Raw genomic sequence first — 230,686 nt, 5'->3', positions numbered from 1 at the left:
GCTATAGCGTGCAATATATTAAAGACCCTTTCGGCATTTTAACCGGTAAACGCTACGAGTTTATTATCGATATTGAAGCAGCCGAGGACGATGATATTTATTCGCCTAAAGGGCTTTATGTACGTGCTGTATTTGCCAAGGATGGCGACCAAGCCAAAATTGCCAAGCACGAAATCATCGAGCGCGAGACGGAGCGCATTTTGGATTTTGAGCTGGAAGACGAGGAGGAGCAGCTTGTGCTTGCCTTCTGCCAGGAGCATTGGCACGAAGCAGACGAATAAAAGGCTGTTGAAAAATAGGGCTGGCCCGCAAGCATATACATCTGCTTGCGGGCCAGCCCTTCGTTTATTACTCTGTTTTTGCAGCCTGAGCTTGCGAGAATAGCGTATGGAGCCTGTAGATGACGACCGTCGCATCCGCACGGTTGGTCGGATCAATCGCGCCGAAGCTGCCGTCCGGCTTGCCTTTCATTAATCCCGCTTGTGCCACAAGCGCTACAGCGTCCTTCGCATAAGCAGCAATGGTCTGACTATCGGTGAACACAGGCACGCTGCCAGCAGGCAGTTCCGGCAGCGTCTGGCCTGTCGCTTTCCAGCCGCTGGCAAGCATTACCGCCATATCCTGCCGTGTAATCGGCTCGTTCGGCTCAAATAAGCTGCCTTCTCCGCCGCTTGCTTGCGCCAGAAGCGCTGTAATGCCCGCTTTCTCAGCTGCGGCAATATAAGGCGCATACCATGCGCTTGCAGCTACATCCGCAAAGCTTGACGTACCCTCTGGCACAAGTCCGAGCGTACCCACCAGCAGCTTGACGAACTCTGCTCTAGTTACCTGCGCACCCGGCTGGAACTCCGTATCATTTTTCCCTGTTATAACGCCCTTGCCATATAAAAAAGCAATCGCCTGCTGCGCTTCCGCATACACGCCGCTCAAATCGGTGAATTCATAGCTAATGCCATCCTTCAAATCGCCAACGACAATCCCCAGCCCATTCGTCGCCATATACACACGGCCGTAGACCCTTGGATCGCCTGTAATCGCCGTATTAGCGGAACCGAATTGATGCTGGTCATCATTGATGCGAACCCAGTTTTTGCCGAGATCCTTCGAGCGGAATATGCCATATGTGCCGCCGATCTTCGCATAGGAATAAAGCGTCATATTTGTTTTTCCCGGTGCCGCTTTGCCAAAACCAATCGTTGCCGCTTCCTCCACGCCTGCAACCTTCGCAAACGTCTTGCCTGCATCGGTCGAATGCCATAAGCCATAGGCGCTTTCGACTTTTTTGTTGTCTTTGGCTCCAGCGATCCAAATGTCGCCTTCTTTGCCTGGCATCGCCTTGAAGTTGCTTGTAATTACTTGCGGCAAGCCTGTCGCCTTCGATGCGGTGAACGTCGCTCCGCCATCCTTGCTGACGTAGAACACACCCGCGGCGAAGCCGTAGAAGAGCTTCGGATTTACCCGATCCGCCGATACGCGCGCCTTTTCCGGCAAGCCCTTCGAAGCCGTCCACGTTTTTCCTAAATCGGTGGAGTAGCTGACTGGCCGCGCTGTCTGTTCATCCGCGCTGCTCGGGCTCCATACGATTGCACTGCCGTCTGCGCTTACAGCAGCAAAGCCGCCGCTTGTTTTGTCCTCTTCCGCCGCTGTCCAGGCGTTCGCTGCCGGCGTCCACGTTTTGCCGTTATCTGTGGAAACGCCCATTCTTGCTGCTGTCCCTTCCGCATGTCCGACACGTACGACGATATCTGGCTTCAGCTCGGCAAAATCAATATCCGTGCTCGTACCGATATACGGGCTCGTGATCATCTCCGGCGCTTGGTCCAGGCTTTCATGGCGGAAGCCGCCAATATCGCCCATCGCGCTCAGCAATGGCGCCCCTGACGGCGGGCTGATGAGGCCAAGCACAGCTGTTTCTTCAATACCGTCTGCCATGACGGTAATATCGACCTTTTTGTCTTTATCAAAATCCGTTAAGTTGCTCGCGCCGAACAGCGTTGCGCCCGTGCCGTACATCATATTGTCCGAATTAAACGGATCAATTTCCAGATCGCCAATCATCCAGCCAAGCTTCGGCGCGATTTCGGGCAGCTCTTTTTTCTCGCCCCAGTCCAGCCAAGGGGAATCCGCATATTCAATCGTAAAACGATTTTCCCGGTTCGGATTTTTCGAGAAATCGAGCGTCCAGAAAGGCTCCCACGTCGCACCGCCATTTGTACTGCGGTAAATGACATCATCCGGCCACCACTTGTTCATCGTCGCTACCATTAGCGTATTCGGCTGCCGCGCATCTACAGCCAGTCCGCCATACGGATTGTCCGTATTTCCGGTAGGGCTAATATCGGTCCATGCGCCGGTTGCCGTATCCAGCTTCCACACGGCGCCTTTGCCGCCATCATAAGGGCCGACAAATTCATTGTATGTAACGTATAGATGGCCTTTGCCGTCCAGCACCCCATGATGCGGTACAAAACCTTGCTTCGGCTGCCCCGCTACTGCTTCCCATGTTTCCCCGCCGTCCGTGCTGCGGTATATGCTTTGCTCATTGTCAGCCACGCCGACATAAATCGTTTGCGACTTTTTGCCCTTCGAGCCCGTCGCTTGATCGAACGTAATCCAAGCCACGCCAACGATATCGTCAAAATAATCCTTTACGTTGCCGCTCGCTGTAAAGCTGTCCACTTTGCTCCAGGTTTCGCCGTAATCCGTACTGCGCCACAGACCATTGCCGCTGCGCGCCCCGAGATACAAAATTCGATTGTCATTCGGATCGATGACCAGCCGCTCGCCCATCGAGCGCCCCGGCATATTGCCGCCAAGCTTGAACGGGAGCACTGTCCGCTGCCAGCTGTTTCCTTTGTCCGTCGAGCGCAAAATCATGCCCGGCGTATCTGTCCAATCATTCGTGTACGTGCCTACCGCCGCATAAACCCGATTCGTCTCCACAGGGTCCGTCGCGATGCTTTCCACGCCCAGCATGCTCCATTCCTCGAAGCCTACAAAATCCAAGAGCTGAATCCAGCTTTGCGTCGCGGAATCGAAGCGATAAGCGCCGCCAATGTCCGTCCGCGCATAAATCAAATCCTTCTCGGAAGGATTATACACAATGCCGGGAACAAAGCCGCCACCCACGACCTTCGCCCTTCCCCAATCATAGGCGGGCTGCTGCCCCGCTGTTTTGCTGCTGTTTTTGTCTGCCGCTGGAGCTGGGGCCGCCGCTGCGCTTCCTACTAGCGAAGCCGTTAATGCCGCTGCTGTCAGCAGACTGCCAAATGTCCGAATAACCATTATAAATTCCACCCTTTCCATCATAAAGTTCCTGTTTCTGTAAGCGCAAACATTTGTGTGAATCGACATTTGCCTGCGCCAGCTTCGTTATCTAAACTATTTTACTCTATTTAAGGCTGGTATTTATACCCTTAAAAATGATTTTTATATCATGGAAAAATCAGGGGGAAGAAAATTGTAAGTTGAACCTTTTCGGCGGTCAGGTGCGATGGTCGCTGCTGCGAGAAAGATTCGGCTTCCGGCCGCTGTTGTTTTCCGATTTCTCGATTTTTTCCTCCATGAGGAAGAAATCAGAAAACAAAGGCGGACGCTCCGCTCCTCCAGCTCCAACCTTTCTCTCCGCCGCTACCCTGCACCTTCCCTCTCTCTCCGTTGAACTACAATAAAGAAAAAGGAAAAAACCATCCGTCAGTAACACAAACCTACTGACGGACAGTCTTTCCCTCTTAAACCTTCAAAAGGTTACGCTTTTGGAATCTAAATACTTTTCACCATAAGCCCTACTAAGCTACTAATTTAGAGTTTTTAGGGTGTATATGCAAACATAAGCAAGCCAGATCCAGATCGAATTTAGCGTCAAATGCATTCCCTCTCCTGCTGGGAATATCCGCCTCATGAATAGAATCATATGACCGAAAATATGTACCGGAAGGAAGTCTCATGTTTTTGTTTCAGTGGTTAACTCCCGCGTATAGCTAGACTTGGCGGACACAGCAGCCGCTATTTCAACAAAATCAAGGGTTAAGGCACAGGCTGCGGACTCAGGAGCCGCTAATGAGATGCTTTTAACCATTTTGACGGGTTTATGAGGACGATAGCGGTTTTCCTGTCCGCTTACGGCCAAAAATCAATTCAAAATCCAGAATAGCGGAAACTCAGTCCTCCAAAAAAAGGGAACACCAATAGCTGTATGCTCTTGGCAGCAATGGCATGCTCCGGTTTGCATATACACCCTAGAGCTATAAGTGCTTCTTCCCGTCTCTGCCCCTAGACCGTCAACTCAGGTGTAGCAAGGTACATCTGAGTTGACGAGCAGTGGGCTTCTCACGATTTCGAACCCCTTAGCCTGCTACGGGAGCAGGTGAGATTAGCGCTTTGATTTTTTCCAAATCCCAGTCCGTAACGGCGGTGTAGACGCCGTCGCTGCCGATTTCCACTACAGGAACGTGGCGGATGCCATATTTGGCTTCAAGGACGTCGCGCAAATAATCTTTGCCTTCAATATCGATATTTTCATAGGGCTGGTTGTTTTGCTCCAAAAATTGTTTCACTGTGCCACAATACTGGCAGCCTGTTTTGCTCCATACAATTACCTTTTTTGCTGCGGACATCGTTACAGCCTCCTTTATATATATTAACCTAATACATAGTGGCAAGCGGCATAATGCTCGCTGCCAATGAGCTGCAGTTCGGGCTCCGCCTCCCTGCAGCGCTCCGTTGCCATAGGGCAGCGCGTATGAAAGCGGCAGCCGGAAGGCGGATTGGCCGGAGAGGGGATTTCTCCTTCAATCGCGCGAAATGTTCGCGTTCGCCCGGGGCCGGGCTGAGGGATGGAAGCAATTAATCCTTGCGTATACGGATGCGCTGGGCGGAGGAACAGTTCCTCGCTGGGCGCAATTTCGACCAGCTTGCCCAAATACATGACGCCGATCCGGTCGGAAATATGTCTGACGATATTCAGCCCATGGGCGATAAACAAATAGGTCAGATTCATTTTTTGCTGCAAATGCTGCATGAGGTTGACGATCTGTGCCTGCACCGACACATCCAGCGCCGATACCGCTTCATCCGCAAGAATAAAGCTTGGATTAAGCGCGATGGCACGGGCAATGCCAATACGCTGGCGCTGCCCGCCGGAAAATTCATGCGGATAGCGGCTGTACCAGTCTGCCTTCAGCCCGACAAGCTCCATGAGCTCCTCTACGCGCGCTTTTCTTTCCTTGCTGCCAGCATGGTCATGGACGCGCAGCGGCTCGCCGATAATGTCGCCGATACGCCAGCGCGGATTAACCGAGCCATACGGATCCTGAAAAACAATTTGCATATCGCGCCGCGCCTGCCGCAGCTCCGAGCTGCTTTGCCCGGTCAGCTCCCTGCCCTGAAACTTAACGCTGCCAGCCGTCGCCTGCTCTAATTGCAAAATGACCCGCCCAAGCGTCGATTTGCCGCTGCCAGACTCCCCGACGAGGCCAAAGGTTTCCCCTTTTCTAATGGAAAACGAAACATTGTCCACCGCTCTGACCTGCGGGCCTGAACGATGCAGCAAGCCTCTCTGGATCGGATAAAATTTGCTTAGCCCGCTTACCTCGAACAGATTTTCGCCTTGCCGGCCAGCTTCTTGGAGAGCCACAATCGGTGACTCAGCGCTTGTTGCATTTGTTAGCTCAGCACTAGCCGTCCACTCCTCGGATTGAACGAGCTGCTCGGCATGCCAGCATGCGCTCAGCCGTTCGCCTATCGCAAGCAGCGGCGGGCTTTCGCTGCGGCATCTATCCGCCCTATAGGAGCAGCGCGGGTGAAAACGGCAGCCGGATGGCAGCTCCGACAAGCTCGGGATAGAACCCTCGATGGAATGAAGCTTGACGCTGCGGTCGCTGTCCATCGTCGTAATCGATTGCAGCAGCCCTCTCGTATACGGATGATGCGGCTGCCCGAACAGCTCGGCTGCGGTCGCTTGCTCGACAACCTGCCCGGCATACATGACGATAATGCGATCCGCCATCTCGGCGGCAATGCCCATATCATGCGTGACTAGCAAAATCCCCATATTAAATTCTTCTTTAAGCTCTTGCAGCAAATGTAGAATTTGCGCCTGAATCGTCACATCCAGAGCCGTCGTTGGCTCATCCGCAATCAGCAGCTCTGGCCCGCAAGCGAGCGCCATTGCGATCATAGCCCGCTGCAGCATGCCTCCCGACAGCTCGCCCGGATACTGCTTCATCCGCGCCTCCGGCTCAGGAATGCCGACCCGGCGCAGCAAATGGACAGCCCGTTCCCACGCCTCGCGCTTTTTGCCACGCTGATGGCGCTCGATAACTTCCGTAATTTGGCTCCCAATTGTAAAAATCGGATCAAACGCCGCCATCGGCTCTTGAAAAACCATCGCCATCCGCTTGCCCCGCAGCGCGCGCAGCTCCTTCTCCGGCATCGCGACGAGATCCGCATCTCCCAGCCGCATGCTGCCTCCGGCAATAACGCCGTTCTCATAGTCGATCAGGCGCATAATGGCTTTGGACGTAATCGTTTTGCCGCTGCCGGATTCGCCAACGAGACATACCGTTTCTCCAGGCGCAATATGAAGTGAAACGTCTGTAATGGCTCTAAGCAAGCCCCGTTTCGTCTTAAAATCAACCGTCAGATGCTCCATCGTGAGCAATTGGCTCATTTACGCTGCCTCCTTCCGCCTTCCTTCTATCAAGCCCGGCGTCTATGCTGTCTTATACTGTCTTATGCTCTGCTTTGCTTAGGATCTAATTGATCGCGAACCTTGTCACCCAATATGTTGATGGAGAGAACAAACAGCGTGATGGCAAGGCCTGGGAAGGTGCAAATCCACCAGGCTACGGTCAAATAGCCGCGGCCCTGAGAGAGCAGCGCTCCCCAGTCTGGAATTTCTTTTATCGTGCCAAGTCCTAGAAAGTTAAGGCCTGCTCCGGTCAAAATCGCCGTGCCAATGCCGATTGCCGCCATGACAAACATCGGCGATAAAGAATTCGGCAGCACATGCCTTACAAAGATCGATAGGCTGGACGTTCCAATTGAGCGGGAGGCGGTAATGAAGGGTCGGCCTTTAATGCTCATGATTTGCCCGCGCATCACACGCGCGTAACCGGGTATCGATGCCGCCGCAACAGCCAGCACGACATTCATCAGGCTTGGCCCCAGCGCCGCTGCAATCGCAAGCGCCAGCAGCACGCCCGGAATCGTCATCAGCACGTCGATCAGCCGCATAAATACAGCATCGACTACGCCGCCAATGTATCCCGCTATCGCTCCAATCGCTCCGCCCGTCACACAACCGACAAGCACCGATACGAAACCGATCAACAAGGAATCCCGGCTGCCATGCACGACAACGCTGAATACGTCACGGCCAAAATAATCCGTCCCGAACACATGCTGAAGGCTTGGCGGCTGCATAATTTGCTCCGTATCCATCAACGTAGGCGAATAAGGAGCAATCAAGCTCGGAAATAAAGCACAGCTGATAATAAACAACACGATAACGGCTGCGGCATAAATCAGCAGATCCGCAGGCGCCAGCCTTATTTTTTTGCGGGATTTCGCAGCACCTTCTGTCCTGCTCCCTTGCCATATCTGTTTGCCAATGACGGCTTGCTTCATATGAATCTTTTGCCCCTTTCTACCTGCGCTACTGGGTACGCCTTACGCGCGGATCGATCAACGTATAGGAAATGTCCACAAGCAAATTCACAACAATATACACGATCGCCGAGAAAAAAATAACGCCCTGCACGACTGGCAAATCCTTTGCCATAATCGCGTCAGCAATAATTCGCCCAATGCCTTGGCGTGAGAATACCGTTTCAATAACGACCGTTCCGGCCATCAAATCGCCAATAATAACGCCAACCATCGTCAATGCCGGAATTAGCGCATTTCGCAGCGCATGCTTATACATGATGAACCGCCCTGGCAGCCCCTTCGCCCGCAGCGTGACGATAAACGGCTCATTAATGACCTCAAGCATGCTATTGCGAACCATCCGCACGATAAAGCCTGAGCCAACGAAGCCCAGCGTAATGGCGGGCAGCACCAGCGTGCTGAAGCCATCCGAGCCCATAGCCGGAAACCAGCCCAGCTGCACCGAAAAAATCAGAATAAGCAAAATGCCCGACCAAAATGTCGGCATCGAAATGCCGAACAAACCAACCATTCGCGCGACGATGTCAATCCAGCGATTGCGATGAATGGCCGACAGCACGCCTAGCGTGACGCCGATGATGACCGCAAGAAGCGAGCTTAACGCCGTCAAAGCGAGCGTGGCGGGAAAGTGCTCGACGATCTTCGGCAGTACCGGCTCCGAATTAACGATTGATTTTCCAAAATCGCCCTGCAGCACATGCAGAAAATATTCGCCAAGCCGCTCAAAGAACGGCTGGTTTAGCCCAAGCTGCTCCCGCAGGTTAGCAATCATCTCCGGTGTGGCCGAAGACGGATCAAGAATAAGGAGCGCAGGGTCGCCGGGCAGCACATTGACGATACAAAAGACGAGCACCATCGTGCCGACCAGCACCAGCAAGGACGTATAAAGCCGAACGCTTACCGCTTTTAACATACTCCATCTCCGCTCCTTTCCCACTTTTATTGTCAAATTACGATATGATTACTTGGTTATATACACATCATTAAAGATCGGATAGCCCAGCGAGTCAAAAGCTAATCCTTGCACCTTTTTCGAGGCGGCTACTGTATAAGGGAACACATAAATCGGAATAATGACGGCCTTATTAATAATAAGCTGCTGTGCTTCCTTATAGATTGCTTCACGTTTCGTCTGGTCCTTCTCGATTGCGCCATCCTCAAGCAGCTTATCCAGCTCAGGATCGGCTAAATTCGGCAAGTTTTGACGGGACCCCGGCGCTGTTGTGTGATAGATGGAATAAAGCGCGTTAGGATCAGAATTGACCTGGCTGTTGCCATAAAGATCATAGTTATTGTTTCCATAAACGACGGTTGCGACATCCTTTGTAATTTCCACGTCTACCTGTATGCCCAGCGACTTAAGCTGCTGCTGCACGATAGCGGCAATATCATTGCGCTTCTCGCGGTTCGGCGAGCCATCGACATAATGGAGCGTCAGCTTCTTGCCGTCTTTTTCCCTGATGCCATCGGCCCCTGCTTTCCAGCCCAGCTCGTCAAGCAGCTGCTTCGCTTTCTCGATGTCCGGCTTGATGCCGCCTTCCAGCGAAGCGTCATAGCCGAAAATGCCCGGAGAAAGCGGCGACCACGCCTGCTCATACGTTCCGAGATACAGCGTTTTGACAATTGCCTCGACATTGATGCCCAGTTGCAGCGCCTGCCTAGCCTTCAGCTCATTCCATGGCGCCTTGCTATGATTGATGAACAGCGTATACGGCAGGCCAACGGTATTGGCTTGGTATAGCTGGCTGTTCGCATCATTTTTCAAGGAAAGAATATTTTGCGGGGGTACCGTCTCAGCGGCAAGCACCTGCCCGCTCTGTACGCTTCCGATCCGCGTAGCCTCCTCAGGCACAATTTTGAAAATGATTTTATCCAAATTCGGCGCGCCCTGCTGGCTGACCGTTTCCGGCGCCCAGTTGTAATCGGGGTTTTTCTCTACGACGATTTCCGAATTTTCATCCCATTTTACAAACTTGAAGGGTCCTGTTCCGACGGGGTGCTTAGTGAATTGATCGCCGTCCTTCTTCGCCGCCGTCGGCGACACAATGCTGAGCAGCGCTTGGCTTACATTTCCCAAGAACGCCTGCGACGGCTCGGATAAGTTCAATTTGACCGTAAACTCGTCAATAACCTCCGAGGATTCATAGGGCCTAACGAGTGCTAAAGCATTCGCCGCTTTTGTCTCCGGGTCAATGATCCGGTCAAAGCTATATTTCACCGCTTCAGCGTTGAAAGGTGTGCCGTCCTGAAACTTTACATCCTGGCGAAGCTTGAACGTATATGCTTTGCCATCCTCCGACACCGACCATTCCGTTGCCAGCCAAGGCTTGATTTCTCCGCCTGGAAGCTGGACGACCATCGTGTCGTAAAGTGTACGGATGACCCTGACCGCAACGGCAAGGCCGCTGCGATGCGGATCAAGCTGATCGGGAGAGGTCGCAAGGGCATAGCTCAGTTCGCCGCCTAAAGCAGGCGTGCTGCTCTGCTCCGCCGAAGCTGCTGGCGCCTCGCCAGTACTGCTTCCGCCAGTCGCCGCGCTGTTCTTGCCCGTCCCCCCGCTGCAGCCTGCCAGTACGAGGGTAACCGCTAGCGCGACGCTTGCCATTTTCATCCAAACGACTCGTTTGTTTAATGCTGCGCTCATATCTCTCATCCTCCTAAACGGTCGTCACCTTGGTTTTGGCATAACGGTTTTCCGGCACAGGTACGCCGAGATGTCCGCGCAGCGTGTCATGCTCATATTCCTCGCGGAACAGTCCGCGCTCCTGCAAAATCGGCACAACCTGGTCAACGAACTCCGTCAGACCTGTCGGGATAGATGATCCGACAATAAAGCCGTCTACCGCGCCCTGCTCAAACCATTGCTGGATTTGATCCGCAACTTTAACGGGAGTGCCAATGAACGTCGGCCGCGGCGTCGTTTCTTGAAGCGCCACTTGGCGAAGCGTCAAGCCGCCTTCCTTCGCCTGCCGCTTAATGCGGTCCGTCGTGCTGCGGAAGCTATTTTGACCAATGTCACCAAGCTCAGGGAACGGCTCATCAAGCGGGTATTGCGAAAAGTCATGGTGGTCGAAATACCGTCCCAAATAATCAAGCGCCTTCTCAATATTTACAAGCTGCGCCAGCTCCTGATATTTGCGTTCTGCTTCTTCATCCGTCGCACCAATGATTGGCGCAATGCCTGGCAAAATGGCGACATCCTCCGAAGAGCGACCATGCGCAGCTGCACGGGCTTTCACATCATCATAAAACTGCTTGCCCTGCTCGATGGATTCAAAATGGGCAAATACCGCATCCGCTACTTTGGAAGCGAAGTTCTTGCCATCCTCCGACGAGCCTGCTTGAAAAATAACCGGATGGCCCTGCTTCGATCTCGAAATGTTCAGCGGTCCCTGTACCGAGAAAAACTCGCCTTTATGATTCAAGGTGTGCAGCTTCTCCGGGTCAAAAAACTGGCCGCTTTCTTTATCGCGAACAAACGCGTCATCCTCCCACGAATCCCACAGCCCCCGGGTGACGTCCAAATATTCATTCGCAATCCGGTAACGGGTCGGATGGTCGGGATGCTCGGTCTTGCCGAAGTTTTTCGCTGAGCCTTCAAGCGGCGAAGTGACGATGTTCCAGCCTGCACGGCCGCCGCTAATATGATCAAGCGAGCCAAATTGTCTCGCAACGGTGAAAGGCTCGCTATAAGACGTCGACAGCGTGCCGACTAAGCCAATCTTCGATGTAACCGCACCAAGTGCTGATAAAACCGTCAACGGCTCAAAGCGGTTTAAAAAATGGGGAATTGATTTTTCATTAATATATAAGCCATCGGCAATAAATACAAAATCAAACTTGCCAGCTTCCGCCTTCTGCGCCTGCTGCTTGTAAAATTCAAAATTAACACTGGCATCAGGCTGTGCGTCGGGGTGTCTCCATCCGGCAATGTTGCCGCCTACTCCGTGCAAAATGGCGCCTAGCTTCAATTGTCTCTTTTTAGTTGTTGTCAAGATTGTTCCCTCCTGTTGGTTGTTTGCTTTTAATTTTATTATTCCTAGTGGTTTTGTCGTATTTAATAATGATTGAAACGAGTTTACCATCGATTGCCGAATAAAAGCCAATAGAGCTTTTCTATTTTGGCATTAAAAAAATCGATGATCCCCTATTAAGAGGAAGCGGCGCTTGATTTTGTCCCAAGCATTAACTGCTGTTTGTCCATTGAACGTATTTGCAGCCTCCATTATGATAAATGATGTTCGATAATGATTATCATTGTCTAAAGATAAAATAAAATGGGGGTACCAAATTGAAAACAACTAGAAATGTTGTCACGACTGCCGCAAGTCTTGCTCTTATGATGGGAATGCTATTGTCCGCATGTGGAGCAAATAACTCTATTGCCGAAAGCCCTGCCGCAAGCTCAGCCGCATCCGCTCAGCCAAGTGCAGAAGCAACCACAGATGCTGCGCCACAAGCACGCACATACACGGACTCGAAGGGCCATACGGTAGAAATTCCGGCAGAAGCGAAGCGCATTATATATACAGGGAGCGATGTTGGCGACATGCTGGCGCTCGGCGTAACGCCTATTGGCGCAGCACTGGGCATTATTAAAGAACAAGTCGCATTTCCCGAGCTGCTGGATGGCATAAAGGATATTGGAGATTTGCTTGGCGATGCCGAAAAAATAACGGCGCTTGATCCCGATTTGATTTTGCTTGATAGCGGCGGTACTTATTATGAAGAAGGTGCTTTCGACACCTTGTCCAAAATCGCGCCAACGGTCACTTATGATCGTCTCGAACGAATGAGCGCCTCCGCATGCTTGGCGATATTGTAGGCAAGCAGCAGGAGGCTGAGGAGTGGATTGCTTCCTATGAGGCAAAAGTTAAAGAGGCTGTGGCCAAGCTTAACGTCCAAACGGGAGAAAGCGCATCTGTCTTCCTTTTGCTTGGCAAGGAATTCTATGTCATGGGCGATAAAAGCTTCGCAGCTACGCTGTACCATACACTTGGCTATACACCAGCCCCAGAAATACAGAAAAATCTGATTGACGCAAATGAACGATTCGCTAACATATCGAATGAACTGCTGCCTGATTTTGCCGGCGATTGGCTATTCGTCCTGACGGATGAAGACGATGCGGCGCGCTCTGCCACTTGAATCTTTATTTTTCTCTTTTAAGGCGGCCACTCCGCTGCTGGGCAACAATCCAGCAGCATTAATAGATGAAGATACGCTCTCCCATCACACACTGTTTGCTATTACAGCAGGCGATGCTTTAGGACAAATGGAGGGAAGAACGCCCATACAGGTTCGCCAAGGCGATTGCCTGCTGCTGCCCTCCGGGGAGATGCTGCGTTTCGCGGCTAAATCAGAGAGCAGCTTCCAGTGCATCCGAATAACCTTCGACCTTTATAAAATCGGACAAGCCTGCCCCGAAGCAAGCCTTGGTGATCGCTTTCCCTATTTTGTGCCGATTGCGATTCGGCCTCTTTCGCTGATGCTTGACGCTTTGGAGCAGCTATCGCTTATCGGACAAAACGCCCTCCCGCTCGCTCGCTTCAAGCAGCAAGTTAAACTGCAGGAGCTTTTTGCTGTACTGCTGGAGCAGCACGAGCGCAACAATCAGGAGGACAGCGCTGTCGCTGCGGTTGAATCGACGGTAGCTTATATGCAGGAGCATTATCGCGAGCCGATTACGGTCGAGAAGCTGCTTCAAATCTCCGGCGTAGGCCGCTGGAAGTTCAGCACCTTGTTCCAGATGCTCACCGGACACAAGCCGCTCGACTATTTAACCGAGCTGCGAATGAACCGGGCCAAGGAGCTGCTGCTGCTTCGCCAGCAGGAACCGCTCCGTGAAATCGCCCACAGCGTCGGCTTTCAGGATGAATATTATTTTAACCGCCGTTTCCGGAAGCAGATTGGGCTGTCTCCTAGACAATACGCAAGAAGAATCACGGATGCCGCCGCCTCTGCTGACTGGGCAGGCCGCGAAGTCAAGCTGCCGCTGCAATCGACACGCATTGTTGCAATAGGCTATTCGCTTGGCGACATGCTGACGCTGGGCATCAAGCCGATCGGAGCGGATTTGTCGCTTATCGGCAAACAGGTCGTTTTCCGAGGCGAGCTCCAGCATATTGCGGATATTGGCAGCAAGGGCGATACGGCTATTATTGCTGAGCTTGAGCCTGAGCTGATTCTCCATTGCAATCTCCAGCATGAGTCTCCAGAAGCACTAGCGAGCATCGCCCCAACTTTGTTTATTGAAAAAAATGCCTCCACTTATGTACGGCTTCGGCAAGTCGCCGACATTTTAGGTAGAACCGAGCAGGCAGAGCGCTGGATTTCCGGCTTCGAATCCCGTATGGACGCGATGTGGCAAGCTGTACGCCCGGATTTGCTGCCCTGTGAAACGGCATCCATCTTCGTTGTTGTCAGAGGCGATTTGTATTTGATGGGCAATCACGGTATGGCGCTGTCCATTTACCATCCGCATGGTTTTGAGAAGCCTGACAAAGTCCAGCAGCTGTTTCACGCCAACGTCCCCTTCATGAAAATCGATGCTGCACAGCTGGAGGAATGTTCAGGCTCGCGGATTTTTCTGCTGAGCACAGATGATGCTTTATCCAGAGAAACGATCCGCCACATCATAATGAGCAAAAGCTGGCAGCAGTTGCCTGCTGTACGCAGCGGCCGCTTTCACATGGCAGATGCGATGTGGAACTTCGATGATCCATTAACGCGCGATCGGCTGCTGAGTGTGCTGCCCAACCTTTTGCGCCAAAGCTCCTGAGCCGAAATTTCACAGCCTGTTAGGGAGTGTATTTGTGTTCACACGCAAGAACCTACGTACCACTAGCCAGCTTTATGTACTTCGTTTCAGGGGTTACTCCCTGCACAAAACTAGTCTTGGTGGACACAGCAGCCGCTATTATAGCAGGAACATGAGTTATGCCACTGGCTCCGGACTCAGGAGCCGCTAATGCGCTGACAATCACCACTTTGACGGGATTAGGAGGACAATAACGGCTTTCCTGTCCGCGCACGGCTAGAAATCGGGTCAAAAGCCAGATTAGCGGAACCTCAGTCCTCAAAAAAAGAAGGAGCGTCCCGGGCTGCGTGATCTCAGCCATCATCACAAGCTGCGGTTTCTCAACCTTGATATGAATGGCAAAAGGCTCAGCATGAGATTAATTCCCTCATACTGAGCCTTTTTTCCATCCACTTACGCTGTTAGTGTCTAGTTAGCGTTTTCTTTAGTAGTATCAAGTTAGTGGTGCCTATTAAGTGCCTAGTTAGTGCTTAGTAGCCTCTACTAGGCGCCGAACTGCGCTTTATGCAGGCGGTTATATACACCTTTAATCGCCAGCAGCTCATCATGGCTGCCCTGCTCTTTAATGCCTTCCTCCGTAACGACCACGATGCGGTCAGCGTTCTTGATCGTCGCCAGGCGATGCGCAATGACGAGCGTCGTGCGCCCTTTGGACAGCTCAGCCAGCGCCTGCTGAATCGCTGCTTCCGTAGCCGTATCAAGCGCCGAGGTCGCTTCATCAAGAATAAGGATCGGCGGATTTTTCAGGAACATGCGGGCAATGGAAAGACGCTGCTTCTGTCCGCCAGACAATTTGACGCCGCGTTCGCCGATAAGCGTATCAAGGCCTTGGCCCTGCGAAAGAATAAGCTCCTCCAGCTGCGCTCTGCGAGCCGCCTCCCAAATTTCTTCCTCGGTAGCATTCAGCTTGCCGTAAGCAATATTTTCACGAATCGTGCCATCAAACAAGAACACATCCTGCTGGACGATACCGATTTGGCCGCGCAGCGAATCGAGCTTAATTTTCCGAATATCGAGGCCATCAATCTCAATCGCCCCGCCCGTCACCTCATAGAAGCGCGGCAGCAGGCTGCATATCGTGGTTTTGCCGGCTCCCGATGGTCCAACAAGAGCTACCGTCTCTCCTGTTTTCACAGTCAAATCAATATGATTCAAAATCGATTTGCCTTCCTCATAACCGAAGGAAACATCGCGGAATGTGATTTCTCCTTCTAGGCGGCTAATCGCCTTCGCATCCGGCGCATCCTCAATATCCGGCTCCGTCTCGAGCAGCTCCAAATAACGCTTGAAGCCGGCAATTCCCTTCGGATACGTCTCAATAACCGAGTTGATTTTTTCAATTGGACCGAGAAACACATTGGAAAGCAGGACAAATGCCATAAATTCCCCGAACGTCATTTGACCTTGAATGACGAACCATGTACCGCAGGCGAGTACAAACAAGGAAACGAATTTCATCAGTATGTAGCTGATCGATGAGTTCCAAGCCATAACGCGGTAAGCGACCAGCTTCGTTTGAAGAAAACGGCCATTGTTCACTTCAAATTGCTCCACTTCATGCTTCTCGTTGGAGAACGCTTGAACGACGCGAATGCCGCTAACTGTATTTTCAACGCGGGCATTATAGTCAGCAATATCGGAAAACATCCGATGGAACGCCTTGGACATTTTGCGGCTGAAATACAGCGACAGGTAGACCATCAGCGGAATAATAATAAACGTCAGCACCGCCAGCTGCCAGTTAATGGTCAGCATGAGCCCGAATGCGCCCAGCAGCGTCATAACGGCGATAAACATGTCCTCCGGCCCATGATGGGCAATTTCCCCGATATCCATCAAGTCATTAGTCATCCGCGATACAAGATGCCCCGTCTTATTATTGTCGAAGAAACGGAATGATAGCTTCTGAATGTGGTTGAACAGTCTGCTGCGCATATCCGACTCAATCTGAATGCCCAGCTTATGACCCCAATACGTCACGACATAATGGAGAAACGCACTTACAATATAAATGCCAATCAAGCCTACACAGGCCCATAAAATCCATTTCCAATTGCCCGAAGGCAGCAGATCATCCACGACCCGGTTCAAGGCGAGCGGGAACACCAGCTCCAGCAAGGCTGCAAAAACCGCGCAGGAGAAGTCCAGTATGAACAACCCTTTATAAGGTCGGTAATATTCAAAAAAACGGCGAAGCATGTCATCATTCCTCTTCTGTCATAATGGCAAGACTAATTGGAAAATAATCCAATGCTGATAATGATTATAATTATCAGCATTCCCAGTTTATCGCAGCCCACTTTTTAAAGCAATGGACAAAATGGAGATTACCAAAAAAATAATACATCCCCTTTTACAATATTTAAAAAACAAAAAAAGACCTACATGAAGAGTTAGGTCTTAGAATTAATTAATCGCTTACCCTTTAACCGAACCTGCCGCAATCCCTTCAACAATACGATTGCTAAGGAACAGAAACGTGATCAAAATCGGAAGAATGCTAATCATGAGAGTGGCTCCAATGGCCCCCCAATCCGTCGTATACTGACCGATAAAATTTTGCACGCCGACAGTCAACGTTTTATAAGAATCAGAGCTAATAAACGTGTTAACAAAAATAAATTCATTCCAGTTATAAATCATGTTGATGATCGCCGTTGTAGCAAGCACGGAGCTTGTCATCGGGAATACAATCCGGAAGAACATCCGGTTGACCGAGCAGCCGTCAATGATAGCGGCTTCCTCCACCTCGCGCGGCAGCGCATAGTAGAACCCCAGCAGAATCATGATCGTTATCGGCATGTTAAAAGCAACATAAGATAAAATCAGAGACAGGGGATGGTCCGTTAGCCCCGCTTTATTAAACAGGCTGAACAGCGGAATTAGCGTGGAATGAACCGGAATCATCATGGCCACCATGAATAGGCCCAGGACAAGCGAGCTGCCCTTCCACTTCATTCTTGTGACGGCATAAGTGACTAAACTGCCCAGCATCACAGTGATAACCGTAGCTGAAACGGTGATCCAGACGCTGTTAAAAAAATAAACATCAATGTTCCCGGCGCTCCAAACCTTCTCATAGTTCTCCCATCGAGGATTCATCGGCAGTGACAAGGGCGGTAGATTGAATACCTCCTGATTGTTTTTAAGAGAGAAAAACAACAGCCAAACAAGAGGAAATAGCTGCAGCGCAGCTACCATAATCAAAACAGCATATAAAACGCTATACCCCAGCTTGATGCCGATCCCCGGTTTTAATTCCGGCAGCTCATTCCGAATTTTTATATTCCTAGTAACCATGAAGTCTTCCTCCTTACGAGTATTGGATCGTATCCTTTGAGGCCGTTAATTTGCGAATGACCCAAGTGACAGCCAAACAAATAACCAGCAGAAAAAAGCCGATTGCGCTGCCATATCCAAAATCGTAGGCTCGAAACGCTTCATGATACATGTACGAGGCCATAACTTCACTTGCCCCATTGGGACCTCCATCTGTCATAACAAAGATCAAATCAAAATATTTCAATGAGCCCACAACAGCCAGTACAATCGTTACTTTAATTACTTCCATCACAAGCGGCAGCTTAATCATCCAAGCAATTTGCAGGGCATTCGCTCCGTCAATTTTGGCTGCTTCCTCAAGTGACGCCGGGATGTTTTTCAGAGCCGCATAATAAATCAAAATATAAAAACCCGCATACTGCCACAAAATCGGAATAAATAAGGCATACAATACGAGCGATGGCTCAGCGAGCCATGCGGGAGGATTGGCAAAACCAAGTGATTCCAGCATGCTGTTCAGCACGCCGTTAGTTGGATGATAAATTCTGAGCCAAAGCTGCGCAATCGCTACCGAAGATAGAAGCATAGGGATGAGATAGATTTTGCGAAATAAATTCGCTCCGTTAATTCGCGCGGCTAACACCATTGCTACAATAAGGTAGAGCAGAAGGCTTATTCCCGAGAAAACGGCAAGCAGCAGAGAATGCCACGCGCTGTTCCAGAAAGTTGTATCCTTGAACAACGCGAGGTAATTATCCAACCCAACAAAGGTCATCGCACCAATGCCATTCCATTTATTCAAGCCATAATAAGCGGTTAAAACAATCGGAATGTATACAATAGCTAATATTAATAACAGAGACGGCAGCACATATAAAGCAATTATTTTTTTGTTAGAAAGCACTTTGTCCAAATGGGCCGACTCCTTTCCTTCATAATGAATGAGCGGAAGACATATTGGAGCCATGCCCACAGCTATGTCTTCCACCGATCAATCTCAGGGGGCGATTATTTCCCTTCGGAAATGGCTTTATCATGCTCTTCCGAGAATTTCTCAGGTGTCACTGCCTTTCCAAACAGAGCTTGAATCATATTCAGATGAGTTTCGGCTGCACTCGCCTGCATTTGAACATCTGCAAACAAGGTAATGCTGCTTGCTTGATTCATTTCGTTAAATAAATCAATGTAAAGCTGCGGCAGCTCCATGCTGGATGTATCCACTTTAGTCGCAGGAATAACGCCTGCACCCGTCACCGCTTGCTCTCCCCACTGGGTTACAAAGTATTCGATGAATGCTTTCGCTTCCGCTTTTACCGCAGAATTTTCGGATACGAATAGACCGACACCCGGACCGCCTACCCAGCTGTTAATGTCACCTTTTCCGCCCTCAACTTTCGGGAATTTAAAGAAACCAACACTGTCACGGAATTCTTTTTGGATATCTTCATTTGTCGTAAAGTTTGGCAGCTCCCATGTGCCCATCATATACATAGCAGCTTTGCCATTCAGAAACTCCGACTTTGCTTCCTCATTGGACAAACCGTTGAAACCCTTCACGAATGCATGGCTGTCTACCAGTGTCTGTACTTCAGTCGCTGCTTGCAGCAATCCTTCGTCTGTAAAGGCTCCTTCGCCGTTTATCGCACCGGATAATGTCTGCTGCCCGGCGATTCGATCAGCTAGGTACATATACCAGAGCGAACCCGTCCAACGGTCCTTGTTGCCAAGCGCAATCGGCGCGATTCCATTTTCAGAAAGTGTTTTTGCAACAGCCTTTAATTCCTCGTAGGTTTGCGGGATTTCAAGCTTGTATTTCTCGAATATGGATTTATTATAGTAAACCGGAGCAATGTTGAATTCAAGTGGGAGCGCATACGTTTTACCATCAATCGCATATGCCTCTGTCGTACCGGATACGAACTTGCCGTTCAGCTCGCCGCTAAGCAAGTCGTCTACAGGTGTAAACAGCTTTCCTTCCACGTACGGCTGCAAGAACCCGGCCGCCCACGTTACACCGACATCCGGCAGTTTATTGGATGCCGAAAGCACCTTCAGCTTGTTTTTATATTGCTCGTTATCCAGCACTTCTTGCTTGATCGTCACATTCTTATGCTCATCCTGATAGGCTTTAATTATTTGATTTACGATTTTGTTTTGGCCTGCTGACACACCCTCTGGCCATAAATGCATAAAGTTAATCGTAACCTGCTCACCGCTCTCGCCTGCTGTCTCCTTACCGCCGCTGCTGCTTTCATTACTGTTTGTGCCGCAGCCAGCTGCTACCAGAACCAGACAAAACGCCAATAAGAGCATCAATCCTTTTTTCTTGAACACGTTTACATCCCCTTTAATTCTAATGTAAGCGTATTAAATCCGCTTTAATTAAATTGTAGCAACACTGTTCGCAAGCCGTAAGGATATAAGCATTGGGAGTAATACCATAATTATTGGATACTTTTTTCTGAATTAGAGACGCTTTGACGATACTGGCTTGGACTAGTGCCCTCTATGGAACGAAACACTTTGACAAAATATTTTGCTGTTTGGTAGCCCACCTGCTCTGAAATTTCTGCTATAGAGTCTCTCGTATTGACCAGCAGCTCCTTAGCCCGCTGCACTCGTCTGCGACTCAAATAATCGCTGAAGGTTAGACCTGTCTGCTCTTTAAATAGAACGCTGAAGTAGCTCGCATTCATATGCAAATGGTCTGCAACTGCACGCATGGTTACCTGCTGGCTCAGATGATCATCAATATGGCGCAGCGCTTCACGCACCTGAATGCTGTACTGCTTCTCCTCTTGCACCGTCCCCAGTAATTTGGGGTCAAAAAGTTTCTGCATTCTTACCATCCTGCTTATCTCTTCTTCCCTCTTCAAAGCCAGCTCGACTGCCTGCACTAATTTTTCTTTAACTAATGGCTTTAGCAAATAAGAGACGACCCCAAGCTGGAGCGCTTTCTGAGCGTAATCGAATTCAGGATGCCCGGAAATAACGATAACCACAGGGGGAGGTGTCAGATCGCCTAATCGTTCGACCAGCTCCAGGCCACCCACCTCCGGCATTCTAATATCGGTTACAAGCAGATGAGCTTCATTTTGCTGTAACCAAGCTAAAGCTTCCACCCCGCTGGATGCCATTTCGATCCGATGCCGGCCGCAGGACCACGCTTCCAGCGTTTTACGAATCCCCTGCCTTGTTCTAGGTTCATCATCCACGACTAAGATGGTCTTCATCTCTTCCATTCCCCTCCAATCTATCAGGTATTTCAAACGTAACGGATGTTCCGCGACCAGGCTCGCTCTCAATACTCATCCCGCTTCCAGCCGCATGATAATAAAGCCTCAATCTTCGCTCCACATTTGACATGCCAACACCTGTACCTTTATTGCTGCTCCCATAACCTTCTTTCATGAATGCCTGAAGAGACTCTACTGCGGCGGCATCCATACCCGGTCCATCGTCCGTTATCATTACTCGCATAAACCCTTCCCGATTTGAAGGCTCGGCACGAAGGACGACCGTTCCCGGCCCGACTCGCTGCTCGACTCCATGCAAGATAGCGTTCTCTACGAGCGGTTGGATTAATAGTTTGGGCACGGGTACAGTTCTGCACGCCTCTGCCGCCTCTATTCGCCACGACAGTCTGTCCACCATTCGCATCTCCATAATTCTTAAATAACGCTCCGCATGATCCAATTCATCACCTATCGTAACCCACTCATCATCTTCCGTTCGGTTGATTACATAACGAAACAAGCCTGACATGGCAAGTACGACTTTCGCAAGGTCCTCTTCCCCTTTATCATCAAGCTCCCAATAGAACGCTTCCAATGTGTTAAACAGAAAATGAGGATTAATTTGGGCTTGGAGCGCTTTCAGTTCTGCTCGACTCTGTATAATTTCCTTCTGGTAGACGACCTCAATGAGCTCATTCAAGGAATCGACCATTTGGTTATATGTATGGTTGAGCTCATTGATTTCCATAGTTGAGGAGGTATTCGGGTTCGCCTTCAACGTGCCAAATCTAGCACCCCGCATCGCTTTAATCAAGTTTAATATCGGTCTGGTAATCATCGTTGACAAAATAAAGCTCAATACCAGAAACAACAACCCCCCGACCGCACCAGATACAAGAATAGCAGTCCGTAGAACTGAAATGCCTGCCGTTGCATAATTTACAGGTGTCAATATCGCCAGCTTCCACCCCGTTTCCTTCGATTGCTGCTCAATCGCTATATACGATTCATCGCCCACCGTAATCGCTTCTCCACCATGATCAAGAATATTTTCCTCCCTTGCATCCACAGCTAAATCCGAAAAAATTTCTTGGCCCGCTCCATCAAATAAAGCCATATGCTCCCGCGTTTCATTCTCATTTTCCGCTACGGCATTTGTAAGCTCAAAATAGCTTTTTTCAATATGAACGACCAAATAGCCAGCATGAATGAAGGAACGGTCCACTAAGCGAATATGGCGAATAGCAACGACAACGTTTGCATCCTGGGGGTCAAAGCCAAGCCATACCAAGCGACCTTTGCCGTTATCTGCTTGGTCAATCCACTCCTTCGGCACCCGGCTTTCCAGACTAATGTCATCTAGCGGAAACAGCCTTCTATAATCACTGCTGTACATTTCAAGCGCTCGGATGCCCGTGACATATGCTTCATATTTCCGCGCTTCCTGCTGCAGCGACTGACGCTCTTCAAAGCGGATCGTATTGCCAAATATCTCCTCTGTCAATAATCGCTGGATAGACGCATTCGTAGCCACCTGCGCGGTAAGCGTATCGATTTGTCCCAGAAGCACATCAAGCTTCCCCATAGCTTGAACCGCGGTCTGTTGAATATGCTTCTCCGCACTGTTTCGCAAGAGCACGGATACCTGACCATACGTAAAGTAGCCGACCGATGCCAGCACGATAACCATTACAAGCATAAATCCAATTAATATTTGATTGCGCAGCGTATTCAACTGTCCTAGCTTCTTCAAGAGATACATTCCTTTCTATCGTCACTTTATCGAAACTACTTGAATAAGCCGTCACTAATAGGGGCTTGCTGCAATTTTAGCTGATTCTCAAAAAATGCTATGGAGTTAGCTTCACGATACGACCTCATTTCCATCCTATTGTTTGTTCGTATATTCTACTTTGTTTTCCATAAATTTAATATAGATAGTAATTATACAGTAATTACAAGGTTTAAATTTTCTGTTTGCTTTCCGAATATTGTATAGCTTCTAAAACCGATTTCCGCTAACATTTTTGACTAGAGAAATCATTATTTTGCAAATCGCTTTAGAACAGTACCGTTTTCGTAGTATTAAAAAAAACCTCCTAAAATTCAGGAGGCTTTACGATTGCAATTATCTGAGCAGCTTGCGTATCAGCTTCTTGCCCCACTTGGACGTCGGATAGCGGAAAGGCATATCAAAGCGCGTTGTTTGTTTAAGCAAGCTTTTCTGATGAGAGAAAGTATAAAAGGTTTTCTCCCCGTGATAGCTGCCCATGCCGCTGTCTCCCACTCCGCCAATCGGCAAATGCGGCGATGCCATATGCATTAAGGTATCGTTGATGCAGCCGCCACCAAACGACAGCTCCCTCGTAATCCGGCGCTGCACCTCCGTGCTCTCTGTAAACAAATACAGCGCTAACGGATGCGAACGCGCGGCAACGGCCGACATAACCTCCTCAATCGATTGAAACGTCATAAGCGGAAGCAAGGGGCCAAAAATTTCTTCCTGCATAACTGGCGCCTGCCAATCCACACCTTCCAGTACCGTTGGCGCAATGACCCGGCGCGCAGCATCCTTGTCTCCGCCAATTATAATGCGCCCGTCGTTCATAAAGCTGGCAAGCCTCGCGAAGTGCCGATCGCTAATAATATGCGTGTAGCTGTCATTATGGAGCGGCTCGCTGCCATACAGCTCTTCAATCGCAGCCTTCAGCAGCTTGACGAAGCGTTCCTTTACTTCTTGATGAACGTATAAGTAATCCGGTGCAACGCAGGTTTGTCCAGCGTTTGTAAACTTGCCGAATGCAATCCGCTTCGCTGCAAGCGCCAAATTCGCATCTTTATGCACGATGCAGGGGCTCTTGCCACCCAACTCCAGCGTTACCGGCGTCAAATGCTTGGCAGCTGCCGTCATTACGATTTTGCCAACGCCAACGCTCCCGGTAAAAAAGATATAATCAAGCTTCTCTGCCAGCAGCTCCGTGCTAACCTCGGCATCGCCAAGTACTGTCGCAGCCCACTCCGGCTCAAAGGCTTCTGCTATGATCCCTGCCAGGGAGTCCGCAACATTCGGCGCCAGCTCCGAAGGCTTCAAAATGACGGTATTGCCTGCTGCAATCGCTCCAATAAGCGGAACAAGCGCCAACTGGACCGGATAGTTCCATGGCGCAATAACGGCTGCAACGCCATAAGGCTCCGAAATGACTTTGCTCGTACTGCCAATATGCGTCATTGCTGTCTTAATGCGCTTTGGCTTCGCCCAGCCTCTTATATGCTTAATCGTATGCCTAAACTCCGTATAGATGAGGCCAAGCTCCATCGCATACGCGTCAAACTCCGATTTATTCAAATCCGTCTTTAAAGCTGCAAGCAGCTTCTGCTCATGCCTTTGCATCACCTCGCGCAGCTTTTCGAGCTTCTGAATGCGCGCCTCAACCGAGCGTGTCTTGCCGCTCTCGAACCATTGTCGCTGCCTAGCAACGACTTCAGCCACCGTTATTGCCATCGTTGTCCAACATCCTTTCCTTGCAATGAACCCCCGCTAAATAGGAATTTCTGTTAAGATAAAGATAACTTGCTTTATAGTAGACTGCAAGTTATGCAATTTAAAATGACGAACTAGAAGGAGAACTTTCATATGCCTCATTTATTATTTCGCGGTGTGCCTGCACCTAGCTTGCGCAGCATCGCGCCTGAGCTTGTTCAAGAGCTCGCTGTCCTCTGTGATTGCGGAGTAGATAATTTCACTATAGAGTGCCTCGCAACCACTTCCATTTATGGAGGACTTGCCGATGATTGTTCGTTTCCTTTTATTGAAATTGGCTGGTTTGAACGCGGACAGGAGGTTCGGGACCGCTTTGCCGCTATTGTTCACCGTTACATGGAGAGGCTTGAGTTGGCGGAAGCAGAAATCGCCTTTCGTACCTACAGCGAGAATGCTTATTACATAGAGGGCAAGCCTTTCAGATCCTGATAAATCAGGCCAGCTGCAGGAGTGGACAGGTTGTAAATGATGGTTTCATTTGGTAAGATAGACGGGTAACTATCTACAAAGCACAAATAACCCCTTACGCCAATAAGAGGTCAATAAGCTTTATATTTGTGCACCGACTACTAACCATGGGAGGTGATAGTAATGGCTAAAGACGTATTGTGCGAAGTCGACTCTTGCCGTCATTGGGTAGATGACAACAAATGCAGCGCTTCATCAATCTATATCGTCAGCAATAGCAGAGATGCTGCACACGAAGCTAGCGAAACAGATTGCCGAACTTTCGAAACGAAATAACTGATCTGATGGAAGGGATGTTGCGGTCCCTTCTTTCTTTATGTATTTTACCAATAATGATTATTATTATCAAGTGTTTTATAGAAATTTTTTTTACCCTTAGAGGAAAGGGGCTTACCGCCTTGAAAAAATGCCCATTATGCGGCGGACCGGGTGGCTGCGCCATAGAAGCGGGGCAAGTGCCCCACTCCTGCTGGTGCTTCCGGGAGCGCGTTCCACAAAGTCTGCTTGAACAAATTCCGCCTGCACAGCGCAACCAGTCATGCGTCTGCCAAAACTGTGTCCTACAAGCTAAAGCCGACCTTCAATTGGATTAAACGCTGCCACAACCAAACTGCCGTTAATGCTTCAATTCGCCCCATATGCCATCATTTTCCTCTTGGATCGCTAAATACTTTTCCTCCAGCACCTGAGCCGGCAGCGGACGGCAATAATAGTAGCCTTGAATTTCCTTGCAGTCATGACTGGTTAGAAAATCGAGCTGCTCCTTCGTTTCAATCCCTTCCGCGATTACTTCCAGCTTTAAATGCTTGGCCATGGAAATAATCGTGGCGACAATCGCTTGATCGCTCTCATCCGTTGTAATATCTATGATGAAGGAACGGTCAATTTTCAGCTTATATATTGGATAATGCTTTAAGTAGCTGAGCGAGCTGTAGCCCGTCCCGAAATCATCGAGGCTGATTTTAACACCGCAGCTATTTAATTCATTTAATATTCCAATGGAATGCGAGGCGTCCATCATCATGCTCTCGGTAATTTCCAGCACTAGAAAGCTCGGATCAAGCCCCGTTTCTTCTAAAATAACATGAATTTGCTGAACCAGATTTGGCTGAAGAAACTGTCTTGCCGATAAATTGACGGATACCGATGCGAAAAAAAAGCCCTCATCATGCCACTTCTTCATCTGCCTGCAAGCCTCGCGCATCGTCCACTCGCCAATGCTGTAAATCAAGTCGCTTTCCTCAGCTACCGGAATAAATACACCAGGCGAGATTATGCCTTTTATTGGATGCTCCCACCTAATCAGCGCTTCGACGCCAATCATCTTATTGTCAATGGAGCTAATTTGCGGCTGGTAGTACAATCTAAATTCCTCGCGCTCCATCGCCTTGCGCAGCTCGCTCTCCAGTTCCAGCCTGAGCTGAAGCTGCTCATTAAATTCATACGAATAAAACTGATACCCGTTTTTACCGTTGCGCTTCACTTCATACATCGCGGTATCGGCATTTTTGAGCAGTTGTACCGTATCCTGTCCATTGTCAGGGTAGACGGCAATTCCAATGCTGACCGTCGTATAAAAATCGCTGTCCTTCAGTCGGTAGGGCTGCTGAATAGCAGCGGTAATCCTTCCTGCGAGCAGACCGAGCTGCTGCTCATCCTGAAAGCGATTAATTAATAACGTAAATTCATCTCCTCCCATTCTGGCTACTAAAGTTTCACTGTCTCTTACACAAGATTGAATACGACAGCCCATCTCCTTCAGGAACACATCCCCGTAGGCATGTCCAAGTGAATCGTTAATATTTTTGAAACGGTCAAGGTCAAGTACCATAACGGCAAAACGGGAAACCTGCTTGCTCCCCTCGCTAAGACTTGCACTGCTTCGCTCAATCATTTTCGACAGCTGTTGGTTGAAATGGGAGCGATTCGGCAAACCGCTTAAAGAATCATGAAAAGCCTGGTGAATCATATCACGCTCCGCTTTTTTTCGGGCGCTATTATCGCGGATGATCGTCAATACGGCTGGACGGCCGTTATGGTCAATCATTTTGCTCATCGTTTCAACCTCAAAAACCTCATCGCGAAAGCTAATAAGCTGAATTTCTTTAATATTGGTACGCTGCTTCGTCTTATACATCATTTTTATGCGCTTAGCTACATTGTCCCAATCGCTAGGATGAATAAACTGAAAAATATTCTGGCCAAGCAGCTGTTCACTGCTCCCGCCAATCGTCTGCTCAGCCACATGGTTGATGAAAACAATTTTTGAGTCCTGATGAATGACAATCGGATCTAAGTATATGTCCAGCAGCTCGTTGTAACGCGCCCTAATAGCCTCGCTTTCCATCTGCTGCCTAATCGATTCCGAACGATCCCGAATGAGAAGATGGCTGCCTAAGCTGCTGTTGCTGGCATCATAAGGGAGCTTGTACAGCTCCCAACTGATAACTCCCCCTTCCGAATCGTCAAAATATAAAAAATGACGCTCCGAACAGGTGCCATCTGGCCGGCTCAAAAATTGCTCAAGCCTTGCGCCCTCCTCCTTCGTTATCCGTCTCAGCTCTGACAATCTGGCTCCCGGAAGCAAATCGCGGATAGCCCCCCGCTGATATTGTTTAGCAGCCTCATTCATATGAAGAATGACGCCATTTTCTCCGATTGTAATGATCGGCTCAGGAAACTGCTTGTACATATTCGGCAAAGATTTCTTCCAATAGTCCACCTTATCACCTCCGCTCTCTGTTGAATCAGGAATGAAATGCTGTTTTCTCTTGGCGACCAGGTATGAAAAATTCCTCTTCTACATCAATAGCGGACAAAGGACGGCTGAAATAATAGCCTTGTATTTTCTCGCAGTCCTTGTCAGTTAAAATGTCCAGCTGGGCTTTCGTTTCAATGCCTTCGGCAATAACCTCCATATTTAAATGCTGGGCCATGGAAATAATGGTGGATACAATCGCCTTATCGTTGTCATTTTCCGTAATATCGCGAATAAAGGAACGATCGATTTTCACCTTGTGAATCGGGAACATCTTCAAATAGCTAAGCGAGCTGTAGCCCGTTCCAAAATCATCGAGACTAATTCGCACGCCAAAATCATTGAGCTGGTTCAAAATCGCTGTCGATACCGAGGCGTCCATCATCATGCTTTCGGTAATTTCCAGCTCCAAAAAATGCGGCTCAAGCCCCGTCTCCCGCAAAATATCCTTCACGTATTCGGCCAAATAAGGCTGATGGAATTGCTGGGAGGATAAATTGACCGAGACTGGGATGAGCGGCCCGCCCGCTAAATGCCATTTGCGCATTTGACGGCAGGCTTCCCGGAGCACCCAGGTCCCCAGCTCGTAAATAATGCCCGTCTCCTCCGCAATCGGAATAAATATGCCTGGAGACAGCACGCCTTTCGTTGGATGGTTCCAGCGGACGAGTGCCTCGACCCCAATCATGTGCTCATCCTCGGCTCTTATCTGGGGCTGGTAATACAGCTCAAGCTCGCCCAGCTCCACCGCTTTTCGCAAGTCGCCTTCCAGCTCGATTTTATTGCGCAGCTTGTCGTTGAGTTCGGCCGAATAATACTGAAAGCCATTTTTTCCTTTTTTCTTCACTTCGTACATTGCCGTATCTGCATTTTTTAGCAATTGGCTCGTATCCGTCCCATGCTGCGGATATAAGGCGATGCCGATGCTGGCCGATACATAAAAGTCGCTTTCCTTGAGACGATAGGGAAGCTGGATCGCATGAATAATTTTCTCGGCAATTTCCGTCACAATGCCTGAATCAGAATGAGGCACCAGCAGGGTGAATTCATCACCGCCCATTCTGGCAAGCATCACATTATAACCTTCTACACTTCTGCTGATTCGGTTGCCCATTTCTTGAAGAAACAGGTCGCCATAAGAATGGCCGAGCGAGTCATTAATCATTTTAAATCGATCGATATCAAGCACCATTACAGCGAAAACAGAATCGTCTTCCCTTGCTGCCTCGCTTGCCGGCTTCGGTCTCTCAATTTCTTCATCCAGCACTTGATTGAACATTCTGCGATTCGGCAAGCCTGTCAGCTCATCGTGAAACGCCAAATACCTTACCTTTTCCTCCGCCTGCTTCTCCTCTGAAATATCTTTGGCGATGACATAAATACCTACAACTGCATCGCCTACAACAACCGGAGCACTTACAACGCTAATATCTACGCGCTCCTCTCCATTTCGCAAGATGGCAGAGGTATAACGCTGAGCCTCGCCCTGAAAAGCTTTCGTAAACATCGCTACTGTATGATCAAGCTGGTCTGGCGTAATATAGGGCAAAAGCAGATTTATAGGCTGATTGAGCAACTGCTCGCTTTTTAGACCTGTAATTTCGAGTGCCATTGGATTGAAGCCAATAATCTGGCCTTGAATATTAACCGAAATAATGCCATCCAAATTGTTGTCGAACAATGACTTGTACCACTTCTCATGCTCATCGAGCTGCGTTTCCTTGCTCTCCAGCCGTTTGGAGATAAACAGAACGACCAGCGACATCATGCACGTAATCAGCGTTCCAGCAATAATGACATAAGCAAGCAGCTTAGTAGCCAGCACCATTTCAAAAAAGATCGCCGTTTTGATTTCCGAGCTGAACGTTGCCGCCATCATTCCGGTGTAATGCATGCCCGCAATGGCCGCTCCCATAATCATGCCAGCGCTAAGCTTTTTCCAAAGCATGACCTGCTTGCTCGTTTTACGGAAATAAAATACGAGCCATAAAGCGGTAACGGATGCGGCAAACGCAATAAAAATAGAAAGCAGAAACAGCAGCGGATCATAATGAATCTGAATCAGCATAGCCTCCATGCCTACAAAATGCATAACCGACACGCCGGTGGCCAGCAGCAAACCTCCTGCCAGCAGCCTGCCGATTTTCAATTCATCCCTTCCAATGACATACAGCGCAATGAATGCGGCTACAATGACGGCGAGAAGGGACAGCAGTACGACGATCAGGTCATAGGCTACGACGATTGGCAGGGAGAAGGCCATCATGCCGACGAAATGCATCGACCAAATGCCCATTCCCAAAATAACGGCGCCAATCGTAATGCCCAGCCAGCGCTTGCGGCCACCGGAAATACCGACCTTCTCGGCCAGATCCAGAGCTGCAAACGACGCTAGTGCTGCAATAATGTAGGAGAAAATAATCAGTGAGCTATCATAGGTGCCATGGAGATGCCCCATTTCTTTCCCTCTTTTCAGTTGGTAAATATTTGAATTTTCAGTAAATTTAGTCCATGATAATGAAAGATTAAAAATCTTCGTATAGACGGAGCAGCTATGCAATGGCCTTTCGCTTATTGCGCCGACAAACGCTGGCTATGCTTGTATTGCCATTGCTCGTACCATTGCTGTACCAATGTCAGCGGTTCGGCATCAAACTCCTGCCTCAGCATCTTCAGCAGCTGTTCGTATTGCCGCTGCACAGCAAACCGCTCATTCATTCGGTCATACAAGCGCATCAGATCAAAATAAATCTGCTCCTCGGAGGGCAGCTGTTTTTGAATGAGCAAATATTGCTGGGCCGCCTTTGCCTCATTGCCAATGGAATCAAAATGCTGGGCAATGTGCTGGGCATGGCGCAGCCATACGGTGCGAAGCCGCCGACGCTCCCTTTCGGCCCATTCATACGAATATTCCAGCAAGTAGTCGCCAGGATACATTTCCAGCATCTGCTGATGCTGTTCCAATGTTTCATCTGTTAACGGAGGGATTCTCTTGATTTTCCGTTCCCACTCCTCCGTATCCAGCAGTACGCCATTCAAATCGAGCGTGTAGCCCTCATCACGGTTAACGATTCGGATACCGACACCCTCTTCACGCATGATTCGCCGAATTTGATAAATCGCTGTATACAGCTGGGAGGTGCCTCTGCGCCATTCGATTTCCGGCCACAGCTGATCCAGCAAATCTTGCTTGCGAATCAGCTTCCCGCGATGCTCCAGCAAATAGGCGAAAAGCTCCTGCGCCTTCAAGGTTTTCCATTTGAGCGTAGCGCTCTCATCGCCCTTCGGCCCGATTCGCAGCGATCTAAAGCAGTGAATCATTTTAGCTGGTCCAGAAGCCGGCAGCACAGCAGGAGGAGCAATCCGAGCCCGCTTTAATAGCCGTTCAACCGTCATGCACAACCGCTCATGGCTGAATGGCTTCATTATATAATCATGAGCGCTAAGCTCGAATGCTTTCACCGCATATTTCTCTTGCTCAGTCAGGAAAATAAGCATAACTTCTGGAAATTGCTGCATCACTTGCTCTGCAAGCTGCATCCCGCCATGCTCCTGCATATCGATATCTAAAAATAAAGCGATCGGAGGATCGGCTAAAATATGCTGAAGCGCCAGCTCAGGATTGGAAAAGCTTCCCACAACATCAATGCCCCCAATTTTGCCTAACTCCTCTTCCAGGAGCTTGAGCGTAAGAGGCTCGTTATCTACCAATATAGTCTTCATGTTTTTGTCACCTTCTTAACTGGTAGTTTAAGCCGCAAGTCCTATACCTATATAACGGTTTACTAAGCCTTATTATCAATACCAAATAAAAATATGCAGTAAAAAAAAAACGCTGAATCACCTTTATTTGGTGGAATCAGCGTTTTTCAGCCCAATGGCTGGCTTCTATGCATGCATTTCTCCATAAAATGAGCAATTAACTCGCTTTCGTATCTTTGCCTCGCTTGCAATCGCCGGCGTTGCAGCCTTGGAACATGCCTGTAAAATCCAATCGGTGGTCGGTAACCGTGAAGCCGAATTCGCGCTGTACGCGCTGCTCCAGCTCAAGCAGCCAATCCTCCTGAATTTCCTTCAGCACGCCGCACTTGGCGCAGATCAGATGGTGATGCATATGTTCTTGGCTGGCGTCACGCAAGTCGAAACGGGCAACGCCATCGCCAAAGTTCATTTTTTCTACAATATGCAGCTCGGTCAGCAGCTCAAGCGTCCGATAAACGGTCGCCAGTCCGATTTCCGGGTATGACTTCTTGACCAGCATATATACGTCCTCTGCGCTGAGATGGTCCTGCTCGTTCTCCAGCAGCACTCTTAAAGTCATTGCGCGCTGATGCGTCAGCTTGTAGCCCTTCGCTTTCAGCTGCTGGTTAATATTATCCATTTGAATGTCCAGTTCGCTCATCGCTCATGAGCCTCCTTTGCATCGTCCTGCGGCTTGTCATTTCTCAATTTGTAATCATTATCATCTTAATTTTATTATAGATATATCAAAAAAGCAAGCATACTAGCTTTGGACAGCCAAAACACTGCCATGCCGGATTCCAAAAGGAATGCTGAACAGCCAATAAGTCGTTGCAGCAGGCATCGTTTTCTTTAGCACTGCTACTGTTTGAATCACAGCTCACGCTGTATAATATAAATCACCAGCCTAGCTTGTCCACAACGGTACGAGCTTATTTCTCCAGCTTCACTTCCATTCAGAATATATTCAATACATGCTCCCATTTCATTAATATGCTTTCAAAATAGTGCATTTAGCAGCATCAGCTAGTCATTTCACAAATCCAATTTTAGCACAAAACCGATAATAACAATAGAAGCGACATTTCATAGCTATAACGCTATTAAATTTTCCTCTTTCATTATCCCTGATATTACATATAATTACTTTTATAGGAAGTTAAAAGGACTTTCAGACGATACAACAAAATCACTTTATACAACGTTTTCCTTTGGCATACTTCAGCGAAACGAAAGGAAGTCATTACGATGAAAGCCCCTCTCTCGGCGTACAAAAAGCGCAAAATTAGCTTGGCAACTGTACTTAGCGGTCTCGTTTTTTTATGCGTCTTGGTCACGATTATCCTCGTGCTGCTTTCGTCCTTCCAATCCAGCAAGCTTTTAATGGAACGTACAGCATTATCCACCAATTTCTCCAAAGCGAGCAAAATGAGCGATACGCTTGACGCGCTAACCAAAACGATACGGCTAAGCTTGAAACACAGTGTGCAAATAGAACAGGAGGGCATGTGGGACGAGCCTGATCAAGTTCAGCGGATGAATGAGGATTTAAATTTAATGAAGCATAGCAGCAATTTTTTCAATTCTATCGTAGTCGTGGATAAACACGGAATTATAAGAGGAGCTACGGAGGAAATAAGCAGCTTAATCAATGAGCCGATTACGTCAGCTTCCTTGAAACAAGCGCTGGCATCAAAGCGATCGAGCATTTCGGACCCCTTTTTTGATGAACGGACAGGCAATTTATTTATTATGGTGAGCGAGCCGCTATATGACAAAAACCAGCAATACGAGGGTTTTATTGGCGGCAGCATTTATTTGAAGAAAAATAATGTTATGAATACGATTTTTGAGAAAAATACGAATGATTTTTTGGAGTCTTATTTTTATATTGTAGATCAGCAGGGCAACCTGCTCTTTCACCCCGACCCCATGCTCATTGGCAAAAACATAAGCAAAAATATGGTAGTGAAAAAGCTGATGGCTGGGCAAAGCGGCAGCGAAATGATTACCAGCTTGAACGGCAGCAAGCTGCTCGTCGGATATGCCAGTGTTAAGGAAAATGGCTGGGGCATCGTGGCAGCCACTCCTATGCAAAGCATTAAGGACCAGCTCGTTTACCATTTCAAAAATGCTGCCGTCACAATTGCCATCCCGCTGCTGCTGCTTATATTCGCGGTCATTATATTGGCGCGGCGCATTGCCAAGCCGTTTCTAAAGCTTTCGCAGTTCGTCAGCCAGCTCGGGGACGCAGGCGAGCTTAGCTCCTGGCGCAAAAACCACTGGATTCGGGAAACGGATCTGCTTATTAAATCAACGATCAATGTTGGATCGCTTATTCAGGCTCAGCATCATCAATTAACGAAAGATGCGGAAACGGACCCGCTAACGGGACTCATGAATAGGCGCACCTTAATCAAATTTTTGACGTTGTGGATGGAAGAGAAGCTGCCCTTCTCCATTATTATTATCGACATTGACCGCTTCAAGCGGGTCAACGATAAATTTGGGCATCAAGCAGGCGATGCGGTACTCAGGCAGCTGGCGCAAACGGTCATTCATGCCATTCGGCCAGAGGATATTGGCTACCGCTACGGTGGGGAGGAGCTTGTTATTTTGCTTCAGCAGACGGCGCTGCCCGAAGCATATTTAGTCGCCGAGCAGCTGCGGATTGCTGTTGAGGAAGGCGTAGATCCGGTCGTTGGGCGCGTAACGATTTCACAGGGGGTTGCCCAGTATCCGCTGCATGGCACCAGCCCCGAGGAGCTGCTCCAGAAAGCGGACCAAGCGCTGTATCAAGCAAAAAATGCGGGCCGCAACCAGACGATTGCAGCGGCGGCAGACATATAGAGGGGTTAGCTGCGACAAAACAAGTCGCAGCTAACCCCTCTGCTTGCATTCATAAGGAAAGAAAATGGCGGATGCCGGGTTTATTTTTCAAATGAAGCTACAGCACCGCTGCTTTGCCCCCGTCAATATTGACGGAAGTTCCCGTGACGAAGGAAGCCGCTTCCGAGACGAGAAAAGCGATGACATTCGCAGCTTCCTCCGGATTGCCGATCCGTCCAAGCGGAATATCATGTTTCGGGCTCGCCGCGAACTCCTCCCACGACAGATCGGGAGCGGTCTGTTTCCACTTGCGCTCAATTTGATCGCTGCGGATGAGGCCGATGCAGACAGCATTCACACGGATGCCATCGCCCGCCAAATCCTTGCTCATCGCTTTCGTCAGCGCAAGGCCAGCCGCCCGGCTTACCGAAGTAGGCAGCGAGGAGCCTGCTGGCGTCTTGCCGCCAATAGCCGTCACATTTACGATGGCGCCGCCTCCTGCCTCGCGGAGATAAGGAAGTGCCGCTCGCGCGAAATGAATGGCCGCATACAGCTTAAGGTCAAGATCAGCTGCCCACGCATCCGGCACAACCTTATCGAACGGAAGCGCTGCCGACGTTCCAGCATTGTTTACCAGAATATCAACACCGCCAAGCTGCTGGACCACCTTGGCAACTGCCCGCTGTACGTCAGCCTCAACTGATACATCGGCGGAGATGATCAACGGCTTTCTGCCTGTCGCTTGCTTAATCCGTTCTGCTGCTTCTTGCAGCGGTCCCTCCTGTCTGGCAACTATCGCTACTTCTGCTCCCTCAGCCGCCAGCCGCAGCGCGGTAGCAAGCCCAATTCCTTTGCTTCCCCCCGTCACAATGGCGCGTTTCCCTTGCATACCCAAATCCATCTTAATTCCTCCTGTCCATGAAGTAATCGAACTCAATCCTTATTACCGCAACCCATTCAGTCTAAACCTGCTGTCTCTTATTTTCCATTATACTATACAAGCTGGGCTGTATAAAAAAACATGCCGGGTCTATTAAGCCCCGGCATGTTTCATCTATGAATTATAATCCTGCGCTATATCCAGGCACCGCGTAGGCGGATGGCGCTACACCAACCTCCTGCTTGAAGCGGCGGCTGAAATAATACGGGTCCTCGTAGCCGACCTGACGAGCGATGCTGCGCACCGTCGCATTCGTCTCCTTCAATAGCCCTTTAGCCCGGTCAATGCGAATGGCGATTAAATAATCGATCGGGCTGATGCCCATATGCTTCTTGAAGGCGCGGGAGTAATGCTCCGGCGTAATGCCAACCATGCTGGCGAGCATGTCCCGTGTAATTGGTTTGTGATAATGGCGTTTCATATATTCAACCGTCTGCCCAAGCTTGCTTCTTCCTCCTGCAACAGATTCGGTGTTATGCCTAAAGTGTGTATCCTCTTCTTGGAAGCCCATCCGTATCGAGTTTCTCATATGCTTTATCATTTCCCACCTTCCCGGCCTATTGGCACTGCTGAATGATCGCTCATCCATATATAATGATTATCATTATCAATTATAATTCAAGGCTGCTTTTTTTTCAACACCTCGCCATAATAATTCATCACTTCTGAAAATATTTGTTTCCTTACATAGGAAAGGAACGTGCTGGAAACGCTAATGGCACGGACTTGTTCTATCTTCTGGAAGCGAGGTACTGTCATGCGCGGATTCAAACGCAGCAATTGGAATCACAAAACAGCGAGGGCCGATTGGCAGCAGTCGGACAAGCGCCAGCCCGACGAGCAGCAGCCGCTTTCACAGCGATTGGATGAAAATATAACAGAGCTGCGGCGTGTGTATGCAGACTGCGCTGACCTCTCCTTCCATTCCTTGCGGATCGGGGAGCTTGCTGAAGCCATGCTCATATTTCATATCAGTATGTGCGATGATGAGCAGCTGAATCTGTTCATTTTGCGACCGCTTGCGAGCGATGCCGGCCGCTTGACTGCTGCGACCCCTGCACAGCTGCTAAACCTTCTGCCCATCGCCGCTGCCAATACCGTGCGCACGCTGGAGGACGCTGTCGATATCATTAGCAATGGCATGCCGCTGCTCTTCATCGATGGCAGCGAGGAGGCGCTGTCGTTCGGCTTGCAAAAAATCGAGCATCGCAGCATTGAGGAGCCTTCAGCGGAATCTACCGTTCGCGGCCCTCGCGAATCGTTTAATGAAGTACTGTCCATTAATCTGTCACTGCTGCGCCGCAAAATGAAAAGCCCGAAAATGAAGCTGCTAACGATGACGATCGGCGAGTATACACGAACCGATATCGCTATTCTCTACTTGGAGGGAGCCGCAAATCCCGCCACCGTCGATGAGGCGTTGAAGCGGCTTGCCGCGATTGACACCGATGGCATTTTGGAAAGCGAATATATTGAGGAATGGATTGCCGACTCGCCATATTCGCCGTTTCCACAAATGATTGCGACCGAAAGGCCGGACGTCGTCTGCGCAAATTTGCTGGAAGGGCGCTTCGCTATTCTAATTGATGGGACGCCCTTTGCCCTCATCGCTCCCGTGACCTTATTTTCCATGCTTCAGTCTGTCGAGGACTACTATCAGCATTTTATTATGAGCACCTTTGTACGTTGGCTGCGTTATGTTTTTTTTCTGCTGTCCCTGCTTCTTCCATCAGCTTATGTGGCGATTACAACCTACCATCAGGAAATGATTCCGACGGTGCTGCTGCTCAGCATCGCCAAGGCAAGGGAAGAAATCCCTTTTCCAGCGCTAGTTGAAGCGCTGATTATGGAAATCGCCTTCGAAGCGCTGCGCGAGGCTGGGGTCAGGCTCCCAAGACAGGTCGGATCAGCTGTCAGCATCGTGGGCGCGCTCATCATCGGACAAGCTGCCACGTCGGCAGGCATCGTCTCTGCGCCAATGGTTATTGTCGTGGCCACAACCGGTATTGCATCGTTTATGATTCCGCGTTATGCGGCTGGCATTTCCTCCCGTTTGCTGCGGTTTCCAATCATGCTGCTGGCAGGAACGCTGGGACTGATCGGCATGATGCTTGGACTGATTTTGATCGTCATCCATTTATCAAGTTTGCGTTCCTTCGGCGTTCCCTACTTGTCACCTGTAACGCCAGCTTCGATGGGGACTATTCGCGATGTCATCTGGCGTGCTCCTGCCTGGATGAACGAAGCCCGAAAAGAACGGCATTCCGGGCGCAGCAGCCCAAGCGGGAACAAAAAATAGCCGGCAGTGGCCAAAACCTGCCCTACATTATAACGGAGGAGGCTGAAGCTCCCATGCTTGAAACTGGAAAAATATCATCGTCACAGATGGCTATTTTGCTCTATCCGTCGATTCTCGCCACATCCATATTGTCTGTTCCCAGCATTACGATGACCCATGCCCATCAGGACATGTGGATCTCCCCGATTTGGGCAGGCTTGTTTGGCATGCTGACCGTATGGGTGGCGGTCAAGCTCAATCGGCTGAAACCAGACAGCACCCTGATTCGAACGAGCTTCAGCCTGCTTGGAGCTGTTCCGGGTTTTCTGGTAGGCTTGTTTTATATTTTTTATTTGCCCCATTTAACAGGCATCATTATTCGCCAATATGGCGAGTTTATTATTAGCAATGCGCTGCCGATGACACCGCAGTTCATTGTAACCGGATCGATGGTGCTCGTCTGTGCAATCAATGCCCGCCTCGGCATCGAGGTTATTGGGAGAAGCGCGCAGATTTTTACAGCCGTTTTTATTTTTCTCGCAGCCTTTATATTTGTTCTGCTGATCGGCCAGCTCCATCCTTCCGAGCTGCTGCCCATTGCCGAGAATGGAATTGGCCCTTCTATTAAAGGCGCGCTCGCGCCGGCTGCCTGGTTCAGCGAATATATTTTGATAGCGTTTCTGCTCCCCTACGTTAACGACCGTGAGAAAGCGATGCGAAAAAGTATGCTATCGGTACTGTTCGTCACCATCACGATGGTGGTCACCAATCTGGTGTGCTTATTCCTAATGGGCGATTTGACCTCCAGCTTTATTTATCCGGTGATGATTGCTGCCCGTTACATAACCATTGCCGATTTTATGCAGCATTTGGAAGCTCTCGTAATCGCTATTTGGATATCGGGTATTTTTGTGAAAATATCTGTCTTTCTGTACGTCTATTCGATTACTGTTGCCGACTGGCTTAAATTAAAGCACTATCGCTCCGTCGTTATGCCGCTTGCCTTTCTTTGCACCGTTTTTGCTTACTGGTCGGCCAGAAGCCAAGCGGATATCGCCAATTTGATCAGCGTATCTGGCAATACGTATACGATTGCCAGCCTGTTCATCCTGCCCTTGCTGCTGCTGCTGGTTAGTCTCATTAAAAACAAGCTGACCCGCAAAAAGAAGGCATCCTCATGATAAGCAGCAAGCTGCACAACCTGCGGCGCAAAATCGCACTCCTGCTTCTGGCGGCATGCAGCATGGCGCTTTTGCAAGGCTGCTGGGATCGTGTGGAAATTAATGACTTGGCAATGGTGCTTGCAACCGGCATTGACCGAACCAAGGATGGTAAAGTCCATCTTTCGATTCAAATTTTCATTCCACGCCAAAGCGGCAGCAGCGCGACCGGAGGGACCGGTGGCAGTGAAGGATCTCCGAGCGGCGTTACGATGGTGCAAACCGCAGAAGGGCTTAATATTGCAGACGCAATGACCCGGCTGCAGCGCAAAATTTCCCGCCACGTTTTCTGGGGACATTGCGAGGCCATTGTCATAGGAGAAAAGACAGCAAAGCTCGGCATTCGCGAGTACATGGACTTTTTGCTGCGCTTCTCCCAATTTCGTGAACATGCTTATGTTTATATTAGCGAGACTAAAGCAGAGGATATCCTCTCCCTGCTGCCTCCTCTTGAGCGAAGCTCGGCGGAAGCTTTGCGTGAAATGGGCAATATGAAGCTGGGTACCAAAATGACGGTGCTTGATTTAGCCCAAGCGCTGGAAGGTCTAAGCAAATCAGCCGTACTATCCAGGCTGAAAATTGCTCCACCCGCGCCTGGACAAAATAAGAAAGCTACGATGCCCTTTGTATTTGGACTGGCCTTAATTAAGGATGACCGGGAAATTCGCGTCGTAACCGAGCCGATGAGCCTAGGCATACTTATGATGCTGAATCAACTGGACAATATCGTTTTGACGGTTAACCCGGATAAAACCAACAAGCAAGCAGCTGTCACCATCAAACCGCAATTCATTCGTACGGAGTTTGTTCCCGGCTTTGCTGACGGAAACTGGACGATGAAGGTCAACATTAAAACAAAGGGCGACGTCATCTTGAATACAACTGATCTGTCGCTGCTGCCACCGCCGAATGTAGAAAAAATTCAGGCTTTGTTTGAAGAACAGTTTAAGCAGCGAGCGGAAGCCGCACTGCAATTAACCCAGCAAAAGCTGAAAACCGATTTTTTCGGCTATGCGAATGCGTACCGCAATCATTTCCCACACAAATGGAAAGCAAAAAGGGCCCAGTGGGAAAGCGACCTGCCAAAAATAAAAACGACAATCCATGTAGAGGCTCGCATTTTGCGCACAGGAAAATCCGGTGATCCGCAAGGGATACCGGGCCAATCCAATGAATAAATGCAACAAAACATACAGGAGGACTCTCGATGAAGGTGCTGTTTATTACAGGTATTCTGCTCGTCTCCGTCATTATTATATATGGAGAAACTCGCGGGCAGGACAACGGGCGCCGGGAAATGACTACGGCAATCGCCATAACAGCATTAACGGCAGCTTTGGCTATTTTGCTCGTTTTTTTCCCCGACATGCCTGGCCCCACCGAGCTTATTACCTTCCTGTTCAGCAGCATGGGCATGAAATAACCCCTCCTGCTTGCTGCTCAAGTTGCAATTCGTTAATTAACGCTGCGAATGTCGCCAATTACGTTTGTGCTGATTTTTAAATAATCAAATGTTGCGGTACTGCCTTCTCCAATCGGCGATTGGGCGACGACGCCAACTTTAATCGTTGCGGGAATGTCCATTCCAAAATAACGGACCATTTTCCATTTGACGCCATCCACTGAATAATGGAACGCAAAGCTATTGCCAGCCCGGGCAATACGCAAAAAAGGCCGAACGATCTGGGCATCGCTGGAAACACAATCATCGGATGCGCCGCGTGTCACAACGCTGAGAATGGACGGCATATCGTCAAAAAACTCCGAGCAAAGCTTGGCCCAGTGATCTTCGTCTGCCATAATCATCAAGCAGCCGGAATCGTACGTCTGCTTCATATCAACCGCAACGCGAGTGACGGCATAGAAATCGCCTTCAACTAATGTGTAAAGAAAAGGAGCGGAGTTTTTCGTGTTGCCTCCTGCCGGATCGATGAAAAAATCGCCCATCGGCGGCGCTTGCACGACCAACTGCTGGTGCTCATTCACTTCCCAGCTCTTCGGCTCATTAATCCAGGACAGCTCCTTGCTTAAGCTTTGCCTGCTGCATCCTTCAAATACGTTCATCATGTTCGCCCCTTCTTTATGCGCCGAAGCGCTTCTCATAACACATGCTCAGCTCATAATCGACATATTCGCCAAATTTCCCGATAAATATGTAGCCATGCTTTTCATAAAACTTCAACGACTCGGGCTGCTCGGGCCCCGTCTCCAGCCGGATGCCGGCAAAGCCGCGCAGCTGCGCCTCATTCTCCAAAAAGGAAAGCATAGCGGCAGCAATGCCGAGCTTCCGGCTTTCTTTATGCACGAAAAAGCGTTTCAGCTCCGTATATTGGGCATCCAGCGGCCGGATGGCACCGCACCCGACCGGTTCGTCCCCGGAAAAAGCGACAATAAATACAGTGTCTTGGATGCCTGGATCGGTAAAATCCAGCCCGTGCACCTCTTCCGACGGATATCGCTCCAGCAGCTCCTCGTCTAGCAATTGAATCAGTTGGTGCAAGGTTTCATCCAGTGGCTCTACTATACGAATGCTGATGTCTTTCATTTGTTATGCCTCCATAGCTGCTTCTAGCAAGTTAGTAAATGAATGGAATATTTGCCATATGGCTATCGTACCTGTTTGCTCTCTACTTCGCAATCCATTATTGCGTCAGCTGCTTTACCATTCGAATGTAGCGGTGCCCTGCCAGCTCCAGCTCTCCATCCTCGGCATAGCCCATCCGAAAATAAAGCGCCGTCGCCTTCTCGTTATCATCCAGCGCAATGAGCGATAGGCGCGGCCAGCCCGCATCCTTCGCCTTATTCTCCAGCGCGCCGATCAAAGCCCGCGCTATCCCCTTCCCCTGATAGGCGGGATTTACCGCCACGGAATCCAAATAATATTCGCCGGGCCTTGCCTCCGTCATAATTTGATAGCCGGCATGAGCTGGCTCCTGACGGATGCGCGAAAGCAGCGGAGCATCAAGCTTCGCAGCTGCATCACCGCCGTAACCGAGCGCCATGCCCGCGATGGCATCCCCCTCCCAGGCGACAAGCACATGCTCGTAGCTGATTCTGTTTCCTTTTTCCACATAAAAATCCGCTAATCTATTCATCGCCTCCTGCTCGTCTTTAGCGCCCGTCAGCGTACAGGCGATATCGCCAATTGCTGCATGCAGAAGCGGCATAATTTGCTGTACATCTTCTTTTCTCGCTGGCACAATCATCTAGCTCAACTCCTATCGTTATTCTTTAATTAGTTTATCCTAATCCATTAAGCCATGCTATAATCAAGCACAGGTGATTATACATATGGAACAAACACGTACAAAATATTATCCCAGACCTTACGGCGTAACAACAAACATAATGCCACGGGCCAATCAGGCGGCAGCTGATACGAGCAAGCAGCTTGTCGGACGCGGCGAAAGCGATGCCGTTTTTTTTCGCTCGCTGGAGCAGCACGGCATTCAGCTCAATGAGGCGCAAATTGCCGCTGTCCGCCATACCGAGGGACCGCTGCTCACGCTCGCTGGAGCCGGCTCCGGCAAAACCTCCGTTCTCGTCTGCCGAACGGCTTATTTGCTGTCTGTCCGCAGCGTAATGGCATCCCAGCTGCTGCTCATGACATTTTCCAAAAAAGCGGCAGAGGAAATGAAGTCCCGCATTGCCACGCTGCCCGGCATATCTGTTGGTGCTGCCGCTGCGGTAGAAGCCAGAACGTTCCATTCATTCTGCTTGCAGCTGCTGCGCAGGCGGGGCATGCGGCAGGCGATATTAGGCGACAGCGGCCGGAAGCAAATTTTTTTCAAACGGCTGCTGCGCGAACGGAATTTGCATGAGACGTATCAGCCGGAGACGCTCATTACGTTATTTTCAGCCTACAAGCTGGAAATGCTGGAGCTTCATGAGCTGCCGGCCAAAACAGAAGAGGACAAGCAGCTGAAAATTCTTTTTGAATGCTACGAGCAGTGGAAGTCGGAGCAGCAGCTGATCGACTATGATGATATGCTGCTTGCCGCTTATCGGCTGCTCACGACCGATCAGAATCTGCTCGAAATGCTCCAGCGCCGCTTCCGCTACGTCATGATCGATGAGTTTCAGGATACGAATAAGGTGCAGTATGAGCTGATTAAGCTGCTTGTCTCGCAGCATGGCAACTTGATGGTCGTTGGCGATGATGACCAGACGATCTATTCATTTAACGGGGCGCGCAACGATTATATATTAAATTTCGAGCAGCAATTTCCGACCAGCAAAAATGTCGTGCTCGATATTAACTACCGCTCCGGAGCTGCCATTGTCGGGCTGGGCAATGCGATTATTAGCAGCAACAAGCAGCGCCGTCCCAAATCGCTCAAAGTAGCCAAGACGCAAAGCCTCTCCCCAACATTTGCAAGGCCGGGCAATACCGACGATGAAGCGCAGCTGATTGTTAATAAAATTACGGAAGCGCAGAGCCAAGGAAAACGCAGCTATGAGGATTTCGCGATTCTGTTTCGTACGGCGAGCAGCAGCCGCGCCATCTTCGACCAACTGGTCATACGCCAAATTCCGTTTATTGATTACGGCGGGGGCGAGTCCTTTTATGAGCAGTGGGTTGTGAAGCCAATCATTGCCCATTTGCGGCTGGCGATCGATCGGCGCCATTTTGACGCGATGCAAAACATTCTGGCAACGCTTTATGTCAAGCCGGAGCAGGCGATGGCTTTCATCTGGAACGAAGAGAAGCAGCAAGCCAAAAAATGGCCGCTGATCCATCTCGTCCGCTTCCCTGGCATTAAGGAGTTTCACCAGGAAAAAATCAAAGAGCGGCTGCGGCTCATTCGCTCCTTGCCTAAGCTAAAGCCCGAGCAGGCGATTCGCCTGCTGCGCGACGGCTTTTATGACAATTACATTCAAGCCGATAAAAGCCAGACGCTTACCGAGCATAAGGACGCTTTGAAGGAAACGCTCGACGAGCTCGAAACCGCCGCCAAACGTTTTGCGACGATCACCGAGTTTTTGGCATTCGTGGACGAAATCGCACTGAAGCTGCAGGAGATGAGGCAGCTCAAGCTGGCGAGCCGCGGCGCTGACGCCGTTCATTTTATGACGATCCACAAATCAAAGGGGCTGGAATTTCCCGTCGTGTTCGTCAGCGGAGCATCCGATGGCATTTTGCCGCACAGCTCCGCGCTGTCCGCGAGCAAAAATAGCGACCGGAGCGCCATCCAGACCGGGGATGACGTCGCCGAGGCTGCGCTGGAGGAAGAGCGGCGGCTCGCTTATGTCGCCGTCACGCGGGCCAAGGAAGAGCTGTACATCAGCTCGCCCGGCTATTATCGCGGCAAACCGGCGCCCGTATCTTCTTTTTTGCTCAATGCTTTTAAATAAATACCTTAGATAAATATTTCAAATAAATATATGCCTATAAATGGGGTGTCTACCGGATGAACGATCAGCTTAGAACCTTTTTACAATTAGGTGATGCCGTTATTATTACGGATGATCAGCATCAGATATTAGAAATCAATACGAGCTATGAAGCGATAACCGGCTACAACCGCAGAGAAATATTAGGTAAAAAGGCCGGTATTGTTCGCACCAGCCTTACCCCCGTGCATATTCATGAAAGCATGAAGGACGCGTTAAAGGTAAAGCGGCCATGGTCTGGCGTATTCATTAACCGCCGCAAGGATGGACAGCTCTGGCATTCCTCCATTACCATTACACCTTTATATATGGAGGAGAGCTGGTATTATATCGGTATTTTCCGTGAATTGGAGCAGCTCCCTAGCGGCTTCTATATGCCTCAGGAACGGATTGGGCATATTCAAAGCTCGCTGCTCAAGGTGCTTGCCATTTCCTGCGAAATTCGCGATCCTGGCATTGAATCGCATCTTGTGCGGGTAAGAGATCTTACGGAGGAGCTTGTGCGTTATCATAATGAGCGGATGCAGCTAGGCTGGAACGAAGAACGGCTCAGCCGCATCGCCTCGGCGAGCATTTTGCATGATATCGGAAAATCGGGCATTCCCGAGGGGATTTTATATAAGCCCGGTCCGCTCGCTGACTATGAACGCACCATTATTGAGATGCATACGTTTATTGGTGTCGACATTATTGAGAAGATTTTCAACGAGTTTAATGACGAGCTGTTTACTAGCGAGCTGACGGCGAGCAAGCATATTATTTTGTACCATCATGAACGGTGGGATGGCCAGGGCTATCCGCATAAGCTTGCGGGAGAAGCTATTCCCATTGAAGCGCGCATCGTAAGCATCGTTGATGTGTTCGACGCCCTTACCAGCAAACGCCCCTACAAGGAAAAATGGTCGGTGGAGCAAGCGCTCGCTTACATTAAAGAGATGCACGGCACCCAGTTTGACCCGGACTTAGTCGATTCATTTATTCAGCTGTTTGGGCAAGGTGAAACGGCTGTCGCCGTCCTTTAACGGCGTGGCGCGTTTCATTCCGAGAAATATAGAGATAGGATAACGAAATGATATCCTTTCCTACATTTGAACAGAGAGAGGGATTGGCGTAAGTGCCAATCCCTCTTCTTCATGTGCAGTACGTTATAAACGGTGTGCAGCGGACAATGCTAGAAACCTTTAACCGTGCAGCATGCTTCGCTTATTCCGCAGGAGGCGTGAACGTGCGCTGCGCAAATTCAGCATCCAGCATATAAAACGCGTTGCTGTCTTTATCAATGCGCTTCAGCTTCGAAATGATGCCGTCGAACAAGGACTCCTCTTCTACCTGCTCATCGATGAACCATTTCAGGAAGTAGATCGTCGCATGCTCGCGCTCGCTGAGCGCAAGGTCAGCAAGGTTGTAGAACTTGCGTGTGTTTTGTTGTTCATGCGCATAAGCACGCTCGAATGCATCGAGCATCGACGCATATTCGTTCTTAGGCTCGTGCAGAGCAGACAAAGTAGCACGACGGTTGCGGTCGTTCAGGAATTTATATATTTTCATGCCATGGAAACGCTCTTCCTCAGCCTGGATAATAAAGAAATTCGCAAACCCGTCCAGACTTTCGCCAGAACAGTAGGCTGCCATTGCAAGATACACATGCGCCGAATAAAATTCAAAGTTCATTTGTTCGTTTAAAGCTTCAGCTAATTGATCATTCATCACTTATGCACCTCTTCTTTTTCGGAGTTGCCTCTATCTTAACACAAAAAAGGAGGGCGGCAAAAGCCGCCCTCCCTATATTTATCCAATTAATTTTTTCAATTCCTTATAAAGCTTCTCGGCTGACGGAGCGCTGACCACCTTAGACTTCACCACGGCAAAACATTCATGCCTGCATGTTTTGCAATTTCCGAGACAATCGGACTTCTTCATCTTGATGTCGGGAAACTTATCCTTCATCGCCTTGTAAACTGGCTTCGTCCCATTTTTGAAATTTTTGGTGCAATATTTGATCTTCAATAGGTGTGTCACCCCGCTGCCGCAATGGCCGTATGATTACGGTTGGCACTTTTGTGTACACACGCAATCGTCTGCTCAATCCAAAAGGCTCCCTATCAAATGATAGTAATAATCATTACCGTTGTCAATAGCCGCGGGGCGGCGGCCAAGCTTATTTTTTCAATAATTGTACGCCTCGCTGCAGCTGGGTATCTTCCTTCTCCAGCTTTTCCTTGAGCAGCTCGACTATTTTGTACGCCGTCTTGTCATTGAGCGAGCCGGTAACGTCCAGCTTCTCTGCCTTCTGAAAAGCGCGCATCGCCGCCTCCGTCTCATCATCGAACAGGCCGTCTTTGCCGACGGGCACATAGCCGAGCTCCTTCAGCATCGATTGCAGCGTCTTGACGTCTTCGCCGTAGCTGCCGTTTTTCAGCTCGCTGCCGACCGGAAGCGGACGCAAGCTTGCAAATGCAGGCAGGCTGACAACCTCATTTGGCATGACGCCAACTTTGTGAATCCACGTGCCAGCAGGCGTTTTCCACTGCGCCTCGGTCAAGCTGAGCACTGAGCCGTCTCTAAATTGCTCAAATGCTTGTACGACGCCTTTGCCATACGTTTTCTCGCCAACGACCGTTGCTCCCGCCGACTCCTTAAGAGCGGCGGTCAACACCTCGCTGGCGCTTGCCGACTGGCCGTTCACCAGCACAACGATAGGGATCGTCCACTCTTCTTTTTGCGTCGATTTATAAACAATCGGGTTGCTTTCTTCCTTATATACGACCTCTAGAATCACTTTCCCCTTCGGAATGAGCTTGCTGCCAATCGCAATCGTCGGCTGCAGCAGGCCGCCCGGGTTGGAACGAAGATCCAGCAGCAGCTTCGTCATGCCCTGTGCCTTCAGCTTCTTTACCGCTTCATCAAACTCCGTAGCCGTCTTCTGGGCGAAGCGGCTAATCGTAATATGGCCGATACCAGCCTCCAGCATCTCCGAGGTTACGGTGTAAACCGGAATCGCTTCACGCTTAAGCGTAATCTCGATAGGCTCCGTCTGGCCCGGGCGCTGCAGCGTCAGCGTCACCTCGGTACCTGTCTTGCCGCGCATAAGCCCGATAAGATCCTGAAATTTAGAATCCTTCGATTCCTTGCCGTCAACCGCCATAATGATATCACCAGACTTGACGCCTCCGCGCTCTGCTGGCGCACCCGGCGTCAGCCCAGAAATAACGAATTGGCCATCCTGCTCGCGCACCTCGGCCCCTATTCCGGAAAATTCGCCTTCATACCCTTGCGTATAGGCATCGCCCTGCTCCTCGATCAAATAGCGGGAGTACGGATCTTCCAGCGATGCTACCATTCCCTCAGAGGCGCCATTGATCAAATCCTCGCCATCCGCTCCATTTAAATATTTATCCATAATGGTATTGTAGGATACCGCAAAGTTCTGAAATGCCGGCTCCTTCAGCATCGGATACCGATGCCCCATCCAGAGCCATCCCACTGCGAACCCGGCAACCATAAATAAAATAGCCCCAACTAGGCCAATTAACAGCACTCTGCGCCGTGCAGCAGCATGTGTAAAATACCTCAACTCGTCATCTCCCCAGGTTCAACTCTCATCCGCTTTCTTTACTGTATCTTATTGAAGGGGGATGGAGCAAATTTTCAAAAAAGAACCCGCCGCTTCTCACGTGCCGAGGTGAGACAGGCCTCAATAACCGCTGTTCCTGCTATCGCATCCTCAGGACCAAACAGCGGCTGTGCCTCGCCCGCGGCAATCTGTGCGATTCTGTTGATTTGCATCACATAAGTGTTCAGGTTGAAAGGCCCTTCCTTACGCTGGCCATCCTCCGTATGTACGATAAAATAATCCTCTTCCCCCGGCCCAAAAGCGTTCGGCAGCTCAATCCGCCCCTTCGTTCCGAGAATTTCCAAGCGGTTGCGGTAAGCCGCCCACATGCCGCAGTCGAATACGAGGCTTACATCGTTTCCGAACTCCAAAACGCCAGAAGCCATCATATCTACCCCGCCATGCTCCTTGGAAAATAAACCATGGACGCTGGCTGCTACCGGCTCACCGTCCAAAATAAGCCGCGCTGCACTTATGAGGTAGCAGCCGATGTCATACAAGGAGCCGCCGCCCCATTCCGCGTTGTAGCGAACATTGCCTGTGTCTGCTGCATTATTGAAGGTGAACGAGCCTGTCATGACGCGAAGCTCGCCAATTTCGCCAGACGCGATAATCGCCTTAATCTGCTCATAGCGCGGATGATGGCGATACATGAAAGCTTCCGCCATAACGATGCCTGCCGTCTGGGCTGCCTCCGCCATTTCCCGGGCATCCGCTGCCGTGACCGCAAATGGCTTCTCGCAAAGCACATGCTTGCCAGCTCTAGCCGCTTTAATGGCCCATTCCTTATGTAAATGATTCGGCAGCGGAATGTAGACCGCATCGATATCTGGATCAGCGAGCAGCTCCTCGTAGGAGCCGTACGCTTTTTCAATGCCTAACCGCTCTGCTGCTTCAACAGCCCGTTCCAAGCTGCGGCTTGCAATCGCCACTGCCTCGCCTCGCTCCGCCTGCTGAATGGCTGGAATCATCGTATGTATAGCAATGCTCGCACCGCTTAAAATCCCCCATCTTAGCTTCATCCCTGTCCATTCTTTAACAGCCCTTTCTATTATACAAGAAAAGCGGTAGATCGCTTGTACGAATGGCGATTTTTCGCTACAATCAACCTAGCTTATGTACACGATAAAGAGGCTTGGAGAGGGGAACATATTGCCATTATGTATAAATTAATTGCAATTGATGTAGATGATACGCTGTTGAACGATGAACTCATTGTGACTGAAGGAACGAAACGCGCCATGGAGGAAGCTATCGCGAAAGGCGTAACGGTGACGCTGGCTACCGGAAGAATGTACGCTTCCGCCAGACAAATTGCTGAGCAAATCCAGCTCAATGTGCCCATCATTACGTATCAGGGGTCGCTTGTAAAAACGCTGCTGGACGGCAAGGTGCTGTATGAGCGCAGCGTGCCTACCGATGCAGCCAAGGAGCTGTATGCTTTTACTGAAAAACATGGCCTGCATTTGCAGCTTTATGTCGATGACCAGCTGTTTGTGAAGGAAGCAAATGAGAAGGCGCTAATGTATTCGCGCCTATCCAAAATCCCTTATACGGTAGCACCAGATTTCGAGGAGCTGCTGGAGCAGCCGAATACGAAAATGCTGATTATCGATGAGCCGGACTATCTCGATGAAATTGCTGAGCAGCTCAAGGCGCTTATCGGCGACCGCGTGCATATTACGAAATCCAAAGCTCATTATTTAGAGTTTATGCATAAAGAAGGAACAAAAGGACATGCGCTGCGCTTTATGGCTGAGCATCTTGGCTGCACGATGGATCAAACGATTGCAATCGGCGATGCGTGGAATGATCACGAGATGATCGAAGCGGCTGGACTTGGCGTAGCGATGGCTAATGCGATTCCGGCTCTGAAAGAGGTTGCGAATTATGTGACGCTTAGTAATAATGATGAGGGTGTTCGTCACGTATTTGAAAAATTCGTTTTAAACTCGTAAGGGATAGATATAGGTGAAATGGGATTCTTCGCTGCGTGAAAAGGTGGGGGTTACGATCGCCATTGCAGTTGAATTTCTTCGAATTAGCCGTGAACGGCTGAAATTCCACAGCAAAAGCGAGCACTCCGTTTCTCCACCCCCACCTTTTCACTCCGCTTCGACCCGCTCACCTATACACCCTTAAAGCGTTTACCGATTTTTTGGGGGCAATAAAACAAACCGTGAATCTGGCTCATTCAATAGCCAAATCCACGGTTTGTTTGTTGTTACAAGATTTATTACAATGTCTAATTACATTGTTAAGTGCAACTTAGCTTTTGATTGGAATTAAATACCCGCGAGCACTTGGTACCAGATGCCCTTTTTGGAATAGAGCGTCTTCTTTACCTCAGGCCAGCCGCCGAGGTAGCTGATGTCGAACAGCTGCTCAGGAACTACGTATTTACTCGCTGACTCCTTGGCTACCGTCTCATTTACGGGACGGAAGCCGTAATCGACAAGAACACGCTGGGCTTCATCGCTGTGCAAATAATGGATGAACGCTTCGGCCACCTCGCGAGTACCGTGCTTGTCTACATTTGAGTCTACAACCGTTGCCGGGTTTTCAATCAAGATTGTGCTTTTCGGCACAACGATATGATAGTCCTTGCCCTGCTTAATGCGGGCGAGCAGCTCGTTCTCATACGTCACGATAACGTCGCCTACGCCGTATTCGAACGCCGCCATAGAAGCACGGCCGCTTTTATCGAGCGATTCCACGTTGGCATGGACAGCCTTGAGGAAGTTTTTGGCATAGGCCGGGTCCTTGGTGCCCGTCTCTTCCTCCGACTGCTTTAATCCCGCTCCATAAATCGCATTAATGTCCCATTGAGCGCCGCCAGATGTTTTCGGGTTCGGATAGACGACCTTCACTCCGCTGCGAGTGAGATCGGACCAATCCTGAATGTTCAGCGGATTGCCCTCACGTGTGCCAAGCACCACAATCGACTTGGTCACAAATTCGCCGTCCGCTTGCTCCTTCCAATTCGGGTTGATAAGTCCTGCATCGGCGATTTTGTTAACGTCGCCTTCCATCGCCAGCACGGCAACGTCAGCATTAAATCCGCCTATAATGGCCCGCGCTTGCGTTCCAGAGGCTTCATAGGATTCCTGAAATACAACCTTTTGTCCCGTTTGCTGCAGCCAGTAAGCCTGGAACTGCGGCAAAATTTCGGCGAAAGCATCCTTCACTATGGAGTATGCACCAATGACAAGCGTGACATCGCCGTTTGGAACGGAAGATTCCACCGCCGGATCACCCTCCTGCGCGTCGCCACAGCCCGCTGCTATAAGCAGCAGAGAGATGGCAAGCAGCAGGGCGAGCAAACGGCGGCTTGTTGTCTGAATAGCATTCATAATGGCATACAACTCTTTCTGCTCGATGTTTTCAAACCCAAGCTATTAGATATGAATTGGCATTGGATCTTCCTTCAGGCTGTTTTCCTGAATCCAGCTCTCTTGATCATTGAACAAATATGCCCGATGCACCAGCACATGAACGCGGTCGCCTGGCTGCAGCACATCCTTCTCCAGCGAACGGTAGGTGACGAGCTTAACCGAGCCTACCTCTAGCTCGACCAGCCACTCGCTGCCGCGGAAATGAATATGCTTGACGCTTGCTTCCAGCGCGGCAGATGCAAGGCGAATTTCTCCCGGCTTGCCGATTTCGATATATTCGGGACGGATAAGTGCCTTCGTACCAGGTTTGCCAGCGGCAGAGTCAAAGCCCTTCAGTGCGCCAACATCCTCGACAATCGTTGACTCCCCGATGAAGCTCGCTACGAATGGCGTCTGCGGGTCTTTATAAATCGCCCAAGGAGAGCCCTTCTGCTCCAGCTTTCCCTTGCTGATAATCATAATTTCATCGGCAACCTCAATCGCCTCATCCTGGTCATGCGTGACGAAAATCGATGTAATGCCGACGCGCTCTATCATTTCCTTGAGCCAAGTGCGCAGCTCTGTACGGATTTTCGCATCAATCGCCGCGAATGGCTCGTCGAGCAGCAGCAGTTGCGGCTCAGGCGCGAGCGCTCTAGCGAAGGCAACGCGCTGGCGCTGGCCTCCAGATAGCTGATGCGCATAACGGTGCTCAAAGCCCTTCAGCCCTGTAAGCTCAACAAGCGTCATGACACGCTCACGGATTTGTTCTTTCGTTTGCTTTTTGACCTTCAGCCCGAAAGCGATATTATCATAAACGGTCATATGCTTGAACAGCGCATAATTCTGGAACACAAAACCGATTCCGCGCTCCTGTGGCGGCAAATCATTGACGCGCTTGCCATGGAACACAATATCGCCAGAGGAAGGCGACTCAAGCCCTGCCAGCATGCGGAGAATCGACGTTTTGCCACCGCCGCTCGGCCCTAGCAGGCCAATAAGCTGGCCTTTCTTAATATCGAAGCTGACATCCTGCACCGCATGAAAATCCCCGAAGCTTTTGTTTAAATTACGGACTTCAATATGCATGGCTTAATGCACTTCCTTTCGTTTCTTGGCCCATTCCATTAATAGCAGCAATCCTACGGAGAACGCCGCAAGCACGAGTGCAACCCCGTTCGCAGCTACAACATTAAAGTTCTCCACATCTTGATACACGAGTGTCGTTGCCGTCTGCGTCTTATTCATAATATTGCCGGATACGACGAGCACGGCACCAAATTCGCCAAGCGAGCGGGCAACCGTAAGCACAACACCGTAAATGACGCCCCAACGAATCGACGGCCACGTTACCTGCCAAAACGTATACCACGAGTATGCGCCAAGCGTAGAAGCCGCTTCCTCCTGCTGGGCCCCGATTTCCTGCAATACGGGCAGCACCTCGCGCACCATGAGCGGGAAGGTGACGAACAGCGTTGCGAGCACCATGCCTGGCAAGGCATAGACGATTTTAAAGCCCGACGCTTCAAAAAAAGTTCCAATAACTGTACTTGGTCCAAGAATAAGGACAATCATTAAACCGCCGATAACAGGCGATACTGCAAACGGCAGATCGACCAAGCTGTTCAGCAGGCGCTTGATACGCGGCCCAATCCATTTTGCCCGTACCAGATAAAGCGCAAGCATAACGCCAAACAGCGTATTTAATGCGGTTACAATAACGACAATTAATGCAGTCATCTTAAGGGCATGAAGCGATTGCTGCCTTAGCAGCCCTTCAGTAAAGCCGCTCCAGCCCTCTGCCCAGGACCCGCGCACGATTTCGACAAGCGGTATGATGAGTAGAAGTATAAATACGACATAAGTGAGCGTAATCCATAGTTTTCTCATTGGCCCGGCCTCCTGGATTGAATCAGGTTAACCGTCCACAAAATGACGAAGGACAAGGTGAGCAAAATTACGGAAACCGCCGCCGCTCCTTGCGGATTATCGCTTTCGATTTCCCCAAAAATATAAACCGATGCAATGAGCGTTTTGCCAGGAATGTTGCCTGCTACAAGCACAACTGCCCCAAACTCGGCTATGCCGCGCGAGAACGCCAGCATCGCTCCGCTAATAATACCCGGAACCATCGACGGTAAAATAATGCGGAAAAACGTCAGCGCCTTCGATGCTCCCATCGTATAAGCCGCTTCTTCCTCCGAGCGATCCAGCTCCTCCAGCAAAGGCTGTACGGCGCGGATGACGAATGGGAAGGTGACGAACACCATCGCGATAATAATCGCTGGTTCATGAAAGACGATATCGAAGCCCAGCTTCGTCGCCAGTCCGCCAACAAAGCTGCGAGGGCCCAGCAGCAGCAAAATCATTAGCCCAGCAACCGCCGTCGGCAAAGCAAAAGGCAAATCGACGAGCGAGTTGAGAAATCTTTTCCCGGGAAATTTATAGCGAATAAGCACCCAGCCAATCATCGTTCCGAGAAAAATGTTGATTATCGTCGCAATAACGGCAAGCCTGACGGTGAGCAGTACCGCTTTCCACGCCAGAGGATCGCTTACGCTTTCCCAGAACGGCTGCCAGCCAAGCGACAGCGATTGCGTGTAAATGCCGAATATCGGAATAATAATCAGGATAATAAAATAAAGCATAACCGTACTTCGGAAGCCGAAGCTCCACCATTTGTTTCGAAACATAGCATTCACGTTGACATTACCCTCCAGACCATCGACTCGTGTCGTAGGTGAAACCACAGACGAAAAGCGAAAAGTAAAAATTGCAAGGTGAAACGGTTATCGCCATCCTTTGGTGGCGCGGCGCGTTTCATTCCGAGAAATATAGAGAAAGGATAGCGTTACGACATCCTTTCCTATATTTCAAGGTGAAACGGCTATCGCCATCCTTTGGCGGCAAAGCTACCGTTTCACGATGAAATATAAGCTCATTATAATTGTGAAACTTATAAATGCTTATATTTCAAAAAAAGATAATCCCTATTAACAAACTTGGTATTATCAATTTAGCAGATCATATTAGTCCAAGTCAATGCTAAATTGGCCTTTTGTTTGTGGAGTTCAATGGATTGCTGGAAATATAGTCTGCACTGCGTGAAAGGCTTGGCTTACGATCGCTGTTCCCTTTGATTTCTTCGATTCCGATGTCTCAAAAGGATTCCTCCGAAAATAGCTCCTTCGAGTTATTGCCAATTTTGATGTCTGGACTATAGTCGTTCTGAGAATTATCGTTTGCTTGTGCTTGTTAGTTGTACCTGTAGGAGTTGCCGGTGCTGCCGGCTATGTGTATACAATGAATGATGTCATGTCGCTTTACGATAAAAATACTCCTTCTCTGCAAAATGTTCAGGCTCTCCCTTACGATTCGGGCAAGCCTACAGTAGCCGTTCTTCTCGCTGCGGAAGTTACCGAGGTTTTTGATTTCCTAGTGCCCTATGAAATGTTCGCGATGACGGAAGCCTATAACGTGTACGGAGTTGCACCCGACCGTGGTATCAAGTCATTAACAGGGGGCCTTGATGTTATGCCGCATTATTCATTCGAAGAAATGGACCATTTGCTGAATGGGAGTCCGGATATCATTGTCATTCCATTCATGCCCATGTTGGACGAAAATAAATATGCCCCCGTTCGCGAATGGATAAAAAAGCATGCAAGCGACCAAACGATCTTGCTATCCATCTGCAATGGAGCGGAGAACTTGGCTGACACCGGCTTGCTGAGTGGCAAATCTGCTACGACACATTGGGGTGATATTGGCAGGCTGATTAAGACGTATCCCGATATTGACTGGAAGAAGGATCAGCGCTATGTCCCTGTCGATCATATCGTGTCCTCAGCAGGTCTTACATCCGGTATCGATGCAACGTTGTATGTGATCTCGCAGCAATTGGGAGAGCCCGCAGCCGCAAAGGTAGCTGCCGAAATGAATTATCCATCCTACACCTATGTGCAAAATCCGGAAATGGATCCTTTCTCAACAGGACTTAGTGATTTAACATATGTAGTTAACAATGCTTATCAGTGGAATAAAGTTAAAGCGGGCGTCCTATTATACAACGGTGTTGATGAATTAGCATTGTCAGCGGCATTCGACACTTATTCGGCATCCGGGACGACGAAGACGATAACGGTATCCAGCTTTAATGAACCAATCATTTCCAAACATCATTTGACTCTGGTTGCCAGAAACGCAATAAATCGTGCGCCGAAGCTGGATAAAATGATCGTTGTCGGATCGGAAGCCCAAACTGAAGCGGAGCAGGACATCGAACTCTGGAGCTCCGGCAACAAGGACACGCCACTACTCATGCTGCATGAAGGCAAAGCTGAACAGTTTGCTATGGAGTCCGCCTTTGAAGACTTGGCAAAGCAAGAAGATGTGCGTACAGCCCAATTCGCCGCCAAACGTCTGGAATACCGCGCGACCGAGCATCTAAACCTGCAAGGGGCTTCCTTTTCGTTTGAGGCATTCGCCGTCCCTGCCTTCATTATGCTTCTTTCCTTGCTGGCAGCTTATTATATAGACAGACGATTTTTTGCAAAGAAAACAAGACAGCAGAAATAAGCCCACCCTATTGAAATAAATCTCATTAGCATGATTGTTACAAAGCTTTGTGCCTTCGTTATATACTTCATTAAGCGCTAAAAATTTCGGCTTTGAACCGCTTCAGATAACGGCAAAAACGCCTTATTCATTATCCCCATCAGATGGGTTTATGAATAAGGCGCTTTTTTCAAAAATTTGAAAGCAAGGCGATTTTGTTTTATTCGCCCTCAATATAATAGACGCTATCGCCTGCTTCTATCTCGGCTTGGCCCTGCGTCAAATCCGTCATCCACGCGATAAAAGCTTCCGCCTCCGGCTCCACCGGCAAACAGCTGACGATGACGCGGTCGGTAAACGCCGTGCCGCCTACGCGTATGCCACGGCCGTGCAGCTCGTTCTCCAGCTTGCCATACCAAGTATAGTCAACGGAAACCCGCACCTCGCGGTGCAGGACGTTGACGATCTCATCGGCTGCTTCGATTCCGGCAACTGCGCCGTCCGTGTAAGCACGGACGAGTCCACCAGCGCCTAGCATCGTCCCGCCAAAATAGCGGGTGACGACGACGGCGATATTTTTGAGACCCTTGTGCTTAATGACCTCCAAAATCGGCTTGCCCGCCGTGCCGCTAGGCTCGCCGTCGTCAGACTGCTTCTGGAATTGGTCGCGCTCCCCCACCATATAGGCGGAGCAGTTATGCGTCGCGGTTTTGTGCAGCCGCTTGATTTCGTCAATAAACTGCACCGCTTCTTCCTCGGTCTCTACCGGCTTTGCATAGCCAATAAATCGCGAGCGCTTGATGACAATTTCGGCGTGGGCCTGCTGCCTAACCGTTCGGTAACGTTCAAGCTTCATCAGGAATGCTGCCTGAAACGACGCCTACAGGCGCGCTTCCAGCTCCGCTTTCTCCTTCTCGTAGCCCGGTTTGCCCAGCAGCGCGAACATGTTTTTCTTGTATGCTTCTACGCCCGGTTGGTCAAACGGATTTACGCCGAGCAGGTAGCCGCTGATGCCGCAAGCCTTCTCAAAGAAATAAACGAGGTAGCCGAAAGTGTATGGCGAGAAATCCGCAATGTTGACGATAAAGTTAGGAACTTGTCCGTCAGTATGCGCAAGCAGCGTGCCTTCAAATGCTTTTTTGTTGACGAAATCCATCGTTTTGCCCGTCAGGAAGTTCAGGCCGTCCAGATCCGCATCGTCATGGCCGATCGAAATATGCTCGGACACTTCTTTCACTTGAATAACGGTTTCGAAAATGTTCCGGTTGCCCTCTTGGATGAACTGGCCCATCGAGTGAAGGTCTGTCGAGAAATCAACAGAGGAAGGGTAAATCCCTTTGTAGTCTTTACCTTCGCTCTCGCCAAACAGCTGCTTCCACCACTCCGATACGAAGTGAAGCGAAGGCTCGTAGTTCACGAGAATTTCAGTTGTTTTGCCTTTGCGATACAGCGAGTTGCGGGCAGCCGCGTATTGGTAGGCTTCATTTTCAGCCAGATTCGGGTTGCTGTATTCTTTGGCAGCATCAGCCGCACCTTTCATGATTGCATCAATATCAACGCCAGCTGCTGCGATTGGCAGCAAGCCTACAGCTGTCAATACGGAATAACGGCCGCCAACGTCATCAGGAATGATGAACGACTCGTAGCCTTCTTCGGATGCGAGCTTCTTGAGCGCGCCTTGCTGTTTGTCCGTCGTTGCATAAATACGCTTGCGGGCAGCTTCCTTGCCGTATTTTTTCTCCAGCAGTTCACGGAACAGACGGAAAGCGATCGCTGGCTCAGTCGTTGTGCCGGATTTGGAAATAACGTTGATTGACCAGTCGCGGCCTTCAAGCAGCTGCGTCAAATGCGTCACGTAAGTGGAGCTGATGTTGTTGCCGGCAAAAAGCACTTGCGGCGTCTTGCGCTGCTCATGCGGCAGCAGGTTATAGAAGGAATGCGACAGCATTTCGATCGCTGCACGCGCGCCCAGGTAAGAACCGCCGATGCCGATGACGATCAGCACTTCGGAGTCCGATTTGATTTTTTCAGCCGCTTGCTTAATGCGGGCGAATTCTGCTTTGTCATAATTTTCAGGAAGGTCAATCCAGCCCAGGTAGTCAGAGCCTGTACCCGTGCCGTTATGTAGTTGGTCATGCGCAAGGCGAACTTGCTGCGTCAAGTTGTCGATCTCATTTTGCCCAATAAAAGTTAGTGCTTTGCTGTAATCGAAATGTACCGTTTTACTCATAAACAAATAAGCCTCCTTAGGAATATAAACAGCATCTCAGCCGTTTTCAAAATATTGTACGACTAACGGCGAGGCTCAAGCTCCCCCACTGATAATCAACATCATATATAGCGTCAAAATCTACAATATCGGATTTAAACTATAAAAACAAGCTTATAACAATGAAATCTTGGTGAAGAAACCGTATAATGAAAGGAAAACGCTAGCCATGGGAGGAACCTTTTGATGAAAACAGCAGCATTTATCGGACTTGGTGTAATGGGTATGGGAATGGCGGCGAACCTGCTGCGCAAAGGCTACAGTGTCACCGTGTACAACCGTACACCCGGAAAAGCGTCAGCGCTTATCGAGCTTGGCGCCACAGAAGCCTTGACTCCAGCTGAAGCAGCCGCTGGCAATGACGTTGTCATTACGATGATCAGCAATGATCAAGCAGTGCGGGACGTTTATTATGGTGAAAATGGGATTTTCAGCGCCGTCCGTTCCAGAACTGTACTTATCGACAGCAGCACTATCTCGCCAAGCTTGGCGCGCGAGCTAGCGGCAACCGCAGAACAGAAAGGAGCCTCGTTCCTTGATGCTCCGGTTACAGGCAGCAAGCCGGCAGCCGATGCGGGAACGCTTGTATTTATGATTGGCGGCAGCAAGGCGGTGCTCGACGCCAATGACGACATTTTGCTGGCAATGGGCGGCAAGCTCATCTATATGGGACTAAACGGCAGCGGCTCCATCGCCAAGCTGGCGCATAATACAATTGTCGGCATCAACGTTGTGGCCCTGACAGAAGGCATGGCGATTGCCGCAAGCGGCGGGCTCGACAGCAATGCGTTTCTAGAGCTGGTGCAGGCCGGCAGCGCATCGAGCAAATCCGCTGAGCTGAAAGGCCCTAAGCTGATCAATGCCAACTACGATGTGCAATTTTCACTGGAGCTGATGCTCAAGGACCTCAAGCTGTCCTCCGTGCTGTCAGACAGCCTGCGTGTGCCTACCCCGCTGCTTGAGTCGGCGAAGAGCATGTTCCAGGTCGGCGAGTCGATGGGGCTGAGCGAGCTGGATATGTGCGCCGTAGCGCAAGCTTACGAGCAGTATATCGGGCGCAAGCTCGGCGGCGGCAGCCTGTAGGCCTCTTGCGTGCCAGGCTTGCCTTATATATTCCTTTGATTATAAAACCGGGTACGGCTTGTCCTTCTAAAGAGACATGCCGTACCCGGTTTTATTTTTGCAAGGCGAAGCGGTCATTCGCTCCTCCTTAATAATATGGCGATATCATCAAATACACGACAACACCCGTAAAGCTGACGTAGAGCCAGATGGGCATCGTCCATCTCGCGATTTTGCGGTGGCGCTCCACCTGCATCGAGAGGCCTCTGGCTACAGATATGAGCGCCAGCGGCACAACGACGATTGCCAGTAAAATATGCGTGATCAGCACGAAGAAATAAATGTTTTTCAACGCCCCTTCACCGCCGTATTTCGTCGATTCCGTCAGGTAGTGGTAGGTCACATAGGACACCAGAAACAAGGTCGTCGAGACGAACGCCGCTCCAATAAAACGGCGATGCAGCTTGATGTTCTTTTTGATTATCGCAACTAATGCGACGACCAGAGCAATAAACGTAAAGCAGTTAAAAATCGCATTGAGCAGCGGCAGCAGCTTCACATTAAAGCCAAGCTCCCCGTCATAGGCCGGCAGAAAAAACAGCACCGTCACAAGCCCTACGATTACAACGGTCAAAATCGCAATCAGCGGCGTATAGTTTTTGTCCGGCAGCAGTTTAAGCGACTGCTCCTGTTCCCTTTTATTCATCGCTTCTTCCTCCTACAAATATGCTTCATCCTCAAGGTGAAACGGCTATCGCCGTCCTCTGGCGGCGTGGCGCGTTTCAGTCCGCGAAATATAGAGAAAGGATGAAAAATCATATACTTTCCTATATTTCAAGGTGAAACGGCTATCGCTGTCCTCTGGCGGCGTGGCGCGTTTCAGTCCGCGAAATATAGAGAAAGTATGGTGAAATCATATACTTTCCTATATTTCAAGCGGAAAACAACAGCTTCCTTTCCGATTATGCCATGCCAAAGGAAGATTTTTCAGACGTTTATGTCACAAAAAATCGAATTCTGGGCATGAATTAGAAAAGTTGACACATATGAAGCTCGATCCGGGGACAATGCTGCTTATACCGAATGAAGCTCCCGATAATCCTGCGGGGTCAAGCCGTACACCTTCTTGAATACTTTGATAAAATAAGGCGCATTCTGGTAGCCGACTTTACTGCCGATTTCATAGATTTTCAGCTTTGAGTTGCGGAGCCAATAGGCTGATTTCTCCATGCGAATCCGCTGAATATAATCGCTCAAGCTTTCATCGGTTGCCGCCTTATACACTTGAGAGAGATACACGGGATGCAAAAAAACATGCTCTGCGATCATCGTCAGGGAAATCGTATGTGCAAGCTGCTCGTCAATGAATCGCTGCACCTTCTTAATGAGCCTGGATTGGCTGCCCATTGCCTCAGTCTCAAGCGCGCTGCGCATGTTCTCCGCCAATCGCATCAGCTTATCCCGCAGCTGCCGCTGCTGTCTTAAAGACTCGAATGCCATCATGTGCTGTTCCTCTATTTCCAAAAAGTCAAACAAGCCATACCCGCTTTTATGCGCAATAAAGCTAAGTGTGCCTGTAACGGCACAATAAACCTCCAATGAATGCTCCGCAGAGCCATCAAACTCGGTCTCAAGCTCATCGAAAATCAAGCCCAGCTTCTCCATAAAGGAATCCCATCTCCCCGACTCCAGCAGATCTGGCAGCAGCGGCGGCTCATACAAATGCTTGAATGTACGGACCGGCGCCAGCACACGCTGCTCGCCGAGCGAGAGAAACAATCCCCTGCCAGCGCCAATATGCTTGAGATAAGCCGTCAGCGCCAGATGATAGGAGGATGACAAATGCTCGGGAAACGGCCCCCAAGCACTAATGACAATCGAGATTGACCCCTTCAAATATCGCTGCACCTGCTCCTGTAAATATAGGCAGCGACGCATAAGCTCCTGCTCCGCCATTGCGCCAGCGATGCTGCTGCTTCCATCCAAAGCCTGCACCACTACGGCCAAATAGTCACGTGAATCGCTGCACATCCATATTTGATAAAAATCGCTGAGCACCTCCTCGGCAATATTGCCGACCGCATATTCGAGCAAAGCCCGATCATTGTGCCCATATTGGAAAAAAGGCTCCTCCAAACGGATTAGCAGCAAACTGGCAGCATGCTCCAGCGAGAAAGGAAGCGCGAGCTTCTGGAGCCTCTTTTCTAAAGCAACTGGTGTGATCGCCCGATTTTCGAGCAAATCAATCAGCAAATTCCGCTGCAGCAGCGGCAAATTTTCCCGTAATGCCCGCTGTGTGTTATCACGCGAAATGGCTGCTTCCTTTTCCTTCTGTACAGCCAGCAGCACCTTCTTAACTGCGCTAATCAAATCCTCGTCATTGACCGGCTTGAGCAAATAATTAGAGGCGCCGCTAGTCAGCGCTTGCTTGGCATATTCAAATTCGGCATAGCCTGTCAGCAAAATGACAGCGGTCGAGCCTGACGATTTGCGCACGCGCTCCATCAGTTCTAAGCCGGAAATGCCCGGCATCCGTATATCCGTAATCATCAGATCAATGGAGCATTTGCGCATAATGGCCAGCGCATCCGAAGCTGAAAAAGCTTTATGAATCTCAATGTCGGCCATACCGTATTCAAGCAGTGTTGCCGCAACTCCTTCAACTACGGAACGCTCATCATCAACGATCAAAAGCTGGTACATGGCCGAATCTCCTTTTTTCTCCCGACATACTTACAGCGTCCTGTGCAGCCTTCATTCGCTCACTCATACACTCCCGCTCGCTCTCACTCGCGTTCGCTTGGAAGGGCACTCCCACCGTATCGTTGCGCGAAGGCCACCTTCAGCGGACTGCTCCAGCGTGAGGCCCGACGTTCCGCCGTATTTATGAACAAGCCGCTGATGGACGTTGCGCAGGCCGCAGCTCTCGTCCAGCACCGCATTAGAGCTGATTTTCTGCCGCAGCAGCCGCAGTTCCTGCTCACTGAGACCCACACCATCATCTTCACATACGATTTCATATCCCTGCTCGCCGATTAAGCCAACTACCCTAATCATCCCTGCCCCTTCTCTCGGCTCTATGCCATGAATAATGGCATTCTCAATAATCGGCTGCACGATTAGCCTCGGCAAATTGAGCTCCAGCATCGCATCCGGAATTTTTATTTGAAAATGGATGCGGTCCATTCTCATATTTTGAATCGACAAATAGTTGTGGATCAGCTTGATTTCCTCGCGCAGCGTCGTTTCCTGCTGATCTACATGCGTTGTATAGCGGTAATAGTCGCCAAGCTTGACCGCCATTGCCATTACCGCGTCCCGCTCGCCAATGCGCGTCATATTTTTAATAAAAAATAAACAATTGTATAGAAAATGCGGATTAATTTGCGATTGCAGCTGCTTCAGCGTAGCTTCTCTGGCATGCAGCTTCTCCGCATAGATGCTGTTGATTAAATGCTGGATTTGCTCGCTCATCAAATTGAACTGTTCAAATAAATAACCGAATTCATCATGCTTGCGGCTGCCAACACGTACGGAATAATCGCCCCTGCGCAGTCGCTTGGCGGCCAAATACAGCTCCCGGATCGGAACCTGCACATTACGATAAAGCAAAAACGCGGATAACACGCTAATAAGCAAGATTAAACTCAGCGATAGCCAAAACCAATTTCGGCTAGAGGTTATCGGGGTTAGAATGTTCTCCAGCGGCATGTATTCGATTAAATACCAGCCTGTAGCCTCCGACTTGGCATAAAGAATCATATACTGTTCGTTTTGCAGCGAGGCTAGAAAAGTCCCTTGCTTGACATCCTCCTTATTTTTCTCAAACAGAGGCAGCAGTTCATTAATTCGCTTCATGTCCGCTGTACGCGCAACGATGGGTGCTTCATTTTCATGATATAAAAACGGGTCGCCGGGGCTGTCCGCCTTAAACCGGGTCAGCATATCCGTAATATCTCTCGTATCGACCCGAATCTCGCCTACCAGATCAGCTTGCTCCAAATCCTCATAAACGAACAGCGGCTCCACAATTCGATAAACGAAAGCGTTCGGTATTCGGCTATTATCCTCTGCGGAATAAGTCCAGATGAAAGGCTTGAGCCCGCCTCTGTGCACCATATTGACGAATTTTTGCTTGTAGGAAATCGAGTTATGCGTACTGACTACTTCTCCTGAAAGGGGCGCAAATAACGTATAAGCACGCTCCAGGATGCCTGCCTTCCCTTTAATCTCCAAATCCTCCTGCACGCTCAGCTTTGCCTCAAACAGCTCGGAATCCGTGCTGGAGGGGGTCAGCGATATAAAGGTGCGTACTAGCGGCTCAATTCCTAAATTATTGACGGAGATCATATATTGATCGAATTCAGCATCTATCTGCTGTACAAAAAAAGAAAGCTTGTCCCCGCTGTTCTGCCTGATTTGCTCTTCTACAACATGAATGCTTATTTGGTTCGAATAGGAATACAAACCGACAATAGGGATGAGCAGCAGCCCCATAATGGCTAATATTTTTTTGAAAATATTTGATTTCTCCATTACGGAGCCTTCCTCCCTGAGCAAGAAAAGCGCCCTATTCCCCTCCTTAAGGGAACGGACGCTTTTGTTGTTTGCCTGATGTTAGATTGTTGGATGACTTATTTTTGAACAGCGGCATACCATTCATTAACCTCTTCGGTAATGGTGTCCCCAGCAGAAGCCTTCCACTGTGTGACGAACGTGTCAAAGGAATCAATCGGACTGCCGCCATAAATGATTTTATTAAACGTTTCCTTCTCGCTTTTGTTCAGGAAATCCCAACGCTTCTTGTAGGTTTTGGTCGGAGAGCCAATGTACAGATTAGGCATCGCATATTCCCGCTGGCTGTAGTTGACAGCACCCGCTGTAATGTTTTTATCCAGCCCTCTCGACTGCTTCTGCTCGAACGCCGTAGCCGGCTCCTTGCCGCTTGCCAAATCGTTCATCGTCTCCATAACCAGAGAAGGGATGCGGGCTCCATCAAACAGCAGGGTATACTTTTCAACATTCATAAGCGGCTTGTCTGCCGGAAACTTAGCTTCATCCCAGACTGGCTGCCCATCCTGAAGCATAAAATCATAGCCTTCTTTAAAGCCGTATTCAAACGGACTTGCCGGCTGCGGATTGCCCTGCTGTTCATATAACAGATTGGCATACATAAAAAAAGCTTCCGGATGCTTGAAGTCCTTATTAATTAAAATAACGCCATTGCCCGTACCCGATTTGCTGCGGCCAATTTTCCCTTCCGGTCCCGCAGGCAGCGGATATGCGCTGTAGTCGGCATTTTTATCCACCTCTTTAACCGCTGGCAGCGGCCAGCCTCCTGCCCAATACGGAGCAGCAACGATTCCCGCCTTGCCAGATGAAAATAATTCAGCCGCCTTGCCCTCATCATGCAATCCCGCTTCCTTGTGGATGTAGCCCTTCTCCATCCACTCCTTCAGCTTCGCAAGCACCGTCTTCACTTCGGGCGCAATCGAGCCGTATGCAAGCTTGCCTGTCGCGGCGTCCAAATTCCACTGCCCCGGCATCGCACCGTAAGCTCCGAACAGGAAATCCGCATCAGCGAGTCCCCATGTGTTCATGCCATTTTTCAAGCCAACAGCCAGCCCTACGGTGTCCTTCTTGCCATTGCCGTCTGGATCGGCATTCGTGAACAGCTCCATCATTTTTTCCATCTCTTCGATCGTTTGCGGCGCCTTCAAATTAAGCTTTTTCATCCAATCATCCCTGATCCATAAAACGGTATCATTATTGTTGGAGTAATCGAGAATCGGAATTGCGTACCGTTTGCCATCACGAACATAAGGATACCAGACTGTTTCGTCTTCCGCCATCGCTGATTTGTAGGCATCGCCCGCATACTTGTCAAACAGGTCGCCAACGTCAGCGAACTTGCCGGAATCAATTAAGGCGTCAATAACATCCTGGGAGCCCCGGTATTGAATAATATCTGGAAGATCCTCGTTTGCGGACAAAATCAAGCGGATTTTCGTATCAATCGCACTGCTGTCAGCCGTCCATAAATAATTGAGATCGATATTGAACGTATCCTTGGCCCACTGGACATGAGGATTATTGTTGATGTCCTCCCCGGCGCGAAACTTCACATCAGTGGTCATCTGGCGAACGATATTGATTTTAAGCGGCTCCTCGTATTTGCCCGCTTTCATCGCTTCAGCTGCGGCTTCCACAGCTTGCGGCTGCGATGCGTTATTTGACGCTTCCTCATTTACTGCCGATGAGCAGGCGGTCAAAGCAGTCATACCCAGCATTAAAGCGCTCAATAAGGCGGTCGTTTTTCTCCAGCTTTTATTCATCATAGATACTCCCCCTATTTAATGGCTCTATTCCTTCACGGAACCGAGCACAATCCCTTTAACGAAAAATTTTTGCAGAAACGGATATACGATAATAATGGGCAGCGTAGCAATAAAAATTTGCGCCGTTTTCACCGTCCGGTTCGACAGCTCCTTCATTTCATCCGCATTGACACTCATGCTGCTTAAGTCCCGCTGGACTACAATCGTCTGCAAAAGCGTAGACATAGGATACTTTTCGGCATGAGTCATGTAAATAAGTCCATCAAACCAAGCATTCCAGTGACCGACCATTGTAAAGAGGCCAATCGTTGCCAGTGATGGGAGCGATATCGGCAAATAAATTTGCCATAATGCGCGAAAGTGGCCCGCTCCATCGATAAACGCCGCTTCCTCCAGCGCTTTCGGCACCGATGTGCGGAAAAAATTCATCAATAAAATCGTATTATAAACGCTAACGGCTCCCGGAAGCACAAGTGCCCATACCGTATTGAGCAGCCCCAGCTTTTGTACGACGATATAACCGGGAATCAATCCGCCGCTAAACAGCATTGTAAATACGAAAAACCAGGCATATATATTTCTGCCCCTGAATTCAGAGCTCTCTTTAGACAAGGCGTAGCCAATCAGAATCGACAAGGAGAGCGCAATCGCTGTGCCAAGCACCGTTCGGATGATTGAATTTCCAAAAGAGCCGATAAAAAAAACATTCGTCAATGTAGACTTATAGGCATCTAGGGAAAAACCGATCGGCCACAGCTTTACCAAATTGGCATCGGCTGCCGCCGCGGTACTGAACGATACCGCAAGCACATGAAGGAGCGGTGCTATACACATGAAGGACAACAGGGCTAGAAAAGCAACGTTGAATGTAGAGAAAACACGATACGAAATTGAACGATGAAACATGCCGCTCCCCCCTTAAAAAATACGATAATTGGCCAGCTTGTAGGCAAGCCTGTATGAAATAATAATCAAAATAAAACTCACTAGCGATTTGAACACGCCTACCGCTGTGCCGAAGCCAAAATCGCCGCCTAGCAAGCCTACTCTGTAAACATAGGTGTCGATAATATCTCCTTTTTCATAAACAAGCGGGTTGTATAGATTAAAAATCTGATCGAAGCCGGCATTCAAAATGTTGCCGAGCGATAAGATCCCAACCACAATCGTAATGGGCAAAATAGAAGGGATCGTTATTGAAAGGGTCTGACGCCAGCGATTCGCTCCATCTATAAGCGCCGCTTCATAATATTCGGGATTAACACCCGCAAGCGCCGCTAGAAAGATAATGGTCGAGAAACCGAAATCCTTCCATACATCGCTGACAATAACCGTAAATCTAAACCAATTCCCATCTCCAAGGAAAAAAATCGGCTCGATCCCAAACACCGCAAGCAGCTGATTGACAAGCCCGCCATCTGTAGAGAGCATATCGAGCAAAATGCCCCCAAGAATGACCCAGGATAAAAAGTGGGGCAAATAGACGAGCGTTTGCACAAACCGTTTAAACAGCATTTTACGCACTTCATTGAGCAGCAGCGCAAAAACGAATGGAACAATGAGATGCGCTACAATTTTGATGCCCGCGATCAGCAGCGTATTCCATATCACTTGCCTTGCATCCGGATATTCAAACATCAGCTTGAAATTTTCCATGCCGATCCATTCGGAATCCAAAAATCCAAGCTGGGGCTTATATTCCTGAAAGGCCATAACGAGTCCGAGCATCGGCAAATAGGAAAAGATCAGAACAAGGACAATTCCCGGAATGAGCATGACGTGCAACGGCCAAACAAGCTTGAAATTCCACCTCCGCATCGCTCTTTGTTTCAATAGCTTCCCCTCCATTTAACCTTCTTCTTGTTTATTGTTAGCGGTTACAGAAGCTATTGTAGCTTTCTGGAGCAACGCGGAGATATAACAATGTTTTAGGATTCATGTTGCATAGTTAAGGAAACGTCCAGTGAGGATAATAATGAGGAGCAAGATGGAATGAAAAGGATGGAGGAGGATGGAGGAACGGTGATGGACAATCATGAACGACGACGATGAATGTCCATGAAAGACGATAAATGACCTTGAACGACTATAAATGACTATAAAGAAAAATGTACGACGAAAAGGGCTGCTCCGCATATGCGAAGCAGCCCTTTCCTTGATTTGTGATTCTTATTCGTAAATGTACGAGCAGCAGTAGTCCGCTACCGTCGCAACTTGAAGCTTGAATTTCGTGTTGGCAGGCACAGTGAACTCGCCTTTGCCTTGAATGTGCAGCCACTCCGTCTCGCCTGGAAGCAGCACTTTCAAATCACCAGCAAGAATTTCCATAATTTCTACGCAGTCCGTACCGAACTCGTAGTCGCCTGGCAGCATAATACCGAGCGTTTTTTTCGTTCCGTCCGCGAACAATACAGCGCGGCTTGTTACTTTACCGTCAAAATAAACGTTAGCTTCTTTGACGACCGTTACATTTTCAAATTGAGACATGGCGGGTATAATCTCCTTCTATTTCGAAAATTAAAGTACGGATTTCACTTTGCTTACAACGTTCTCAACCGTGAAGCCATATTCAGCAATGACGCGGTCGCCAGGTGCCGAAGCGCCGAAACGGTCGATACCGATAATCGTGCCTTGATCGCCAACATAACGCTCCCAGCCGAATGGGGAAGCCATTTCGATAGCAACGCGAGCTTTAACTTCAGGAAGCAATACAGAATCTCTGTAAGCTTTGTCCTGCTTCTCGAACAGATCCCAGCTCGGAAGGCTGACAACGCGAACTTGAATGCCTTCTTCTGCAAGAGCTTTCTGAGCAGCAACAGCCAGTTGAACCTCGGAGCCTGTAGCAATGATTTGCGCTTGTGGCTTGCCGTCTTTTGCATCGGATACAACGTATCCGCCGCGGCGAATGCCATCGCGAGCGTTATCTACAGAACCTTCAAGAATCGGCAGGTTTTGGCGAGTCAGAACAAGCGCTACTGGATTGCTTGTGTTCTCCAGCGCATAAGCCCATGCTGCGGAAGTTTCGTTGCCGTCAGCTGGACGAATAACCGTCAGGTCAGGAATGATGCGGATCGAAGCAAGCTGCTCGATTGGCTCATGTGTAGGACCGTCTTCGCCGACAGCAATACTGTCATGCGTCAGTACGTATACAACAGGAAGCTTCATCAGAGCTGCCAGACGAATAGCTGGACGCAGGTAGTCGGTAAATACGAAGAACGTACCGCCGAATACTTTCAGACCTGTATGAAGGGCAATACCGTTCATTGCAGCAGCCATACCAAACTCACGAACGCCGAAATAAATATTGCGGCCATCGTAGCTGCCTGGCTTGAACACTGGCAAGCCTTTCAGGTGAGTCATTGTCGAGCTTTCAAGGTCAGCGGAGCCGCCAACAAGGCTAGGAACATTTTTCGCTAGGCCGTTCAGGGCATTACCAGAAGCTACGCGAGTCGATACAGGCTTGTCTTCTGTTGTGTAAACCGGAAGGTCTGCATCCCAGCCAGCTGGCAATGAACCGGAAGTTGCGATTTCGAATTGAGCAGCAAGCTCAGGATTCGCTTTTTTGTATTCAGCAAACAAAGCATCCCATTTTGCATTGGACTCTTCGCCTTGCTTCTTCACTTCTGCGAAGTGTGCGCGAACCTCGTCTGGTACGAAAAATTGATTGTCTTCTTCCCATCCGTAGAACTGCTTAGTCAGCTTCGTTTCTTCAGCACCCAGCGGCGATCCGTGAGGACCTGCGTGTCCGCCTTTGCCGCCTTTGTTCGGGCTGCCGTAACCGATAACCGTCTTAACTTCGATCAAAGTCGGTTTAGCATGGTCTGTTTGCGCTTCTGCAACCGCTTTGGACAATGCATCCAGATCGTTGCCGTCTTCTACGCGCAGCACTTGCCAGCCGTAACCTTCAAAACGCTTCTGAACGCTCTCCGAGAAGGACAGGCTCAGTTCGCCATCAAGGGAAATATCATTCGAATCATATAGGACAACCAGTTTGCCCAGCTGCATGTGACCAGCCATGGAAGCCGCTTCATGCGAAATACCTTCCATCAAATCGCCGTCGCCACAAATGGCATAAGTATAATGGTCGATTACGTTAAAGCCTTCTTTATTGTAAGTAGCAGCAAGCTGTGCTTCTGCAAGCGCCATACCAACGCCCATAGCCACGCCTTGTCCCAGTGGACCAGTCGTTGCGTCAACGCCAGCTGTGTGGCCAAACTCAGGGTGACCCGGAGTCAGGGAGCCCCATTGACGGAAGTTTTTCAGTTCCTCAATTGGAAGATCATATCCCGACAGGTGCAGCAGGCTGTAAAGCAGCATGGAGCCGTGTCCGGCGGAAAGTACGAAACGGTCGCGGTTTACCCAAGTCGGGTTAGCCGGATTGTGAACCATGTTTTTAGCGAAAAGCTGATAACCCATTGGAGCTGCACCCATAGGCATGCCTGGGTGTCCAGATTTTGCTTTCTCAATCGCATCGATCGCAAGCGTACGGATCGTATCAATCGAAAGCTGGTCAACTGATTTTTGAGTAACTGTCATTAGCTTGTTTCCTCCTAAAAATCCATTCTGGTCTTCTTGTTTTAAGTGTTTCTCTCTCTTTAGAAGCATGGCAAGGTGAAACGGCTTTCGCCGTCCTCTGACGGCGCGGCGCGTTTCATTCCGAGAAATATAGAGAAAGGATGAGAAAATCATATCCTTTCCTATATTTCAAGGTGAAACGGCTTTGCCCGCCCTCTGGCGGCAAAGCTTCCGTTTCGAGGGTGAAATATAAGCCCATTTATAAGTGTGAAACTTATAAATTCTTATATTTTGAAAAAGCTACTTTCCTGCGGAAAGCCTGCATTTTTCAACATGCTTATAGGTGGTGCGCAATTGAACACAATGGCTTTGAACATTGTAACACCCGCCAGAGCAGTTTGCCTATTAAAAAATATTGATAAATAACCGCGAAAAACCTAATTAAATACGACAGTCTTATTATGATGAACGATAATCCGGTCCTCAATATGCCATTTAACTGCACGGGCAAGAACGACACGCTCAATCGTGCGGCCAATCCGCTTCAAGTCGTCCACATTGTCCCTGTGGCTAACCCGCTGCACATCCTGCTCGATAATCGGACCGCCATCCAGCTCCTCTGTTACATAATGCGCCGTAGCGCCGATAATTTTCACGCCGCGCTGGTAAGCTTGCGCATACGGCTTGCCGCCAACGAAAGCAGGCAAAAAGGAATGATGGATATTAATAATGCGATTCGGAAATTGCTCGATAAATTTCGGCGAAATAATTTGCATGTAACGGGCAAGCACAATAATGTCTGCTTTATCCGCAACGACCTCCATCTGCTTGCGCTCCGCTTCGGCTTTCGTATCCGCAGTGACTGGGATGTGATGGTAAGGAATGCCGAAGCCTTCAACCATTTCGCGCATATCCGGATGATTGCTGACAACCATGGCAATATCGGCGTCAAGATCGCCGGCTTTCCACTGCCACAGCAGCTCCATTAGGCAATGATCTTCTTTGGAAACGAAAATCGCCAGGCGCTTTTTGCGGCTTGCACGGAAAGTATGCCATTTCATATCGAAACGGTCGGCAACGCGGGCAAAATCCTCTACTAATACGGGCAGCTCCTTGTCGAGGTCAGCCAAATCGAACTCAAAGCGGATAAAAAACATTCCGCCCTCCGGGTTCATTGTGTACTGGTCGGACTGCACAATATTCGCTCCATGCTCATATAGAAAATGGGAAACAGCTGCTACGATTCCGGAACGGTCTGGGCAGGAAATGAGCATGCGAGCCCGTCCGCTCTTGGCGGACGGCTGCTGCGATATAGATGGTGATGACATGTATTTCAAACTTCCTTCCTTCAACTATTATCTTCATACTATTCATCATTTATAAATCTTTATATTTAGAGCACAGCTTTGCCTGCAAACCATGCTGTAATCCGTTGATTTATTTGCTCTTCCGTCAGTGCTGACGACAATACGCCGCCTTCAATAATGAGGTCGTAAATCCGCTCCATTGGCTCGCGCGGATCAGCTTTTCTCGCTTTGGCATCCGCCTTGAGCAGTTCCCATGTCGATAGCACGAATGCACGGTCAATGCCTTGCGGAGCAAAAAACTGCTGGAGCTTCGCAACATCCTCCAGAAAACTGTCGCCAAACCGCTGCTGGACTTCTCCGCGCAGCAAGGCGATTTCTACTTCGTACATCGGACGCTCCGTTTTCGCATCCTTGCCAATCCATGGCGTCTCCAATACGAATGGAAGCCCTTTAAGTGCCTCATGATGGACAATGGATTGGATGGCATCATAGCCCAAATATCCCGAGCCTATCGGCGTATGGCGGTCCTTAGCCGCTCCACGCGGATTTTTGCTGTCATTCACGTGGACTACTGCAACTCGGTTAAGCCCTACCAGCTTGTCAAACTTGTCCAGCACGCCGTCCAAATCATCAACAAGATCGTAGCCCGCATCATGCATATGGCATGTATCCATACAAATGGTCAAGCGGTTGTTGCTTTGCACCTTATCAATAATCGCTGCCAGCTCTTCAAAGCTGCGGCCGATTTCCGTGCCTTTGCCGGCCATCGTCTCAAGCGCAATATTGACATTCGTTTCCTTCGTGCCTTCCAGCACCGCATTCAGCCCTTCGGCGATACGGCCAATGCCATATTCAGCATCCTTGTCGGTATAAGCGCCTGGGTGCAGCACGATGTTTTGCACACCAATGGCAGCGGTACGGCGGATTTCCTCCTGCAAAAATTCAACAGCCAGATTATAAGTGCTGTCCTTGTAGGAGCCGAGATTGACGATATACGGTGCATGAACAACGATCTCATCAATACCTGCTGTTTGCATCAAAGCTTTGCCTTCTTCAATATATAGCGTGTCAATCGGCTTTCTTCGCGTATTCTGCGGTGCGCCGGTATAAATCATGAATGTGCTGGAGCCATAAGAAATGGCCTCCGTTGCTGCGGTCTGCAGCCCTTTGTCCGAAAATGAAACATGGGAACCGATTTTCAACATCGTTATATAACGCCCCTTTCGGTTTATCACACCTATTTTACAAGGAATGTCGAAATAAATCTAGGAATACGCTATAATTCATCCATGAGGTGAAAATTGGATATGAAATCAGCTCCTGATTGGTTTATGTATTTCATCATTTTCTGGGCAATCGTCATGGTCGTATTCATGGCAATTGGCGGTTTCTTTATGTTCCGCAAGTTTTTGAAGGTGCTCCCTCAGCGGGATGGCAAGTCAAAGCTCGATTGGCAAAATTATTGGGTGGACAGAAGCCGCAGCATGTGGACCCAGGAGTCGAAGCTTTTTCTTGATGAGCTGGTCGCGCCTGTCCCATCTGCGTTCCGAGATATAGCGAAACACTCCATAGCTGCAAAAATCGGTCAAGTGGCTATTGAATACGAAGCCAAAGAGGTCACAAGGGCACATTGTGTAGAAGGATACATACGAGCTACACCCAAAAGAGACTACAAAGTACTCGTTACCTTTCTCGAGAAGCAAGGCATTGATTACAGCCCTTTCAAGCATTTGCTCAACAAATAGCGTTTCTTAGGAGCTGCGGGGAAATTAGTACCCGCTTTTGTTGACAAAATCTCAACGGTTTTGGGAGTTTTGTCAACAAATTAGCGGTACTTTATTTCGTCGCAGTCTCTTAGTTCTATCATTAAACGATTAGCCTGGCGCTGGCTGTTTAACGAGTCTTTCGTCCGTGTAAGAACATGTACGAGCACGGCGACGGCTCGCTCTGATCTCTTTTTTTTGGAACCTATTGCGATCAGATTTCGTTTATATTGCCAGGAGGTGCTTCACAATGACAAAAAATAATAAAACCAAAAAAAGCAGCTTGATGGTGACGAGCTCCCTATTAGTAGCAATTATGCTCGCAACCGCCGCTTGCTCAAGCAATAGCAATAATGCTCCCGCTGCATCCAGCAGCCCGGTTGCCACAGACGAGCAGCCAGCTACTGTATCCCCAACACCAGAGGAAAGCGCGGCACCATCACCGAGTGATGGCGGTAGCGTAACAGAGCCTGGCGAAGCGTCGCCAGAAAGCAGCTCAGGTACAGACACACCGACCGCCAACCCGGATTTGAAAACCGGTGAGGGTGTGTTCAATGGTCTTATCGACACCCACTCCATTGAAGTAGATACGCCAAACGGCACCATCGTTTTGCAAATTAATGATGAGCTGCTTGATGTCATTAATTCGCTGCCAGAGAAAAGTAAAATTAAATACCAATATGTTGAAAAAGATTTAGACGGCTTCACACAAATGTGGGCGGAGAAAATCGAGAAACAATAATCGAAAGCTGGTGGATGCATGCGGATCGCGGTAGCTGGTGGTACTGGTTTTGTCGGACAAGCATTGGTCAAGGCTCTTCTGGAGCGGCGTGATGAAGTATGGATCATTTCGCGCTCTGGACGAAGCCAAAACTCGCCTGTAGGAAAAGGCCTACACTATGTAACATGGAGCGAACTTGCCGAACATCCTCAAAAGCTGGAGGGAATTGACGCCATCATTAACCTTGCTGGCGAATCCATTAATCAAAGATGGACCGCCCAGGCTAAGCAGCGGATTCTAAGCTCCAGACTAACTGCTACCGCACGCATCGCCCAAATCGTCCAAGCTCTAAAAGGCAAACCGAAGGTTGTCGTTAATGCTTCAGGCATTTCAGCCTATGGGCTGTCAACTACCGAAACCTTTGATGAGTACAGTCCGACTGCCGTAACAGACTTTTTGTCTGAAGTGGTCAAGCAATGGGAAAAAGCTGCTGATGCGATTAAGGTAGAACGTCTCATTAAGCTAAGAGTAGGCGTCGTCCTGAACAAAACCGGCGGTGCTTTCCCATTAATGGCACTGCCTTATAAGTTATTTGGCGGTGGACGAATGGGCAGCGGGCAGCAATGGATATCTTGGATTCATCTGGAGGACATTGTCCGCCTCATCATCTTTTGCGTAGATCAGCCAAATGTGAACGGCCCAGTTAATGCTTCTGCTCCAGAGCCTGTTACGAATGACAGCTTTGGAAGAGCGATTGGCAAAGCGATGCATCGGCCCCACTGGTTCCCGGTTCCCGCTTTCGTCATGAAGGCTGCGGTCGGCGAGCTTGCAACACTGCTCCTTGATGGACAGCGGGCACTTCCACGTGTCGCCTTGGACAATGGATTTGTTTTCCGTTATCCGACTGTTGAGAGCGCCATGGAGCATATGTATAAAAAGTCCTAAGCCTGCGCCTTCCATCAGTTGCCTTGCTTCAATTCATATTTAGGACCATTTACCCCAGCTAGCTGGACGATGTCCCCTACTGAAAAAGGATAGGTTTTGTAAGCAATCATCGTTTGCCCGTTCAGCATGCTTCCATTCCGAGAGCCAAGATCTTTGATGAAGCAGCCTTTGTTGTCTCTATAACATTCAAGGTGAAGCCGGGATATTCCCTGCGCTTCGTCACCATAGCTGACCTGTTCGCCAATTCGGCCAATAGTAAATCGGTCATTCTCCCAAATAAGCCTCTGCCCTTGCCCTTCCCACTCCCTCTGGAGTGAGAATCCGCTATCGGCAGTGGGCTTTTTGTTATGCTGCCCTAGAAGTACCGTCGCTTCTTCTCTTCTAGTTGTTGCTGTTTGGGAGGAAACGCTCTTTTTAAACGGGGGCACAGCTTCCTCCGAATCAATTGATGATTTAGGATGTTGAACGTCGTCTTCCCCATTTTGAATGACTCCTCTAAATCGTGAACGGCTAAACTCTTCTCCGATTCTATCTTCCTTTAGGCTGTCTTCTTCTACTAATTCTGATTCTGATTCTGATTCAGCCATTTTGCTTTTTTTGAGCCATAGGGCTAGCAGTCCGGCAACACCAATAAGCGATAAACCTAGACATATGAACAGCAAGCTGCTGGAAGGAGCCGCTAAATAAATATAGCGCCATATACAAGCTACTGCTACAAAGATCATCGCGCTTATCAGCCATTTTCCTTTCCTAGCTGGCGCAGGCTCCTCCTCATTAAAGCTATATTGAGGCAGAGGTTCGACTTCTATATCCCAATCACCGGCGGCAAAAAAACGTTCATTTAGAGACTCTTGCATATTCGTTTCGCTTTTTTTAATATTTTCTATATCACGGCCAAACTCGCCAGCTTCTCCATAATGATTAGAGCTGCCATGATCAGCGGCCTTGTCCGGCCTCATAATGCCAGCAATATTAGCACTGCTAGCACTGCTAGCAGGATTTGGCCTGCTTGTGCTTGAAGCGGAAGCAGGAAGGCGATACGTACCCTCATACATTTTGCTAATACGTTCCAGCAATTGAGAACGAATCGTGCTGATCGTGGCATCTTCTCTGCTTAACAAGCGCAATAGATGCTGAAACTCCTCGCCATTTATTTCTTCTATATAAGAAGACCAGCGTATTGCCAGTGCTAGCAGGGAGTGAGTACAGTTTGAAGCAGCCTGGCCAGAATTCATCGATTTTAAAGGCATATAAACGAGAAAAATATCGCTTAGCTGCTCGCCGACAAATAGATATGACTCTTCCAGCAAGCAGCCTTCAGGGCGAAGCATATAATGGCGGCACTCATCCAGCGCTTCTATAATACCAAGCAGCACGGCATAAAACTTCACCATCGTCAGCGATTGTATCTGCAAGCGATGAAGAAGCAATTTTTTGCCGCTTATTCGATACCTGAACGTAATGAGCCCATCCAGTTCAAACCATTCAATGGGCAGCATATGTGGAATCGGGCCGCCTTGCAGCATTTGCAGTTCTACATCTTCAAGCTCTTGTCTGCGTATGCCTCCCTCGCGATCTATAATTAGCTCATGACCACGATTCATCGCATAATCTACAATAAAGTTCCCCATCGCTTCTCCCCCTTAGCTTGCAGCTCTATTAATAGGAACAGCTGAACTTAAGTTAAACAATTACGCTGCTGGACTTATGTAAGCATGAGCCACGCGGTTAATGCCCCGGGTACGACTGCAAGCATAAATGGAAAGGTGGTTCCCCCCGCTGCCCAGCCTCCAAGCTCCTTGCGTCTCGGCTCCGTACTTCGGTGCAGCAGCAGCAGCAAGCCACTCAACATCCTCCTGCTAAATGGCCTATTAAACAAGATTAGCAGCACACCAACTAAGCCTGCATACAAAATGGCATACATCATCATTTGCAGCACCATACTTGTGCCAACCCACATACCCAAAGCAGCGAACAGCTTAACATCCCCTGCGCCAATGCCTCTCGCCAAATGCAAAATGAACAGTGGTACAAAACCCGCAACTGCTCCGATTAGCCCCACCCACAATCCGCTCCAGCCTCCAGCAATAGTCTGATATAAGCAGCCTGCTGCAAAAAAAGTCACGGTCAAGCGGTTAGGGATAAGCATGGATCGCAAATCTGTCAGTAATGCAGTGATAAGCAGCATGGCTGCCGCTGCAAACGGTATGGTGAGCATAAGACTCTGCCTCCTTCTACTTATATGCTTTCCTACTTCTAATTTGATTTTTTCTCAACCTGGAAATGCATGGATGCTTGCTGATCTCCCGCTCCCGCTGTCAGCTCCCACATGCCTGGCGTCGTATTGCCCGATACTAGCCAGGTCCACTGCACAAATCCGTCGCTGCCCGCTGTCGCCTCGCCAAGATGCTTGGCCTGGCTTTGCCCACTTTTGTACATCACCTTTAATGAAACGGTCGCTCCCGGCTTTGTAAGCACGATAGCGGTTGCTTTGTGACCCGGCCTTAGCGGCACAGGCGATATCGATATAATCTGAATAGGAATATGATCGGGATCATTTTGCGCTGCTGTATCTTGCGCCGCCGCCGCGTCGCTTATCCATACCCGCTCTGAAGCCTGCTCTCTTAAAATCAGCTTTTGCCTCATGAAAGGAAGCTGCATTGGAAATTCATATTCCGCTTCAATAATCAAATAAGGCTGCTGCTTATTTTTCAAATCCGGCAGCGCCAGCCTTGAAAGCTTGATTCTAGCCTTCTCCAGCACGGCCTCATCTGCATTTTGACGGAGCAGCGGCTCTATCGCCCCTCTTCCAATTTCCGTTGCAGCCATATCTATAAGCGGTTTCCAATCGCCGCTTAAAGCAGAGGAAGCTAGTGTCCCTGCCGGATCAGGCAGCCACTTAGCAGCATCAGATGCCGCCGCGCTCCAATCTGCCAGCGGCATTTGTGCGGCACTAAATTCTGGTATAGATGCGGATACTTTCTGATAGGCCAGGTCTACAGGATATATATGCGCGGCAATTTGCCGGGCGGATTGCGAGGCAGCTGCCTGAAGCGCTATTTGGAGTGTGCATAAACGTATGAATATGATGAATACCATCAGCACAAGCAGAAGCATTGGCATAACTAGCGCTGCCTCCATAACGATGCTGCCGTGCTCCCCCTTTCGGCAATCAGTATGACCAGCCAATCGTCTGCGTCGTTTCATAGCGGCCATTCGTCACCCTTCCCTGCAATAATCCATAGTTTCGTAGCAGCTGCATAACGCCAGGCAGAAACCACAGCTGTGCAGATGTCCGCACCTCTCCTGTCACAGCTGTGGAAACGCCAGATAGAGTAACCCCGCTATTTTGCTCAATGACTGCAATCATTCTGGATACGGATGCTTCTTTATTGGCCCCACCATGCAGAAGCATAAAAAGCCGTAAATAATCCGTGTACGAAATTTCCACATTTACATATTTAGATAATGGGGCCGATCCCCGATCAGCAAAGTCGAGCATATCTTCCATCGTCTTCTCCAAGCCGTAAATAAGCGAACACGATAAAATCAAGAGGGGATGTCCAGCAGAGCGGCAAGTAGATAAGCCTTCCATAGTACGAATAGCCATACGCACGCTAAACAGCTCGCCATAAGCTGCGGCCACATTGCCTATGCGATTATGAAACCCATAAATCACATATTCGGCTTCTTGATTATGAAAGGTCAGCGCCCGCGAAAGCTCAGCGGTATCCCCATTTTCAAGCATCATCTTCAATTGCTGCGGGGCAAAAACCGAATATCGCTGCAATACATATTCGCCCAAATATACGGTATCTCTAGCCTGCTCCAGCATATCGGCTACTCCGCCGAACAAGCCATTAGAAAGCTCCGCAGAAGCTTCAGCCTGCGAATGGGCATCCTCGCTGAATGCTTTTGTTTCAGCATTTGAACCTTGCGCTGCGACTGTATTAAATTGCAAATTTCCTTTGTAGCGCTCTTCCAGCTGATTAAATAATGCCTGCTGCTCTTCTGAACCAGCTACGCTTTGAAAGCCCCCCAGCATATTCCCGGCCTGTTTCCATAACGAACCTAGCTGCTTTTCTTGCTCTTTGCGCTGCTTCTCGAGCCCTCCATTGGCTAGCTCCTGCTGGCGCTTGGCAACGATGGAGCCTGGATGGACATACAGACCTTCATATTGTCCATATAACGCAATCATCTTCGTTGTTCCCGTACGGAGCATTGTTGTATAACGATCTACTGAGTCAAGCAGCAGCGTAAAAGCTGAGGTGAATCCACTCGCTTCATTATGAAATGCTGTATACAACTGTGCCTGATCGTCCAGTTCAGCACTATATTCTGTGAACCAAGCATCTGGTAAAATCAGCTGATCTGCTGTCTTTTGTATATCCTGCAATTCAGAGGCCGTTACAGACGGCAAGGTGTAGACATCGGAGCCTACGACTGGTTTGCCTGATACGCGGTCATATCCGCTATAAGCAGAAGACTGTCTCTCCTTGCTTTCAATTAGCCGCATTTCCCCGTTCAACAGCCGTGCTTGCTCCAGTTGTTCCTTTGCCGTGCTCCGCAGCTTTATATGTTCGCCCATCACCTTGGCCGTTCGTTTCTTGAGCTCATTAATCAGCGCAATTGCTTCTGATTTATATTCCGCTCTTTCCTGCGTATATTTGGGTGCTTTGCCTGCGGCTATTAATTGCTCGTCAACGATAACCCAGCCAGCATATTCTTCATAACGCCCGGCAAGTGATGATGCTGTGCCCTCCTCTGCACTTGAGGAATCCAGCCCCCCATACGGCAGCAGCGCCTTCAAGCCGCTTGTTCCCAGTTCCTCAGCTGCCTGCTTTTGCAAAGCTAATATACGGGCGAGGCTTGCTTGGCGCTTGTCATACAGCTTGCGCAGCTGCTCCAGCAAGTCCACTGTCACCGCAGACTCCTTCATCGCCCCCGCCATGGGAGCAAACTTTGAAGCCAGCTCCAGCGTAAAATCAATCGGTGCTTTATATTTCATCTCTTCCAGCACCTGTCTTTCAAATACCGTATGGCTGCCCAATACTGCAGCCTGATCCGTATGTGAATGGACTACTTTGGCATCAATTGGCCGAGAAAAGGCAGCGAATGACGCACTACGCTCCACATTCGTTTTCACAACCTCGCTGTAAATCGTATCTCCACTCGTACCGCCTCGCCCAAATAATCCGTATTGCTCATAAAGCTGACTGTCGAAGGCTGATAATACGGATCTTGCACCTGCTCTCGCTGCATCCTCGGTTATTTTATGGAGAGCCGCTATTCTGGCGTAGTCAATAAGGATCGACATGAACAGCAAAAGCGACGACAGTACCATAGCGGAAAATATAGTGACTGCACCGTCTCTCTGCAACAGCCATTTGCTTAAGCAGCTTTTCCTGGCTAAATGCTGACTCAATCTTTCAAATCGGCTTGCTTTCATTTTTCTCCTCCATTCAACAGGCCTTTGGCTTTGCTATTGCTGTTTTGTTTGCTGTAGGAGGATAGTACCTGACTAGCCTGCTCCTTCCCGCTGCCCTGAGGGCTTCCGGCGAATTTAGCCGTATAATATCTAGCTAAGTCAACGCCGCGGATAAAATCGACAGGATCGGTAACCGGACTCGAAGCAACCGTCTTAGGCTCTCGAATGCCTAATACACGCTCAAGCGGCTCCAGCGACACAGGCTGTATAAGCTTTGTCTCAATATGGCGCTGAATGACCGTACGATGGTAGCCAATGCTTCCCTCAAAAGGAAGCCCTCGCTCAGCATTCATCCACCCTGCGGCAGCTGCCATTTTTTGTTCAGGCAAGCTATCTCCTGCCGCCCCGTGCAAAGGCAAAGCAAGCTGCACATCCGCTGATTCGCCGCCTAAGCCAAACAAAGAGCTGAGCAATCGATCCTCATGCATTCGCCAGTATAGGCTGTCGTATTCCCCTTCAGGCAATAGGCCCGTCCGTGAATTTCGGAAGCTGTTGTCCCACCCGAAGGCCGTCCGCTCCGTTGTAACGGAAGCCGAATAATAAAGCACTGTCTTCTGGTACATGTACATCCCAAGCAGGAGAAACAATAAAATAACAGTGAGCAGCAGCGGTAACACAAGCGTTGATTCCAGCGTAAAGCTCCCCTGCTCCCCGAGCAGCCACTTGCGAAACAGCGGTCTAAGAGAAAATTTTGTCTGCTTGGTCATCAGCCTTGCCCATTAAACGCTCAATAAGTTCTATAATCCAATCCTTGAACAGCAATGCAATAATGATAACGACGGCAATAATTAAAATAATTTCCAGCGTGCCTAAGCCGCTTTCCGATTTCCAAAATCTTTTCCATGCTTTTTTTACTGTTGTCATCATTCCAGCTTCCTCTCTATTTTCAATTGCTCCGTTAACGCTTAAGACATTAACAGCATGGCAGGAGCAGCGATAAAAACCATCAACACGAGCAAAATGCCAACCAGCGGAAAAACGAGCTTGGAGGATGCCTCCTCGCCGCGTGCTCGCGCAACAGCCTTGCGCTTCTCCCATAGCGTATAAGACAGCTCCCGCAGCGCCAGCACAAAATGCTCCCCGCCCCGGCGATAATTCAGCAGCAGCACCGTCGTAAAAATCGAAACCTCCTGCACCGCGCAGCTGCGATTGAATTTTTCTGCCGCCGTACTAAACGACTCGCCATTGTGCAGTGAATATACGACTTTGTTCCATTCTTTATACAGCGGATGCTGAGCAGTATCCTTACCATCAAGACAGCGCCCCAGCGCCTGCAAGGCGGTTTCGCCTGCCCCAACCAAAAGCATCAGCTTGCTGATCATTTCCGGCAGCTCCAAAATAATTTCCTGCTTGCGCTGCTTGATCAGCTTCCCTGCTTCCAGCAGCTGGCGCACAGGCAGCAGCAATCCGAGCAGCGCACCCATTGCCAGCAGCAGCGGTTCGCCTGCTGCACAAGCCAGCCAAGCGCAGCCTATCATCGCGGCATATCCGTAACCAGCAGCGCCGCCGAGCAGTTCTTTCGTCTGCTGCAGCTGCCACCGGATTCCCCGTAAAATAACGAGCTTAGCGTGATAGCTGCTAAGTGAAAGTGCCATATACTCATACAAACGGCTTCTTTCCAATAGCTCGCTGAACGGCTCAATGAAAAGCAAATGCTTTAAAGCATCCTGCTTGAGTGTTAGTTGGCGGGATGCAGCCAGAATCATTCGGAGTCGCTTCCCACCGATAATAAATAGCCATGCCACCATGAGTACTATCGGAATTGCTGTCATTTGCGCCCGCTCCTATACTCGAATGCTCATTATTTTATGGATAGACCAAAAGCATACTAACAATGCACCAAGGCCAATCGTCAGCAGCAGATAGCCCATGCCTCCATATAGAGGCGCCATATAATCTGGAGCCATTAGGTTCAGAAACCCAAGAAATATAAAGGGAATCGCCATCATAATGCGTGCCTCAAAGCGTTTTTGTGCCAGCAGCACCATAATATCCTGCTGGATTTCCAGCTTTTCACCAATTGTCTGCGCCGTACGCTTCATCACCTCTACCAAATCGCCACCCGAACGCTTGCAGGCAGCAAATACATCAACGAATTGAACGATATCCTCTACATGGGAGCGGACCGCTAAACTCCGCAGTGCCTGTTCCAGCGGCTCCGCATGCTCAAGACGATGCTTCACGATTTGAAACTCCAGCAGCAGCTCAGTTCTTGGGTCAGGATATAGCAGCTTTAAATCATCCAGCGTCGCAATAAAGGCATTTTCCACCGATCTTCCTGCTGCAAGACAGGATGTCAGAGAATAAAGCGCCTCCTTGAATTGCAGCTTCAGCCTCTCCTTGCGACGCAAAATTAATGAAGCTTTGTAATAACGTGGTGTGCATAACCCCAATCCGGCTGCGATGAGACAAACCAGAAGGGAATGGTACACCGTATACAGAGCTGTAAAAACAGCTGCATAACCGATAATCGCTGCCACTGCGAACTCGCGATAAGACAGCACATACCTATCATAATTTGTTAAATATCCGGTCTTGGCTGGCTGCCTGCTCGCATTACTCCCGTTCCCTTCCTCACCTTTGCCGCTTTCGAGCTCAAGACCGCACCAGAAAAGCACTCTAGTAAGCAGCGATTGCCCGACCTTCCCTGTATTCTTGGCTTTCTCCGCTTTCTCCGCTTTCTCCACTTTCTCGGCTTTCTTGGCTTTCTTGGCTTTCTTGGTTTTCTTGGTTTTCTCGTCTTTCCCGGCATTCCCCGGTATCTCCATAACGGTCCCCCTCCAGTGTTAGACCTGCCATTTGCAGCTTGTCCCGGTGAAGGAGTGAATGGACGGTACGCTTTAAAGCTCCTAGCACCTTGCCGTCTTTCTCGCCCTCCTCTTCAAAACGGAACAAGGGGCGAATCTCGATTTCCCCGCCATCTATGCCGGCAATTTCAGCTATTTCCGTTACACGGCGCGTACGGTCGCGAAACCGCGATAGATGGATGACAATATCCAGGGCAGAAACGATTTGCTGCCGAATGACCTGAACGGGCAAATCGGCTGCCCCAAGCGCCATCGTCTCGAGCCTTGCCATCATGTCTCGAGCACTGTTGCTGTGACCTGTTGACATGCTGCCTGAATGCCCGGTATTCATCGCTTGCAGCATATCGAGCGTTTCCGCTCCCCTTACCTCGCCAACGATGATTCGATTCGGACGCATCCGCAGCGATGCGCGAATGAGATCACGAACCGTAATTTCACCTTTGCCCTCGGTGTTGGCATTGCGCGTCTCCAGCGATACCAGATTGGCAACGCTGCGAATTTGCAGCTCAGCAGAATCTTCAATCGTTACAACTCGCTCATCAGCAGGAATGAACTGCGACAACGCATTCAGAAAGGTCGTCTTGCCCGTCCCCGTCCCTCCGCTAATAAAAATATTGTATTGCGCTGCGGTCAGCTGCTGCAGGAAGCTTGCTGCTTCTGTGGTTAAAGCTCCCGCCGCAACAAGCAGCTCCATTGTCATCGGGCGCTCAGGGAATTTGCGAATCGTCATTGCTGGCCCGCGCAAAGCTACAGGCGGCAGTACAACGTGGACACGAGAGCCATCCTTGAGACGGGCATCCACGATGGGAGAAGACTCGTTTACTACACGATTGACTCCTGCAACGACAGCCTGAATTAAGTCCTCCAGCCGCTCCTTGCTTTCAAAGGCAGCTGGCAGCTGCGTCATCGTTCCGCTTCGTTCAATAAAAATTTCGCCGTGATGATTGATCATAATTTCAGTAACTGACGGATCATCCATCAGCGGCTGCAATATGTCCAAGCCTCGAAAGGAATGAAACAGCCTGCGTACCAACTGGACCTTCTCCGCCGCCGTAAGCGGATGTCCGCTATTGCAATAGTCAAATACCGTCTGCTCCACGCTTCGCGTCAGCTCTGCATCCGTTACAGCACCGCTGAAATCAAGCTGCGACCTAATCTGGTTTCTTAATGCTAGCACCAACTCATCGGTTAGCAATCCGGATACCTCCCTCGCTTACCAATTGCTGAAACAACCGCTCCACGGCAGCTTTATACAATGGCGATGCAGCAACTGCCGCCGGCGATGGACGCCCTTCGGCAGCTTCGGGCAGCGCTGCGGCAATCGAACGGCTACCATTTCGCAGCTTAATCGTAAACATATCTGGAGGCCTCCCCTCTGCTTCATCACCTCCGGCTGGTACAATACGGCGGTTAACAACAAGTCGGATACGGCGGCTAAGCGACTGAAAATCTTCTTTCCACCTGCGTTCTGCGTAGCTAAACGCCAGCTCTGTCTTCCGCTGAATGGATGGGTCATCGGTAACCAGCCACAAAACCAAGCTGCTTTCCCTCCAAATCGACAGCTCGATCTCCCCCATCCCATCCTGCAAATCGATCAAAATGAGATCATATTGCCTTGAAGCTCGCAGCAGCTCCACCATCGCCGCTGCATCCGCTGGCAGCAAGCTGTAACGATCCTCCTCATTATCGCAGGGCAAAATAAAATCGGCTTTCAGCGCCGAGTGGCGCTTGCGATGCTGCGCAAGCCACGCTCCAGCCTTATCTGGCTCAGCCTTCAGATGATAAAGCAGCTGTGACATGCCTTCTCCCTCGGGGAGCACGAACTGGTCTCCCGCTCCCAGCCACACCTCAAGGGCGCTCCAGCGCTCCAGCGTCAAATAAAAGACGCGGCAGCCATGCTTGGCAGCTGTATTCGCCAGCTTGAGCGCAAGTGCAGTCTTGCCAACTCCCCCAGATGCCGAGCCGATAGCGATAACTGACGCGCCGCCCTCACTGCTTGCACGAACTGCACTCGACCGGACTGCGCCATGCAGAGCCACCAAGCTCTGCAATAGCTCCGGGAGCGGCTGATATTGCAGCAGCTCCGCATCATACTGGGCATATTGCCCCTTGGCAGCTACGAATGCCGCCACTGGCACACCAGCAGGCAGGTGTGGAGATGCAGCAGCCAGCATGGCAGGCTGGGCCGCAATCAAATCAACGGCATAACCTCCCTTGAGAAACTGGATGAGAGAGGCTGGATTCGTAAAAGCTGTAAGCTGCCACTGCTCGCCGAAGGGACTATCCCTCACATATTCTGCAAGCCTTCTTGCATATTCCAGCTCACTTACTGCAACAGCTAATTGATAACGCACCATTCACCCTCCTTCCGAAGCAATGCTACAACCCGCAATCTGAGCTCAGACAACGCAAAAAAGCACCGTAAAGGCGCAGTTTACCTGCGATCCTTTACGGTGCTTCCGTAGTCATCCGATTTAAGATTGAGAAAAATTTATCACGTTTAAGTATGTACTGTCAACTGCTTTTTTCCACTGACTGATTCATATGTAAAATAAAATTACCATGCATCCTAAACAGGAGAATGAGTGATGCCTGACAAACATGAAGGTCTATTGTTCTCAGTCACTATCATCCTGATTACAAAAACAGCTACCTAGTTCCTTTATAGTTATTAAACTTATAATATGCTAAGATTTACTTGTATTTATTTTTTTCATAAAATAGAAATATAATACTTAATTTAATTTGCAGATGAGCCTTACTTTTCCTAGGTAATCACCTCATCCTTTAATCCAACCTTGCATTCGTGAACTTGCCTAGGCTGCTTGACAATGTCATTCCCATTATGAGTAAGGAGACAAATTAGCCTATGACATCTAATCACCTGAATTTTTCTGATTGTATTGGAACAGATACTTTAAATCTAAGCGAAATGAATAACAATTTTGCATTAATCGACAGCGAGTTTGCTCAGCGTGGAATAAATTTATTATGGAAAGGAGCAGATCCTACCGGGGCTACTGACAGTTCTGCTGCTCTGCTAAATGCCATTGCAGAAAACTCGGATACCATTTTCATCCCCAAAGGCGTTTATGCTCTCCACACAAACCTCACAGTCCCTACTGCAAAAAGACTTGTTTTTGATCAAAATGCCAGATTCCGACCTAATCGAAATATAACGCTAACCATTGATGGGATTGTAACCGCTAATGCCTTTGACTGGATTTTCGATTTAACAAATTCGGGTAAAATCGCTGGTTCCTTAAAAGTTGATAACATTTACCCACAATGGTTTGGTGCAAAAGCAGATAATATCACCAATGATTATTTAGCTATCCAACATGCAGAGGATTTAGCCAGTATCGGCAGTGCTACAGTTATTTTTTCAGGAACTTTCGCTATCAGTGCATCTATTGTCAAGAAGTCTAACTCCCATTGGTTTGGCTATAAATCAAAAATAAGAAGAATCGATAATGCAAATCCTAGCGGTTCTTCATTCAGCCTCGTATACGCTCCAGAGAATACAAAGTCATGGTCCATCAGAGGAATTGAGTTTGAAGCCATTGATTTAGGCACTAAACTGGCTAAAGGAATTACTTCCGGATTTGCTCCTTCAAGAAACAACTCCTGCATTGATGCCTATCGCAGCTACGATTGGGCCATTAAAGACTGTGTTTTCCGCAAGTTCTCACAAGCCATTCTTTATCGAGGTTGCAGCAATTTCTCTATTGTAGGCAACTCTTTCTTTTCTGATACTGGGAAAACACTTGCGTCCATGTTAGATGGAACATACCAACCTTATAACGATTATGGTTACACAGGAGCCATTATATTTGGACATTTGGGTAACCAACCCGATCCGCAAAAATCCAAAAATTTTATTATATCCAATAATTACATAGAAGCGATGGGTCTTGATATAGGCATTGACGCCCTTGCGCAAACTTATGATGAGAACCCTTGCATCATTTCAAATAATATTATTATAGGCGCGCAATGCTCTATTCAAGCATATCGTGGCAGTTACGATGATCTTGGATATGCGGAAACCTTTCGAGGCAATATTCAAATTGACTCTAATCGCCTCTATGTTGCATGGGAACAAGGGATATACATTAGACAAACGAATGGAATTGTTGTATCTAATAACCATATTGAATGCGCAGGACTGGCTCTTGCTGGCGCCAGCAACCCTGGAGGCTCGTCAGTTGGGGCCATCGTGACAAGAATAAATCCGTTTAGACTACCCAAACATTCTGCGCTTCCATCGGATCAGATAGGCATAGATATTATCAATAATCGCATTGTTAATCCTGGGAGAAATAACACAGCCATTGATGCGGCTATTCATGTGAAAATTCCCAATTGTCGGATCATTAATAATGATATTATTCGAGAAAAAGTAAACTTCCCCACGCTTGCTCAAGGCGCAGCCATCATAGTTGATAGCAGCGAATGGTTACTGAGTGCAGAAATTAGAGGCAATCGCATCGATTATTTTCAAACGGGGATTCAGTGGGCAGGCAGCCCGAGAGAGCATAGCGAGGTAGAACAATCAATAATCGAAGGAAATACTTTTAAAAATTGCGGAACCTATGGCATCCTTCTGGACACCTTTCGTGTAAATGGTACATTAATAAAATCAAATCAGTTTCACAATTGTACTCTTGCTATTGCTATGCGTAATACGCCTTATTCAACAATAGAAGACAATTATTTTAACCAGTGCATTAAAGGAATCCAACTTAGACCGGGGAATCTGGCAAGCGACTACGTCAAATTAAAAAGTGGAAACACTTATACCGGCATCGATAATGGACTTAAAGGAGGTGGGACACTTATAATCCGCAACAATGATTTTGTTGATGTTAAAGAAACTCATTCAGTAAGTCCTGATGGCGACACCTCCTTCCACGGACGCTGTGCCGTATGGGAAGGGGACCGTATTAATAATCGCCCAAAGCTTGCCAATTTATTCAATTCAGCTACTCCAGATGCCGCAAACACGGCTCGTGTGTGGAATCAGCATGATCGTGTTCAGAATAAAACCATTGTTAGCGGTCAAGTGTATGAGAAAATTTGCATTCAGGGTGGCATGTATGGAAGCCCACCTACAACACCAATCACTTGTACCGTTTCTGATAACTCAGCTGTAGCTACAAATGTTTCAAGTGTAATGAATATTGGCAGAGGCCAATATTTAATGGTTGGGACAAGTGTTAAATACGTCCTTGCCGTAAACTATTTAATAAACCAGGTTACTTTTGACAGCATTTTCACTTCTAATGCTATAGATGTTCCGATTTCTCTTAGCCCTCCTCAATTTGCGAATCTAATTGTATGTCCATAGCTTTCTCAAACTGCAGCTAGATAAACATAGTTAAAAACAATTACACCGTAAAAGACCATATTTACTTATGGCCTTTTACGGTTTTTGATGTCAGTAGATAAAAACTAAATTAGTATTTATCAAACCTACAGTTATCCGATATATTCAATTAAACATAGGGCAGACGGATTCGACTGTTTAACACTATTGCTTGATGAAATGATAATTTTGCATTTCTCATCGGTATCACATACGAAAAAAAGCTCGGCCGTAACATTAAAACCAAGTTTATGACGAGCTACATCTGCTACTGCTAATATAGTTGGATTGGCTTCCGCGGTTTTAAGTGTGAATGTGGCAGGGGTATCTTCCGTTACAGCGTTGGCAGGGGAATAGAGCCTTACTTGCGTAATAATAGAATTAATAGGCAATATAATTTCTAAATTTTGATTCCCCAAATAAGGAAATCTCCCGTTAGGTCCCTTTACAGATACAATCTTCTTTTGTACAATTCCAACATTTGCTCTCTCATATCCGAGCGTACACTCCCATATATTTTTAGGGCTGTCATTTAAACCACGACAATTTCTAAATTTAATTTGGGGTTGCCCTCCAAGATTCCCAAGCGAATTCGTATTTACATACGAAATAAAATCCTTCGGTCTAGTATGCTTGGCAATCTGGCAATTCTCATAAATGATATTATGAGGGAATGCCCATGAATTACCCGTGTAATAATATTGATGTTGCCCCATAAGCGTACAGCCATCAAATTTAATAATGGGCATTTTCACATTAGTTGATTTAAATAAGGCGGTAACCCACTGATGGCTCCCATCATTGTATTGCTGAGAATCACAATCGCAGCTTATGAATGAAACAGCACCATCAGCCCATTCACATTCAATTAGCTTCGCTAAACCATATTTTGTTTCAAATCTAGCCCCTATACATAAAAATCTCTGTACACCGCTTACATGTGAAGTTCCAAGCAATTTAAAAAAAGTAGTGTTACCAGCATTACTATCCGTGTTTATGAAGCTTCCCCCCCAGATATTGATATTTCCACCTTTTTCGAAATGCAGAAAATCTCCTCTAGAAGCCTCATATTGACAAGCAAAAAAATTATAATTTAGGAATTGGTCATTTGCTGTTGTACTTTCCGAAAATATCGTTTTATTCCATTTCCCATAAAAACCACAGTGAAACCACGTAAATTCACTATTTGTATTTAACCCTTCTAGCTTCCAACCATAATTAAAATTAATAAAATCGCATTTATCAAACGTATAGTTTTGAGCCCCGCCTTTTGAATACGAATACATAAAATTGGTTTGTTTTTCGTAATCACCGACAAATGTAATCCCTTCAAAATGAATGTGCAGCCATTTGTCATTATTGTAAAACAAATATCCGTTCGTACCTGAATTTGGTTTAAATAAAATCCTTGTAATTCCTCTTCCAGAGCCTCGGAAAGCTAAGCCACGAGCCCTCTTTATATTGGAATTCCCCAAAATTTTCGGATTACTGCTTGAAACGACATAGGTGCCAGCAGGCAAATCAATAACCGTATTTCCCTGTGGATTCGTTATTTCACTTACATTATTTGTAATGCGAGATTGAATGAAAGCTTCAAGATCAATAAATGCCTGATTCGAATTGGTCAATCCGGTATTATCAGCACTAAACCATTCTATATTGGAACCACGACTTTCAAATTCCTTATCAATTTTCTGAAAATTATTTTGTATTTCAATAATTTTCAAGCTTTCATCTCCAGCATTAACGCTCATTTTGAGATTATCTGTTTCATTAGATGCCACATGCCTCTCCTCCTATTGACTATAAATTTTTACTTCCTCTCTTTATCTAAATAGAGTATTATTTAAAAATTCATTTCATTAACCTGTTTACAGATGATTAAGAACTTCAATCAATGGAGGATAAAAGCTTTGATACAAGTAAAATATTCTTCTTGGCTCCATTGTGTGTTTAAGCTTTTGCAATGAGTATACATTCCTGCTTTAGTACATAAATAATCTCTATAAACTAAAAAAAAGCAAGAGAGTACAGGCAATTCCGCCGCACTCTCTTGCTTTTTTACTATCCCGGTGCTTATCCCGGCCCGCCCGCCTGAAACTCCAGCAGCTTGCTGAACGTCCCCTTGGACTCGCGATAAAGCTGATTATAGCCGCCTTGCTGGATGATCCTACCCTCTTCCAAAACGATAACCTGATCGGCGTCACGAATCGTAGACAAACGATGAGCAATGACAATAATCGTTAGTTTGCCCTTCAGCTGCTCAAGCGCCTGCTGAATTTTTAGCTCATTTTCGCTGTCGAGCGAACTGGTCGCCTCATCCAATACAAGGATCGATGGCTGCCTGAGCATCGCCCGCGCCAATACGATGCGCTGCCGTTCACCGCCAGACAGCCGTACCCCGCGATCGCCCACGATCGTGTCCAGTCCCCGCGGCAGCGCGCGAACGAAGGCATCAGACGCCGAAAAAGCGAGCGCCTCCCACAATTGCTCCTCCGTTGCCTCTGGCAATACGAGCTTTAAATTTTCACGAATGCTGGCATTAAAAAGAAACGGGTCCTGCGAGACATAGCTGACCGCACTGCGGTAAGCAAAGCGATTGCTGTCGTCCAGCGGGGCACCGTCAAGCAGCACCGCTCCGTGCTGGGGTACGATCAGCCCGATCAACGTATCGATTAGCGTGCTTTTTCCCGCCCCAGACTTGCCGACAATTGCCGTCATGCTGTTCGCCGGGATACGCAAATTAATATGCTTCAGCGCATACGTCTCATCCTGCTCCCGATAGCGATAATACACATCTTGGCAGACCAGCTCATGCGCAAGCTTCAGCACAGCAGGCTCTGTCCGCTCTGCGCGCTCTGTCCGCTCATCTGTTCGTTCTGTCCGCGCAGCAGACTGATTCAGCTGCATCTCCTCGGCAACGCCACATTCCTTCATCAAGTCATTCAAGCTCTTGAACGCCGGGAGCGTCAGCACAATTTGCTCCATAGAGGTTTGAATAAGCGTCAGCTTCGGCCACAGCCTTGTAAAAATCAGCACAATTAATGTGAGCTGGGCTACCCCAACCTGCAGAACCTGCACCGATAAAAATACGCAGCCCGCAATCATCAATGCTGAGATACTTTTAAATATGAGCTGGCTATTGGATTGCAGCTTCACAAACTGCACATTATTGTGCTCCATTTGCTGCGTCAGCTTGCTGAACCAGGACAGATGGCTTTCCTCCAGCCGATTGCTTTTGATCTCCTTAATGCCATTGAAATGATCCGTTATGCCCGCCACATAGCTCTGTGACAGCTCTGTCAGCCGGGTACCAAGCGACCTTGCCCCTCGCGTATACTTACGTGAGAACAAGCTAAGCAGGCCGCCGCAAACTAAAATAAGCAGCGTTAACTGATACGACAAATAAAACGCCAGCCCGATTTGCACAAGGGTAAAAATCCCCGTCGTAACTAAACGCAGCGAGAGCTGCATGCCCTGATTAACCCGGGAAAGCTCGGAAGACAAAATATGATTGAAGTCCGACTTGCGCTTGCCGAGAAAAAAAGCCCAGTTCGATTGCAGCAGCGCCTGATAAATATCCATCCGCAATTTCGTTACAAAGCTTTGAAGCAGGGCAAAGCCCTGATTCGTCTGCTGTCTTTGCAGCAGGCCCTGCCCGACGTTTATGCCAATGAAGAGAGCCAGTACAGCGACAAGCAGTAGCTCCTGAGGCAGCTCGCCAAGCCAGTGGCTGACTTGCGGTACGACTGGCAGGTTTACGCTTTGAACATTAATTAAACCGATGATGCCCAGCAGCGGTATTAAGACGAGCAGCCCTACGCCCTCAAGCGAACTCACAATCATGATGCCCAGCATGTTCAGGTACAGCTTTTTCCCTGCAAACTGATGCAGCTTCTTCATATATAGCAAAATTGGTTTCATATGCTCACCCTTTTGCGAGGCTGCTTGAGCCTTCGATAAAAATACAGAAACGGCCGCAGCGGAAAATAAAGAAAATGCAGTCCCTTAGGCAAAGGCAACGTCTGTGCATCCCAGGCACTCGGATATAGCTTGCCAATGAAGTGGGTCAGCTTCTCCCGGCTTGTCAGCAGCATATACGTATAACGCTTATAAAGCAGCGCCATCTTTTTCTCCTCTGGAATCGGGCTGATCGTAACGGTCTCCTGAATAAATGGAAAAATGCAGCGGACGAGCCTATGCGCAAGCGGGCTGTCGACCAACGGCAGCAGCTCTTGGGGAAGCTTCACCCCAAGCAGCTCCCGCACCAAAATAAGCGCCTGCCCTACGGCCGCCGCCCCTCCGTTTCTACGCGTTTCCTCCATCAGCGATTCGCCGCCGTCCTCGCAGGCAGAAGCAAGCTGGGCAATATCATGCAGCCAGCGCAGCCGGAACCAGCCATGTCTGGCCCCATGGCTGACGAGATAATGAAACAGATGCTCCGGCCCCAAATAGGGGATCGGACTCCCCGTCTGCTCATAGATTCTGCGCTGCGCCCAAAGCTTCTCGAAGGATATTTCCTTCACCGCATCGGGGCTTAGTCGCCAGTGCAGCTCAATTTGCGTATGATTGGCCGTATGTTCAAAGCAGCTATGATGCGTTTTCCACTTTAAATCATTAAACAAGCGCGGCGCTGGGTCCCGATCATAATAACCAAGCTCTTCAAGCACCGCCTCGGCCCGGTCAACATCCTCTATGGGTACTAAAATATCCAAGTCCTTGCTCGTGCGCTGGGAAATATCGCCGTACAGCTCATGAGCAATAACGGGCCCTTTCAATTGCAAGGAGCGGATGCCGTGCTCTGCCAAAGCCGCTACAACTCGCTGCATCTCGGCGCTGAGCCTCAGCATCATCAGCGTATTGGCGTAATAATCCTGCTGGAGCGTCTGCAGCACCGAATTCGGCAGCACCGGCTTCGCAAGCTGCTTCAGCTTTAAATAGAGGCTTGGATATACGCGATGATGTCGTGCCAAGTCGATAATCTTCTCTCCATTCAGCCTGCTGCCAGCCCAGCGGCGGCCAATGACTTCCGAATCGGCATTCGGCTGCAAGCACTCAAGAATAAATTGCAATTCAAGCGGAAGGTTAGCCACTTCCCATTCATACGTTTTGTCCATAGCGATGCTCCTTCTCCCGCTTAATCTGATTACCAAACAAGCCAACGACGGTGAAACGTCCCATTTCCTCCACGCCCGTTATGTAGTAGGGGCCGCTGCGAAGCCAAGCATGGGCAATTAGTTTGCCTGATGCGTCCTTGGCTGTGCCCAAATAGAGCGTGCTCGCTATTTTTCTGCGTTTCAGCAGCTTCATCGCGGCGATTCCCTTAACGAGACATTCGCTTTCCCACCAAGTATAGCGGCTCATCTGCCGTATCGCTTTCGCCACCTCACCGAGCATCTGCTCATGCTCCACAACCCGCTCATAGGGCGTCTCCTTCATCGGAACACCTAGCGTAGGGGCAACTTTAGCGAAAGGAATCAGTTTGAGAAAGCGCGCCCAGGCAAGCAGCATATAGGCTTCGAACAGAAGCAGCTTGCTGCGAAGCGGAAGCGCGATGAAATGGCTCCATTTTTTAAGCAAAACGATCGAACCGCCCTTTCCTTGAACTATTCGCTAGCCTGCCGTATCCCCTGCTCCGCCACCCTGTGCGCCTGCATATGAGACAGGCTCAAGCAGCCCTTCCGCGTACAGGTCCTGTAAAAAGTCCGCCACCTGCTGGTCGCATGCCGCTGGCTCCACTTCATACTCTTTGAGCAATTGGGCAACAATGTCGCGGCGTGTCACGGGTGACGCCGTCCGCTCCCAAATGATGCCGCCCAGCTTGCCCATGTTATAATATTTGCCCGAAGACAGGCTTAACAGCACTTTATCGCCATCCATATCAGTAGCCAAATGACCTTCTGTCCGCTGGATAACCTGTTCAGGCTGCAGAAGCGGTCTAGCTTGTTTAGACATTTGCCTCACGTCCTTTCTGAGTCACTGCCAGTATTAAATCAACCATTTCATAAGCGGAAAATGCCCCTTCTGCGGGACGCTGCAATTGATAAGCCTGCACGGTTGCTGCAAGCCGAACAGTGGCAGAAAAATGCCAATTTTGAAGCTTTAAAGGTGCGATTAGAAAATGTCGGAAGGTGTGGTTCAGCAATACAGGCAGCTTTGCTAGCGAATGCAGCTGTGATAGCGATACCGCATTTGCTTCTGTGCGCGAAAGCTCAAATACGGCGGCGAGTGGAAGTGGATAGGATAGGAAGCTGGCAGATAACGGAACAGCGAATTTAGATACGGAATAGGCCAGCGGCTTGTAAAGCTGACTCGTTCTTCCGAGCTGCTCGACGCTTTGCTGCCACAGCTTTTGCTGCGGATAGGAGGGCATGACAATAGACGCGCCATTTGTGCCAGCCTCCGGTTCCTTTAAGGCAATTACATCATCACTAAGCAAGGGATAGCCACGGTCTATAAAAGCTGCGGCCAGCGTCGACTTTCCTGCCCCAGAGTCTCCAACGAAGGCATAGGCCTTGCCGTCTATGGCTATGGCGCTCCCATGCAGCGGAAGCTGCTTTCTTTGCAGGAGCAGAGCCCCTATGCATGTTCCAAGCAGGTAAAGCCGGAGCCTTCCCTCATCCATGTTTTCGCATGGCGCCACAATAATCCGTTTGCCCTCTTGAATGCAGAAGCTTGCGACCTCGTGAATATAAAAAAATAATTTTGCGCCGTGAACAGCGTAATGATCCTGCGTTTGATCCAAAATCGGCCACGTAAATTCTGGCTTGGCTAGCTCTATTTCAACATCTGCAAACGCTTCCGAATTTACCGACGCAAGCAGCTCAGGAAGCTCGATTTCACTCCTGATGCGGAGGCCGAAAGCGTCGTAGATTGCTTTTTTCCCCGTTAATATCATCGCGTTCACCCTTATATGAATAAAATCGCGTTGCTTCAAGCCATCAATCAAAAACAAGGTGAAACGGCTGTCGCCATCCTTTGGCCACAAAAGCAATCGTTTCGCGGTGAAACCTATACTTTCCTATTTTTGAACAAAATCAACAAAGTCCTTGTACAAGGATTTCCTGCTGTATAAGGACCTTGTTGATCACTTTTACTGCATAAGTATAATGGATTTATTTCTAGGAAAAGGAAGTGCCTGGATCGACAGGGAACGGAGTTGGGTCATCAGTGACGTCAAAGTCCCCCGCTTTTACAAAATCAATGTAACGTGTACCTACGCCAGCCATCGTCTCGCTCACTTGCAGCGTTTCGAGAACCGGAGCTTGCCATTGTTGTTTTTCCATGTTTATTCACCTCCTTTCAAATGAAACTGCTGCACAAATCGGCAGGCCACCAAGCAATGCAATAAATAACGGCTGTTTAAATCAACCGCGTATTCCGGCTTTGGTGCTAAGCCCACCTGTTCCAACGAAGCCTTCATCTGTTCTACATTGAAAAACTGCGCAAGATACGGGTCCTCGCAATTGTGACGCAGCTCCTCTACAAATGCAGACCAAACCGGCGTCATTCGGTGAACCCAATCTGCCGCTTGAATGCCTCGCACCCGCTGGTTTAGCCGAATTTGATCGGGCAAATAGCTCGCCGTAGACTCGCGGATTAAAGCACGGTCGTAGCCATCATGAACGTATTGCTCAATCGGAACAGACAAGCAAAACTTCACAACCCGCGGATCGCTGGTCGGGTCCCGTTCCCATAGCGCGTAATTGAGCGATAGCTTCGTGCGCTGCGTACCGCTCATATTGGTCATCGCCATATCCTGAAAAGGCCCCGGCTGCGCTTTAAGCGCATCCTTTTCAAAAACGCTGCCGGCTCCTGCCTGCCGCTCCTTCAATCTGGCAAAGACGTTCATCCGCTTGGCAAAAGCCGGATTGATCATGAGCGGCATCTCCTGCTCCCCATGATCCTGGTCCTGAGGAAACAGCTTCGGATAGGCGTTTTTCCCAACATAATACATTATCCGTTTGCGCCCGACTGCCTTGCGCTTGCCGAACATCGTCACTTCCCGGTACAGCCGCAGCCATTGCAGCCGCTTGAGAAGCAAGGAATAATAATCGATGGCAGGGCCCCACGAGATCGAATGGTTCCCCATTGCTCCCGTGAGCAAAATGCCCATTCCCTGCTGATGCGACTGCTCGTAAACCCCTTTAATCCAAAATGAATTTTCTACAAATTTAAAGGGAATCTCCAGCATTTCCAGCCATTCATCCGCTTCCGACAATGGACTGCGGCCCTGCATATCCAAATATTGATCGGCAATATTGCCGACAAACCCTACGGTTTCCTGGATAAAGGGACGTTCGTCTGCCATATGCCGCCTGGACGTCCAATCCTGAAAGTCCGGCTCTGGCACATAACTGAAGGTATGCAGCTGCTTTTGCTGCGCCTGCAACGATTTTGCCGCGAAGCTGACGACCGAGCCCGAATCGAGGCCGCCGCTAAGCGTTGCGCCTACCTTCCGAAACGTCCTCATCCGGGCATTGACCGCTTCCTGAAAAACCTCCTGGAAAGCCTCCGTATACTCCTCACGCCGCTTCAGCCGCAGCTGCTCTGGGGGCTCGATCTTGCTGTGCTGCCAAAAATCGAGCTGTCCGTCCATTATGCGAAAAGCATGACCCGGCGGCACCTGGCGAATATGCTCATAGGGCGTTGCGAACAGGTCGCTCGACTCATGAACTATAGCAACCGCCAAATAATCGGCCAGCCAGCTTTCATTCAGCTTTTTCTCCACATGATGGGCAGCAAGCAAGGGAGCAATAGTGGTGCAAAAGGAGCTTTGCTGAGCATCAGAGTGGATATACAGCGTACGGCTGCCGAACAGATCGGTCGCACCGAACAGCTCAGATTTGCGCTGATCCCAAATGATGAAGGCATAGTCGCCAATTAAATAACGCGGCGCTTCCTCTCCCCATTTGGCATAGGCCAGCATAATCAGCTCGCTATCCGGCATGCTGGTTCGCCGCTCGCGGTCGATGAGCAGCTGCTCCCACAGATATGGACGATTATCGATCATGGCATCAGCCGTAATCGTTAGTCCCAGCTCAGCTGCGTGAAAGGGCTGCGGCTGTCCGACCGATTCAGGCGTAATCCACTGGGCATGGCAGCCTAGGAAAACGCGGCCGTCATGCCAAGTATCGACGGCATCCGCTGGATATTTTTTCAAGGCTTGCATTAGGCGCAACCCCGCTTCTACGGAAACGGGAGCTTTGGAATCCTTCTGATAAATAGCGGCGATTGCGCTCATGCGGTACCTCTCTTCTTTTTGATACTAACTGTATTTATTATAGCATATAAAGATACATTTTGTATCATTTTTATTAAAATAATTGTGCGTTTTTTTCCTATGCTTCACCATTTTTCACAGCGACAATAATGGTTTTTGTTCTTTTACTCCATGGTTCATATTGGGACGGCCCACCGAATAATAAATGAGCTGCGTATTGGCTAGTTCATGCTCACTATAAATGTTGCGCCCATCAATGAGATTAGGCGTTCTCAGCCAGGATTGAATACTTAGCGGTTTAATATCTTGGAATTCCTTCCATTCAGTCAAAATGCATAGAGCATCCGCCTGAATGGCCGCTTCCTCTGCTTCTGCGCAATATACGACGCCCGATTCGCCAAATTGCTGGCGAAAATTAGCCGTCGCTATCGGATCGTAGGCTTTGACATTTGCACCCCGCTTTACCAGCGCATCAATAATTTCAAAGGCTGGAGCATCGCGCACATCATCCGTTTCCGGCTTGAATGCCAAGCCCCAAATCGCAATGGTGCGGCCCGCCAAATCGCCAAGCGAAGCCTCCAGCTTGCGTATGACGTTAAAGCGCTGGTCACGATTCACATCTACGACCGATTTAAGCAGCTTGAAGTCATAATCCATCTGTCCGGCAATTTGAATAAGCGCCTGCGTATCCTTAGGGAAACAGGAACCCCCGTAGCCTATTCCGGCTTTCAAGAATGAAGAACCAATTCGCTGATCATAACCCATTCCTTCCGCTACCTCGGTCACATCTGCGCCTACCTTCTCGCAAATGTTGGCAATTTCATTAATGAAGGAAATTTTGGCAGCGAGGAAAGCGTTGGAGGCATATTTAATCATTTCGGCGCTGCGAATATCGGTGCTCATAATGTGCTCGGTGAGCGGCCTATGCAGCTCTGTTAAATACTTGCGTGCCGTCTCCCCTGATGTGCCAATGACAATCCGGTCGGGGTGAAGCGTATCTTGAACCGCCGTGCCTTCCCGGAGAAATTCAGGGACGGAAGCGACCTCGAACGGAAAAGCCGTCTGGCTGGCTATAATCGTCTGAATATGCTCATTCGTGCCGACTGGCACTGTGCTTTTGGTCGCAATAATTTTAAAGCCATTCATCGCCAGGCCGATTTCGCGGGCAGCCTGCTCAATGTAGTTCAAATTCGCTTTGCCGCTTGGGAGCGATGGCGTCCCTACCGCAATAATAATAATATCGGATTTCCTCACCGCTTCTGGCAAATCCGTAGTAAATTGCAAGCGTCCCTCCGATTTATTGCTCGCTATGAGCTCTTTCAAGCCCGGCTCATAAATCGGCACCTCCCCTTTATTCAACAAGGCAACCTTCTCCTTCAGGTGGTCAACGCAGATGACATCGTTGCCCAGTTCCGAGAAGCATACGCCCGATACCAGCCCCACATAACCCGTTCCAATTACAGCAAGCTTCATGCTGCCCACTCCTCTCTATATGCAGCCTAGACGCTTGATCGCAGACTGCTGTTTTATATCCTTTGGTACTAAGGAGCTTCCGTTTGCATCCTTACTTATACAAAGCCTTTATAACCAACTCTAAATGCTAAACCAAGGTGAGGTAGGTACGAATGGCATTCGTTTCATCGGCAATCTGCTCAATCCATTGAACAATCTGGTATTTACGCCGCTCATTCATGGCGATTGAAGCGCCACGGCTCCATCCTTCCATTGTTAGCTGCGAGAAACTTTGCTGTAGGTTAAGCACTATTAGAGCCTCCCAAGTAACCAGCATATGCGGATGCTTGCCCTGCAATGCTAGAATCGTATTCCGATCCTCCGTCATGGATGTCCTGACCAGCACAATCAAAGGCTTCCCGAGCGTGACCGCCTCTCCGACTACACCCCAGCCTGGCTTCGAAATGATGAGATCCGCCGCCGCCGCGTAATTTTGCGATTCGGTGTAGCCTTGCGGAATTTGGACAATATTCGGCCCACTCACCCGCATATTTTCCGATACGATAAATACACAGGAGTGATCGTTCCACAGAGAAAGCGAGTCTAGCGCTTCTGTCTCTATTCCCATGCCTAGGGCAAAATAAACGATCGTTTTGCTGCCGTCCGGATTCAACTCCCGCACGATCCGCTGCACCTCAGCAGCTTGCGGCGTTCGGCAATAAAAGCCTGTCGCCAGCTCGCTTCCCGCTGCCCATTTCCGTTCCTCCGTGCCCGATCCCGCTAGCGGAATAAAATAGTCCAGCTGTTCATAAGCCTGGCGCAGTGGAGCCAGCTGCTCCTGCTCCATAAAAGCCGAATATGCAGTATGCCAGGTGAAGTTGGATATGCCCACCGATTTCACTCCCGCAAGCGCGGCTGCGGCAATCGGAATCGGAGAAATATCCGAAATGACCATATCCAGCCGCTCACTCATCATAAAATCAGCTTCCCGCCTTACCTCAGCTGAAAATGCCGCCATATATGGCTCGTAACCGAGCCTAAACCTTTCTTGATCGGGCTCAACCGAGCCTGTTCCTCCGCCAAGCACATAGCCAAGATCGGATGAACAGCTGCGGAACTCTAGCCGTTCCGGGCTATATTCAGCGCTGTATTCTGCTAATGAAGCCTGAATAAAGGGAAGCGTTTTGCCCGAGCAGATTATTAGCCGATAACGCCGCGGCGAATAAAGCAGCAGCGTTCGAATAAGCGCAATGCTGCGCGTTGCATGGCCATAGCCATAATCTGAAATATAGTACCCAAGCGTTGTTAAACGGCCGTTCGTGCCGCGAGCGCCAAGCATGGTTATACCTTAATGCAATGCTCGGACACTTCGTCCCAGGTATGATAAATTTCCACAACCTGATTGCGCTCCTCGGCCATGCCGCTTTGCACGACAATAATTTCAAGCTCCGTTAAAGCACGAATGCTGTGAAGCATCTTCATCGGAATATGCAGCACATTTCCAGCTCCGACGCGCATAAAATTGCCATTTTGAATAAACTCCCCACTGCCTTTGACGATGGTCCATACTTCCTCGCGCGCCGAATGCAGGCGATAGCTGAGGTTTTTGCCGAGCTGAATGCCTACGCGCTTCGTGGATACGCAGCGGCCATCCTCATAAGTGCGGTCATCAAGCACTCTGATCCAGCCCCATTGGCGCTCGATATACATCGGCCCCTGGTCGGAGCTGATAAAATCTTTAATGCGCGGACTCGCGCTTTTATCCGTCACCAATATTCCATCGGGACTCACCGCGACTACGACATTTGACAAGCCGAGAATGGAAACGGGGATATCGATTTCATTAATAAGATGCGTGTTAATGCAATCCTCGCTGATGATGCCTCTGCCTATTTGCTTGTTCTGCATTTCTTCGGTCAGCGTATTCCACGTGCCAAGGTCTTTCCAGTAGCCCTCATAAGGCAGAACGACAATGCTCGACGCCTTCTCGACTACTTCATAATCAAAGCTGATTTTCGGCAGCAGCTGGTATTGCTTCGCAAGCTCCTCATATTGAATTGGCAGCCCTCTGCTCGCCAGCAGCTCAATCACATAACCCAGCTTGAAGGCAAAAACGCCGCAATTCCAGAAGGCATTTTCTGCAATAAGCCGCTCGGCGATTTCCTCCGTCGGTTTTTCCCGAAAGTGGCTGACCGCAACATATTCACTGTCAGTCTTGCTTGCCATTACCGTACCCGCCACTGCTGAACTCGCCTTTTCCGGTATAATATAGCCGTATTTGGACGACGGATACGTTGGTTTCACGCCAATGAGCGCAATCTCGGCATCGGAGCGGTTCAGAACCTCCTCCAGTTGCTTTACCGCTTCAAAAAAATGGCTTTCCACATAGGGATCAACGGGCAAAATCGCCACTGCCTCATCCAGCCCTACTCCCGCATGGGAATATAAATAGGTGGCGGCAAGCGATATGGCCGCGAACGTATCCCGCCGATCCGGCTCGATAATGAGCGGAACGTCCAGTGAAATTTGGGTCTGCATCATTTCGATCTGGGCCTGGCTCGTCGCAATATAGCTGGAATCGCCCAAGCCATTTTCATTAATTTGGCCCCATACACGCTGCACCATGGAAACCATTTCCTGGTTTTCATTTTCCAGCACCTTCAGAAATTGCTTCGATCTCGCATCATTCGATAACGGCCATAGACGCTTGCCTGAACCTCCGGACAATAATACCAGCTTCATCATGGATTCCTCCCCTTCTTATATGGAAAGCAGCAGCTTGCGATACTTATTAAGCGATATTTCCTTGCGCAAATGCGCCTCCAAATAATCCCGGCCACTGAGCCCCAGCTCCTCCAGCTCCGCGCCGCCAAGCTCAATCATCGCATTCAGCTTTCGCGCAATATCCGTATACTGCTGAGGCTCCGCCACGATCCCGCAGCCGCTCTCTTCAATAATCCGGTACGCCTCGCTGCCCTGCTCCAATACACCTAGAACCGGCTTGCCTGCTGCCATGACGCCATAAATTTTGCTCGGAACCGACACGCCCTTGATGCCCTTCTGGTTCACGACGAGATGCACATCCGCCGCATTAAGCGAATACCTGAGCTGCTCCTTTGGCTGAAAAGGCAAAAAGGCTACATTCGCGAGCTGCTCCCGCTGCACATAATCCTGCATCTGCTTCTTTACAGCGCCTTCGCCGATGAAGGCGAAAATAACATCCGGGTAATCCCGAAACCGGCTCGCAAGCTCCACCAGATTTTCCAAGTCATAATACAGGCCTAAATTTCCTGAATACATAATAACGAATTTATTTTGCCAATCATGCTCGCGAAGAAACGCTTGAACCTGTGGATGCTCCTTGGACAGCGGAATAATTTCCTCTTCATTCGTCCAGTTGTTAATGACCGTATTGTCCGTCACTCTCCGGCTGGCAAAGCGTTTAAGAAGGGTATCCTGCATGTCATAGCCAACCGTAATGATATGATCGGCGTATTTGCAGTTCAGGGTGTCCACCCAGCGCGCCAGCCCGAGCACCGCTTTATTGTTCATATAACCTGCGGCTGCTGCCTGCTCAGGGTTGAAATCCTGAATGTTGTAAATATGCTTGGAGCGCTTAAGCGTCTTGCCAATGGTTCCGATCAATCCGCCCAAAATCGGCGGCTGCGATATCGTGTAAATAAAATGAACCTTTTTCTGCTTCAGCAGCTGAATATTGGCATGAAAAAAGTAGGATGCGATATAACGCAGCCTACTCAGCTTGTTCCGCTTATCTACCTTAGGCAGACGAATGCGAATAATTTGAATGCCCTCTAACTGGTCATAGACGACCCGCCGTTTGTCACCCGCAGCTTCCGCTTCCTTCTCGCCCTGCTCGGACTGTGCTGCGATGACCGTAATGTTGAAATCATCCTGCAAATATAAGCACAGCTCCGTCAGCAGCTGCCCCGTTGAAGCGAAATCAGGATAAAAATAATTTATTACGAATACGATATTAGGCTTCATGCCATGACCTCTTTCGCGAATCGCTCTCTTAAATATTGCGCCGGATAACCGGCATGAATTTCATTGGCCGGGATGCTTTTCAGCACCGTGCTTCTTGCTGCCGCAACGGCCATTTCATGCAGAATGACACCGGGATAAACGAATACATCACTCGCCACCCAAGCGCCATCTTTAATGACAATCGGCCGGACTTCCAGCGAAAAAGCTGGATCATTGATTTTATGGCTGCCTGTGCATAAATAAGCATTTTGTGAAATGACGCAGTGGCTGCCCACTTCAATTTCATCCAAGCTATAAAACTGGACATGATCACCGATCCAAGAAAAATCGCCAATGCTGACCTTCCAAGGATACGTGAACTTTGCCGTTGATCGAATTAATACGTCCTTGCCGATATTCGCGCCAAACAGACGAAGCAGAAAGCTTCGCCACGCATACATATTGTGCAAGGAAAACCGGAACAGCGTGCCTTGAATGAGCCACCATAACAGAACATACGCGCCGCTTCTGCCCCTTGAATAACCAGCCTGCTCATACTGGTCCAAGCGAATGAGATTTTTCATCCGATTTTCAACAACTCCTCATAAACCTCCGTCGTTCGTTTCACATATTGCTCCCGGGTGAAGGATTGCTGGAGCAGCGAATAGCCTTCTTCTCCCATCAGCTTGTAATTTTGTTCAAAAATGCTCGTTATCGCCTTTTGAAGCGCCAGCTCATCCTGCGGCGGAACGAGCAGGCCGTTCGCCCCATTCAGCATTTCTGGCACGCCGCCAACATCGGTCGCTACTATTGGCAGCGAAGCCGCCATCGCTTCCAGCAGCACCGTCGGAAAAATATCATAGACTGACGGCAGCACGAACAAATCCGCCTGCTGCAGCAAATCGGCAACATCCCTGCGCATGCCGAGGAAATGCACATTGTCGAGCTTATATTGCTGGGCCATGGCAAGCAAGCCTTGCTTGTATTCCTGATCCGTATCGAAAGCAACATCGCCTACGATGACAAAATGCAGATTTTGCTCGACTTTCTTCCTCTTCATCAGGTGCGCAGCCTTGAGCAAATATTCAATGCCTTTCATCGGCGACAGCCTCGCCACCGTAATGACGATGCGGTCTGTCTCGGCCAAGTTCAGCTCCTCACGCAGCAAGCTGTGGGCCGCTTCACTTGGCGCGGGGGTCGCGGAAGGCGCGATCACCTCAATGCCATTATGAATTTTGATCAGCTTCTTTGATGTATGGCCGCCCCACTGAAACATGATTTTGCTGCGTTCGCATAAGACGATAATGCGGTCATTGAACAGATGGTCCAGATAGCCGACAAATTTATAGGCGATCAGCGGCTTTCTTGGCAGCTCATGGACGGTTTGCAGCGTCGGAATACCGAGCATTTTACCGACAATATTGCCGCCAATGACTTCCATTTTATGCGAATGAATAAGCTTAATTTGATACTGCTTTACGATTTTTCGCAGTGCCCGCATAGATTTGACCAATTTAACCATATTGCGAAAATAATAAAGCGCATCGGTCGGCTTGCCGAAGACGGCAAGAGCTGCGAACAGCACCGTTGCTCCGCTCGCCTCATATTTTTCTACATAAGGGCTCCATTCCGGCAGCACCACATAAGGCTTGTATTTCGCCTGATCCAGACCTTGAACCAGCTGCAGCAGCACCGTATCCACGCCGCCAACATGGCTTGCATACGGCTGAATATAAAGAATATTTTCCACTTTCTATCCCTCCGTTGACAAAGCCCGGTTTACGGCAGATGTTACGGCTCTGGCATAATAATTCGGGTGCATTTTGCGCCACAGCCCAAACTTCAATTTCCAGCTCGACTGAATATACCGTTTGTTCGCGAACACCCAGTCCATCGATTCCTTTAAGTTTTGCGGATCAAGCGGATCAATAATAAGGCCATTTTGCTTATCGACGATAATATCCTTTGTTGCTCCCGCGTATTTGGACGCGAGCACAAACGTATTCGTGCTTAGCGCCTCGTTGACGACGAGCCCCCACACCTCGATTAGGGAGGGGAAAATCAGGCAATCGGCTTCCACCAAATATCCAATCAGCTCATTCTTCTGCTTATAGCCTTCGAAGCTGATCTGCCCCGTTAGCCCATATTGCTCTACACGTGCCTTAAGCTTCTGCTCATCCGGGCCGGAGCCGACAATGGTCAGCTGCCAGGCCGCATCGCTATGCGTCTGCTGGATGGCGTCAATAATTTGCGCGAGACCTTTGCGTTCAATCAACTGTCCGATGAAAAGCAGCTTGATCGGCCCCTCATCGCTGCGCAGCTTGCTCTGCTTATGCTCGGTATATTTTTTATGGAAAAATCGAATGTCCACCGTATTGTAGCCAATGACGATTTTATCCTTGCTGACGCCGTAATACTCCAGGCATTCTGCTGACTGTGTCCCGTATGTAATAAAGGAATCCGTTAGCTTGAAAAACACTTTGCGCACCGTGTTCACCAGTTTATTCTGTACCCGGCTGCTTTCCAGCGTGCTCCCCCACCAAATGATAAATTTTTTCCGAAACAGCTTGCTGTACAGCAGTGCCGACCAATAACCAAGCGAATCGTAGCCTGAGGTAATGACCACATCGGGATTATGCTTCATCAGCCGCAAAAAAATGCCGGGATTAAGATGAACGCCCATATCCAGTTTTTGAATAAAAGCATGCACGCCCGGCAGACATTTGTATGCATATTCGATTTCGCCATAATCAATATCCCACTTGCGATTCTGCTCCTTCTCCTCCAAATACCAGACCGTCAGGCTCGTATTGTCATCATGATGCAGCTTGTTTAATACGGGTATGCGATAGGGCGCAATCGTATTGGTTAGAAGAAGTACCTTGTTCATAGGCTTGCTCCAATCATTTTTATATTCATTTAACTCGAGACACTTTTAAAGTCTGGATATGCCTGATTTAACGGCTCCTGTTTTTGCTTAAAAAACCAATATCCGATTAAAACAAAGAAAAGATATGCCGTTAAATAGGAGGTTCCGCTCATCAGCTCTCCTCTTAGCAAAAAAATTTGAAACGGAGCATAATAAGGCACACATAATCTCGCCACTGAAATTTCATTCGTTGTTACCGCTCGTTCATAGGCCTTCTGTGCCTTCTGAGTAAAATATCCATACAATATAAACAGAAGCACAACTCCAGGCAAACCAAAGTCAATGTAAAACTCTGCCCATAGCGGACATGATAAATTAGTAAAATCGTATCCGAGGGCATCCGCTACTGTCGTTCCTGAGCCAAAAGGTTTATTTGCCCAAATAAATCTTGGAACCCAGAAAAGAAAAGCAACTAATAACTGTTCCCCATTCGTATGACCAAACAGATCAACATATTTAACTGTGTTTAGCGTCATTTGAAAGGCATCATAATCTCCATCTGTCGCCATATTACTTTGGGCAGTAAGACTTTGGACAATTTTCGTCGTATCTGTTGTATGCCTAAACATATCTGATTTAGGAAATACAAATAGCAATAAACATAAAAGCATAATGACCCATTTATAAAATGATCGCTTCCCCCATGGCAATAGTAAAAAGCATAGGGTTAATATCATCGAGCCTATCCAGTATCTAGCTCCCGAAATAGGATTATTGATCATAAAATTAACGATACCAATAAAGAAGATCCATAGCTGTGTTCCTAAGGAAAGCTTTATTTTTGAATGCTTATAATATATAACGCCAAGTACAAGACATACGAATATGGATACCTTTAAAAAACTGGATAACAAAAGAAACTCAATTTTCCCGCCAAACTGAGCATTAAAGATTTGTCTATTGAGAAATAATGCACTAACGCCTCCAATTTTCAAAATAATAATTGCACATATAAACAGCGCAATCAGCGTAAAAATAATAAACTTTTTCTCGTTTACTTGTATTTTGTCGATTTTAAACAAATTTAAATTCGATCGATCATCATAATCGGCTTTTCTCTCCCGTCTCTTGTTCAAGCTATTATGGAGAAAACCACCAAGGTCGAAGGAAAGAATGCCCGCTATAACAACAAACAGCGCAAAGCGAATATCATCACTGGAGTAAGTTCCCGACAAAGGAAAACTCTCCGTAAGGACTTGTTGGAAAGGAACATAACCCATCCAAATGTATACAAAAATCCAGAAAAACAGTTCAATTAATCTTCTTGTATCGCCCATCATAAGTAAAGAAAGCCGTCCCATTGCATAAAACATAATAAACCAGCTCAAGCCCAGGTTAAGATAATTAAATGACGTATCTAGCAATACCGTTTTATAAAGCTCCAGTAAAGGAATTAGAATAGCTGTGTAGCAAAAGATAATGAAATAAAACCCTACCATATAATCAATTGAATTGTTTTTATGCAAAGCTAATTTAGGTTCCATAAGCACGTTCCTTTTGCGCAATTAAATTTTTACAGGTACGCTTATTTCATCAATCGCCTGCACTTTTTTAAAATATAGGAAAGTATATGAATTTTTCATACTTTCTCTCTATTTCCCGGACTGAAACGCGCCGCGCCGTCAAAAGACGGCGACAGCCGTTTCACCTTGACTTTTAGCTTCGCTACTAACCTGTATGCAAATATTAGATATAAGATTGTTGATATAATAAAGGTCAGTTGATTTCCAGCTGTAATTGAAATAATAAACATAATAATGACAAATAAGAGGTTAGCAAAAACCCCTCTTAAATAAACGAGCTCACCCCATAGATTCATTCTTTTAAAACAGGAAATAAACAATAAAACCGTGGTGGTGGCTGCTCCTATAATACTGGCGTAAATCAGTCCATAAACTTGATAATAGAAAACGCCAGCTATAGCTAATGGCACATAAATACCCAACTGAATATAAGATGTAATGGTTACTACCCGTGGCTTACCTATGGCACGCAATGCAACAACAAAAACATTCATAATACCAGCAATACTTGCGTTAAGCAGCATTAGACCGAGCAACGGACTTAACTCAATCCACTCATTACCCAATAATAAAACAATAATTGTTTCTGCGTTGAATAACACATAACCTGAAGTAACAATTGAAAACGAGAAGATAATAAACAGCATTTGTATAAACTGCACCTTCAGCTGGCTGTGATCCTCCCGATTAAGCTTGGAAAGCACCGGGAAAAAATATTGCCCGAGCGCATAAGACGCATCGCTGATGCTCATTTGGCTGAGCTTCTGCGACGTCTGATATAGTCCGAGCATCGTCGTTCCCAGAAAGCGGGAGGCAATGACCTTATCCAATTGATAAAGCACAAGTGTCGAAATGCTGTTCGCCCAAATCCATTTGCCGTATTTGCGAATATCGGCGATGCTGCCCATATCGCGGCTCAGCTTCGGCTTATCCTTGAACCAGACGAAGGAAGCCGTGCAGCGGAACAACTGGGCGATAAGCTGGCCGGCAATGACGCCAATTGGCGAATTCAGCACAACGACGAGCATGACGGATAAGCTTAAATCGAGCATAATCGTAATCAGCTGCAAAATGCCCGTTGAGCGAAAATCCTTATGGCGCATTCGCTCATACCATTTAATGCTGACCGCATTGGTTGCGAGAGGAACGCCCGCTGCCAGCAGCAGCAAGGACGTCGCCCGGCCCTCGCCGAACAGCTGCGCAATATAAGGCGCGGTTATGAGCAGTACGAGGCTGATGCCTACGCCTCTCGCCAGCATCATCGTCCAAAGCGCATTTTTCTGCTGATGGTTCAAGTCTTCTTTCCTCTGAATGATCCCTTCCATGACGCCAAGCTGCGTGAGCAGCTCAATAATCGAAAGGCTCACGAGCGCAATGCTGACCAAACCCATCTCAGCCGGACCGAGCATGCGGGCGATAATGAGGAACTTGACGCCCGTCAGCACCTTCGTCACAAACTGCTGGATAATGACCCAGAACGGATGGTCCTTCGCTTGCAAGATTTGCTTTATTTTGCCCATAAGCCTACCCATTCCTACTCATCATAATGTCTTCCTTCATTTGATCGTGATAATGTGTGAAGCCGGAAATTTGGCTGGAAATGATTTTGCCCAGCACCTTAATTTTCGTCTCCAATGGCAGAAAACGGTACATATACGCCGAAATGCGATTATTCTCTTCCGTGAACAAAATATCCTGGGCGAAATTGCCCCATTTGTCCGCCGGCATTAAATTAACAACCATGCCGCCAAGCGCGGAGGGCAGCAGCATATTGGAACCATGCACCCCGACAATGACCGCGCTGGATGCATAAATCTCGCAAGCCTTCAGCTCCGCTTCCAGATTGAATTTGCTTACACGGCAATCATCAATCCAATCGGGGAAAGCGAAGGAGCGGCCGAGGCCGACTACGCTGAACTTGACGTCCTTCTCCTGCTTTCTAATTTTGCTGAAAAGCTTGACGATCTTGTTGCGCTGCGACCAAATAATCGGCTTAAGCAGCATGCGCAGCAGCTTATAGCGCTTCGCCGCTTTAATCACATAAGGATTATCGAGCCATACCCGATCCTCGCGCCAAATAAACGTAATTCGCGTCGGCCCAGGCTGGGGCTCCTCCATCTGAAACGGACGCATTTTCGTAAAATGCTCAATATTGAACCGGCTCGGATGCGAATACGCTCTGCTGACGAAAACCTGCTTAAAACGCTCGCATTGCGCTGAAATTTGCTCATCCAGCTGTGGATAGAACTGCTGCGCCTTGGAGAGCGGCACATTGACCGTCCACACCTCAGCTGCATAATCCGGTACCATCCATTTCATAAACGACTGCACGAGGACGATGATGCCAATATCCGGATTTTCGATACGTTCACGTTCAGCGTTCAACAGCTTGAGCAGGGAATGACCGTAGAGAAAGTCGATGCAGTTAATGATAACCACATCACGGCAAGCCTCTTTAATCTCTACCTCAAGCCTGACCTGTTCATCAGCAGCTGGATGCTGGAGGCTATGAAGCAGCGGATTGCCGAGCCAGCCTTTGGATTCCTCATGACCACTAAGCGTGTACGACGCCCGATCAATCAAATACGGATAAGTCGTTGCATGCCCGACCTTCAAATCCTCTACGTATTCGCCGCCGCAGGCAGGGCAGCACGCTTCCACGCATACATGAATGCCCTGCCACAGCACTCGTTCATTGGCAAGAACAACGCCGCAGTGCCGGCAAATGCCTTCATGCTCGATTACCGGTTTAATTTTAATCATCGCTCACTCCAGCTTTCTTCAATAATAAAGAGCGGCAAAATTGCTCTGCCGCCCTGTTCTGCTTTCTATTAAACGCCTGCCCCTGCTGCGCCAATCAAGCTGTTGTTATAGGCTGTTTCTGCACGAACCCGTTTCAAATCCTCATCAACCATCATATGAATCAACTGCTGAAAACCAACCTCCAGCTCCCAGCCAAGCTTCTCTTTCGCTTTTGTACAATCACCCAGCAGCAAATCGACTTCTGCCGGACGTACAAATTCAGGATCTATGACGACATATTTGCTGTAATCAAGCCCTACATAGGAAAACGCAACCTCCAGCAGCTCGCGAACCGTGTGCATTTCCCCCGTCGAAATAACGAAATCATCCGCTTCATCCTGCTGGAGCATCAGCCACATCGCCTTAATATAATCGCCTGCGAAGCCCCAATCGCGCAGCGCATCCAAATTGCCCATGCGCAGCTCATTTTGCACACCGAGCTTAATGCGGGCAGCGGCATCCGTTACTTTGCGCGTTACGAACTCAAGGCCGCGCCGAGGCGATTCGTGGTTGAACAAAATGCCCGAGCAGGCGAACATATTAAAGCTTTCGCGGTAGTTGACCGTAATCCAGTGGCCGTATACTTTGGCAACGCCATAGGGACTGCGCGGGTAAAAAGGTGTCGTTTCCTTTTGCGGCGTCTCTTGCACTTTGCCATACATTTCGCTGCTGGATGCTTGATAGAAACGCGCTTCCGGCTTAACGATGCGAACGGCTTCCAGCATATTGGTAACCGCAAGCGCCGTCAGCTGCGCGGTAGCCAGCGGCTGTGGCCAGGAAGCGGCTACGAACGATTGCGCCGCCAAATTATATACCTCATCCGGATTGGAAATGCGTACCGCTTCGATTAAGGAAGCAAGATCCGTCAAATCGCCGGAAATCCACTCGATCTGATTTTTAATATGAGCGACATTTTCATAGTTTGGCGTGCTCGTTCTTCTTCTCATGCCATACACCTTGTAGCCTTTTTCCAGCAAAAATTCGGCCAAATACGATCCGTCCTGCCCGGTTACACCGGTTACTAGCGCTCTCTTCATCTTCATTCCTCCAAAGGGATTATTGTATACTGTGATGGAAATGTGTCTGCGCTGCGTGAAAAGGACCTGCTTCCGATCGCCATTGCCCTTGAATTTCTCTGAATCTCCCATCAAACGGTAGAAATTCAAGGACAAAAACATATGCTTACGATGCTGCTTTCCTACGGAAAGCTTTAAACGAACACTTCGTTTCTCCAGCAGGCTCTTTTCACTCCGCTACGACATTTCATCACATGTGTCTGGTTTTTAAATATTAATGATTGACTAGAGCTTCCTTCTGATATGCGGTATATACCGAGCGTAGTCCTTCTTCCAGCGTAATGCTGGATTTCCAGCCGAGCCTGTTCAGCTTCGATACATCGACCAGCTTGCGCGGCGTTCCGTCAGCAACGGTTGTATTGAATGTAATTTCCCCTTCATATCCCACGATAGAGCCTATCAGCTCTGCGAGCTCTTTAATTGAAATGTCTTCTCCTACGCCAATATTGACGATGTCATTGCCTTCATAATGGCGCATTAAGTAGATGCAGGCATCCGCCAAATCATCGGAGTGAAGAAACTCGCGCTTCGGATTGCCGGAGCCCCATACTTCCACAGATGGCTGGCCGGATTGCTTTGCTTCATGAAATTTACGAATAAGTGCGGGCAATACATGAGAAGTTTTTAAATCGAAGTTGTCGTTGGGCCCGTAGAGGTTCGTTGGCATAGCGGAAATGTAGGTTGTACCGTATTGCCGGTTATACGATTGGCACATTTGGATGCCGGCGATTTTGGCAATCGCATAAGGCGCATTCGTTGGCTCCAGCTCGCCTGTCAGCAAATATTCCTCTTTCAGCGGCTGCGGAGCAAATTTAGGATAAATGCAGGTTGATCCAAGAAACAGCAGCTTGCCAACATGCGTTTGATAAGCGGCATCAATCACATTCGTTTGAATGAGCAAATTATCGCGAATAAAGTCGGCTGGGTAATCGTTGTTTGCCACGATGCCGCCCACTTTAGCTGCAGCGAGAAACACATAATCGAAAGCTTCTTGCTGGAAAAAAGCGAGCACCTCATCCTTTTTGCGCAAGTCCAGCTCCGCGCTAGTACGGTAGACAAGATTTTGATAGCCTTGCTCGTGAAGGGCTCTGACGATAGCCGAGCCAACAAGCCCGCGGTGTCCCGCCACATAAATTTTAGCTCCTAGTTCCATCCCTTTATTCCTCTCCCTTTTAGCGGGCTGTGCTTTTTAAGCCTTATATTTTATAAAAGCATGGTGAAAAAGACGAAGCGGAATGAAAAGCTTGGACTGGAGAAGCGACAGCGTTCGCTTTTGACCCGAAATTTCCACCGCAGATGCGGTTTAGATGGAGAAATTGGGGGTCAATGGCGATCGGAAGCCAAGCTTTTCATGCAGCGAAGCTTCTTTTTCATCATTCTTTTAAAATTAAGGTTTTAAAGCCACGCCCCTAATATGCATCCTTTGAGCCGAACATCACCTTAACAGTCAGCAAAATAATTTTAATATCGAAAATAATGCTTCTTTGCTTAATATATTGGAGGTCAAGCTCCACCATTTCATGAAAATTCAGTTCATTTCGGCCGCTCACCTGCCATAAACCGGTACAGCCAGGCGTTACGCGCAAGCGCAGCTTGTCATAGCTGCTGTAGCTTTCGACTTCCCGCGGCAGCGGTGGTCGAGGACCGACGAGCGACATATCGCCGCGAAGCACGTTCCAAAACTGCGGCAGCTCATCAATGCTCGTTTTCCGTATAAAACGGCCGATCTTCGTAATGCGCGGGTCTTCCTTCATTTTGAACATGGCGCCTTCTACTTCATTTTGGCTAAGCAAATCCTCCAGCATTTCCTCGGCGTTGGACACCATGGAACGGAATTTGTACATATTAAATGTCCGCTCATTACGACCAACCCTCGTCTGGTAAAAGAAGATTTTGCCGCGCGGGTCCTCCAGCTTGATGAGAACAGCCACGAGAATCAGAATCGGCGATAAAATCATAATGCCTGTAGCTGCCCCGATAATATCCACTGCCCGCTTTGCCATTAAATAGAGGCGCAGCGACTTTCTTTTTTCATAGCTTGCATTAAAACCGCCTTCCAATACGGCCCTGGCATCATTGCGCTGCGGGGATGGGGGCATTCGCAATCACCTCGATTAAATAGTAGAATAACGATTTCAATACTCTAAGCAAAAACGACTTCGTCGTCCTTCTGGGACGTGCGAAGAGCTTTGTCGGAGAATTCTAATCACATATAAGGATGAAACTTATAAATTCTTAGAATTCAAGGTGAAACGGCCGAAAGCTACTAGTTTGCTTTAATCAGCTGCTCTCTGACCAAAATATCCTCCAGAACGGATAGCAACTGGCCGCGAAGCTCTTGGTTTTGCAAGGCGAAATCGAGTGTCGTTTTAATAAAGCCGAGCTTTTCGCCGACATCGTACCGAATGCCTTCGAAATCATAAGCAAAAACGCCCTGATGCTCATTCAGCTTCTGAATCGCGTCTGTAAGCTGGATCTCGCCGCTGACGCCCTCTTCCTGCTTTTCCAGAAAGCCAAATATTTCAGGGGTTAATATGTATCGCCCCATAATAGCCAAGTTCGATGGCGCCTGGCCTCTCGCCGGCTTTTCCACGAAATGGTTCACCTCATAAAGGCGGTCAAATTTTTCTAAAATGTCTACGATGCCGTAACGATCCGTCTGATCATCGGCCACCGTCTGGACGCCAATCACTGATTTTTGCGTTTTTTCATATTGCTCAATCAGCTGCTTCACGCAAGGCACTTCCGCCTGGACGATGTCATCTCCGAGCAGCACCGCAAACGGCTCATTGCCGATAAAATTTCGCGCACACCATACGGCATGGCCAAGCCCCTTCGCTTCCTTTTGCCGGATATAATGGATATCTACATTGGAGGAACGCCTGACTTCATCCAAAAGGTCGAACTTGCCTTTGCTGAACAAGTTGTTCTCCAGTTCAAACGCATGGTCAAAATGGTCTTCAATCGCCCGCTTGCCCTTGCCCGTTACAATAATGATGTCTTCAATGCCTGATGCCACCGCCTCTTCGACGATGTACTGGATCGTTGGCTTATCCACGATTGGCAGCATTTCCTTCGGCATGGCTTTCGTCGCTGGCAGGAAACGTGTTCCTAGCCCTGCTGCAGGTATGATTGCTTTTTTGACCTTCTTCATCATCCATCACCCTATCCCTATTTATTCTTTATCTATGAATGCCATTCTTAGAAGTTAAAAATGCTAGTTATTGCCTCTTGCCTATAGCAAAAGGCAATAACTATTATTTTTAACAGGGCATTTAACCCTTCCTCACATCACACCCTCGACAATCATGTCTAAGGTCGCTTGACCCACAGCGTGACCGAGTGCCTACCCTGATAAAGGTGTTATAGGCATGACCTGAGCCATTCGGCTCCGTTATTCATTTACTCTTTTTTTTAAAACAGGCTGGAGCTGACAGCTTAAGATTTGGCTGTTTCATAATATTGCAGCTGAATATCCTCGCTGTCCTTCGGATTGATTTTATTCATGACGACTCCGACAATTTGCGCCTGTACGCGGTCGAGATTCGCCTTCATCTTTTTGACCATTTCCTTCTTCACCTTGCCTGCCAGCACAACCAAGACGACGCCATCGCAAAACGCGCTTACGATAAGGGCATCGGTTACAGCGAGCACCGGCGGCGTATCGAATAAAATCACGTCATAATGCTCTTTCCACTCCTGCACGAGTGCTTTCATCCTATTAGAGCCAAGCATCTCGGAAGGATTCGGAGGAATCGGACCGGATGTAATGACCGATAAATGCTCTACCATCGTATCCATAACCGCCTCCTGCCATGAAAATTGATTGGAAATGGCACTGCTGAGGCCGATGCGATTCGGCTTGTCGAACACCTGATGCAGTGACGGCTTGCGCATATCGGCATCAACCAACAGCACCTTGCGTTCCTCTTGGGCAATCGTGACCGCCAGATTGGTAATCGTCGTCGTCTTTCCTTCATCCGGCTGAGAGGAGGCAATCATTAAAATTTGCTTGGGCGTGTCGATTTCGGCATATTGGATGTTGGTGCGAAGCGTTCGGTAAACTTCCGAAATGGGAGAATTGGGATTCGTTAACGCTACTAAATTCGTCTCACTGGTTAATCGTCGCATGCTGCCCTTCACCTACCCCTTGGTTATTCAATACACGTTTGCGGGAAGGACGGACATCTTCCTTCGTCATCTTCGGTACAGAGGCAATGACGGGAATGCCCAGCACCGCTTCAACCTCGGACTCCATCTTAAACGTGTCATCCAAATACTCAATTAAAAACACAAGTCCAATCGCCAGCATAAGCGCTGCAACAAAGCTAACCAGAATGACGAAAATGGGATTGTTGTTAATGGGATATGCAGCGGCTTTTTCATTCGCCTTATCCAGGACTGTAACGTTGTCGACCTTCATAATGAGGGGAATTTGTTCCTTGAAGATGGTGGATACTGCATTGACCATTTGTGCGGCCCGTGCATACGATTGATCTCGAATCAGCAAATCCATGACCTGCGAATTTTCAGCCGAGGAGACGGATATTCGCCCGGCCAGCTGTGCAGGTGTAATGTTCAACTCGGGATAACGCTCTGTTACCTGACCGAGTATCGTCTCTGATTTTATAATGACCTTGTACGAGTTGATCATCATAATATTCGTTTGCAGCGTTCCTACACTTGGGGAAAATTGGCCGTCAGGCAAGGCGGTTTGATTAACGAGCAGCCTGGCATGGGCTTGATAGATAGGGGTCGTAAAAAAGAAGCTTTTTACCGCTGCTGCCACACAGGCGATAAGAACAATGACCGCAACCAGCCCTATTTTTTTTCGGATCATTTTCATATATTGTTTCAACTCCACTGTTATCCCTCCACAGGCTATCCGTTTTTCTTTGTCTATTTCCCAAAAGCAGAAACTTGTCTCTTAGAGTCGAGACTTCTCAGTAGCTGACATAACGGCGTCAATCATCCACCCTTTCACTCTGCTATTCTTTTTTGAAATATAGGAAAGGATATGGAATTTCCATCCTTTCTCTATATTTCTACGCGAAACGGCAGCTTTTGCCGCCTGAGGACGGCGTCAGCCGTTTACGCTTGAAATATAGGAAAGGATTTGGTTTTTCCATCCTTTCTCTATATTTCTTCGCGAAACGTTTGCTTTGCCCCCAGAGGATGGCGTCAGCCGTTTACGCTTGATTTGACAAATACGGATGCTTTTAGTGCCTTTTTTCAAAGCGTCTGCCGCCTGCTGCGTGATACATTATGTATTTTTACAACCCTAACTTTACGATACAATACGTATCATGTCAATAGCTTTTTCACATATTTTCATAAAATTGCGTCAGAACGTAACTGAAAGCGCAATCCGAACAAAGACAGCGTTTTCACTGAAAAACTCCGTATTCTCTGGGAAAAATGGGCCTTTTTCATAAATCAAACTAACTTATATGCGGAAATTATACATTTATTCCTGAAGGGGAGACGAGGAAAAGCCTGAAATATAGCGAGGTAGATTTGCAGACAAAATTCGATACAATATGTATATAAAAGTAGATAGAAGGTCCTGAGACTAATGGCTTCGGCCAAAAGAGGTAGATGGGAATAACCGTGTGGAAGCAGCGCTAACCATACCTATATATTGACCCCTGATCTGATCGCCACGTCTCCTATTTATTAATGAAGGCTTATAATTATCCATGTCAAAAAACAGGGCATGGGAACGAATATCGTCCCATACCCTGCTTGCTGTCCTAACTATGGCAAATGCTGCGGTACTCCTCTTAAAAAAAGTCCATCAAAAACGTCTTATGCTGCGGTATCCGGCGTTCGAGCAGCGCAGCAGCTTCCGCATCACCCGTTATCCGTCCCGCTTCTGCAAGCCAGGAGGCTTTACGGCCACCAAGCAGCAGTGCTGACAGGGTCTGAATATCCAAGGCTAGCTGAGGAACAGCCTGCGCTTGCTTACTGCCCGGCTGTTCTTCGCCAGTTCTCGTCAAACGTGCCGCCCCGGCTGCATCGAATGCTAACCGGAATTGGCCGTTGTTCCATTCGGCGTGCGCATCTGTAATGACAAGCTCCAATGCCTCTTCCTGCTCGCACGAAGCGAAAGGATACTGGCTCACGAAAGCTTCCGCATCCACAATCCGCGTCATAAAATAAGACTGCAGCTCCTGCTTGATTCTCGGGTCCGGCAGCAGAAATGGCAGTGGATCATCATTTGCCACCGTCACAGTAACTTCATCCAGCATGGAGTCATGATTGCTAATGAATGTCCAAATCGCAGTGCGAGCTTCCTCTGTTGGTACAGCCAGCTCGTGAATCGTCATTTTACGGTTTTCGATTTGATAGCTCACATATCCTGCCATCTCATCGGCCGCATTATAATATACGGCTGTATGACCCGGCTTGTTGAGTATCCGTTGAGCCCACCACTCGGATGTTCTAACAAGCGTTCCTGTATACCGCGATACAAACTTGGCGTACACCTGATCCAGCAGCGCACTATCCACCTCTGCCAGCCGCTGAATTCGTCCGCTTGTCGCTTTACGCAGAGGAAGCTGGCCCGCTGCGATCGTATACGCCTTGCGCTCCACCGTCATCTCCCAGCCGAATTTTCGATAGAAGGCAAACGCAAACGGATGCAGCATGCTTACCGTCTGCCCCGCACCCTTCATTAACTCAAGCGACCGTTTCAATAATTCGCTTACACAGCCAAGCCTTCTCGCCTCCGGCCATGTCGCAACTCCCGCAAGCCCGCCCATAGCGAACGGCTTGCCTTGCACCCATATTTCGAGCGGCAGCAAAGTAAGTGCCGAGAGAAGCTGCCCTTGCTCATCGAATGCGCCCAGCTCCTGCTCCGGGCGGAATTTTTGCTCGTCCTGCTCCCGCTGGCTAGGTGAAAGCTTAAATTGAAAGGCATATTCGGACAGCTTCAATCTTTCCTCAAAATGTTTGGCTTCCAGTGCTCTGATCTCCATCTCTAATAGCCTCCTTGTTTTCCCCTTTTTCTCTATTCGCGCTGCTTTCAAGCGCATCCTATTCCATCTGCTTCTATCATACATTAGGGAGCGGGTTAGCGGCAAAAGGAAAGCCGCCAGGCCATGAACCATGACCGGCGGCTTGCACTAATACAAAGACAGCGAGCAGCTTATTTCGCTTGCGAGCTTCGATAGTCGGCGAGAAACTTCTCAATGCCGATATCCGTCATCTCTATTGTTGAAAAAATAATCTAATTTCGCGAGCAGCGCTTTCATCTGAGTCAGAGCCATGTATGATGTTGCTTTCTACGGTTAACGCATAATCGCCGCGAATCGTTCCGGGCTGGGCTTCCTTCGGATTGGTTTTGCCAATGATGTTTCTTGCATTTTGCACCGCATCCGGTCCTTCCAAAATCATCGCAAACACTTTGCCGGAAGTAATGAAATCTACCAATTCGCCGAAAAATGGCTTTTCCACATGCTCCACATAATGCTGCTTGGCAAGGGCAACATCTACATTCATCAGCTTGGCCTGCACAATCTCAAACCCTTTTCCCTCAAACTTTGCTACGATATGGCCAATTAGGCCGCGTTTAACCCCATCTGGTTTCACCATTACAAAAGTACGACTCATACGCTAACTTCCTCTCTTCTATTCTAAACTGTTATTATCCATTTCATTTCCTGTCTGATCTAATGCTAGATTACGGACGGCAAGGATCAATTATAGAATAATCTGACTTTTCAAAGATTTCGTCGAAATCCTCAATTCCTTTTTCCAAAATGATCGCTGCTTCTTTTTCGGTAATCGGAACGGCCCATAAGAGTGGAAAAACTTCGCTGCCGACCTGCAGCTCCTCCAAGCTATCGCTTTCACCGCGCAGCTCATCAAGCAACAAAGCTTTCGCATGCCAGTTCTCCGGCGCTAAAGCACTTGAGCCCATGACGAGAGGTACGGACAAGTCGGTGGCGCTTTCAATATGATGAGCGATTAAATCGGCAAAATAATTAAAAATCCGATCTGCCTTCTCTCCGCCCAAATCCGATGGAAGAGCCATCATCCATTCACAGGCTGCGGGCTGCCCGGACTTGTAAACCGTATTGGACAAGCCAATTGTCACAAATCTTGAAACTCCTCCCCTATCAGGAAAAAGGTACATTTCAATATAGACGCCGCTCTCCATCTTGGACATGATTACCCGATATTCGGGCATGCCCCACTGCTCCATATAAGCACTAAGCAAAATGCTTCTGCGAACATCAAAGGCAAACCTATCATTTTCAGCAAAAAATTCCATTTTCATCAAAGCACCCTATCGCAAAAGCGGTTTGTTCGGTAAGTAATGAAGCGACTTCACGTAACGGATTGTACGTGTTTTGGCCCGCATGACGATGGAATGTGTTTCCGCCCGCTGATCGGGCAAATAACGAACACCGCCCATAAATTCGCCTGGTGTTACGCCAGTAGCAGCGAAAATCACATCATCCGTGCCGACCATATCGTTGATATACAAAATTTTGCGAGGATCAGACAGCCCCATAGAAATGCAGCGCTCATACTGCTCTTCATTTTCCGGCATGAGACGGCCTTGAATTTCTCCGCCCAGACATTTAAGTGCGGCAGCTGCCAGCACACCCTCAGGCGCGCCGCCAGAGCCTACATACAAATCAATACCCGCTTCAGGAAAGGACGGTGCCATCGCGCCCGCTACGTCTCCATCTGACAGAAACTTGATTCGCACGCCTGCTTTGCGCAGCTCTAGAATGGTATCTGCATGACGCTCTCTGTCGAGAATCATGACGGTGAGGTCAGATACTGGCTTATCAAGGGCGAGGGCCGCTTTTTCAAGCGTTGTCACGATCGGATCGCGCAGCGACAGCTTCCCAGCAAGTGCAGGGCCCACTGCGAGCTTCTCCATATACATGTCAGGCGCATGCAGCAATTGGCCCTTCGGCGCTACAGCAAGGACAGCCATCGCATTATTCAATCCTTTGGCAACGATTTCAGTTCCCTCCAGCGGGTCTACTGCCACGTCAACCTCAGGACCGTTCATGCTGCCGACCTGCTCTCCGATATACAGCATCGGCGCCTCATCCATTTCGCCTTCGCCAATTACAACGGTTCCACGGATCGATACGGTGTCGAACATGCTGCGCATCGCTTCCGTTGCCGCGCCGTCTGCGCTATGCTTGTCACCGCGTCCCATCCAAGGAGAAGCCGCAAGTGCGGCAAGCTCCGTTACTCGTATAAGCTCCAAAGATAATTCGCGTTCCAGCATCTGTAATCTCCCTCTCCTTCGTATTGCCAACTTTTCGTCATCTATACCTCTTCGCACAGCAACCCTGGAAGTGTGGTGGAAAAAAGGCTGCGCTGCTAGCTGTTCATCATTTCTATAATAATGCCAGCTGTTTCCTCAATAGCCCGGCTCGTTACATCGATGACAGGACAGCCAAGCTCCTCCATGACGCGTGACGCATGATTAAGCTCCTCCATGATGCGTTCCATGGAAGCGTATTGGGCCGAACCCGGCAAGCCCAGCGTCTTCAGACGCTCAGAGCGAATGTGCAGCAGTTGTTCTGGCTGCATCGTCAAGCCGACAATAAGGCGGCCTGGCAGCGGATACAACTCAGCAGGCGGCTTCACCTCGGGCATCAGCGGCAAATTCGCTGCCTTAATGCCTTTGTGGGACAAGAATACGCTAAGCGGCGTCTTCGACGTCCGCGATGCCCCAATCAGCACCACTTGGGCCTGTATAAATCCTCTTGCATCTTTGCCATCATCGTATTTAACCGCAAACTCAATCGCTTCCATACGGCGATAATATTCATCATCCATTGAATGGAGCAGGCCTGGCTTGCGCTTCGGAAAGCTGCCAAAGGTATCCACGTAGGCTTGCATCATCGGCCCCATCACATCGACTGCGCGTACACCCCAGCGTAAAGCTTCTTCCTTCATGAGCTCGCGCAGCTCCGGCTGTACGAGGGTATAGCTGATAAAGCCGCCTGTGCGGGCTGCTTCAGCAACAACCTGAATAACCTCGTCCTCCGTCTTCATATGGCCATAACGTTTAATTTTGACATGCTCCGAAGAAAACTGCCGCAGCGTTGCTTTCGCCACTGCCTCTGCTGTCTCGCCCACCGCATCGGAGCACACGTATATGATTTCTTCTGTCATAAACCTTGTTCCCCCAGTTCCTCTGCTGCTGCGATGTCCGACATCAGACGAATAATATTGGATTTGGACACCCAACCGGTAACCTCGGGACCTTGACCGGACTCGTCCACCGACGTAATAACCGGCAAACAGTCCACTTGATGTAAAATCATTTTGCGAATCGCATCCGCCACCGAATCATCACTGGAAAGCGTCACGATATTCGGAAAACGCGTCATAACCATGCTTACAGGAATGGATGCAGCTCCCGCATTGCCTAGCGTAATTTTCAGCAAATCCTTGGGCGTTACGATGCCGACAAATTTTTTCTCTTCATTAACAATCAGCAGCGTATCCGCATTTTCGGTAAACAGAGTGATTACAGCATCATGAACGGAAAGCGTATCCGGTATGTTCACTGGTACTCCTTGTATTTCGGCAACCTTCATATGATCAAAGCGCTGCCTCGTTTCCGAATTGTCCACGCCGCGGTAGGCATTGCCTAGGAAATAACCGACTTTCGGCTTGGCATCAAGAAGCCCCAGCATCACGAGCAGCGAAAAATCCGAGCGCAGAGTAGGACGGCTCACGCCTATATAATCTGCAAGTTGCTCTCCGGTAACAGGCGCATGCTTCTTTACCAGCTCAATAAGCTCTAACTGCCTGGATGATAGCTGTATAACGTTCTCTCCCCCTCTCGACCATATCTATCTATAAGATAGTCATCATATTGAATGGTCATTATCCGCAATTAATATAACACATATAAATATGATGCACAATATATAAGACGTCATAAACCTATTAGTGTTTCTGATAGCAGATGAAAGAGAACGATATAATGCTCATAAATCCCCTTTTAGAGAAAAATGACCCCTATATGACGCCCCTTGCCCCTCAGGCGCAAGTGAATCCCACATTTATGGGATGGTGCATTCTCCTCCACCCTCTATAATTGAGAATGATTCTTAACAAAACCACACAAACACTTAAGGAGTTGGACAAACGAATGGGTACATTTCGTCACCAGATCAGCAGGCTGCTAATGGCAGGGACACTTGCTGTATCCATGATTATTGCCGGCTGTTCCAGCAGCGAGAAGGAGCCCCAGGCTTCAAGCCCTGCTTCGAATGCAACGGCGTCAGCGGAAACATCGGCAGAAACCGCTGCACAGCAGCAGGCAACAGCAACAGCAGCACAGGAAGCACAGGCTGTCACTTTTCTAACGCCAAAGGCGCCTTCGCTCATTCCAGCACTTCTTGCAGCAGACAAGCCTGCGGATACGATTGCGCTTAAAATAGAAACTTGGGATACGATTGAGCAGTTGCTCGCCCGCGTCCAAAACGGCGATGCCGCCTTTATTGCAGCTCCGCTTAATGTGGGCAGCAATCTTTATGCCAAAGGCTTGCCGGTTCAGCTCATTCAAGTCAATACATGGGGCTCCATGTACCTCATATCGACGGATACGGAAAAACAAACGCTCGCCGATCTTGCAGGCGAAACCGTCTATATTCCCGGCCAAGGCGGCCCTCCCGACACCTTGACGAAATATTTGATTAGCGAAGCAGCACTTGCTTCGGATATTGAGCTCGCCTATTCGACGATTCCGGATATGATGCAGCAGCTTGCTGCGGGTACGATCAAGCATGCCGTGCTGCCGGAGCCAGTCCTTAGCGGACTGCGCATGAAGCTGGAAGGCAAGCTGTCCGAGGTGGTCGATTATGATGCGGAATGGCAAAAAGCATTTGGCGAAAGCTTGCCGCAAACCGGCGTATTCGTGAATAGCGAATGGGCCAAAACCAATAAAGAAGCAATTGCCGCCTTCCAAAGCCAGTATAAAGCAGCGCTCGAGGAAGCCATTCAGCCAGGCGCTAATTTAACTGCGGCTGCCGAAGCCTTCGGCATGCCGGAAGCTGTTTTGACGCAGGCCATGGGCAAAATTACACTTTCCTTCAAGACAGCTGCGGAATCACGTCAAGAAACGGATCGCTACTTCGATATATTGCTGAAAATGGCGCCAGAGTCGGTCGGGGGCAAGCTGCCGGATGATGGCTTCTACTACGCGCCGTAATGGCTTGCGGCCAATAAGCGCCGCATTGCTCCTGCTGCTCGTTTGGGCGGGGGCGGCGCGTTTGTATCCGCCGGTCATTTTGCCCGGTCCCATCGAAACGCTGCAAGCATTGGCAGCACTCGTTGCCGAAGGAGCGCTGTGGGAGCCGCTGAAGCGGACCATCGCCCGTTTTGCCGCAGGCTTCGCGCTCGCCTTCCTGCTTGGAGCCGGACTAGGCGTGGCTGCCGGATGGCGGGACAGCGTACAGGCATATATTCGCCCCGCCATTTCACTGCTTCAGGCGGTACCGCCTGTGTCTTGGATGCTGTTAGCCATCATGTGGCTGGGCACGAATGGCGGGGCACAGGTGCTAATCGTCACGATTGCGCTTGTTCCTGTTTTCTTTTTCAATACGGTCGAAGGGGTCAGGCAGGCTCCGCGCGAGCTGCTGGAAATGGCCGCTGTGTACCAAGTAGGCGCAGGCAAACGAATTGCCGGCATTTATATGCCCGCATTGAAGCCCTTCTGGTCGGCCGCTGTTATGGTCAATCTCGGTATGGGCTGGAAAACGGTTGTCATGGCGGAGCTTATTAGCGGTCATACGGGGATCGGCGCGTCGATGAATACGGCGCGAATTTATTTGGAAATACCGGACGTTATGGCATGGACGCTCATCATTGCCCTGCTCGGCCTATCAATGGAGCAGATCGCACGAAAGCTGCTCCATCGCAAAGAACCGGCAGCTGCCGATTAACATGATCTAGAAGGAGAAACGCTGATGCAATTCGATAACATCAAGCTGACCTTTGGCGGCAAAACCGTTTTCCAAGATTTTTCCCTGCAATTGGACGAGGGAAAAACAACCTGCCTGATGGGCGCCTCCGGCATTGGCAAAACATCGCTTCTTCGCTGTGCAGCAGGCTTGGAGAAGCCCGAGCAGGGCCGGGTGATTCGCAACAGCAGCATTAACAAGCACCGCATTAGCTGCGTTTTCCAAGAGCCACGTTTGCTGCCCGGCAAAACGGTGCTCGAAAATGTACTTTGGGTGCTAGGCCCAAACAGCGCCAAGCCTGCTAAAAACAGCTGCACGCGCGATAAGGTCATTGAGCTGCTTCGCGAAGCAGGACTTGCGGCTGCCATCCATCACTACCCCCGCCAGCTCAGTGGCGGCATGCGGCAGCGTGTTTCGCTCGTGCGGGCATTCGCTGCCAGCCCTGATTTGCTGCTGATGGATGAGCCGTTTCAAAGTCTTGATCCAGCCGCAAGGCTCAACATGCAGCAGCTTCTGCTCAAGCTGTGGGACAAGGACAAGCCCACCGTGCTCCTCGTCACCCATGACTGCGATGAAGCTTTACGGCTTGGTTCGAGAATCGTTCTGCTAGCAGGCTCCCCCGCCTCAGTAGCCTTGGACGTTCATGAAGACCAGCATCTAATCCAAATCAACAACGAACACCAAACGAGCATCATGCGCCCTGCAGAGACAAACCTTGGATCAGCTTTCAACGAAGCAGATCAAAAGCTCCTGAAGCAGCTCATTGGCGAGGAAACCTAAATTATAACCTAAACCTAAGAAGCCAGCAGGGCTAGGGAAGCTTTTCCCGGCTCTGCTGGCTTCTTTTCTTCTATTAATAAGCGAACTACGTTATTCCTCAGTCATCTCTAGGAACAGCTTGACATCGGCAGTCGTCAAAGCGACCGCCTCCCGCCAGAAATCAGGCTCCTCCAAATTGACGCCCAAATGCTTTTGCGCCAAATCCTCAACCGTCATGCGGCCGGTATCTTGCAGCAGCGCCACATAGCGGTCAGCAAAAGCTGCCCCTTCCTTCACGGCCCGTGCGTAAATGCCTGCGCTGAACAAGTAGCCGAACGTATACGGGAAGTTGTAGAATGGCACATCCGTGAAGTAGAAATGCAGCTTTGAAGCCCAGAACAGCGGGTGCACCTGTCCGAATGCGCCGCAGAACGCTTCACGCTGCGCTTCCTCCATCAGCTTGTTGAGCTCCTCTACGGTCAGCATGCCTTCGGCACGACGCTCATAGAAACGAGTCTCGAACAAAAACCGCGCATGGATATCCATGAAAAAGGATACCGCGCTGCTCAATTTTTCTTCCAGCAGAGCGATTTTCTCATCCTTGTCCGTAGCAGCCTTAAGCGCGGAATCCGATACGATCAGCTCTGCGAACGTCGAGGCTGTTTCGGCCACATTCATCGCATATTCCTGCGAATAGGCTGGCAAATCATTCATCACATGCTGATGGTAAGCATGTCCCAGCTCATGCGCAAGTGTCGACACATTCGATGCGGTACCCGAATACGTCATAAAAATTCTTGTCTCTTTGCTTTTCGGCAATGATGTACAGAAGCCGCCAGGACGCTTGCCCGGACGATCCTCGACCTCGATCCATTGGTCTACAAATGCTTTTTCTGAAAAAGCGGCCAGCTCCGGGCTGAACTTCGCAAACTGCTCTAAAATTTGCGCCGCGCCCTCGTCATAGCTGACGACCTTCTCTGCCGTACCGATGGACGCGTACATATCGTGCCAATCCATTTGCTCGACACCAAGCAGCTTCGCTTTGCGCTGCATATATTTAACCAACTCCGGCTTGCCCTCGTTGATCGCCGACCACATGGCCCCGATCGTCTTCTCGCTCATCCGGTTCATTTGCAGCGGCTCCTTGAGCGCTGAGTCCCAGCCCCGCTTGCCATACAATTTCAGGCGGAAGCCGGAAATCCGGTTCAAGGCGTCTGCGCACAGATCAGCCTGCTCGCCCCATTCCCGTTCCCACTCGGCAAAAGCCGCCTGCCGCACCGAACGGTCACTCGCTGACAGCTTATTGAACATCTGCCCTGCCGACAGCTCGCGCTTCTCGCCATCCGCGCCGATATCATTAAATTTCGCCCGCGATACGACGAGATTGTACAAATCTCCCCAGCCATGATAGCCGTCTACCGCCATATCTTCGATTAAAGACTCCAGCTCTGGAGACAGCTTCTCCTTCGCTTGCTCGCGGCGCTCCGTCAAGCTGAATGCAATCTCAGCCGCTGGTCCCTCGCTGATCCATGCTGTCCAGCTTGCATCATCAACGCTGCGCAGCACATTATCATAGCGCGTCAACGCGCCTTGGAAGGCCGCATTCAGCGTCTTGATGCGATCATTCAAGGCGGTTGCAGCTTTGTCCTTCATATTTTGCGCGGTCAAACAAGCTACGAATGAATCCGACTGGCGCATCCGCAGCAAAACCGACTGCACAAGCTCCGTTGCCCTGTTTAAATAAGCGGCTCCCTCCTGCGGTGCTGCAAGCAGTCCTTCTAGCTCCGACAGTTCCTGCTGCACCGCAGCCAGCTCCGCTGCAAAAGCCTCCGAGCCCGCTCCTCCTGCATAAATCGATTCCAAATTCCATGTTAATGAATAATGACCAACTGACATCCGTCTATCTCCTCTCCTAGCCCAATCTTCCTTAACGACTAAATCAACCAAGGTGAAACGGCTATCGCCGTCCTTTGGTGGCGCAGCGCGTTTCAGTCCGAGAAATATAGAGAAAGGATGAGAAAATCATATACTTTCCTATATTTCAAGCGTAAACGGCTGAAGCGGTCCTTCGGCGGCAAAGCTGTCGTTTCAAGGGTGAAATATAAGCCTATTTATAGGTGTGAAACTTATTAATGCTTATATTTCATTAAAAACCGCCCGTAAGATTCGCTTTTCATTTGCGCATTCTTCGGAGGCGGTGTATAACTTAATTATATACAGATTGGAGGATTTCTACCATGTCCCAGCCTTTACAAATTTCAGCGGATACCGCAATCAAGCTGTCCAAGCAGCTCGGCATCCCGATTGAGCACTTAATGCATATGCCAAAACATATTTTGCTGCAAAAGCTCGGTGAGCTCGCCAAAGCTGAAGCTGAGGCTAACACAGCCGCTGCGAACCCGTCAGAAGATGAAGCTTCAGGAGACAAGCCTGTATGATTCCGTTTGAGAACACCTGGCCCTACGACATCATGATGAATGACATCTATGTACATGATTGCCCGTTTTGCCAGGCCAGCAATGTGCTAATCCCGATTCGTCCCAAGGAAATCCCGCTCATCCAGCAAGGCAAAAAAAAGCTGCTGGTCTTTCCCTGCTGCCACAACCGAGTAACGATCATCGATGTCGATGGCGACTATTTGCTGGCAACCGAGCGCTTGCGCAAGCTGGGCGGTTAACTCGTTAGCGCGGACAGGCCTTCCAAGCCTTCATTGAAAAAGAGAGCGCCTGCCGCTTGTCCGAAGCATCCTGCTCCCGTTCAACTAAAGGAAGCCTCGGACTATTAGCCTCTTGCCTCATAGCAAAAACAAGAAGCTTCCACAACCGCTGCTTACGGCGGAAATGCGGAAGCTTCTTTATTCGTTCCAGACTGCTTCATGCTTGCTTGAAGCGTATTATGCAGATGTCAGCTCGCCATGCGGCTCTTGCTCCAGCAATTTGCTCGTTTCCTGTTCCTCGCGAATGAGCTGCCACTGCTCGCGGCTCGCCCGTATCATCGCGGCATCCATAATGCGCTTGTCATTGACGATGCGCGAGAACCAGCGTACAGCCTCTGCGCGTTCGCCGATGCGTCTGTTCAGCTCGCCAATCAAATACATCAGCTTGGCGCCATTGAGCTCCGCGCCTTCCCCTTCAAAAACTTTCACATACGCTTGCAGCGCAAATCTCAGAAACCGCTGCTCCTCGGCGTGGTTGCCCTCATAGCGGTACAACCATGCAATGTGATGCAAAATGCCAGCGATCACACGCGGGGATTCGCCCACCGATTGAGCCGACAACAGCGCCAGCTTGTACGTCGCCATAGCCTGCTGCAGCGAGCGCTCACCGCTGAACTCACGAGCAACCCAGCGCGAGCCGACATTTTCATAATAGCTCAGCTTCTGTTTATCGCTCAGCCGTTCTGTGCCATTCTCTGTCGATGCATAACCGCAAGTTGGGCATACGCGAACGACATAATAATCGGGATTTATATCCGCTTTATAATAACCGCAGAAGTCTGTGTCTGACTTCACCGCTTTCTTAAAACTAGGACGCACGCGCGAGGTTATAAAACTTGTCTCACAGCAAATGCATTGTACTTTCGTTTCATATAGCGGTTCCATACAGACCACATCTCCTATTCTGGTGTGTTTACAAAATGATGGGCAGGTCCTGATAGTCTTTCGATAACAAATTGTCTCAGCTCGTCTTCAATGCCTACTTCCTGAAGCGCTCTGTTCATGCAATCCAGCCAAGCTTCGGCACGCGCAGGCGTAATCTCGAATGGCATATGCCGTGCACGCATCATCGGATGCCCGAAAGCATCGGAGAATAACGTTGGCCCTCCAAAAAACTGGGTGAGAAACATATGCTGCTTCTCCATCACCGGATTAATATCTTCCGGAAACAATGGGCCGAGTAATGGATGTGCCTGTACCTTTGGGTAGAACGACTCTACAATAAGCCTTAAAGACCTATCTCCACCAAGTGCTTCATAGAGGCTTATATTCCTATTCATCGTCATTTTCAGCTCCAATTTGTAGGTATTTAGTATTATATCATAGAAAAATTTGACTGTCTCAACCTTTTTTCTCCGTATCACCTTGCTTCCAACCTAATAGTCCCGGTTCGTACTGGGCCATAAGACTATTATAATATAAATAGGCCTGCTTTTATTTTGTTATCCCCCTCTAAAAACGGCGAATTCGTGATCAATCATCTGATTAAATGCTCTGTTCGGACAGCCCCCGAAAGTACTCGATAACAACCTCGCGGAATTCCAGCGCAGCCCGGGAAAGGTACCGAGTCCTGTGCCGCAATAAAGCGATCTCCCGAACCAATTCGTATTTTTCTACTTGGACATAGTTGATAGCTTCCCGTGAATTCCTTGCCGTGCTTGGTATGAAGGCGATGCCAATCTCGGCTTCCACCAGTGCGCTTAGCCTTGCAGGTTCATTGCCCTCATACACATAGTGAGGGGCAAATCCAACCGATTGGCACACAGAGTCCACCAAATCGCGGGTCCCATAGCCTTTTTTCACACCGACGAACGATTCATTTCTTAGCTCTGTTAAGGATATGCTGCTTCGGTCTGCCAGCCGATGCCCCACTGGAACCGCTACGAGGATGGGATCCATGAACACGATTTCACATTCAATGTCATCTCCATTTATAGGAGGGGACGACAAGCAAAAATCGACCTCTCCTCTATGCAGAAGCGTTACCATTTCCTGCGTAGTCAGCATTTGCACATGGAATTGGAGATTGGGCCGCTTTTTTCGGAACTCGCGAAGGATATGGGGCAGCGTACTTGCGGCGGTCACCGCCAATTTCAAGGCGCCCTGTTCCGGGCTGGATAAATCGCTAAGCTCCTGCCTCCCTTGTTCCAATTCAAATAAAGCCCTTTCTGCACGCTGAAGGAAGCGGTTTCCGTACTCATTGAGCCGCAGCTTCCTTCCAACTCGATCGAATAAAGGGACCCCTAGATTTTCCTCTAAGCGTTGAATCGTTTTGCTTAATGACGATTGCGTAACGTGCAAGCTTTGGGCTGCTTCGGTCATATGTTCCAATCGAGCCACTGTGATAAAATATTGCAATTGAAGAAGTTCCATTTCCGCCCTCCATTCATTCACTCATTCCTTCAAGTGAATGAAATCATAACATAAAATGCGTTGGAATGAATAAGCGATTTCAAGTACGATGAGAATAATACACGTTGGGGGTGACCAAAAATGAATGTTCGCAATAGATGGTTGTTGATTTCCGTTGGACTGGGTGTGCTTTTGAACCCATTAAATTCCTCAATGATTGCTGTTGCTATTGCAAGGCTGCAGGATGTGTACCGCCTTGCATTTACAGATGTTTCATGGATTATTTTTGTATTCTACATTGCGAGTGCTGTCGCTCAGCCTGTGATGGGAAAAGCCAGCGATTTATTCGGTCGCAAGAAAATATTTCTTACGGGGCTTGTTGTAGCCTTCGTTGCTTCTTTATTAGCTCCACTATCGCAAAGCTTTGGGCTGCTCATCGTGTTTCGCATTGTACAAGCAATCGGAACAAGCATGATGGTTGCGGTTGGCATGGCCATTGTACGGATTCATATTACGGAGAAACAAGCGACTGCGCTGTCCGTTATGTCCATATTCCTTTCAGGAGCGGCGGCAATCGGCCCCTTTATTGGCGGAGTTTTGATTCACTGGTGGGATTGGCATGCGATTTTCTTCGTCAATATTCCGTTCGTAGTAGCAAGCTTTCTATTAGCTTGGAGGACGATTCCAAATGACCAGCCGCCAACAACCGTTACTCGGGACATGTCCTTCCGTAAATGGTTTGCTTTGATGGATGCGCCAGGGATAGTGCTCTTCACAGCAGGTCTGGTTGCGCTGCTCGTTGGCTTGCTGTCAGCAAAATCAGTAGGGCACGTCTCCGCTTGGAATGTCATTGCCTTGCTTGCAGGACTTGCGCTGCTGGTCGCTTTCGTACGACACGAGCTAAAGGCAGCATCCCCTTTTATTCCTTTGCGCGCATTCGCCAAATATCCTGCGATGACTTGGGTCAACGTCCAATTTATGCTCGTTAACCTGCTTTTTTACTCGATCTTTTTCGGGCTTCCATCCTACTTGCAAATGGTACGTCATATCAATGAATTCCATACAGGCATCCTCATGCTAAGCTTGGGTTTATGCTCGCTCGTCGTTTCTCCAATAGCAGGACGATGGATCGATAAATCAGGTCCTCGCCCCGCCTTGCTAGTATCTGCAATACTGATGGCACTGGGGTCCATTTGGATCGTGACCTTGGATGCTTCTTCACCAGTTATTAGTGTATGTTTCGCTTTAGCCGCATTCGGTGTTAGCAACGGGTTGAATAATGTCGGCATGCAAGCCGCTTTGTTCCAAAGCTCTCCAAAAGAAATCATTGGTGTAGCTTCCGGGTTGTTTAATACATCAAGATATTTGGGGACCATTCTCTCATCCTTACTGATAAGCATCGTAATGGGAGGTGCGTTCAACGCCGGGGGATTTCGAGTGCTTGGCATTATCCTTACGGTAATTGCAATTTCCTTGGTATTCATGAATCGGCGGCGCTTGGAGTCAGGGCAGCTGGCAAGTCCGTAAAGCAGGCTGCACATAAAAAAGGCGGTACAGCGCTCGTGTAAGCAGCTGTACCGCCTTTCTCTTTCCTAACTCGTGCACTATGCGACTGCTTCCATAAGACAGACTGCCTTACGGCTTGGCAGCGTACCATGCGGAAAATTGCTTCTGGTATTCCTCCTTGTATTTGTCAAAGCCTGCGGCCTTTAGCTTATCCAATGCTTTCGGGAAATACGTATCGTAGTCCAGGAAGCCGCTGGCTATTGGCGACAACAGCTCCGAGAATACGCCATTGATTTTGGTTTCCTCGTTTTTGACTGGCGTATTATCGAAGTTGAAGCCTGCACCCTTCGAAATAATCGCATCATCGTCCCATGCTTTATACTGGGCAATAAAGTCTTCTGGAACCGTATTGTCGAAACGCATAAAGTTTTTATTCATCAGCAGCCAATCCGGTATAAGCGAATCGGTAGTGGTACGTGTCAGTCTGCCGTTCTCATCAAGCGTGTAGTCCTTATCCTTGATGCCATACGCGAACAAATCGTACAGCTCCTGATTTTTCTGAAGCAAATTGAAGAACATCACATAACGCTCGGGATCAGCAGCATTAGCCGATACAAACCATGCGGTGCTATACGTGCCACGGCTAATCTTTGGCTGATCCTTGCTCAAAAAATAGTTGGCAAGCTTCGCTGTCGGAACAGCCTGCGTTATCGAAGCCGCGCCTTCAAACGGACGCGCTGCCGTTCCAGCCCAGAACATCGCCTTGCCGGAGTTCCAATCGGATTGCAATTGAGGCAGGTTAGTCGCAGCATATTTAGGAATAATGCCCTTCTGGTACCAGCCCTTCATTATCGCGGCATATGCTTTGAACTCCTCGCTTTCAAACCAGCTGATCACTTTGTCATCCTTGGCTGATTCATCAATAGCGAGCATATCATTTTGCCAGAACAAATTTTTGTCCGTATATTCGTACATCAGCAATCTGCGGGCGTCCGTGCTTGCAAAGCCAATCAGCTCAGGATGCTTCGCATGGACTTTGTCATAAAATTGCTCCAGCTCCGCCAACGATGAAAGGCTGGTCATTCCAACCTCCTCCAGCAAATCCTGGCGCGCCAGCACGCTGTAGAACTCCCCCGAGTTTGGCTTATTGCCTACCGGAACCGCATACTGCTTGCCGTCAAGCTGGAAGGCCGTAAAGGAATTGTCATCAATCGATTTCTTCAGATCGCCAGCCGCTTTTTCCATAAATGGCGTCAGATCGGTATAAAGTCCTTTTGCTACGGACTTGACCATATAATTCGTATCCGTATAGGTTGCAAAATCCTCGCCGGTTGACAGCATCAAATCGGTTTTCCCGCCGCCGTATTCTGTCCAGGGCAGAAACTGAAATTCAATGTCGGCGTTGATTTCTTTTTTGATCAGATCCTTAAATTCTGCTTTGGAAAGCTCCTTCATGCGGTTCGACTCGTCGCCGTAAAGGACGATTTTGAGCTTGGCCGGCTTAAGCCCGCTGCCAGCGCTTTCATTATTTGTGCCATTAGCAGGCGATGCAGATTCATTCCCGTTATTGCTTCCCGTGCCGCAGGCAGTGACAAGCAGCAGCGCTGCCAAGAGCAGAGCTGACCATACGCGTTTCTTTACCATGTGTGAACCCTCCTGTATTGTTTTTATGTTTGTATATTGTTCAATGGCAACATGGACGCTGATCTAATATAAAGGAATTCGTCCATCATACCATGTACAACCGCAAAAAGCCGTATCAGCCCTTGACGGAACCGACGATGATTCCCCTTACGAAATAACGCTGGAGGAACGGATACAAAATCGCGATCGGCAGCACGGTCAGACAGGTCATCGCCATCTTGGCCGTCTCCAGAGGAGGGGCAACGATAGCGCCGCCAATTTGCGCGCTGTTTCCAGAAGCCAAATATTGAATGTTAGCCATCATGTTGTACATCATGTATTGGATCGTATACAGCCTCTCCTCCGAAACAAGCAGCAGCGGCAAGTAGAAATCATTCCAGAACTGCAGCGCATAAAATAGGGAGATCGTCACAAGACCAACCTGTCCAAGCGGCAGCATAATACGGAAAAAGATATGAATATGGCCCGCACCGTCGATTTGAGCGGATTCGATAATTTCATGCGGAATGCTTTTGAAATAATTGGCCTGCAAATACATAAGAAACACGTTGAGCAAGTAAGGAACGAACAAACCAGCAAGCGTATTGTCCAGATGATAATATTTCGTAGCTAAAATATACCAAGGCAGCGTGCCGCCACTGAACAGCATCGTAAAATAAGCCATAAAGGCGAAAAAGTTGCGGTAGCGGAAGCCCTTCACCGATATAACGTAGGCGTAGGCTGTCGTAACGAGCACGGCGGACGCTGTGCCGAGCACCGTAACGACTGCGGACGTCAAATACGCTTGCAAAATTTGCTCCGCCTTCGAGCCAAACATAAAGGCATACGTGTCTAGGCTGAAGCCCCGAGGCAGGAAGGAATAACCTTCCGCTGCGAGCCTCGACTCTGTCGAGAATGAGCCTGAGACGGCCATTACGAACGGAATGAGGCAAATAAGGGCGAATAGGCTGATACAGGCATAAAAAAAGATAATGAGCGTTTTGTTTTCTTGATTAGCCATATCACATGTCTCCTAAAATAGTTTGCTTTCCTTGTCGTACCATCCAGCCAGCTTGTTTGCGATCAGCACGAGCAGAAACCCGAAGACGGACTGATACAGCGTAATAGCTGAAGCGAAGCCGAATTCGCCGGAGCGGATGGCTGTACGGTATACGTACACGTCGATAATGTCGGTAGTCGGAAGCAGCAGCGGATTCAGGAAGGTGACGCCCATAATCATGCTGAGATCGCCCTTGAGCATCCCCCCGATTCCAAGCAAAGTAAGCAGGATAATCGACGGAATTAGCAGAGGCAGCGTAATGCGTGTAATCAGCTGTATGCGCGAGGCGCCATCTATTCGCGCGGCCTCATAATAAGAAGGATCGATGCCTTGCAGCACCGCATAATAAATGATGGCGCCATAACCTGCGCTTTTCCAAATATTCGCAAGCACGAGCACAACTACGAACAGCCACGGATTGGAGTACCAGTCAACAGGCTGCATACCCACTGCCTCTAGCAGGCGGTTCATAACCCCCTTGTCAAAGTCGAGGAAGGAAAACAATATCGCCCCAATGACGATCCAGGAAATAAAATAAGGAAAAAACATGACGCTTTGCGTAATTTTGATAAAAAGCTTGCCTCTCAGCTCATTCAGCACGATCGCGATGGCTACTGAGAAAAACGTACCCGTAAGCATGTACAATACGTTCAGCATGACGGTATTTCGCGTGGCGCGGATCGCATTGTCCATGCTTGAGAAGAAAAATTCAAAGTTTGCGAAGCCTGCCCAAGGACTGCCGAATATGCCGCCGTTGAAATTGTAGTTTTTGAATACGAGTATGAGCCCGCTCATGGGCAGATAGGCGAATAGTACAAGTACAATAACGCCAGGCAGCGCAAGCAGAAACAGCGAGCTGTCATTGCGCAGCGACTTGAACCGTCGCCTTCCGCCTGCTGCTTTGCTAAGCTGAATAGCTTCGTCTGACATGATGTTTCACTCCCTCTGGTTTTAGTTTCGGTCTGTGGGTCCACTATAGCCCCGCTCAAAATGAAAGCGCAATCACAAATAAATGAAAACGCTTAAACAGTGCGAAATGGGCAGGCTTAAAAAAAGTGAAATCCCTTAAAAAATAAAAAAAAGCCCTAGAAATGCGGCTTTTCAGGGTAGATAGCGAAGCTGAAATAGAAAATGCGGTCCTTCCTCGATTGAGGAAGGACCGTATTTTCTGCCCCCTTTTTCCGTTTGCTCGCCCCGCCATATCTTCAATTTTCCTTCTGCAAAATATAATTCAGGCGCCATTTGGATGGCGTTACGCCATAGCGTTTTTTGAACAGCGTTGTAAAATAGGTGCTGCTGTTATAGCCTGATTTTTCAGCAATTTCACGGATGTCGAGTTCAAGCTCGGCAATGAGGAGGCTGCGAGCATGCTCCAATCTAACCAGATTGACAAAATCGGGAAAGCTGCTGCCCGTCGCCTCTGTAATCAGGCGGCTTAAGTAAGGCGGACTAATCGTCAGCTTCTCTGCAAGACCGTTCAAGGAAAGCGTCTGGTCACCGAAATGGCTGCGAATATACGCGATGGCTTCGCTAGCCAAATTGCGGGTTTGTACCGTATTTACTTCATTCAGCTTCCCATATGCCTCAAAGCACAGCTGCTCCAGCCATGCTCGCAGCTCCGTGTAGCTTCGCATACGCCAGATGCGCTGATAATGATCCAGGAAATCCGTATGCCGCGGCATGCTTTCGGCAAGACCGGTTTCCGCTATTTTCTGAAGATCTGAAGCCAGTCTGGACAACGCAACCGTCGCCTGCTCTACTTTGTAGCTGCATGCGACTGCAAGCAAACGCTCGACCGCTTTTGGCAGCAGCTCGCGCTCCTGGCTTCTGACCGCTTGAAGCACAAATTCAAGCGTGCTGTCAGGAACGGAGCTGCTGTTCAAATGAATGATGTCATCTGCAAAACTGAGAGATAAATGCTCGTGCAGCTTTATATATTGAAGGCTGTTGCTGGCTTCGTCGTACATTTGCTTCAGCTGCAAGGAATCGGCAGATAGACGGCTTATGCCAATGGAGCATGCAGCCCCATCCCACTGCCTTATGGAGCCACATAGCTGTTCCCATCGTTCGCGGAACGTTACATAATCTCCAAAGCTGCCGTTCTCCGTCTCGCTGACAATGAGAACGGCGGCTTCATGATGCGGGAAGAAGCCGCGGCAGGTGCCCGTCCCAGCAAACAGCTGCTCAGTCAGCTCTGGCAAACCGCGGATATGTTCTCTCCACCTTGTCGCAGGCAGGCTGCCATCTCCGCTGGACAAACCGATATGCAGAACGGCCACGCAAAATGTCCCATTGTCACGTGTCTGATTTATCGGCGGCAGTGCAGAAGGCACATGCTCGTCAGCCCGGTAAGGCGACGTAAGCCAGCGCAGCAGCGCGCTGTCTTCGTTTTCCTGCTTGAGCGCCTTGACTCGATGCCCAATTTTCTCAAGCTCCCGGTTCGCTTCATCAAAACCACCACCATGCGGGAAAGCAAGCCGATCGTCGGACAAATTGCGTATCGTCCCAAACAATGTACCGATTGGCTTATACATGCGATAGGACACAAAGGCAGCAATAGCTGAAGCAGCAGCTATCAGCACCAGGCAAAGCCCGACCATTAGATTGCGGGCGCTTGCGATGTCGCGGACGCTGTTTTTATAGGAGGTTTCCGAAATAAACCACAGCCCTCCATTTTGCGACTGATGATACGTAATCAGTTTTTTGTCCCCGCCGTCTGTTTTCCATACAAGCGTGCCCTCCTTGCTTTGTACAGACACAATTTGCTGCAGCAGCCTGCTATCGAACGCTTCCTCCGAAGAGTTGCTCTGCATGAGCACAATTCTGTCTGCATTTAGAACCGCATAGCGCGTATCTCCTTCATTGCTCGTATTAAATAAGTTTTCCTGCAGCTTCCTCAGGTTGATCGTCATCGCGATGGCACCATTGTATTCGCTGCTGCTGAAAGCTCGATCATTATAAAAAATGGTCATCATCGTTTCGCTTTGCCCATTATTCAGCGTCGCATTCCAGACAAACGGGGATTGCCTAATTTCGCTGTCCCGAACCCGTTCGAACAGCTCCTGCTTTGCCGCCTTGCCAAGCGGATTGTTCTCGAACATCATGACGGGAGCGCCCGGCCCCAAAATATAAGCGTTTTCAATAAAATTGTTGATCGTCAGCGTGCCGCGAATTTGGCTAAGCGCACTATAGAGCTGTTCGCTCCAACTGTTGTCTCCGCTCTGCATAACGGTATAAATGTTCGGATTATGGTAAAAGTCCATCGTGTAATTTTGCACCATGTCCATATATTTCATAAATACCGTCTCTGTATTGAGGAGGACGGTCTCGTTCGTTTTATTGACATTGTCTATCGTTTTTTCCCGGAACCAGAAAAACAGTACCGTGGACAGAACGAGCACCGAGCAAATCGAAATCAGCGCTAAGCTCATAAAAAAACGGACTTGCAGTTGCTTCTCTCCTGCCATCGCTATCGCCCCTTTATAGTTTCCACTATACACATTTCTTCGAGGAAAGTTAACTGCCTTATTAGCTGAAACTAGCACAACCATGACAAGAATATATAAAAAATATAAAATTGAGCATGAATGTTTCAAGATTATGATGTTTTTTTGATCTATACTTGTATGGGCTTACATTTTATTTACTGCTAGGAGGCAAATAGCATGCGCACATTCCAAAATCCTATTCTACCCGGCTTTTATCCCGATCCGTCAGCGATACGCGTCGGAGAAGACTATTATTTGGTTACATCAAGCTTTGAGTTTTTCCCCGGAGTTCCGATTTTTCACAGCAAGGATCTCGTCAATTGGCGGCAAATTGGACATGTGCTTGATCGTCCTTCCCAGCTCAATTTGGATGCAATTGCTCCATCAAGGGGCATCTGGGCGCCAACGCTGCGCTATCATAACGGGACCTATTATATGATTACGACCTTTGTAGACAACAACAAGGAATGCCATAACTTCTATGTCACCGCAACCGATCCCGCCGGAAGCTGGTCGGACCCCGTATGGCTGGAGGATGCGCCGGGCATAGACCCTTCCTTGTTTTTTGATGAAGACGGCAAGGTGTATTATACCGGGAACCGCTTCCCCCCAGAAGGGCAGCTTTATCCGAAGCATATGGACATTTGGCTGCAAGAGCTGGATTTGGAGAGCGGTAAGCTGGTCGGACCGAAGACGAGCATCTGGCAAGGCGCACTGAAGGTGGCCCACGCCCAAGAAGGCCCTCACTTGTACAAAATCGGCAGCTGGTACTATTTGCTGATCGCTGAGGGAGGAACCGGCCATACCCATGCGATTACGATTGCGCGCAGCGAATCGGTAGCCGGTCCCTATGAGGGGTATAAGGGCAATCCGATTCTCACTCATCGCCATCTGGGCCGCAGCTATCCGATTGTCAATGTCGGCCATGGCGAGTTAATTGAAACCCAGCATGGAGACTGGTGGATGCTTTGTCTCGCTTCCAGGCCGTATGGCGGCTATTATCGCAATTTGGGGCGTGAAACGTTCCTTGTGCCCGTTGTTTGGGAGCGGGAATGGCCGGTCGTCAATCCAGGCAAAGGAATTTTGGAGCTGGAAGCTTTGGCTCCAAGCTTGCCGGAGACGCTATGGCCGCAGCTGCCGGCGCGTGATGACTTCGACCAGCCGGAGCTCTCGCCGATCTGGAACTTTATTCGCACCCCGCGCGGCGATTTCTGGAGTCTCACAGAAAATCCGGGCTCATTGCGCCTTAAGCTGAAGCCGGACTCCATCGCTGCTGACAGCAACCCTTCCTTCGTCGGACGCAGACAGCAGCATATGAATTTCCGTGCGGAGACCACAATGAAGTTTGCGCCAGAGCAAGCTGGCGATGTCGCTGGCATCGTCCTGCTGCAAAACGCCGACTTCCAGTTCCGCGCAGAATATGGCAGCTATGAAGGGATCACGGAAATCCGCCTTACCGAGCGGAGGCAAGGGGAAGAAACCGTGCTCGCCTCCATTCCTTACAGCGGAAGCCATCTGGAATTGAAGGCCGAGGCGCATGGCCAAAGCTATAGCTTTTTCTGGCGTGAAGCCGGGTCGCCAAATTGGCTGCCGCTTGGCGAAGCAGCAGATGGTACCCTACTCAGCACCGATAAGGCCGGAGGTTTTACGGGCGCCTATATGGGGATGTATGCTGCCTGCACCCGGGCGGATCGCACGCATTATGCGGATTTCGATTGGTTCAGCTACGAACCGATTGCAGATTAGGCGGGAGGCTTGACGAATGGATACTACGGAAAAGATGCGATATCCGCTTCCGGCATTGCCGACTATTCCAGACAAAAGCTTCCTCGTAACGGAATTTGGAGCTGCGCCGGGCAGCCTGACGCTGTGTACTGCATCGTTTCAGCAGGCGATCGACGCCTGCTCCGCAGCGGGAGGCGGCCGGGTGATCATTCCACCTGGCCTATGGCGGACCGGGCCGCTGCGTCTGCATAGCCGGCTCGAGCTTCATGCGCAGCAAGGCGCACTGGTTATGTTTGAGCCAAAGGCTGAACTGTATCCGCTGTTGGCCTCGCATTTTGAAGGAGAATCGGCTGTTCGCTGCCAAGCGCCGCTCGATGGCGAGAATCTGGAAGACATCGCGATTACGGGTGAGGGCATTTTCGATGGGGGCGGACAGGGCTGGCGTCCGGTCAAACGCTTTAAGCTGACGAATGACCAATGGAATGGGCTGCTTCAATCCGGCGGGGCCGTTAATGAGGAAGGCGATATGTGGTGGCCGTCGCTTGAGGCGATGGAAGGAGAAGCACTTGCTCATGGGCTGCACCAGCGTGGCGTGACGACTTGCGAGGCGTATTTGCCTGCAAGAGCCTATCTCCGTCCCACCTTGCTTAGTCTGCGCGGCTGCTCTAGGGTAAGGCTTGATGGGCCAACATTTCAAAATTCCCCCGCTTGGTGCTTGCACCTGTATAACTGTGAGCAGGTAACAATCCGGCGGCTGAACGTTCGCAATCCTTGGCATTCCCAAAATGGAGATGGCCTTGATCTGGAATCCTGCCGCCACTCGCTCATCGAGCATTGCACCTTCGACGTTGGCGATGACGCTATATGCTTGAAGTCAGGCAAGGGCGAGGAGGCCAGAAAACGGGCACTGCCCTGCGAATTCGTAACGATCCGGCATTGCACCGTCTACCATGGCCATGGCGGCATCGTAATCGGAAGCGAAATGTCCGGCGGCGTCAAAGCCGTATATGCCTCTGACTGCCAGTTCATCAGCACGGATATTGGCTTGCGCTTCAAAAGCGTACGCGGCCGCGGCGGCGTAGTTGAAGATATTGTCATGGAAAGAATTCAAATGGCGGATATTGTGCGCGAGGCCATTTCGTTTCATTTCTTTTATGCCGGGGTGGAAGGCTCGGAGGGCTGCGATGAGCAGCTTTTTGAGGTGACAGAGGAAACGCCCGTCTTCCGCAATATTACACTGCGCGAGCTGACCTGCCATGGAGCTGCGACAGCTTTGCTCATTAACGGGCTTCCCGAGCTGCCGCTAAGCGGCTTAACGGTTGATGGGCTGGAGGCAACAGCGGTTAACGGGGTAATCGCCCGCTATGCCGATCATTTAAAGCTGGAGAAATTGAAGCTTCATACGTCAACGCTCTCCGAGGTTCAGCTGTATCAATGTAACCATTCGATCGTTGAGTAGCATTGGCGTAAAAAAGGACGGCAATAGAGGCTCGCAGGCGAAGCACCTCCCTTAAAAAGGCTGATGCGGCGGAGCTTGTCCGTTTTTTGCCTGCTTGCGGTACTCCATCGGCGTGAGGCCGGTCGCTTTTTTAAACGTCTTATTGAAATGGGATAAATGCTCGAAGCCTACAGCTAACGCGATTTCCTGAATTTTCTGGCGGGAACCGCCAAGCAGCTGCTGCGCTTCACGAACCCGGATATGAATGATGTATTCCCGAAAGCGGAAGCCGGTAAGCTTATGAAAAATTCGACTGAGATAGGAGCTGCTCAAATAAAAATGCTTCGCCGTATCCTCCAGCGTCACGGCTTCACGATAATGCTCACGCACGTAAGTCGCGATTTCAGACACTTTATGATGCAGCGAGTAACGAGAAGGATTTGACCGACTTGCCGTATTCTCGAAGCGGCCTAGCAAAATGATCAGCTCCGCCAGCAAGGATAGGCAATAGGATTCGTAAAAAGGCTTTTCCTGCCGGCTTTCATCCAGCATTTTGTTAAGGAGGCGTTCCGTTTCCCCCTGCTCGCGCAGCGAAAGCGGGAAGACGCGAAACCCTCGTCCATGAAGCAGCAGCTCCAGCTTTTGCAATGCTTGCGGCAAAATGACAGGGTCATAATTAATGAGGATTCGCTCAAATTCCGCTACCTCGGAGCTGGCCGTCGCATGAATTTCATGCCCGGCAATCATAATAAGCTCGCCTTTATGCACGGTAACCACCTGTCCGTCCACAAAATAGACACGCTCGCCATCCAGCAGGTAGTACAGCTCGACCGAGGCATGGCTGTGTGGACGAGGCATCGCGGTGGCGCCTTTGCGCTTCATATGCTGAATGCTCAGCTTGCCGTCTTCCATATGATATTTCGGATTGAGGCTATCGGACGCAGACGCGGTCATGGGCATTCCTCCGTATGGAAACAAGGTTCACAATAATACCTCCCATTATAGATAAAACTTCGCTTATTTGAAAGGAGCGCTCGCTATGCTGATTACCGTATCCAAAGAAGACCATGCTGATTACAGCCGCTTGCAGGCGGCCATTGACTCTATTCCGGCGGAATGTGCCGAAGCGGTCACGATTCGCATCAGGCCGGGAATTTATGAGGAAAAGATCACGATTCCAGCCTCTGCCCCGCCTATACTGCTGCTCGGGGAAGACAGCGAGAAAACGATTATTACTTGGTCAGACAATGCCCATACGCTGGGACCGGACGGGGAGCCGCTCGGAACGTTTCGTTCAGGCACTTTAAATGTATGGGCAGAAGCATTCACAGCGGAAAATGTGACGATTCGCAACGCCTCGGGGCCCGGCACAGGCCAGGCTGTAGCCGCGTTCGTCGATGCCGATCAAGCTGTATTCCGCCGCGTCAGGCTGCTGGGCGATCAGGATACGCTCTATACGGGCAAAGGCAAGCAATATTATAGCGAGTGTTACATTGAGGGCGATGTCGATTATATTTTCGGGGCAGCGACGGCTGTATTTGAAAGCTGCCACTTGCATAACAAACGCTCCCGAGGCTATATTACGGCCGCCTCGACACCCGAGGATGCCGCGTTCGGCTATGTATTCCTCGATTGCAAAATTACCGGAGCCGAAGGAGTTGTGGATGTTTATTTAGGCAGGCCATGGCGGCCCTATGCCCATGTTGCATTCATCCGCACATCGATAGACGGCTCGATCACACCTGAAGGCTGGCATAACTGGGGGCAGCCGGATCGTGAAGCTACAAGCCGCTATGAAGAGTTTGGCAGCTTTGGAGAAGGAGCAGCTGCGGGAGCGCGCGTTTCTTGGTCCAGGCAGCTTGAAGCAGACGAAGCGGCCAACTATCGCATCATTGCCATCCTTGATGGCTGGCATCCCGAAGGCTACTGATCAATAGGACGATTAAAGAGGGAGGGCAACAGCATGTCCTTAAAGCTTGAGCAATATTTGCAATCGCTTGTCCAGCAGGCAGCTGCTAATAGACAGTCCGCCCGTGCTGCTGCGAATCCCGAGCAGCGCCGGGAAACGGTTAGGGCTTCGTTTGGACAACTGCTTGGCCATTATGCTCTGAACGAGCATCAGCCTCTGGAGCCGCGCTTGTTGGAACGAACGCAATGCGAAGGCTATATACGGGAGCGTGTGGAAATCGCCACGACGGACGGGCTGCGGATGGCCATGTATGTGCTGCTGCCGGATAATCCCGCGGCGCAGCCCGCTCCGGCTGTCATTGCCTGCCACGGCCACGGATACGGCAGCCGGGAAATCGTCGGGCTTGATCCAGATGGCACGGAACGCTCCGGCGCTTCGGGCTTGCATAAAGATTTTGCCATAGCGCTTGTAAAAGAAGGGTATGTGGTCGCAGCTCCTGAGCTGCTCGGCTTCGGCGACCGCAGGCTGGATGAGGATAAGGCCGCAGACTCGCCTGCAAAAAACTCCTGCTTCATGCTAGCTGTGCATTTGCTGCTTACGGGGCGCACACTTGCAGGCTTGCGCGTCTATGAGACTTCGAGAGTCATTGATTATTTGCAGGAACGCAGCGATGTGGAATCCAATAACATCGCAATCATGGGCATTTCCGGCGGCGGTCTTGTTGCGGGCTTTACGGCCGCTTTGGACGACAGAATCCGCTGCGCCGTAGTCAGCGGTTATGCAAGCTTGTTTGAAGGCAGCATTTTGGCACGCAATCACTGCCTGGACAATTATATTCCGGGCGTGCTGCTGGAAGCGGAAATGCCTGAGCTGCTCGGACTCATTGCGCCGCGAGGCCTTTTTCTGGAAGCAGGGGCTGTTGACCACTTATTCCCGCAGCAGTCTGCACGGCAGGCATACGCCGAGCTGGGCAGCATATATAGCGCCGCCGGGGCGCCAGATGCTGTGCAAGCTGTCTTTTTTGATGGAGGACATGAAATTCACGGAGAAGCTGCTTACGCCTGGCTTCGAACTCAGCTGCTGGAGCAAACGACAATTGCAGGAGGGGATCGTAACGATGACGGAGCAACCACAGGTACATTTGACAGGATGGGCGGGTAAAATAGCCGAAACCATCATGAGCCAATGCGGCTCGGACGGCTTGCACCATTATCCAATGGAGCGTTGGGCCTATGTTCCCGGCATGCTGCTGATGGCGATGGCCCGTGCGGGCATTCAACTGAACGATAAACGATATTATCATTTCATGCAGCTCCATATGGATCACTATATTGCAGCAGACGGAACGATACGCTCCTATACGCTGGAGGAATACAACCTGGATCAGATCAATCAGGGCAAAAATTTATTTTTTCAATATGAGAACACGGGTGAAAAACGCTATTCGAAAGCCGCCGATACACTGGCTGCCCAATTGATTAGTCAGCCCCGCACCTCCGAGGGCGGCTTCTGGCATAAAAAAGTGTACCCATTCCAAATGTGGCTTGATGGGCTGTATATGGCTTCCCCTTTTCTGGCGGAATATGCGAAAGTGTTTGAACGTCCGGAGCTGCTCGATGAGGTCGCGCATCAACTGCTGCTTGTCGAGCGTAAAACCCGCGACAAGCGCACGGGGCTGCTGTATCATGGCTGGGATGAATCCGGGGAGCAGGAATGGGCAGACTCGCATACCGGCCTGTCTTCGCATTTTTGGAGCCGGGCGATGGGCTGGTATGCGATGGCTTTGGTCGATTGTCTGGAGCATTTCCCGATTGATCACCCGAAACGCGGTACGCTTATCGGCATTTTTCAGCGGATGTGCCTTGCGCTTGTTGACGTGCAGGATAAAGACAGCGGCTTATGGTATCAGGTGCTTGATCAAGGAAAGCGGAAAGGCAATTATTTGGAGGCGACAGGTTCGATCATGTTCGTCTACGCGATGGCTAAAGGCTTGCGTCTACGTTATTTGGAGTCCGGCTTACGCTGTGCCATGCTGAAAGGGTACGAAGGGATTATCCGCCATTTGGTCACGGAGGATAGCCAAGGCGTCCACCTACATCAAATTTGCCATGGCGCGGGGCTCAGCAAAGATCGCAATGGCTCCTTCGAGTATTACATTTCTGAAGCGGTCGTATCTGACCATTATATGGGTATAGGCCCCTTGCTGCTTGCGTCGCTTGAAGTTGAACGTTATTTGGAATAAGCCTGCTTGGATCGGCACCCACACAGCCTTCATAGTTTGGCTCCAGCACATAGATGTACAATCCTTTATATGAAAAAAGGCCCGCATATACCTATGCGGGCTTTGTAAAAGGATTAGGTTTAATTTAGTGGTAGCCTTCGTAGTCCTCTTCTCCTGGTGCTGTAAGCGATTCCCTAATTACATAGACGAAAGCGCAGACGAGGATGCCAGCGATTATACTCATTCTCATCACTCCAAGCATTCAAAGGTAATTCCATTGTACCATAAAATAATCCCGCGTCTACCCTTTTTGCAAGCGTTTTCTTTCCGGGACCAAAAATATTTTTATAGGCTTTTCCTCCTTTGCAAGTGATGGATGTCCTAGTTTCTGCATAAAGATGATAAAAGGACTTCTGCCAGATCTACGGGCTGCTTGCCTATTTTCCGGGACAAGTCCCTTTGACTGTGAAGCGTCATTTTGAGGGGAGGTCTTGACCATGCTGCGCACGCTCTCGCATCCCGCTGCCTTAACAGGATTAGCTGCTGTGTTCCTCACCCTGCTAATGGCCGTATTTCCGAATGAAGCGCTGGAATCTGCCCTGCGAGGCTTATCGATATGGTGGCAGGTGCTGTTTCCTGCCCTTTTCCCCTTCTTCGTCATTTCCGAGCTGCTGCTTGGCTTTGGCATCGTCCATTTTTTCGGCAAGCTGCTGGACCCGCTCATGCGCCCGCTGTTCAAGCTTCCCGGTATTGGCAGCTTCGTTGTGGCGATGGGCTATATATCCGGCTATCCGGTTGGGGCTAGGCTGACAGCCAAGCTCTATGAGCAGCAGCTCATCAACCGCACAGAGGGAGAACGGCTTGTCGCTTTTACGACGACTTCCGACCCCATCTTCCTGATCGGCGCCGTATCGGTCGGCTTCTTCCACAATGTCGCTCTGGCGCCCGTGCTTGCGGCCGCCCATTATGGCGGTGCGCTCATCATCGGCCTGCTCATGCGCTTCCACGATCTGCATGCCCCGATTACCGAAGCACGGCGCAGCAGCAGCCTGACTGAGCTCGGCGCAAGGCCCGGCTCGGTACAGCATCCGCTGCATACGACAGCGTTTGCGCAGCATTCGCAGCACTCACAGCACTCACAGCACTCGCAGCACTCACAACACTCGCAGCACTCACAGCACTCACAACACTCGCAGCATTCACGCTCGCTGCGCCGTTCGCGCCTTGCGGACGCTCTGAAGGCGATGCACGAGGCTCGGCTGCTCGATGGACGGGGCCTCGGCCAGCTGCTGCAAGAGGCAATTCAGTCTGCGCTGCGGCTAATGATCGTCGTCGGCGGCCTCGTTGTTTTTTTCTCCGTCATTATGGAAATGCTGACGTCAGCAGGCATGATCACCATGCTCGCTGCCATGCTGCGGCAGCTGTTTGAGCTGTTCGGGCTTCCGGCAGCACTCGCCGATGCCGCCATTTTCGGCCTGTTCGAAGTAACCCTTGGCGCCCGCGCCGCCGGTGAAGCTGGCACAGGTCTGCTGCATCAAACGGCAATCGCAGCATGGGTGCTGTCATGGGGAGGTTTGTCCGTCCACGCACAGGTGGCCAGCCTCGTCAGCAAAACCGATATGCGCTACAAGCCGCTTATGCTCGCAAGACTGCTGCACGGTTTTATCGCATTTGGGCTCGTTTATGCGTTATGGGGATGGCTCGGGCCCTAATACCCAGATTTATCGGATGAAATGTGCTTCTCGCATTGAATTTACGGCTGTATTCCGATATCATTTAAGGGAACGTAACCAGAAGATTTGAAAAGGGGCTGCATTCCTTGAAATATGCCGTTATCGACAGAGGCGATTCCATATCCCAGTCACTGGCGGAACAGTTCCATACACTGGCGGCGGAGCGCGGCTTCACTCGAAATGACGACGCACCTGAAATTGTCGTATCCATCGGTGGAGACGGTACGCTGCTGCAAGCTTTTCACAAATATGTTGATCGCATTATGGATGTTGCCTTTGTAGGGGTGCATACCGGACATTTGGGCTTTTATGCCGACTGGCAAAAAAATGAGCTGCCTGAGCTCGTCGCTCTAATGGCCGAGAAGGAGCTTAGCATCGTCCGCTATCCGCTCGCGGAAATCGAAGTCGAGACGGCCGAGGGAAAATTTCATTATATGGCGCTGAACGAGTTCACGCTTAAAGGGGTAGACGGCACGCTCGTCGCCCAAATCAATGTCAATGATGAGCCTTTCGAAATGTTCCGTGGCGATGGTATCGTCATTTCGACGCCTTCCGGCAGTACCGCCTATAATAAAAGCGTCGGGGGCGCAATCGTCCATCCGTCCATTGCATCGATACAAATTGCCGAAATTGCTTCCATTAACAATCGCGTTTTCCGGACGCTGGGCTCTTCGCTGCTGCTGCCGCAGCATCACCACTGCGACATCATCTCGAAGAAAAACCAGCGGATGCTGCTGACCATCGACCAGCTCAGCATTTTGCGCAGCGACATTTTATCGATACGCTGCAATGTGTCGAGCCGTAAGGTCAGCTTTGCGCGCTATCGCCCATTCCCGTTCTGGAACCGGGTCCGCGACGCTTTCGTGGATATGCACGAAGTGTAAATCAGAGCAAGTGCCGAGCAAAGAAGCTGCCCCTCAGGCGATTAGCCTGCGGGGCAGCTTCTTGCTTTTATTTAAACAGCTCGTCGTTTATCACGCCGCCTTCTTCCTTGCCCATATCCTTCTGCTTGCCATAACGGGAAGGCGGTATGCCCACCATACGGTGGAAGATGCGGCTAAAATAAAATTCATCGCCATAGCCAACTGCGGCAGATACTTCCTTAACCGGACCTGCATTATGGTAAAGCAGGCGCTTGGCCCGCTCGATGCGCAATCTCGTTAAATATTTAATTGGCGGCTCCTTCATCGTTTGTTTAAACAGCCGGGAGTATGAGCTTGTTGTCAGTCCCGCCATTGAGGATAACGTAACCATATCGATTTTGTCATGAAAATGAGTTTGCATGTAGTGTATCGTCTTCTCAATCAGTCTCTTCGATCCATTCAACGATGTTTCTCCCATAGCGCTCACTCCTCTGGCTAATTAACCTTAGACCTTGCAGTGCTGAGCTGGCGCCTTAAGCCCCAAACGCTCACGCAATGATGCTCCTTCATAGGCTGTTCGAAACAGCCCTCTATTTTGCAGCTCAGGAATGACTTTTCCCACAAAAGCTTCCAGCCCGCTCGGAAAAATTTGCGGCATCACATTAAAGCCATCCGCCGCTCCGCCGTGAAACCATTTTTCCATTTCATCGGCAAGCTGTACCGCCGTTCCCGTAAAAGCATAGTGGCCGCGCCCATTCGCAAAGCGGTGAACAAACTGGCGAATCGTCATCCGCTCCTCTTCGATAAGCTCAAGCAGCAGCGATTGACGGCTTTTCAGCGAATTAATTTCGCCAAGCGATTTTGCCAAATGCAGCGGTACCGGGCCATCGAGCGGATACGAGGACAAATCTGCGGCAAAGCGCCGCGATAATCGCCTCAGCGCATCCTCCATATGAACGAGCTGATTCAGCTCTTCTTCGAGCTCCCGGGCTTCCCCAACCGTATCCGCTACGATCGGACATAGCCCAGGCATGATCAACAGCTCGCCAGTCTTTCTTCCGTAAGCCGGAAGACGGCCTTTGACGTCTGTATAAAAAATACGAGCTGCTTCAAAGGTTTGCTGGGCTGTAAAAATAACGTCGGCTATTTCCGCGCCCATCGCTTTGCCGCTTTCCGAGGAGCCCGCTTGGACGAGCACCGGATAGCCCTGCGGCAGACGAGGAGCATGGAGCGGCCCTTTCACCGCATAATGTCGAGCAGCCCCAACACCGTTAGTGCTGCCAGCAGCATGAACAGCGGCTCCTTCCTCCTCCATGCTATCCCACAGCTGCTTTGCAACCTCAACAAATTCCTTCGCTAATTGGTAGCGCTGTGCATGCTCGGGATGGGCTGCTCGGCCAAAATTAAAGGCCGTCTCATCGGCGCTTCCCGTCACAATATTCCAGCCTGCTCTGCCGCCGCTAATATGATCAAGCGTTGCCGCTTGCCGGGCAAGATGATATGGCTCATAGTAGGTCGTCCCAACGGTAGCAATGAGGCCGATATGTCTTGTAGCAGCAGCTAGCGCTCCTAGCAGTGTAGTCGCTTCCAGCTTATTGATCTTTCCGAAATAGGCATCGCTGACAAAAATAGAATCCATCAGCCCGCGCTCGGCCACCTCTGCCAAATGGCGGTAATAGCCGATATCCAGCGTCTGGCGGGGCTGCATCCCAGGATGCCGCCAAGCTGCTTCATGATGACCCGTTCCATGTATAAATACATTTAAGCGTATTTTGCGATTGTCCTCATTCAGTTGCAACTTCCCCCTTTACCGCACGGCGTGAAATGAATTGATCGGCCTTGGAAGCGCCAGTTGGTCCCGCAGCGTCCCGCCATCAATCGCTGCCTGGCGAAATACCCCTCTTCTCTGCAGCTCTGGAATGATCCGCTCTTCAACATACCTGAAGCTGTCAAGCGCAGCATGCGGCGGCAGCTCCATATGAAAACCGTCAACTGCGCCTGAAAGCTGCCACTTCCCCATCCAATCTGCTAATTGCTGTGCGTTTCCCTCACGGGAAAACTCAGCTTCTGTTGCCCGGCCTTCGCAGCCGCCGCCCATTTGCAGCGAACATTCCGCACGGTTGGCGCTGCTATGTACAACCGGCATTACACTGGCCAAAATCCGGCATTGCTCCGGCTGCCTTCCCTGCTGACGCATCAGCTCTCGCAGCTCGCATGCCAGCTTGGCCGCCTCCTCCAGCGACTGCGGCTCAATAATGATGACGTCTGCCCCACTGGCTGCTGCCAGCATATCTGGCTGCTTGTCTGCCTGCTCCCTGATCCGAGCTACTAGCGGCGGATAGCCTTGCGGGGGACGAGCAATATTCAGCGGGCCACGCGTACTGTAATAGCGTCCTGTATAATGAACCTCGCGCACCTTCGCTTCATCAAATTGCAGCCCTGCCTGCTTATCATACATAAGCGCGTCATCATCCCAGCTGTCCCACAATTGTCGCAAAGCTTCACCAAACTCCGCAGCGGCGGCAGCCTCGTAGCAGGGCAGCCGCATTTGCTGCTTATCGGTTCGAGCGAAATTTGCAGCCGCATTTTCCTGCCCCGGCAGCACAAGACAGCCTGCTCTGCCGCTGCTCATATAATCCAGGGCAGCCAGCTTGCGCGCCGCGTGAAAGGGCTCATGGAAGGCGGTATGAATTTCCGCAATGAGGCCAATTGTACTCGTGGAAGCCGACAAGGCGGCCAGCAAAGTAAACGGCTCCAGCACGGCAGAAGACGCGGCATACCCATTAGCCGAGGCCCGTTGACCGACAAGCCCAGCTGCTTCCTGAGGCGTCGGGCTCATGCTGCTGTCAGGCACAAGGATTGCGTGCAGACAAGCACGCTCTGCCGCCTCCGCCAGTTGTACGCAATCCAAGTAATCCAGGCCATCTATTGCAACGGTCATGTACAGCTGTCGCTTCTCGCTCCCGCCGCCCATCATATGTGAGCCTCCACCTTATGCCGGCCAGCTGGACGGCTGAACCCGTAATGCTCTCTTAACGTATTTCCCGTATATTCGGTACGGAACAAGCCTCTATTTTGCAGCTCGGGTATAACCTTGTCGACGAAATCGCTCAGCCCATCCGGCATATGCGAAGGCATCAAATTAAACCCGTCCGCCGCCCTGCCGACAAACCAACGCTCAAGCTCATCTGCGATTTGCAGCGGCGTACCCGTAAGCGATGCATGTCCACGCGATCCTGCTGTGCGCATAATCAACTGCCTGAGCGTCAGCTTTTCCTTGCGGGCCATGCCTTCAACAAGCTCAAAGCGCCCTCGGTTGCCGTTGATTTCCTCATGACGCGGCAGCAGATGGAGCGGTACTGGCTCATCGAGCGGACAATCTGTCAAATCGATCTTGAACAGTGTCGACAATCTTTTCAACCCGTACGCAACAATCGTCAATTCATCCAGCTCACGCTGCTTGTCCTGCGCCTCAGCTAGCGTATCTCCGATAACCGGGAAGAAACCCGGTAAAATGCACAGCTCGTCCGGGCTCCGCCCAAACGGCTGCATACGCGATTTGATGTCTGCGTAGAAAGCCTGTCCGCTCTCGAAGGTAGGCTGCGCAGTGAATACCGCTTCCGCCACCCTCGCAGCGAACGATTTGCCATCCTCGGATGACCCCGCCTGTACGAGCAGCGGATGCCCTTGAGGGGAGCGCGGCATGTTAAGCGGGCCGCGCACCGCGAAATGTTCGCCTTTATGATTAAGCGGATGGATTTTCGCCATATTGGCGTATAAGCCGCTTGCCTTATCGGCAACGAGCGCATCATCCTCCCAGCTGTCCCAAAGCGCCTTCACCACCTCAACGAACTCGCTTGCCTTGCGGTAGCGCTCGTCATGTGGCGGCAAAGCCTCATCCGTAAAGTTATAAGCTGCGCTTTCGCTTGCCGTCGTCACAATGTTCCAGCCAGCGCGTCCAGCGCTTAACCAGTCCAGCGAGGCGAATTTGCGCGCAATATGAAAGGGCTCGTTAAAGGTGGTTGAGGCTGTGCCAATCAGCCCAATCTTATCGGTAACGGCGGCGATGGCTGACAGCAGAGTGAACGGCTCCAGTCCATGCAGCACTTTATGCTCAACAGTCGGAGGCAGCACTAACGTGTCCGCGAGAAACAGCGAATCCAGCTTGCCGCGTTCTGCAATTCGTCCAAGCTCGCGATAATAATTCAAATCGGTAATGCGGTGCGGATCCGTTGCTGGATGGCGCCAAGATGCCTCGTGATGTCCCGTGTTCATCAGAAATAAATTGATATGCATGCTCCGCTTAGCTGAAATCATTACTTCATTCCTTTCGACATAGCATGATAAGGCATCATTGCCGTTATTTCTTGGCTGCCAATGGCCTCGTCTGCCCATAGATGCTGGCAGGGCGCTGCAGGCCATAATGCTCCCTTAAAGTGGTTCCTGTATATTCACTGCGAAAAATACCGCGGTTTTGCAGCTCCGGCACCACCTTGTCCACGAACAGCTCAAGGCCCTCCGGCAAATACGGAGGCATGACATTAAAGCCATCTGCCGCGCCGCCGCGCCACCATTTTTCCATTTCGTCGGCAATTTGCACCGGCGTGCCCACCATCGAATAATGCCCCCGCGAGGCGGCTGTTTTAACAATCAACTGGCGCATCGTCAGCTTTTCCCGGCGGGCAAGCTCCACATAAAGCTGGTAGCGCCCGCGGTGGCCATTCACTTCGCTTTGCTGCGCCAGAAAATCGACGGGTACCGGTTCATCCAGCTCGAACCCGGTCATATCGGTGCTGAACAAATTGGACAGGCGCAGCAGGCCATAATCAAATTGAATGTGGTCATGGAGCGCTGCCTCCCGGTCTCTAGCCTCAGCTTCCGTATCGCCGATAATTGGGCAAAAGCCCGGCAATATTTTCAGCTCATCTTGCTGCCTTCCATATTTCTTCATCCGCGATTTCAGATCCGAATAAAAGAGGCAGCCGTCCGCAAAGCTGTTTTGCGCCGTAAACACAACTTCCGCAGCATGCGCGGCAAATTCCTTGCCCGTCTCCGAAGCGCCGGCCTGTACCCGCACGGGCTGCCCTTGGGGGGGCCTCGGCAAATTCAGTGCGCCCCGCACCGAAAAATAGCTGCCTTCATGGCGTATCTCATGTATGCTTCCGGGATCGGCATAAATGCCGCTCGCCTTATCCTGCACAAGCGCATCATCCTCCCAGCTGTCCCACAGCCGCTGCACCACTTCCAAAAACTCGGCAGCGCGCTTATAGCGCTCCCCATGCTCCGGAAGCTTCTCATCAGCAAAGTTGTGGGCAGTTGCATCATTGGTTGACGTCACAATGTTCCAAGCGGCACGGCCACCGCTAATAAAATCAAGCGAAGCAAACTGCCGCGCTACATGATATGGATGGCTATAAGTCGTAGAGGCCGTACCGATTAATCCAATCCGACTAGTCAGCATAGCAAGCGCAGAAAGCAGCGTAAACGGCTCCAAGCTTTGCAGTACCTTGTAGCGAATAGTCGGGGGCAGCGCATACGAATCAGCCAAAAATAAGGAATCCAGCTTGCCGCGCTCCGCCGTTTGCAGCAGCTTGACGTAATAGCTTGCATTCGTTACATCCTGCGGGCGGCTGCCCGGCAGCCGCCAAGCGGCCTCATGATGGCCGTTGCCCATAAGAAACACATTCAGGTGAAGCTGCCTGTCGGTCGCCTTCATTCTTTCCTCCCCTTCCACTTGCCCATCTATTGGGCGGAAATGACCGACTGCCTGGACGAGGAACGCTCTGGCCGCTCCAGCCCGTAATGCTCCCTCAGCGTCGTGCCTTCATAATCGGTACGGAACAAGCCGCGATTTTGCAGCTCGGGAATTACCTTCAAGGCAAATTCCTCAAGCCCGCTTGGGAAATAGGGAGGCATCAAATTAAAGCCATCGGCTGCCCCCTGCTCAATCCAGCGCTCCATCTCGTCGGCAATTTCAATCGGCGTGCCAGACATTGAATAATGCCCGCGCGACGTTGCTGTCCGCAAAATAAGCTGACGGATCGTCAGGTTTTCCCGCTGCGCCAGCTCCAGATACAGCTGATGCCGCGCTTTTTGCGAATTGATTTCATGATTTTTCGCCAGCTCTGCGAATGGCAGCGGACCATCCAGCGGATAACCCCGCAAATCCATCTTGAGCAAATTAGATAAACGGTACACCCCGTATTCCGGCTGGGTCAGCTCGTTCAGCTCGCGCTCCTTCTCCTTCGCCTCCGCCGATGTATCGCCAATGACAGGACAAAAGCCTGGCAAAATTTTAATCTGCTCTGGCGAGCGGCCATATTTCGCCATCCGCCCTTTCACATCCGCATAGAAGCTCCGTCCATCCTCAAGCGTATTTTGTGCGGTAAAAACAGCCTCCGCCATACGAGAGGCAAACTCTCTGCCGGTATCCGATGCTCCCGCTTGCACCAGCACGGGATGTCCTTGAGGCGACCTTGGCAAATTCAGCGGGCCCTTCACATGGAAATAGCGGCCGACATGGTTGATTTCATGCAGCTTGTCTGGGTCCACATAAAGTCCCTGCTCCTTATCGGCAACGACCGCGTCCTCCTCCCAGCTGTCCCACAGCCCTTTCGCCACCTCCATAAACTCGCCAGCCCGCTCATAACGGTCGGTATGCTCCGGCAGCGGAGCAGCGCCAAAGTTGAAGGCCGTCGCATTGCCCGTCGAGGTGACAATGTTAAAGCCCGCCCGCCCCCGGCTAATATGATCCAGCGAATTAAATTTGCGGGCTACATGAAAGGGCTCGTTATAAGTTGTAGAAGCCGTTCCGATCAACCCGATGCGGCTTGTCGCGATCGCCAGCGCCGACAGCAGCGTGAACGGCTCCAGCGCCTGCTGCACCAAAAACTGCATCGTCGGCGGCAGACCGTAGGAATCGGCGAGAAATAGCGAATCCAGCTTGCCGTCTTCGGCAATTTTCGCCAATTTTATATAATAGTCGATATCCGTCACCCCATTCGGGTCGCTGCCCGGATGGCGCCATGACGCTTCGTGATGACCTGTATTGCGCAGAAACAAGTTCAAATGCATTTTCTTTTTGCCATAACTCATCTTCTACCACTCCTCAAAAGGATATAGGGTCACCCTGGAACAGGATGGCGACTCTGCGTTCTGAAATTGATAACGATTTTCATTTACGATTTTATCGAAATACTTAAAGTTAATCCATGTACATTTTTGCCCTATTTTTCTAAATTAAAATTATTAAAAAACTCTTAGAATCATTAGATTCCAAGAGTCATTGAATTTAATACAAATTTAAACAACAATTAGCATTAATTATTTGTTAACAATTGTAAGAAGCTCTCGTGCTGATGTGCGTGGAGCGGCATTGGGAATAACCCGCGGATAGCCAATGTGGAGCACGGCGACAATTTTCTCACCCGGCCGCACGCCCACCCCAGACTCATCGCGAAATTTAGGATTATACATATAAGGATTCGACTTCCACACCATGCCAATTCCCTGCTCCCATGCAGCAAGCTGAAGATTTTGAATGAGACAGCATACGGCCGAAAAATCCTCATCCCACTGCTTTTGACGGGGATCCTCCTTCAGCACGACCATTAAATGCAGCGGGGTATGCATGTATTCCTTCATCCGGTGCTCGCCATATTTCGCCAGCTCCTCCGGCGAGAAGGTAGAAAGCACCGCATCGGCGAAAATTTTGCGCCCCTCCCCTTCATATACGATAAAACGCCAAGGCTCGCGCAAATTGTGATTAGGGGCCCAGACGGCGACATCGAGCAGCTCCGTCAGCGTCTCCACGGATACAGCATCATCCTTGAAAACCCTCACCGTACGCCTTTCCTTTATGATTTGCGATACCGTATTCGGCAAAGCGGACCTGTCCGTATGCATCGTTATCTCCTCCTTTATGTCCTGTTAGGGACGATTGCGATTGCGGTACAGCAAATAAATTAAATAAGGCGCTCCGATAGCTGTCGTTATAATGCCTGTAGGAATTTCAATAGGCGGCAGCAGCGCACGTCCCAGCAGGTCGGCAGACATCACGATTAAGCCGCCAACTAAAGCCGATACGCTCAGCAATCTGCGGCTCGTCTGGCCAACCAATTGCCTCGCAATATGCGGTCCCATCAAACCAATAAATCCAATCGTTCCGGCCATCGCGACAGAAGCGCCTGCCAAGCTTACGCTAATGAGCAATAAAAGGCCGCGTGAACGCTCGACCGCGCTGCCAAGCCCGATCGATAGCTCATCGCCAAGCTTCAAAATGTCCAAAGTCCGCGACATAAGAAGCGCTGCCGGAAACAACACGAGCAGCCATGGAAGCAGCGGCCAAAAATGATCCCACGTTCTGCCATATGTGCTTCCCATCAGCCAGATCATCGCCTGCTTGATGTTTTGAACGTGACGCGTCGTCATCCAAAAGGTAATATACGCGTGTGAGGCCGCGCCCACCCCCACACCGACAAGCAGCAGCCGCATCGGAGCTGCGCCACGGCGCCAAGCGAGAAAATAGGTAAGCGCAGCAGCACCCAGCGCCCCGCTAAACGCAATAAAGGGCAGCAGCGCAATCGGCACTGACGGCAGTGCGATAATGGCGGTAACGGCCATAAGAGCAGCACCACCGTTAATGCCAATGACGCCTGGAGCGGCTAGCGGATTGCGGGTAATCCCTTGCAAAATCGCGCCCGAAAGCGCCAGACCGCAGCCGACCAAAAAAGCTACCAGCGACCTTGGAAACCGCAGCTGATTGACAACAAACTCATATTCAGGCTCGCCGATGCCAATGACTGTTTTCCATGCCTGAGATAGCGGAACAGGGTATTCGCCGATCATAATGCTCATGGAGAGCACGATAAAATTAGCAGCAATAAGGACAACAATAACGGGCCACAAACGGGCAGATGCGGATAAAGTGAAACGGGACATTATCGTTTCTCCCTCCTTTGGGCCAAATAAATGAGGAAGGGAGCGCCTGCCATCGCCGTCACTACACCTGCCGGAAGCTCCTGATAGGGAAAAATAAAGCGGGCGGCGATATCCGCCAGCAGCAGCAAGCCTGCTCCAAACAGCGCAGAATAAGGGATGATCCAGCGATAGTCCAGTCCGACCATAAACCTGACGATATGCGGTACCGCAAGGCCAATGAAGCCGATTGGCCCAGCAATAGCCACAGAGCCTCCCATAAGGCACATGACAATGAACAGGGACGCCGTTTTCATTAGCCCGACTTTCAGCCCCAGCCCATGGGCAACCTCATCACCTAGACTCAGCAAATTAATTTGCCGGCTGAGCGCCAGAGCCCCTGCTATCCCGACCATCATGTACGGCAGCACGCGTACGAACATTTCCATACTGCCGCCGGTTAATGAACCCGCCATCCAGAAGCGCATTTCATCCAGCGACTCCTCGCTGAAAATTAGAATGCCTTGCACCATGGAAGCAAGCAGCATATTGATAGTGGCACCAGCCAAAATCAGCTTAATGGACGTCAGGCCTCCCCTACCCAGCGAGCCAAGCATAAATACGACGAGACAGGCAAGCCCAGCCCCGAGCAGTGCCGCCCACATATGGATGAGCGAAGACGTAAAGCCAAATACAAACATAGAAATGACGAGCAGCAGCGCCGCTCCATAGTTGCTTCCGAGCATCTCGGGGCCCGCCAGCGGATTGCGGCTAATCGCCTGCATAATGCTTCCCGCCATGCCGAGCGATGCACCGACCATCATCGCCATTAGGGCGCGCGGAACCCGGACCGAACGAATGATCAGATGCTCCCTTGAGCCGTCAAAAGAAGTAAAAGCTTCGATGACCGTATGAAGCGGAACCATTGATTTTCCTACAGCAATGCTGGCAGCAAGGCCTAAGATGACAAATACAAAACCGAGCACAATGCCCGTAAGCCGAATGTTCAAATCTGTTCCTCCCTAAAAGCGTGGCAGCAGAGCGCCCAGCTCTGCCTGAACAGGGACACTCTGCCTACTCACCACGCTTCTACTACACTAAACGCTAGCGCTAGTTACGCTTTGACTAAGAACTTAGCCAAATCATCAATCATGATATTGACGGCCTGTATGCCATGTCCGCTCAGCCAAACCTCCCAGCTAGCTACGTAGACGCGATCATTTTTCACACCTTCAAGCGTATTCCACAGCGGATTGCTTTTAATTTTTTGTTCAAAATAGTCCTGCTCGCTTTCGCGTCCGAACAAAATGATGGCATCGCCATCCAGATCGGCAATTTGCTCCTCTGTCGCATTAAAGTTAAAATCGTCATCCCCGCTTTGTACAGCTGGACGCTTAATGCCAGCACGCTCTACTACACCTCCAGTAAACGAAGGCTTCAAATAAACGGAAACGCGGTCTTTCCTTGGACGAAGCAGCGAAACCTCCGTCGTATTCAAGCTGTCGCCAAGCTTCGCATGAAGATCTGCGATATGCGCATCCAGCTGCTCAATCAGCTTCTTGCCCTCTGCTTCTTTGCCAACTATAGCTGCATGCAAAGCCAGGTTCGCCTCCCATTGTGCGCCGCCTACCTCAGTAAATACGGTTGGCGCAATTTGCGATAGCTGCTCATAGATGGCCTCCTGCGTATCTTTAATGCCTATTATGACATCGGGCTTCAACGAGGCAATCGTCTCCAAGCTTGGCTGCTCTACCGTTCCGATATTCGCAATGCCTTCTGTTCCCGTCAAATAGGTCGCAAAACCGTCATCTACAGAAATAATCGATGGCGCGCCAACCGGCTTCACGCCAAGTGCGAGCATATTATCGAGTGCGCCATTATCCAATACGACAACCTTCTGCGGATTAGGCGCAACGACTGTTTCTCCCATCGCATGCTTGAAAGTACGGTTTTCTGTCGATTCTGCTGCATTTGCTTCAGCGGTTGGCTGCTCACTTTCTACCGCAGCTGGGCTAGAGCTGTTCTGCCCTGACGATGCACCGCCAGATCCATTTGCCGCAGCTCCGCAGCCTGATACGACGAGCATCAGCAGCAGCACCAGTACCGCGCGCGCCTGCCAATTGATTTGTAACTTGAATAACATTGAAAAACCCTCCCTGTATGTATCTTTGGCCCATAACGACCTTTTTTATGAGAACTATTCTCAACGAGAATCATAAAACGTTTCGCTCTTTTTGTACATCGAACTTTTTGTCCGATTCCATATAAAATTTTATCATTTATCGAATGGCAGCCGATAGCCTATTTTCATAATTGACTATGATAATGATTTTCATTTACAATAAACAAGACCGCTTGCAGCGATGGATGCCTCTTACCAGACTAATAGACTGGAGACGCCAAAATGAAACGTACAATGGTTTTTTTATCTTCCATTTATAAATACAGCAAGCCCGCTCACGCTGCTATTCAGCGGACAGCACCCGCTCCGATGCTCGTCTTTCTTACCCGAGGCTCCGGCCTCCTCGCTATTAACGGGCATGAGCGAAAGCTTGAAGCGCTTGAGCCGCTTCTGCTGCTTCCCGGCATGTCCATACGCTTCCAATCAGATCGGGGAGATTTTGAATATTATGTGCTGATTCTGGATGCGGTTGGTGTTGCCAAACAGCGTGACAACCGAAAGGTGCAGCTTCCCGAGCTGCCGGCCGAGCTGTTTAACAGCGGCATCAAGCTGCGCAGCCAGCAGCAAACCTCCGAGAGGATCATACGTCTATTTGAGACAGCCTCGCAAGTTGACAAGTTTGAAAGCAAGCCTGAACGCGAGCTGATGATGCAGCTGCAATTTCAGGAGCTTTACAGCACGGTTCTGCTTGAGCTGCTGGAGCTTAATCGCATTCCAACGTCTGAGAAGGGCATGCAGGAGAGCATCAGCTACCTCCATAAACATCTTCATGAAAAAATCAATCTGGAGCAGCTTGCCAGCATCGCCATGCTGACACCAACCTCCTACTCCCGCAAGTTTAAGCAGATAATGGGCGTCACTCCCTTTGAATATTTAGCGGATCTTCGCGTCAAGGAAGCAAAGGCCCAGCTCTCGCTGAATGGGGCATCTGTCAGAAGCGTCTCCGAGCGCGTCGGCTTTGGCAGCGAGTTTTATTTCAGCCGGGTATTTAAAGCATCGGTTGGCATTTCTCCCAATCTTTATATGAAGCGCCATCAATTAAAAATCGCGGTCGTCGCCTGCTCCAGCTTTGACGACAGCTTGCGCTCGCTCGGCATTTTTCCGATTGCCAACATGAACTGCTTCCGTTATCCCGGAATGGGAGAAGCCGAGCATCTGGGCAAAGTGACCCGTCATTTGCAGACGCTGATGCAGCTCAAGCCCGACTTAATTCTTATCGATCGCTATCATCATGAATATGAGGAGCCGCTTAAACAAATTGCGTCCACTGCATGTTTGGAGCATCATGCCGACTGGCGTATCGCCTTGCATAAAATTGCAGAAATGATCGGCTGCGAGCGAACCGAGCAGGCGATGCTCAGCGAGCTGGCGCAGCAAACCGACGATGCCCGCAAGCTGCTCGGCCGCTCCGTCGGCAGCGGAAGTCTGACATTAATGCGGGTTACGCATAACGCCGTCCGCATTCAAGGAGCGCCAGACCATCCGCTCAATGAGCTGCTGTTCACCGAGCTTGGACTGACGGCGGGCAGCTCTTCTCCCGCCATTGACCACAAAGTCGAAATGCAGCCGGAGCAGCTCAGCGGCCTGTCCATTCAATCCGATTATTTGTTCGTTCAGAAGCTGCATCATGGACCGAGCAGCGACCAAATATTGCAGCGGATGCAGAGCAGCCCCTTCTGGAAAAAGCATGAGGCTGTCCAGAGCGGCCGCGTGCGCTTCATCCCGAATTGGTATGCCATGTGCTGGACGCCGATCGGCCGCAAAACGATTATGGATTCGCTGCTCCTTTATACGAACGGCCAGCAGCATGGTTAATTTTTCACCACGGATGAAAAAATCCCGCTTTCAACAAAAAGAAGCCTATGCGGCCGCGGTATCGCGGCTACATAGGCTTTTTGAATGTTTCGCCCGCAGATCGGGGCGTAGTAGCGTTATTTTCAGCAATGGCAATCGTGTCAGAAAGAGTTTCGGGATTTGCTCTAGAGTCGCTTTTGGACTTGCTCCCGCTTCCAAGCATTTTGTAGCTCCAGCCAGCATTAAGCAGCATGAGAAAAGCCGACATGAGAAATACGCCCCTTATGCCCACGTAGCCATAAGCTGCCCCAGAAACGATAGGCCCAAGAACAGCCCCCAGGCTGACTGCGCTCGTATCAAAGCTGTATGCCCGCGTCTCCATCCCCTTCGGCACATACTGCTTAATGAGCGTCCGCACCGTCGGAATGAGCCCGCCAATGAACATGCCCAGCAGAAACCGCAGCAGCAGCAGCTGCCAATAATAAGCGACAAAATAATGCAGCAGTACGATTAGGCAAGCGCCGAGCATCGAGTAGCTTAATATGAGGTGCGGGCCTGTGCGGTCGGAGCGCCTGCCCAGCAGCGGTGCAAAAATCATATTGGACACACCCGTTATCGAGCTGACCAGCCCAACATATAAAGCCAGCATGCCAGCCTCGCCATGCAGCTCCTTGACGAACAGCGGAATAAACGGCAGTGATCCGGTCAGTGCAAATTGAATCATGACGCTGACCGCCAGCAGCGCGGGAATTTGCCGGACCCTACATAGCACGAGAAAGCCGCCGATCGTGGAAACATTTTGCTCGGAGCGCTGATCGGCTTTCACAAAATGATCCTTCACGATGATAGCAGTTAACAATGCCGCCATAAACATCACCGTACCCGTTATGAAAAAAACGCTCCGCAGCCCAAGCCATTCCGCCAGCAAGCCGCCAATAAGCGGCCCCATGACCGTGCCGGAAATATTGCCGGAATGGAGCGTGCCCATCGCAAAGCCCATTCGGCTGCTTGGCGTATTCGTCGATACGATAGCCGTTGCCGAAGGTGAAAATCCAGCAAAAGCGCCATTGAGCAGACGAAGCAGCAGAAGCTGCCATGGCGCCTCAGCGAAGCCCATCATAGCAATGACAACAGCCATGCCGAAGCCTGCGCGCAGCAGCATCATTTTTCTCCCATAGCGGTCGGCTATTCTTCCCCAGATCGGCTGGCAAATGAATAAGGTCACATAATGGGCAGCGAATATCGCCCCCGCCCAAAACCCTGCTTCACTGACCGAGCTCACGCCCAAATCCTCAAGAAACAGCGGGAGAAATGGGATGACCATCGTCGCGCTGCCCGTAACGAGAAAATTGCCCAGCCATAAAATGGTGAGATTCAGCCGCCAGTTAACCGCTGCTTTGTCCGCTCCTGCCGGCGCCCCTTTCCCCTTCACGCGTGAACGCCAGACCGAGCCGCGGCGCTGCGGCCGTAATGCTCCCGCAGCGTGCTGCCAGTATAATCGGAACGGAACAGGCCGCGATTTTGCAGCTCAGGAATGACCTTGTCTACAAAGTCATCCAGCCCCGACGGCAGCGAAGGCGGCATTAAATTAAAGCCATCGGCTGCTCCTGCGACTGCCCAGCGCTCCATCGCATCAGCTATTTGTATCGGCGTGCCCGCCATAGAGAAATGGCCTCGTGAAGAAGCGGTGCGCATCATCAGCTGGCGAATGCTGAGCTTTTCCTGCTGCGCCATTTCAATAAACATTTGATGCCGGCCCTTCTGCGAATTGATTTGCTCGGTTTGCGGCAGGTCGGCATAGGGCAGCGGACCATCCAAAGGATAGGCTGACAGGTCTATGCCAAATAAATTAGACAGCCTATATAACCCATAATCTATTTGCACCAGCTCATGCAGCTCCTGCTCCTTTTCCTTCGCCTCTGCTTCCGTATCGCCAATGATGGCGCAGAAGCCCGGCAAAATGCAAAGGCTATCCGTGCTGCGGCCGTATTTCGCCATTCTCGATTTCAAATCGCTGTAAAAGTCGCGCCCGCCCTGCAGCGTGTTTTGTGCCGTAAATACAGCCTCCGCCGCCATCGCGGCAAATTCCTTACCCGTATCCGAAGCGCCTGCCTGCACAAGCAGCGGGTACCCCTGCGGCATGCGTGGAAGGTTCAGCGGACCGCGAACCGCATAATGCTCTCCCTTATGATCGATCCGCTTGATCCGTTCAGGATTCGCATATACGCCGGACTGCTTGTCGATGATGAGCGCACCATCCTCCCAGCTGTCCCACAGCGATTTGACAACCTGCAAAAATTCCTCGGCCCGACGATAGCGCATCGAATGCTCAGGAAGCTGTTCGTCGCGGAAGTTGAAAGCCGTCGTATTGCCGGTAGAGGTCACAATATTCCAGCCCGCCCGGCCTCCGCTGATGAGATCCAGGGAGGCGAATTTGCGGGCAATGTGATACGGCTCATTATAAGTGGTCGAGGCGGTGCCAATGAGCCCGATATGCTTCGTTGCCATCGCAAGCGCGGACAGCAGCGTAAACGGCTCCAGCCCTTGAAGCACCTTGTATTGAATCGTAGGCGGCAGGCCATAAGAGTCGGCGAGAAAAATCGAATCCAGCTTGCCCCGCTCCGCAGTCTGCGCCAGCTTTACATAATAATGCACATCGACTGCTCTCTCCGGCGTACTGTCGGGATGCCGCCATGAAGCCTCATGATGGCCGGTGCTCATCAGAAATAAATTCAGATGCAGCTGCTTTTTCGTCTGGGTCATCGTTCTCAGCTCCGTTTCTTTAATCAAGGTAAATGTGCTGCGGCTGCGCGTGGCTTAAAAACTGATGATGGGATATCGCCCAGCCGTAAGCGCCTGCATAAGGAAATAACACAATGTCCCCGACACGCACCCGCTCGATATAGCTGTCACGCGCCAGCACATCTTTAGGCGTACACAACTCGCCGGCTATCGTTACCCGGCTGTCAGACAGCTGCGGACGTTCAAAGGAATAGGGCCAGCTATCCACCGCTATAATGCGGAACGGATGGCTGTGCTGCCATGATGCCGGCAGGCGAAAATGGTGCGTACCGCCGCGCAGCAGGGCGAAGCGGCTGCCATGATTATTTTTCACCTCGGCTACCTCAGCCGCGTAATAGCCGCAAGAAGCGACAATGTAGCGGCCGCATTCAAATACGAGCTTGACGCCAGAGGCACATAGCGGAGCAATCTGCTCCCGCAGCCCGTCCGTGAACCGTTCCCACTCGAATTGGCGCAGCAAATCCGCATAATTGACGCCAATTCCACCGCCTACATTGAGGTAAGCGATGTTCAGATGAAATTGCCGCGTCCACTCCGCAGCGCGGCGGCAATAAAAGGCGAGCAGCTCCAAATGCCGATCGACGCTCAAATTATTCGATAGCGAATGGAAATGAAAACCGTCGATTTTGATATGGCTTAACGTGCGCGACAGCTCCAGCAGTTCGGGAATTTGCTGCTCGTCATTGCCGAACTGCGATTTCCGTCCCGCCATTACGAGCTTTGCATCCGGCAAAGGAATGCTCACATTTACGCGCAGCAGCACCGGCATGATTTCCCCGCGCCTAGCGGCAAGCTCATTCAATCGCAGCAGCTCATGCCTGCTTTCCACATGAATATGGCGAACCTTTCGCTCCATAGCCTCCATCAGCGCTTCATCGGTTTTGACGGGACCTCCATAAATAACTGGAATGCTAGCATCCACCTCGCGCGCTTTGCGGATTTCGCCTGCGGAAGCTGTCTCAAACCCATGAACATAAGGAGCAAGCGCTCCTATAATAGGCGCCTCGGAGTTTGCCTTCAGCGCATAAAACAGCTGGCAGAAGTCCGGCAGGCTGGCGGTCAGGCGGCTAATATGCGAGCGAAGCTCCGCCAAATTGTACAAATATGCGCAATAGGGCTGATCGGCATGCTCCTGCTTATCCGACATTACCCGCTTCAGCACGGTGGCAGCAATAGGCCCGTCCCTGCGCTCCGCCACCGCATAAAGCGGATTCGGCACCGTGACATAGGACGGATTTTCGCCGCGCTGGCTGAACCAGCTGGACAAATTCGCTTTGGCTGGCAGCTGGGGCGTTTGAAATAAATCGGTCATATACGGTTCAGCCTCACTGAGCCATGAAGAACGGCGAAGCGTATGATGAACGGTTTGCCACAGCGCCAATTCCTCCACATCCAGCGAATAAGCAATAGCATGAATGAGATGGCCGAAATGGTTGACCAGCACATAATATTTAAATCGATCCCATGCCTGCTTGTCTGCATAAAGCGCCGGATGGCCCTGCGGCAGTGTAAAGGTAGTCTTACCAATTGAGCTGTGCCCACGTGCTGCGTAACTGGACTTCCTCCCGTAAGCTGGCTGTCCATGCCGCTCTTCGCTAAGGCTAGTCCCTTCCAAATCCCGGACGTAAAAACGTGCCGGCCAGCCCCTCTCCAATGCCACAAGCGAGTTTTGCACATGTGCTTCCATGCTGACTCCATGCTCTGCAAATAGCCAAATCAGCGGCACCAGTGATATTTCTACATACTGCTCCAGCCATTTCTGGGCAAAGGAAAGATCAGGTGCCGCCTGCCGAGACTCTGCAGCAAGCTGGATGAAGGCACCTATTGGCGCAGACTTCGGTTCTGCTCCCTCCTCAAGCAGCGCGGCGACTACTAGCGGGCTAGCCGCTTCTTCAGGCTCATCCCCCGACGTCATATAAGCCGGATTGCGGCGGAACACGACGCCGAAACTCGCGGCCAGTTCCGCCGCTTCTGTTGCGCTTATAGCAGACTCTAGTGATTCAGATGGCACATCCTCCAGCAAATTGATCGTCTGATAGCCTTCTTCAAGGATAATATGGAACGTTTCTCCAAACAGGGTGCTTTGCTCCAACTGCGCGAGAATTCGGCTTGCCTCAATCGTTCTTACCAACTGCTCTGTTGGATTATTTCTCACAAAATGAGTAATTCGCACTTGCAGCGGCAGCTTGATCATATAAGGGCTTTGCACATCCCAAACCGTGCGCACAGATGAGGTTGGTACCACTTCATTCCCCAGCGGGCCCAAATGCACAAGCCCGCCTTGCTCCATAAGCCGCTCGACCACAGGCAAGCGGAGCAAATACGCCGCCTGCCAAGGATGAACAGGCAGAAGAACGTAATGCTGCCGAGCAGCAGGCAGCAGCTTCAGCGCGGCAAGGCGCACCTTCTCAGGGGTAACCGAATCGCCTTTCTCGCCCAATGCTTGATCTCCAATCCACTGCTGCTGCACGAGCTCCGGCTCAGCGGCAAAATAATGCAGCGTAAACGCAGCGCCAAGCTCGGGCGCGTAGCGGACTTTATCGTCCGCCGTAAAACCCTGCGAGCTTTTCGGAGCAGGATGGAACGGATGGCCCTGCAGCATCGACTGCTCTGCCAGCCGAATTCGCCCGCTGCCATACGTCCTCGCAAGCTGGCTCCCGCCACTGCCTGACTGCTCTAGGAAATGGCTCATATTGCTCAACGAGCTGGAGATTTGCGCCAGAAACGCCTCTTCTTTGCTTGCATCTCGGCTTCCGCTCGCAAGCGAGAGCTCGGCTACCATAATGGCCGCTAGCCCAGTTGCACCATCCAGCCTGCTAAACGGGGCATGACGGGCAGCTCTTCCTGTTCCCTCCACCAGCCACAGCGAATCGCCATATTTATGATGGCCCATCGCCGATAGCCAGCGAATAGAGCCAACAATTGCGGAACGGGAATGGGGCAGCTCCAGCATAAATGCCCCAAGTCCACCTTCACGAGCGATCGCCGTATGAAGCTCCATCGGCAGCTGCTGTTCCTCATGAAGAAGCGGGCGAAAATGTCCCGCTTCCCGCATATATGCATTGAGCAGCCGCTCCACATGCGCTTGCTCCGCTATTGAAGGCGGAGCCGCGATTGTTTTCCGCTCACTCATGGCATCACCCTGCAGATGGCGCGGCCTGCTCAGCGCCAAACAATTCCAGCTCGCTGCCAATGCCCGCCTCTCTCGCCTTCCGATAAATTTCTGCGGCGCTGGCAATGTCCTCAATGGCCATGCCCATTGGATTCAGCACGATAATTTCCTCATCATTCTCGCGCCCCGGCTTCCGGCCAGTGACCAGCTCGCCCAGCTCGCCATACAGCTGCTCGCGCGAGTAATTGCCCTCCGTGACGAGCTGGTGAATAATTTTTTTCTCCCGGTTTGCCTGCTGCCAATCGTCAACGACGATTTTGTCCGCACGGAGAAAAACATCCTTTTGCAAATCCATTATCGAAATATTGCTGATGAAAGCGCCTTTTTGCAGCCATTCGAATGGAATGTACGGCTGGTCGGCCACGGTGCAGGTGACAATAACTTCGCCGCTGCGCACAGCCGCTTCCGCGCTCTCCGCAACCGTAATGTGCACATGGTTGAAGCGCTTGCGAAGGCGTTCAGCGAAGCGCTCAGCCGCCGCTGCATTCAAATCATAAAGCTGCAGCGTCTTTATAGCAGGAAACTGCTCAAGCATCGCCTGCATCTGCATGCCGGCAATCGCGCCGCAGCCGATGCAGCTTAAAGCGGCAAAATGCTTTTTCGCCAAATAACGGGCGCCAATAACGGTAACGGCTGCGGTACGCATGCCGCTAATCAAGCTCGCCTCCAGTATTGCTACCGGATAATTGCTCTGTGGATCGTTCAGCACAATGACGCCGCTGGCCCGCTCAGCGCCAAGCCGTGATGGATTGTCATGCTTGCTTCCGATCCATTTAATGCCGGATACCGGCTCGTTTCCGCCCAAATGTGCTGGCATAGCGATAATCCGGTCGGCAATATGCCCGCTCTGTTCATTGACGCGCAAATAGGGTTTTAGCGGCTGTACAAAATCCCCCTCCGCATGCAGCGCAAGTGCCCGGCTGACCGCCTGCACATACAGCTCTGACGAATCGCCTCCCGCCCGGCGAATATCCTCGCGGTTCAAATACAGCATTTTATTCATACTAGTGCTCCTCCTGTTTGTTCAAGCATACTGACCCAATCGTCGTTATAAATCGTATCCATGTAACGGTCCCCGCGATCGGGGAATACGGTAACAATCGTCGAGGACGGAGAAATAGACGGCAGCAGCTTGCCTAACGCGGCTATGATCGACCCCGTAGAGCCCCCGGCAAAAATCCCCTCTTGTCCAAGCAGCTGCTGGCATCCGGCTACCGATTCCAAATCGCGCACATAGATGACCTCATCGATTTCCTCCCTGCTGAGCAGCTCCGGCACGCGGCTTGCGCCAATGCCAGGAATTTCTCTCGAGCCCGGCTGGCCGCCGAAAATAACGGAGCCTGCCGCATCCACTGCGATTACTTTCATATGAGGATTCGTCTCGCGCAGCCGCCGGGCAAAGCCCAAAATACTGCCGGTCGTGCTGACCGCACAAACCAAATAGTCAATTTTTTCATCGATTTGCTCTAAAATTTCGCTCGCCGCAGTAGAATAGTAGGCTTTCCAGTTCCACTCATTGGCATATTGATTGATCCAGTAGGAATCCTGAATTTGGCCCAGCAGCTCATTGACCCGCTGAATCCGCGTTTTGAGATAGCCGCCCTGCTCATCCTTGACGGTAACCATATCAATGTTGGCACCCAAGCTTTTAATAATTTGCAAATTCGTTTTTGATATTTTGGGATCGACGACACAGGTAAGCTTCAGCCCCTTAATCTTCGCAACCATCGCCAGCCCGATGCCGAGATTGCCGGAAGTGCTTTCGATTAAATGCGTATTCGGCCCGATTAAGCCGCTCTCGAAGCCCTGCTCAATCATATACAGTGCGGATCGATCCTTCATGCTGCCGCCCGGATTCATCATCTCCAGCTTGGCGAACAGCCGGACGCTTGAGTCTGGAAAAATTCTTTTCAGCCGGACGAGCGGCGTTCCGCCCACACAATCTACTACTGAAGTCACTCCTGCCTCTTGCCTGCGCACCGTATTCACATTCATCTTGTTCACACTCCTGTTTCTCTCATTTGATATAGCGGATTGACGACTGAATGATTGCGGATCACATGCTCGCCGAACAGCCTGCGCCTCGTTAACTGCCCGACTTCTATCGTTTCAGCAAATAGATCATAGCGCTCTGCCTTATGCAGACCGAATGCGCTCAAATAGCTATGGATCGGCGCCGCAGCGGCTTGCCAAAACTCTGTCTCCTCTAGCCCGTAATGCTCCTCCAGAACGAGACAAAGGTCAGCCAGCATAATTTGCAAAAAAGAATCCATCAGAAAATTCCGAATCTTTTGAACATTATTCGTTTCCATTGGCGATGTGCTGTAGCTGTTAGGATGCAGCGGATCGGAGTCCAGTAAATGCTCGGGTCTCGATTCCTTCTCCCCATCGCGGGTATGGAACCGCACTCCGCCGGGCAAATCCCGAAGCGCAATTCTTGAAGGCACGCCTTGCTTGTGAATGAGCACCAAATTTTGACCATGCGATTCCATTGCAATGCCGTGCTCGAACAGCAGATGAATGAGCGGCAGCATGCTGGTTGTAAGCAGCTTGTCCAGCCAGCTTCGAAGTCCTTCGCGCTGCACCCAGCTGTCGATAAACGGCTTGCCATCTGCGCCAATATGGCATAAAACGGTGAACGGAGCTGCTTCCTCTCCCTCCTCCAAGTGGACATACACACTCTCGCGCCATATTGCGCCGAGCGTGCCATAGCCGGCAGCCCGCACAGGGCCTGGCAATAAATTGTAGCGGAAGGAGACGCCCGCATGCTCCTTAAGCAGCACAAGCTTAAGCTCATCGCGCAAATAGCGGTCACTAGCCACAATGCTTTCAAGCCAATCCGATAAAATCGGGGCATTCGTTACATGATGCGTTCCGAGAAGGCGTACAGCGGATGTGTTGACGATGCTGATCGCGGTTTTGACATTATTTTTGAGCCGGTTATTGCGATTGGACAACGAGCGGATCGACTGCTGCGGAGAATAATGATCCCCTTCTTCGCCGAGCACAACCATACGTCCGCTGGCCATGAAGCGGAAATATAGTGGAGCGATTTTCTCCCGCCACTGCCAGGGGTGAACCGGGACGAACGTAAATTCCGCCGCCGCAAGCCCTCGCTGCTCCAGCTTTTGTACGAACCGGGCAACGGTCTCCTCGCCAAGCTCGCCAGCAATATGCTCTGACCATGAACGATCCTTGGATACGGCGAAAATCAGATCCTCCTTATGGACCGCCAGCCATACTAGCTGGAAGCGTCCATGAAATTCCGGTCCATACCGCGCATTATCCTCCAATTGAAAGCCGATTCGCGATTTGAAGCACGGATGATACGGATGCGCCTCGATGACGTCGCCTTCCAAATCCGCCAGCTCCCGGCTCCCGCTAACCGGATGCAGCAGGCGGTGACTGCGGGCCGCAGCTTCCTTGACCAGAGTCTGTTCGATCTCCTGCGTGAAGCGCTCTAGGTATCGCGGCGGCTCCACCATCGCAGAAACGATTTCCTGCAAAAATAATGCAATATCCTCGGCCTCCTGCCCGAGTCCATCCTGATGCTCCGCTGCCTGTCTATACAGCAGCTGGTTGGTTAAGCGAAGCTTGCCAAAGCTCAGCTTGCGCCGGAATGCACAGCGATAATAGACGGGACGCCCTTCGGCATCCGTTCCCGTGATCGTTATTTCTTCCGCTCCATCAGCAGCGATGCGACTGTCGTAAGCAATCATCTGCTCATACAGCAGCGCCTCCAGCAGTTGGCGAAATACGCGCCGCCGCGCTGGCGGATAAGCCTCCGAATGGACAATCTCCTCTATTCCCGCCTCGGGCTGCGTCAGCTCAAGTGCCTTCATTTCTTGTTCTCCTCCTCTATGAAGTCCGATTGATCACGCCCAGCTTCGCGGTTAGCTTTACGGTTACTGTCACTGTCACGGTAGCCAGCTAATGCATTCGCAATCCAGTGGTCCCGCTCTCCGCCATCTCCTCGCAGCCTGCGGGCGGCAAGCAGCCCGACGAAGACGCGATTTTCAAACAGATTATAGGCCCCAAACTGCTCTGCAAGCTGCGGAAAATCCCGTTCATACTCGCCGATCGCATCCGCAACCGCCTGCCAAAAATGCTGCTCCGCGAATGAATAATGCTTGTTCAAAAACAACGCAAGCTCCGCCAAATTCACAAAATACAAAGCGTTATGCACAACGTCCCGAACCTCATGCTTCACATCCGTTTCCGGCAAGGCCGCGGAGTCCGCATTTTCTCCGTTATAAAACAATACGCCGCCGGAAAAGTCCTTTACGGCTAGCCGCGACGGTACGCCGCTGCGATGCAGCAGCACAAGATTTTGCGCGTGCGCTTCAACTGCGGCTCCATGTGCAAACAACAGATGGAGCAGCGGACGCAAAACAACGTCGAGCAATTGACGGAGCCATACCTCTACTCCTGACGCTTGCACCCATGGCGCGATAAAGGGCTGCCCGTCTCGCCTAACATGGCATAGCGCCGTGAATGGTACCGCCTGCTCACCTTGATCTACATAGAGATGGACGCTGTCCCGCCATAAGGCGCAAAGGGTTCCTTCTGCCCGCCCGCGCACTGATTCTGGGAGCCGTTCATAACGGTAAGAAATGCCGAGCCGCTCCTGCAATAAAATGAGCCGCAGCGTTTCGCTCAAATAACGATCCCCCGCCACCATAGCCGCAAGACGGTTCGAGGATCTCGGACCGTTCCTTGCATGCCGCGGACTAATCGTCCGCATTGATGAAGTATTGCGGATGCTTAGCGGCAATTTAATCGACAGCCCTTTAAGCTCTGTGCGGTTAGCTAAAGTACGAATGGATTGTTGGGGCGAGTAGAGGTGGCGGCTTTCGCCTAATACGACGATTTTCCCTAAAGCGATCTCTTGGAAAAATAGTCCAGAGAGCACCTCCCGCCACTGCCATGGATGTACAGGCATATATACATAATCCTTCGGTTTGCTGCCTTTCTGCTCCAGACGCTGCTCCCACTCCGTGAGCAATTCCACGCCAGCGTCCGCACGGATAAGCTCTCGTCCATCTATCCCTTCGGATGCCGTCACTTCCACATCCTCACGCCAGACAGCGAGCCAGAGCAGCCGAAATTGCGGATGAAATTCCGGACTGTATGCCTCATTATCAGCCATCGTAAAGCCGATTCTCGACTTGAAGCATGGATGGTACGGGTGCCCTTCCAGCACATCTCCCTCTAGCTCGTCGTAGCTGCGGCTGCCGCCCCGTTTATTGCTCTCCTCCTCGCTTATCCACTGCAAAGCAGCCGCTTCCTTCAGCAGTGTCTGCTCAAGTTCAGCGGCAAAGGCGCTGATCTGGCTAGGTGCCTCAGCAAGTGAGCGAGCCATTTCCTCCAGAAAGAGGGCAATATCTTGCGCCTCTTCCTGCCTTCCATCCTGAAGGCGAGTTATGATGCTGTTCGTCAGCTTTATTTTTCCAAAACTTAGCATTTTTCTGCCTTGGCAGCTATAATGGACCGGCCGCTCTTGATCATCGCGACCGAAAATAAGTATTTCCAGCTGGCCGTCCCGCTGCTCTGTGCATGTGAAAGCGGGTAGCCTTTCAAATACGAGCGCTTCAATCAGTTGGGTGAACACCCGCCTTCTCGCCCTCTGAAAAGCCTGTGAGCTTGCCAGTTCGCCTATTGCTGCCTTATTCGCGTAAGCCATTCCCGTTTGAAGCACCTCCTGGAATTTTTAATTGATTTTCATTATCAATGATATCGGCAACGACTGTGACCGTCCATGTAGCATTTTGTCCGATTTTACCAATTGCTGTTGAACCAAGGTGAAACGGATGTCGCCGTCCTTTGGTGGCGCAGCGCGTTTCAGTCCGAGAAATATAAGTCCTATTTATAAGCTACAACTTATAAATTCTTATATTTGCAAAAAAAAGCAGGAACCTGGATGAGCTCCAGCATTCCTGCTTTATTAAACTTAAGCCTGTACCCGAGCCTGCTTATTCTGCGGTTGGCTCGGAATGATTCGTTTTCGGCGGGCGGTTTTTGCCGCGATATGGCGATTTCTGGCGCTGCGGCTGAGCCGGCGACCCTTCATTGCTTTCAGCGGAAGCGGCAATTTCCTTGCTTGCCGCAAGACCTCTCGGCGGCTTCTTGCCGCCGCTGCGATCAGCACGTTCTCCGCCCCCGCCACTGCCACCATTCGGCCGGTAGCTGCGGCGCTCACGCTGCTTGCCTCCGCTGCGCTGCGAAGAATCCTCGCTGCGATTGGCAGAGCTGCCGCGTGAATGATGACTCTGGCCTTGCTGGCTTGGCTTCTGGCCCTGATTCAGAGGGCGTGCTTCACCAGGAGACTTGGCTGCCGCAGCAGCAGACTGCACAACATGGCCGTCTTCCTCCTGCCCCACCGTCTGAAAAGCCTCCTCCAGCGCCGTGAACAGCTTGTCGTTGAGATCAGCCGTCAGCGCATCCTCCTCGTCCACTTCCTCAAGCTCGGGAGACTGCTTCACGCTTCCGGTCTTCTCCAGCACAAAGTAAGGGCAGCCGAAGTTGCAATATTCATTAATGTAATCCGATGCATAAGAGAACATCGTATCACGAGTTGACTTCATATGGTTGTCTTTAAAAAAACCTTTCAAGCGCAGCTGGCTATAGCCCCAGTCGCCCACGATATAATCATACCGCTCCAGCACCTCGCTGTAGCGGGCACGAAAGGCCTCTTGATTCCAGCCATTTCTGTTCTCATGAACAAGCTCATAAATTTTACCACCGATTTGAATCAAGACGACTTCCCACCTCTCGAAGCTTCAGTTCAAGCTTTATACGTTGCTCAGCTCGCGCTCCTCAGCGGCGACAGCGGAATCCGTCTGCTCATGCGCATGATAAGAGCTGCGAACGAGCGGGCCAGACTCGACATGCCGGAATCCGCGCTTCAATCCTTCTTCCTTCAAAGCGGCGAATTCATCTGGATGCACGTAGCGAACTAGCGGCAGATGGTTTGGCGTTGGCTGCAAATATTGGCCTAAAGTCAAAATATTGCAATCCACAGCACGCAAATCATCCATCGTTTTCAAAATCTCTTCAAATGTTTCGCCAAGGCCTAGCATAATGCTCGACTTCGTCGGAATTTTCGGATTCATCGCCTTCGCGCGTTTGAGAAGCTCCAGTGAACGGGCATATTTGGCCCGGGCACGCACGCGGTCAGAAAGGCGCTCTACCGTTTCAATATTATGGTTCAAAATATCCGGCTTTGCATCCATGACCACTTGAAGCGCAGCTTCATTGCCAAGGAAGTCCGGAATGAGCACCTCGACGCGGCAAAACATAACGCGCTCGCGGATGGCTTGAATCGTTCCGGCAAAAATGGATGCGCCGCCGTCCTTCAAATCATCACGCGCTACGGATGTTACGACGCAGTGGCGCAGCCCCATCTGCTCAGCTGCTTCAGCAACGCGTTCCGGCTCCTGTGTATCAAGCTCCGTCGGCATACCTGTCTTCACCGCGCAGAAGCGGCAAGCCCTCGTACAAATGTCACCTAATATCATAAAGGTTGCTGTACGATTCGCCCAGCATTCATAAATATTTGGACAACGCGCTTCCTCGCATACCGTATGCAGCGTCTTGGTGCGCATCATGTCTTTTATTTCGGCGTAATTGCCGTCAGTCGTTAATTTAATGCGAAGCCAATCGGGCTTCGGCAGTTTTTCTGTTTGTTTGGTTGGTTTCATCCGGCATCCCTGCTTTCACTCCATTTAACAAGGTCGTATCTTCAAACGCTCTAATGGTCCCGTCTCAAGATAAGCCCTGGCCGTATCACTTTCGCTATTATAGCATGTTTCTTCCCTATGTAGCACGTTATCGCACATTAGATTCATTCGAATTTCAGATAAAAGCCATACAGATTTACGATGGATGACGAGTGTGCATGCTTCGCATAAAAACCAATGATTTGCAAAACCTAACCATCAAGCCATACAGCTACAGAAAGGATGGACAGCTTGAAACAGACCGTGCGATTTGCAGCAGCACTCACACTATCCGCCTGCCTATTAACCGGGCACTCCGGGCAAGTCCTTGCGGCGTCCCGACCTGCAGAGCATCAGGATGAAAGCCTTTTGCCAGTGCATTCCGCGCAGACCACGCCCAAAGCTGCCGAAGTGTTCGCTACCCGGCAATCGTTGTACGACAAATTAAGCTTGATGACGGGCATATCCTGGCCCCAGCTTGCCGCTATTGATCAATATGAGCGCACGCTGTCCAGCGCACGCCCCAAAACGCGGCCGCTTCTAGGCCAAACCGTTGGCGTCTTTATTGAAGAGGATCAATGGAGCGGCCTGCTGAATCCGAATAAAGCCGACGTATCGCCGCTTTCTATTCGCTGGTTCAACGGCATTGGCCGGGACGGCGATGGCGACGGGCAAGCGGAACGCAACAATGATTTTGATTTGCTGTATGCGATCGCTAGCAAAATTTTGCAGCATGGAACGACTGAGGACGATTTGGCTATCGGACTATGGGAATATTATCATAACAGCCGATCTGTCCAGCGCATCCAGCAGTTTACACGCATTTATGAAACGTTTGGGCGACTAGATCTATTTGAGCATGCTTTTCCGCTCCCAGTCGGGAATAACTATTCTTATAAAAGCACTTGGGGCAACGCCCGCAGCTGGGGCGGCAGACGCAGCCACGAAGGCACCGATCTGTTCGCTGGCTACGGCCTCTCGGTCAAAAGCACCTGCTACGGCATTGTCGAGGTGAAGGGCTGGAACCCATTCGGCGGCTGGCGCATTGGCATCCGTGATCTCAACAATTATTACCATTATTACGCGCACCTATCCGGGTTCGATAAATCGCTCGCCGCCGGAACCGTCGTCAAGCCGGGGCAAGTGATCGGCTGGGTTGGAAGCTCCGGCTATGGCAAGCCGGGAACCCAGGGCAAATTCCCGCCCCATCTTCATTACGGCATTTACCGTGACCGCGGCCTGATCGAATGGTCCTTCGACCCGTATCCGCTGCTTAAAGCATGGGAGCGCGAGGAACATCGACGCATGAAAAATGGGTAAATAGCAGTCCAGCTCCACTATGTACCGCTAATTGCTGGCCTCTGGCTGGCGACTAGCGGTTTTTTTTCATGGATAGCAGCCTTCATTTTTCGTGAGCAGCCTGATTTAATGATGACAAACATGTTGTCACTAATGGCATGCTATACTGGGTTAAAAAGGGAGGGAGGCCACGTTTGAAAAGGAATGATCGCCTCATTGCCATTATGATGGCTTTGCAGCAGCGGCCCGAGACAGCGCAGGCTTTGGCCAGCAAGCTTGAAGTATCCAAGCGAACGATTCTTCGCGATATGCAGGCGCTGGCCGAGATGGGAATACCGCTATATGCCCTATCGGGACCTGCGGGAGGCTTCCGATTAATGGAGGGCTATAAGCTGCCGCCGCTGCATTTCGATTCACAGGAAGCGCTCGCTGTGTTGTTTTCGCTGAATGCCATGACCAAAATGGCCGACACCCCTTTTAACCAAGCACGTTTTACAGCTATTGATAAAATTCGAGCCACGATGCCGGAGCATATTTTGCAGCATATAGAGCCGATCCTGGATCGTTTGGAGATTGCCATTCCCGATCGGAATTACAAAACGCCGCTGCTGGAGGAACTGCTGAAATATGCAGGAACGTCGATCTGGATTCGCGCCTTCTACCGCTCCGAGCAGCATCAAAGGTCGCTTGAGCTGCTGCCCCTTCGGCTCTACACAGCCCATGGCTTCTGGTATTGTGAAGCTTATTCCGTCGTGCATGAGGAACAGCGAACGTTCCGCGTCGACCGTTTTGTGGAATTGGAGCCCATTGAGCCGCCACTAGCGGCTTTCGCGTACTTGGATAAGGCTGCACCTGCTGAAAATAACGCCGTGAAGCTCGTACACATCGCTGCCCAATTAACGTACAGGGGAGCTTTGCTCGCTGAGCAGGACCCCCACTTTGGACAGCTGGTCAAGCAGGTCGACAGCCAGCTTTGGAAGCTTGAGATGGATTTGCCCATGTCCGAATGGGATTGGGCCGTTCAGTTTTTCACCTATATCGGCATGGATGTCGAAGTGACAGAACCGCCGGAGCTGCGGGCAGCTATCTATCAACGAGTATGCCAGCTCGCTGCCCGCTATGAGCAGCAATAAAAAAATAATCGACCAAACAAGGAGACGATACATGATGTCAGGAACATTTGCAGTTAGAGATCATTTGCTGGAGGAGCTGGAGCTGTCCGTTCGGACAAGCTGCTCCTTAATTGCCCAAATCCAGCCAACCGAGTGGGACTTTCGTCCGCAGGACAATATGCGTTCGCTGAAGGAGCTTGTTCATCATTTGGCAGCTATTCCCGCTACCGATCTTGCTATTTTGCAGGAAAGGACAGAGCAGGAAGTTGCAGAGGTTGAAAATGGAGCCGCTGGCATCACCAGCCCGGACGAGCTGATTCAGCGTTTTCAAGCTAACCTTGAATTGTTCAAGCAGTATATCCTTTCCTTAAGCGAGGATGAGCTGCTGACTAAATCTTCTAAAGCTTATTATTTGGAGCATGGCATGGTTCAGGTCAAATGGCTGATTGAGGTCACTACCCATACGTTCCATCACCGTTCGCAGCTTTACAACTACTTGAAGCAAAACGGGCATGACTTGAATTTCTTCATGCTGTACATGTAATTCAGCTACTAACTAAAAAATCATGAATGAGCCACTGAGGCGACAATTGCATCAGTGGCTTTCCTTTTTTCAGCTTCCGTATTGCAGGCTCCTTGCTTCTGCTTCTAATGCTCGCTCTCATTCTCTGCACTCGGCGCAGGCAGCACCGGTGCATCAAGCTGCTCCTCCAGCATGCTGCCGTCCGATGGCTGCGTCACTCCGCTTCCTTTTGACAGCGGCAGAGCAATATTAGGGGCTCCAGGGGCAGAGCTGCCAACTGGATTGCCTTTGTTGTCGTAATAATACATCGGGACGTCGCCAACGACGAGCAAATAGGAAATCGGAATTTCCGTCTCCACCATTTGCGGCTCTGTTTCGAACGGAATAATGATGGCAACCTCCGCGACAATATGAATGTACACCTCAATTAAAATCATATTGATGCCTGCATTTTGCTGGCGTGTGCTGAGATCTACTTTAACCGCGCCGACTGGCTCAAATTTGACGGGAACACGAGGACCATAAGACGCGATAAGCGGACTGCCCAGCGCATTGCCAATAGGGATATGCTCGGGAATTTCCTTAAGATGCTCAAGCGTCGATTGCACCGTTTCAATCGTCTGCGCCCTAATTTTCGTATGCTCATTGTAGTTCAGCATAAACCCCGATACTTTGCCGTTGCTGTTCATTTTCCAATCGACTAGCTTCTCGAACTCGGACTGACTGGACACCTGCTCCGTCGTCGCTTTATTAATTGCCTGCGTTGCTACTTGCTTAATTCTCAGCTGGGCAACCTTAGTAAGCGGCTCGCGCAAATGCCTATCTACGTATATAAAAGACTGAATGCCGCCAATGAGCAGCGTTAGCACAATGATGACCGCCCATATTTTGAGCTTTCGCATGGGCGATTTCGGCTTTGAGCCCCTGCTTCCCCCGCCGGACGACTGTGACTGCCCAGGCTGAAAGGCATCATAAGCAGCTGGCCTGGAAGCCGCACGCCCTGACGGCGATTTTGCTACAAAACCGCTAGAGCTGCTGCCTTTGCCAAACAGCGGCTTGCCCATTCCCCAGCTTTTGGGGCGACTCTTGCCGGAGCTAGGACGGCTTCCGCTGCCCCAGCTTTTGGGCCGGCCCATGCTTGCGCCAGTCAGCTTGCCGCTGCCCCAGCCTTTGGGGCGGCTAATGCCTGCGCCAGTTAGTTTGCCATTTCCCCAGCTTTTGCCGCTGCGGCTGCCTGAATTTTCGCTAACGCTTCCACGACTGCTCCAGCTCACTGTCTTCACCCGCCGCAGCGGCAGTCCAGGCCAGGATAGCTTGCGATTGCGGTTCAACAGCTGAAGCAGTCCCCATTTTCGCCCCCATCTTGCCATGCTTCTTTCGCCTCCCGCCATAAGGATCGTCCCACTCCGTATTCAAGCTTATGCTTGGCTAGGCAAAAAAAGAAGATGACCCTCCCACCAGCCTTGCCCTTGCTAAAAAGCTTGATTGTTCAGGTTATAGCTTTCATCCTGACGGTGAAGCCTATATAATGGAGGAACTTATGGTGCAATTGGATTGGAGGCTGGTACCCATGTTCACCTATCGGGAGAAGCTGTATATGCTGAAGACGCTGAAGCAAAACAAAGCCAAACGTTTATTCGGCTTGCGGAAGCTGCCGCCTGAGCATCAGGCTCTCGTCGACAAGCTGGAGCAAATGGTACGCAACGAGCAGGTCAACAAGGCGCATTTGTAGCCAGCGCCCTTTACGCTAAAGTAAAATGGATTCAACGATGGAGGAAATTATGCTAACTTTTGAACAAAAGCTTGAAATCATTACGTCCTTTCCCGAGCTGGAGCGCAGCGATGTGTCGCTCGGACGCGTTAATTTTCAATATGCAGGCAGCGTATACGACCGCAAAAATGTCGTTTACCACCTTCATCCAAACGGCAATGGCTTTGTTTACGCCGCCCTGCTGGACGGCTATGACATCGACGACAAGGGCCTTGTCAACATTCGCAGCCTGGATGAATCCGAGCTTCGCACATTGATTGCCGAAGCGATCAAATCGCTATCGTTCAAGCCTGAAGTGCCGCTTACCAGAGCACAGCGCAGAAGACAAAAGGCCAATTCCGATCAGCAATGGGCTAACGATGACGCGCAGACGCTTCAAGTGAGATTCGAGGAAGATACTTGGATGATTTACGACGGCATGAATTTGGAGATGGCCTTCGAAACCTACGAAGAGGCTGTCGAGTATTTGGAAGAGGAAGGCTTTTCGCGGGAATAGCCGCCTGCCTGTCCTGCCGTTTTCTTTTTCAAATAAGCTACAAAAAGCACCTCCAGCAATGTTGGAGGTATTTTTTGTCTTATTCATTTAAAGAAATATTGCTAAACAATTCAGATAAATCCTTCTGAAAATCCGGCTATTTCTGACAATTTTAGAGGTGGTTTTATGCTTTTTGAAAACGAGACAGAAGGAATGCGGCCAAACTGGACACCAGGTTTTAACTGGCGATTGTACTTTCAGATGGGTAATGTGGAAGTGTATAAAATCTGTGTCGTCGGCTCTGATCAAATAGAGGGTGCCATAGCATTAGAAAATCGTGGCGACCATGAATGGATACACTTAATTGAAAAGGCTCCTCATAATCGTGGGGTGAGAGAAAAATATAAATACGTGGCCCACCATCTCTTTGCTTATGCTGCTCAGCGACATATTGAGCAAGGTGGAGACGGATTTGTAGCTTACGAAGCAAAAAGTGGACTTATTCATCATTACGTCAATGAATATGGCGCAGTCTCTATGGGCAGTAGTCGTATGTTTATTCCTAATGTTGCTGGGCATAACCTGATTAGGTTATACTTGAATTAAAGGTGGTGGATTTCAAATGAACAGTAGCAACTATGTAAAAAGCTCTGGCAGAGGACGCACAGATGTAGCAGACACTCGTTTTAATGTTTATGAAGTCTCCCCGACTATACCCGGACCGAAAGACGAACAACGCGATAAAGAAGTTAGCGAAGCCATTGAAGAGTGGAAAAATTTGAATAGCAATCGTGAAAAGCTCCGCCAATAGGCGGAGCTTTTTTACAACAAAAAACTATATTTTTCTAACCCAGATCATCTTATTAATACGCCTCAAGCTCGCGCTTTGGCAGCATTCGCACGTATTTATCTGACAAGCCCATCAGCTTCATAATATAATCATAATCGCTGCGGTATTGCTCAAAATTCGTAACCGGCTCCATCGTATCAAGCGATACGGCAGTGCCGTCCTCAAAGCCTTTGCCGGGAACGAACAAAATATCATTGTTGAAAAATGATCCGCTCGGCAAATAATAACGCATCCCGAGCACGTTTCGATCAATGTTCAGCAGATCATGGCCAAACAGCGTAGCACCCGATTCCTCCGGCTTAAGACCAAGCAAATTAGCAATCGTCGGCATCATATCCAGCTGTCCGCCGACCTGCTCGACTACCTGCCCTTTGCCGCCTTTGGCGCCGCCTGGAACATGGACGATAAACGGAATATTAAAACGGCTGAGCCGCGCATCATACGTCATGCCAAGCTCCGTCTTAAATTGCTCTGGATCGATTTTGTCAGGCTGCAGTCCGAAGTGGTCGCCGTACATAACCAGCACTGTATTATCCCACAATCCCTGCTCCTTAAGCTTGCTAATCAATGTACCGATGGCATAATCGGTATAATGAATCGCCGTCAAATAGTCGCCTAGCTGAGTGCCTGCAAGTGAATCCGGCAGCGTTAGCGTTACGCGATCTGCTGGCACTTTAAAGGGAAAATGGCTGGAAGCTGTAACGAACTGCGCATAAAACGGCTGCTTCATTTCTGCAAGCTTTTGGACCCCGACCCGATAAAGCTCCTCATCCGACGCGCCAAAATCATTAAAATGGTCATCTGTATAATAAGGCTTATCATAATAAGCATCAAAACCAAGCGCTGGATACAGCTTATCGCGATCCCAGAACGTCACATTATTAATATGGAAGGTAGCTGTATCATAGCCTTGCTCCTGTAACAGCTTCGGGAGGCTTGGGAACGCCCGGTCCCCGTAGCCTTTGGACATTGCTTCGCTCCCAACCGGATAGATCGACGTATTCGACATAAATTCGGCATCCGACGTATTGCCCTGACCGATTTGCTGATACACATGAGGAAAATAATAGCCCTCATCCGCCAGCTGATTGAGAGTCGGCGTAATTTCTTGGCCGTCCACCTTAAGATGAATCGGGAAGTTTTGGAAAGCTTCCATTTGCAGCACAATGAGATTTTTACCTGCTGCCGTACCAAATTGCACAGGCTGCTTCGCCGCTAGCTTGCCTTTCGCATCCTTATTTGCTCCAGCCTCAGCATAAGGATAGCTCGCTTGGAGCTGATTAATTTCAGCTATCGTTTCTGACAGACTGCCAGTTTCGGTCTCAATGGCTTCCGTGCTGGCCTGCCAAGCGGCAGATGCCTGAAAGCCGATAAAACCGAGATTTTTAGCCCGCTCCAGCTCATTAGCAATCGACTGATCCATATAAACCTGGCGGCTGAGAAACGATGTACTGACGATCAGCACGACAAGCAGCACCGATACTCGGCCCATACGTTTGTATTCATACACTTTCCGCGTGCGAAATCGCCTCACCGCATATACCGCCAGCCAAATGGCCACATCAAGAAAATAAGTAAAATAGACAGGCTGGATTAGCGTCTGAACGCTTGCCCGTACTTGACCGACTTGATTAATCGATTTCAACACATTATACGTCGGCACCGAGCCGTAATAGTCAAAATAAACCGTCGAGGCAAACAGCAGCAGCGACAGCACCGCATTAACGAGTAAAAAAAGAGCGCCTTTGCGCTTGCCGGGGGCAATCAGCTCGAACAGTAATAATACGCCTAGCAAGCCTAGGCCGTCCATCGCCACATCTCTAATCGTAATCGTATCAAAAATAAAATAGCGAAATAAAGCCAGCTTGATCAGCAGCGCTGCATAAACAAGCAAAAAAGGCGACCGCTGCTTATTTTCCCCAAATAGCTGTTGTTGCATAAGCCTCACTCACTCTCTCGCATTCCACGTTAATATAATCAAGGTGAATATTTAAAAAAAAGAAGCCATCAACACGTGATGGCCGCTTCCTGAATGATAATTGTTAAGATTATATTAACGCATTTGCGTGTTGAATGAAAGAGGAGGTTCTTTCCGATTATTCCTCTTCATTCTTTCTGCTGCTTCATTAAGCAGTAATGGCTTGTAATTTTTCATTTTTGCCAGTCTGGCGATAAAAATACAGGAAGGTCAAGGCGAGCGCAATAATCGCAAAAATGCCTAAAAGCATCATTTGTTCGCGCATAACCCCAAAATCCCCGCTTGCTACAATCGCTTTGAAGCCAATAATGCTGTGTGTCATTGGCAGCCAAGGGTTCACCTTCTGCATCCAGTCAGGCAGCATCTCCAGCGGAAACGTTCCTGCGCTTGAGGTCAGCTGCAAGATCATCAGCACGATGACCGCAAAGCGGCCCGGATTGTCAAGCCATGTGACGAGCATTTGGACAATCCATGTAAAGGTTAAGCTAGTAATAATCGTGAATAGGAAAAATAATGGCTTGCTATGAACTTCGAGCTTGAGGACGTAGAGCAGAACCGTGTCGGCAATGACCGACTGCACGAGACTGACCATCGTAAACGTCATCGTCCGGCTGACAAAACGCTGCATAGGTGTAGCACTGGCAATGCCAGACTCCCTCAAAGAGAACACCGTCGTAAACACGAGCGCACCCATAAACAGCGCCAGTGATAGGAAATAAGGCGTAATGCCCAGCCCATAATGGCTTAGCTTATGATCGGTGTTTTCCGTAATTTTGACTGGAGCAGCAAACATGCTAACCGTGCTGTCTCCTGACTGTACTTCTGACGATTTACTCGCCGCTTCATTTAATTGGCTTGCAAGCTCGCCCGATCCGTCAACAAGCTTTACGGAGCCGTCGGCAAGCTGGCCTGCTCCATCGTCAAGCTTCTTCGAGCCGTCGGCCAATTCGCTAACGCCGCCGTTCAGCTTGCCAAGCCCTGTTTGCAGCTTGGCAGCGCCAGCCTGTAGACTTGAAGCCCCTTCTGCTGTTTTCTGGCCGCCGGCCGCAGCTTCCTTCATCTTGGTGCTGAAGGTATGCAGCCCTTGAGCCAGCTCCTGCTGTCCGCTGCTAAGCTTAGCTGCACCATCCAGCAGCTGCTTCTGCGCCTTTGCAAGCTCCGTGCTGCCCGTCAGCAATTGCTTCTGTCCGTCATGCAGCTGCTCGCTGCCGGACGCCACCTGGCGGCTTGCAGCCAGCAGCTTTGCCAGCTGCTCATTGCTCTGCAGCTCCGGGCTGCTTGCCACGAGCTGCTCCAAACCATCAGCGACCTGGCTTGCGCCGGCCGCAACCTGCGCGCTGGCCTTCTCCGAAGCCGTCAGGCCAGCGGACAGCTTCCCGCTTCCTGCGCTTGCCGCTTGCAAGCCAGCTTCAAGCTTCGCAGCGCCATCGCCTGCGCTGCTTGCCCCAGCGCCGAGCTTGGCAGCGGCCGCAGACAGCTCACTGAGCCCGCTCGACAAAGTCGCGGTTCCCGACTTCAGCGTGCCTGCGCCTTTGGCAAGGTCGCCCGCGCCACTCGCGAGCTGCTTCACACCTGACTGAACGTCCGCTGTGCCGCTCGCCAGCTTGTTCAAATTCGTTTTGAGCGTCGTAATGCCTTCGCCCAGCTTGCCAGCCCCATCTTGCAGCTTTGTTGCACCGGAGCCTGCTTTTCCAAGCCCATCAGAAATTTTATCGATTTGCTCAAACATGCTGCGCGTGTAGGCTTCCGTGATTTGCACGGACAGCTTCGACTTCAGCTCTTTCATTGCCGTGCTGCCGATTTGTGCGCCTACAAAGTTATAATCGCTATTCGGTTCAAAAATAATTTCCGCCTGCTTCGGCTCAGCCTCTGTCAGCGTCGCCGCATCCTGCGAAAACTGCTCAGGAATCGTTATCGTCATATAATAATGATTATTGCTCATGCCGGTCTTTGCCTGATCCTGCGTAACGAATGACCAGCTAAAGTCAGTATTTTTCCCCAGCTCATCGACGAAATCCTCGCCAATATGCAGCTGCTTGCCTTCATAGTCTGCCCCTTGGTCAAGATTAACAACCGCTACCGGCAGCTTGCTCGTCTGTCCGTAAGGGTCCCACGAGCCTTCTACTAGAAAGCTGCTATACAGCATTGGCAGCAGAGCAACCCCCGCTAACGTCAGCAGCACCATCGGCTTCTTGCCGAGCAGCTTGATTTCCTTCCAAAACACTTGAAATACACCCATCGCGAACACGTCCTTTTTCAATATGCTGATCTATGCTGCTTATATGTTGAACCAATGACCATTTCGGTATATTGGTCAGTTTTTTTCAAAAAAATAGGCATCGCCGTCTTGCTCTGACTTTGCCCATTACTTCACCGGATCGGCGACAATGCCATATGCGATGAAGGAAAGCATATTTTGTTTAATCTCATCCTTGCTAAGCGGCTCGCTCAGCTTATTCCAATCGGACGTCAATCCAATGTACAGCCGAAAAATCATAAACGCGGCAATCGCCGGATTGCAAGGCTTCACCTCGCCATTATCAATCGCCCGTTCAAGCTGCTGCTTCAGAAAATCCAGCGCGAACTGTTCCATTCGGCGAATGCCATCAAGCGCCTGCACCGTTCCAATGTCTCGAACCTCCTGCGAAAGCTTCACTGCCAGCTCATGGTCGGAGCGGAAATCGAGAATCGAATCAAGCACATTAAACAAATTGTCGCTAAAAGCCGCATCCTGCTTCGTTCCCTCGCACATAATGCTTTGCAGCTCTACAAAGGCTTTGCCGAGAATTTCCTCAAACAGCTCTTCCTTCGTTTTGAAAAAGGTGTAAATCGTCCCTTTGCCTACATTTGCGATTTTCGAAACAAGATCCATCGTCGTCGCCTTATAGCCAAACTGTGCAAACGACTGCGCCGCCGCTTCCAAAATCAATGTTTTGCGATCAACCGCCATCCCCATAACCTCCCTTGCAACAAGCGTTACAACCGTCTATTGATCGGCTTAATAATCAAAATTGACTAAAATTCATTTTCGGTCAATTGGTCATAAATTAATTTAACACACAGCGATGCAAAAGTACAATCTTTTTTTTATGCGTTTTTTCAAGCATTATTTCTTGAATCATTTCCTTGCATTTCGCCGCCATTGCACAGTCCCAAGGGCGAGAAATAATAGTAGCTAAAATATAGCACCTTTATAGCCCGGTTTAAAGCTTGTTTCCTTTAGACGACGATACAAAATATTTGTGTTGCTCAAATTTCAACTACGGCATACAATAATACCAAGTAAATAAATTGGAATTAGAGGTGAACGGTGATGCGTGAAGTGCCGATGCGCTATGTAAAAGCGAACCAAGTTGGAATCGTAGCTTTTGTTCTTCTCTCCTTTTTCTTCAATCAGCCTTTGTTATTGGGACTATTATGGATGATTCAAGTGGTCGGACTTGCTTCCGCGGGGAAGCTTAATCTTTTTGTCCGGATCGCGAAGCTGTTTATAAAAGAGACAGGCACAGAGATGCAAGCGGCTGAGCTTCAGCGTTTCAACAATGTGCTGGCTGTGCTCTTCCTTACGTTGGCGCTCGCAACCGCAGCGTTTGGCTGGGACATTGCAGCGTATGCGTTCTCCGTTATGCTGCTGCTAGCCGCCAGCGCCGCCTTGCTAGGTTATTGCATCGGCTGCACCGTTTATTTTTGGTACAAGCAATTTCGCGCAGGGCGGAAAATAGGCGGCATTTAGCAATCGCTGCAAGCAGCAATATAAAAGCAGCAAAAAGGATCTCCATTCCAACTGCATTCCAGCAGGGAAAGGAGATCCTTTTTTAGTTATTCGCCTTGCAAGCCCAGAAGCTTGTAGATCATTAATGCTGCCTGTGCCCGTGTAGCCTCGGCCTGTGGAGCAAAATCATTTTGGCCCATGCCGCTCACGATTCCAGCCCCTTGCATGGCAGCAACACCTTTTTTGGCGTATACCGAAATAGCATTCTCGTCTGAAAATGGAGCTGCTGCTTCCTCAGCTAACTCGAGCTCCGCATATTTCGTTGCCTGATAGGCCATGACCGCCATATCTTGTCTTGTAAGTTTGTCGTGCACCCCAAAACTGCCGTCTGATTTTCCTTTAACGATCCCGAGTTTATAGGCTGTGGCAACGGCGTCATAATACCATGTGCCTTGCTGGACATCACTCAGCGGTGTTAGAGCATTCGCCTCCGTCAAATCCAGTCCATTCATTAGCATGACAATAAATTCCTCTCTCGTTATGACAGCTTCCGGTTTAAATTGTCCTCCGCCCGTCCCGCTGATGATATCTCGGGCAGCTAACGCGTTAATCGGCTCCTGCTGCCATGCTTTCGTTACATCCTTGAAGCCGACTTTCTTGTACACGACAGCATATTTGCTGAAATGCTTGGGCTTAAACACCACGCTTCCGCTTAACGAATCATATTTGCTATTTTTCACAGCTTCCAGCGCCCCACTATCCGTGATATAGCAAATAATGACTTGATGCGGATTTTCACCAGGCTGCAATGAATATGGAAAAGCTACAACGATATCCTCTCGCCCATCAAAATCGCTGACCTTCACCCCATCCACTTCCAGCTGGAAGTCATAGACGACTGCACCTGCCACTTGCTGCTGCGTCCCGGCAGGCAGCTTGGAAATATCCGCTTTCGTTATGGTTAGGGTCAAGGTTTTGGGCGCTGTGCCTTTATTATTTTCAAGCCATTTCAAGGATAACGTTACGATGGCAAAGCCCGTATCGATTTCGAGCCACTCGGCTTTCTCTGTGCTTTCAGCTTCCAATACTCGCGTGAGTGGGATTTTCACTTGCCATTCATTTGCCTCCGCATTTGATTTGATTTTCAGCTTGATTTTGCCATCAATGGCGCTTTCCAGCGCGGCCTTCACCGTATTTTCATCCAACTCCACCAGCTGCTTGCCGCCTCCCGTCACCACAGGTGTCGCAGTTGGCTGCGATGAGCTCGAACCGCCAGACGGGCTAGATGTCGGATTCGGTGTTGCGCTTGGCGTCGGTGCCGGACTCGCAGTTGGCTGCGGCGTCTCGCCTGGCGATGGTGTCGCACTTGGCGTCGGCTGCGGCGCTGTACTTGCAGACGGCTCAGGCGTCGACGTTGGCGTTGGCTCCGGTGTCGGGGTTGACGTTGGCGTCGGCGTTGGGCCTTCGTCCTCTTCCGCAACAAGGACGGTTGCCTCCGCCGTCAAGTAGGTGCCGGCCACCTCGCCTTTTACTTTGAAAAGGCCTGTTTTGCTCATTTGCTCCTCATCTATTTTTCCCCATTGCACGTTTGCATGCTGCTCGCTGCCGTCGCTCTTGCTGACGGATACGGAAGCTGGAAGCAGCGGCACCGCTCCAACAGCTGCCTTAACCTGTACAGGCTGAATCGCTGTTATGGCTGCTCCAGGCACTGTTCTCAGTCTTAATACAGTGACCGAATAGGCGGGAAAATCATAAGTAAAGGATTGGCCTAATCCGGCAACCTCCTTCACCTCAGGCATTACATTTTCCGGTGTGGCAAAAGAGTTTTCCGCCGCAGCCGATGCAGCCTTCAGCTCCAGCACGGTAGCGCTGCCGTCGATATAATCAGCATCCACATTTACGATTGAGGTTTGCTCGCTTCCGCTAATATTCACGACTTTGACGATTAGATCACCCGTCTTCTCATCCTTTGTCGTCACGCTGTAAAGCGGGCCAGGGTCCCGATCCACCTCATGCACTAGCACGCCATCCAAATAACAGCGGATGAGCGAGCCCTGCAATTCGATTTTAATATCATACCAACGATTGGCTTCTACTCCGCTGTTCAAGGAATTGCTGACGTTCGACTTGGTGCCGCCAACCGCCTGCTCAATTACAGTCAACGTATTCGACCAGCCGCCAAGATTCCACCAATAATAGTTGTCGGTATCCTTGGCGCCAAACCCGATCAGGAAGCCTTCGAAGCCCGCCGCCTTCTTCGCTTTCAATTGCAGCGTGTAATTGCTCCATTGCTGGCCTTCCTTCAATAGAAGCCGCGCATCCGTTGTACTGGTGGAGGTTTGCTTCAGCACGCCGCTGTCAATGGACCATGCGCCCTTGAAGCTGCTCCACTGTGAAAGCGTCGACGGATCGCTGAAATCATTTTGCAGCAAAACCGTGCCGTCCTTAGCCGTAACCGTTACATCATCATACTCTACACCTGTGTTCCAAGCGCCCAATGCTATCGAGCCTTGGACGGTGCTGCTGCTATAGCTTTTATTTTTCTGGAGCTGGGATGGCATAAGCTGCTGGCCGACATGGCGGCTGAACAGCTGCTGCACGTAATAGTTCGGCGTCCCGTACGCCTGGCTGTTGTCAAACCAAATTAAATCGGTCGTCCACTGCGTATTGCCTTGCCTTGCAAATAAAGGCGCGAACGAAGACATCGCTACTACGTCCGAATTGCGCTCAAGCCCTGTCATAAATGCTGCTTCGGCAAGGGCGCTTTCCATATTGTTTTTTTTGCCCGTTCCGTGCGCTGCATATTCGCCTACAAAAACCTTCGGCCCGCTGCGGCTGTAATGGTCATACCGATTGACATTATTGTAAAACCACTGCGGACTCTGATACATATGCTCATCGACCAAATCCGCTTTATTGCCATTGCTTCCAAGCCAATCATAGGCATAATGGAACATCGAATCTTCTGGAAAAGCGCCCGCGCTCAGTACCAGCTGAATTTCGGGATATTTTGCTTTTATCGCATCATAAAACACTTCATACCGGTCCAAATAATCCTGGCCCCACAATTCATTGCCCACTCCAAGATATTTCATCTGAAAAGGCTCCGGATGACCGTTTGCAGCGCGTACAGCCCCCCAAGTGGAATCAACCGGCCCATTCGCGTATTCAATGAGATCAAGCGCGTCTTGAATATAAGGGTCAAGCTCGTTCATCGGCACTTTCGGCGGATTGCCGTGACAGGACACCTGACCGATAAAAATAATCGGCAAAGGCTCGGCGCCAATATCCTCAGACAGCTGGAAATATTCATGGAAGCCGAGGCCGAACGATTGATAATAATTGGCCGCCCATTGATTGCGCTGGACTTGGCGCTCCGCTACGTCGCCGATTGTATTTTTCCATCTGTAGCGGTTTTCAAGAGAACCGCCTTCCACGATGCAGCCGCCCGGAAAACGGAGAAAGCCCGGATTTAAATTGTCCAGCATTTCGGCTAGATCATAGCGCAGCCCGTTTGTACGATTTTGCCACGTCTTCTCCGGGAACAGCGACACCATATCCAAATCGATGACCGCCTGCTCCGTTCCGATAACGACGAGCTTGGCGTTCGTGCTGGCGGCATTCGATTGAATCGCACAGCCAAGCTTCTGCCAATCAGCTGTAAGGCCTGTCACCTCGCAGGAGCCATAAACCGCGTCATCTTGTCCTCTAAGCTGTGCAACTAACGGTTTTGTCAAAGGGCTTGCGCTCCGTGCATACACGCTGAAATGATAAGTTTCGCCGCTTGCTACAGCTAGGCCGGAATAGCCTGCATTCGCTAGCCCAGCGCCTGCCCCGGCAGCACTGCCCGTATTCGTAATCGTCAGGCGTGCGAATCGCGGATTGCTGGCGTTCAGCGCTCTATCCGTTGCGGTCGTCAGCTCGCCCGCAGCGCCGCCATAAGCGGTTTTGCTCCAAGCGTACAGAGCAGTGCCGAATTCAAAGGAGCGATTTTGCACCATTTCGCCGTATAATCCGCCGTCCGCCGCATAGTTGATATCTTCATAAAAAATGCCGTATAACGTCGGGCTCACCTCATGGGCCGCCTCTCTTCCATTAATATTCAAGGTGTAGGATGCCGAATCCAGCTCCCATACTACGATGGTAAAGGATTTTGTATCCTGCTCCGCCCCTTTCGCAATCGTCGCTGTCAGGATGACCGTCTTATCGCCTTGTCCTGCTTCCGGACGCGTTACCTTCCCCTCTGCGCTCACCGTTGCCGGATTAGAAGAAGCCCAAGTAATAGCCGTCCCCCCGGGACCTGCCGCGGGAAGTGTCAAATCCTTCGTCTGCTGCATCGTATCGCCCAGCTCCAGCCAGTTTTTATCATAAGCAATGATTTCGATATCGCTTAGCGCCTCTCCAACTAGAGAGACAAGCTCGCTTGCCGATAATGCGCGGTCATAGATGCGGAAATCGTCGATTTTGCCGTCAAAATAAGGATCAGCCGCAAATTGGGATTTGCCAATATAATTGTTCGTCGTAAGGCCAAGCTCGGAGGGATCATTTTGCATGTTGCTTACGGTGGCCACTTGAATGCCATTGATAAACATCGTATACGTGTTGCCGGAAATGACAACCGCTACATGCTGCCATGAGCTGGAGGCCGGAAAAGCCGGGCCAGCCAAAGCATTTTCCCCGTTCCCTTGCGGTAATGCCGCGAAATGCGCCACTCCTGCATTATTTTTTAAAGTCAGGAACATCCAATTCGTCGTGCTGGTGCCAAAATCAAACACTCGCGCCCACGTTCCCAAGCTGTCCGCCTTCACCCAAGTGGCGATGGTCATATCATGGGTGGACGAAAGCAAACCATCGGGCAGCTTAACATAACCATCCGTTCCAAATAAATCAATGGCTCCATTTATTTTGCCATCTGCCGTGAAGGCCGCTCCTCCTGCCAATAAGCCGTCATGTCCGTTCAAAGAGCGGTCTTTCACCGTGCTGCCTGCTGTTTCATCAAAGTTGTAATGAAGCAGCAGACCATCGGGCACTGCTGCAGCTGTTGCTTCTGCATGAGCTGTTTCATCAAGAGTTATATCTTCAGTGACCCTTTCTTCAGCAGTTGGGTCATCCGCTGCAAACACCGGGGACACAACAGAGAAGCACAGCAACAGCACCATCGTGCTTGCGATGACATCTCGTAAAAGCTTATTGCGCAAAAAAACCATGAAAGTTGAACCTCCTTGTTTTTATTGGCATGCGTATTCACGTTCTTCACAAATAATAAAGCGTTTTCATAAGTTGTTGAATACAGATTTATGGTGGAAATGTGTAAATTTATGTTTGAATTGGAATCCACGTACCAAGAGAAGAACAAAAAAATAACCTCTTGGCGATTTGCCAAGAGGTTTGTTGGTCCAAACGGGCGCTGCCTGATGATGTTGTTCGGCAAGCGGCTGTGTTATAAAATTCGCCATTTTGCAAATGCTAAATAGGCTCTAATGCTGCTTATGGCTTAGTCGGAATTTCAAGCTTCGTATACCAGGTTTTCCCGCCGTCCACCGTGCTATAGATCGCTGGTGAATTCAGGCTCGTATCCGCCATAAACCCGACATAGGTGCTCGTAAACGAGATCGTATTGGCATAACCGACCGTATCGGACGGCGCAAACCAGGTTTGCCCGCCATTGGAGGAACGTCCGATTCCAATGCGCTGCGCCGCTGGGGAATAAGCGCTCAAAATCGCTGTTCCACCCACAAGCTCAAGGTCGCTCGGATGTCCGCCCGGTGATGCCGGCCCTTGAGTTACGAGTCCCTTTGCTTCGCCAGGCGCTTTGCCGCCGCCCGCTGTACTTTGGCTAATGACTTTGCGCCAGCTTGCACCGTTGTTAGCCGAAGCATACACCGAATACGATTGCTGCGACATGCCAGCTCCGCCATTAAATTGCGCCCAGACTTGAGTGCCATCAGCAACGATTTTACCGCCGCTCAGCTCGTCCGCCTTCACATGGAGCGAAGTTGTCCAGGTCACGCCTCCGTCCGTCGTTCTCGACAAGTTATAGCCGAGTCCCGGCAGGATGACTAGCGCCCAGCCTTGCTTGTCATTCACAAACTCCGCATAGCGCGTGTTTGCCGTGGTTGCGATTTTCGCCCAGCTTTTCCCGCCATCCTTCGTTTTATAGGCAAAGGCATTCGTATAACCAAAGCCATTATTTTTATCTATAAAATGAATACGCTGCAGCTGAAGCTTGCCTGTAGGCAGCTTCGTAAATTTGCTTCCGCCATCCGTCGTAAATAGTAAAGCGTTCGGACCATTGCTTGCAGATTTAGCTAGCGCCCAGCCCGTCGTATTGGAGATGAAGTCGAGCTGTGCAAACTGCCACGTTCCTTTATAAATCGACTGCCAATGGGAGCCTGAATCGGATGTCCCGATTAGAAAGCCATTTCCGGCCGCCCTTCCCGTCGTTGCATTTAAAAATTGAATATCGCTAAAATGGTACGCGCTGTCGCCTGCTGGCTTGCCGCCGAACAAATCCTGACCTGCTGCCTGATCCGCAGCTTGCGCGCTCGGCAGTACCGTAGCCAAACCAATTGCAATTGCCGCTGCTGCCATCATGCTTTTCCCTTTGGAGATCGATCGTTTGGATGTTTTCATTATAAATGTCCTCCTGCTTCGTAGGTGGTGTAATAAACATTATGATTCTGTATTCTTAATACCCTTCATCCACCAAAACGAATCTTATGTCTAAATAGTTGCATGGTAAAAGATCACAATTTCAATACCTGATTTGTAACTTTTTATCCTTTGCATTTTTTTATAATCATTATGATAATAAAGGTAACAGCCCTCATTCGATTCAGATGTTGTGCAACAAAATTAGACATAGGCAGGTAAGAGGCAAAATGGACAACCGCAGGCAGTCACAAGGACATATGGCACGAAATGTAGACGAGCAATCAGGAAATAAAACGTACAGGGCTGGGCTTGACGGAATCAGAGCAATCGCCGTAATTGCGGTTATTGTGTATCATCTTCATCCCGGATGGATGCCCGGCGGACTGCTCGGCGTAGGCATCTTTTTTGTCCTATCCGGTTATTTGATCACTAGTATATTAATGCATGAGCTAGAACGACATGGAAAAATAGATTTGAAAGCTTTTTGGACCCGCAGGGCAAAAAGACTGCTTCCCGGCATGCTGTTTATGATCGCGGTCACCGGGTCAGCGACCTTGCTGTTTGCTTATCCGCATTGGTCTCCTTTTTTAACCGATTTGCCCGGCGTACTGCTATATGTGAGCAATTGGTGGCTCATTTTACATAACGTTTCTTATTTCGAAAGCTTTGGCCCCGCCTCGCCGCTCGGCCATTTATGGTCGCTTGCTGTAGAAGAACAGTTTTATTTGGTGTGGCCGCTTATGCTCTTAGTAGGGCTGCGTTTTTTGAAACGGCGCCGTGCGCTGCTGCTGGGCATACTTGTGCTGACACTATTATCGGCTACTGCTATGGCATGGCTTTACGAGCCTGACAGCGATCCTAGCCGTGTTTATTATGGAACCGATACGCGCATGTTCGGCCTGCTGATGGGGGCGGTGCTAGCTTTGATATGGCCTTTTCATAAGCTTAAACCACGCGTATCCAATGAAGCGCGGCTTACGCTGGATATCATTGGAGGAACGGCACTGCTCCTAACGCTGCTAGCTTTTTGGTATACGAACGAATATCAGCCCTTCTTATATTTGGGGGGCATGCTGCTGCTGTCCGTTGTGTCCATGCTGCTCATTATGACAGCGGCGCATCCAGCCAGCCGAATTGGCCGTTTGCTTTCGATTCCGCCGCTACGGTTTATCGGCGTTCGCTCTTACGGGCTATATTTATGGCATTATCCGGTCGTTATTTTGACGGGCCCAGCTGTTGATACGGGTGAAGTTTCGGTTATGCGCCTAAGCCTGCAAGTTGTGTTGATGCTTGTGCTTGCCACCGTATCCTATAAATATGTTGAGCAGCCCCTTCGTCACGGAAGCATTAGTAAGCTGTGCAAGCAATTCCCCAGTTGGATGGCCGCCCATTCCTATCGAAGAGCCTTTATCGCTTTCTTCAGCGTCTGCTTAGTCGTCACGATGTCGTATGCGCTCCGAATGGATGGGTTAGCGTCGATCTGGAGCAATAAACCGTTCTCACATGTTCAGGCGTCGGGTAATTATGCCGCGGGGAATGCCGATGGTTCGGAGACGGAGCCCGCTGGGCAAGGGAGCTCTGGGGCTGGTACGGGCGTTGCACCGAGCGAGCCCAGCACGGGCGCACCCGAGCAGAAGCCGTCGCCAAGCGGGGAGCCAAGTGCAGTGGCAAGCCCGGAAGGAAGCGGCGAAGCGATCACCCATGCAAGCACCGAGCCGAGCCCGTCTGTTAAACCGAGCGAGTCGGGTGAGGATGGAGTCAAGCGGGCGCCTGAGCATGAGGAGCAGCCTCCACAAGCTGAATCGAAGGTAACCGCAATTGGCGATTCCGTCATGCTCGACATTCAGAGCGCTTTGGAAAAACTCGTTCCGGGCATAGCGGTAGACGGTCAAATTGGCCGACAAATGTCCCAAGCTCCGCCTATCCTTGAGCAGCTCCAGAAAAACGGCAAGCTTGGCGACACCGTTATTATAGAGCTGGGAACGAATGGCGCTTTTGCAAGCAAGCAGCTTGCGCGAATTTCCGAGCTGCTTAAGGACCATAAAAAAATTATTTTAGTGAATACACGTGTTCCCCGTCCATGGGAGCAAATCGTCAACGATGCTCTAGCCAAAGCAACTAAAGATAATAAGAATATGGTACTTGTTGACTGGCACGCTGCCAGCTCGGGGAAAGACGACTATTTTTCACAGGATGGTGTTCATCTGACGGCAAAAGGGGCAAAAGTGCTGGCTGCGCTGATTGCTCGAGCTGTTTAAAGCTTGGATTTGCAGCACATGCAACATCTTGTAACGCCTCGTAACATCTTGTAACATTAAAAAACCGCTTGTCATTGTCATAAGACATTTGACAGGCGGTTTTTTTGGACTCAAAACTAACCTTTAATCGTTAAAATCGGTTCAACCTCGGCTACGACTTGGGCCATGCCGTGTTCTTCATGGGATTCAATAATGGCATTGATATCCTTGTAGGCATAAGGAGCTTCTTTCTTTAATTCCTCTTCCCACTTCTTCAAAATATCCGGCCTCGACTTAATATCGTTGCGGTTCGGATCAATCGGCGTAACCACATTAAACTTGGCAATAAATTCACGAAATAAAGCATTATCCACCTTGATCGAGTCGCCTCGGGAAAGACTTCTGCCCGCACCGTGGCTGGCACTGAACAGACTATCCCGATTGCCGAGTCCTGCAAGAATATAGCTTTTTGCGCCCATTGATCCCGGGATGAATACAGGCTCCCCCGTATATTGGAAAGGCGTATTCATCATTTGTTCTGCCGACTTTGCAGTACAGGCACCCTTGCGGTGGATAAAACCCGCGCTGCCATCAATCGTTTCTTCCCAAACAAAATTATGCGGCGCATCGTACAGTAATTTATAATCGAACGACTTCAAGCTTTGATGCAATGCTTTTTGCAGCATGAGTCCCAAAAACAAGCGATTCGCAAAAGCAAAATTAGCCGCATTATGAAGGAGGTTCCAATAACGCTTCCATTGCAGCGCATAGCGCTCAGATTGCGGCAGCACATAGATGCCATTGCTCGGATGCTTTAATGATGCAGGATAAATGTCTTTCAGCATTTCCTTTATATTTACACCTGCATGATGTCCAATGGATACGGAGCCTGTGTGAATCATCACGACCACTTGGCCGTGCTTAATGTTCCACTCGTTAGCCAAGGCATGATTGCGAATATTTACTACCTTTTGTATCTCGACAAAATGGTTCCCGCCGCCAATAGAGCCAATTTGGCTGTCATAGGAAAGCTCTGAGCTGCCCAGAAAGCTGTCGAGTCCGTCTACTTCGCCTGCAATGAACGAGCCGGAACGATTGACTCTGGCAAGGTCTTGCTCTTGCTGCCTCGCATCATAAAAATCCCACAGTCCCTGGCGACTGCTCCCTTGCTGCGATGCCAAAACACCCACTAAGCCTTCTTTGAAAATCGCTTCGCGCTGCGATCTTGTCATCGGGATGTTACGGCCGCCTTCGAAGAAAATGTGGCGAATGTCGGCTTCAATTTTTTTGAGATTAGAACGAATGTCGTCCTCCTGAAGCGAGGTCGTGTACAGCCGCATGCCGCAGTTAATATCGTTGCCTACAGCTTGGGGAATGACGAAGCCTTTTGTAAGGAGGGTTGTGCCTATCGGGATACCGCTTCCTTTATGGAAGTCCGGCGTAATCGCAACTTCTTCGATCTTGGCATCCGCATTGGAAAAATAGCCGGTCTGCTGCTGCTTCAGCATTTCGACCGATTCATTTACCGTTAGGAGCTGGTCCAGCTCTGCCAACGCATTTTTCTCAAGCTTTATATCGTCATTAATGAAAAATCGTACAGGTACATGGCTGCTATTTTTAATTTTCAATCAAGAACCATCCTTTTCGTTCGTTGGTTTATTTTTATTATTGAGCGTTTGAATGTTTTCGACAGAAATGCATAACATGGCTGCTCACCCTTTCGTTGTTGATTTATTTAATGTTGTATGATTGATTCTAGAGTTATTATTACAAAGAAAATTTCTCCCGTTTCAATGCTTCTACATAACTGATCATCGGTTCTTTCTCCATCAGATGGATTAAATCAATGATCTTTTTCTCCATAACGGCTAATTCATTCTCATTCCTAAACAATTCAATAAACGGATCATACAGACATGGATTTTTCATAGCTTCAGGGTTTCGATTATCTACTAAAGACGCCCACTGTAAGTAGCTTTCACAAATCCATTGTACCAGAGTACGCTCCACCCGTATCATATCCGGACACAAAGAAAATACATTTGGCGAGTAATCTATATTAAGCTCCTTTGCCTTAAACAAAAAAGCAGGTGCTGCTCCTACATTTTCAATCCACCAACTCAACGAATTCCCGTTAAAATGAGAGAGTTCCCCTTTTTTCTCACCCCAATGGATTTTGCCGATTTTCCTTACGGCATGTCCTAAATACCGTTTTTTGTAGGTGCCAATCGTATTGCTGTAGACATCAATCGGATGTTTCGCAGCCATAGACTGCCACCCGGATTGATGAAAAGCATAGGTGCCAACATCAATAAAACCATGCTCTTTTCTGAAACATCCCCCTAAAATATAAAACATAAGCAGAGGCTCGTATATTGGATACACCTGTGCCGCCACTTCATTTCCCTCTTCCGCCAGCTTCATATACAATAACGTGTACTTGCAAGCCCTTTGAGCTTGGGTAAGTTTCATTTGCTTCAATTGAGGATACCAATCCTCAGCCGTAAGCTCATAGCTAATTCCTGCCGCTTCGTAAGGATGAAAGTAAAGAGGATGCGATTTAATTCCCATCTTTTCACTAAACTGAACCAAACGACGAAAATATTCACTGACATACAGCATATCTACATCGCTTTCCGCTACCGTTCGTCTTCCTGTATCTTCTGCTTCCTCTAATCTCGTAAGATAGGATATGAGCTTTAATATACTTTCATCGCCCTGTTTAATGGCGAAATCCACCAAGTCTGCATCATAATCGGTAAGGGGTATAGTGAGCACAGGAAGTTTATTTAGAAAATCAGACATCGGCTGTCTTAGCATGAATTCTTTTTCGCCTAAATAGCTCAAATATATATCTTCCGGCCCCTCCACCTGTTTAATTTGAATTCGGGAGTAATCACAGGTGTTGTACAGCTGATGATTAAAATAATACCGCTCTCTTACATTATCAATTTCGGCACTTTTCGCTTCGATGTTATAATAGCAATGGAACGGAAAACCTTGAATGGACAGACAACTATTATTGTACAATCTTTGTAAATCCACTGTATTCGCCACATATGCGTTGGCATTCCCGAGCCTTTCTTTATCATATTCATGAATAAAAATGTTGCCATCGCAGCTTTTCCACCACTTGATATATGCTCCACTCGCTTCTTTTATTTCAGTAAGTCCTAATTCATTATCTAAGAGCCATCTTGAAATATCAGAATCGTATACTGTTTTTACAAGCCATTGCTTTTGCTTTTGCAATAACCCATATTTAACAGCCTCACTCTCCAAAAACTCCTGAACGCTGTCTGCTAAAATGGAATAGGTACCCTGAATATAACGATATAGCTTGCCATCCTTACCTATGAAGTCACCGCCATCACGATAATCATAATAAATACATTCCACTAAATGCTGTCCCTTATCATATAGGTGTTTGGGATACCTATTACCATTTGGTTCATTTCCTAATACATTAAATGTAGTACCTTGATACGCTATCGATCCGAAATTATATCTAAGTCCCCCATATTGCTCTTGAAAATCCAGTAAAGCCGCGAATACAGGGATACCATGCTGTTGAAGGCTCTTTGCCAGCGTCGTTCTATCGGTTATCGTTCTTCTATGATAGCACTGCGCAACAAACTCTTCGGCTAAGCCAGACAAGCGATTTAACTGATTCATACAAGGATCATCCCTTTCTTCCAGGCGCATATCCGCCTTAGACCAACCGAATTTTCGTTTCAAAGCTTATCGCTGCTCGGCTCGCCGAACCACAGATGGATACACTATTGAAAACCATAAAACGGGAATACGACCACTCATAAGGAGAAAATTTATTGATTAAGACCGATGTGCTATACTTCCTGATTTCAACGTCAGGCGAGTTGTACACCCATACTTCATCCATTTCCATGTTTACAACGATTTCTTCTACAACAGGTCGGGAACACTCAAACATTATTTCCGCCTCGCTTTGCCCTTCTCTCCATTTCCGCAGCACAGCAGGGGTATAACTTTTATATTCGGCAAAAACAACTGTGTCTTGAGCATCTATATGCAAAGCACAACAATCCTTATTGACCTCTAGCTGCAGCGTCTCCACACGCATTCCAGCGTTAAGATGTACACGCTTAATTGAACGATGTTTTGTCGCATAAACTAATCTGCTGCTATCGGCTGTAAACGCAATTGCACGAATCATTCCCATATGAGAAGGAAGCCCCAGCCACAAAAAATCATCCTGTTTAAATATCACCTGTGCGCTAGCCAACTGCCATACGGCGATCGTTTCACCAAATACGGCAACAGCAAGCCGCTGCTCATCGGGACTAATCTGAATAGCAGCAATTTTTTGTTTTTCATAAGTATGCTGCAGCATAACCTTGCTGGTGCTTAAATCGATCACATAAAATGTTTTATAATATTCAGGGATAGGATATCCATCATCTCCTTGTGGATCGTAACTGCCGGCTGTCGGAACAATGACTAAATAGCTTCCTTTTGGACTAAAAAAGACGTGGGTGTACTCCTCATAATAGGCATTGCGCTCCAGTTGCTCCCAATCCAGACCTGGATATAAAAACTCAGTATGCAGTCTTCTCTTGGCGACATCATAAAGCTTCACAATACCGACACCCAGCCCAACCGCAAGATAACGAGAGTCCGGGCTAAAAGCAAGGCAAACCTCTTCCGCCTTCTCCTCACGGTAAAGCGGCACATTATCCTCAAACGAGACAATCTCTGCTCCATCTTCAGCATTCAGAAGCTTGAGAATACCATCTCTGTACATAACAGCAAGCATCGTGCCTTGTGAATTATGTTGGAGCTCTATAATCCAGACATTTTCCTTCTCGCCGATTTCTATAAAGGCTTGGTGCTCTTTGCGAGGCTCTTTGGCATGAAGCAGCATTCGCTGCTCTATTTGTTTACGTAGTTCATCTACCTTTCTTGTAAAAGATGAAGGTGCAGTTTCCGGAAGCTCCTTCAGCCTATTAAGAGCATCTACAACATTATTTTCGCGATAATGTGACTGTGCCAAATAATACAGCGCCTGCCCTTTCAAATCTGCAGGCAGAGAATTTTCATAGATCAACCAACCCAACGAACGAACAATCTCATACTGATTCTGATCAGCATCAAACGCCGGTATAATCCCCTGTATAAACTGCAGCAACTGATCCGTCTCTTTATTCAGGCCAAAACGTTCCTGTCCGTTCACTGCATGCTGCCGCAGCAAAGACGTGACTTGCTTCGCCTCAGCCACCTCCCCGGTGTGCAACAGAGCTTCTATGTATATGTATATTTTACGAAAATTCAAATACCATTCTTCCTTCGGACTTAAAAAAGCTCTGCTGAACTCAGAAGAAGGGGTAAGCAATTTTATTGCGTCCTCGTATCTGCCATCTTCATTATAAGCAGCAGCATGAGTGACGATTTCCTTTAAATGCTTCACTTATACCTTCCTTTCACGAAATAGGTTTGCAACCATATGGACCATACTTTAATATAATCGGCTTTTACGTGGGATTTTTTCACTATAATAGTTTACCATTGAAGATCAGTATTCAATTTTATTCAAATATAAATAACCCCATAAATAAATTCACTATTTTTATTATCAATGTATTAACAAATATGAGTTTATCGCCGATAAACAACAAGTAAATACACATAAAGGGAGAAATAAAGAATGAGTAGATTCATGGTTATTGGTTTGGTTATAGCAATTATGACGATGACAGCCTGCAGCCCGCTTTCTGAAGCAATAGGAACAGAAGGTACAAGCGGTTCTGCTGTGAATGCTTCAGCGGAGCAAGAACTCGAAACGAAGAAATACAATGCCTATATCGATTTGGCAAATACGATGAATGATGGATTGTTTGAAAAACTGCTGACTGTTTATGTACGCAAGTTCGGATTGGAGCAAGAAATGGTTATCCCAAAAGGCTTCACTGAGTTTAACAGCAGTCCGTTTGGGCTGGATGCGGTTGACACAATGAATGAAACAATGAAATTGGCTTCAAGTGAACCTGCCTTCGGTGCGGTTGACGATTCTATAAAACAGCTGATTCCATATATGACGGACATTATGAAAACGCTAGATGAGGCTTTAGAGTATTATCAGGAGGGAACCTATAGGCAAGACGATTGGAAGCAAGGGAAGGCACTTCACGCTAAGCTATTCGAGCTGTATGGGCAATACGAAACATTGTCGGAGATATATTTCCAAGATTTAGAGAAATTAACAGAGCAGTCAAAGCTGGAGGAAATGGAAGCATTGAAAGCTTCAGACTACATGATTCGTTACTACGCAATGAGCTTATTAATGCGTGCCCAAAATATTCAAACCGCCTTCTATGAGAAAAATATTGGGGAAGATAACATTTTGGAGTTTGATGTGAAGGAATATGAGGAATTGCATCGCCTGCTGAATGAGGATATTCTTCAATTTAATGAGTATCTTAAGGATGATGAGCGTCGCAAGAAGGAAGGGTGGGCCTCGGCAGGGGGTTTCACTAGTTCGATTAAAGATGTACAGACAGCATCTGCGGATATATTGGAGACACTCAAGACAGGTGACACGACAATAAATACTTTTACGAAAGGCTCTGTCATGGCCGGAACTGGGAAAAATGATATTTTTGCAACCTATAGCAATAAGGTTTCATTTCTCGTTAGCGGCTATAATACAAGTATAAGCTTGCAGGTATACAATTAAATAGAGCTTAGATAATTAGCTGCAGATAGAAACAGGCAGAGCACGGCGTAATTAGCCGAGCTCTGCCTGTTTGTGGATCTATAGCCTACGCCGCAGCCGTTGGGCCATCGAGACCTTTTTCAAGTGGATGAAGCAGCACTTACAGATCAAGCATTTTTATGGGACGAGTGAGCACGCCGTTACCAACCAGATTTGGATCGCACTCATCGCCTTCTGTTTGCTCGTGCTGGTGAAGCTGGAAACGAAGGTGAAACACAGCTTGCTACAACTCACGCGCTGGCTGACGAAGCTACTTGTAAAGGCCGAACATTATCGCCTACAAAAATGTATCATTAAACTAAATGGAAAGGCTACCTTTGAGAGCTGTTCGACCTTTTTCGTTGTCTTGTTTATATCGGCTGTGGTTGTTTCTTTTTTTAAAACGACGCGCTCCTTTTGCAAGGAACACGCCAATTTCACCGATGAAGTTCAATGAGCAGTTATTGGATGCCTTGCATAATTGCATTAATAATGCCTTGCTGTGTTACGGTGTTGTTGGAACGATTGAACAGTGCAAATCCGTGCTGGCCATTGTAGCCGTTGTCCCAGTATACAGGAACCATTTTGTATGTCTTGGCGGTTGACGTAACGGCTTTGGCGAATGCTGCGCGGTACGCATTGTTTGTGGAATCATATGCGGTTTTGTCAATCGCGCCAAATTCGCCAATCACAGCAGGGTAGCCTTGAGTCACAAACTTATTATACACGGAATTGAACTGCGCGTTCAGGTAATCCTCCTGTCCCCAAGTAGACTTTTTGGAAGGATTCGTGGCAGAGGCTCCCCATTGCGTGATATTGCCGTTTTCCTCGCCTGCAAAATCCCAAGGGGAATAATAGTGCACCGAAATCATAATCCTTTTCTCCGAGATAGGGATTGTGGAGGATCTGTACGTGTCCGTTGGGAGGACGAAGCCATAATTGCCAACGGTATAGTCAATATTCGTATTCCAGCCTGGAATCAGCAACCATCTGGCACTGTTATTGCCCCCGGTCTTTCGGACTGTATCTACGAAAATTTGATTGTATGCATTAAGATTTGCGTAGTATGCAGAATTCGGATTCCCGTAAGTACCGTCAAACACTTCATTCATCGATTCGAAAATAAGCCGCTCGTCATAGTTGATAAACTTAGCAATTTGCTGCCAAACACGTTCATATTTCTCCTTGATGGCCGCCTGATTTCCGCTATTTACCAGTAACCATCCACCCTGGATAGAATTAAAGCCATCGCCATGAATATTAATAACAACATATAGACCTTCATTGTAGGCATAGTCAACGACCGTTTTCACTCGATCCAGCCATGCGGTATTAATCGTATAGTTGGGAGCGCTTCCAATATGGTTCAAGTAGGAGACGGGGATGCGAATCGTCTTGAAGCCTGCTGCCTTCACCTTTTTGATCAGCTCCGTTGTAATGACAGGATTGCCCCAAGCTGTCTCGCTTGGTGTACCGTTCACCGTCGCCTCAAGCTGATTGCCCAAGTTCCATCCTGCTCCCATCTCGGGAACGATTTGCGAAGCCTGTAATGACCTGAAATCGGATGTAATGGGTGTTGCTGCCGATACTTGAGCACTCCATCCCGTAAAAACCATTGTAGTCAGCAAAACAAAAGCTAAACTGCAAACGCCGTATTTCTTCATTTTTGCAAGCATGTCTAAACCTCCGCTAATGTTATTTGGTTGCGCAACAAGCAGAACAGATACCATAATTACTCATAGTCAACGATATAAAAATCCCCGTCCGTCCGTCCCTCCCTTCTTCATCAGTCCAGCTTGCGTTGTAATTAAGGATAGGCTCTTGCAGGCATGACCAACCAAAGGAAACAACTGTCTCCCTCCTCAATACGTAACATATTATTGGATAATAAGGATGTGTATTCCTATTTTTTATCTATATGGTTACAAGTACGTTGATCCGAAAACGAGTCTTTAAGCAAAGTGCTCATAAAAACAAAAAAAGCAGAAACCCCTGTGTGACAAGGCTTCCTGCTTTTTTGGATTTATTATTTTGATTATATCTAAATATACGTTCTCTGACTTGGGCACGGTCAAAAACATGAATACAGCAATAAGTCAGGCTGTTGTTTTCTTCAGATAATCCCATGAAACTGAGAATATTAATAAGCCTTTCGTTGTTGATATATTTAATTAACCTTATTCAAGAATGAAAAAATCGTCAAAAACTTCACCTTCCAATGTGAAAAGCAGCTTGTATAATCCAATCTTTTCAGCTTTATATACAATTGGAATATAGGATACTGCATAATCAAAGCCGTATGAAATCAGTTCGTTATCTTTTGTTTCATCCCACTTATCTAGGAATAGAGCTACACTTTCCATCTTAACAGTTAAAAATGCATGGTCGAATTCCTCGCCAAAAACTTCACTAAATTCATCTGGATCTTCTTCAATATAGTTGTTAAAACTCAACCAAAAGCTTGCAAGGCTTGTTTTTTCAATGTTATATTTTATCGCCCATTGTTTTAATTCGTTTATCATCATTTCTGCTCCACTTATTGAACATTGCTGACTTGTTTATCTTATTAGAAATTGTGAAAAATGGCTCTAGTATCTCATTGTTAAATTACTTAACAATGCTTCTCCATTTGAGCTGAACTGTTTATTTTTCTCCAAAAATTGTTCCACTTCGGATAAAGCTGCAGGTCTATAACCTGGGCCACCACAACCGCAAGAGTGATAAGTAAATCCATTACGATATAAAATCTCTACTTTCATCCATTGTTTAATATCATCTTTTTTAGGAGCCTGGAAGTCATGCCCCATATCCTTCATGATTTCGCTGCATTGCGGACATTTATATTCTCTATTCCCTATTTCGGCTTTGCTAAGTTCTTGATCGGATGTTTGCTTGAATACTTTTCTACAACTAAAACAAGCATAGATATCTTTATATGGTCCATACATGGCGTATCTGCACATAATAATTACCTTCCTTCAAAATTATAATTCCCTTAGTAATAATTCATCTATTAACTGTTTACTGTCCTTTATGATTAAAGTTTGATTGGGCCGATCAGGATTCCAGCCCGCTTTCAAACCGTAATCAATTAAAACAGATCTAATTAATGGCTTGTAAAGATTTATATAATAGCATTCTTTCCAATCAAAAATGATCTCAATGAATGAATTTCGATGTTTGCCAGAGTAAGCTCGAAACACGACATCATATGATCTTTCGTTTACCATACCTATGAACAAACGATGATGTACAATAATAGAGATTAATTTTTTTCTAAATACCTTCATGTTCAACTCCAGTTAAATATATATTTTGTCCCGTATCTACTAAACAAAATATCATTGAATTCCTGCAGTCCCAAAAGTATCATTAATGGCTTTCTCATATTTATCCCACTTGAAGTAATAAGGCCCTAGTTGAATACGTTGATTGTCCGGTTCTTTTCTGAAGTCTTCCCATATAACAATATCATCTTCCCTTTCGATTCTAACGGAGATAAAACCACATTCTTCATCTCCGCACCAAGGGCATACTAGTATAGGGTATCTTGAATACATATATTCGTGTTGTTTTTTCAGTAGAAAATAATCAATCATTTGCCTTTGATTCTCTTCGCTTCCCCAACCTAGAGATGGAACCATATCATTCTTTTTGAGCATCTGGTATAGCGATCTGCCATCAATAATGATATCAGCAAATTTGGTGTTTTTATTTCCATCCTGATCAGGATCATATTCATCAAAGCGACTTGATAGTTTCGTTTGTAGGTCATTAATTGTTTTCATTTTTTCTCCTTGCTACTTGCACAGATTTCACCTAACGTTGTTCGATCCATATCTTTAATTGTTGATTCCGATGCTCCAAAAACTTTTGCATATACTTCTTAAGTATCAGTCTTTCAACTGCTTTTCCAAGCATCCCAAATGGGGCTTCAAAATACAGCGTATCCGTCATTATAGTCTTATCACCTAGTTGTTTGAACTCGTGTACATGCCTTAAGCTTTTAAACGCTCCCTTTTGCATGTCATCGACAAATAAAACAGGTTCTTGATATTCGGTCATTTTCGAGGTCAGCCTTTGCCTTACTAAGAAATGAGTAGCTTCAAAAGTTACGGTTTGGCCTAATCCGATCGTCTCTGAGGCAGCTTCCATAATGGCTTTTTCTTTTGTGTGTTTCCAGACTGTTTTTGTGTGTACGTCTATATCTCTTGCTAAGTCAAAACAAACCTGAATAGGTGCAGAAATCTCAATCTGAGTTTTAACCGTAATCAATTGATTCGCCCCTTACTGTTTGTTCCCAACAGCAATCCATCTTCTATCTATATCTTCAAATACAAATTCCTTATTGCTATAGTCCGTCGTTGACAAAGATCGCACGATCGTAACTCCTAATTTTCTAAAATCTTTCTCCATTTCCTCTTGGTTATTTGTTATAAAATAAGCATCATATCCATAACCATGAATTTCTCGATTAGGTGCGATAGCTTCTTTAGTCGATTTTGTTAAAACGATCTCTATTTGATCCCTATATAAACAAATATGTGGTTCCTCTGAACCAAGATAACGAACGGCTCTGAATCCAAGCAATTCATAAAAGGCTGTTGTTTTGTTCATATCAGAGCTTGGAAAAATTTGAAGACAGTGCGTAAAGCCCTTAGTCGACATATATTTTCATCCTTTTCAATTAAGTTCTATTATAGCCGCAGGTTGATTAGCCAGCATATATTCTTTAATTTTATTTACACATTCAGTAATAGTATTGATATTCGTATTCACTTCAAAATCATAACGACTATTTTCATGTATAATTTATAATGTTTTCAGAGAATCTACACGAACTTCAACGAACCCAGAATCGTCCACACCCCCGAGAGGATGATGAGCCACAAGGTCAGCTTTTTAAACAGCTGGTCATCTAACTTTTTGATCGCTATAATGCCAATGAAAACACCGATTAACACGCTTGGAACAAATAGCGAGGTGTACATCATCACTTTTGGAGTCAGCAGGCCGCTATAAAAAAATGTACCTATTGTGATCATGTTTAAAATAACGCCGTAAACGGTTATGTTGGCTCTAAATTCATTTTTGCTGTATCCCTGATTGGACAAAAACAACGCAACCGGAGGCCCGCTGAGCGAGATGCTTCCATTTAATAAACCACTTGTCATGCCGATCGGTATAAAAGCAATTTTATCATTACGGACGGGGAAGGATTTCCCTGATAACAGTATGCCAGCAAAAGCAATAATTAATATTCCCGTAAAGCCTTTTAAAAGGTCTGCACTGAGATAAACGAGCAAGAAGGTTCCTAGCGGCGCAGCCAATAGGCTCGATAGAATTAATATCCATATTTTTCGAATGGCGATATGCCGCCAACTATTTAGGAGTACGATAATATTCGTGCATAGACTGAGGATGACAACGATCGGAACGACCTCTTGCAGCGGAATCATTTTCACCAAAAAAGGCATAGTCACTAACGCGAAACCGAAGCTGGTTAATCCTTGAACAAACCCCGCTATCAGCACAATAAATATGCCTATGATGAGAAAAACATTGATTTCAATGACCATAAAAGCTCCTTATGCTCCAAATATGGGCCATTAGTCGAAGCGCTGGGCTTCCTTCAAATGCCCCTTATCATATTTATGTTTCTTGTTTTTATATAAGATTGTACCGAACTGCTCTGTTGGCGGTATAACCCGAATGATTCGGTTCGCCTCGATTGATTTCGTTAATACAATTTGATAGTCTACCGGAAAACAGTACACCCCGTTTTGACTTTTTGTAATGCCATTTTTCAAAATATTTTTTGTGTTGTTAACTGGCGACCAGTGAACGACAAGCATTGGGCCAGCTCCCTTCCATTTCATAATCATTCTCGTAAATCCACGATCCATGAAAATTCTTTGGCTATCGCATATACGATTTCTTCAATTTCGTCTTCCATTTGCCCGGTACTGGCTTGGGGGATATCTATCTCAATTAAATTTATTTCCTTAACATCATCTAAAGTATCAAAAGCATAGTTTCCATTCTGATTGGCAGAAATACCTTTTGCAGTAACTAACTCTCCGCAAATCATTTTAGAAAATTTTAATCGACTGGTTCGTTCAAAATGTAATGTCTCAACAAAAAAAGCTTCAATAACTTCTGTTCTAATCTTTTTACTATAATGCTGATCCGAATATACACTTACATAGTCATACATATAATCACCCTGTTATCGTTTTATCAAATTTGTGCATGAATACTCTTCCAATCGTCTAAACCTGACTTGCATAAGATGATATCCATTCTATATCTCCTCCCTATACGTTTTCTGAACGGTACGCGGCCGAAGTACGAATATATGGTTATGAGAGAATACTCGCTTATTCAAATTGCTTTCCAAACTTATGTTTTAAATAATATTTCAATCCTGCTCGATCGACATCTGAAAATTTGCGCGGGTCATTTTTCATTAATAAATAAAGATCTTCAATAGCTTCCCATCGAATATGTAAGGTTTCATCTCCAACAGATAATAATTGACCCTCCGCTCTACAAATAAAGTACATTCCTATTGAATCCACGGGTCCCTTAATGGTCTGATACACACAATAAGGCTCTAAGCATTCCACTTCAAAATCAGAATTAATGCCAACCGTGTCAATACGCTTTTCACTGCCTTCTACTTCTGTAACAGTCAAACCTGTTTCTTCCAGCACCTCTCGTTTTAATCCAGTTAATATAGATTCATAGGGTTCCAATCTTCCACCAGGCAGCTCTATGGCTTCTTCATTTTTCTTATTGCGAACCTGGACAATAATTTCTGTACCCTTATTTCGATTCCTCTCAATAAATGCTCTCGTATTTACATAGAACATATGAGGGTCACCTCCTATTAAGTTTATATATATTTTCACGCCTGTCAGAATACCAGCTCGCAATCATGATTCTCCCACACATCAAAGCCATCCCGGCACGCGGTGCTCGGTCACACGTCGGCGGTCAAGTCTGTCCGCAACCGGAGTTACATTATAGGCTATGCCTAAGATCTTCACATAAAAATGATTCCAATATACATGCCAATCACCGGGATTTTTTAATGAAACGAGTTCTAGAGTCTTTAAAAGTATCCTCCTTTAATTTCATTACCTGTTTTCGGATAAATTTCAATAAATAAATGCTTCCACTCAATCATGAAATCACTTTCAAAAGTCCTATTATAGAAATCAATATGCTCATTCCAAAAATCAATAGATTTACAATAGTACTCTCCAAGGATGAATGACGGATAGTTATGAATTGAATCAACTTCCTTCGGGTTATTATATAGTTGCAGCCATCTTTAAATTAGCGTCTATCATCTAAACCTGACTTGCATATGATGATATCCTGCTCGTTGCATTGCCAACGGTGAAGAGCCTATTTTTTTCTAATTCGTGAAACACCATATATAACAGCAAAAATTACGAAGCCTACAAATACGAATAGATTAGTTATTGGCTCATTAATTTTAGGAATTGAATCTTGAAAAGTCTTTAAAAAAATGAATACTCCTACCGTTAAAATAATTACGATAATAGATATTGGCTTCATTATTTCCCCTCCCTAATTACCAACATCCGATGTAGGTTGCATTCAATAAGAGTGCCTGCTTATAGCTACGATTCCGCGTGAAGTAGTGGCAGCGCTACTCTTACATTACTTAAACTCTTTCTTCCGATGAATGTGGACTGACACAAAGTAGGATATGACAAACAGGATTGTTGCCATACACGAAGAGATCATACCAACCAGCGGGTGACGAAGCTGCATGCCTCCTGTAACAGGGGCCAGTAACGCGGCAAGTACCAGCATCATCCCTATCGCAGCAAAGCCCGAGAAAAATACGACAAGTTCATTTTTTTCCGTGCCAATCTTCAACATGATCGGATACATCAAAGACACTAATGTGATCGACAACGTCAACCCGAATCCATAACTATAAATCACAATCTTCGGATCGAGTTCAAAACCTGCAACATACACAAAACCAAGCGTGAGCAAGCTCATCATCACACCAAGGAGGATTAGTAAGGTAAATGACACATACTTCGCCCCAATAATCGTACGACGCCTGATTGGCAGCGTCAGTTCAAACTTGTTCCATTTAGAAGTTTCATCCACTCGCAGCGAGGCACCGGTATTGACAACAAACAGGAATATTTGTATGGACAAAATCATGGGAATCGCAGCCGACTCCTTAAGAACCAAAGGAACCAATGATAAAAATCCAGCCATTATTAAGGAAAGTCGGATATTGCTTGCCATGGAATAAAAATTGTTGCGGAGTAGTCCCCTCATTTATTGATCCCCCTTAACTAATAACAACATAATTTCATCAATGGTTATATCATCAATGATGATTTCACGATGCTTTTTGGCAAACTTAGCTTTGTCAGAGATCAACATTTCGATCTGCAGTCCTCTTTTCCTGTATGCGAGATACTCCAACTTGTCAACAATCTGAAACTGCTCCGATTTGCAACGAGCAATCCCGTAATTGTATAAAAGCGTATCTTTTTTCTCTGTTAAAATGATTCTTCCATTGTGAATAAATGTGATATAATCTGCAATTTTTTCCAAGTCGCTGGTGATGTGGGAAGACATGAGAATAGAATGTTCTTCATCTTCCACAAACTCTAAAAATAAATCCAGCATCTCTTCTCTGACAACAGGGTCAAGTCCGGAAGTCGCCTCGTCCAACAGCAACAGTTTTGCTCCATGCGACATAGCCACTGCCGTGGCCAACTTCATCGTCATGCCACGTGACAAGTCTTTTACTTTGATGTGAGCAGGCACCTGAAGTCTGCGAATTAGATTCTGAAAGAGATCATCGTCCCATTTTTGATAAATATCTTTGAATACTGCAGCTAATTTATCGGCAGTGAGATCCCCCGGGAAATTAATGGCATCAAAAACAACCCCGATATGATTGCGGATGTCCGGTTGTTCATCTGTCATCTCCTCCCCAAAAATTTCGATCTTCCCGCTGTCTCTCCTGATTGTATTCAGAATTGAACTAAACGTCGTTGTCTTACCTGCTCCATTCTCACCCACAAACCCCATGATACTTCCTTGAGGAACAGAAAAAGAAACATTATCCAAATGAAAATGAGATCCGGCATAGGCCGTCGATAGATTTTTAACTTCCAAACAATAATTCATCGACTAGTCCCCCTTGTAGAACATGCTTAAAAGCTCCGTAAGCTTTTCTAATTTTATTCCGCTTGTTCGTGCGGTTTCCGCAGCCAGCATTAAATACTCTTCTATTTTTTTCTGCTGTTCTTCTTGTATAAAATCCCTGTTCTGTGCAGATATAAAACTGCCTCGTCCAACTGTCGTTTCAATAAACCCATCTCGTTGCAAATCTTCATATGCCTTTTGCACTGTAATTACACTTACATGAATCGTCTTGGCGAGCGAGCGCATAGACGGAATCGGATCGCCTGTTTTTAATTCTCCTTGCATCACCATCGCTTTGATTTGTGTTGTGATTTGTTCATAGATAGGCTTACTCGAGTTGCTGCTGATAATAATTTCCAATAAAGCTCACTTCCCAACAATGTACTTATCGTTGCAGTACATTATATATCACTACAGCACAGTTTTCAATAGAACATCCTGGTGAGCTTCCTGTGCACCATGTCCCTCATTTTTATTACATTGAAATTTAAGTGAAATCATAGCGTAATTGGACGACCGACCGGTCGGATTTCGAGGAGGGTAAGATGAACAAAATGCGTTCATTTCGCGGAGAGACAAAACAATTGATTATGGAGAAGGCTGGAATAAGTATTGTTCTTTCATGTTATTGAGGGGGATGCTAAACAATGGCAGGAGAAGTGGGAAGAAGATATTAGGACAGAACAGTCAAATAAAGAACGCTTGTATATGTTGGCAGAGCAGCTTGCAAGAGACTTCCAAAGTCCCTTATCCGCGGCATTGGAAGAATTCACAAGAAGTCAAGTGATCCTCCCAAATTATGCTGTGGATGTTATGCTTTCATAAAATTATATATACATTTAAATCGTTCTACCCCAGGGTACTTCTCACTGCTGATGTCGAAAGTCTCTTTATTTCACCCAACAATTTGCTGCCAAGCCCTTTATTTCTGTGATTGGGATGTACGGCTATATGTTTTAACTCTGTTTCCAATGTATGATGGATCAAACCGATAATTCCTGTCAGTTCATTTTCAAAATAAACGCCATATAAATCTCGATTTTTTAGCGTTTTATAGTTTTTGCATTCATGAATAATTCGCTCCGGTTTCGGACTCATACAGTAAGAAAGGAATTGATATACCTCTTGATCTGAGATTTCCTTGATTCTCTGTATCTGCATCATGTAATCATTCCTTCTTGTAGCTATAATGTGTTTTAAAAAATTGATTTTCATTGCTTTCCAATGAAATTTTTGTAATGACGAACCTGAGAAGCTCAAGTGATCAACTCAAACGGGTAGCCAGACTTAGACTCGCAGCGTTTATCTAATTGATTACACTTCCGTTCCTAGAACTTCTTCCAGATCAAGGGAGATTACCCGTAACGTGAATTCAATGTTAGATGACATACTACTCTTCTATGTAGTACTAACACTAATTCTTATTTTCTTTCCATATATGACTTTAGAAATTTCATTTTGTATGTTGAGTAATCCTTCATTCACCCAAAGCCTACTAGTCGCCACTCCCCCTCCCATACCGCCAGAAACTATATCTCCGTTATTAAAGAACTCAAAATAGATACCTCTTCCATATTCATCTTTCCAATATAAATTATCTATATCTTCTAAAAGCTTACTAAGTGTTTGCCAGTTGCATCTTATTATTTTCACAGGGCATACTACATATATTTCGCCCCCATAATCACCCTCCATTATTAGATATGCATTTTCATAGTTCTTAGCCTCTTCTAGAGATTCAATAGAATGATGAGATATTCCATGTGCTTCGCTTAATATATGCCGAAGGGGACTATGATGATCTGGAATTTTATTTTCTTCATTAGACATTGATTGTCAGCCCTTCTGTTTTTAAAATGTTATATGTTCCTTTACTTAACGCTCTTGTATTCACAAACCCGAGAGTCTTACATGTAGAGAACAGATCGCAGCTCATAGTTATTGTCCAGTTGAATCCGCTTCCTGCTCCTCGATTTCGACCATACCAAGAGCCACATGACCCGCAACTAGAATACGATGTTAGATGACGTTTGCACCCTAAGAGTTACATGCAACATTAGTCTATCTTATTCAATTCCATTCCTTTAAGCCTTTTTTCTACTCTTATAAACATTAAAACGAAAAATAAAATCATTAATCCTATTAATATCATCGTTATGGATATCCCTTTAAACAATAGACTTATTACACATCCAAGTATCAAAAATATGATCCCATACTGCTTCATTATTTCCGCACTATATTTGTTTGCTTCTTTCCATAGATCAATATTTTTCAATGATCTTGATGTTCTATAACCATATGTTACATTGATTTCTTTTGGAGGATATTTCTTTAGTAAGAATCCGCTTAAATAAAAGACTAGAGCAATCACGACGCTTAATATAACATTACCGTTTTGGCTTTTATCCATTTAATTCTCCTTTAATTTTTTGAGGCTTTGGAATTTCCACTCCACTCTTCCCCAATCATTCCGTAAGTTACTCGATCTAAATATTTGCCGTTTAGAAATTCGAAGCATCGAACGGTTCCCTCTTCCTTAAACCCTAGGCGCTCTGGAACAGCTCTACTTCTACTATTGCTGGTAGCCGTGCATATTTCAACTTTGTTTAATTTAAGCTCTTCAAAAGCATATTTCATAAATAATGAACACGCCTTAGTAACTAAACCAAATCCTTCAAAATCTTTAGATAACCAATATCCGATTTCCGTCTTCTTGCTATGCCAATCAAAATATAAATAGCCAATTGATCCTGCAATTCTTCCTTTATGCCAAATCCCAATCCAGTATCCATTATTAGCTGCAAATGAACTTAATGTTCGTTCAATAAATTTCCTTGTATCGTTTATTTCGTGTGTATGATTAGGAAAATCAAGCCATTCTCTAATGCTGTCTCGACTATTATCCATTAACTCAAATAATTCTTCCACATGTCTATTTTCTAAAAATGAAATGTAGGAATCCTGATCTATGATTGATTTGAACATATTTTGCCCCCTGAAAAACTGAATTTATGGATTGATACTATGTATGAATATGCTGCCATTTGATGTATTTCTTTGTATGGTTGGGTAGTCTGAATTTAATACTCGCCATTATATTCAATAAAACTTGTTCGTCTAAATCGTGCTACATGGCTTGGAATATAACTATTCCTTTTAAACAAAGATACCCATACCCAGGGTCTACTATAACTAAGTTGATAATCTCTTCTTCCTCTTGTTCTCTTGAACTATCATAAAATCTTAATAAAATGTCATTCTCTTTATAAAAAACATCAACATCACATGAAAAGTTCTCAAATACAAATTTCATTTTTCACTTTCCTTTCATATAACGTTCTCCATCTAAGACATGACCCGGCCTTAGATAACTCTTATCTTAGGTCGGGTCGCATGATGTCTGAAACCTATAAGCTTCTTAAATAATCCGTAGTTCCTGTTAATTCTGACCATCTAGCTGAGAGAAATTTCGCATAGTTCAAAGGACTGATTCCATAACTCCCTAGCGAATGACCATCGTTTATTTCTACCAGCTTCATATTTCCTTCTTGATCAATGCCAAAATCCATACCATATGCAGTTGGCGCATCAATAAAATCCCTAACCGCACTTTTTATAATATTTAAATCCAATTTCGAATCCCAAGCACCTTTATAATATCTGATATCAAGTATTTGTCCGTATCGTATAAAACAACGCCATTCCGTTGTAAAATCAACAACTTCTGAACACCAAATATTCGTATCCTCATTTTCTGCAATTAAACCTATAAAATCTTTATATTCCTTCACAACCGTTCCAGCAAACTTTTTTGTTATGTCTTTTGGCTTTATAAAAACGTTCCAGTTCTGTTTATTTTCAAAAAGCTCTTGGGTAGTTGTCGTCCATATTTTTCTGCCAAAATAATTAGATAAGGAAGTTGGATAATCGATTTCTCCTTGATTCCTTTCTACACCTAAAATTTCAAGACGCTTTCTCACGTTACCAATTCCGCCAACTACTAAATCTTCGGGATTTTTTTCTTTGATTTCTGCTATATCATTAAACTTAATGGTCTCCCACCCTAACGACGTGAAACCATCGTTAGCAATAAAAGCATTCACATTGTAGAACTCTCCATTTTTATCTGTCTGTATATATGCTTTCATCCAGTATACCTCTCCTTCTCTATTAGCTAACAAAATCTTGTATCTTTCTACCATTCTCTAATCGATCTTTAAATTTACCTTTAGTGTATTCACTAATGACCTTATTCCAAAACATCTGTGCCGGTTTGTTACTTTCTAATTGATAAACTTCCCAATCCCCCTTATGTAAATTAAATATTTCTTTGGCTACGGCCTTACCAATTCCTTCTCCTCTATATTTTAATGGAAATCGATTATTCGCCTCAGCTGTTATAAGGTTTCCATCTTTAACAATTCTGGATTTAATAACTTCTTTGCAATAGGGTTCTAATAATTCATAAGCATTAGGATGGGTTGTTGCTTTCTTATTCTTTAATAAACCTGCAACACCCAGTAATAGTGAGCCTGTACAAACAGACACGATGTAATTAACTTTCTCGGCTTGTCGCAACCACGAAATAAATTCATCATCAGATCTAAGCTTCTTTATCCCGATTCATCGGAAATCTCTTCTGTTAGTCCACAAATATCCCATGTTATATCTTTTGTTTCTTCAAACATTTTCAAGCGATTGATAACATCATAGAATTAAAATCTAAAAACGTGATCCCGTTAAAGAGAATAAAACCAATCTTCATATGCCCCCAATGTTTGTTATGCTCTTACAGGCATTTCATCTTACGTTCTGGTATTCACGACTTCGAAAGACTTAAGGGACTGTTCGGATCGGCAAAGCCCTCAACCATATCGGTCCGCGAAGCGAGGTTAGTCTTGCAGAGGTGTCCGACTTTTTCTGCTTCCCTGTTTCTCTACTTCTCCCGGACCAATGGTGTATGCCCGCAGTGTGAATATGCTTTTATCTGATGGGCTTTCTTCTTGATATACATACATTTTTATAGTTTGACTTGAAGCCTTCCTAGTCTTGTTAATCTTGATTTTATTGCCCCTTCAGTTCTCTCATTTATTATTGATAAGTTTTTTATTGATTCTCCTTGATCAAAATCTCTTACTAGTTTTTCATCCTCTTCTTCACTCCATGACTTCCCTGATTTTGAAGGTACAATTAATTCTTTATTCTCGCGCTTCTCTAGTAATTCAATTCCTTTTAATGCAGTATATAACGCTCTTATTACTTCCGGTTGTTGATAAGGACTGTCATTGTGATAGATTTCACCTGTGATCGGGTCAATACCATCGGAAAGCAAAGTAATAATTTCTTTTGCTCTGGCTGCATTCATTAATATCATTCCTTTAGTTTTTTCTTTTAATCCCCAAAAAATCCATGTCTGATAACGGTACTGTATTCACGAATCAGAGAGCCCTAAGCGACGACGTAGGAATGTAATGTTATCTTAGGGATTGGCATACCCTGAGAAACTCACAAATATTATTCCGATTCTAATATGTTTTTTATAAAATCAGTTTTTGCCTCTGTATAAGCTTCTCTGTCTTCTCTGTTTTCTTCCGCTAACTTTCTTTTTAGTTCGGCATATTGCTCAGCCAAATTAGGCTGTTCACGAAGTTTATTTCTGAATTTAATTTGTTTTTCCCAACGTTCTTCATCCTCTAACATCAGATGAAGATGACAATCTCTTCTATCATTTTTAACTTTGACAAAAAATCTTCTCCACTCATGCCCGTCCAGTTCCAGTGGAACATAATTCCAATTATCAGTTTTCAAACTTTCAATAATCTCTTCTAAATCATTATAGGTCTTGATTTTTGCCATCATATCAATAATTGGTTTGGCTGGAAGATTGGGAATTGACGTACTACCAATATGTTCTATATCCCTCACCCCGAAAGGATAAAGATTTTCTCTTAAACGATCAACTTCTTGTGTCCCCTTCACTAACCAAGTGGAATCAGGAATCTTAATCTCAACTGGTTCTGTGGCCCAAACTGGCCAGTTATTCACTTTAACAGAAGATTGGATTTGAGCTATGTGATGATGGTTATGCCATACAAATCTTTGAAGTGCTATATCCAATGTTATTTCTCCTAAAACTTGAGTTTTCAAAATTCGCCTGAAATCTTCCGTTTTTAAATGGTTAAGCAAGACCAGAAATCGTCTATGAAGTATTTCAATTAGTAATATAGAGTCTTCAATAGGTATATTTTTATAGTCGCTTAATTGTGCCCATAAATCTTCCCGATAAGAGTTTCCCATCGGTTCATCTTCAGTTAGCGCCCTCTTAAATCTTAAGTAAGCATTCATATCATTATCAGCAAGGTGATGAACGATTTGCTTTATTGTCCAGCCATCTTTGCGGTATGGAATGTTAATTTGAGCAGGCTCCAAATCATTCAAAATAGTCCTTAATGTCTTTGTAATTTCTGGTATTTGATTGATGAAGAAAACACGTTCTTCATTTGTTGGATTGATTACTGGTTTAAACTGACCTATAGGAAACCGAATATGATCCACTTCTCGATCAACTCCCCTTAAAAAATTTGCAGTAATTATGCTTATAGTTCTGGTATTTGTATACGATGTTATCTGATGTTTCTACCTTCTTGAGATTGCTGTTTGAACTTACATACCCGATTCTTCAAGCATCTTCTGATAGATCTGATAGTTTTCTTCATCAAAACAAACGAATTGTATTCTATCTATAGCTGAATGCAGTTCAATATAATTTTTGACTGACTTCAGCGCGATTTGAGCTGCAGCATTTTTGGGAAATCGATATATCCCTGTACTTATGTTAGGAAAAGCTATGCTTCTTATATTATGCTTACATGCAAGTTCTAAGCTATTTATGTAGCAGCTTTGCAGTTTTTCTTCCTCATTATTTTTTCCGTCATTCCATACCGGCCCTACAGTATGTATGACATATTTCGCACTCAACTTACCAGCAGTCGTTATAACTGCTTCTCCTACAGCACAACCACCTTGTCTGGCTCTTATTTGTTTGCATTGTTCAAGTATTTCACTTCCACCGGCACGGTGAATGGCACCATCTACGCCCCCACCGCCAAGCAAACTAGTGTTTGCAGCATTGACAATACAATCTACTTCAGATTTTGTAATGTCCCCATTCATCAATTCGATGGTTATCGAATTAAATTCTTTCCTCATTTTTTTTCAACCTGCCTTTCGTACCTTTCAGATAACATTCCTGTATTTTGGGCGCTATACCACCTTAAGCTCGATGGGCGGCCGTGGATACGATTAACTACTCACAACCGTTCTTGAGATCGTACTATTTGCTCTATTAATTCCTCCTGTCCTATTAATAATTTATTCGAGGTTTCTTTATAATCATGGATTGATGTAGCATATTCTTTGGGATCTGATGGACAGACGCTCCATCCCTCCCTTAAAGAATAACCATAAGAAATTTCTATTTGCTGATTACTAACTCTTCTGATTCTAAAACATCCTGTATATTGATCTGAGAAATCAATTGGTAAGTAGCGTTCTTCTTTACTACCGAGGTTAATTATGTTTTCAATCCAGTATGATAATAGACTTTTTAACGATGCAGCTATCTTACAAAAGCCATCCCTTTCAGGTTGTATCGTATCCTCTATCTCAAAATAATAGGTATCAGCAATGACTAATAAGTCCATTTCTTTAAAGCTTACGATTAAATCTTCATGAGCTGTACCATTCTCTTTAATCAAAACCTCCATTGAGTTCCTCCTAAATAAGACTTCTTGTTCTTTCATCTAACGCTTTCGTATTCACGATATCCCATCGACTTAATAGAGTAAAAACAACGGACATATGCCTGCCGCGCTAATATGGTGTTCAGTGAAGTCATCTCTCTTTTCCGATTAAACTCACATACTCACGTTCAATTATCATGACTCCATTATTTATAAGTTTCACACAGTTTACATTATCCAAGGAACCCTCAATTTGTATGAAAGATTCACTATCTACTATGCAAAATGGATCTATAGATGGTTGTTCACCACTCACAATTTCCCTTGAATTAATCGGAGCGCCAAATTCCCTATAGGTCTGAATATTATTTAAATCATGTTGGTTCCATAAATCAATTGAAAGATTAATAAGAGGAGAAAGCTGCTGGCCACTAAATATCCATGTACCATCTCCAATGACTATCTCATCTTCAGGTATTATCATATGTAGTATAATTTCATTAGGTTGATACATCCAAAACAATCTAATATGACTAAACTGCTCAGAGTCTAACAATAATTGTTTATAACCATGTTTAACATGCTGATCATAAGCCAATTTGAATTTCTTAGATAATAAGTTCGTATTCCAAGAAATTATTTCATCATGTGTATTGTTTTCTGACTCCCAATAGCCCGATTTAAAAGGGAAGTAATTATAAAATGAATTATAAACTTCTTCTACAAAATCAATTGAAAAAGATGAATAAGGAAAAGAATAATACACCGAAAAATATGCAGGCACAAAGTCACTTCCTAGGTGATAGATTTATATATAATTTTCTTTTATTCATGAACTTGATAACATGAAGTGAACATAGGAATCAAGCTTATTGTTTCCCGAATTATCTAATCGCAATTCAGCTTCATCGAATACCTCCAATACTCATGAATTTTAATCAATTGCGATTACGTTCTTGTTATTTACGAAAATTAATTAATACTCCATTCACTAATCCTGTTATATGAATACTTTAAAGAACGCTCATATTGAACTTGGCCATAATAAACTCTTACTTCCAGTTTTTCTGAAATTATTGTTCCTATTTCATCAATTGATTTATTTGTATTCTTTATTGCAAGGATCACCGGACATTCATATTCTCCTTGTTCCCAATTATGTTCTCTTGCAATATTAAAATAATATTTCGTATTTTGATCCGTTTGGGATTCACACCACTCCCATGTATCTTCATAATCCCGGTAATATTCAGGTAACTCTAGAGCAGTTTGAAGTAACTCCGTTATATCATTTAATTCCTTTTTAATAAAAAACCAAAATTGATTTTCTCTCATATTTTAATCACCTATTTCATTCATTGTCATTTTTGTGTTTATACCATTCCATAATCCTATTAAGAGTTTCATCAACTTTCTTCTGAAATCTCTCAACATATTCATCTTTTATTTCATTGGGATCAGACCCATACCATTCATAGCAATTAATTAATAGAGGTCGGATTTCATTCAATTTATTTCCACAAAGTAAATTTTGCAATTCACTTGTTAAATTATCATGTTCATCTTCAGGGGCCCCACCCTTAATAAGTCCCAAGGGATCGTAGCTGTTTATTATTTCTCGTAACTCTAAAAAATCAATTAGGTGTTCTTTTGGTTTATTCTTCTTTGGATTCTTATTCATTTTTTAATCACCTGGGCAATAAGTCATATATGAAATTTCGTCCTTACGACTTGGAATAATATTACTATAAAATCACACAAAAGGGGAGAATACAGGAACTTTCATTCCCATATCCTCCCCACAAGAGGCCTTGCTATTATTCGGCACCAGCAGCGTTCAATCCCTCTATCAGGATGAACAAAGCAAGCGCCTGTCCATAGCCCATCGGGCTAAGTGGAATGTCCTTATAGAACTGGGCATTCGTGCCGACAGGAGTTCCGTAGGACACCTGCTGTACAATTCCTTTTTCATCAATGTGCCGCAATACAGCTTCAAGTGCCTTCAAGCCTGTCTGACGATAGGCCTCATCCACGTAGCCATACCGGATTCCCTTGAGAATGCCGTAGCCAAACGCTGCTGTAGCCGAGGCTTCTTTGTAAGAGTCCGGATCATCCAGTACAGTGTGCCACATGCCATCCGCTTCCTGAAGCTTGCTCAGTGCTCTGATTTGAGCGGTCGCCGTATCCAGCAAATAGGCTTTCAGCCCTTCTTCTAGCGGCACAATATTAAGGAAATCAATAACTCCCGCCGTGTACCACGCATTGCCTCTGCCCCAATGGACAGCACCATAATTATGATTTTCGTTAAAATCCCAACCGTGATAGAATAATCCGGTTTTCTTATTATACAAATATTTGATATGCACAAGGAACTGTCGCTTGGCTTCTTCCACAAACTCAGGTTTGTTAAAGTAAACCCCTGCCTTCGCCAAAAATAGAACCGTCATGAAAAGGGTATCTATTAAAATTTGGCCATCATTGGCATCTCCAGTTATCATATGCTGAAATGCACCATCTCCCGTGCGAAGCAGCCCCTTCATAATCCAGCCGCTCCATTCCTCACAAACACGTTCATATTCCTTGTTCCCGGTAATCTCACAGAGCGAAATCAGCGTAAGGAGCGGGGCGCATGTATTCACATTTTTTTCCGGCAATCCTTCCATCAGCCTGGCATTGTACCATGACTCCAGAAATTCCAGCACCTTGGCATCCTTCGTTGCCTCATAAAGCTGAAGCAAGCCATATAGACCGACACCTTGCGGCCATTCCCATAAATGAATATCAATTAGTCCGATCGGAAATTGCTCATCCATTGCTGTATTTTCCATGGACTCCATCGCATGGGATACCTTGCTTATTTTCTCCAGCAGCATCGTTCTGTTCAGCATGTTCGTATTCGCTCCTTTGCTTTGTTGCCCCAGGCTCAGTTCCCCATGTCCAGCAGCTGCAATTGTCCTCTCACGCCATAACCGCCGTGTATGATTTCCTCTCCTTCTATAAGGAAAGGTTTATCCATCCCCCATTGCATTTGACCATATATCGGGTCTGCTAGGGTAAGCGATAAGGTTGGACTGTCGAATTGCGGGCTTGCAGCTAACATTTGGTTTTTGAAATGGCTGAAGCTTCCGAACTGCTGCTCGCTGCCTGCCCTTATAATCCAGGCGTTGCGCAAGCCGTGCGAAATGAGCTCACGCTCTTTCGTCACCCCAGCTGTCTCCATAGCTGCCCCATTGGCCGCATAGATGGCTGCATATCCTTTATCCAGACGGGCAAAATGCCAGTTCCCCTCCCTTGTCCATTCCGTAAAGGAATAGGAAGGAAAATAAGCATGTGTCCAATCTGAGCTTTGATTAGTCGGAATGTCAAAAATCATGAGCGCTATGCTCTCATGCTGAACGACGTCGGGCAATATTCCATTGCCTGCCCAAAAACAAGGCCTGCCGTCTCCATGCTTATAGATTTCTGCCGGATGATTCACCCAAATTTGCGCCTCAGGAGACAATGATAAATGATTGACATGCTCCTGATAGCCTTGTTTGCCTGGACGAAACCGAATAATGGAAGATAAAGTGTACTCCGCAGTGCGATAGTGATAGAGCTGGGCATAACCGCCCTTGCCCTGCTGATTGGTGAACACTAATTGCTGATTTTCCCCGAGCAGCAGATGCTCCTGGTACGCTGCCGGTGGCATATAATCCGATAAACACAAGGCGACATTGCTAATTGAATAATTGTTTACATTGCCGACTCCATATCCAATCCAGCACATGGAGGTCGTTCCCGCTGCATAATGGCCCAACAATTCCTTCTCATAGCTGCGGCCGAAGGTTGTCGTCATCACTCCTCGATGCATTTGGACGGTAATATAATAGAATAAGAGGTCCATTGCCTGTTTCGCTTGTTCCCGGAGCCGGTCACTATGGGCAAATTCATAAATATGCAGCAGCCCTACCGCATCAATAGGAATATAGGCGCTGGAATTCCATTCTGCCAGTCCTTCGTCAAAAAAGCGCTCGAACCATAACGAAAGCCTCTGCTCTGCTTTTTGGCGGTGTACTGCACCGGATTCCCCGCTGTTGCCAAACGTTTCTTCCTCGAACAGCTGGCCCGCCAGCAGCTCATTGGTATGAAACAATAGGGCATGGTTTTCACTGAAAAACCACATCACATCATCGCCCGGCTCATCAATCCAATAGCGATAACCCAGAATGCTTGCTTTTACCCGATCCCAGAACGATTCGGTAAACAAACCGCTATTTCGCTCATCTCTCCAGAGGCGGAATAGCCCGACCAGGTAGAAGTCACTGCAATCTTTCCGCTGTTCTATCCCTTCCACCCCATCCAGCAAAATCTTCTCTGCTGTCTGGAGATCGCCTCCTGTTTTCAGCATGGCGATGGCCTTATGTATATTAGGACTCCCCTTCTCGGCCATACAGCGCAGAGCGAGAGATTTTCGAGCTTCTATATCCGCAGCCTTCTGAGCAGCCTCGTCATAGGCAGTATCATAGGATTGACAACCAAATTTCTTCGTCAGTACAACGTTTGAAACGGAAATGGTTAATGTGAAATAAACGTAATGATGGCCGATTTCATTCGTATGTGCCAAGGTCAGATCAGCTGCACCTTCAGCAATGCGTATCGTTTTATTTTCCGTCCCATCAAAAAAATTGCCATACAGTATATCTGCCTCTGTAACGATGTCAGGAAAGGGGAGCGGGAGCCGCAGCTTGATCTCCTCCCCTTTAAAAATATCCGAAGGAAAATAAGCCTGTTCAAGAGCTTGCTCTGCCGATTGCACGAGCTGCACCAGACCGGGAGCGATAGGCAAGGAAATAGCCAATTCCTCGCCGCCTTGATATTCCACTGCGAAAGCATACATCGTATCCCGTTCGGCAAGATCCTCCCAGCAGGCATAAATTTCATTGATTCCGGCCACAAGCTCTGCTTCAATGACGATTTCCTGCTCCTTGTTCCGGGTGAGCGGGGCAAAGTCTGCCACCAGCTGTCCATTAATCCACAGCGCCAAGCTGCCGTAGGTTCTCACCCGTAAAGAGGCAGTATGGCTAGCAGGCGATACAAGCCGTGTCGCCGCATAGCTGCGAAGATGGGTCGGTACGAACCAAAACCCTGATTTTTCCACCCTCGGATTATTCCAAGGCGAATACAGCTCCCAAGATCTCTCACCCTCTATTCCCTGCAGTCTGTCTCCTGGCGTTGGAAACTTACTCCATTGATCGAAGAAGCGACCCGGGGGCTGCATTCTCCGATTGTCTACAAATTCCTTGCGGCAAGGATTTTCATGAATGGCAAAACCCTCTATGAGCCAATCATTAATATCCCCCTCCATCGTTGTTGGAACAAATTTAACAGGCTTCGTGTAAATGCCGCTAATCAACCAATGATTAATCATTTGATTTTGCCCTAATTTCATGGGCTTATAATACAAGGCGTCAATTCCGCCACTTATGGTGTCAGACATTCTAATCATCCTTTCATACCTGAAGTAATCATGCCGCTAACAAAATAGCGCTGGAAAACGATAAAAACGACAAGCACCGGAATCATTGTGATGACGGACATGGCAAGCAAGCTTCCCCAATCCACGCTGTATTCTCCAATAAAATTAGACAGTGCCAGCTGGATCGTGTATTTAGCTGGATCACTAATTGCAATGAGCGGCCATAAGAAATCATCCCATCTCCACATAAAGGAGAAGATCGCCAGCACGGCAAGAATAGGCTTAGCCATGGGAAGAATAATGCTCCAGTAAATTTTCCACTCTCCTGCTCCATCCATCCGTGCAGCTTCCAGCAGCTCATCCGGTACCGTCAGCAAATACTGCCGCATCAGGAACACCCCTGTCGGGGTGGCCGCAGGCGGGATAATAATCGCAAGCATGCTATTATACATGCCAAGTGCGCTCAGCACCTTGAATATCGGAATCATAATGACCTCGATTGGAATCATCAGGGTGGAGATAAAACCGATCAAAATGATAGAGCTCCCGCGAAAGCGGTACTTGGCCAATGCAAAGCCTGCCATGGAATTGATCAGCAGCAGGAGCAGCGTTGAAGTGAGCGTCACGATCGTACTATTTTTGAAATACAAGCCAAAATCGCCTTTGCTGAACGCCTCCTTGAAATGCTCGAAGGTTACAGGCTGCGGCCATAGTTTTGGAGGATAACTGTACAAATCGCTATTCGTTTTTAGAGCGGAAATGACGACCCATAATACCGGGAGCAGCCAAAATAAAGCTGCTACACTTAACAGACTGTAGATGGCGATTTTGGTTAGAGGCCTAAGCTCCATTAGACAGCACCCCCTTTGGAAATACGGAATTGCAGGGCAGAAAACCCGCCGATAATGACAAATAACATTACGGACATCGCACTGGCCAGGCCAAGCTCCTGCTTGGTAAAGCCGGTCTCATAAATATATTGGACAATATAGGTCGTTTCTTTGCCTGGCCCGCCGCCTGTAAGCGCAAACATAAGCGGGAACGCTTTGAACGCATCAATCAGAGACAGCATGAATACGAGCAAACTGGTTGGCTTCAAGAGCGGGAGTGTAATATGGCGGAACACCTTTAGTCCCGTTGCCCCGTCCAATCGAGCAGCCTCATAATAATCCGTAGGTATCGCCTGCAAGCCCGCTATGAAAATGACCATGAAAAAGCCGGCCCGTGACCATACCGTCGCGATAATAACAGCCGCATTGGCCCAGAATGGCGAGGTTAAAAAGCCGACCGGCTCCACTCCGATCAGAGTAAGCATGTGGTTCAAAATGCCAAATGAATCTCCAAAAATCCACTTCCAGGTCAAACCTACTATGATAAAAGAAATCATCGTCGGCCAATAAAATATGGCTCTGAACAAGCCGCGCATTTTAATCTCACGCGCAAGCAGCATCGCAATGCCTAATGCCACTGCATAAATGAGCGGAACAACAATCGCCGCATAAATCCCCGTTCGTCCTATCGTCGACCAAAATTCCTTATCCCCAATAATTTTGATATAGTTGCCGAGTCCATTGAACTTCATTGGATTCAAGCCATCATAAACATGGAAAGAATAATACAAGCCCAATAAAGAGGGAATTACGATAAAAACACCAAATATCAGGAGGTTGGGAAGTATGAACAGATAAGGAGCAATGGCGAGCTTCCTCGTCTGTCCTGCCTGCTTTTTACGGTTTAAACTTTGACCTCCGCTCATCTGCTTGCCCCTTCCATATGAATAAAATGAAAGGGCGGCCTGACAGAAACCGGTCCGCCACCCCTCTATAAATACGATTTGTCGCCTTAGGCTGGCCTACTGGCTTCCAATAGCCTCGTTAATCAGCTTGGCTGTCTTGTCCATTGCTTCCTGAGCAGTTGCTTTATCCGACAGAACGTCAATAATATTATTTTTCAAGTCCGTCGAAATTTTGGAGATAAGCGTCTGTCTGGACCAGTCATTGGCTGCAAGCGGCGAAGTATTTTTGAGTTCATCCGAGAAGACCTCATACATTTCCTTGCCAAACTCATAATCCAGCACAGAGCTGTCCTTGCGCGGACTCATAAACAGTGACTCTTGATTATATTTAGAATTCACTTCTTTGGACGTCAAATAGTTAATAAAGGCTGCTGCCTCCTGCTCATTGCCACTGCCTTTGAAAGCCATAAGGAATTTCCCGCCTGGCACCGAGGAACGTTGTGTTCCTTTCGGCATATAGGTAACTCCCCATTCAAAATCAGTAATGTCCTTGTAATTGCTAATCATCCAGTTGCCAGCCCAGTGGGCAGCTACCGTCCCGGAACGGAACAAATTGTTAGGATTCTCCCCGCCGAGCCATACGGATTCCGGCATGATCCCATCCTTATGAAGCTGCTTAAAGAGCTCCATACTGCGAACTCCGGCTTCACTATTAATCGCTGCTGCGCTGCCATCTTCGGTCACAATGCTTCCGCCGTTCTGATACAGAAGGGTAGACCATCTATGCGGTGTGACATCCCAAACCATGCCATATCTTGCTCCGCCTTTGGCCATAACCTCTTTCAGTGCAGCGATATACTCATCCCACGTCCACACTTCCTCTGGGGAAGTCGGTACTTTGACGCCCGCTTTATCAAATAAGGTTTTGTTATAAATCAGCCCATTCGCTGTTACATCCATCGGGGCAGCGATCAGCTTGTCGTTAATCACATAATAAGGCTTAAGCGAATCAATAAATTGACCCTCGAACTGATCGGCACTTTCCACGTAAGGGGCAAGATCCACTGCCTGATTAGCGAACGATCCCGTATCCGTGATCCGACTCAGAGCAGGCGGCTTGCCGCCAGATATCATCGTTTTCAATTTTGTTTGAAGATCCTTGAAGCCGACTTCAATCAGATTGATTTTGACATTGGTATTGGACTGCTCGTATTCTTTAATAATCCCCTTGATGACTTCTCCTTCGTTCCCATCAGAGAACCACAAGAAATCTAGAGTAGCCTGCTTGGCCCCTCCGGTGCTATCGGTATTGACCGTGCTATTATCGGTATTGCCGCAAGCAGATAGCATAATGAGTGACATAATCAAAACCAGGCTAAAGCTGAGCTTGAAGTTCGTTCTTCGTTTCATACAAACATCTCCTTTGAAATGATTAATGAATTTCGCTTTAGTTAAGCACTTTATTTTTTCGGAATAGCTGTGGCGATGCACCAACATATTGTTTAAAAGCTCTACTAAAATATTCTGGTGTGTTGAAGCCCAGCGTTTCTGATATGGACAAAATCGGCTCATCCGTAGACAGCAGCAGCTTTTTGGCCTCGGCCACCCGTTTTCGTATCACGTAATTGCTCACTGTATATCCCGTCGTCTCTTTAAAAGAATGGCAAATGTAATATTTATTCAAATGAAGCATCTTGGACAGCTCATCCAAAGAAACATTTTCTGTATAATTTTGGTTCAAATAGTTAAGAACCCGGCTCACACTTGTTTGCTTCTGAGTAGAAGATGGAATCTCATTCACCGACTGCTCCATTTTCATTTTCCGGTAGATGCGCAGCAGCAATTGAGTCAGGCTCATCTTGACCATCATTTTATATCCTGTATTTCTGGCTTCCATCTCCTCCTTGATTCCTTTGAAAATGCTTTTGATCTGTTCACGCTCCTCCAAGGACCAGTGCACCAACAATCCATTAGGATGACGAAAGATAGACATCAGATTTTCGAGTTGGCTAACGCTGAGCATGTCCAAAAGCAACAATTCTGTAAAATTGACGAAGCTTCGCTTGTATACGATTTCTCTTGAGGGATTAATCCGGTGCGGCACCGCCCCTCTGAATACAAACATATCCCCAGGCGAAGGCTTATAGATTCGATCTCCGATTAAGAAGGTCGCATCCCCCTGTATAAAATAATGAATTTCATAACCGTTATGAGTATGAATAGGCCATTCATCCTGAAAATTATCCGCTTCTGACCGCACATAAACTTCATTTTCCTCCAAAGCAACATTCGTCGGGGTGTGGATGGATAGCACCAATAACTATCTCCCTTCTATGAATAGAATCAGCAATATTGATCAATAATTAAAAATGATAGCGCTTTATATTGAATTGTATCATAGTCATTTAAATAGAATCAGGACTATATTGCTGTATTGTTGATCAGAATTGTTGAAAATAATAATTAATGATTTCACAAATAAAAAGAAGACCGCATGCACAGCCCAGAGGCTGATCATGCGATCTATTAGGGAATGGTCAAATTTGACAATCCAATATCTGTTATCGTTCATATGGTGTGGATTCATTTTGACTTAAAAACTTCATTAAGTCGTTATTCAACTGTACAATTTCGTTGTTTGCATTACTCGCATAATCCGGCAACATCATATCCTTTACCATGTTCGTCCGTAACCATATCATAAAGAAAAAATCCAAAATCCAATCCGGACATCTAAGCAAAATTTTAATTTTAGACGGATCAAACGTAACACCAGCTTTTTGTACAGCCCTTAAATTCGCTTTCAGCGTGTATGTTATTTGATGTGCCGTTTTTCTGGTTCTAGCTGTTTTGGGGTCAATGATCTTATTATCACTTTTCAAAAAACTAAGCATTGCAATATCCGTTACGGCATGAGTTATTAAATACGCACTTATATCCTTATTTATTTCGTAAGGAAGTTTTGCTATTCTGAATAATCTTGCGAGTTTTTCTATACGTTCTGTCACTGCGCCATTAATTTCTCCGAACCTCGTAGCCGCTAATAACTTTGGTGGAATTCGAGCGTACAATATTCCATCTTTAATCTGTCCCCCAACGCCGGGGAAGCCTGGTAAAAGTCTATCCCCTACAATATCCATCCATGAAGAAAATCCAATTGGATTACTAATCATTGTAACAATATTTTTGCTTTGATTGTCTTTTAGTGCTAACAACGCTGATTCGGATCGATCGTAACGAACTGTAACGAAAATAAAATCATAAACATCATCATTTTCAAGCTCATCAATGACATTTACTTTTATAGATTTGACCGCACCTTTTTCAGTATATTTCAGGCCATTTTCTTTCAATGTATTAAATCGATTAGAACGTGCTAACATAGTAACGTCAAGCCCTGCTTCAATGAATTTAATTGCGTATATGCTCCCTATAACACCTGCACCAAAAATTAAAATTCTATTTTGTTTTACTGACATAAAAATCACCCCTATTTTTTAACCATTTTTTCTTGAATATCAGACAACATGTTGTATGATATAATCATAAATCTTTATGATGCCTTCATCAAACATCAGTTTTTTATGATTTGTCGGATGATATTCTTGTTCCCAATAGGAGACTAAAAAAAATGAAAAAGCAGCCCCAAATAACGGAAAAAACAAGACAAGTGTTTATAGATGTTTTTTGTGAGTTATATAGTCAAAAGCCTATTGAAAAAATCTCGATTCAAGAGATTGCGAATAAATCGGGATATAACCGCAGCACATTTTATCAATACTTTACTGATATTTACGATTTGTTAGACTTTGTTGAAAATGATTTATTGAACTACATAAAAGAAGAATTGGCGAATAATGAGCTTTCTACACATACTGCTGTTCAAAATCCGTTTCATTGCATGGAGAAAAGGGAGTATCTCTCGATTCTCAAAGCCCTCTTGGGCGATTATGGCAGTATTCGTTTTTTAGAACGCTTGAAAAGAGAAATCACCCTTGATAGCTTGGCATTAAACCTTCCGCAAAACAACGCCATAACGCCATACTTGATTGAGTTTCACATATCAACATCACTTTCTTTATTTCGTCTTTGGCTCCAGCGACAAAAGGATTTATCGCCAGAAGAATTTTTCGAGTTAGTGGAAAACCTATATACAAAGGGGGTAGCGCCATATTCTAAAAAATGAATCTACTTAGCCCATTCAATAAAATAACAGAGCAAAACCGCGTCAAAATAGTGGTCAGATCGTAGCGAGCGAGGAAAATTGATAGATGGATGTCTGGTATTCCGCCATTATTAATGATCGTTTCTTCCCTTATGCTTACCAACATACACATCTTTCTTTTATGTTAACCTGTAATACTTACTGTAAAAATCAATTACTTTTTCTCTAGTCATGTAATCATCATTTGTTTTATATTGCTCTATGTATTCCAATATCTCTTTAGCTAATGTCGTATTTAATTCTTTCAAAAAATGAATAGTCTCATTAAGTCCTGCACCCATTAGCAATTCTCCGTCAATATAGCAGCCTGCATCAAAATCTTTCATCTTAGCATTCCAGATTAGGAGAGTGTCCTCGGGATAACCAAAGGTAAAAAGCAAAATACAGAGCGTTTTCAAATACTCATGTTCTTCTGTATTAGAATCATTCGTTTCTTCGATTAGTAACGACCTAATTTCTTGTAAATTTTTTAGCTCTGGTTCTAACCCGAAGCGTTCTAATAAAATATCTTCCCTGTCCATCATAACCCTCCCCCGTATTTAGCCTATATCATTTTTTCTAAATCTTTTATTTCAAGAATCACGGAATGATAGTAATTTCCAACGAATCGTATGCTATCTCTCTTTGGATCGGCTACACTTAGTTGGACAATAAAAATGAGGGCTTGTAGAATAAACCTATCATCCTAAGGAGCGGATCTCTACAATGCCAAAACAACGACGCACGTTTACAGCAG

The 230,686-nt window shown here is 48.4% G+C and carries 203 protein-coding genes (1 of these 203 cut by a window edge); 48 read left to right on the top strand and 155 right to left on the bottom strand.

What is annotated here, in order from left to right:
* Positions 1-281 carry the 3' portion of a DUF6509 family protein gene (locus AC6B99_RS23755; RefSeq protein WP_099519187.1) on the top strand. The gene continues 16 nt to the left of window position 1, outside the view, so only the last 281 of its 297 coding nucleotides appear in the window; its start codon lies beyond the left edge, outside the window; its stop codon occupies positions 279-281.
* A gap of 67 nt (positions 282-348) precedes the next feature.
* On the opposite strand, the gene AC6B99_RS23750 is transcribed toward AC6B99_RS23755, so the two are convergent.
* The 7 genes from AC6B99_RS23750 to AC6B99_RS23720 all read right to left on the bottom strand — a co-directional run bounded on the left by AC6B99_RS23750 (position 349) and on the right by AC6B99_RS23720 (position 11,666).
* Complete coding sequence (locus tag AC6B99_RS23750) at positions 349-3,285, bottom strand: S-layer homology domain-containing protein (protein ID WP_496664378.1); 2,937 nt, start codon at positions 3,283-3,285, stop codon at positions 349-351.
* 1,061 nt (positions 3,286-4,346) lie between these two features.
* The gene (locus tag AC6B99_RS23745; RefSeq protein WP_056041432.1) at positions 4,347-4,616 is read right to left on the bottom strand and encodes a glutaredoxin family protein; all 270 of its coding nucleotides are present in this window, start codon (positions 4,614-4,616) and stop codon (positions 4,347-4,349) included.
* 23 nt (positions 4,617-4,639) lie between these two features.
* Positions 4,640-6,670, bottom strand: coding sequence for an ABC transporter ATP-binding protein (locus AC6B99_RS23740; protein WP_496664377.1), 2,031 nt, complete (start codon positions 6,668-6,670; stop codon positions 4,640-4,642).
* A gap of 62 nt (positions 6,671-6,732) precedes the next feature.
* Positions 6,733-7,629, bottom strand: a complete 897-nt coding sequence (locus AC6B99_RS23735) for an ABC transporter permease (protein WP_056041427.1) — start codon at positions 7,627-7,629, stop codon at positions 6,733-6,735.
* 28 nt (positions 7,630-7,657) lie between these two features.
* The gene (locus AC6B99_RS23730) at positions 7,658-8,584 is read right to left on the bottom strand and encodes an ABC transporter permease (RefSeq protein ID WP_496664376.1); all 927 of its coding nucleotides are present in this window, start codon (positions 8,582-8,584) and stop codon (positions 7,658-7,660) included.
* 48 nt (positions 8,585-8,632) lie between these two features.
* Positions 8,633-10,315, bottom strand: coding sequence for an ABC transporter substrate-binding protein (locus tag AC6B99_RS23725; RefSeq protein WP_496664375.1), 1,683 nt, complete (start codon positions 10,313-10,315; stop codon positions 8,633-8,635).
* A gap of 13 nt (positions 10,316-10,328) precedes the next feature.
* On the bottom strand, positions 10,329-11,666 hold the full coding sequence (locus AC6B99_RS23720) for an NtaA/DmoA family FMN-dependent monooxygenase (RefSeq protein WP_494863013.1): 1,338 nt from the start codon (positions 11,664-11,666) through the stop codon (positions 10,329-10,331).
* Between the two features lie 296 nt (positions 11,667-11,962).
* Between AC6B99_RS23720 and AC6B99_RS23715 the strand changes: the two genes are divergently transcribed.
* The 3 genes from AC6B99_RS23715 to AC6B99_RS23705 are packed head-to-tail and all read left to right on the top strand — an operon-like array spanning position 11,963 to position 14,452.
* Positions 11,963-12,496 (top strand): ABC transporter substrate-binding protein, encoded by a 534-nt coding sequence (locus tag AC6B99_RS23715; protein WP_496664374.1) that lies wholly within the window; start codon positions 11,963-11,965, stop codon positions 12,494-12,496.
* The gene (locus AC6B99_RS23710; protein WP_496664373.1) at positions 12,478-12,819 is read left to right on the top strand and encodes an ABC transporter substrate-binding protein; all 342 of its coding nucleotides are present in this window, start codon (positions 12,478-12,480) and stop codon (positions 12,817-12,819) included. Before AC6B99_RS23715 ends, AC6B99_RS23710 begins: the two co-directional genes overlap by 19 nt.
* A complete protein-coding gene (locus AC6B99_RS23705; protein ID WP_056041420.1) occupies positions 12,797-14,452 on the top strand; it encodes a helix-turn-helix domain-containing protein in 1,656 nt (551 codons plus the stop codon). The genes AC6B99_RS23710 and AC6B99_RS23705 overlap by 23 nt, the downstream gene beginning before the upstream one ends.
* A gap of 522 nt (positions 14,453-14,974) precedes the next feature.
* Here AC6B99_RS23705 and AC6B99_RS23700 read toward each other — a convergent pair.
* From AC6B99_RS23700 to AC6B99_RS23670, 7 genes are all read right to left on the bottom strand, one after another.
* Entirely contained in the window at positions 14,975-16,690 is a 1,716-nt protein-coding gene (locus tag AC6B99_RS23700) for an ABC transporter ATP-binding protein (RefSeq protein ID WP_056041417.1), read from the bottom strand.
* A gap of 219 nt (positions 16,691-16,909) precedes the next feature.
* On the bottom strand, positions 16,910-17,791 hold the full coding sequence (locus tag AC6B99_RS23695) for an ABC transporter permease subunit (RefSeq protein ID WP_494863021.1): 882 nt from the start codon (positions 17,789-17,791) through the stop codon (positions 16,910-16,912).
* 13 nt (positions 17,792-17,804) lie between these two features.
* The gene (locus tag AC6B99_RS23690) at positions 17,805-18,686 is read right to left on the bottom strand and encodes a carbohydrate ABC transporter permease (protein WP_056041507.1); all 882 of its coding nucleotides are present in this window, start codon (positions 18,684-18,686) and stop codon (positions 17,805-17,807) included.
* 95 nt (positions 18,687-18,781) lie between these two features.
* Positions 18,782-20,107: an ABC transporter substrate-binding protein gene (locus AC6B99_RS23685; protein ID WP_496664372.1), complete on the bottom strand. Its 1,326-nt coding sequence runs from the start codon at positions 20,105-20,107 to the stop codon at positions 18,782-18,784.
* Between the two features lie 110 nt (positions 20,108-20,217).
* Positions 20,218-21,006 (bottom strand): response regulator, encoded by a 789-nt coding sequence (locus tag AC6B99_RS23680; RefSeq protein ID WP_494879393.1) that lies wholly within the window; start codon positions 21,004-21,006, stop codon positions 20,218-20,220.
* Entirely contained in the window at positions 20,981-22,762 is a 1,782-nt protein-coding gene (locus AC6B99_RS23675) for a histidine kinase (protein ID WP_494879395.1), read from the bottom strand. Before AC6B99_RS23675 ends, AC6B99_RS23680 begins: the two co-directional genes overlap by 26 nt.
* A 375-nt stretch (positions 22,763-23,137) precedes the next feature.
* The gene (locus AC6B99_RS23670) at positions 23,138-24,511 is read right to left on the bottom strand and encodes an aldehyde dehydrogenase family protein (RefSeq protein WP_494863031.1); all 1,374 of its coding nucleotides are present in this window, start codon (positions 24,509-24,511) and stop codon (positions 23,138-23,140) included.
* A 132-nt stretch (positions 24,512-24,643) separates the two neighbouring features.
* Here AC6B99_RS23670 and AC6B99_RS23665 point away from each other — a divergent pair, with 132 nt between their 5' ends.
* The 3 genes from AC6B99_RS23665 to AC6B99_RS23655 all read left to right on the top strand — a co-directional run bounded on the left by AC6B99_RS23665 (position 24,644) and on the right by AC6B99_RS23655 (position 25,611).
* On the top strand, positions 24,644-24,979 hold the full coding sequence (locus tag AC6B99_RS23665) for a DUF1904 family protein (protein ID WP_494863033.1): 336 nt from the start codon (positions 24,644-24,646) through the stop codon (positions 24,977-24,979).
* A gap of 162 nt (positions 24,980-25,141) precedes the next feature.
* The gene (locus AC6B99_RS23660) at positions 25,142-25,294 is read left to right on the top strand and encodes a DUF1540 domain-containing protein (protein ID WP_074905010.1); all 153 of its coding nucleotides are present in this window, start codon (positions 25,142-25,144) and stop codon (positions 25,292-25,294) included.
* An 8-nt stretch (positions 25,295-25,302) separates the two neighbouring features.
* Positions 25,303-25,611 (top strand): cysteine-rich CWC family protein, encoded by a 309-nt coding sequence (locus AC6B99_RS23655; RefSeq protein WP_496664371.1) that lies wholly within the window; start codon positions 25,303-25,305, stop codon positions 25,609-25,611.
* A 23-nt stretch (positions 25,612-25,634) separates the two neighbouring features.
* Here the strand turns inward: AC6B99_RS23655 and AC6B99_RS23650 are convergent, their stop codons facing one another.
* From AC6B99_RS23650 to fur, 4 genes are all read right to left on the bottom strand, one after another.
* Positions 25,635-27,740, bottom strand: a complete 2,106-nt coding sequence (locus tag AC6B99_RS23650; protein WP_496664370.1) for a putative bifunctional diguanylate cyclase/phosphodiesterase — start codon at positions 27,738-27,740, stop codon at positions 25,635-25,637.
* Positions 27,741-27,765: 25 nt separating this feature from the next.
* On the bottom strand, positions 27,766-30,234 hold the full coding sequence (locus tag AC6B99_RS23645) for an EAL domain-containing protein (RefSeq protein ID WP_494879399.1): 2,469 nt from the start codon (positions 30,232-30,234) through the stop codon (positions 27,766-27,768).
* Between the two features lie 113 nt (positions 30,235-30,347).
* Entirely contained in the window at positions 30,348-31,499 is a 1,152-nt protein-coding gene (locus tag AC6B99_RS23640; protein ID WP_056041403.1) for a response regulator, read from the bottom strand.
* A gap of 196 nt (positions 31,500-31,695) precedes the next feature.
* Positions 31,696-32,178 carry a ferric iron uptake transcriptional regulator gene (gene fur, locus AC6B99_RS23635; protein ID WP_056041400.1) on the bottom strand — a complete coding sequence of 161 codons (483 nt, stop codon included), beginning with the start codon at positions 32,176-32,178 and terminating at the stop codon, positions 31,696-31,698.
* 587 nt (positions 32,179-32,765) lie between these two features.
* On the opposite strand from fur, the gene AC6B99_RS23630 reads away from it, so the two are divergent.
* Complete coding sequence (locus tag AC6B99_RS23630) at positions 32,766-34,367, top strand: diguanylate cyclase (protein ID WP_494879400.1); 1,602 nt, start codon at positions 32,766-32,768, stop codon at positions 34,365-34,367.
* 97 nt (positions 34,368-34,464) lie between these two features.
* Here AC6B99_RS23630 and AC6B99_RS23625 read toward each other — a convergent pair whose 3' ends face one another.
* Both AC6B99_RS23625 and AC6B99_RS23620 read right to left on the bottom strand, forming a co-directional pair.
* Positions 34,465-35,247 carry an SDR family NAD(P)-dependent oxidoreductase gene (locus AC6B99_RS23625; RefSeq protein ID WP_056041396.1) on the bottom strand — a complete coding sequence of 261 codons (783 nt, stop codon included), beginning with the start codon at positions 35,245-35,247 and terminating at the stop codon, positions 34,465-34,467.
* A gap of 160 nt (positions 35,248-35,407) precedes the next feature.
* Positions 35,408-35,827: a helix-turn-helix domain-containing protein gene (locus AC6B99_RS23620; protein WP_162241938.1), complete on the bottom strand. Its 420-nt coding sequence runs from the start codon at positions 35,825-35,827 to the stop codon at positions 35,408-35,410.
* A gap of 216 nt (positions 35,828-36,043) precedes the next feature.
* Here AC6B99_RS23620 and AC6B99_RS23615 point away from each other — a divergent pair, with 216 nt between their 5' ends.
* The 4 genes from AC6B99_RS23615 to AC6B99_RS23600 are packed head-to-tail and all read left to right on the top strand — an operon-like array spanning position 36,044 to position 40,207.
* Positions 36,044-37,585, top strand: coding sequence for a spore germination protein (locus tag AC6B99_RS23615; protein ID WP_496664369.1), 1,542 nt, complete (start codon positions 36,044-36,046; stop codon positions 37,583-37,585).
* Between the two features lie 53 nt (positions 37,586-37,638).
* The gene (locus AC6B99_RS23610; protein WP_056041393.1) at positions 37,639-38,745 is read left to right on the top strand and encodes a GerAB/ArcD/ProY family transporter; all 1,107 of its coding nucleotides are present in this window, start codon (positions 37,639-37,641) and stop codon (positions 38,743-38,745) included.
* Positions 38,742-39,962, top strand: coding sequence for a Ger(x)C family spore germination protein (locus tag AC6B99_RS23605; RefSeq protein WP_056041391.1), 1,221 nt, complete (start codon positions 38,742-38,744; stop codon positions 39,960-39,962). The genes AC6B99_RS23610 and AC6B99_RS23605 overlap by 4 nt, the downstream gene beginning before the upstream one ends.
* 29 nt (positions 39,963-39,991) lie before the next feature.
* Complete coding sequence (locus AC6B99_RS23600; RefSeq protein WP_056041389.1) at positions 39,992-40,207, top strand: hypothetical protein; 216 nt, start codon at positions 39,992-39,994, stop codon at positions 40,205-40,207.
* Between the two features lie 32 nt (positions 40,208-40,239).
* Here AC6B99_RS23600 and AC6B99_RS23595 read toward each other — a convergent pair whose 3' ends face one another.
* From AC6B99_RS23595 to AC6B99_RS23585, 3 genes are all read right to left on the bottom strand, one after another.
* Complete coding sequence (locus tag AC6B99_RS23595; protein WP_235533292.1) at positions 40,240-40,851, bottom strand: DUF1349 domain-containing protein; 612 nt, start codon at positions 40,849-40,851, stop codon at positions 40,240-40,242.
* Positions 40,852-40,864: 13 nt separating this feature from the next.
* Positions 40,865-41,329: a GNAT family N-acetyltransferase gene (locus AC6B99_RS23590; protein ID WP_056041387.1), complete on the bottom strand. Its 465-nt coding sequence runs from the start codon at positions 41,327-41,329 to the stop codon at positions 40,865-40,867.
* Between the two features lie 97 nt (positions 41,330-41,426).
* The gene (locus tag AC6B99_RS23585) at positions 41,427-41,990 is read right to left on the bottom strand and encodes a GNAT family N-acetyltransferase (RefSeq protein ID WP_056041385.1); all 564 of its coding nucleotides are present in this window, start codon (positions 41,988-41,990) and stop codon (positions 41,427-41,429) included.
* An 85-nt stretch (positions 41,991-42,075) separates the two neighbouring features.
* Here AC6B99_RS23585 and AC6B99_RS23580 point away from each other — a divergent pair, with 85 nt between their 5' ends.
* Both AC6B99_RS23580 and AC6B99_RS23575 read left to right on the top strand, forming a co-directional pair.
* The gene (locus tag AC6B99_RS23580) at positions 42,076-44,139 is read left to right on the top strand and encodes an ATP-dependent helicase (protein ID WP_056041383.1); all 2,064 of its coding nucleotides are present in this window, start codon (positions 42,076-42,078) and stop codon (positions 44,137-44,139) included.
* A gap of 56 nt (positions 44,140-44,195) precedes the next feature.
* Positions 44,196-45,200, top strand: coding sequence for an HD domain-containing phosphohydrolase (locus AC6B99_RS23575; protein WP_494879407.1), 1,005 nt, complete (start codon positions 44,196-44,198; stop codon positions 45,198-45,200).
* A 181-nt stretch (positions 45,201-45,381) separates the two neighbouring features.
* Here AC6B99_RS23575 and AC6B99_RS23570 read toward each other — a convergent pair whose 3' ends face one another.
* The 4 genes from AC6B99_RS23570 to AC6B99_RS23555 all read right to left on the bottom strand — a co-directional run bounded on the left by AC6B99_RS23570 (position 45,382) and on the right by AC6B99_RS23555 (position 48,813).
* The gene (locus tag AC6B99_RS23570) at positions 45,382-45,885 is read right to left on the bottom strand and encodes a ferritin (protein WP_056041379.1); all 504 of its coding nucleotides are present in this window, start codon (positions 45,883-45,885) and stop codon (positions 45,382-45,384) included.
* 81 nt (positions 45,886-45,966) lie between these two features.
* Complete coding sequence (locus AC6B99_RS23565) at positions 45,967-46,197, bottom strand: DUF1450 domain-containing protein (RefSeq protein WP_056041378.1); 231 nt, start codon at positions 46,195-46,197, stop codon at positions 45,967-45,969.
* A gap of 139 nt (positions 46,198-46,336) precedes the next feature.
* Complete coding sequence (locus AC6B99_RS23560) at positions 46,337-47,752, bottom strand: S41 family peptidase (RefSeq protein ID WP_496664368.1); 1,416 nt, start codon at positions 47,750-47,752, stop codon at positions 46,337-46,339.
* A 74-nt stretch (positions 47,753-47,826) separates the two neighbouring features.
* The gene (locus AC6B99_RS23555; RefSeq protein ID WP_056041375.1) at positions 47,827-48,813 is read right to left on the bottom strand and encodes a Gfo/Idh/MocA family protein; all 987 of its coding nucleotides are present in this window, start codon (positions 48,811-48,813) and stop codon (positions 47,827-47,829) included.
* Between the two features lie 138 nt (positions 48,814-48,951).
* Here AC6B99_RS23555 and AC6B99_RS23550 point away from each other — a divergent pair, with 138 nt between their 5' ends.
* The gene (locus tag AC6B99_RS23550; RefSeq protein WP_056041373.1) at positions 48,952-49,749 is read left to right on the top strand and encodes a Cof-type HAD-IIB family hydrolase; all 798 of its coding nucleotides are present in this window, start codon (positions 48,952-48,954) and stop codon (positions 49,747-49,749) included.
* 327 nt (positions 49,750-50,076) lie between these two features.
* Here AC6B99_RS23550 and AC6B99_RS23545 read toward each other — a convergent pair whose 3' ends face one another.
* The 4 genes from AC6B99_RS23545 to cysT are packed head-to-tail and all read right to left on the bottom strand — an operon-like array spanning position 50,077 to position 53,867.
* Complete coding sequence (locus AC6B99_RS23545) at positions 50,077-51,144, bottom strand: sulfate ABC transporter substrate-binding protein (RefSeq protein ID WP_496664367.1); 1,068 nt, start codon at positions 51,142-51,144, stop codon at positions 50,077-50,079.
* Between the two features lie 45 nt (positions 51,145-51,189).
* Positions 51,190-52,254 (bottom strand): sulfate/molybdate ABC transporter ATP-binding protein, encoded by a 1,065-nt coding sequence (locus AC6B99_RS23540; RefSeq protein WP_099519152.1) that lies wholly within the window; start codon positions 52,252-52,254, stop codon positions 51,190-51,192.
* A 3-nt stretch (positions 52,255-52,257) separates the two neighbouring features.
* Positions 52,258-53,055 (bottom strand): sulfate ABC transporter permease subunit, encoded by a 798-nt coding sequence (locus tag AC6B99_RS23535; RefSeq protein ID WP_056041368.1) that lies wholly within the window; start codon positions 53,053-53,055, stop codon positions 52,258-52,260.
* A complete protein-coding gene (gene cysT / locus AC6B99_RS23530; protein WP_414811819.1) occupies positions 53,052-53,867 on the bottom strand; it encodes a sulfate ABC transporter permease subunit CysT in 816 nt (271 codons plus the stop codon). Before cysT ends, AC6B99_RS23535 begins: the two co-directional genes overlap by 4 nt.
* Positions 53,868-54,384: 517 nt before the next feature.
* Here cysT and AC6B99_RS23525 point away from each other — a divergent pair.
* Complete coding sequence (locus AC6B99_RS23525; protein WP_496664399.1) at positions 54,385-55,743, top strand: DJ-1/PfpI family protein; 1,359 nt, start codon at positions 54,385-54,387, stop codon at positions 55,741-55,743.
* Between the two features lie 199 nt (positions 55,744-55,942).
* Here the strand turns inward: AC6B99_RS23525 and AC6B99_RS23520 are convergent, their stop codons facing one another.
* On the bottom strand, positions 55,943-56,578 hold the full coding sequence (locus tag AC6B99_RS23520; protein ID WP_056041365.1) for a YigZ family protein: 636 nt from the start codon (positions 56,576-56,578) through the stop codon (positions 55,943-55,945).
* Between the two features lie 24 nt (positions 56,579-56,602).
* Positions 56,603-57,952: a glucose-6-phosphate isomerase gene (locus tag AC6B99_RS23515; RefSeq protein WP_056041363.1), complete on the bottom strand. Its 1,350-nt coding sequence runs from the start codon at positions 57,950-57,952 to the stop codon at positions 56,603-56,605.
* A gap of 225 nt (positions 57,953-58,177) precedes the next feature.
* On the opposite strand from AC6B99_RS23515, the gene AC6B99_RS23510 reads away from it, so the two are divergent.
* Positions 58,178-59,074: an NAD(P)-dependent oxidoreductase gene (locus AC6B99_RS23510; protein ID WP_496664366.1), complete on the top strand. Its 897-nt coding sequence runs from the start codon at positions 58,178-58,180 to the stop codon at positions 59,072-59,074.
* 127 nt (positions 59,075-59,201) lie between these two features.
* Here AC6B99_RS23510 and AC6B99_RS23505 read toward each other — a convergent pair whose 3' ends face one another.
* From AC6B99_RS23505 to AC6B99_RS23460, 10 genes are all read right to left on the bottom strand, one after another.
* The gene (locus AC6B99_RS23505) at positions 59,202-59,759 is read right to left on the bottom strand and encodes a DUF420 domain-containing protein (RefSeq protein WP_056041359.1); all 558 of its coding nucleotides are present in this window, start codon (positions 59,757-59,759) and stop codon (positions 59,202-59,204) included.
* Between the two features lie 368 nt (positions 59,760-60,127).
* The gene (locus tag AC6B99_RS23500; RefSeq protein ID WP_496664365.1) at positions 60,128-61,756 is read right to left on the bottom strand and encodes a response regulator; all 1,629 of its coding nucleotides are present in this window, start codon (positions 61,754-61,756) and stop codon (positions 60,128-60,130) included.
* Between the two features lie 63 nt (positions 61,757-61,819).
* Complete coding sequence (locus tag AC6B99_RS23495) at positions 61,820-63,589, bottom strand: sensor histidine kinase (RefSeq protein WP_496664364.1); 1,770 nt, start codon at positions 63,587-63,589, stop codon at positions 61,820-61,822.
* A 98-nt stretch (positions 63,590-63,687) separates the two neighbouring features.
* The gene (locus AC6B99_RS23490) at positions 63,688-65,391 is read right to left on the bottom strand and encodes an extracellular solute-binding protein (RefSeq protein WP_496664363.1); all 1,704 of its coding nucleotides are present in this window, start codon (positions 65,389-65,391) and stop codon (positions 63,688-63,690) included.
* Between the two features lie 24 nt (positions 65,392-65,415).
* Positions 65,416-66,297 carry a carbohydrate ABC transporter permease gene (locus tag AC6B99_RS23485; protein WP_056041352.1) on the bottom strand — a complete coding sequence of 294 codons (882 nt, stop codon included), beginning with the start codon at positions 66,295-66,297 and terminating at the stop codon, positions 65,416-65,418.
* A 12-nt stretch (positions 66,298-66,309) separates the two neighbouring features.
* Positions 66,310-67,239, bottom strand: coding sequence for an ABC transporter permease (locus tag AC6B99_RS23480; RefSeq protein ID WP_056041351.1), 930 nt, complete (start codon positions 67,237-67,239; stop codon positions 66,310-66,312).
* 321 nt (positions 67,240-67,560) lie between these two features.
* Complete coding sequence (ppnP, locus tag AC6B99_RS23475) at positions 67,561-67,878, bottom strand: pyrimidine/purine nucleoside phosphorylase (RefSeq protein ID WP_046233271.1); 318 nt, start codon at positions 67,876-67,878, stop codon at positions 67,561-67,563.
* A 30-nt stretch (positions 67,879-67,908) separates the two neighbouring features.
* Complete coding sequence (gene tkt, locus AC6B99_RS23470; protein WP_056041349.1) at positions 67,909-69,927, bottom strand: transketolase; 2,019 nt, start codon at positions 69,925-69,927, stop codon at positions 67,909-67,911.
* Between the two features lie 416 nt (positions 69,928-70,343).
* Positions 70,344-71,234: a formyltetrahydrofolate deformylase gene (gene purU / locus AC6B99_RS23465; protein ID WP_056041348.1), complete on the bottom strand. Its 891-nt coding sequence runs from the start codon at positions 71,232-71,234 to the stop codon at positions 70,344-70,346.
* Positions 71,235-71,299: 65 nt separating this feature from the next.
* The gene (locus tag AC6B99_RS23460) at positions 71,300-72,418 is read right to left on the bottom strand and encodes a deoxyribonuclease IV (protein ID WP_056041346.1); all 1,119 of its coding nucleotides are present in this window, start codon (positions 72,416-72,418) and stop codon (positions 71,300-71,302) included.
* A 102-nt stretch (positions 72,419-72,520) separates the two neighbouring features.
* Between AC6B99_RS23460 and AC6B99_RS23455 the strand changes: the two genes are divergently transcribed.
* From AC6B99_RS23455 to AC6B99_RS23445, 3 genes are all read left to right on the top strand, one after another.
* Positions 72,521-72,958 carry a DUF2621 family protein gene (locus tag AC6B99_RS23455; protein ID WP_056041344.1) on the top strand — a complete coding sequence of 146 codons (438 nt, stop codon included), beginning with the start codon at positions 72,521-72,523 and terminating at the stop codon, positions 72,956-72,958.
* A gap of 268 nt (positions 72,959-73,226) precedes the next feature.
* Positions 73,227-73,718, top strand: coding sequence for a LytA/YqiH family protein (locus tag AC6B99_RS23450; RefSeq protein ID WP_056041342.1), 492 nt, complete (start codon positions 73,227-73,229; stop codon positions 73,716-73,718).
* 18 nt (positions 73,719-73,736) lie between these two features.
* Positions 73,737-74,642: a TIGR01777 family oxidoreductase gene (locus AC6B99_RS23445; protein ID WP_056041340.1), complete on the top strand. Its 906-nt coding sequence runs from the start codon at positions 73,737-73,739 to the stop codon at positions 74,640-74,642.
* Positions 74,643-74,656: 14 nt separating this feature from the next.
* On the opposite strand, the gene AC6B99_RS23440 is transcribed toward AC6B99_RS23445, so the two are convergent.
* The 10 genes from AC6B99_RS23440 to AC6B99_RS23395 all read right to left on the bottom strand — a co-directional run bounded on the left by AC6B99_RS23440 (position 74,657) and on the right by AC6B99_RS23395 (position 85,294).
* Positions 74,657-76,273 carry a DUF6382 and FHA domain-containing protein gene (locus tag AC6B99_RS23440; RefSeq protein ID WP_496664362.1) on the bottom strand — a complete coding sequence of 539 codons (1,617 nt, stop codon included), beginning with the start codon at positions 76,271-76,273 and terminating at the stop codon, positions 74,657-74,659.
* A 74-nt stretch (positions 76,274-76,347) separates the two neighbouring features.
* Positions 76,348-76,860, bottom strand: a complete 513-nt coding sequence (locus AC6B99_RS23435) for an A24 family peptidase (protein WP_496664361.1) — start codon at positions 76,858-76,860, stop codon at positions 76,348-76,350.
* Between the two features lie 38 nt (positions 76,861-76,898).
* A complete protein-coding gene (locus tag AC6B99_RS23430; RefSeq protein ID WP_496664398.1) occupies positions 76,899-77,783 on the bottom strand; it encodes a hypothetical protein in 885 nt (294 codons plus the stop codon).
* A gap of 31 nt (positions 77,784-77,814) precedes the next feature.
* Positions 77,815-80,091, bottom strand: a complete 2,277-nt coding sequence (locus tag AC6B99_RS23425; protein ID WP_496664360.1) for a TadE/TadG family type IV pilus assembly protein — start codon at positions 80,089-80,091, stop codon at positions 77,815-77,817.
* Positions 80,088-80,837: a TadE/TadG family type IV pilus assembly protein gene (locus tag AC6B99_RS23420; protein WP_496664359.1), complete on the bottom strand. Its 750-nt coding sequence runs from the start codon at positions 80,835-80,837 to the stop codon at positions 80,088-80,090. Before AC6B99_RS23420 ends, AC6B99_RS23425 begins: the two co-directional genes overlap by 4 nt.
* Positions 80,809-80,997, bottom strand: coding sequence for a Flp1 family type IVb pilin (locus tag AC6B99_RS23415; protein ID WP_056041332.1), 189 nt, complete (start codon positions 80,995-80,997; stop codon positions 80,809-80,811). Before AC6B99_RS23415 ends, AC6B99_RS23420 begins: the two co-directional genes overlap by 29 nt.
* 38 nt (positions 80,998-81,035) lie before the next feature.
* The gene (locus AC6B99_RS23410) at positions 81,036-81,902 is read right to left on the bottom strand and encodes a type II secretion system F family protein (protein ID WP_494879436.1); all 867 of its coding nucleotides are present in this window, start codon (positions 81,900-81,902) and stop codon (positions 81,036-81,038) included.
* Positions 81,903-81,914: 12 nt separating this feature from the next.
* The gene (locus AC6B99_RS23405) at positions 81,915-82,817 is read right to left on the bottom strand and encodes a type II secretion system F family protein (RefSeq protein WP_496664358.1); all 903 of its coding nucleotides are present in this window, start codon (positions 82,815-82,817) and stop codon (positions 81,915-81,917) included.
* Positions 82,750-84,132, bottom strand: coding sequence for a TadA family conjugal transfer-associated ATPase (locus AC6B99_RS23400; RefSeq protein WP_496664357.1), 1,383 nt, complete (start codon positions 84,130-84,132; stop codon positions 82,750-82,752). The genes AC6B99_RS23405 and AC6B99_RS23400 overlap by 68 nt, the downstream gene beginning before the upstream one ends.
* Positions 84,119-85,294 (bottom strand): P-loop NTPase family protein, encoded by a 1,176-nt coding sequence (locus tag AC6B99_RS23395; RefSeq protein WP_496664356.1) that lies wholly within the window; start codon positions 85,292-85,294, stop codon positions 84,119-84,121. The genes AC6B99_RS23400 and AC6B99_RS23395 overlap by 14 nt, the downstream gene beginning before the upstream one ends.
* Positions 85,295-85,806: 512 nt before the next feature.
* Between AC6B99_RS23395 and AC6B99_RS23390 the strand changes: the two genes are divergently transcribed.
* A complete protein-coding gene (locus tag AC6B99_RS23390) occupies positions 85,807-88,287 on the top strand; it encodes a right-handed parallel beta-helix repeat-containing protein (RefSeq protein ID WP_494863108.1) in 2,481 nt (826 codons plus the stop codon).
* A gap of 131 nt (positions 88,288-88,418) precedes the next feature.
* Here AC6B99_RS23390 and AC6B99_RS23385 read toward each other — a convergent pair whose 3' ends face one another.
* The 30 genes from AC6B99_RS23385 to AC6B99_RS23240 all read right to left on the bottom strand — a co-directional run bounded on the left by AC6B99_RS23385 (position 88,419) and on the right by AC6B99_RS23240 (position 122,108).
* Entirely contained in the window at positions 88,419-90,089 is a 1,671-nt protein-coding gene (locus AC6B99_RS23385; protein WP_056041325.1) for a hypothetical protein, read from the bottom strand.
* Between the two features lie 292 nt (positions 90,090-90,381).
* Positions 90,382-92,229: an ATP-binding cassette domain-containing protein gene (locus AC6B99_RS23380; RefSeq protein WP_494863111.1), complete on the bottom strand. Its 1,848-nt coding sequence runs from the start codon at positions 92,227-92,229 to the stop codon at positions 90,382-90,384.
* Positions 92,226-93,422 carry a nucleotidyltransferase domain-containing protein gene (locus AC6B99_RS23375; protein ID WP_496664355.1) on the bottom strand — a complete coding sequence of 399 codons (1,197 nt, stop codon included), beginning with the start codon at positions 93,420-93,422 and terminating at the stop codon, positions 92,226-92,228. The genes AC6B99_RS23380 and AC6B99_RS23375 overlap by 4 nt, the downstream gene beginning before the upstream one ends.
* Entirely contained in the window at positions 93,406-93,891 is a 486-nt protein-coding gene (locus tag AC6B99_RS23370; RefSeq protein WP_496664397.1) for a lasso peptide biosynthesis B2 protein, read from the bottom strand. Before AC6B99_RS23370 ends, AC6B99_RS23375 begins: the two co-directional genes overlap by 17 nt.
* A 27-nt stretch (positions 93,892-93,918) precedes the next feature.
* Positions 93,919-94,260, bottom strand: a complete 342-nt coding sequence (locus tag AC6B99_RS23365) for a lasso peptide biosynthesis PqqD family chaperone (protein WP_496664354.1) — start codon at positions 94,258-94,260, stop codon at positions 93,919-93,921.
* A complete protein-coding gene (locus AC6B99_RS23360; protein WP_496664353.1) occupies positions 94,253-95,203 on the bottom strand; it encodes an aldolase in 951 nt (316 codons plus the stop codon). The genes AC6B99_RS23365 and AC6B99_RS23360 overlap by 8 nt, the downstream gene beginning before the upstream one ends.
* Positions 95,204-95,426: 223 nt before the next feature.
* A complete protein-coding gene (locus AC6B99_RS23355; RefSeq protein WP_155973484.1) occupies positions 95,427-95,591 on the bottom strand; it encodes a paeninodin family lasso peptide in 165 nt (54 codons plus the stop codon).
* A 2-nt stretch (positions 95,592-95,593) separates the two neighbouring features.
* Positions 95,594-97,549: an asparagine synthase-related protein gene (locus tag AC6B99_RS23350; protein WP_496664352.1), complete on the bottom strand. Its 1,956-nt coding sequence runs from the start codon at positions 97,547-97,549 to the stop codon at positions 95,594-95,596.
* Positions 97,550-97,663: 114 nt separating this feature from the next.
* A complete protein-coding gene (locus tag AC6B99_RS23345; protein ID WP_056041312.1) occupies positions 97,664-99,001 on the bottom strand; it encodes a UDP-glucose dehydrogenase family protein in 1,338 nt (445 codons plus the stop codon).
* A gap of 127 nt (positions 99,002-99,128) precedes the next feature.
* Positions 99,129-100,319, bottom strand: coding sequence for a hypothetical protein (locus tag AC6B99_RS23340; protein WP_496664351.1), 1,191 nt, complete (start codon positions 100,317-100,319; stop codon positions 99,129-99,131).
* A 2-nt stretch (positions 100,320-100,321) separates the two neighbouring features.
* Positions 100,322-101,722: a sugar phosphate nucleotidyltransferase gene (locus tag AC6B99_RS23335; protein ID WP_056041308.1), complete on the bottom strand. Its 1,401-nt coding sequence runs from the start codon at positions 101,720-101,722 to the stop codon at positions 100,322-100,324.
* A gap of 18 nt (positions 101,723-101,740) precedes the next feature.
* On the bottom strand, positions 101,741-102,985 hold the full coding sequence (locus AC6B99_RS23330; protein WP_496664350.1) for a glycosyltransferase family 4 protein: 1,245 nt from the start codon (positions 102,983-102,985) through the stop codon (positions 101,741-101,743).
* Positions 102,982-103,548 (bottom strand): putative colanic acid biosynthesis acetyltransferase, encoded by a 567-nt coding sequence (locus tag AC6B99_RS23325; protein WP_046233296.1) that lies wholly within the window; start codon positions 103,546-103,548, stop codon positions 102,982-102,984. Before AC6B99_RS23325 ends, AC6B99_RS23330 begins: the two co-directional genes overlap by 4 nt.
* On the bottom strand, positions 103,545-104,714 hold the full coding sequence (locus AC6B99_RS23320) for a glycosyltransferase family 4 protein (RefSeq protein WP_496664349.1): 1,170 nt from the start codon (positions 104,712-104,714) through the stop codon (positions 103,545-103,547). Before AC6B99_RS23320 ends, AC6B99_RS23325 begins: the two co-directional genes overlap by 4 nt.
* A 3-nt stretch (positions 104,715-104,717) precedes the next feature.
* The gene (locus AC6B99_RS23315; RefSeq protein WP_496664348.1) at positions 104,718-105,854 is read right to left on the bottom strand and encodes a glycosyltransferase family 4 protein; all 1,137 of its coding nucleotides are present in this window, start codon (positions 105,852-105,854) and stop codon (positions 104,718-104,720) included.
* A 29-nt stretch (positions 105,855-105,883) separates the two neighbouring features.
* Entirely contained in the window at positions 105,884-107,377 is a 1,494-nt protein-coding gene (locus AC6B99_RS23310) for an O-antigen polymerase (protein ID WP_056041299.1), read from the bottom strand.
* A gap of 95 nt (positions 107,378-107,472) precedes the next feature.
* The gene (locus tag AC6B99_RS23305) at positions 107,473-108,936 is read right to left on the bottom strand and encodes an oligosaccharide flippase family protein (RefSeq protein ID WP_494863129.1); all 1,464 of its coding nucleotides are present in this window, start codon (positions 108,934-108,936) and stop codon (positions 107,473-107,475) included.
* Positions 108,937-108,940: 4 nt separating this feature from the next.
* Positions 108,941-110,179, bottom strand: a complete 1,239-nt coding sequence (locus AC6B99_RS23300; RefSeq protein ID WP_496664347.1) for a hypothetical protein — start codon at positions 110,177-110,179, stop codon at positions 108,941-108,943.
* Between the two features lie 68 nt (positions 110,180-110,247).
* Positions 110,248-111,255 carry a GDP-mannose 4,6-dehydratase gene (gmd, locus tag AC6B99_RS23295; protein ID WP_494863132.1) on the bottom strand — a complete coding sequence of 336 codons (1,008 nt, stop codon included), beginning with the start codon at positions 111,253-111,255 and terminating at the stop codon, positions 110,248-110,250.
* 253 nt (positions 111,256-111,508) lie between these two features.
* Positions 111,509-112,447 (bottom strand): NAD-dependent epimerase/dehydratase family protein, encoded by a 939-nt coding sequence (locus tag AC6B99_RS23290; protein ID WP_494863134.1) that lies wholly within the window; start codon positions 112,445-112,447, stop codon positions 111,509-111,511.
* 256 nt (positions 112,448-112,703) lie between these two features.
* Entirely contained in the window at positions 112,704-113,393 is a 690-nt protein-coding gene (locus AC6B99_RS23285; protein ID WP_494863135.1) for an exopolysaccharide biosynthesis polyprenyl glycosylphosphotransferase, read from the bottom strand.
* Positions 113,394-113,560: 167 nt separating this feature from the next.
* Positions 113,561-114,448: a UTP--glucose-1-phosphate uridylyltransferase GalU gene (galU, locus tag AC6B99_RS23280; RefSeq protein WP_056041290.1), complete on the bottom strand. Its 888-nt coding sequence runs from the start codon at positions 114,446-114,448 to the stop codon at positions 113,561-113,563.
* 284 nt (positions 114,449-114,732) lie between these two features.
* Positions 114,733-115,425, bottom strand: a complete 693-nt coding sequence (locus AC6B99_RS23275) for a CpsD/CapB family tyrosine-protein kinase (protein WP_056041288.1) — start codon at positions 115,423-115,425, stop codon at positions 114,733-114,735.
* Positions 115,406-116,158 (bottom strand): YveK family protein, encoded by a 753-nt coding sequence (locus AC6B99_RS23270; protein ID WP_496664346.1) that lies wholly within the window; start codon positions 116,156-116,158, stop codon positions 115,406-115,408. The genes AC6B99_RS23275 and AC6B99_RS23270 overlap by 20 nt, the downstream gene beginning before the upstream one ends.
* Positions 116,159-117,077: 919 nt before the next feature.
* Positions 117,078-118,274 carry a GNAT family N-acetyltransferase gene (locus AC6B99_RS23265; RefSeq protein WP_496664345.1) on the bottom strand — a complete coding sequence of 399 codons (1,197 nt, stop codon included), beginning with the start codon at positions 118,272-118,274 and terminating at the stop codon, positions 117,078-117,080.
* A gap of 232 nt (positions 118,275-118,506) precedes the next feature.
* A complete protein-coding gene (gene ndk, locus AC6B99_RS23260; RefSeq protein WP_099519096.1) occupies positions 118,507-118,908 on the bottom strand; it encodes a nucleoside-diphosphate kinase in 402 nt (133 codons plus the stop codon).
* Positions 118,909-118,978: 70 nt separating this feature from the next.
* Positions 118,979-119,578, bottom strand: a complete 600-nt coding sequence (locus tag AC6B99_RS23255) for a suppressor of fused domain protein (protein WP_155973482.1) — start codon at positions 119,576-119,578, stop codon at positions 118,979-118,981.
* A gap of 9 nt (positions 119,579-119,587) precedes the next feature.
* A complete protein-coding gene (gene glpX / locus AC6B99_RS23250) occupies positions 119,588-120,550 on the bottom strand; it encodes a class II fructose-bisphosphatase (protein WP_056041492.1) in 963 nt (320 codons plus the stop codon).
* 98 nt (positions 120,551-120,648) lie between these two features.
* Positions 120,649-121,449: a pyruvate, water dikinase regulatory protein gene (locus tag AC6B99_RS23245; protein WP_056041279.1), complete on the bottom strand. Its 801-nt coding sequence runs from the start codon at positions 121,447-121,449 to the stop codon at positions 120,649-120,651.
* Entirely contained in the window at positions 121,446-122,108 is a 663-nt protein-coding gene (locus tag AC6B99_RS23240) for a CBS domain-containing protein (protein WP_081419067.1), read from the bottom strand. The genes AC6B99_RS23245 and AC6B99_RS23240 overlap by 4 nt, the downstream gene beginning before the upstream one ends.
* Before the next feature lie 329 nt (positions 122,109-122,437).
* On the opposite strand from AC6B99_RS23240, the gene AC6B99_RS23235 reads away from it, so the two are divergent.
* The 3 genes from AC6B99_RS23235 to AC6B99_RS23225 are packed head-to-tail and all read left to right on the top strand — an operon-like array spanning position 122,438 to position 125,030.
* Positions 122,438-123,499 (top strand): ABC transporter substrate-binding protein, encoded by a 1,062-nt coding sequence (locus tag AC6B99_RS23235; protein ID WP_494863141.1) that lies wholly within the window; start codon positions 122,438-122,440, stop codon positions 123,497-123,499.
* Positions 123,474-124,232, top strand: coding sequence for an ABC transporter permease (locus AC6B99_RS23230; RefSeq protein WP_496664344.1), 759 nt, complete (start codon positions 123,474-123,476; stop codon positions 124,230-124,232). The genes AC6B99_RS23235 and AC6B99_RS23230 overlap by 26 nt, the downstream gene beginning before the upstream one ends.
* Positions 124,233-124,256: 24 nt before the next feature.
* Positions 124,257-125,030, top strand: coding sequence for an ABC transporter ATP-binding protein (locus AC6B99_RS23225; protein ID WP_496664343.1), 774 nt, complete (start codon positions 124,257-124,259; stop codon positions 125,028-125,030).
* Positions 125,031-125,120: 90 nt separating this feature from the next.
* Here AC6B99_RS23225 and AC6B99_RS23220 read toward each other — a convergent pair whose 3' ends face one another.
* On the bottom strand, positions 125,121-126,905 hold the full coding sequence (locus AC6B99_RS23220; protein ID WP_496664342.1) for a M3 family oligoendopeptidase: 1,785 nt from the start codon (positions 126,903-126,905) through the stop codon (positions 125,121-125,123).
* Positions 126,906-127,246: 341 nt separating this feature from the next.
* Here AC6B99_RS23220 and AC6B99_RS23215 point away from each other — a divergent pair, with 341 nt between their 5' ends.
* Both AC6B99_RS23215 and AC6B99_RS23210 read left to right on the top strand, forming a co-directional pair.
* Positions 127,247-127,447 (top strand): YycC family protein, encoded by a 201-nt coding sequence (locus AC6B99_RS23215; protein WP_494879464.1) that lies wholly within the window; start codon positions 127,247-127,249, stop codon positions 127,445-127,447.
* Positions 127,444-127,686, top strand: coding sequence for a hypothetical protein (locus AC6B99_RS23210; RefSeq protein WP_099519088.1), 243 nt, complete (start codon positions 127,444-127,446; stop codon positions 127,684-127,686). The genes AC6B99_RS23215 and AC6B99_RS23210 overlap by 4 nt, the downstream gene beginning before the upstream one ends.
* A 216-nt stretch (positions 127,687-127,902) precedes the next feature.
* On the opposite strand, the gene AC6B99_RS23205 is transcribed toward AC6B99_RS23210, so the two are convergent.
* The 3 genes from AC6B99_RS23205 to AC6B99_RS23195 form a co-directional block, all read right to left on the bottom strand.
* Positions 127,903-128,610: a DUF2225 domain-containing protein gene (locus tag AC6B99_RS23205; protein ID WP_496664341.1), complete on the bottom strand. Its 708-nt coding sequence runs from the start codon at positions 128,608-128,610 to the stop codon at positions 127,903-127,905.
* 14 nt (positions 128,611-128,624) lie between these two features.
* A complete protein-coding gene (locus tag AC6B99_RS23200) occupies positions 128,625-129,005 on the bottom strand; it encodes a globin domain-containing protein (RefSeq protein WP_172455524.1) in 381 nt (126 codons plus the stop codon).
* Between the two features lie 205 nt (positions 129,006-129,210).
* Positions 129,211-130,098, bottom strand: coding sequence for a LysR family transcriptional regulator (locus tag AC6B99_RS23195; protein ID WP_496664340.1), 888 nt, complete (start codon positions 130,096-130,098; stop codon positions 129,211-129,213).
* A 120-nt stretch (positions 130,099-130,218) separates the two neighbouring features.
* Here AC6B99_RS23195 and AC6B99_RS23190 point away from each other — a divergent pair, with 120 nt between their 5' ends.
* Positions 130,219-131,604 (top strand): MFS transporter, encoded by a 1,386-nt coding sequence (locus AC6B99_RS23190; RefSeq protein ID WP_496664339.1) that lies wholly within the window; start codon positions 130,219-130,221, stop codon positions 131,602-131,604.
* A gap of 108 nt (positions 131,605-131,712) precedes the next feature.
* Here AC6B99_RS23190 and AC6B99_RS23185 read toward each other — a convergent pair whose 3' ends face one another.
* From AC6B99_RS23185 to AC6B99_RS23170, 4 genes are all read right to left on the bottom strand, one after another.
* Positions 131,713-133,227, bottom strand: a complete 1,515-nt coding sequence (locus AC6B99_RS23185) for a DUF3502 domain-containing protein (RefSeq protein ID WP_494863160.1) — start codon at positions 133,225-133,227, stop codon at positions 131,713-131,715.
* A 115-nt stretch (positions 133,228-133,342) separates the two neighbouring features.
* Positions 133,343-134,227: a carbohydrate ABC transporter permease gene (locus tag AC6B99_RS23180; protein ID WP_056041258.1), complete on the bottom strand. Its 885-nt coding sequence runs from the start codon at positions 134,225-134,227 to the stop codon at positions 133,343-133,345.
* Positions 134,228-134,239: 12 nt separating this feature from the next.
* On the bottom strand, positions 134,240-135,196 hold the full coding sequence (locus tag AC6B99_RS23175) for an ABC transporter permease (RefSeq protein WP_056041257.1): 957 nt from the start codon (positions 135,194-135,196) through the stop codon (positions 134,240-134,242).
* A gap of 275 nt (positions 135,197-135,471) precedes the next feature.
* Positions 135,472-137,733, bottom strand: a complete 2,262-nt coding sequence (locus AC6B99_RS23170; protein ID WP_496664338.1) for a helix-turn-helix domain-containing protein — start codon at positions 137,731-137,733, stop codon at positions 135,472-135,474.
* Positions 137,734-137,931: 198 nt separating this feature from the next.
* Between AC6B99_RS23170 and AC6B99_RS23165 the strand changes: the two genes are divergently transcribed.
* Entirely contained in the window at positions 137,932-139,500 is a 1,569-nt protein-coding gene (locus tag AC6B99_RS23165; protein ID WP_496664337.1) for a glycoside hydrolase family 43 protein, read from the top strand.
* 16 nt (positions 139,501-139,516) lie between these two features.
* Positions 139,517-140,938 carry a glycoside hydrolase family 28 protein gene (locus AC6B99_RS23160; protein ID WP_496664336.1) on the top strand — a complete coding sequence of 474 codons (1,422 nt, stop codon included), beginning with the start codon at positions 139,517-139,519 and terminating at the stop codon, positions 140,936-140,938.
* A 51-nt stretch (positions 140,939-140,989) separates the two neighbouring features.
* Here the strand turns inward: AC6B99_RS23160 and AC6B99_RS23155 are convergent, their stop codons facing one another.
* Entirely contained in the window at positions 140,990-141,871 is an 882-nt protein-coding gene (locus AC6B99_RS23155) for a helix-turn-helix transcriptional regulator (protein WP_056041249.1), read from the bottom strand.
* A gap of 85 nt (positions 141,872-141,956) precedes the next feature.
* Between AC6B99_RS23155 and AC6B99_RS23150 the strand changes: the two genes are divergently transcribed.
* The 5 genes from AC6B99_RS23150 (at position 141,957) to AC6B99_RS23130 (ending at position 147,664) form a co-directional block, all read left to right on the top strand.
* On the top strand, positions 141,957-142,847 hold the full coding sequence (locus AC6B99_RS23150) for a pectinesterase family protein (protein ID WP_056041247.1): 891 nt from the start codon (positions 141,957-141,959) through the stop codon (positions 142,845-142,847).
* A gap of 33 nt (positions 142,848-142,880) precedes the next feature.
* Entirely contained in the window at positions 142,881-143,987 is a 1,107-nt protein-coding gene (locus AC6B99_RS23145) for a dienelactone hydrolase family protein (protein WP_496664335.1), read from the top strand.
* On the top strand, positions 143,944-145,068 hold the full coding sequence (locus AC6B99_RS23140; RefSeq protein WP_496664334.1) for a glycoside hydrolase family 88/105 protein: 1,125 nt from the start codon (positions 143,944-143,946) through the stop codon (positions 145,066-145,068). The genes AC6B99_RS23145 and AC6B99_RS23140 overlap by 44 nt, the downstream gene beginning before the upstream one ends.
* A gap of 476 nt (positions 145,069-145,544) precedes the next feature.
* Positions 145,545-146,759 carry a nucleoside recognition domain-containing protein gene (locus AC6B99_RS23135; RefSeq protein ID WP_496664333.1) on the top strand — a complete coding sequence of 405 codons (1,215 nt, stop codon included), beginning with the start codon at positions 145,545-145,547 and terminating at the stop codon, positions 146,757-146,759.
* Positions 146,760-146,866: 107 nt separating this feature from the next.
* Positions 146,867-147,664 carry an NAD kinase gene (locus AC6B99_RS23130; RefSeq protein ID WP_056041239.1) on the top strand — a complete coding sequence of 266 codons (798 nt, stop codon included), beginning with the start codon at positions 146,867-146,869 and terminating at the stop codon, positions 147,662-147,664.
* Between the two features lie 67 nt (positions 147,665-147,731).
* Here AC6B99_RS23130 and AC6B99_RS23125 read toward each other — a convergent pair whose 3' ends face one another.
* The 10 genes from AC6B99_RS23125 to AC6B99_RS23080 form a co-directional block, all read right to left on the bottom strand.
* Positions 147,732-148,121 (bottom strand): helix-turn-helix domain-containing protein, encoded by a 390-nt coding sequence (locus AC6B99_RS23125; protein WP_056041237.1) that lies wholly within the window; start codon positions 148,119-148,121, stop codon positions 147,732-147,734.
* Positions 148,122-148,148: 27 nt separating this feature from the next.
* A complete protein-coding gene (locus AC6B99_RS23120; protein WP_056041488.1) occupies positions 148,149-149,435 on the bottom strand; it encodes an LLM class flavin-dependent oxidoreductase in 1,287 nt (428 codons plus the stop codon).
* Positions 149,436-149,450: 15 nt separating this feature from the next.
* Positions 149,451-150,620: an LLM class flavin-dependent oxidoreductase gene (locus AC6B99_RS23115; protein ID WP_496664332.1), complete on the bottom strand. Its 1,170-nt coding sequence runs from the start codon at positions 150,618-150,620 to the stop codon at positions 149,451-149,453.
* Entirely contained in the window at positions 150,617-151,960 is a 1,344-nt protein-coding gene (locus AC6B99_RS23110; protein WP_081419066.1) for an LLM class flavin-dependent oxidoreductase, read from the bottom strand. Before AC6B99_RS23110 ends, AC6B99_RS23115 begins: the two co-directional genes overlap by 4 nt.
* A gap of 43 nt (positions 151,961-152,003) precedes the next feature.
* Positions 152,004-153,359, bottom strand: a complete 1,356-nt coding sequence (locus AC6B99_RS23105; RefSeq protein WP_056041233.1) for an LLM class flavin-dependent oxidoreductase — start codon at positions 153,357-153,359, stop codon at positions 152,004-152,006.
* Between the two features lie 26 nt (positions 153,360-153,385).
* On the bottom strand, positions 153,386-154,738 hold the full coding sequence (locus tag AC6B99_RS23100) for an LLM class flavin-dependent oxidoreductase (protein WP_056041232.1): 1,353 nt from the start codon (positions 154,736-154,738) through the stop codon (positions 153,386-153,388).
* A 228-nt stretch (positions 154,739-154,966) separates the two neighbouring features.
* Entirely contained in the window at positions 154,967-155,548 is a 582-nt protein-coding gene (locus tag AC6B99_RS23095) for a nitroreductase family protein (RefSeq protein WP_056041230.1), read from the bottom strand.
* A gap of 24 nt (positions 155,549-155,572) precedes the next feature.
* Positions 155,573-156,583 carry a FecCD family ABC transporter permease gene (locus AC6B99_RS23090; protein ID WP_056041229.1) on the bottom strand — a complete coding sequence of 337 codons (1,011 nt, stop codon included), beginning with the start codon at positions 156,581-156,583 and terminating at the stop codon, positions 155,573-155,575.
* On the bottom strand, positions 156,583-157,569 hold the full coding sequence (locus AC6B99_RS23085) for a FecCD family ABC transporter permease (RefSeq protein WP_056041227.1): 987 nt from the start codon (positions 157,567-157,569) through the stop codon (positions 156,583-156,585). The genes AC6B99_RS23090 and AC6B99_RS23085 overlap by 1 nt, the downstream gene beginning before the upstream one ends.
* Before the next feature lie 104 nt (positions 157,570-157,673).
* Positions 157,674-158,702: an ABC transporter substrate-binding protein gene (locus AC6B99_RS23080; protein ID WP_494863192.1), complete on the bottom strand. Its 1,029-nt coding sequence runs from the start codon at positions 158,700-158,702 to the stop codon at positions 157,674-157,676.
* 261 nt (positions 158,703-158,963) lie between these two features.
* Here AC6B99_RS23080 and AC6B99_RS23075 point away from each other — a divergent pair, with 261 nt between their 5' ends.
* Positions 158,964-160,556, top strand: coding sequence for a helix-turn-helix domain-containing protein (locus tag AC6B99_RS23075; protein WP_494879483.1), 1,593 nt, complete (start codon positions 158,964-158,966; stop codon positions 160,554-160,556).
* 67 nt (positions 160,557-160,623) lie between these two features.
* On the opposite strand, the gene AC6B99_RS23070 is transcribed toward AC6B99_RS23075, so the two are convergent.
* The 9 genes from AC6B99_RS23070 to lipA all read right to left on the bottom strand — a co-directional run bounded on the left by AC6B99_RS23070 (position 160,624) and on the right by lipA (position 174,209).
* Complete coding sequence (locus AC6B99_RS23070; RefSeq protein WP_496664331.1) at positions 160,624-161,967, bottom strand: MFS transporter; 1,344 nt, start codon at positions 161,965-161,967, stop codon at positions 160,624-160,626.
* Complete coding sequence (locus AC6B99_RS23065) at positions 161,964-163,298, bottom strand: LLM class flavin-dependent oxidoreductase (RefSeq protein ID WP_496664330.1); 1,335 nt, start codon at positions 163,296-163,298, stop codon at positions 161,964-161,966. The genes AC6B99_RS23070 and AC6B99_RS23065 overlap by 4 nt, the downstream gene beginning before the upstream one ends.
* Positions 163,299-163,317: 19 nt before the next feature.
* A complete protein-coding gene (locus AC6B99_RS23060) occupies positions 163,318-166,470 on the bottom strand; it encodes an IucA/IucC family protein (RefSeq protein WP_496664329.1) in 3,153 nt (1,050 codons plus the stop codon).
* A 4-nt stretch (positions 166,471-166,474) separates the two neighbouring features.
* Complete coding sequence (gene sbnB / locus AC6B99_RS23055; protein WP_496664328.1) at positions 166,475-167,512, bottom strand: 2,3-diaminopropionate biosynthesis protein SbnB; 1,038 nt, start codon at positions 167,510-167,512, stop codon at positions 166,475-166,477.
* A complete protein-coding gene (sbnA, locus tag AC6B99_RS23050; RefSeq protein WP_056041216.1) occupies positions 167,509-168,504 on the bottom strand; it encodes a 2,3-diaminopropionate biosynthesis protein SbnA in 996 nt (331 codons plus the stop codon). The genes sbnB and sbnA overlap by 4 nt, the downstream gene beginning before the upstream one ends.
* A 5-nt stretch (positions 168,505-168,509) precedes the next feature.
* Positions 168,510-170,351, bottom strand: coding sequence for an IucA/IucC family protein (locus AC6B99_RS23045; protein WP_494863206.1), 1,842 nt, complete (start codon positions 170,349-170,351; stop codon positions 168,510-168,512).
* Positions 170,348-172,192: an IucA/IucC family protein gene (locus AC6B99_RS23040; protein WP_496664327.1), complete on the bottom strand. Its 1,845-nt coding sequence runs from the start codon at positions 172,190-172,192 to the stop codon at positions 170,348-170,350. The genes AC6B99_RS23045 and AC6B99_RS23040 overlap by 4 nt, the downstream gene beginning before the upstream one ends.
* Positions 172,193-172,481: 289 nt before the next feature.
* The gene (locus tag AC6B99_RS23035) at positions 172,482-173,264 is read right to left on the bottom strand and encodes a YutD-like domain-containing protein (RefSeq protein ID WP_494879501.1); all 783 of its coding nucleotides are present in this window, start codon (positions 173,262-173,264) and stop codon (positions 172,482-172,484) included.
* A gap of 36 nt (positions 173,265-173,300) precedes the next feature.
* Positions 173,301-174,209 carry a lipoyl synthase gene (lipA, locus tag AC6B99_RS23030; protein ID WP_056041212.1) on the bottom strand — a complete coding sequence of 303 codons (909 nt, stop codon included), beginning with the start codon at positions 174,207-174,209 and terminating at the stop codon, positions 173,301-173,303.
* Positions 174,210-174,470: 261 nt separating this feature from the next.
* Here lipA and AC6B99_RS23025 point away from each other — a divergent pair, with 261 nt between their 5' ends.
* From AC6B99_RS23025 to AC6B99_RS23015, 3 genes are all read left to right on the top strand, one after another.
* Positions 174,471-175,547, top strand: a complete 1,077-nt coding sequence (locus AC6B99_RS23025) for a M23 family metallopeptidase (protein ID WP_496664326.1) — start codon at positions 174,471-174,473, stop codon at positions 175,545-175,547.
* Positions 175,548-175,720: 173 nt separating this feature from the next.
* On the top strand, positions 175,721-176,659 hold the full coding sequence (locus tag AC6B99_RS23020) for a helix-turn-helix transcriptional regulator (protein ID WP_496664325.1): 939 nt from the start codon (positions 175,721-175,723) through the stop codon (positions 176,657-176,659).
* Positions 176,660-176,693: 34 nt separating this feature from the next.
* Positions 176,694-177,182, top strand: coding sequence for a DinB family protein (locus AC6B99_RS23015; protein ID WP_494863526.1), 489 nt, complete (start codon positions 176,694-176,696; stop codon positions 177,180-177,182).
* Between the two features lie 104 nt (positions 177,183-177,286).
* Here the strand turns inward: AC6B99_RS23015 and yunB are convergent, their stop codons facing one another.
* Positions 177,287-178,531, bottom strand: coding sequence for a sporulation protein YunB (yunB, locus tag AC6B99_RS23010; protein WP_496664324.1), 1,245 nt, complete (start codon positions 178,529-178,531; stop codon positions 177,287-177,289).
* Between the two features lie 170 nt (positions 178,532-178,701).
* On the opposite strand from yunB, the gene AC6B99_RS23005 reads away from it, so the two are divergent.
* The 4 genes from AC6B99_RS23005 to AC6B99_RS22990 all read left to right on the top strand — a co-directional run bounded on the left by AC6B99_RS23005 (position 178,702) and on the right by AC6B99_RS22990 (position 180,218).
* Entirely contained in the window at positions 178,702-178,893 is a 192-nt protein-coding gene (locus AC6B99_RS23005; RefSeq protein ID WP_150131560.1) for a hypothetical protein, read from the top strand.
* A gap of 49 nt (positions 178,894-178,942) precedes the next feature.
* Entirely contained in the window at positions 178,943-179,428 is a 486-nt protein-coding gene (locus AC6B99_RS23000) for a hypothetical protein (RefSeq protein ID WP_056041204.1), read from the top strand.
* A 165-nt stretch (positions 179,429-179,593) separates the two neighbouring features.
* Complete coding sequence (locus AC6B99_RS22995; protein WP_496664323.1) at positions 179,594-180,013, top strand: hypothetical protein; 420 nt, start codon at positions 179,594-179,596, stop codon at positions 180,011-180,013.
* 16 nt (positions 180,014-180,029) lie between these two features.
* Positions 180,030-180,218, top strand: coding sequence for a hypothetical protein (locus AC6B99_RS22990; RefSeq protein ID WP_056041200.1), 189 nt, complete (start codon positions 180,030-180,032; stop codon positions 180,216-180,218).
* A 52-nt stretch (positions 180,219-180,270) separates the two neighbouring features.
* Here the strand turns inward: AC6B99_RS22990 and AC6B99_RS22985 are convergent, their stop codons facing one another.
* The 3 genes from AC6B99_RS22985 to AC6B99_RS22975 form a co-directional block, all read right to left on the bottom strand.
* The gene (locus tag AC6B99_RS22985) at positions 180,271-182,196 is read right to left on the bottom strand and encodes an LTA synthase family protein (RefSeq protein ID WP_496664322.1); all 1,926 of its coding nucleotides are present in this window, start codon (positions 182,194-182,196) and stop codon (positions 180,271-180,273) included.
* Positions 182,197-182,383: 187 nt separating this feature from the next.
* On the bottom strand, positions 182,384-184,474 hold the full coding sequence (locus AC6B99_RS22980; protein WP_496664321.1) for a YhgE/Pip family protein: 2,091 nt from the start codon (positions 184,472-184,474) through the stop codon (positions 182,384-182,386).
* Between the two features lie 126 nt (positions 184,475-184,600).
* Positions 184,601-185,185 carry a TetR family transcriptional regulator gene (locus AC6B99_RS22975; RefSeq protein WP_494863228.1) on the bottom strand — a complete coding sequence of 195 codons (585 nt, stop codon included), beginning with the start codon at positions 185,183-185,185 and terminating at the stop codon, positions 184,601-184,603.
* Between the two features lie 363 nt (positions 185,186-185,548).
* Between AC6B99_RS22975 and AC6B99_RS22970 the strand changes: the two genes are divergently transcribed.
* Positions 185,549-185,968: a DUF4395 family protein gene (locus AC6B99_RS22970; RefSeq protein WP_494863528.1), complete on the top strand. Its 420-nt coding sequence runs from the start codon at positions 185,549-185,551 to the stop codon at positions 185,966-185,968.
* Between the two features lie 86 nt (positions 185,969-186,054).
* Here the strand turns inward: AC6B99_RS22970 and AC6B99_RS22965 are convergent, their stop codons facing one another.
* Positions 186,055-191,154: an alpha-L-arabinofuranosidase family protein gene (locus tag AC6B99_RS22965; protein WP_496664320.1), complete on the bottom strand. Its 5,100-nt coding sequence runs from the start codon at positions 191,152-191,154 to the stop codon at positions 186,055-186,057.
* A 280-nt stretch (positions 191,155-191,434) separates the two neighbouring features.
* Complete coding sequence (locus AC6B99_RS22960) at positions 191,435-192,580, bottom strand: WD40/YVTN/BNR-like repeat-containing protein (protein WP_496664319.1); 1,146 nt, start codon at positions 192,578-192,580, stop codon at positions 191,435-191,437.
* A 248-nt stretch (positions 192,581-192,828) separates the two neighbouring features.
* Between AC6B99_RS22960 and AC6B99_RS22955 the strand changes: the two genes are divergently transcribed.
* On the top strand, positions 192,829-194,859 hold the full coding sequence (locus AC6B99_RS22955) for an acyltransferase family protein (protein WP_496664318.1): 2,031 nt from the start codon (positions 192,829-192,831) through the stop codon (positions 194,857-194,859).
* A gap of 116 nt (positions 194,860-194,975) precedes the next feature.
* Here the strand turns inward: AC6B99_RS22955 and AC6B99_RS22950 are convergent, their stop codons facing one another.
* From AC6B99_RS22950 to AC6B99_RS22940, 3 genes are all read right to left on the bottom strand, one after another.
* On the bottom strand, positions 194,976-196,466 hold the full coding sequence (locus AC6B99_RS22950; protein WP_496664317.1) for an RtcB family protein: 1,491 nt from the start codon (positions 196,464-196,466) through the stop codon (positions 194,976-194,978).
* Between the two features lie 139 nt (positions 196,467-196,605).
* Positions 196,606-198,576 (bottom strand): hypothetical protein, encoded by a 1,971-nt coding sequence (locus AC6B99_RS22945; protein ID WP_496664316.1) that lies wholly within the window; start codon positions 198,574-198,576, stop codon positions 196,606-196,608.
* Positions 198,551-200,149, bottom strand: a complete 1,599-nt coding sequence (locus AC6B99_RS22940) for a WD40 repeat domain-containing protein (protein WP_496664315.1) — start codon at positions 200,147-200,149, stop codon at positions 198,551-198,553. Before AC6B99_RS22940 ends, AC6B99_RS22945 begins: the two co-directional genes overlap by 26 nt.
* Positions 200,150-200,521: 372 nt before the next feature.
* On the opposite strand from AC6B99_RS22940, the gene AC6B99_RS22935 reads away from it, so the two are divergent.
* Together AC6B99_RS22935 and AC6B99_RS22930 are read left to right on the top strand one after the other, a co-directional pair.
* Complete coding sequence (locus AC6B99_RS22935; protein ID WP_494879526.1) at positions 200,522-201,550, top strand: DUF3829 domain-containing protein; 1,029 nt, start codon at positions 200,522-200,524, stop codon at positions 201,548-201,550.
* Positions 201,551-201,620: 70 nt separating this feature from the next.
* Complete coding sequence (locus tag AC6B99_RS22930; protein ID WP_496664314.1) at positions 201,621-202,025, top strand: transposase; 405 nt, start codon at positions 201,621-201,623, stop codon at positions 202,023-202,025.
* A 4-nt stretch (positions 202,026-202,029) separates the two neighbouring features.
* Here the strand turns inward: AC6B99_RS22930 and AC6B99_RS22925 are convergent, their stop codons facing one another.
* From AC6B99_RS22925 to AC6B99_RS22865, 13 genes are all read right to left on the bottom strand, one after another.
* On the bottom strand, positions 202,030-203,244 hold the full coding sequence (locus tag AC6B99_RS22925; protein WP_496664313.1) for a glycoside hydrolase family 5 protein: 1,215 nt from the start codon (positions 203,242-203,244) through the stop codon (positions 202,030-202,032).
* A 501-nt stretch (positions 203,245-203,745) separates the two neighbouring features.
* The gene (locus AC6B99_RS22920) at positions 203,746-204,093 is read right to left on the bottom strand and encodes a hypothetical protein (protein WP_494863248.1); all 348 of its coding nucleotides are present in this window, start codon (positions 204,091-204,093) and stop codon (positions 203,746-203,748) included.
* Between the two features lie 63 nt (positions 204,094-204,156).
* Positions 204,157-204,531: a hypothetical protein gene (locus AC6B99_RS22915; RefSeq protein ID WP_494863250.1), complete on the bottom strand. Its 375-nt coding sequence runs from the start codon at positions 204,529-204,531 to the stop codon at positions 204,157-204,159.
* 378 nt (positions 204,532-204,909) lie between these two features.
* Positions 204,910-205,356, bottom strand: coding sequence for an oxidoreductase (locus tag AC6B99_RS22910; protein ID WP_496664312.1), 447 nt, complete (start codon positions 205,354-205,356; stop codon positions 204,910-204,912).
* Between the two features lie 31 nt (positions 205,357-205,387).
* Positions 205,388-205,843, bottom strand: coding sequence for an SRPBCC family protein (locus AC6B99_RS22905; RefSeq protein WP_056041173.1), 456 nt, complete (start codon positions 205,841-205,843; stop codon positions 205,388-205,390).
* Positions 205,844-205,855: 12 nt separating this feature from the next.
* The gene (locus tag AC6B99_RS22900; RefSeq protein ID WP_496664311.1) at positions 205,856-206,236 is read right to left on the bottom strand and encodes a VOC family protein; all 381 of its coding nucleotides are present in this window, start codon (positions 206,234-206,236) and stop codon (positions 205,856-205,858) included.
* A 164-nt stretch (positions 206,237-206,400) separates the two neighbouring features.
* On the bottom strand, positions 206,401-207,147 hold the full coding sequence (locus AC6B99_RS22895) for a sulfite exporter TauE/SafE family protein (protein ID WP_496664310.1): 747 nt from the start codon (positions 207,145-207,147) through the stop codon (positions 206,401-206,403).
* 30 nt (positions 207,148-207,177) lie between these two features.
* Positions 207,178-207,453: a hypothetical protein gene (locus AC6B99_RS22890; protein ID WP_056041164.1), complete on the bottom strand. Its 276-nt coding sequence runs from the start codon at positions 207,451-207,453 to the stop codon at positions 207,178-207,180.
* On the bottom strand, positions 207,450-207,785 hold the full coding sequence (locus AC6B99_RS22885) for a hypothetical protein (RefSeq protein ID WP_056041162.1): 336 nt from the start codon (positions 207,783-207,785) through the stop codon (positions 207,450-207,452). Before AC6B99_RS22885 ends, AC6B99_RS22890 begins: the two co-directional genes overlap by 4 nt.
* A 163-nt stretch (positions 207,786-207,948) precedes the next feature.
* Positions 207,949-208,443: an NUDIX domain-containing protein gene (locus tag AC6B99_RS22880; RefSeq protein ID WP_494863263.1), complete on the bottom strand. Its 495-nt coding sequence runs from the start codon at positions 208,441-208,443 to the stop codon at positions 207,949-207,951.
* Between the two features lie 820 nt (positions 208,444-209,263).
* Positions 209,264-209,905: an ABC-2 transporter permease gene (locus AC6B99_RS22875; RefSeq protein ID WP_046232804.1), complete on the bottom strand. Its 642-nt coding sequence runs from the start codon at positions 209,903-209,905 to the stop codon at positions 209,264-209,266.
* Positions 209,906-210,769, bottom strand: coding sequence for an ABC transporter ATP-binding protein (locus AC6B99_RS22870; protein WP_496664309.1), 864 nt, complete (start codon positions 210,767-210,769; stop codon positions 209,906-209,908). It lies immediately after the preceding gene.
* 3 nt (positions 210,770-210,772) lie between these two features.
* Positions 210,773-211,147 (bottom strand): GntR family transcriptional regulator, encoded by a 375-nt coding sequence (locus tag AC6B99_RS22865; RefSeq protein ID WP_056041156.1) that lies wholly within the window; start codon positions 211,145-211,147, stop codon positions 210,773-210,775.
* Positions 211,148-211,399: 252 nt separating this feature from the next.
* Between AC6B99_RS22865 and AC6B99_RS22860 the strand changes: the two genes are divergently transcribed.
* Entirely contained in the window at positions 211,400-211,612 is a 213-nt protein-coding gene (locus AC6B99_RS22860; protein WP_496664308.1) for a TetR family transcriptional regulator C-terminal domain-containing protein, read from the top strand.
* 24 nt (positions 211,613-211,636) lie between these two features.
* Here AC6B99_RS22860 and AC6B99_RS22855 read toward each other — a convergent pair whose 3' ends face one another.
* The 21 genes from AC6B99_RS22855 to AC6B99_RS22755 all read right to left on the bottom strand — a co-directional run bounded on the left by AC6B99_RS22855 (position 211,637) and on the right by AC6B99_RS22755 (position 229,204).
* Positions 211,637-211,951 carry a GNAT family N-acetyltransferase gene (locus AC6B99_RS22855; RefSeq protein ID WP_496664307.1) on the bottom strand — a complete coding sequence of 105 codons (315 nt, stop codon included), beginning with the start codon at positions 211,949-211,951 and terminating at the stop codon, positions 211,637-211,639.
* A 234-nt stretch (positions 211,952-212,185) separates the two neighbouring features.
* Positions 212,186-212,617: a hypothetical protein gene (locus tag AC6B99_RS22850; RefSeq protein WP_496664306.1), complete on the bottom strand. Its 432-nt coding sequence runs from the start codon at positions 212,615-212,617 to the stop codon at positions 212,186-212,188.
* A 226-nt stretch (positions 212,618-212,843) separates the two neighbouring features.
* The gene (locus AC6B99_RS22845) at positions 212,844-213,200 is read right to left on the bottom strand and encodes an SdpI family protein (RefSeq protein ID WP_496664305.1); all 357 of its coding nucleotides are present in this window, start codon (positions 213,198-213,200) and stop codon (positions 212,844-212,846) included.
* 11 nt (positions 213,201-213,211) lie between these two features.
* The gene (locus AC6B99_RS22840) at positions 213,212-213,775 is read right to left on the bottom strand and encodes a GNAT family N-acetyltransferase (RefSeq protein ID WP_496664304.1); all 564 of its coding nucleotides are present in this window, start codon (positions 213,773-213,775) and stop codon (positions 213,212-213,214) included.
* Positions 213,776-213,917: 142 nt separating this feature from the next.
* Positions 213,918-214,103: a hypothetical protein gene (locus tag AC6B99_RS22835; protein WP_496664303.1), complete on the bottom strand. Its 186-nt coding sequence runs from the start codon at positions 214,101-214,103 to the stop codon at positions 213,918-213,920.
* Between the two features lie 94 nt (positions 214,104-214,197).
* Positions 214,198-214,938, bottom strand: coding sequence for an ATP-grasp domain-containing protein (locus AC6B99_RS22830; protein WP_496664302.1), 741 nt, complete (start codon positions 214,936-214,938; stop codon positions 214,198-214,200).
* A gap of 22 nt (positions 214,939-214,960) precedes the next feature.
* Entirely contained in the window at positions 214,961-215,368 is a 408-nt protein-coding gene (locus AC6B99_RS22825; protein WP_494879557.1) for a DJ-1/PfpI family protein, read from the bottom strand.
* A gap of 442 nt (positions 215,369-215,810) precedes the next feature.
* The gene (locus AC6B99_RS22820; protein WP_496664301.1) at positions 215,811-216,155 is read right to left on the bottom strand and encodes a hypothetical protein; all 345 of its coding nucleotides are present in this window, start codon (positions 216,153-216,155) and stop codon (positions 215,811-215,813) included.
* A gap of 149 nt (positions 216,156-216,304) precedes the next feature.
* Positions 216,305-217,345 (bottom strand): YfiT family bacillithiol transferase, encoded by a 1,041-nt coding sequence (locus AC6B99_RS22815; RefSeq protein WP_494879558.1) that lies wholly within the window; start codon positions 217,343-217,345, stop codon positions 216,305-216,307.
* A 108-nt stretch (positions 217,346-217,453) separates the two neighbouring features.
* Entirely contained in the window at positions 217,454-217,978 is a 525-nt protein-coding gene (locus tag AC6B99_RS22810) for an O-acetyl-ADP-ribose deacetylase (RefSeq protein ID WP_496664396.1), read from the bottom strand.
* Between the two features lie 122 nt (positions 217,979-218,100).
* Entirely contained in the window at positions 218,101-218,556 is a 456-nt protein-coding gene (locus AC6B99_RS22805; protein ID WP_496664300.1) for a hypothetical protein, read from the bottom strand.
* A gap of 127 nt (positions 218,557-218,683) precedes the next feature.
* Positions 218,684-219,316 (bottom strand): hypothetical protein, encoded by a 633-nt coding sequence (locus AC6B99_RS22800; protein ID WP_494863292.1) that lies wholly within the window; start codon positions 219,314-219,316, stop codon positions 218,684-218,686.
* Between the two features lie 188 nt (positions 219,317-219,504).
* Entirely contained in the window at positions 219,505-219,867 is a 363-nt protein-coding gene (locus AC6B99_RS22795) for a hypothetical protein (protein WP_496664299.1), read from the bottom strand.
* A 16-nt stretch (positions 219,868-219,883) separates the two neighbouring features.
* Positions 219,884-220,213, bottom strand: a complete 330-nt coding sequence (locus tag AC6B99_RS22790) for a hypothetical protein (protein WP_496664298.1) — start codon at positions 220,211-220,213, stop codon at positions 219,884-219,886.
* Between the two features lie 136 nt (positions 220,214-220,349).
* Positions 220,350-221,420 carry a beta-galactosidase BglB gene (gene bglB / locus AC6B99_RS22785; protein WP_494863298.1) on the bottom strand — a complete coding sequence of 357 codons (1,071 nt, stop codon included), beginning with the start codon at positions 221,418-221,420 and terminating at the stop codon, positions 220,350-220,352.
* A 35-nt stretch (positions 221,421-221,455) separates the two neighbouring features.
* Positions 221,456-224,011, bottom strand: coding sequence for a hypothetical protein (locus tag AC6B99_RS22780; RefSeq protein ID WP_496664297.1), 2,556 nt, complete (start codon positions 224,009-224,011; stop codon positions 221,456-221,458).
* 5 nt (positions 224,012-224,016) lie between these two features.
* Positions 224,017-224,841, bottom strand: coding sequence for a carbohydrate ABC transporter permease (locus tag AC6B99_RS22775; RefSeq protein WP_056041127.1), 825 nt, complete (start codon positions 224,839-224,841; stop codon positions 224,017-224,019).
* On the bottom strand, positions 224,841-225,746 hold the full coding sequence (locus tag AC6B99_RS22770) for a carbohydrate ABC transporter permease (protein ID WP_496664296.1): 906 nt from the start codon (positions 225,744-225,746) through the stop codon (positions 224,841-224,843). Before AC6B99_RS22770 ends, AC6B99_RS22775 begins: the two co-directional genes overlap by 1 nt.
* Before the next feature lie 96 nt (positions 225,747-225,842).
* The gene (locus AC6B99_RS22765) at positions 225,843-227,135 is read right to left on the bottom strand and encodes an extracellular solute-binding protein (RefSeq protein WP_494879572.1); all 1,293 of its coding nucleotides are present in this window, start codon (positions 227,133-227,135) and stop codon (positions 225,843-225,845) included.
* 37 nt (positions 227,136-227,172) lie between these two features.
* Positions 227,173-228,039, bottom strand: a complete 867-nt coding sequence (locus AC6B99_RS22760; protein WP_056041471.1) for an AraC family transcriptional regulator — start codon at positions 228,037-228,039, stop codon at positions 227,173-227,175.
* A gap of 247 nt (positions 228,040-228,286) precedes the next feature.
* On the bottom strand, positions 228,287-229,204 hold the full coding sequence (locus AC6B99_RS22755) for a ketopantoate reductase family protein (RefSeq protein ID WP_496664295.1): 918 nt from the start codon (positions 229,202-229,204) through the stop codon (positions 228,287-228,289).
* A gap of 152 nt (positions 229,205-229,356) precedes the next feature.
* Here AC6B99_RS22755 and AC6B99_RS22750 point away from each other — a divergent pair, with 152 nt between their 5' ends.
* Positions 229,357-229,911: a TetR/AcrR family transcriptional regulator gene (locus tag AC6B99_RS22750; RefSeq protein WP_056041116.1), complete on the top strand. Its 555-nt coding sequence runs from the start codon at positions 229,357-229,359 to the stop codon at positions 229,909-229,911.
* Between the two features lie 158 nt (positions 229,912-230,069).
* On the opposite strand, the gene AC6B99_RS22745 is transcribed toward AC6B99_RS22750, so the two are convergent.
* A complete protein-coding gene (locus AC6B99_RS22745) occupies positions 230,070-230,474 on the bottom strand; it encodes a hypothetical protein (protein WP_155973475.1) in 405 nt (134 codons plus the stop codon).
* Positions 230,475-230,686 lie beyond the last annotated feature (212 nt).

Source organism: Paenibacillus liaoningensis (assembly GCF_059609455.1).
This window is presented reverse-complemented; position numbering and strand designations above follow the sequence as displayed.

Excerpts from the sequence above, each read along its gene's own strand:
- AC6B99_RS23750 (WP_496664378.1), bottom strand. The coding sequence starts at position 3,285 with ATGGTTATTCGGACATTTGGCAGTCTGCTGACAGCAGCGGCATTAACG.
- AC6B99_RS23745 (WP_056041432.1), bottom strand. The coding sequence starts at position 4,616 with ATGTCCGCAGCAAAAAAGGTAATTGTATGGAGCAAAACAGGCTGCCAG.
- AC6B99_RS23740 (WP_496664377.1), bottom strand. The coding sequence starts at position 6,670 with ATGAGCCAATTGCTCACGATGGAGCATCTGACGGTTGATTTTAAGACG.
- AC6B99_RS23735 (WP_056041427.1), bottom strand. The coding sequence starts at position 7,629 with ATGAAGCAAGCCGTCATTGGCAAACAGATATGGCAAGGGAGCAGGACA.
- AC6B99_RS23730 (WP_496664376.1), bottom strand. The coding sequence starts at position 8,584 with ATGTTAAAAGCGGTAAGCGTTCGGCTTTATACGTCCTTGCTGGTGCTG.
- AC6B99_RS23725 (WP_496664375.1), bottom strand. The coding sequence starts at position 10,315 with ATGAGCGCAGCATTAAACAAACGAGTCGTTTGGATGAAAATGGCAAGC.
- AC6B99_RS23710 (WP_496664373.1), top strand. The coding sequence starts at position 12,478 with ATGCTTGGCGATATTGTAGGCAAGCAGCAGGAGGCTGAGGAGTGGATT.
- AC6B99_RS23705 (WP_056041420.1), top strand. The coding sequence starts at position 12,797 with ATGCGGCGCGCTCTGCCACTTGAATCTTTATTTTTCTCTTTTAAGGCG.
- AC6B99_RS23700 (WP_056041417.1), bottom strand. The coding sequence starts at position 16,690 with ATGCTTCGCCGTTTTTTTGAATATTACCGACCTTATAAAGGGTTGTTC.
- AC6B99_RS23695 (WP_494863021.1), bottom strand. The coding sequence starts at position 17,791 with ATGGTTACTAGGAATATAAAAATTCGGAATGAGCTGCCGGAATTAAAA.
- AC6B99_RS23680 (WP_494879393.1), bottom strand. The coding sequence starts at position 21,006 with ATGAAGACCATCTTAGTCGTGGATGATGAACCTAGAACAAGGCAGGGG.
- AC6B99_RS23670 (WP_494863031.1), bottom strand. The coding sequence starts at position 24,511 with ATGGCAATAACGGTGGCTGAAGTCGTTGCTAGGCAGCGACAATGGTTC.
- AC6B99_RS23665 (WP_494863033.1), top strand. The coding sequence starts at position 24,644 with ATGCCTCATTTATTATTTCGCGGTGTGCCTGCACCTAGCTTGCGCAGC.
- AC6B99_RS23660 (WP_074905010.1), top strand. The coding sequence starts at position 25,142 with ATGGCTAAAGACGTATTGTGCGAAGTCGACTCTTGCCGTCATTGGGTA.
- AC6B99_RS23655 (WP_496664371.1), top strand. The coding sequence starts at position 25,303 with ATGGAAGGGATGTTGCGGTCCCTTCTTTCTTTATGTATTTTACCAATA.
- AC6B99_RS23645 (WP_494879399.1), bottom strand. The coding sequence starts at position 30,234 with ATGGGGCATCTCCATGGCACCTATGATAGCTCACTGATTATTTTCTCC.
- AC6B99_RS23640 (WP_056041403.1), bottom strand. The coding sequence starts at position 31,499 with ATGAAGACTATATTGGTAGATAACGAGCCTCTTACGCTCAAGCTCCTG.
- fur (WP_056041400.1), bottom strand. The coding sequence starts at position 32,178 with ATGAGCGAACTGGACATTCAAATGGATAATATTAACCAGCAGCTGAAA.
- AC6B99_RS23630 (WP_494879400.1), top strand. The coding sequence starts at position 32,766 with ATGAAAGCCCCTCTCTCGGCGTACAAAAAGCGCAAAATTAGCTTGGCA.
- AC6B99_RS23625 (WP_056041396.1), bottom strand. The coding sequence starts at position 35,247 with ATGGATTTGGGTATGCAAGGGAAACGCGCCATTGTGACGGGGGGAAGC.
- AC6B99_RS23620 (WP_162241938.1), bottom strand. The coding sequence starts at position 35,827 with ATGATAAAGCATATGAGAAACTCGATACGGATGGGCTTCCAAGAAGAG.
- AC6B99_RS23615 (WP_496664369.1), top strand. The coding sequence starts at position 36,044 with ATGCGCGGATTCAAACGCAGCAATTGGAATCACAAAACAGCGAGGGCC.
- AC6B99_RS23610 (WP_056041393.1), top strand. The coding sequence starts at position 37,639 with ATGCTTGAAACTGGAAAAATATCATCGTCACAGATGGCTATTTTGCTC.
- AC6B99_RS23605 (WP_056041391.1), top strand. The coding sequence starts at position 38,742 with ATGATAAGCAGCAAGCTGCACAACCTGCGGCGCAAAATCGCACTCCTG.
- AC6B99_RS23600 (WP_056041389.1), top strand. The coding sequence starts at position 39,992 with ATGAAGGTGCTGTTTATTACAGGTATTCTGCTCGTCTCCGTCATTATT.
- AC6B99_RS23595 (WP_235533292.1), bottom strand. The coding sequence starts at position 40,851 with ATGATGAACGTATTTGAAGGATGCAGCAGGCAAAGCTTAAGCAAGGAG.
- AC6B99_RS23590 (WP_056041387.1), bottom strand. The coding sequence starts at position 41,329 with ATGAAAGACATCAGCATTCGTATAGTAGAGCCACTGGATGAAACCTTG.
- AC6B99_RS23585 (WP_056041385.1), bottom strand. The coding sequence starts at position 41,990 with ATGATTGTGCCAGCGAGAAAAGAAGATGTACAGCAAATTATGCCGCTT.
- AC6B99_RS23580 (WP_056041383.1), top strand. The coding sequence starts at position 42,076 with ATGGAACAAACACGTACAAAATATTATCCCAGACCTTACGGCGTAACA.
- AC6B99_RS23575 (WP_494879407.1), top strand. The coding sequence starts at position 44,196 with ATGAACGATCAGCTTAGAACCTTTTTACAATTAGGTGATGCCGTTATT.
- AC6B99_RS23570 (WP_056041379.1), bottom strand. The coding sequence starts at position 45,885 with ATGAATGATCAATTAGCTGAAGCTTTAAACGAACAAATGAACTTTGAA.
- AC6B99_RS23555 (WP_056041375.1), bottom strand. The coding sequence starts at position 48,813 with ATGAAGCTAAGATGGGGGATTTTAAGCGGTGCGAGCATTGCTATACAT.
- AC6B99_RS23550 (WP_056041373.1), top strand. The coding sequence starts at position 48,952 with ATGTATAAATTAATTGCAATTGATGTAGATGATACGCTGTTGAACGAT.
- AC6B99_RS23545 (WP_496664367.1), bottom strand. The coding sequence starts at position 51,144 with ATGAATGCTATTCAGACAACAAGCCGCCGTTTGCTCGCCCTGCTGCTT.
- AC6B99_RS23540 (WP_099519152.1), bottom strand. The coding sequence starts at position 52,254 with ATGCATATTGAAGTCCGTAATTTAAACAAAAGCTTCGGGGATTTTCAT.
- AC6B99_RS23535 (WP_056041368.1), bottom strand. The coding sequence starts at position 53,055 with ATGAGAAAACTATGGATTACGCTCACTTATGTCGTATTTATACTTCTA.
- AC6B99_RS23520 (WP_056041365.1), bottom strand. The coding sequence starts at position 56,578 with ATGAAGCTTGAACGTTACCGAACGGTTAGGCAGCAGGCCCACGCCGAA.
- AC6B99_RS23515 (WP_056041363.1), bottom strand. The coding sequence starts at position 57,952 with ATGAGTAAAACGGTACATTTCGATTACAGCAAAGCACTAACTTTTATT.
- AC6B99_RS23510 (WP_496664366.1), top strand. The coding sequence starts at position 58,178 with ATGAAAACAGCAGCATTTATCGGACTTGGTGTAATGGGTATGGGAATG.
- AC6B99_RS23505 (WP_056041359.1), bottom strand. The coding sequence starts at position 59,759 with ATGAATAAAAGGGAACAGGAGCAGTCGCTTAAACTGCTGCCGGACAAA.
- AC6B99_RS23500 (WP_496664365.1), bottom strand. The coding sequence starts at position 61,756 with ATGTACCAGCTTTTGATCGTTGATGATGAGCGTTCCGTAGTTGAAGGA.
- AC6B99_RS23495 (WP_496664364.1), bottom strand. The coding sequence starts at position 63,589 with ATGGAGAAATCAAATATTTTCAAAAAAATATTAGCCATTATGGGGCTG.
- AC6B99_RS23490 (WP_496664363.1), bottom strand. The coding sequence starts at position 65,391 with ATGATGAATAAAAGCTGGAGAAAAACGACCGCCTTATTGAGCGCTTTA.
- AC6B99_RS23485 (WP_056041352.1), bottom strand. The coding sequence starts at position 66,297 with ATGTTTCATCGTTCAATTTCGTATCGTGTTTTCTCTACATTCAACGTT.
- AC6B99_RS23480 (WP_056041351.1), bottom strand. The coding sequence starts at position 67,239 with ATGGAGGGGAAGCTATTGAAACAAAGAGCGATGCGGAGGTGGAATTTC.
- ppnP (WP_046233271.1), bottom strand. The coding sequence starts at position 67,878 with ATGTCTCAATTTGAAAATGTAACGGTCGTCAAAGAAGCTAACGTTTAT.
- tkt (WP_056041349.1), bottom strand. The coding sequence starts at position 69,927 with ATGACAGTTACTCAAAAATCAGTTGACCAGCTTTCGATTGATACGATC.
- purU (WP_056041348.1), bottom strand. The coding sequence starts at position 71,234 with ATGTCATCACCATCTATATCGCAGCAGCCGTCCGCCAAGAGCGGACGG.
- AC6B99_RS23460 (WP_056041346.1), bottom strand. The coding sequence starts at position 72,418 with ATGTTGAAAATCGGTTCCCATGTTTCATTTTCGGACAAAGGGCTGCAG.
- AC6B99_RS23455 (WP_056041344.1), top strand. The coding sequence starts at position 72,521 with ATGAAATCAGCTCCTGATTGGTTTATGTATTTCATCATTTTCTGGGCA.
- AC6B99_RS23450 (WP_056041342.1), top strand. The coding sequence starts at position 73,227 with ATGACAAAAAATAATAAAACCAAAAAAAGCAGCTTGATGGTGACGAGC.
- AC6B99_RS23445 (WP_056041340.1), top strand. The coding sequence starts at position 73,737 with ATGCGGATCGCGGTAGCTGGTGGTACTGGTTTTGTCGGACAAGCATTG.
- AC6B99_RS23440 (WP_496664362.1), bottom strand. The coding sequence starts at position 76,273 with ATGGGGAACTTTATTGTAGATTATGCGATGAATCGTGGTCATGAGCTA.
- AC6B99_RS23435 (WP_496664361.1), bottom strand. The coding sequence starts at position 76,860 with ATGCTCACCATACCGTTTGCAGCGGCAGCCATGCTGCTTATCACTGCA.
- AC6B99_RS23430 (WP_496664398.1), bottom strand. The coding sequence starts at position 77,783 with ATGGAGGCAGCGCTAGTTATGCCAATGCTTCTGCTTGTGCTGATGGTA.
- AC6B99_RS23425 (WP_496664360.1), bottom strand. The coding sequence starts at position 80,091 with ATGAAAGCAAGCCGATTTGAAAGATTGAGTCAGCATTTAGCCAGGAAA.
- AC6B99_RS23420 (WP_496664359.1), bottom strand. The coding sequence starts at position 80,837 with ATGACCAAGCAGACAAAATTTTCTCTTAGACCGCTGTTTCGCAAGTGG.
- AC6B99_RS23415 (WP_056041332.1), bottom strand. The coding sequence starts at position 80,997 with ATGATGACAACAGTAAAAAAAGCATGGAAAAGATTTTGGAAATCGGAA.
- AC6B99_RS23410 (WP_494879436.1), bottom strand. The coding sequence starts at position 81,902 with ATGACAGCAATTCCGATAGTACTCATGGTGGCATGGCTATTTATTATC.
- AC6B99_RS23395 (WP_496664356.1), bottom strand. The coding sequence starts at position 85,294 with ATGGTGCGTTATCAATTAGCTGTTGCAGTAAGTGAGCTGGAATATGCA.
- AC6B99_RS23390 (WP_494863108.1), top strand. The coding sequence starts at position 85,807 with ATGACATCTAATCACCTGAATTTTTCTGATTGTATTGGAACAGATACT.
- AC6B99_RS23380 (WP_494863111.1), bottom strand. The coding sequence starts at position 92,229 with ATGAAACCAATTTTGCTATATATGAAGAAGCTGCATCAGTTTGCAGGG.
- AC6B99_RS23375 (WP_496664355.1), bottom strand. The coding sequence starts at position 93,422 with ATGGACAAAACGTATGAATGGGAAGTGGCTAACCTTCCGCTTGAATTG.
- AC6B99_RS23365 (WP_496664354.1), bottom strand. The coding sequence starts at position 94,260 with ATGTCTAAACAAGCTAGACCGCTTCTGCAGCCTGAACAGGTTATCCAG.
- AC6B99_RS23360 (WP_496664353.1), bottom strand. The coding sequence starts at position 95,203 with ATGATATTAACGGGGAAAAAAGCAATCTACGACGCTTTCGGCCTCCGC.
- AC6B99_RS23355 (WP_155973484.1), bottom strand. The coding sequence starts at position 95,591 with ATGGAAAAACAACAATGGCAAGCTCCGGTTCTCGAAACGCTGCAAGTG.
- AC6B99_RS23350 (WP_496664352.1), bottom strand. The coding sequence starts at position 97,549 with ATGAGCGCAATCGCCGCTATTTATCAGAAGGATTCCAAAGCTCCCGTT.
- AC6B99_RS23345 (WP_056041312.1), bottom strand. The coding sequence starts at position 99,001 with ATGAAGCTTGCTGTAATTGGAACGGGTTATGTGGGGCTGGTATCGGGC.
- AC6B99_RS23340 (WP_496664351.1), bottom strand. The coding sequence starts at position 100,319 with ATGCTTGGCGCTCGCGGCACGAACGGCCGTTTAACAACGCTTGGGTAC.
- AC6B99_RS23335 (WP_056041308.1), bottom strand. The coding sequence starts at position 101,722 with ATGAAGCTGGTATTATTGTCCGGAGGTTCAGGCAAGCGTCTATGGCCG.
- AC6B99_RS23330 (WP_496664350.1), bottom strand. The coding sequence starts at position 102,985 with ATGAAGCCTAATATCGTATTCGTAATAAATTATTTTTATCCTGATTTC.
- AC6B99_RS23325 (WP_046233296.1), bottom strand. The coding sequence starts at position 103,548 with ATGAAAAATCTCATTCGCTTGGACCAGTATGAGCAGGCTGGTTATTCA.
- AC6B99_RS23315 (WP_496664348.1), bottom strand. The coding sequence starts at position 105,854 with ATGAACAAGGTACTTCTTCTAACCAATACGATTGCGCCCTATCGCATA.
- AC6B99_RS23310 (WP_056041299.1), bottom strand. The coding sequence starts at position 107,377 with ATGGAACCTAAATTAGCTTTGCATAAAAACAATTCAATTGATTATATG.
- AC6B99_RS23305 (WP_494863129.1), bottom strand. The coding sequence starts at position 108,936 with ATGGGCAAAATAAAGCAAATCTTGCAAGCGAAGGACCATCCGTTCTGG.
- AC6B99_RS23300 (WP_496664347.1), bottom strand. The coding sequence starts at position 110,179 with ATGATTAAAATTAAACCGGTAATCGAGCATGAAGGCATTTGCCGGCAC.
- gmd (WP_494863132.1), bottom strand. The coding sequence starts at position 111,255 with ATGAAGAGAGCGCTAGTAACCGGTGTAACCGGGCAGGACGGATCGTAT.
- AC6B99_RS23290 (WP_494863134.1), bottom strand. The coding sequence starts at position 112,447 with ATGGAACTAGGAGCTAAAATTTATGTGGCGGGACACCGCGGGCTTGTT.
- AC6B99_RS23285 (WP_494863135.1), bottom strand. The coding sequence starts at position 113,393 with ATGCCCCCATCCCCGCAGCGCAATGATGCCAGGGCCGTATTGGAAGGC.
- galU (WP_056041290.1), bottom strand. The coding sequence starts at position 114,448 with ATGAAGAAGGTCAAAAAAGCAATCATACCTGCAGCAGGGCTAGGAACA.
- AC6B99_RS23275 (WP_056041288.1), bottom strand. The coding sequence starts at position 115,425 with ATGCGACGATTAACCAGTGAGACGAATTTAGTAGCGTTAACGAATCCC.
- AC6B99_RS23265 (WP_496664345.1), bottom strand. The coding sequence starts at position 118,274 with ATGGAGATCAGAGCACTGGAAGCCAAACATTTTGAGGAAAGATTGAAG.
- ndk (WP_099519096.1), bottom strand. The coding sequence starts at position 118,908 with ATGAGTCGTACTTTTGTAATGGTGAAACCAGATGGGGTTAAACGCGGC.
- AC6B99_RS23255 (WP_155973482.1), bottom strand. The coding sequence starts at position 119,578 with ATGAAAATGGAATTTTTTGCTGAAAATGATAGGTTTGCCTTTGATGTT.
- AC6B99_RS23245 (WP_056041279.1), bottom strand. The coding sequence starts at position 121,449 with ATGACAGAAGAAATCATATACGTGTGCTCCGATGCGGTGGGCGAGACA.
- AC6B99_RS23235 (WP_494863141.1), top strand. The coding sequence starts at position 122,438 with ATGGGTACATTTCGTCACCAGATCAGCAGGCTGCTAATGGCAGGGACA.
- AC6B99_RS23230 (WP_496664344.1), top strand. The coding sequence starts at position 123,474 with ATGATGGCTTCTACTACGCGCCGTAATGGCTTGCGGCCAATAAGCGCC.
- AC6B99_RS23225 (WP_496664343.1), top strand. The coding sequence starts at position 124,257 with ATGCAATTCGATAACATCAAGCTGACCTTTGGCGGCAAAACCGTTTTC.
- AC6B99_RS23220 (WP_496664342.1), bottom strand. The coding sequence starts at position 126,905 with ATGTCAGTTGGTCATTATTCATTAACATGGAATTTGGAATCGATTTAT.
- AC6B99_RS23215 (WP_494879464.1), top strand. The coding sequence starts at position 127,247 with ATGTCCCAGCCTTTACAAATTTCAGCGGATACCGCAATCAAGCTGTCC.
- AC6B99_RS23210 (WP_099519088.1), top strand. The coding sequence starts at position 127,444 with ATGATTCCGTTTGAGAACACCTGGCCCTACGACATCATGATGAATGAC.
- AC6B99_RS23205 (WP_496664341.1), bottom strand. The coding sequence starts at position 128,610 with ATGGAACCGCTATATGAAACGAAAGTACAATGCATTTGCTGTGAGACA.
- AC6B99_RS23200 (WP_172455524.1), bottom strand. The coding sequence starts at position 129,005 with ATGAATAGGAATATAAGCCTCTATGAAGCACTTGGTGGAGATAGGTCT.
- AC6B99_RS23195 (WP_496664340.1), bottom strand. The coding sequence starts at position 130,098 with ATGGAACTTCTTCAATTGCAATATTTTATCACAGTGGCTCGATTGGAA.
- AC6B99_RS23190 (WP_496664339.1), top strand. The coding sequence starts at position 130,219 with ATGAATGTTCGCAATAGATGGTTGTTGATTTCCGTTGGACTGGGTGTG.
- AC6B99_RS23185 (WP_494863160.1), bottom strand. The coding sequence starts at position 133,227 with ATGGTAAAGAAACGCGTATGGTCAGCTCTGCTCTTGGCAGCGCTGCTG.
- AC6B99_RS23180 (WP_056041258.1), bottom strand. The coding sequence starts at position 134,227 with ATGGCTAATCAAGAAAACAAAACGCTCATTATCTTTTTTTATGCCTGT.
- AC6B99_RS23175 (WP_056041257.1), bottom strand. The coding sequence starts at position 135,196 with ATGTCAGACGAAGCTATTCAGCTTAGCAAAGCAGCAGGCGGAAGGCGA.
- AC6B99_RS23170 (WP_496664338.1), bottom strand. The coding sequence starts at position 137,733 with ATGGCAGGAGAGAAGCAACTGCAAGTCCGTTTTTTTATGAGCTTAGCG.
- AC6B99_RS23165 (WP_496664337.1), top strand. The coding sequence starts at position 137,932 with ATGCGCACATTCCAAAATCCTATTCTACCCGGCTTTTATCCCGATCCG.
- AC6B99_RS23160 (WP_496664336.1), top strand. The coding sequence starts at position 139,517 with ATGGATACTACGGAAAAGATGCGATATCCGCTTCCGGCATTGCCGACT.
- AC6B99_RS23155 (WP_056041249.1), bottom strand. The coding sequence starts at position 141,871 with ATGACCGCGTCTGCGTCCGATAGCCTCAATCCGAAATATCATATGGAA.
- AC6B99_RS23150 (WP_056041247.1), top strand. The coding sequence starts at position 141,957 with ATGCTGATTACCGTATCCAAAGAAGACCATGCTGATTACAGCCGCTTG.
- AC6B99_RS23145 (WP_496664335.1), top strand. The coding sequence starts at position 142,881 with ATGTCCTTAAAGCTTGAGCAATATTTGCAATCGCTTGTCCAGCAGGCA.
- AC6B99_RS23140 (WP_496664334.1), top strand. The coding sequence starts at position 143,944 with ATGACGGAGCAACCACAGGTACATTTGACAGGATGGGCGGGTAAAATA.
- AC6B99_RS23135 (WP_496664333.1), top strand. The coding sequence starts at position 145,545 with ATGCTGCGCACGCTCTCGCATCCCGCTGCCTTAACAGGATTAGCTGCT.
- AC6B99_RS23125 (WP_056041237.1), bottom strand. The coding sequence starts at position 148,121 with ATGGGAGAAACATCGTTGAATGGATCGAAGAGACTGATTGAGAAGACG.
- AC6B99_RS23115 (WP_496664332.1), bottom strand. The coding sequence starts at position 150,620 with ATGATGGGCGGCGGGAGCGAGAAGCGACAGCTGTACATGACCGTTGCA.
- AC6B99_RS23110 (WP_081419066.1), bottom strand. The coding sequence starts at position 151,960 with ATGATTTCAGCTAAGCGGAGCATGCATATCAATTTATTTCTGATGAAC.
- AC6B99_RS23105 (WP_056041233.1), bottom strand. The coding sequence starts at position 153,359 with ATGAAGGCGACCGACAGGCAGCTTCACCTGAATGTGTTTCTTATGGGC.
- AC6B99_RS23100 (WP_056041232.1), bottom strand. The coding sequence starts at position 154,738 with ATGAGTTATGGCAAAAAGAAAATGCATTTGAACTTGTTTCTGCGCAAT.
- AC6B99_RS23095 (WP_056041230.1), bottom strand. The coding sequence starts at position 155,548 with ATGCATACGGACAGGTCCGCTTTGCCGAATACGGTATCGCAAATCATA.
- AC6B99_RS23090 (WP_056041229.1), bottom strand. The coding sequence starts at position 156,583 with ATGTCCCGTTTCACTTTATCCGCATCTGCCCGTTTGTGGCCCGTTATT.
- AC6B99_RS23080 (WP_494863192.1), bottom strand. The coding sequence starts at position 158,702 with ATGTTATTCAAGTTACAAATCAATTGGCAGGCGCGCGCGGTACTGGTG.
- AC6B99_RS23075 (WP_494879483.1), top strand. The coding sequence starts at position 158,964 with ATGAAACGTACAATGGTTTTTTTATCTTCCATTTATAAATACAGCAAG.
- AC6B99_RS23065 (WP_496664330.1), bottom strand. The coding sequence starts at position 163,298 with ATGACCCAGACGAAAAAGCAGCTGCATCTGAATTTATTTCTGATGAGC.
- AC6B99_RS23060 (WP_496664329.1), bottom strand. The coding sequence starts at position 166,470 with ATGAGTGAGCGGAAAACAATCGCGGCTCCGCCTTCAATAGCGGAGCAA.
- sbnB (WP_496664328.1), bottom strand. The coding sequence starts at position 167,512 with ATGAATAAAATGCTGTATTTGAACCGCGAGGATATTCGCCGGGCGGGA.
- sbnA (WP_056041216.1), bottom strand. The coding sequence starts at position 168,504 with ATGAATGTGAATACGGTGCGCAGGCAAGAGGCAGGAGTGACTTCAGTA.
- AC6B99_RS23045 (WP_494863206.1), bottom strand. The coding sequence starts at position 170,351 with ATGAAGGCACTTGAGCTGACGCAGCCCGAGGCGGGAATAGAGGAGATT.
- AC6B99_RS23040 (WP_496664327.1), bottom strand. The coding sequence starts at position 172,192 with ATGGCTTACGCGAATAAGGCAGCAATAGGCGAACTGGCAAGCTCACAG.
- lipA (WP_056041212.1), bottom strand. The coding sequence starts at position 174,209 with ATGAAACCAACCAAACAAACAGAAAAACTGCCGAAGCCCGATTGGCTT.
- AC6B99_RS23025 (WP_496664326.1), top strand. The coding sequence starts at position 174,471 with ATGGACAGCTTGAAACAGACCGTGCGATTTGCAGCAGCACTCACACTA.
- AC6B99_RS23015 (WP_494863526.1), top strand. The coding sequence starts at position 176,694 with ATGTCAGGAACATTTGCAGTTAGAGATCATTTGCTGGAGGAGCTGGAG.
- yunB (WP_496664324.1), bottom strand. The coding sequence starts at position 178,531 with ATGGCAAGATGGGGGCGAAAATGGGGACTGCTTCAGCTGTTGAACCGC.
- AC6B99_RS23005 (WP_150131560.1), top strand. The coding sequence starts at position 178,702 with ATGGTGCAATTGGATTGGAGGCTGGTACCCATGTTCACCTATCGGGAG.
- AC6B99_RS23000 (WP_056041204.1), top strand. The coding sequence starts at position 178,943 with ATGCTAACTTTTGAACAAAAGCTTGAAATCATTACGTCCTTTCCCGAG.
- AC6B99_RS22995 (WP_496664323.1), top strand. The coding sequence starts at position 179,594 with ATGCTTTTTGAAAACGAGACAGAAGGAATGCGGCCAAACTGGACACCA.
- AC6B99_RS22990 (WP_056041200.1), top strand. The coding sequence starts at position 180,030 with ATGAACAGTAGCAACTATGTAAAAAGCTCTGGCAGAGGACGCACAGAT.
- AC6B99_RS22985 (WP_496664322.1), bottom strand. The coding sequence starts at position 182,196 with ATGCAACAACAGCTATTTGGGGAAAATAAGCAGCGGTCGCCTTTTTTG.
- AC6B99_RS22980 (WP_496664321.1), bottom strand. The coding sequence starts at position 184,474 with ATGGGTGTATTTCAAGTGTTTTGGAAGGAAATCAAGCTGCTCGGCAAG.
- AC6B99_RS22975 (WP_494863228.1), bottom strand. The coding sequence starts at position 185,185 with ATGGCGGTTGATCGCAAAACATTGATTTTGGAAGCGGCGGCGCAGTCG.
- AC6B99_RS22970 (WP_494863528.1), top strand. The coding sequence starts at position 185,549 with ATGCGTGAAGTGCCGATGCGCTATGTAAAAGCGAACCAAGTTGGAATC.
- AC6B99_RS22965 (WP_496664320.1), bottom strand. The coding sequence starts at position 191,154 with ATGGTTTTTTTGCGCAATAAGCTTTTACGAGATGTCATCGCAAGCACG.
- AC6B99_RS22960 (WP_496664319.1), bottom strand. The coding sequence starts at position 192,580 with ATGAAAACATCCAAACGATCGATCTCCAAAGGGAAAAGCATGATGGCA.
- AC6B99_RS22955 (WP_496664318.1), top strand. The coding sequence starts at position 192,829 with ATGGACAACCGCAGGCAGTCACAAGGACATATGGCACGAAATGTAGAC.
- AC6B99_RS22935 (WP_494879526.1), top strand. The coding sequence starts at position 200,522 with ATGAGTAGATTCATGGTTATTGGTTTGGTTATAGCAATTATGACGATG.
- AC6B99_RS22925 (WP_496664313.1), bottom strand. The coding sequence starts at position 203,244 with ATGCTTGCAAAAATGAAGAAATACGGCGTTTGCAGTTTAGCTTTTGTT.
- AC6B99_RS22920 (WP_494863248.1), bottom strand. The coding sequence starts at position 204,093 with ATGATGATAAACGAATTAAAACAATGGGCGATAAAATATAACATTGAA.
- AC6B99_RS22915 (WP_494863250.1), bottom strand. The coding sequence starts at position 204,531 with ATGTGCAGATACGCCATGTATGGACCATATAAAGATATCTATGCTTGT.
- AC6B99_RS22910 (WP_496664312.1), bottom strand. The coding sequence starts at position 205,356 with ATGAAAACAATTAATGACCTACAAACGAAACTATCAAGTCGCTTTGAT.
- AC6B99_RS22900 (WP_496664311.1), bottom strand. The coding sequence starts at position 206,236 with ATGTCGACTAAGGGCTTTACGCACTGTCTTCAAATTTTTCCAAGCTCT.
- AC6B99_RS22895 (WP_496664310.1), bottom strand. The coding sequence starts at position 207,147 with ATGGTCATTGAAATCAATGTTTTTCTCATCATAGGCATATTTATTGTG.
- AC6B99_RS22890 (WP_056041164.1), bottom strand. The coding sequence starts at position 207,453 with ATGATTATGAAATGGAAGGGAGCTGGCCCAATGCTTGTCGTTCACTGG.
- AC6B99_RS22885 (WP_056041162.1), bottom strand. The coding sequence starts at position 207,785 with ATGTATGACTATGTAAGTGTATATTCGGATCAGCATTATAGTAAAAAG.
- AC6B99_RS22880 (WP_494863263.1), bottom strand. The coding sequence starts at position 208,443 with ATGTTCTATGTAAATACGAGAGCATTTATTGAGAGGAATCGAAATAAG.
- AC6B99_RS22875 (WP_046232804.1), bottom strand. The coding sequence starts at position 209,905 with ATGAGGGGACTACTCCGCAACAATTTTTATTCCATGGCAAGCAATATC.
- AC6B99_RS22870 (WP_496664309.1), bottom strand. The coding sequence starts at position 210,769 with ATGAATTATTGTTTGGAAGTTAAAAATCTATCGACGGCCTATGCCGGA.
- AC6B99_RS22855 (WP_496664307.1), bottom strand. The coding sequence starts at position 211,951 with ATGATGCAGATACAGAGAATCAAGGAAATCTCAGATCAAGAGGTATAT.
- AC6B99_RS22850 (WP_496664306.1), bottom strand. The coding sequence starts at position 212,617 with ATGTCTAATGAAGAAAATAAAATTCCAGATCATCATAGTCCCCTTCGG.
- AC6B99_RS22845 (WP_496664305.1), bottom strand. The coding sequence starts at position 213,200 with ATGGATAAAAGCCAAAACGGTAATGTTATATTAAGCGTCGTGATTGCT.
- AC6B99_RS22840 (WP_496664304.1), bottom strand. The coding sequence starts at position 213,775 with ATGTTCAAATCAATCATAGATCAGGATTCCTACATTTCATTTTTAGAA.
- AC6B99_RS22835 (WP_496664303.1), bottom strand. The coding sequence starts at position 214,103 with ATGAAATTTGTATTTGAGAACTTTTCATGTGATGTTGATGTTTTTTAT.
- AC6B99_RS22830 (WP_496664302.1), bottom strand. The coding sequence starts at position 214,938 with ATGAAAGCATATATACAGACAGATAAAAATGGAGAGTTCTACAATGTG.
- AC6B99_RS22820 (WP_496664301.1), bottom strand. The coding sequence starts at position 216,155 with ATGAATGCAGCCAGAGCAAAAGAAATTATTACTTTGCTTTCCGATGGT.
- AC6B99_RS22805 (WP_496664300.1), bottom strand. The coding sequence starts at position 218,556 with ATGGAGGTTTTGATTAAAGAGAATGGTACAGCTCATGAAGATTTAATC.
- AC6B99_RS22795 (WP_496664299.1), bottom strand. The coding sequence starts at position 219,867 with ATGAGAGAAAATCAATTTTGGTTTTTTATTAAAAAGGAATTAAATGAT.
- AC6B99_RS22790 (WP_496664298.1), bottom strand. The coding sequence starts at position 220,213 with ATGAATAAGAATCCAAAGAAGAATAAACCAAAAGAACACCTAATTGAT.
- bglB (WP_494863298.1), bottom strand. The coding sequence starts at position 221,420 with ATGCTGAACAGAACGATGCTGCTGGAGAAAATAAGCAAGGTATCCCAT.
- AC6B99_RS22780 (WP_496664297.1), bottom strand. The coding sequence starts at position 224,011 with ATGTCTGACACCATAAGTGGCGGAATTGACGCCTTGTATTATAAGCCC.
- AC6B99_RS22775 (WP_056041127.1), bottom strand. The coding sequence starts at position 224,841 with ATGGAGCTTAGGCCTCTAACCAAAATCGCCATCTACAGTCTGTTAAGT.
- AC6B99_RS22770 (WP_496664296.1), bottom strand. The coding sequence starts at position 225,746 with ATGAGCGGAGGTCAAAGTTTAAACCGTAAAAAGCAGGCAGGACAGACG.
- AC6B99_RS22765 (WP_494879572.1), bottom strand. The coding sequence starts at position 227,135 with ATGAAACGAAGAACGAACTTCAAGCTCAGCTTTAGCCTGGTTTTGATT.
- AC6B99_RS22755 (WP_496664295.1), bottom strand. The coding sequence starts at position 229,204 with ATGTCAGTAAAACAAAATAGAATTTTAATTTTTGGTGCAGGTGTTATA.
- AC6B99_RS22750 (WP_056041116.1), top strand. The coding sequence starts at position 229,357 with ATGAAAAAGCAGCCCCAAATAACGGAAAAAACAAGACAAGTGTTTATA.
- AC6B99_RS22745 (WP_155973475.1), bottom strand. The coding sequence starts at position 230,474 with ATGATGGACAGGGAAGATATTTTATTAGAACGCTTCGGGTTAGAACCA.